Source organism: Selenobaculum gibii (assembly GCF_030273445.1).
Classification (GTDB): Bacteria; Bacillota; Negativicutes; order ICN-92133; family ICN-92133; genus Selenobaculum; species Selenobaculum gibii.
Map to the genome: position 1 here is coordinate 2,212,300 of NZ_CP120678.1, position 230,686 is coordinate 2,442,985.

The following is a 230,686-nucleotide window of genomic DNA, read 5'->3' on the forward strand; positions in this document are numbered from 1 at the left end:
CTGCTGGTCCGCGGTTTAATTTGCGTTTTTCAAAAATCAAATCTACTAGTTTATCTGAACTTTCAGGAATTAACACACTAATTACCGAGCGAATAATCATCCGCGTTGCAAAGAGCATCGTAATCAATCCAAATAAAATAACCGTTATCCCTACGATTGCCGTAACTGTATAGTAATACGTTCCAGTCATCATATAAACGGTGCGAAAAATAAACTCTTCTAGATTGCCAATGTATTTATAGTTAAAAACAATCGCAATTCCAACACTTGCAACAATCGTACCAAGTGAAAATAAGAGTAACCATCTTTTAAACTTCATTCCTGGATACAACCATTTCAATAAGTGCATTGCACTCCACCTCAATCAATTACAGCAGTTATTTGTGGGTGTTCAATCCCTTCATTTTTAAATACATCACGATGCTCAATATTTACTCTATAGCCTTTATTGCAAAGCAACGTATAGACTCTATTCGCAATAAATACTGATCGATGCATTCCACCCGTACAACCAATGGCGATAACTAGCTGGCTTTTACCTTCTTTAATATAATTTGGCACTAAAAACTCCACTAAATCATTTAGCTTTGCAACAAACTCTTTTGTTACCGGCCACTTCCAAATATACTCAGCGACCTCTGGCACAGCACCACTTTTATGACGCATAGAGTCAATATAATATGGATTCGGCAAAAACCTTACATCCAGCATTAGATCGGCATCGAGCGGCATACCATGCTTAAACCCAAACGAAACAACCGTAATATTCATAGAATTAGATTCTGAAGAATTACCAAACCAACGAATAATTTTTTCTTTCAAACTGCTTTTCTTCATATCGGAAGTATCAATAATATGTGTTGCTCTAGCTCTCACTCTCGCCAAACGTTCCCGTTCTTTTGCAATTCCTTCACTAATTCTGCTATTGGGTGCCATCGGGTGACGACGGCGTGATTCTTTGTAACGACGTATAATCGTTGCGTCAGAAGCTTCCATAAATAGCATTTCATACTTCATACCGCTTTCATCCATGCTATCTAAAATATGTATCATTTTATCGAAGAATTCACGTCCTCGCGTATCAACAACAAGCGCGACTTTATGTACGCTTCCAGAAGAATGCGTACAAAGCTCTGCAAACTTAGGAATAAACATCGGCGGTAAATTATCAACACAAAAATACCCCAAATCCTCCATATGACGGCTGACTTGTGTTTTTCCTGCACCTGACATACCAGTAATAATTACCAAACGAAAATCTTCCATACTTACCACCTCCATAATTCGCTTTTAATGAAAGCTACAACAATTATATGGCAAAAGTAAAAAAAAAGCAAAGTACAGAATTCTTCTTTCTCTACTTTGCCTAATAAATTTAATCGCCTAAAATATATTTTTCTACAGCGGTTGCAAAACCATCTGCCTCTACATCATCCGTAATCGCATCAGCAACTGCTTTTATTGATTCAAATGCATTTCCCATAGCAACGCTGAAGCCAGCATACCCAAACATTGCTAAATCATTATCGGAATCTCCAACTACCATAATTTCAGAAGGACGAATCCCATATTCTCTCGCTAAAACCTCAATGCCCTTTGCTTTATTCATCCCTATCGATACAACATCAATACAATGATCTGAAGTTATCGGTGTATCTAATCTTCCTGTAAACCTATCACGCACTTTTGGAGCGATGGATTGAATATGACCAGCTTTATCTAAAATAACCATCTGTACAATTCTTCTAGAATATTTATCCAACTGTCCTTTAGCTTCTTTTACATCAATTTTAAATACATTTTCGTACCCCGTCCACAAATCAGGTTTTATTTCATTTACATACAATTCATCATCAATATACCATTGAATATGCCAGTTATTTTCTAAACAGAATTCGATCGCTTCACGCGCAATTTTATCATCTATGTGATGTTCGAAAATCGTTTTACCATCACAAGATTTTATCACCGATCCATTACAGCTAATAATTGGTAAATCAAGATTCACTTCCTGGGCGAATCTAACTGCCGCTTTATGCATCCGCCCTGTCGCGAACGTTACCTTTACCCCTTTTTCCTGCGCTCGCTGAATCGCCAGAGCATTTCGCGATGAGATTTTCTTTTCTCCATTTAATAACGTACCATCTAAATCAGTAACAAGTAATTTTATTGCCATATAGTCACCATTTTAACCTTGCTTTTGTAATACGTATTTCCTGATTGCAACGGCTACACCACTATGATTGTTGTCTTCAGTTACAACTTTTGCTACTGCTTTTGCTTTTTGATTTGCATTTCCCATTGCAACACTTAACCCTGCCGCTTTAAGCATTGGCAAGTCGTTATTAGAATCACCTAATGCCATAACCTCTTCACGCGATAAGTTAAGCTTTTCAATCAACCGATCTACTGCCGCCGCTTTATTTACGCTCGGATGAATAATTTCAATATAGGTTGGCATAGATTTCACTGCGGTTATTCTTCCCGCAAATTGCTTTTCGAGCAAAGCAACAATTTCATCTGTCTGCACTTCATTATCGGTAATCATTAGCATTTTAGGCGGACGTTTCGCATAATCAGCCAATTTTCCCCCTACAGCATGCCCCTTTATCCCTGCTACACTTTCATAATACTTCGCTTTTTCATTATGTTCTTTAAAATACAAATTATCATCATCAATCGTTTGGATATACCAATCGTTTTCTTGGCAAAGTGTAATAATTTCTTGCGCAACCCCTGTGTCTAAACATTGTTCATATAAGATTTCACCAGAAACAGATTTAATTACTGCACCATTATACGTAATAATCGGTACATCAACACCAAGCTGTTTTGCATAGGGAAGTGCTGATGGATACATCCTACCAGTCGCAATCGTGACTGTTACCCCCGACTGTACCGCCTCAAAAATTGCCGACTTATTCGCTTCAGATATTTGATGATCACAATCTAATAAAGTTCCGTCTAAATCACTAATGACTAGTTTTATTGCCATAACTTAAACCTCCCCACTTTATTTTTATCATTTATTATTATTTCATATTTATTTTTATTACTTTTTTATTATACGGGATTTATATTATCAATACAAGAGAAATAAATGGAGACTATTTGGGAATAGCATATAAAAAAAGCGACCTTAATAGGTCGCTTTTCATTGTTAATCAATTAAAAATTATTTTAAAACATCAGCTAATGCAGCATTCATTGTACGAACAGCAGCTACACTTGCATCAAATAATTTTTGTTCTTCTTCATTTAATTTAACATCAACGATTTTTTCAATACCGTTTTTACCAAGAACAACAGGTACGCCAACACAAACGTCAGTTTCGCCGTATTCACCTTCAAGGTAAGCGCAGCAAGGAATTAATTTTTTCGCATCAGTAACGATTGCTTCAACAACAGTAGCACCAGCAGCACCAGGAGCATACCAAGCAGAAGTGCCAAGAAGACCTGTTAATGTAGCACCGCCAACCATAGTATCAGCTACTACTTTATCAATTGTTTCTTTATCTAAAAGTTGAGATACTGGAATACCTTTATATGTAGCAAAACGAGCTAAAGGAATCATAGTTTTATCGCCATGACCGCCAATTACCATACCATCAACGTCAGTAGGAGTGCATCCTAAAGCTTGGCTTAAATAGTATCTGAAACGGCTGCTATCAAGCATACCACCCATACCGATAATACGGTTTTTAGGAACGCCACTTGCTTTAAGAGCTAAGTAAGTCATTGTATCCATTGGATTGGAAATAATAACGAAGATAGCATTTGGAGAATATTGAAGAACTTGATCCACTACGCTTTTTACGATACCAGCATTTGTACCAATTAATTGTTCGCGAGTCATACCAGGTTTACGAGGAATACCTGAAGTAATAACAACCACGGAAGAATCTGCTGTTTTGCTGTAATCATTAGTGCAACCAACAATTGTAGTATCAAAATTCATCATATGAGAAGTTTGCATCATATCCATAGCTTTACCTTCAGATACACCTTCTTTGATGTCCAAAAGAACTAATTCACTAGCAAATCCTTTTAATGCAATTACGTTAGCGACTGTAGCACCAACATTACCCGCTCCAACAACTGTAACTTTCATAATAAATAAAACCCTCCTCTTATTTAGCAATGCATGTCCCTTTCCCTATAGAAAAAAACATTTTGCCTACAACAAGCCATAGAACCTATGGGATGAAGTCTCTCATTCAAGTATAGCAAATGGATTTTTAAAAATCAACAAGACAAGGTCTTTTTTCCGCTTTTTTAAGGAAAATAATATCAATAACTTTTGTGCATTTCTACGAAAAATTTGGTGATCCTATACCATAGGTACCTTGCTAAAATTTTAATAGTTTTTTGCAAAGTATCCATTTTTTCTCTTTATTATTTTAAATTTAAAGGAGGTCTATTATGTCTATCCTTGACAAAATCAACTCTGAAACTCGCATGCTTTTCAACAACTTCTTTGATAAAGAACCGTTAAATTATCTTGAAGCAGCAAGTCTATACGGAGTCGTCGCACAAGGGCGATATAATGTAGCAATGCTAGAAATTCTCTATAATCATGCCCAAGATGAAGAATTGAAAGGCTTAATTAAAGAGGCGCTTAGCACCCAAACAAAAGCACTAATTTACCAGTCAGAAGAAATGCTACAAGAAAGCGGCTCACAAATTCCGTCTCTTACTTTCCGCCGTCGCACGCTGCACAAACGGCCGCTTGCTATTGATCCTGATGCAAAATTAAGTGACGCAGAGGTAGCCATTGCAATTGGTACAATGGCAAAAGCAGCTCAAACAGCTATGTTAGCAGCATTGCATCAATCTTATCAGCTTGATATAGCAATGATGTATCGCGAACTACTTGATAAAGGATTAGATTGGGACTACAAGTTGCTTCAACTTATGTTGAAACGCGGCTGGCTTCCAAGACTTCACAAAGCTTGTCACTAATTTTGTGCAGCTTCATTCTGTACAATTTTTAATATCCATCTGCACCTTGGTCATATGTATCCAAGGAATTAGCCACTCACCTGCATCCTAGGGTATAACTTTTACTTGTAAAAATCAAAAATCTAACTGCAGATTAAGAATAAGATAAAAACAGCCTGCTGATTTTCAGCAGGCTGTTTTTATCTTATTCTTTTACTTCTTCAAATTCGTCTTTACCTACACCACAAAGAGGACAAACAAAGTCTTCCGGTAATTCTTCAAATAAAGTCCCTGGTTCAATGTTATTATCTACATCGCCTTCCGCTTCATCATAAACGTAACCACAAACTACACAAGCCCATTTTGCCATAAAAAATCCCCCTCTCCTTATTATGTATTCTAATATATAGATTATATTATTTTCAATAGAAAATCTACTGAAAATTTGGTAAAACTCAAAATAATAGAAAATTTATCTAAGAACTATCTCAATTTCATAACATTCGAATTTTACCGTTTCCACTATTATATCCTATTTTATTCTGAAATATCTTCACAATAAAAATTTTTTAAAAAATTTTTACCAATTACGGCTAGAGCCACCACCACCACTAGAGCCACCGCCATAACTTCCACCACCACCGCCGCCACCGCCACGCGACCGACTAATTAAGATGAGAAGCATCCGTGTAATTGCTCCGCCAAAAAACACCCAATCTATAATGAGTAGCAATACAAAGCCCGCGATCATAAGATAATCAACAAACCCCAAATCTTGGTTTGTTTCCAGTTGTTTTGCTTGTGCTGGCTTAGCTTTTCCGTCAAAGGTTATTCCATATTCATTTGCCGTTACCTTAAGCAGTGATGCATATCCATTTAAAACACCTGCAGAATAATTTCCTTCACGGAAATATGGTAGCATATATTTATCTTGAATTTCACCCGTTTTACCGTCTGGCAAAGCACCTTCAAGACCATAACCAACTTCAATTTTTGACTTTCTATCTTCAACAGCGACAAGCATCAAGACACCATTGTTCATCTGTTTATCACCAATTTCCCAAGTCCGAAAAAGTTGTAATGCATAATCTTCTATTGCTTCCCCATCTAAAGACTTTATCGTTACCACGACGATTTGAGCTTTCGTTTGCGCTTCTAAACTTTTCCCCCATTGATTCAGCTTCGCTTTATCCTCTGCTGTTAAAACCTGTGCATAATCTTGTACATATATATTATTCGTCGGTTTAGACGGAATATCTGCCGCAAACACGCTGATTGAAAAGCTCAAAAAAGCGAAAATCGTCATCATAAATGCCAACCATTTTTTTCGCATTTCTTTCACCTACTTAAAAAACCGCAAAGTCGCTCCGCACAAAAACCTACACCTACGTAACCCTTTGGCAAAACCGTATTCTTTGCGGCTTAATCTTCATTTTTAGAATTTCACTTGTGGTGTCTGTTTGCTTGCTTCATCCGCTTTAAAATATTCACGCTGCGAGAATCCAAGCATTCCAGCATAAATACTAGTTGGAATTGTTTTTACTTTTGTATTAAAGGATTGTACCACATCATTATAATCTTTCCGTGCAACTGCAAGACGATTTTCTGTTCCTGCCAATTCATCTTGAAGTGCTCTAAAGTTTTGATCAGCTTTTAAATTTGGATAATTTTCTACAACCATCAATAAACGACTCAGCGCGCTGCTAAGTTCATTATTTGCTTCAGATTTATTTGCAACACCTTCAGCTCCAGCTAATTTAGCTCGTGCTTCAGATACAGCTTTAATTGCTTCTTGTTCATGTGCTGCATATCCTTTTACGGTATTTACTAAATTAGGAATTAAATCAGCACGACGTTGTAATTGATTTTCAACTTGTGCCCACTTGCTATTCACATCTTCATTTTGTTGTACAAGGCCATTGTAGCCCATGATAACCACAGCTGCAATTGCGATGATAATCGCTGCAATTACACCGAAAATAGTCCACCCTTTCATATAGCACCTCCGAAATTTGCAATTCATTTTCTTTAAGATCTTTCTCATTATATCATAAGCGATTATACCGTGTAAAAATTTTCTCACATCTTAATAACGGCAAACTTCTTTAATTCTTTCAAACCATGCATATGGAATCTGCAAGGACCCATTTCCTATTCCCAATTTATAGGAAGGACGATTATCCCCATGAAAATCTGTCCCACCAGTAGGGATTAAGCCGAATTTTTCCACCCATTTTTTTGCCAAACCTTCTTCCTCTGGTGTAAAGTTTGAATACATTGCCTCTAATCCGTTAAGCCCCATATGTTTTAATTCCTTTAACCATTTCTCTTTTTCCTCAATTGACAACCCTTTTAGTCCAATACCTTTATGATAATGCGCCAATGAAGCAACCCCGCCTGCCTGGCGAATCATCACTATCGCCTCTTGGGTTGGTGTATTAATTTGTAATCCTTCTGTTGCTGGATTCAAGTATTCATCCCAAATATATTGCACATCAGCTTGTTTTTTATTTGCTGCAAAAAAACGCATAACAGCATAACGATCGAATTGATGATTCGCATAGGGTGTTATTTTTTCTCGCGATATATCTACCCCGCGTTTTTGCAAGCGTTCAAGAATGGTATCCAAGCATTCTTCCTTGGGCGCACGAATTTTTTTATATTGCTTTTTAAATTCAGAATCCTCTATATTCATACCTAAGCCTAAGATATGGAGCTTGCGCCCTTGGTAGATTGTGCTCATTTCAATTCCAGGTAAAATTTCGATGCCAACTTTATCTGCTTCTACCTTTGCTTCAGTATAACCAATCAAATTGTCATGATCTGTAACAGCGATTGCCGATAAACCAATTTCTTTGGCTTTTCGCACTAGCTCTGCTGGACTATAACTTCCATCAGTATATGTTGAATGTAAATGTAAATCTATCGTTTTCATCTTGATAACCTCTTTTCCCAGATATCTTACATGTACTTACTATTTTCATTTATCCGATGACTTACCCGCAAGGCGAGCGGCTAAGTCCTTGGATAAGGGCGATTAAGATTCAGATAAAGTAAAAATTCCATATGAATCAAGCCTACTTTACAAGATAATTATATCATCAATTCTCTAAAAGTCCTTGTTTATAGATGAAAAATATCTCCTAGTGAAATTCACTAGGAGATATTTTCTATATAAAGGAGAGAGGAGCTACATTTAATAGGTTTTCGCAATTCCTTGAAAAATATACATGACAGCTGTCGCACCCGGATCCTGCCGTCCAATTGATTTTTCACTATAATATGCTGCTCTGCCATGTACAGATTGCATTGTTTTTGTTTTTTCTACACCTTCCAGAGCCGCTTGATAAGCATCTTGATGTGCCTCAATTAAATTTTTTCCTTCGTGATTGGCAGCGGCTAAAGCCTCAACTGCTGGATGAAGTGCATCAAGCATTGTTTTATCGCCAATTTGACTTTGCCCCCTTTGCATAACGCCTTCAACCGCCGCCCGTCCCATGGCAACCAAATCTGCTAATGTCAATTCCTGTTTTCCTTTGGCTTTTGCGGATGCTTTAATAAAACAAGTAGATACTAATGTCCCCATCGTCGATGGAACTACCGAATTCACTTTCATTCCGAGCTTCATTAAAAATTTTCCTAAATCCGGTTCATCTAATCTATGCGCTTCTTCGGCAACTGCATGGAATCCGCTATACATTGTCAGTCCTAAGTCGCCATCCCCCATTGCACCATCCAGTTCAATCAAATGCTCTTTTACCTCAGCCATAGTCGCTTCAACACTATCTAAAATTCTAATCAATATTTCTTTTGTCACTGTTTCCATCTGAACACCTCCTAGCGGCTCTGTTCAAAGAATGGCGAATATGCCGGCGCATCTATCAATTCTTTTAATTCTTCATCTAGTTTCAAAAGTGTAATTGACATTCCTGCCATTTCAAGTGAAGTCGCGTATTGCCCAATATATTTACGGTGGATATTAATGCCCTGCTCCATTAATATCTGATGGGTCTTCCGATACGCTAAATACAATTCTTCTTTTGGGGTCGCACCCAATCCATTGACTAAAACCGCTACTTCATCTCCAGATTGATATGGCAAATCCTCAAGTATTTTTTTCAATATATCCTCAACTACACAATCTACCGATTGCAATTTCGTGCGGTGAATTCCTGGTTCACCATGAATCCCCATACCGATTTCCATTTCATCTTCACCGATACTAAACGTTGCTTTACCTGCTTCAGGCACAATACAAGGCGTAAGTGCAACACCCATCGTCCGCATCCGATCTACCGTTTTTTGCGCAATACGCGTAACCTCAGCTAACGAAAACATTTTTTCGGCTGCTGCACCTGCAGTTTTATAAGCAAAGAATAACCCAGCAACACCACGTCTTTTATCTGCTTTCTCCTTTGGTGCTGACGCTACATCATCCGTTACCAAAACTTCAGCAATTTCAATGTCATCCATCGCCGCCAAATCGGCTGCCATACCAAAATTCATAATATCGCCGCCATATCTTCCATATAAATGGAGTACACCTGCACCGTTATCAATCGCTTTATCCACTTCATACATAGCTTCTGCACTTGGCGATGCAAAGACATTTCCAACCGTTACCCCATCTGCTAATCCATAGCCTACATATCATAAAAACACCGGCAAATGTCCCGAACCGCCACCCGTTGCAATTGCAACTTTTCCCGGCTTCTTTGCATCAGCTCGAACTAAACAATGATAACTGTCATTGAGCATTTTTAATGATTCTGGATGCGCAAGTACAATGCCCTCCACTGTTTCACGGGCAAAATCTTCCGGTTTATTGATTAATTTTTTCAATCTCATCACCTCCAATGCATTTATTTTTTTAATAATTTTATTTCTTTTGGATACTCCCATTTTTGTAATTCCGCCAATGGAACCACTGGAGGTTCCTCTCCGCCATTGATCGTAAGCGCACGATAATACACCTCTGCAGTTTCTTCTACATAATGCGCTTTTAACAAAGCTTCTTTCAACTCTTTATCAACCGCTAATACACCATGGCTTTCCATCAATACTGCATCAGAAATTTGCAAGGGTTCAACTATACTCTGGGCAAGTTCCGGCGTACCCGGGCGGCCATAATCGGCTACTGGAATATAGCCTTTTTTACATCCTAAGCCAAGAATTTCATAAATCACTGCTGGAATTGGTTTATGCAATACGGCAAAGGCTGTAGCAAATCTAGAATGCGTATGCGCAACAGCATGGACATCACTACGACATTTATAAGCCGCTAAATGCATTAAACTTTCACTTGTTGGGCGCAATCCAGTTTCTGCTTCTATTACATTTGCTTCTAAATCAATCACACAAATATCATGATAACTTAACTCTTCACGATCAACACCTGTCGGTGTAATACATACATAACCAGTTTTTGGATCACGAACGCTAAAATTTCCCGCTCTATGTTTGCAAAGGCCAGAACGATCTGCGCTTAATGCATATTGAACAACCTGTTTTTTTAAATCTTCTAACATGATATATCTCTCCTATCTGCTCTACAAAATTTTCTATTCCCAAAACTCTTCTTATTTTTGATCTAATTGCGCATTTACTTTTTGCATATATTTGTAATACCATGCAAAGGCAACAGCAAAAATCGCTAACGCTCCAATTCCCAGCAACTCACCATTAAACGCATGCGCAATTGCCCATCTAAATTCAGGAGCTTCTAATTGAATCCAAGTAATAAATTGTCCTGCCGTAACTTGTAATGTCCCAGTTTTCGCCGCCATATCTGTAATCATTGGCGCAAAACTTGTTGCAACAGCCAAATACATCGGCGTAGCAATCGTTGAGATAATAATCATTCTAAATAAATTTCCACCTGCTACAATTAAGGCTGGAACTGCTACCACAACGTTGATAATTGACGCTAATGGAATAACATTGTTCATTCCCATTTGACTCATCACTAAAGCTAAGATAAGCTCAATCGGCACAAGAACGATTGCTGTAACCCATATTTCCGCTTGTCCTGCTAAAAATGGCCAATCAAGACCAACATAAAATTCTCTGCCTTTAAATTTACTTTTCATAAAGGAGCTCGTTGCATCAGCAATAGGTGCTAATGCTTGCATAAACAATTTTGCTACCATTGGGAAAAGCACTAAAGCTGTAGCAACTTGCATTGCAGTAGTTAGAATTCCTTTTGCATCATAACCACCCATAAAAGCAATCAAACCACCAACCAAAAAGCCCATAACGCTGTTTTCCCCAAAAATACCAAGTTTTTCTTTTAATTGCACTGCATTCATGTTTATTTTGTTAATCCCAGGAATAAAGTCTAACATTCTATTAATTAATCCTAAGAAAGCACCTTGTAGCATCATTGGATGTGTACAAGTAACACCAGGAATTTTTGTGATTCCATGCAATTGTTTTTGCATCACATCTGCATTGAGTAACTCTAAAACAATTTGTATACCTGCAGCAATGAATCCGAACATCAAGTTACCTGTTAAAGCTGCTACTACAGAAGCTGTGAAAATTTTCCCCCATACATTCCATAAATCAACATTTAGGCAGTTCGTCCATTTAAACCCTAACATGCATAGATTAATACCAATTTGTAATGGGAATAAAACTAATGCATACGGCCATGCCCAAGCAATCGCAGCCATTGGCGACCATCCAACATCAATTGCAGTCAATTGAAGTCCTGTTCTTTCTACCAAAGCAGTAGCCGCTGGGCTTATTGCTTCAAACATAAAGCCTAATACTACATTCATTCCTGTAAAAGCTACTCCTAAAGTCAAGCCTGCAATCAACGCTTTTTTCAATTTCATTCGCATTGCTAAACCGAGTAAAATCATGATGACAGGTAAAAAAATTGCTGCGCCCAACCCCAAGATATAATTTAAAATTGTATCCATCTCTCAACTCTCCTTATCATTATTAAATTTTAAATCCGAAACTATCTCACTCTATAATCATTTCTACTAATAACCACGAATACGAAATTCACGTTTACTGATACCAAAAAAGTTTGTTATAATATTTATGTGATCTCATTCTAGCTTCTCTGGCAACTCGAATTGCCGAGAAGCTTTTTTCTTTTTCAAGCTCTAATATATTCTTGTAACTTTTCAAATTCTTCTTCCATTCCTATCCCTGTCAAAAATGGAATTCCGCTAATTGTTGGTACATTCCAATTATTTGCTCCACTAGATACGATAGAAACATAAATATCACATTGATCAATAATACTTTCTAACGACTTGATATCTACAGCTTCCACCATTACTTCCAAACCATAATCTTCACACATACTGGCGATTTTCGATGCTACCGTTTGAGATGTTGCTACCCCTGATCCACATGCCACAAAAATTCTTTTCATAATAAACACTCCTCATCCTTATTTATGTTTGCTTAAATTAAGCTAAAATACGGCTTAACTTTTCGATAAATGCTTGCTTCGTCAATGAATTATATAAATCCGTTAATTTTTCACCATCAGAAAAAATCGCCATTAACTTACTCAATGTTTGTAAATGCCCCTGCGGATCAGTAACGGCTAACATAAATATCAATTTTGCTTCTACATCTTTACCGCTATTGCCCATCTCTTTAAACGTCACCGGGGATTTTAGTTTCACTGCTAAAATTGCCGCTTGATTTACGTGCTGTGGTGCTGCATGAGGGATAACAACTTTTATCCCCGGAGTATTTAAGCCAGTTGGATACTCCCGTTCGCGCGTTAAAATCGCCTCCAAATAACTTTCCTTCACATAGCCTTCTCTTTGTAAAATCCCCGCTAAATTCGTTAAAAGAGTTTCACGGTCATCTTCGCTTTCGTAATCAAGCAACACCAAATTCTCATGTAATAAAGATACATTCTCTGCCATATCTCTGCTCCTCCTTTACTTGAATTTTGTTACTCACCCTTTATATAATGCAAATGCTGTGCCAACTTAGTGCATAAAAAGGTTTAAATTTCTTAAAAATCTCTAACAACAACTAAAATCAGATAAAATATAAAAAGTTTATCGCTCTATCTATCCTTGTAAGTGAGCAAAAACTATAGCCTCCAAACTATAAAATTTTTTGATAACAGAATTTAATCATCCTATCATTATCCATATTTTTTAAACAAAAATTTTTTTGTTTAAATTTTACTTAGACACTAAATAGATAAAAAATTCAGAAATCTATATACGAAATCAAAAATTATGCACTAACATTACCACATTTTATTACTGCATAATAAAGAAAATAAAATACTACGAAAAATTCTTTACTTAGTAAAAAATCAATTATATGATTATGCTAGATATGATCATACGAGGTATTTTACAATGAAAAAAATTGATCTAATTATGCAGTGCATAGAAAATGAGCTTTGTCTCGACTCATTTCTTAAACGGATTGAGGCAAGAGAAAACCCAGGAATTACCGCTAACTTTATTCAAGACAAACTCGGTATCATTCGAAATAATGCCAGCACGTTGTTGAATCAATTATGGAAAGAGCATAAGCTAATTAAAATTAATACTCGTCCCGTTTCATTTATCCCGGTATCCCTTATTCTTAATTCAGCAGCGAACAAATCCCCAAAAGATACTTATACACTAGAAGAACTTTACCAACTAGTAAATTATGTAGAAACTAAAGAAAGTGTCGACCCTTTCGCCAAACTCCTCGGCAATAATAACAGTCTGATGAATCAAATCGGACAAGCAAAAGCTGCCATCGTTTATCCACCAAAAGGCTTGCATACATTAATTCTCGGCGAAAGCGGTGTCGGTAAAACGACTTTTGCCTGTGCAATGCATGAATACGGAATGCAAATTCGTCAAAAAACGAAAGAAGAATATCCTTTTGTTACATTTAACTGCGCTGACTACTTTAATAACCCGCAACTTCTATTATCCCAACTATTTGGTCATGCCAAAAATGCTTTTACTGGCGCTGATAAAGATAAAGTTGGTCTCGTAGAAAAAGCGAATGGGGGAATCCTATTTCTAGATGAAATCCATCGATTACCTCCCGATGGGCAAGAAATGCTCTTTTATTTAATTGATAAAGGCGAATATAATCGCCTAGGCGAAATTGGTATAAGACGCAGCAGCAATGTTTTGATTATCGCTGCGACCACAGAAGACCCGAGTGATACTTTGCTAGCAACATTCATTCGACGTATTCCAGTTAATATTACCCTTCCTTCCTTTCATGAAAAACCAATCGGCGAAAGAGTTGAAATCGTTGACCATTTCTTCTATTGTGAAGCATTAAATCTGAACCGAAAGATTATGATCGCCCCAGAAGTTCTTAAAAGTTTAGCGATTTTTGAATTTCGTATAGGCAATATCGGACAATTGCGCTCTGAAGTAAAATTGCTCTGTGCCAAAGCTTTTCTCCAACACTTACAAAACCAAAAAGAAATTATTATCGACTTTCAAATGCTCAACCGTGAAATTCGCGAAGTTTTATTTGACTATGCAAAGCTGGATAACAATATAAAAAATTATCTTAATATGTTTTCCGAAGATATCGTAATCTTTCCCGTAAAAGAGCGAGAATCGTTTACCTTTGATTTAAAAAATAATATCTATGAAGTAATTCTAAAGAAACTTGATTCACTCAAAAAACAAGGAATTGATCAAGAGCTAATTCATGCCGAGCTTAGTGATGAAGTCGAAAATCACTTCAAGCAAGTTATGGATAAATTCAACAACACCCGCACCAATATCCAGAACCTTTACAAGATTGTGCCAAAGGAGACTGTAGATACAGCAACTTTATTAATTGAACTCGCACAAGATCAACTCAAAACCAAACTAAACAATAAATTTATTTTCGGCCTTTCCTTCCACTTGCAAGCATTATTCAAACGGATTGAAGAGCAAAAAATTATTTTCAATCCGCATCTCCAAAGCATTAAAGAATCCCACCCAAAAGAATACCAAGCGGCCGAACTTCTCGTAAATCAACTTTCAACCTCGTTTGCGATGAAAATTCCTGAAGACGAAAAAGGATTTCTCACCTTATTGCTTGTCCATAACAAAGTGGAATCACCACAAGATGAAAAAATCGGACTGATTATCGTCTGTCACGGTGATAGTACTGCAAGTAGTATCGCTAATGTAGTAAACGCTCTGCTAAATACCGAATGGGTCAAAGCAATCGATATGCCATTAAGCACAACAATTTCCGAAACTTATCAAAAAGTCCGTACAGCTGCAATTGCGGTCAATCGAGGCAAAGGCGTCTTATTACTTGTAGATATGGGATCACTTTTAACCTTCGCTGAAAAACTTCGTAATGATGCCGGAATCTACAGCCGAGTAATAGATTACGTATCAACCCCACTTGCATTGGAAGCTTTACGCAATATCCTTTATAAATTAGATGATATTGACACACTTTATACAACGTTAACACAAAAAATCAATCATACCTTTGAGCCAGCCACCGATACAAAACAACCTGCAATCTTATCGGTTTGCGCTACTGGCGAAGGTTCTAGTAAAATGGCAAAATCAATCTTAGAAACACTCCTTGAGGAAAATCATCTAGCCACAATCCCTATACTTGTTACAAATACAACAGAAGTCAAAAATAAGATGCTAGAATATACAAAGGCCTACAATATTCTCGCCATCGTAGGAAATGCTAACCCGAACCTTGGCATCCCCTATTTTCCAATTCATCAATTACTAGAACCAACCTTTCAAAAGAAATTTATCCAAGTCTTATCTGGCGGAATTGAAATAGCACAAACGACATTAATTCCACCAAAATCAATTTATGACAAATCTCAAGCCCTCCTTGAACAATACGTAAAATATATTAATCCCAAATTTGCTATCAAACACATCAAAAAATTTCTTGAACAAATCAACTACACTACAAAAAACGACAATGATGCAATTGATTTTATTGTTCATATGGGATGCATGCTCGATCGCTGCCGGCACAATTACTTCGTCCAATTCGATGACCGTGACACCTTCATCAAAACACATAAAAAAGAATTCGATAAAGTTCGTTTTGCCGTTAATCTTTTGGCAAAAGAATATCAAGTAACCATTAACGATGATGAAGTTTGCTATATTTTAAAAATTCTTTGGCGCTGAAAAATAAAAAACGCGAGAACGTTTTTAACGTCTCGCGTTTTTTTATTTAATTATTATAATCCTTTTGCTGCTGCTACGATATCTTTTGCTGTTAAACCGTACTTTTCAAGCAATAATTTAGGACTGCCTGAAGCACCAAATTGATCTTTCACACCAATTCTCGCCATTTTTGTTGGACATTTTTCCGATAAAACTTCAGCAACTGCAGAACCTAATCCACCGATAATGCTGTGTTCTTCTGCTGTCACAACTTTACCAGTCGCTTTAGCAACTTTGATTACCAACTCTTCATCTAAAGGCTTAATTGTTCCGATATTAACGACTGTAGCTTCGATGCCTTCTTTTGCAAGTTCATCTGCTGCTTCTAAACATTTCGCTACCATAATACCAGTACCAATTAACGCTACATCTTTACCTTCACGTAAAATTTCGCCTTTACCAATTTCAAATTTATACCCTTCGCCATGTACATCAGGTGTTGCTGCTCTACCCAAACGAATGTATACAGGACCATAATACTCTGCCGCTGCTTTTACTGCTTGTTTAGCTTCTGCATCATCGGCTGGATTTAATACAACCATATTAGGGATGCTTCTCATTAAAGAAATATCTTCAATCGCTTGATGGCTACCACCATCTTCCCCTACAGTAATCCCCGCATGAGTAACAGCAATTTTCACATTTAATTTAGGATACGCTACAGAATTGCGAATTTGCTCAAACGCACGACCTGCCGCAAACATTGCAAATGTACTTGCAAATGGAATTTTCCCACAAGTTGCAAGACCAGCTGCTGTACAAATCATATCTTGTTCAGCAATTCCCATATCAAAAAATCTTTCCGGACAAGCTTTTTTAAAAGCACCGGATTTTGTTGCTGCCGCTAAATCAGCATCTAATACTACAATACTAGGATTATTAGAAAGCTCAACAATAGCTTCACTATAAGATTGTCTAGTTGCTACACTCATGCTTGAACACCTCTTTTTAACTCAGCGATTGCTTGTTCTTTTTGTTCTTGATTCGGCGCAGAACCATGCCAGCTCACTTGGTTTTCCATGAAAGATACGCCTTTACCTTTTACCGTTTTTGCAACGATTGCAGTTGGTTTATCTTTCAGCGTTTTTGCCATATCAACAGCTGCACTAATCTGTTTTAAATCATGTCCATCAATTTCAATTACATGCCAACCGAACGCTTTAAACTTATCTCCAATTGGATCTACACCCATAACTTCACTATTTGAACCATCAATTTGCAAACCGTTATTATCAATAAATACAGTTAAATTATCTAATTTATAATGCGAAGCACTCATTGCCGCTTCCCAAATTTGGCCTTCTTGAATTTCACCATCACCACAGATTGCATAAACACGATAATCTTTTTTGTCTAATTTTCCTGCAATTGCCATACCATTTGCTACGGATAAGCCTTGCCCAAGGGATCCTGTTGACATGTCAATCCCTGGAGTACCTTTCATATCTGGATGACCTTGTAACATTTCACCACATTTACGGAGTTTCATCAACTCTTCCTTAGGGAAAAAGCCTTTTTCCGCCAATGTACCATATAAACCAGGCGCACCATGACCTTTAGATAAAACTAAACGGTCACGATCTTCCCATTTTGGCTCAGATGGACGAACATTCATTTTATCAAAATATAATACTGTTAAAATATCAGTCATGGATAAAGAACCACCTGGATGTCCGGAACCTGCTTCCGCTAACATTTCAATAATATTAATTCTAATCTGCTTAGCCTTCTTTTCTAATTCAAGAAAATCCATATAATCACCTCATCATTATGCTATACACATATTTTACCGTTCTACCCGTCATTTCGCTTGACTCGCTTCAAAACAGTCTGTTTTTATTATACTCTTATCAGCTAAAAATTATCAAGTCAAATCAAGACAAATCTCCTATTATTTCAACAAAATCAAACAATAATAGGAGATTCATTATATTCTCAAATCATTTGTCTGCTGACGAATCTAATCAGCTAACAAAGCAAGCAGATTCACCAGCAGATAAGAGCGACTAGGATTCAGCTAGAGCAGAAACTCCATCTGAATCCTAGTCTGCTATAATATATTTATTTTAAATAACCACATTAATACTTTTAAACATACGCTCTTAATATTGACCAGTCTTATTTAAGTATTTTTCGATGCGCTTTAAGCGTTGGCTACTTTGCTTTTCATTTTGCTTCGCCACAAGGCTTACTACCACTTCAATAGATAATATTAAATTGATAAAAGAATTCGTAAAAGTAAGTGAATCAATGTTATTTGCAATTACCTTTGTTGCGCCATTTGTAATCGGCGAAGTTAACTTATCAGTAAAGACAACAATTCTTGCTCCTGCTTCTTTTGCCATTTCCAGTGCATAATATGCCCCTTTACTATACCTTGGATAACTAATGAGAATCATCACATCGCTTTCATCTATATCCATGAGTTCATCGACCATGCTACTCACACTCGTTACATGATTCACGAAAGGAAAAACAAAAGATAACATATTTGCAAAATATTCCGCCATTCCCGAACATGTGCGAAATCCAACTACATAAATTTTTTTCGCTTTTTTTAGCAGATTTGCAACTTCAATATATTTTTCTGACTGATTTGTCGTCAAGTCCTGCATGATTTTTACTTTTGCACTCTCATGAATGGCTTCAATTAATTCGAATTCTGACAACTTATCTACTTGCTTTAATTTTTTATAGGGAACATTCGTTTTCTGTAAAGTAAACGATTTTTGAGAAACTTCATTTTGCAAATCTTTTTTTAGTTCAGCAAAACTACCATACCCTAGCTTTCTCGACAAGCGAATCACTGATGAATCGCTCACATTAAGCTCCGTTGCAATATCTGTAGAAGTCAAAAAACAAGCCCGTTCTTTTTCTTTCATAATGAATTCGAAAACAAGACTTTCATTTTTCGAAAGTTTCGCTTCATAACCGCGCTCTTCTATCGTCATTTTTACACCCGTTTCTCATTTTTCTTAATTATATAAAGAAATCTTTACCTACGTCAATAATCTGCTAGCTTACAATCATCTTCCCAGCTGCTCTGATAGCACTACGCGCCAAAACTTCCGTCGGGTCAATCACATTTGCTTTTATTTGATACATTTGAAAGGCTACTGGTAATTCCGTACATCCTAAAATAAAGGTATCTACACCTTGCATTCTCATTGCAGATAACACTGCTTGAATTCCATCTAACGGATAATCTTTTCTTCCGGCTTTAACCCCATGGTAAATCAAGTCCATAATATTTTTTTCCATGTCTGTTGGTGCGTTCACAATTTCGATGTCATATTGATAAAAAAACTTTTCATATAACCCCGTTCGGTATGTGCCGCTTGTTGCAAGCAATCCAACTTTAGATAGCTTTCTGCGCTTTGCTTCTAATGCAGTTTCTTCAATCATATTAATCATATCTGCTTGAACAGCCTGCTTGATTTCATCAAAAAAATAATGTGCTGTATTACATGCCATAATAATAATATCGGCATCCAAAGATTCGAGATTATGCGCTGAACGAACCAAGGCAGGCACTGGATTTGTCCCACCTTCTAATATTGCCTTCGTTCGATCAGGAATCTCCGGATTACTGTCGACAAAAACATGAATATGTTCCTGATCAGAGCTTGCCATTGTAAGAGCTGTAATTTTTGCAAATAAATCTACTGAAGCCATTGGCCCCATTCCGCCAATAATTCCTATATTTCTCATCTCATCGCGCCCCTAAAATGAATATTATTATTTATATTATTAAAAAAGAAGAATATTATTATTCAAGTAAATAGTAGCATACTTTTAAGTATTTGTATATAAAAAATGACCATCTAAAATAGATGGTCATTTTTCAATTTATCCGATGACTAATCTTCTAATCTAACGAAATAAGCGCTTCACACAAAATCAGAGATTTTTGTCCTCTGCTTATAAGACAGTTCTATAAATGAGAGTTATACCCACAAGGACATACAAACAGATTAGCTCTTGGATAAGGGCGGCTAAGATTTAGCTGGAGTAAAAATTCCGGCTAAATCAAGTCTACTTTATTTATTTTACATTTATTCAAAATTCACACGACTAGCAAAGAAATTATATACAGCTTGTGCCGAGGTAAAATTCATGCCATCAAGCGATGCCATCTCCTCTACCGTTGCCGCTTTTATTTTTTCAATTGAACCAAAATGTGTCCATAAAACTTGTCGCCGCTTTGGGCCAATCCCAACGATATGGTCAAGAACAGATACCATATTGCGCTTACTGCGCAGCTTGCGATGATACGTAATTGCAAAACGATGTGCTTCATCACGAATTCGTTCAATTAAGTAAAGCGCTTGCGAATTTCGCGGTAAAATTACAGGCTCACTCTCCCCCTCTGTAAAAATATATTCAAATTGTTTAGCAAGTCCAACTACAGGAACTTTTGTATGACCTGCCCCGCGAATAATTTCAAGTGCGGAACTCAGTTGTCCTTTACCACCATCAATGATAATTAAATCTGGTAGCTCCTCTGGCGAAGCTTCTCCATACCGCCTACCGACAACTTCGCGCATAGATTTGAAATCATCTGGCTTTCCTTCTGCCGTCTTAATTTTATAGCGCCTGTAATCGCTTTTCTTTGGGATTCCCCCTTCAAAAACTACCATCGAAGCAACAGTTTCCGCCCCTTGAATATGAGAAATATCAAAACACTCCATACGATTTGGCGGTTTAGGTAAATACAGATATTTTCCCAACTCTTCTACTGCTCCTAATGTTTTCGCATGCTCTACCGATAATTTCATTTGCTGCTCTTTTAACACAAGTGCCGCATTGTTATTTGCCATTTGCACAACATCTTTTTTCGTGCCTCGTTTTGGTGTATCTACGGCAACCTTTGCTTGTTTGACTCCGCTGAGCCAATCTGCGACCAGCTCTTGCTCTTCGATTTCCATTGGTAATAATATTTCACGTGGAATAAACGTCACTTGATTATAATATTGTTTCAAAAATGCAGTTAGTGCAGCTTCGTCACTTTCTTCTTCTGTCCCTTTTAATAAGAAGTGATCTCTCCCTACCATCTTCCCACTGCGAATAAAAAATACCTGCATGCAAATACCGAGATCCGAACGCGCCATCCCAAGGGCATCTTGATCGCCTGAACCTGTAATTATATTTTGTTTTTCCGTAATCTTTGCAACTGATGTTAACTGATCTCTTAGTTTTGCAGCCAATTCAAATTCAAAATTTTCTGCTGCCTCTTCCATTTGTTCTTTTATGTGATCTTCCACTGCTTCGCTACGCCCCTCTAAAAACAGGCACACACTTTTTATCATCGCTTGATACTCTTCAGGACTTATTTTCCCCGCACATGGTGCTAAACAACGTTTAATATGATATTCCAAACAGGGACGAACAGCATCTAATCGCTTACAACTTCTTAGCGGAAATAGTTTTTTTAACACTTTCAAACTATCGTGCACCGCTCCTACATTCGTATAAGGTCCAAAATAGCGAGCCCCGTCTTTTTGTACACGCCGCGTAATAAACACTCTAGGATAAATTTCATTTATGGTAACTTTGATGTATGGATATGTTTTATCATCTCGCAGACTGATGTTATATTTCGGATGATGTTTCTTGATTAAGTTACATTCTAAAATCAAAGCTTCAATCTCTGAACCAGTAATAATATATTCAAAATCATCAATCTTAGCAACCATAGATTGTACTTTCGTAGAATGATTTCGACTACTCTGAAAGTACTGTCTGACACGATTTTTTAATATGACCGCTTTACCAACATAAATTATCTTAGAGTTTACATCTTTCATGAGATAGACCCCGGGTTTATCAGGTAATAATTGTAACTTTTCTTGCACCTTATTATTCATTGCTTCTCACCTTTTTTTATCGAAAATACCTTTATTTTTTAATACAAAACGCATCAAAAATATAGATAATTAATATGCATTTTGTATTCAAATATTTACTGAATTTTCATTATAATTAATCTTTGTTAATCTTTTAAAATTAACAAAAATTACGCTTGACCATAGCTAAAATAAATGATTAAATAGATATTGCGTATTGAATAAGTTATTTAAATCACATATTTATATTTCGTCCGTTAAGTGCCTATGCTAAGACTCTTCTCTTCTATAACCAGGAGTAAAGAATAGCTAAGTTTCTGGATAAATATAACCAGGATTCAGGAGGCTAAAATTCCTCTTAAATCAACTCTTGCTTTATTCTACACGCGAAATGCAACAAAATTCAAGTGCAAATGGGAGGTATATTTAGATGTTCAAACGACTCCTTATCGCAAACAGAGGCGAAATTGCGGTCAGAATTATCCGTGCCTGTCAGGAGCTGGGGATTGAAACAGTTGCTGTCTATTCAGAAGCTGATAAAAACGCTATGCATGTGCAGCTTGCCGATTTATCTTATTGTATTGGTCCAGCTGACGCAACGCAAAGCTATTTGAATATGGAAGCAATCCTTACAGCTGCTGCGGCAACAAAAGCCGAAGCAATCCATCCCGGGTATGGTTTTCTCTCTGAAAACGCTGACTTTGCTGAAAAAGTTACAGATTCAGGTTTAGTATGGGTAGGACCTTTAGCGGAAACAATCCGTCAAGTTGGTGACAAAGACGTAGCAAGAGAAGCGATGCTTGCTGCTGGTCTTCCAATGACTAAAGGGAGCAAACCATTAAAAAATAATGAAGAAGCACCAATTCTTGCAGAAGAAGTTGGTTATCCTGTAATCATTAAACCGGTTTCTGGTGGCGGCGGAAAATCCATGTTCGTCATTAACAACGAAAACGAATTACTTAATACATTACAAATTATCGACGTAACAAAAGTACCATTCTATTTTGAACATTATATTGCCCAATCTCGTCATATTGAAGTACAAATTATGGCTGATAATTATGGCAATATCATTCATTTAGGGGAACGCGAATGTTCTGTACAACGCCGCAATCAAAAAATACTTGAAGAATCACCATCTACAGCGCTTACAAAAGATATGCGTGAACGAATTGGCGCCTTAGCAATTAAAGCCGCAAAAAGCGTTCACTATACGAATGTAGGTACCGTAGAATTTTTAATGGATGTAAAAACCGGTGAGTTTTTCTTTATGGAAATTAATCCGCGCATTCAAGTTGAACACGCTATAACAGAAGCAGTCACTGGTGTAGACTTAGTTCGTCGCCAGATCAGAATTGCTGCTGGCGAACCGCTTAATAAAGATCAAAATGATATTAAAATTGTTGGTCATGCAATTGAATGTAGAATCAATGCCGAAGATCCTGATAATAACTTTATTCCATCTCCAGGCATGATTGATTTCTATCATGAGCCGGGGGGGCCACGCGTTCGCGTTGACAGTGGTGTATCTGCCGGTCTTGCCGTAGAACCTTATTATGATTCTTTAATTGCAAAAGTAGTCGTCCACGGTCGTACGCGTGGTGATGCAATAAAAATTATGCAACGTGCATTGAATGAGTTCCGTATCGATGGAGTAAAAACAACGACCGAACTTCATAAACGCATTCTTGCTGATACTTGTTTCTGCACTGGAAATATTGATACACAATTTATCAAAAAACGTCTTCCTGTGTACGAGCAAACTCCACCAAAGCCAAAACTTAAAGATACACAAAAAGAATTGGCAAATAATCTTCAAAAACTAGAACAATATTATATCTAGTGCCATAGACAGAAAAATGGAACCCAAGGGGTTCCATTTTTTTGTCTATTTTTTTGTAATCAATTCTAATTTCACAGGAATAAATGTATCTACTTGTTCTTTTGCTAAGATTTTCTTTGCGATTTCAATACTGACTTTCCCCATTTCTTTTGGTTGCTGTGCTACAGTTGCAAGCATTGATCCCGCTTGAACTGCTTTTTGTGCGTCATCTGTCGCATCAAAGCCAACAATGATAATATCTTTACGATTTGCCGCTTGAATTGCTTCCATTGCACCTAACGCCATTTCATCATTTTGAGCAAAAACAGCTTGGATATCTGGAGTTGCTTGCAGGATATTTTCCATTACCTTCATCCCTTTAGCACGGTCAAAATCTGCTGGTTGTTTTGATACTAGGGTAATTCCACTTACTGCTTTAATCGCATCATCGAAACCTTTCCCACGATCATTCGCTGCTGAAGTTCCTGGAATACCTTCAAGTTCCACAACATTGCCTTTATTACCTAATTTTTCGGCAATTAATTCTGCTGCCATTTTACCACCGGCTATGTTATCAGAAGCAATATTTGTTACAACAACACCGCCGTCAGCACCACGGTCTACTGTAATGACAGGAATATTCGCCTTATTTGCAGCCTCAATCGCTGGAACAATTGCTTTGGAATCCACTGGGTTCACGATTAAGACACTGACTTTTTGTTGAATCATATTTTCAATGTTCGACATTTGTTTTGATGCATCATTTTGTGCATCCATAATCATCAATTTTGTACCATCTTTATCAGCCGCTTCTTTTGCCCCATCTCTAACATCAACAAAGAAAGGATTATTCAGCGTCGATACGGAAAAACCGATAGTTACTTCCCCCGACGCAGCCTCTTGTTTTTTCTCGCTCTGGCTGCCGCCACATCCTGCAAAAAGAATACTGCCTGCTAATAATGCACATGTAAAAACCGCATAACTTTTCTTTTTAAAGCTTGAAAACATAAATCTTTCCTCCTTAAATCTGTTTAAAGACTCCCCTGTAGAATTCCTCTGCCCTCCTCCATCTTTATTCTCATCCAAATCCTGATCCACTTTTAACCTCATATTTTATCAGTTTTTGAATAATATCTTATCCTATGGCTAACCCGCTCTAGGGTCAGCTAGGATTCAGATGGAGTGAAAACTCCACCTAAATCAAATCTATTTTATTTTCCCTGTTTCCGATCCATTAAAACCGCAAGCAGGATAACAACACCTTTAGCAACCTGTTGATAAAAAGATGATACATTTAATAAGTTTAACCCATTATCTAAAACTCCAATGATCAATGCACCAACCAAAGTGCCAACAATTGTGCCACGACCACCTGCAAGACTTGTCCCTCCTAATACAACCGCAGCAATCGCATCCATTTCGAACGCTGCCCCTGCCGTTGGTTGCGCGGAGTTTAACCGCGATGCCAAAATAATTCCACTAAGAGCAGCCAAAAGCCCCGCTATACTATAAACACCAATCAAATTTTTCCTTGTGTTAATTCCTGAAAGTCTTGCCGCCTCTTCATTACCACCAATCGCATAAATATAGCGACCAAATTTATTCTTCTTTAAAATCAACCAAGCAAGAATAAAGATTACTATCATGATAATCACGGGAATTGGCACACTGCCAACATAACCTCCACCAAGCGAACGGAACCCTTCACTAAATCCAGTAATCGGTCGTCCATCTGTATATACAAGTGTATAGCCACGCACGATAGTCATCATGCCCATCGTGGCAATAAACGGTGGTATTTTTCCATAAGTAATGAATATCCCATTCATCATCCCAATAAATGTTCCAAGCAGTAAACCTGCCAACACAGCCATCGGAATGCTAAGTCCACCAACTAATAATCCCGCAGTTACACTACCGGCAAACGCAACGATAGAACCTACCGAAAGGTCAATCCCACCAGTTAAGATAACGAGCGTCATTCCCACTGCAATCACCGCATTAATGGATACTTGTCGAGTTACATTCAACAAATTGCTAACAGTAAGGAATTGCTCAGAAACAATAGATAGCACAATACATAAAATTATAAATCCTAATAAAGGACCTAATTTTCGCAACATATTTTTATAGCGATTTGATCCACTTGCCTTTTCTACATTTACCTGCATCATTTTTAATTCCCCCCTGCAGCATATGCCATGATTTTTTCCTGCGTAGCCTCTTCACGCGCAAGTTCAGTGGCAACACGCCCTCTACACATGACCAAAATTCGATCACTCATCCCCAATACTTCTGGCAACTCAGAAGAAATCATCAAGATTACAACACCACTCGCAGCTAGCATATTCATAATGTTGTAAATCTCTACTTTCGCGCCGATATCTACACCACGTGTTGGTTCATCCATAATTAAAACACGTGGTTTCGTCGAAAGCCATTTTGCAATAACCACTTTTTGCTGATTGCCACCAGATAAGTTTCTTACAATCTGCGCTTCACTCGGCGTCTTGATTTTTAAATCATCAATTTGCTTGTGAATTAACTCCATTCTTCGCTTGCCAGAGATAAAAGATCCCTTTGATAGTTCTCCTAAAACCGCCAAGGAAATATTATCACCGACTGACATTGGAAGTACAAGTCCTTGATGCTTGCGATCTTCTGTAATCAATCCAATCCCCGCTTGAATCGCATCTTGGCAAGAACGTATCCTTTGCTCTGCTTTATCCACTGAAATCGTTCCTTTATCCAAGGGATCAATTCCAAAAATAGCACGTGCCAATTCTGTACGTCCTGCTCCCATCAAGCCTGCTACACCTACGATTTCACCAGCTTTTACAGAAAAAGAAATATCCCTCAAAGAATCTCCCCTACATAATCCTTTTACGTTTAATACTTCATTACCAATATCCGTAATTTTGCGTGGATATCGTTCTGTCAATTCACGCCCAACCATTAACTTAATCAAGTCATCAAACTGTGTTTCTTTCGTTACAACAGTTCCTGCATACGCACCATCACGCATGACAGTGATGCGATCACTAAGCGCAAACAACTCTTCCATACGATGTGAAATGTAAATAATTCCAACCCCTGACGCAGCAAGCTGCCGAACAATCTTAAAAAGATGTTCACTTTCTCTCTCTGTTAAAGCTGCTGTTGGTTCATCCATAATTAAAATTCGAGTTTCATAAGAAAGCGCTTTTGCGATTTCGACCATTTGCTGCATTCCTATACTCAAATCACTAATGATATCATCTGGTTGAATCTCTGTGCCTAAACGTTTAAGTATTTCAAAGGATTCTTTGCGCATCTTATCCTTATCTACAAAACCAAATAATTTTTGTGGTTCTCGCCCAAGAAAGATATTTTCCATCACAGTAAGTTCAGGTACAAGATTAAGTTCCTGATGAATAATTCCTATCCCCATCTTCTGTGCTTCACGCGGGCCATGAATTTCAACAGAATTTCCATCTATGAAAATTTCGCCTGCATCTTTTTTATATACTCCACTAAGCACTTTCATCAACGTCGATTTTCCTGCGCCATTTTCGCCTAATAACGCATGGATTTCACCCCTTTTAATTGAAAAATCTACTTGGTCAAGAGCTTTTACGCCGGGAAACGATTTGCAAATTCCTGTCATCTGTAATAAACATTTACTTTGCATAATTTTATCCTCCGCAGACTAAAATACGACGCCAGACTTTAAGATGATATTTGCATATGGCGTAAATTCTCCCGTACGAATTACAGCAACTGCTTTTTGGCTCATCGCTTTTAACTCTTCATGCGATACGAGTTCAACTTCTACACCATCAAGTTCATTCAAGGTTTTCTTATATAACTCCGGGCTGACTTCTTGCATCTCACTTGCTACAACGACGCTTTGCAGTTTCAATTCACTTAATACTACACGTAAAGTTTGAATAAAACTTGGCACCCCTTGACAAAGCGCAAGATCAATTCTCCGTACCCCAGGCGGTATTGGCAGTCCTGCATCACCAAGCATCAGCATATCATAATGTCCCATTTTCGCTATGACTTCACTAATAGGGCCATTTATTACTCCAATTTTTTTCATCTTTACATCCCCTTCTTCTGCGCTGCAAATGCTTCTACTTCTTGCCGTGTAGGCAGTGAAGACTGGGCACCATGACGAGTTACTGCAATCGCTGCTGTCTGCGCCGCAAAGCGAAGTGCATCTTGCATAGATTTTCCCTCGGCTAACGCCACTGCAATGGCCGCCGTATAGGAGTCTCCAGCAGCAGTCGTATCTATCGCTTGCACTTTGTAAGCCAGAGAATCTTCTTGTCCCTCTGCATGTACCCATACAGCACCAGCTTCGCCAAGCGTAATCACCACTTCTTTTATCCCATTTTCCCGTAACTTTTGCGCTGCTATAATTGCCTCTTGCTTGGTGCCAATAGGAGTTTTTGCAAGTGCTGCTGCTTCGCTTTCATTTGGTGTTAATAAATCAATTTTTGGATAAAGGGTAGGCGAAATTTCACGCATTGGTGCCGGATTTAAAATGACCATCCAGCCTAATTCTTTGGCTTTATGAATTGCATATTCCACTGTCGCTTTCGGTATTTCATGTTGCAAAAGTAAAATTCCCGGATTAGTAAATGCGTGTAAGGAACGATCGACATCTGCCGCATCACAACAACCATTTGCCCCAGCAACCACTACAATCGTATTCGCACCAGTCTCATTTACGGTAATCAAAGCTGTTCCCGTTGCAGTATCTACAGTTCGTACAAATTTTGTAGCAATACCATTCGATTCTAGTTCAGAAATTAAGGCTTTACCAAATCCATCTTTTCCAACACAGCCCGCCATGTAAACTTCAGCACCTAATTTGCCTGCTGCTGCTGCTTGATTCGCTCCTTTTCCCCCAGGAAAAGTAGCAAAACTTTGACCAAAAACGGTTTCGCCTTCTTTCGGCAATTGCGTTGCCGTTGCAACCAAATCCATATTCAGACTTCCTATGACTAAAATTGGTTTTGCTTTCCCTCGCTCCACTCTTCTCACTCCTTACTTTTTTTCATCGTTGAATCACGAATAATCAACTGTGGTAAAAAGCGCATTTCTAAAACTTTAGGCTCAGTTTTTTCCCTAAGGTTAAGCAATAAATTTACCGCAGCCTGTCCTATTTCTGCTACTGGCTGACAAAGTGTAGTCAGTGAAGGATTATACCCTTTCGCCATCCATATATCATCAAATCCAACGACTTGTATGTCTTGTGGTGTATTCATTCCATGACTTTGCAAGCAAGCAATTGCCCCAAATGCCATAACGTCATTTCCCGCAAAGATTGCATCAAACTCAACTTTCTCTTTTAATAAAGCTTCGGTTCCTTTATAACCGCCATCAAAAGTAAATGGCTGTGACTGGATAAGCTTTCGATTTATTTCTATATTTTTATCGTTTAACGCTTCGCAATAGCCATTGAATCTTTCTTCTGCTGACGAAAGCGATCTTCTGCCAATAAACGCAATCTTTTGGCATCCACAAGCAAGTAAATATTCTACCGCCAGTCGCCCACCATGTGCATTGTCTAAAAAAACGGCAGGCAGTTTTTTCCCTTTTACTCTTCTATCCAACAGAACAATTGGCATCTGTAACGATTCTGCCAGCTCCACACTCTTATTACTTTGCTGTCCACCAATCAAAAGTATTCCATCGACACGTTTCCCATGCAAAAATCTGATATACCTCATTTCCTGCTCCACATCACCATCAGAGTTACAAAGCAAAACTGCATGATCCGATGCATGAGCAGTGTCCTCAATACTACGCACAAGTGCAGGAAAAAAAGGATTTTGAATATCTGGAATAATCAAACCGATGCTAAATGAATTCTTTCCTTTTAATGTTCGAGCAGCATCATTCGTTGAGTAGCCTAACGTTTCAATCGCCTCGCGTACTCGAGCTTCTAATGTTTCCGATACCCCTGCTGTATGATTCAAAATTCTTGATACCGTCGCGATTGATACGCCAGCAGTTTTTGCAACATCTTTAATCGTAACAAAAGTACGATTCCCCAATTTTCCTGAATTCATTACATCCCGCCTCATCAAAACCTTAATTTATATAAAATCCAAATAAATTCTTCCATATAATAACCAAATTATTACTTGAAAACGTTTACATTGCAATCATACCATATTTTATCAAGAAAAACACTGATTTTTTTAAATTTTCAAAATATTTTTTCATTTAATTAAAATAATAAAAAAGCTTCAGTAAAAGAATTCTATCTTTCACTGAAGCTTTTTGTTCTTACCTAAAGAATTTTAATAGATAACTCCTTCTTATAGAAGAGGAGAGTCTTAACGTGGGTCAGTTATCGGAAAAAGCTTTTGCTGCTTCAACCTTTTCTTCTAGCAACGGTTTTAAAAATTTTCCCGTATACGAGTTAGGTTCAGCAGCAATTTCTTCTGGTGTTCCTTTAGCGATAATTGTTCCACCTCTAAAACCGCCCTCTGGTCCTAAATCTATGACATAATCTGCTGTCTTAATCACATCGAGATTATGTTCAATGACGACGACAGTATCTCCAGATTCAAGCAATCTTTTTAATACCTCAAGCAACTTATGGATATCCGCTGTATGGAGTCCTGTTGTTGGTTCATCGAGGATATAAAGAGTTTTTCCCGTACTGCGGCGTGCAAGTTCTGTTGCCAGTTTGACGCGCTGAGCTTCTCCGCCCGAAAGAGTTGTTGCAGGTTGTCCCAATTTAATATAACCAAGCCCGACGTCCTGCAAAATTTGCAATTTACGTTCTAGTTTCGGGATGTTTCGGAAAAATTCCAGCGCTTCGTCGACTACCATATCAAGAACATCAGCAATCGTTTTCCCTTTATATCTTATTTCTAATGTTTCACGATTATAGCGCGCGCCTTTGCAGACTTCACACGGCACATAAACATCCGGCAAAAAGTGCATTTCAATTTTAATAATACCATCGCCGCGACAGGCTTCACAACGTCCGCCCTTTACATTAAAGCTAAACCGCCCCGGTTTATATCCACGCATTTTCGCTTCATTCGTCTGACTGAACACATCGCGAATCGTATCAAACAATCCAGTATACGTCGCTGGATTTGAACGCGGCGTACGACCAATCGGTGATTGGTCAATATCAATGATTTTATCAATATACTCAAAGCCACGAATCTCTTTATGCTCACCGGCTTTGCCTTTGCCTGTATACAGTTTACTTGCCAGCCCTTTATATAAAATTTCATTGACTAAAGTACTTTTACCAGATCCTGATACACCAGTAACCGCCGTAAATAATCCAAGGGGAAACTTCACCGAAATATTTTTCAAATTATTTTCTTTTGCACCAATGACTTCAAGCCATTTTCCATTTGGACTTTTGCGTTCTTTCGGTACAGGGATATACTTTTTACGGCTCAAATACTGTCCAGTAATGGAGTTCTCGTTCGCTTTAATTTCTTCAACTGTACCTTGCGCTACCACGTAGCCACCACCAGCACCGGCAACCGGGCCGATATCAATGATATGATCTGCCGCGTACATTGTATCTTCATCATGTTCAACAACAATTAACGTATTGCCAACATCACGCAGATGTTTAAGTGTTGCCAGCAAGCGATTGTTATCGCGTTGGTGGAGTCCAATACTGGGTTCATCGAGAATATAAAGCACGCCGACTAGCCCCGAGCCAATCTGCGTAGCTAAACGAATCCGCTGTGCTTCTCCCCCCGAAAGCGTACCTGCCGCGCGATCAAGCGTAAGATAATCTAGTCCAACATCCAGCAAAAAACCTAATCTGGCATTGATTTCTTTTAAAATCTGCTGGGCAATCTTCTTTTCCCGTTCCGTTAGCTCTAGCTGCGCATAAAATTCTTTACATTCAGCAATAGTAAAGCAGGTTACTTCATAAATACTTTTTCCGCCCACTTTAACTGCCAAAGTCTCAGGTTTTAATCTTGCGCCTTTACAAACTGGACACTTCTTACTGCTCATATACTTTTCATACTCTTCGCGATACGTATCAGAAGTACATTCACTATAGCGGCGATTTAGCATCGGCAGAACACCTTCAAATGGGGAATGATACTGCTTGACTTCACCATACATATTTTCATATTCATAATCAAACTTTTCTTCGCCTGACCCATACAGTAAAAGGTCCTTTAAAGAATCATTTAATTCATTCCAAGTATTCTCAATCGTATAGCCGTACTTTTTCACTACGGCATCAATTTGGCACATCGCATAGGAATTGATATTTTTCGATAATGGCGCAAATAACCCCTCTTCAATCCTAAGGTTTAAATCAGGCATAACCAAGTCCATATCAAATTCCATATTTTCGCCCAGTCCACTACAGGCTGGACAAGCACCAAATGGATTATTAAATGAAAACATCCGCGGTGCAAGTTCAGGAAGGCTGATTCCACAATCGATACAAGCGAAGTTTTCACTAAACATCAGCTCTTCACCATCAATAATCTGAATAAGTACGACACCTTCCCCAAGTTGTAAGGAAGTTTCGAGTGAATCCGCCAAACGCTGATTGATTCCTTCACGTACAACAAGACGATCAACAACCACTTCAATCGTATGTTTTTTCGTTTTCACCAACTTGATTTCTTCATTAACGTCTTGGATTTCTCCATCAATCCTCACTCGCACATAACCATCTTTGCGAATTTGCCCAAGAATTTTCTGATGTTCGCCTTTTTTTCCGCGCACCACCTGCGCCATTACCATAAACTTCGTACCTTCCGGTAATGCTAAAATCTGATCTACCATTTGCTCTACCGTTTGCTGCGCAATTGGTTTTCCACATTTTGGGCAGTGTGGTCTGCCTGCTCTGGCAAACATTAAACGCAGATAATCATAAATTTCCGTTACCGTACCAACGGTCGAACGCGGATTGCGACTCGTCGTCTTTTGGTCAATAGAAATCGCTGGCGATAATCCCTCGATATAATCTACATCAGGCTTATCCATCTGCCCTAAAAACTGACGTGCATAAGCGGATAAGGACTCTACATAACGACGTTGCCCTTCGGCATAAATCGTATCAAATGCCAAAGAAGATTTTCCTGATCCACTAAGTCCCGTTACAACAACGAGTTCATCACGCGGTATTTCTATATCAATATTTTTTAAATTATGTTCCCTTGCCCCTTTTACAACAATTTTATCTTTCACTACTTTATCCCTTTCCTCCATCTATTTCTTTTAATTTTTCTGACGCTTCTTAGCATTTGATTTCTTTGCAGGCAAACTTCCTTTTAATTCTACAATCATATCACGCAGTTTTGCTGCCCGTTCAAATTCAAGTTTTCTAGAGGCTTCGCGCATTTCATTTTCAAGAGATATCAATAATTCATTTTTTTCCTGTGACGACATCTTCATCCCTTTACTTGTTTTATACTCAGCCTTCTCTTCGGCAACTTTCGTCGTTTCAATTAAATCTTTTATCCGCTTTTTCACCGTTTGCGGCGTAATTCCATGTTCTGTATTATAAACCTCTTGTATCTGACGACGCCTTTGCGTTTCATCAATTGCACGTTTCATCGAGTCAGTTTTGCGATCCGCATACATGATTACCTTCCCACTCGCATTACGTGCTGCCCTACCAATCGTTTGAATAAGCGACGTATCAGAACGCAAAAAACCTTCCTTATCCGCATCAAGAATCGCTACTAACGATACTTCTGGCATATCAAGGCCTTCTCTTAATAAGTTAATCCCCACAAGCACATCAAAAACACCCGCACGCAAATCGCGGATAATTTCTGCCCGTTCCATTGTCACAATATCTGAATGAAGATAACGAACTTTTATCCCCATTTCTTTTAAATACTCCGTTAAATTCTCCGCCATTTTTTTCGTCAATGTAGTAACAAGTGTACGCTCTTTTAAGGCGATACGCTTTTTAATTTCTGTTAATAAATCATCCATCTGACCTTTAAGTGGACGAACTTCAATCTCTGGATCAAGAAGTCCCGTTGGACGAATAATCTGCTGTACTACCTGGTTTGCCTCTTCTAATTCAAATTTAGCCGGTGTTGCTGATACATAAACAATTTGATTAATACAATCACAAAATTCTTCAAAGCGAAACGGGCGATTATCATAAGCAGATGGCAGACGAAATCCATTTTCCACCAACGAATCTTTACGCGATCGATCGCCTGCATACATCGCACGAATCTGCGGCAAAGTAACGTGTGACTCATCAATCACAATTAGAAAATCCTCGGGGAAATAATTAACTAATGTAAATGGAGCTTCCCCCGTCTGACGTTTCGTCAAATGTTTTGAATAATTTTCAATGCCAGAGCAATATCCCATCTCTTGCATCATCTCAATATCATAGCGCGTGCGCTGTTCTAAGCGTTGTGCTTCCAGCAATTTGTTATTTGCTTTAAAGTAAGCCAACCGTTCTTCTAACTCTGCCTCAATATCTTGAATTGCACGCTGCATATTTTCTCTCGATGTAACATAGTGAGAAGCCGGATATACACTAATATGCTTGCGTTCTCCTAAAATTTCTCCCGTCAATACATCCACTTCTAAAATCCGATCAATTTCATCTCCAAACAATTCCACGCGTATCGCCCGTTCATTGTAACCAGCAGGAAAAATTTCAATAACGTCTCCACGCACACGAAATTTACCGCGAATAAAATTGATATCGTTACGTTCATATTGAATACTAACCAACTTACGCAAAATCGAATCACGGTCATACGTCTGCCCCTGGCGAAGCGATAAAACTAAATCGTGATATTCGTCCGGGGAACCTAAACCATAAATACATGACACACTAGCAACAATAATTACATCACGTCGTTCAAATAACGAACATGTCGCTGAGTGTCGTAATTTATCAATCTCATCGTTAATCGATGCATCTTTTTCGATATAAGTATCTGTATGCGCAATATACGCTTCCGGTTGGTAATAGTCATAATAACTAACAAAATACTCTACCGCATTATTCGGAAAAAATTCTTTAAACTCGCTGGCAAGCTGCGCAGCCAGCGTTTTATTATGTGCAATCACCAACGTCGGTTTTTGTACGCGTTCAATCGTTTTTGCAATCGTAAAAGTCTTTCCTGTTCCCGTTGCGCCTAATAATACCTGTGCAATTTGTCCATTTTCAATGCCCCCTACCAGCATATCAATTGCCTGCGGTTGATCTCCTGTCGGCTCAAAAGGTGCTACAACTTTAAAAGGCGTGCCGCCGTCCTGATGCACTGTATTTAAATGAGGTACTTTTGCCATGAAAACACCTACTTTGTCTATTCTAATTAATATTAATTATCCGTTATATTATAACACAAAACATATGTACGGCAAATAGAAATTACCTTATTTTCCCCAATAAAGCAGGACTTCATGCAAAAATGGTAGCTGCTTTATCGCAGCTACCATTTATTTTCCTTGCAATACTTCAATTGCTTTTTCTAACTGATTATCTTTTTCTTTATCTAATTCTATCGTTATATCCGGTTCTATACCGATTCCATCAATACAGCGATCATTTGGCGTATAATATTTGGCAATCGTAAGTTTCATTCCGTCTTTATTTGCCATTGGAATAACCGCCTGCACAGACCCTTTTCCATACGTCTTCGTACCAATTAACGTACCAACGCCAGTATCTTGAATAGCACCAGCTACAATTTCAGATGCACTTGCACTTCCTCCATTGACTAATACAACAAGCGGATATTTTGCTTCCGGCAAACTAGAACGAAAAACCTCTTGATTACCAGCACGGTCACGCGTTGAAACGATTACACCTTCCGGGACAAATTTTTCAGCAATCTTTGTACATACTGTTAAAATTCCTCCTGGATTATCACGCAAATCCAGAATAACTTTCTTCATACCTTTTTCTTCTAGTTCATGATAAATCTTATTAAATTCTGTCGCCGTATGCTCGTTAAAAGAAGCGATGCGAATATACCCAATATCTTCACGCTTCATTGAACCTGCAACAGATATTGTTTCAATATTTGAGCGAGTCAAAATATAATCAATATCTGCATTATCACGACGAATAGTCAACACAACTTGCGTTCCAATTTCACCACGAATTTTTGCGGCAACTTCTTCAAACGGTAACACTCGTGTATCTTGGCCATCAACTGAAATAATCTGATCTCCACTTTTAATTCCCGCAAGTTCACTCGGCGAGCCTTCAATCGGTGCAATTACCATAGGGATCTTATCTTCCCGCATTCCCATAACAACACCAACACCACCAAAAGATCCATCTGTATGTTCTAACAATAATTTATACATCTGTTCATCCAGGTAAACTGAATGTGGATCGTCTAGTGAATTCACCATTCCCTTAAGCGCGCCAGTAATTAACTTTTCATTATCTACTTCATTCACATATTGCGTTTGAATGAATCTGAGTGCATTCACAAATCGAAACACTTGCAAAGAATTCGTATTTCCAAGTCCCAATAAATAATAAAGCCCTGCAATCGTACTGAAGCAAGTCAGCAAAATTAATACAATTGCCCCCAAAAACAAATACCGCTTTTTCACATTTCCACCTCTATTCTCTTCAAAGAGAAAGCCACAGAGGGGTCTACCTGCTCTGTGGCTTTTTAAACTTACTTTACTTTCGCTATATTCTATGCATTCTGCTCTATATTATGCATTATAACTCCATTGTTAAAGGTTTCCCCCAGGAAAACCTACCACTCAGGGTTTCAACGAGGCGAAAGATTATACTCACCGCCTGTTATTTACAGTTATGCCTGCCACCTATAGATGTAGGGAAAATCTTGCTTAGAGTTATAGATAGCCGTATGGATCAACCGGTTCCCCATTTACACGAACTTCAAAGTGACAATGCGGGCCTGTAGAATAGCCTGTAGAACCGCAAATCGCAATTAACTGCCCTTGACTTACTTGCTGTCCTACTCCAACTACCAAGCTGTCATTATGTCCATAAAGCGTAGTAATTCCACCACCATGGTCAATAATAACCGCATTACCGTAACCGCCCATCCAATCGGCGTAAATGACTGTTCCACCATCAGCGGCCACAATCGGATCACCGTAATCAGCACCAATGTCAAGTCCACTATGATAACGTGAAGTTCCAAAGATCGGATGGGTACGCCAGCCATATTCTGAAGTAATCACACCATGCACAGGCCAGATCATCGCACCTGTCGAGCCAGTAGCGCGTCCACTTCCCATTGCCTGCGCGCGAATCATCCGTTCAATCTGTTTCGACGTTTCAATTAGTTCTTGATAAGTACGTTCTGCTTCATCGCGATCATTTACTGCACGGTCTAATACTTCTTGTTTTCTTGCCGTACGCTCTTTCACTTCTTGCCGCTTTATTTCTGCCGCTTTTTTTAATTCAACAATCGCGGCTCTATCATTTTCCAATTCAGTTTTCTTCTGCAATATCAACTCACGTTCAGCTTTTACTTTCATAATCAATTCATAATCATGCTTAATTATGCGTTTTAACAAGTCCATTCGCGTTAGTAAATCATTGAAGTCAGTTGCGCCAAACAATACATCGATATAATTAATCTGCCCATTTTGGTATATATCACGGATTCTTTTATTTAGTACTTTCATCCGTTTAGCGAGGTCTCGTTCTGTTTTTTCTAAGATTTCCGTATTTTTTTCAATTTGTTCTTCTTTTTCTTGCAATTGTGCTTGAATCGATTCATACTCATCCGTTGCAGTTTTTAATTCGCTCTGCAAAATTCTCAGCTGATTTGAAACAGTGTCAACTTCCTGCTGCGCTTGATTTCTCTTACTTTCTTGACTTGACATTCGATTTTGAACATCATTCAATTGACTGTCCAAAGATTCAGCATATACGGTTAGAGTAAACATTACTAGTAAAACGATTGCATTAAAAGCTAAGAACCATCGTCTTAAATTTTTCATGTTCAACTCCTCTTATACATTCATAAAGCGTTTTAATGAAATCGTACTACCAAGCGCTCCAATTGCTGTTCCCACGACTAAAAGCAACAATGTAATATGATTTAAAAACGGATATTCTGGAATGAGTGGCAAAAACGCTAATGTTGAATAAATTTTTGCCGTAACTGCACTATATAAATTTCTCAATAACACGGTCGCGACAATTGCACCTAAAAATCCAAGAACCATTCCCTCCATCAAGAATGGCCAGCGAATAAACCAATTCGTTGCACCTACATATTTCATAATACCTATTTCTTTACGTCGTGCAAATACTGTTAAACGAATTGTATTTGAAATAATAAACAATGTAGCCATCGCTAAAAACACGATAATAAAGAAGCCAAAAATACGAACCATTTTCGTTAGCTCAAACAGTTGCTCAACGACATCTTGTCCAAATTTAGCCGTCTCCACACCCTCAAATTCATTAATTTTATTTGCAGTTGCTTTCACTTCTTCCGGACGTTTCAGCTTTACTTCAAAAGCATTCGGTAAAGGGTTTGTATCTTCTAATGCCTCTAATAATGTTTTTTGATCACCTAGGCGTTCTTTAAAGCGATCCATTGCATCTTTTTTGTCGACAAATTTTATCTCCTCTACAACAGACATCGCTTGAATTTTCTCACCAATCTCCTTCATTTCCCGATCGGACAAATCATCATGCAAGTACACGTTAATTTGTACTTGCGACTCCAGTGCACTTGCCATATTATTTAAGTTCAAAACAATAATCAGAAACATCCCTAAAATCAATAGTGATAAAGCCACTGTACTAATAGATGCAAAAGTCATCCAATTATTTCTCTTTAGAGAAATAAAAACTTCACGAATAAAATATTCCCAAGTTCTAATCTTCATAACCGTATGCTCCCTTCACTTCATCTCGGATAATACGGCCATTTTCAATTGCAATTACACGCTTTTTCATCGTGTCTACAATCGTCTTATCATGCGTTGCCATAACAATTGTCGTCCCTGACTTATTGATTCGTTCAAAAATCCGCATGATGTCCCAGGAAGTTTCAGGATCCAAATTTCCTGTAGGTTCATCGGCAATTACAATCATCGGATTATTTACAATTGCCCTAGCTATTGCAACCCGTTGCTGCTCTCCCCCTGATAACTGACTAGGAAAGCTTTTCAATTTATCATTTAAGCCAACTAAGTCAAGTACACTATTTACTCGTTTTTGCATTTCACGACGCGGTGCCTCAATAACTTGCATAGCAAAAGCTACATTTTCATACACCGTTTTTTCTGGTAACAACCGATAATCCTGAAAGATAATCCCCAATCCGCGTCTTAAATACGGCACATCGGATGCAGACATCGCCAATGTATTGCGTCCATTGACGATTAATTCTCCTTCCGTTGGCAAAACTTCACGGAAAATCATTTTTATAAAAGTCGATTTACCAGCCCCACTTGGTCCGACGATAAAAACAAATTCACCTTTATTAATATCAATATTAATATTCGACAATGCTATAGATCCATTATCATAGCGTTTTGAAACATTCTTCATATGTATCAACTTGAACATACCCCCTCTTTCAGGTCCCAAATTACTTCATGACTTTATATCTTTAGACATTTTTATCGAAAAACCTTTTTCATTTGAAAAAATATTTTGTAAAATTTTGTACAACATTAATACAATAGATTTGCAATATATAGTGTCAAAAGAGATAGGATTCCAACTAATCCCACATACCAAATAAATACTTTAAAGCGCTCACATTTTGGGAGTGCATAATACGAATCTTTTGTATCAATTCCCGAACTACGCCATAAAAAAAATAAAGAAAAAGCTAAAATAATAAACACGATTTCGTTTTGTGAATAAAGAAATAAAGCAAATAAAATAAACGTCCCTACTGTCCATAAATGTGGAGAAATCGCCCCCATGATTTTTCCGCCATCAAAAGGTTCACAAGGAATTAAATTTAATAAATTTAAAATTGCAGCTGTATAGGATAATACCAATAAAATAATCGAATTCGTCCAAAAATACCAAATGAAACAGACAATTGCGCTAATCGTCCCTAACGCCGGGCCACCAATCGCAATATTGGCTGCCATTTTTGCATTGATTGGCAAACGATTCAGCGATACTGCCGCACCAATAAACGGAATAAAAATTGGAAGACCGGCACGAATGCCGACTACTCTGGCTGCAATTACATGTCCAAGCTCATGAATAAAGAGTAGGATTAAAAATCCAGCCCCATAAACGACACCAAAAGTTAAAGCATACGCCCATAGAGAAATAAGCATGCTGATAAACATCATCCCGATACTATTTACTTTTATTATTGCCAACATTGCAATGAATAACACCACAACCCTTTTTATAATACGTTTAGCTAAAAAAAGCATAATAAATCCTCCATCAAAAACAAAATAGCTGTTATATGCATATGCATATAACAGCTATTTTACGATTCGATAAATTTAATGCTTGTATTGGTTAAACCCTTCGCCAACAACTTCATGCGCATCACTAATAATAAAAAATGCTTTTTCATCATGGTCGTGGATAACTTCTTGAAGTCTAGTTACTTCACTCGTTTCCACAACACAAAGCAGCATTTCTCTTTCCTTACCTGTATATCCGCCACGACCCGAAAGATAAGTTACACCACGCTCTACTTCCTGAAAAATTTTTTCAGCAAGCACATCCGGACGTTCTGCCATAATCCAAAAAGCTTTGCTTGTGATTGCACCCTCTTGGACTAAATCGATAATTTGCGTAGTGACAAAAATAGAAATTGCTGCATAAAGTGCAAGCTCCGGACTTTTAAATGCAAAACCAGCAAATATAACGATACATCCATCTGCAATAAGTAAAGCCCGTCCAATACTCACCTGAAACAAATGATGGGAAATCGCTGCTACCAAAGAAGTTCCTGCCGTATTTCCTTTAAACCGAAAAATTAATCCCATTCCAATTCCTGTCAATACACCGCCATATAGAGTATTTAATAAAATATCCTCAGTTAATACTGGCGTATAAGGTGATGTCAGATCAATAAAAACCGACAACATTGTTGCACCATATAACGTTGTTAGACCATAACGTGAACCTAACAATTTAACACCAATAATAAAAATTGGGATATTAAATATTAACATTAAAACTCCAACTGGCAACCCAAATAAATAATGAAGTACTGTAGCCAAACCACTTATGCCGCCACTGGCAATCTTATGTGGAATAAAAAACATATTAAGTGCAATTGCGGTAATCAAAATCCCAAGTGTCATCCCAATGTACTGCCGCACTTTCTTCTTCACTTTATCACCTCTTGGTTTTGCCGCGTGAAATTAATTCAAGCGCTAATTCAGCATTAACGAAAGCATCTCTTCTCAGTTTAGAAATTACAGGTTCAACAGTTTTAGCAAAGGAATCTTTTTCCTGCCACTCTTGATGAATTTTCTCCATTAATTTCTCTACTGTAACATTTTGCAAATCGCTAACACTTTCATCACCCATTGATTTTAAAAATCGATCAATTTTCGGATCATAAGACATTCCAATCATCGGAATGCCCATCACACCTGCAAAAATTAAAGCATGTAAACGAATACCAATTAATAAGTCCAAATTTCCTACTAGAGACAATAGCTCACTCGTTGTATATTCTTCATCAAGTAATACGATTGATTTCGGCATATCAACAGCAATTTTTTTTGCGACCTCAACATCTTCAGGATACTGCATTGGCAAATAGACTACGCGCGCGCCAAGCTCATCAACAATCCTTGCTGTTACTGTTGAAATAATATCTTTATAATGAGACCAATCCCGCCATTCGCGGACTGAAATACCAACCAGCGGTTTAGCGCCTTCAATTCCATATCTGCGCAAAATTTTTCTGCCAATCTGCCGATCTACTGGATGAATCCCTAAGACCGGATCCGCAGTAACACGAATCGGCGTTTTTTTTACCCCTAAATTATCAAGCTCTTCAAGTGATCCTTCATCACGAACGGTGATTAAATCTATTTTATTTCCAAGCCACCTCATTGCTTTACGAGCAAAAGAGCCACAAATTGGGCCAATCCCCTGCGCATAAAGCATCGTTGGCTTTCCTAGCATTTTCGCCAAAAATAAAATGCTCATATAGTAATAAATACTTCGTACACTCGTAACATCTTGCAGTAAACTGCCACCGCCACTAATGACTAAGTCACTCTTGCGAATCACTTTCGCAATCTGCCAATAATTTAACCAATATACAGCATGCACACCATGTCTGCGTTTAGTATCTTCAGGATTTGCAGAAATAACCGTAATATTTAATTTAGGATCCAAATCTGATAGAACTTCTATCATGGCAGCTAACATGGCTTCGTCTCCAGCATTTCTGAAACCATAGTAGCCAGAAACTACAATACTACTCATCTTTCGTTGTTCCCCTTCCCACAAAGGAAGACAAATTATACAAAAGATGTGCCAGTAACATTGCAATCATGCCTACCCCTGCTCCCAAAACCAAGCCGCCTAAACCACGCATAAAGGACATAAAAACAGGCGTACGCAAATGAGCAAATGTCTCTACAAGTGAACCTTGCCCTATCGTTGCAACAATAACCAATACAAAGAATAAGAAATTTGGCCATTTCTTATACACTGCCATAACTGCTAACATAAAAGCAGGATGTCCAATAAACAATTCTTTTGAACGAGGTCTTGCATAAAATACCTGTTCAAGGAAAGCTCTTAACTTTAGTTCAATTGCCGGCACTGGAACACCCATAGTATGCCCAGAACGACCAATAAAAATTAATGCACCTACCGCTGCAACTGCAAAAAAGATTAAACTTTTTACATATACAGGGCAATCTAAAATTTTCTTCACTTGACCAAGAATATTCCCTGAATACTCTTCGCCACCAAACAAATTAAATCTACGTAAATAAGCAATGGTAACTAAAATTATCGGCAATATAAATGTCAACTTTACGCCACGGAAAATATAAATTTCTAAGAAGTATTCCACATCCCCCAAAATAGAAGCTACATACGCGCCGCCAATAAAAGAAAGGAAGCCGGTTGTAATTAAAGCAACTGCACCAGCTACCATAATTTTTGCAAGTGACGTATTCGATGAAAATTTCCCAGTACGCCAACGATCCATTTGCCAAATTACAGCGAGTGCAGGGAACAAATTCGCACTAGCTAATGCAACAGCGCTACGAACTATAGCTCCTTTGCCTAAAGCTAATGGGGTAATTAAAATTGCTGAAATTAAAATTAACAACATATACTGATAACGATTTCTCATTGGGAAAACTAAGGATAAATAAAGAACTCCCGCCGCTACTGCGCCAACCGTTAATAGAATAAAACAGATTTTTTGCGGATAATAAAGCTCATACGTACCTGCACGGCCAATAGTAAATCCTTTTTCCTCTAGACCATCTTTTACATATTTTACATATTTAAGATTTGTCTCTAAAAGAGTCATACCACTTTCTGGTTTCTCAAAAATCCGCATCAAATTAATGCGAACATTGCGTTCTTCGTCAGTTAAAATCAAGCGTTCAACAGCTTGATTGACTTTCATTTTCACTTGTTCATCTTTTGGTATTGAATATACCCGCGCAGCTTTATAATGATTCTTTTTAACAAGCTCCATTAAACCTTCTTGTTTAAAGAACTGCAATTGCTGCGGATGCTCAATCAAACCTAAAGTAAGCTCATCTGCCTGAAAAGCATTTGCTGTATCTGTAATATAGTCTGGGTGTCCCAAAACTTCATCCCCAGAAAAAATAATATCAGAAACATTAAACCCTTTTAAACGATCAAATACAGAGCCAATATCTGATTGAGTTACTGCCTGATAATTGCTTGGTCGAGCGACAATATAAAAACCAGCTTCATTCACAATTCGCATTTCTTCTGTGGATAAACCTAAATTCCACTTCAATACTTTTTCTGAATTTGCTTTTGCTGAAATTACTCTTACATTTCCAGCTTGAAGAATGCTTATTCTATCTTCACTGAGTCTTCTTTCTAAATCTTCCTTAACTTCTTTAAACGTAGTTTCATCATGACAAACAATATAGATGTTTTCTGGTACGATTAGACCCTTTTCAATAAGCTGGCACCAACTCGGCTCTGTAAGCAGGCCGCTGTAATAACTATTTAGCAGTGCACTGCCAGAAACAGTCGCTGCCTTTCCATTCTCACTTAATTTTTTTAATGTAGACTCATAAACAGCTAACGAAGATACCCCAGTATCTTTCATTTGTTCCATAACAGTTTGCATTGGAACGCCTTCAATACGAGCCAATTCAACGATATCATCGTAATCAAAAACCAGCTCTACTGTCATATTGTTTTCTTCCACAATATGACGATTCCAGCCTATATATAACGCCGCTATTAACCCTACAATAATACACCCAATCAGCCATCGATTGTATTTGAAATTCGTCACTACTTTCTCCACCTTATGACAAAAATTAAAATTCAGCTATTACTCCGTTTGATAGCTGCCAAAAACTCTTAAGGATGATTATCTGCTACAATTACAGCCCGACCTTGCTCTAATACCACAGATTTTACTTCCACATTAAACGGAAGTTGTTTCAAATCTAACAATACCAAATCAGTAAATAATTTTCCACTAAAATTTCCAATCATTCCATTATCAATATAAAATTTTTCCGTTTTAAAAACAATTTTGCCAGCTTCACTTGCAATTGTTCCTTCCAAACGAATTTCCGCATTAATTAATCCACCAATATTTAAAATGCTCGAGACTTTCACCTGTTCTGGCGTAATCTCTACTTTTGCATCTTTCGCACCTTTTACTGATTGATTAATTGCATGTGCCAATTCTGCCTGGGAAACATACGCGCGAAGGACTACATCCTCGATTGAAGCATTCCCCAGTTGATATGTTTTCATTAACTCTCCCATATCAATGCGAACATTATGTAAATTTATATCAAATTGATCAAAAATAACTTTGTCCGTTTTTGCTCTTTCCGCTTTAATTACTATATCATCAAATTGACCCGTAAGCATCAATAGCGCTGGATCCTTTTTTACCTCTACATCCACTTTCTCCGCATTTGTCAAAGTCACAATTGATTTATTAATTACATTGGAAACTGCTTTAGGTATTAAGATTTGACCGAAAATGAGGAACAAAATGATTATACCACCGATTATCCCTAACCGTCTTGCCATTTTTCCTTCCTCCTATCAAAATATCTCCAGACCGCACAAAAGGAGACGGAATAAATCCGTACCCCTTTTATGCATGATTTTCATTTGCAGCAGCGTTTAAATAAGCTTCAATAAACATATCTAACTCGCCATCCATAACCGCTTGTGTATTTCCTGTTTCCGCATTCGTACGATGATCTTTTACCATATTATACGGATGGAATACATAAGAGCGAATTTGACTACCCCATTCTATTGCTTGATATTCACCAGCAATCTCTGCCTTTGCATCTGCCTGTCTCTTTTGCTCCAATTCAAACAATTTCGCTCTTAATAATTTCATACACTGTTCACGATTCTGAATTTGCGAACGTTGATTTTGACATTGTACAACAACACCCGTTGGAATATGCGTCATGCGAACGGCCGAGTCGGTTTTATTGATATGCTGTCCACCGGCACCGCTTGCACGATATGTATCTACTCTCAAATCCGCTGGATTAATTTCAACTTCAACATTGTCATCAATTTCCGGCATAACATCACAAGCCGCAAACGACGTATGCCGCCGTGCATTAGAGTCAAACGGTGAAATTCGCACTAGCCGATGTACACCTTTTTCCGCTTTTAAATAACCATAAGCATTGTGACCTGAAATCATTAAAGTAACGCTCTTAACACCGGCTTCATCACCTGGAAGCAAATCCATTGTTTCCACTTTAAAATTCTTTCGCTCTGCGTAGCGTCCATACATTCTAAGTAGCATTTGCGTCCAATCTTGCGCTTCAGTACCACCTGCACCGGCATGAAGTGTCAAAATTGCATTATTTGCATCATATTCACCTGACAGCATCAATTCTAATTCTAAAGATTCCATGGCTAATTTGAGATTGTCTATCTCTTCAACTACTTCATCATAAACACTTTCATCACTGTCTTCCATACCCATTTGCCACAAAATATTCATATCCTCATATTTTGCTCGCATCCCTTGGTATTTAACAACACTTTCTTTCACTGCATTTAATTCTTGTGTAGTAATTTGCGCCTTTTCAGGATCGTCCCAAAAAGTAGGTTCACCCATTTTATATTCTAGCTCAGCAATCTGTTGCTCTTTGCCAGCAATGTCAAAGAGAAGTCCCCATTTCGTCAAGCTTTTTCTTTATCTCTACGATTGTTACTCGCAAGTCTTCTAAAAGCACGTTTTCATCTCCCTAAATGCATTGGCAAGAAACTTATTCCTTGCCGCAACATTTTTTGTATTTTTTCCCTGAACCGCATGGACACAAATCATTTCTTCCTGTTGTGTCATGATTTACATACGGTTTCTTCGGATCTTCTTCCACTTCATCTCCATGAACTTCTTTTGCACCTTCTAAGTGACTCTGTGGTTTTGCTTCCGTCGCGATATTTACTCTAAACATTAATTTTGCGATATCTTCTTGAATGTTCGCAATCATCCCTTGGAACATATCAAAAGCTTCTACTTTATATTCAATCAATGGATTACGTTGACCATAAGCACGCAAATTGATTCCTTCACGTAACATATCCATCTGATCCAAATGCTCCATCCATTTGCTGTCAACCACTTTAAGCATAATTACTTTTTCAAGTTCACGCATGCTGTCTTCACCAAATAACAATTCGCGTTCTGCATAAGCATCTTGTGCTGCTTTTTGTAAAGTTTCTTTAAGTTCATCACGGCTCATTGCTTCAAGCTCAGACTGCACTAACTTGCCTTCTGGCGCAAATAAAGCTTCACAAGCTTTGATTAACTTATCTACTTCCCACTCCTCTGGATAAAGCTTTTCATTTGCATAAACGTCCATTTCTTGGTCAATCAATTTATAGATCATATCCATGATATTTTGTTTTAAATTATCACCCATTAGTATTTGACGACGTTGTCCATAAATGACTTCACGTTGTTGATTCATAACATCATCATATTCTAACACGTGTTTACGAATATCAAAGTTACGCGCTTCGACTTTCTTTTGCGCTTGTTCAATTGAACGCGTAATTAATGCATGCTCGATTGGTTCATCCTCTTCCATACCAAGTTTATCCATAATGTTAGCAATATTATCAGAACCGAATAAACGCATTAATTCATCTTCTAATGATAAGTAGAACCGCGATGAGCCTGGATCACCTTGACGACCGGCACGTCCGCGAAGCTGATTGTCAATACGACGACTTTCATGGCGTTCTGTACCAATGATATGCAGTCCACCGAGTTCTTCTACACCTTCACCAAGCACAATATCCGTACCACGACCTGCCATATTTGTCGCAATCGTTACCGCGCCCAATTGTCCTGCTCCGGCGATGATCTGCGCTTCCATTTCATGATATTTCGCATTCAATACATTATGTGCTACGCCGCTCTTTTTCAACACGCGGCTAAGTTCTTCTGATTGTTCAATCGACGTTGTACCAACCAACACCGGCTGCCCTTTGCGATGCGCTTCAATAATCGCATTCACAACCGCTTTGTATTTTGCCCGTTTTGTTTTATAGATAACATCTGGGAAATCAACACGCGCAACTGGCTTATTCGTTGGAATCACAATAACAGGAAGACCATAAATTTTAATAAATTCATCTTCCTCTGTTTTTGCCGTACCTGTCATCCCACTTAATTTATCATACATTCTAAAATAGTTTTGGAATGTAATCGCTGCTAGTGTTTGACTTTCACGCTCAATTTTTACGCCTTCTTTTGCTTCAATTGCTTGATGTAAACCATCTGAATAACGGCGTCCAAACATTAATCGTCCTGTAAATTCATCGACAATAACTACTTCTCCATCACGTACTACATAATCTCGGTCACGTTTCATTAAGGCTTTGGCACGCAATGCTTGATTAAAGTGATGTGATAACGCAATATTTTCACTATCGTACATATTTTTTACTTGCAAACGTTTTTCAATTTTCGCTACACATTCCTCTGTAGGTAATACAGCTTTTGCTTTCTCATCAATTGTATAGTCCACGCCTTCTTCTAAATCATTTACCGTTTTTGCCATAACCGCATACATCTCGGTAGATTTATCCCCTGCGCCAGAAATAATAAGCGGTGTACGAGCTTCATCAACTAAAATACTATCTACTTCATCGACAATCGCATAGTTTAGTTCACGTTGCACCATTTGATCTTGATAAATCACCATATTATCACGTAAATAATCGAACCCAAACTCATTATTCGTACCATACGTAATATCCGAAGCATATGCATTCTTACGTTGATTAAAATCAAGTCCATGGGCAATTAAACCAACGCTTAATCCTAGGAAATTATATAATCTGCCCATCCATTCACTATCACGACGAGCTAAATAATCATTTACCGTAATAACATGAACACCTTTACCTGTTAATGCATTTAAATATGTAGGCAATGTACCAACTAAAGTTTTACCTTCACCAGTACGCATTTCTGCGATTTTACCTTCATGCAAACAAATTCCGCCTAATAATTGCACATCAAAATGGCGCATTCCTAATACGCGACGTGATGCTTCTCTTACAACAGCAAATGCCTCTGGAAGTAAATCATCTAGAGTTTCCCCTTTATCTAAACGAAGTTTAAAGTCTTTTGTCTTAGCCGCCAATGATGCATCGCTCAAATTTTGCAAATCTGCCTCTAAAGCATTGATTTGTTCCACTCGTTCCATCATCCGTTTTATTTCTTTTTCGTTGCCATCACCAAATATTTTTTTTATAAAACCGAACAAACTGTATCACTCCTTGAACTATGTACGCATATACTCATACACTATTAGCCTATTTTAGAATTTTATCAAACTATGATCAATAAGTCAAAACTATATAGGTAAAAAATTCAATCATTTTCCCTTTCTTATTGTATACCAAAACACAAAATTATATTTTTATTTTTTCCACATAAAAAGACCTCGCATTTGCGAGGTCTTTTCGCTTTAATTTTACTCTGGTTCAATTAAGGCATATCTGCCATCTTTACGGCGATACACAACATTGACTTCTTCACTCTTCGCATTTCTAAATACAAAGAAATCGTGATTAATTAAGTTCATTTGCATAATCGCTTCTTGAACATCCATCGGTTTTACTGGGAATTTTTTCGTCTTTGCGACTGGATATTCTTCTGATTCATCATTTTTTTCTACAACAGGAGCTGTTGCGGTTTCAAATTTAAACCCGCCTGTACGAAAACGTTTCGTTAATTTTGTTTTATGTTTATGAATTTGACGTTCTAATTTTTCAATCACAAGATCAATGGAAGTATACATATCCATTGTGGATTCTTCTCCTCGAAGCAACATACCATCTACAGGTACAGTTACCTCAACAATATGCCGTCCTTTCGTCACAGTAAGTAATGCGGTAATTGCCCCAACATCATCAAAATATTTTGTTACTTTGCCAACTTTTTTTTCTACATAATCTTTTAATGCTGGAGTGATTTCAATGTTTTTTCCTCTAATAGTGAATGTTGCCATAGCACCCATCCCCTTTCCTGTGTCCTATGCTATTATATATTCTGCATAAAGAAAAAAACCCCTTCTTTTTATAAACGAATATTCTGAAACTTTACACAAAATTTTATATTTTTCGCCAAAATAATCATTTCACTATCAAAAGTTTACATTTTTAGTGATGAAATTATGCAATTCTTTTGATTCTAGAGAAGAGTAAAATTCTATTTACTTTAAAAGAATTTAGGACAAGAAATAAATACAACATAAAGACTTCCGCATGATTAAACTACAAATTGTTTTCATAAAATATAAAACCCGGCCTACTTTCATAAGCCGGGAAAAATAATTCTATTTATTAAGCTGTTTTTGTAACGTTAGAAGCTTGTGGTCCACGTGCGCCATCAACGATTTCAAACTCAACGCCTTGACCTTCAGCTAGAGTTTTAAATCCTTCATCTTGAATAGCGGAAAAATGTACGAAAACATCGCCACCATCTTCTCTTTCAATAAATCCGTAACCTTTTTCTGCGCTAAACCATTTAACTTTACCAATCATTATGAAATTCCTCCTAGAAATAAACTGGCACATCGAACTCGATGACCACGTTATCCATTATATCCATGATGGAACTATTTGTCAACCTCAAAAACCTTGTGTTTAAAGGATTTTTGATAAAAATGTTTTTGTCCGTTCCTCTTGTGGCGATTCAAAAATCGCTTTCGGAGATCCTTCTTCAACAATTTTACCTTCATCGACAAAAAGCACCCTGTCACCAACCTCACGAGCAAATCCCATTTCGTGAGTAACTACGACCATTGTCATCCCCTCTTTTGCAAGGCTCTTCATAACATCAAGCACCTCGTTTACCATCTCTGGATCAAGCGCAGAAGTAGGTTCATCGAAAAGCATAATTTTAGGCTTCATCGCCAGTGCTCTAGCAATTGCTACACGTTGTTGCTGCCCTCCAGATAATTGAGATGGATATGCATTCGCTTTATCTTCAAGCCCGACTTTTCTAAGCAAACTCAATGCAGTTTCTTTCGCTTCCTCTTTGGAAATCATTCTTACTTTCATCGGTGCTAATGTAATATTTTCCATCACCGTCATATGTCCAAATAAATTAAAGCGTTGAAAAACCATCCCTACTTCAGTACGAACTTTATTGATATTTGATTCATTGCTCAATGGAATTCCGTCCACAATAATTTCGCCATCTGTCGGCTGCTCCAAATAATTAATGCAACGCAATAACGTACTTTTCCCGGAACCACTTGGTCCGATAATAACAACGACTTCTTTTTCTTCTATTTCTACATTAATACCTTTTAAAACTTCAATCTTACCAAAAGCTTTATGCAAATTTTTAATACTTATCATCTATTTTGTACCTCCGCTCCAAATACGCAACTAAGCGGGAAATAGTAAGTGTCATAATCAAATAAATAAAAGCTACACTAATCCAAATTTCCAACGAACCATATGTACGCGCAATAATTAGCTGCCCACGACGTGTAAGCTCTTCAAATCCGATAACTGAAACTAGTGAAGAATCTTTTAACATCGCAATAAACTCGTTACCAAGTGGTGGAATAACACGTTTAAATGCCTGCGGTACAATAATATAACGCATCGTCTGCCCCCAACTCATCCCAAGTGAACGTCCTGCCTCCATCTGACCTTTATCAATTGACTCAATCCCAGCCCGAAAAATTTCTGCAACATAGGCACCACTATTAATACTACAAGCAGTAATCGCAGCAATAAACGGATCAACCCTCATACCAGTAATTATCGGTAATGCAAAATACATAATAAAAATCTGCACTAAGAGTGGCGTTCCACGAATAAAGTCAACATAAACTGCCGCCAGCGTCCTTATCGGCCAAAACTGTGCTAATCGTGCAATTCCCGCAAATAAGCCGATAAACAAACCTAACCCAACACTAATTAGCGTGATTTTTATCGTTACTATTGCACCTTCTAATAATAATGGCATTGAATTTGCCACCAAGGAAAAATTAAAATCCATACATATCCATCCTAACAATTCATAATTACTAACCATTCTTGTATATTCATACTAATGATTATAGTAAAAAGGAGAAAACGTGTCAACGAAAAAAGTGGCTATAGATCTTTTATTCAAGGCTTAATAAAAGATTTTCTCTCTACTTTACCTTAAAACGCTCCAAAACTCTCTACGATTTACACCTATGCATAAAAACTCTCTCAAGATATGCATGCGAAAGGGGTTGCAGTACTATGCAACCCCTTTTCGTTTTATGTATTTTACTTTTGACCAAACCATTTTGATAGATTTTATCGTACTCACCATTTGCCTTTAATTCAGCTAATGCCTTGTTAACTTTTGCTACAAGCTCTGTATTGTTTTTATCAAAAGCAATTCCATAATCTTCCGAAGTCAATGCAAGTAATCTTTTTGACATAAATACACCTCCAAAGACATAATCTATAAGCTTTTGAAAGTTCATTAACAATAAAATTTATTTAATATTTAGCAGTTATTTTACTTGCTTACCGAACCATTTTTCAAAAATTTTATCGTATTCACCATTTGCCTGTAATTTTTCTAATGCTTCATCAATTTGTTTTGCAAGTTCAGGATTTTTCTTAGAAATTGCGATTCCATAATCTTCAGCTGTTAGGATTTCAGGGAAAGTTTTTGCGTCTTTAGTTCCACCTTGTGCTAGGAAATAATCATTTACAGGTCTATCATTTACAACTGCATCTACACCACCAGCTTTTAATTCTAAGAAAGTATCTGCAGAGCTGTTAAATTCTTTTACCGTAGCATCTTTAATTTCTCTTGCTTTATTTGCACCAGTCGTTCCAATTTGAACTGCAATTGTTTTTCCTTCTAAATCTTTAAAACTTTTAATTGTATCGTTGTCATTTCTAACAACAAATGTTAAACCTGATTGGTAATAAGGTTTTGAAAACGCTACTTTTTGTTTACGTTCTTCTGTAACTGTCATTCCACTAATAATCATATCAATATTACCAGCTTCAAGCGCAGGAATTAAACCATCAAAATTTACATTTTGAATATCTGCTTGATAACCCATTTCTTTTGCAATTGCTCTGGCTAGATCCATATCAAAACCAACGTATTCTTTTCCATCAACATCTTGGAATTCAAACGGAGCAAAATCTGCATTTGTCCCAATTCTTAAAACTTTTGCATCACTCTTTTTCGTATCTGATCCACAACCTGTTACTAAAGCCATAACAACAAAAACACTAAGCATCAAAAGAGATATTAACTTTCTTGACATAAAAAAACCTCCTAATAATAATATATTTGATAATAATTTCTTAAAAAACATCCAACAAACACTCAAAGCCCGGATTTTACTCCGGGCCTAAGGGACACAACATCAATATATAATTATTTATTGGCGTTGAGCGTTGAAGCAATCACGACAATAAACAGGACGATCATTGCGTGGTTGGAATGGTACTTGAGTAGTTACGCCACAGTTAGCGCAAACAACATCGTACATTTCACGTTGTGGTCTAGATTCGCCACCATCACGGTTACGTCTTCTAGAATCGCGGCAGTCGCGACAACGTACTGGTTCGTTTTCGAACCCTTTTTCTGCGTAGAATTCTTGTTCACCTGCGCTGAAAATAAAATCTTTTCCGCAGTCTTTACATTGAAGAGTTTTATCCTCGAAAGCCATTAAAAAAATCCCCTCACCTTTTGAGTTTTAAGAATATGCCTAGCCGACCTGGTTTTTGACCCCACACTCGCCTGCTGGAAAGTTCGCTACTAGAAAGTCCTTCCCTCACTACTAAATCTCTCGGGTATCACATCAATTATGTACAAATAAATCCCGGCAGGTCTTACCTCTAAGCTGCACCATGATCAGAGCCTCTTTGGACTCCTTACGTGGATCGTTTTGCCTGCAACTGGCATCGACTTCCAACCACGGACCTAAGCAAATTGTTCTTAATCATAAGTATAAATTTTTCCTACAAAAAAAGCAAGATTTTTTTCTGTATACAGCAATCTATTTGACAAAATTATCAATCACAAAGAATGTTCCTCGCGCTTTTGCACATAGGTCTCCTTTTTCACTTAGAATCTTTGCCTCAGAAACCATCGTCTTTCCTCCATTGTGTAAAACCTCAGCAACTGCAATCACATTTTCCCCAAGTTTAGCCGCCCTAATAAAGTTGATATTCAAATCCATTGTTACTACTTTTTTATTTACACTCATACACGATGCTCCCATCGCAGTATCCGCAAGTGACATTAATACCCCACCATGTGCAATTCCATGTGCATTCGTATGCTTCTCGGTAATCGGCATCCCTAGCGTCACTTGTCCATCTTCGATATTTACAAGTGACATATCAATTACATGAATAAATGGATCATTCTCATAAAACTGCTCCATTTTCTCCATAAATTCTTCCGTAAACTCCGCCAAAACAATTCCTCCAGCTATTTATAATACTTTTATTTTTTCTGTTAAAACAAAGTTAATACAAAAATAATTTTTTACAATTACCTTTAATTATTTATTACTATACACAAAATAAGTTTTATTTGCAATTTATAGATTAAAGGCAAAAAAATACCGTCTGCCAATGCAAACGGTATTTTTATTACGCAATAATATCAAAATTAGAGCCAAGATACGGCTGTGCAGCATGTTGTTCAGCCATAACACTATTCAACATATCCGCAGTGCTTTCCGCACTCCCCATCGCCATCTTTAGCACTGAAGTACCCATATCTTGCGCTACCTTTTGATTGCTCATTCCAACCGACATTGCTGCAATAGACATTGTATCCATAAAAGCACCCCATTTATTATGTAATCACTAAATACATTCTATCATAAAAGGCTATAAAGAAATATACTTTTTCTTAATTAAACCTTATAATATGACCTTCACCAAAGATATGTACCATTTTATGCTCTGTTGCTTATGAGATAAATGCCAACTTATTATTATGAATCATCTTTACTTTATTAGCAATTATAACTTTAGCTGCTCCAACAAGAATACTCCAATGTTCATATAATGATGATCCCGCTTCAATCCTAATTTACTTTTTGGATTTATCCGAAAATTTTTCATTCTACATCCTAAGCTTTCACCTATATTATTCCAATAATAAAATTCTTAATTTATATATTTTCTTACTAAATCAAACTTGCCTTTTCCTTAAAAGATTCTACTAAGTAATAATTACCTAAAATTTCTCCTACCTTAATATACCCATAATCAGTTTTAGGCACATCCATTTTTATCCCACAAATAACAAATTAAATTTATTTTGACAACTCTAGTCCAAACTTTAATGAGTTTATAAATGTATTTTCATTTTGAATTATCAAGACAAAATTTTATTACTAAAGCAGTTGCTGATGCAAGATTCTTTCTCTCAGGCTCTAAAATAATACGAATTCCCTTTGCGCCACATTCTCTAACTTCATTTTCAACATAATATAGCTACTCGATATTCATCATAATAAGAACATCTTTTCGCTGTCCCAAAATCATTTCTTCTATCATCACTTTACATAATTGCTGTAATAATGTTTTTGGGCTTCATCCTAAACTTTCCTTGCAATTAGCTAAAGACGAATCAGCTTCGACTAGTACATTTCCATTACTTTATCTATTCCTATTTCCTCGACACCTTCCTCCTGCCATTCAATTTCTACTTCAACTATTTAACCGCTACTTCAAGAAACGCGCGAACTTCGTGTAATTACAAGTATAAATTCCATAAATACTACCAATAATTCACTGTAATCCAATGCTCGTATAATTTCGCAACAGCATATGGACTGCGCAGATAAAAAGGGTTGCTTCTTTCTACGGAATTTCCTGTACTAATCCATATAATACACTCGTCGCTGCCCGATAAAATTTTGTTTTCTTCTCTAACTTCAAGAAACGACTTGTCTCTAAAAGTCTAAGCGTTCCTAAAGCATCTGCATTTTGCAGTATACTCCGTAGTTCCAAAAGATACCTGTACATGACTCTGTCCAAAATTCCATCTGGTTGAACTTCTTGTATGACACGAATCAAATTCTTACGCATAAAAATCCTCCAATAAAACACTAATCAAAAACAAGTAAACTTTACAATCTCTAAAACGATAAGATTTTACATTAGTTAATTTCCGTGCAATCAAAGTTCATTTCATTCATAAAATTTGTTGATGGATAAAGATAAAAATCTTTTCCTTCTATTAATCCCAGTTGTTTTAATTCTTCCCCCATTTCTTCATTATGAAAAGATCCAACAACTAAAACAATAAATTTATCATTAAAATTCTTTAAATATTTAGGCATTTTAACTAACTTTCCACAAAACCCTTCTTTTTGGCGTCTATGCGAATTGTCAATAAAAAAATCTATTTCAAAATTTTTTTCACTTAGAATCCTATACACCATTTCACCAAATTCACCCGCACCAAAAATAACCAATTTGCGTTTTTGGAAAATTTGTTTCATCAATATATCCCTATCACTATGTTGCAATATGTAATTGCAAATCATAGTATTTCGGTAGCGTGCATGCACATTTTTTGTCTTTTGTACAGCTTTTTTTCTGTCCTCATCACACATTTGCATTCTTTTATATGTATTTAGCCATATTTCTTCTAAGCCATCGTAATAATACATTTTATGCGGATAAGAAATAAACTCATGACATCCACTGGCTTCTCTAATGACATAAATAAATAAATACTCATCAATAAAGCCACATTTATAATTATACGCCATTGGTAAACTGACTTGTATATCTTGTATTGTGTTTTTATCATTAACATAAATCGTTTGCTCTGGAATAACTTTTTTTTAATCCTCGCCCCTAAATAAATACGGCAAAAGAAACGTACTTATTTGTCTATTAACAATCCGCCAAAACAAATTCTCTTCCTCTTTAGTTTGCATCCAATAGACATCATGTAATGTTTCTAAATCTTTCTCATCAGCTTCCCAACCTTTGCTTGTTACCATACTATATTTAAGATTATGATCAAGGAATTCAACTCTTTTTTCAATGCACTCAGGTACAAGAATATCATCTGAATCCACACTCATTACATAATCTCCAGTAAAAACCTTCAACCCTTTATTCAAAGCCTCTGCTTGTCCTGCATGTTGCTGAATAATATAAATAAATTGAAAGCCTCTCTTTTTAATTATTGGTTCATATTCATGAATTTTTTCTATAACGCCATCCGTAGATCCATCATCTATAAAAATAAGTTCAATATAAGAATATGTTTGTGCCAATATCATCTTCATATAACGATCAACAAAGGTAATGCCATTATACCATGGAGTAATAACACTTACTTTTTTCATATTGAAAACCTCTATTTCTGTAAAATAGCATAGAACTCTAGCTGACCTGGTGCAGTTTCCGATATTTCTATCAGGGATAAATGGATTAGTCCCAACTGATTTAAAATTTCAATTATATTTTTAAATGAATCTGGAGTGAAAAACCATGCATGCGCATCTATATATTGTTTATTAGAATCTTTATATTGCTTAATGATTTCTTTAACTTTTTCTATCGAAAATTTTGGCAAATCACCATGATTTCCTTTCCAATGATTCCTTGCATTATTATGAGTTCTTCTTAAATAAGACAATAATATTTTCAAACTATGTATCTTTGCTTCTTGGTAATAAGAATCTAAAATATCCTCAATTAACGTTAACTCCTGATAGTGATCATAGCAGTATCGTTTATCAGGAATAATCATGATATATCTTCCATTGCTTTGTAATATTTTTTCTACTTTTATAAGATGTTCTACAAAATTGGGTTGATGTTCTATTACATGAGAACTAAAAACGACTGGAAATGATTTGTCAACTATAGACAAATCTCCACTTTCCGAAATATAATCTATTTTTTGAGGAACTCCAAACGGATCCACATTCCATGATTGAGCTTTGCTACGCAATCCTTCTATACCTAGAACATCAAAATATTTAACATTTTTACCTATGAAATTCGGATTATTTAGTGGACCTATTTCCAGTATAGATGTATTTGTGAATTTCAACAAAAATTCCTGATATGTGTATATTTCATCGTTTCTAAATTTATCATTCAATTGCTTTCTGATTTGAGCACTATTTGAACTATTGGCGATTAAAATAACATAGTTATCTTTAGTCTCTAAAAATTCATTAGGATTTTTAACCTCAATACCTTCAAAAATCATGCCTTGTTTTTTTTCATCATTATCAAAAAAAAATTTTATCATCATATTTTCATTTTTTAATATATGACATAATGCTTTCCCATCGTAACCTGCAGAAAAAATTATAAATTCACGTTTTTTGAATTTTTCAAACGCCATTTTATCAAAATCTTCTCTTATAAGCTGATTCCAAATAAACTCTACTCTACTAATAATATTTCCGTCCATAATTCATCCCTCATATAACAATTAATAAAAATTATTTTATAATCCACGTATGCAATCTTTCTATGTACCTATCAACAATATAGTTTTCATCGAAACATCTTTTAGCATTGTCCGAATAATCTTGATAATCTTCTTTTATCTTATTTATAGCATCTTTTAATTGAAAAATATCCGATATTACAATCCCAAATTTATATTTTTCTACCAATTTACTTAAATTCATGTTCCCCATTATGATAACAGGTTTCCCCATTCTTAGAAATTCACATAACTGTCCACAAGCATTTGCCATAAAAAAGCTGTTCATATCACCACGTATCATATAAGAAATAATGCCAATATCACATTCATCTATAATTTTATATACCTCATTAGGTACAATCAAGTCTAGTGATAAAATTGGTTTTATTTCTATTTTTTTTAACAACAAACTAAAATTTTCTGATATTTTGCCATGAAACATTAAATTATACTCAAGATAATGCTTTTGATAATGTTCTGTGAAAAAATGACTATTTCTAATGAAACCAATATATCCACATTGTAGTAATAACGGTTTATCGCGTAAATTTTTTCTTTTATTATACTGTAATGGAATATCTTCAATACATACAGGCAAATAAAATATATTTATATCCTGATTTTGAATATTCACCGTGTCTTTTAATAATTGAAATCTCTCATCATCTTGAATAATGATATATTTATGTTTTTGTATAATTAGTGGGAATAATCTCAAAATTAATTTTATCCATAATTTCGAATAATAAGGTCCTTTTTTTACAATAATATCATAACTCCATAATATATATTTCGTTTTTTTGTTACACATAAACAAACTGACTAAAACATATATATAATGGTCTATAGCAATTACATAATTATAATCATTGATAATTTTTGACAATCTTTTTAAATTTCGTATAGCTTCTATAATTAATCTAATTGTAGAAGCAAAAGATTTTATATAATCTTTTATATGATAGTCTTTTTTTATCCACAAAAATCCTCTTTGCTTAAAGTTAAAATATTCAACTTTTTGCACTTGCCCAAGTTTATCTATTATCGCTTTCGTATGAGGATACATATTATTGTCATATTCCTCATAACCAATAATCAAAATCTTACTTTTTTCTTGCAAAGTAAAATACTCCTTTTCGATAACTAAGCTTACATTTACAACTCTTTTCGTACCACAAAACAACTTCCCCAGGTAGACATACTTAAAGATTTTCCCGTCATAAATTCGAAACCATCGATATAAGAAAAACCACATTCAGAGACAAATTTTTCAATTTCTTTCTTAAATAAATATCGCATTATATGTGTTTCCTGTATTTCTTTAATTACATCATCTTTCTTATTTCGTACAAAAACATCATAATGTACTTCCACTATATTATTGTTTTCTCGCATTACAGGTTCCGCAATTCTAGTTATTCTTATTTTTTCATTTTCTAATCGTTTTACCCGAATTTCTGGTTTTTCTGTTAATACGGTTGGTCCATACCAACAATCAAAAATAAAAACACCATCCTTCTTTAAGTGCTTGTGTACATTTAACAGTACATTTTTTATTGCCTCATCTGTAACTTGGTAACTCATAACATGAAATAGTGCCGTTACTATATCATATTCTTCCTTTAAATCAAATTTTTGAATATTTGACAGCGTAAACGCTAGTCTATCATTGCTTTCAGCCCTTTGCAGTGCTTTTTTTAACATTTCCCTGCTCATATCAACGCCATGTATATTATAGCCATATTGAGATAAAATCTCTGCATGCCTTCCTGTTCCACAACCTAAATCAAGGACTTTTTTCGCCTTATTGTGATACTTTGTTATTAGTGCGTCAATATACTTAACCTCTCCATCATAATCTTTATCTTTATATAACAAATCATAATATTGAGCATATTCGTTAAATAGCATTATATTTATCTCCTTCTAAAATTATATAATTTATCGATAGATATAAAGAATAAATTTTAAATAAATATTCTCATTAATTGATTTTTCATTGACTACCCGGTATATTTTGTATCTTAACCCAGAATTAATTATTGGCAATATCACTCTTTCCTTTAAGGCTTTCATATCATAGTGGCGTGCAAAAGGTATTCCAAAATATTCACTATAATACAATTGTGCACCTAAATCATGATATTGATTTTCGTATATATAGTCAGGTGAAGAATATCCACAATAATGGGTATGCATGTACAAGGGAGCTATAACGCATCTACCTTTTTTAGCTAACACTCGTGCCAACTCTTTAATTAAATTGGTATCAGAATCTCCCAAAAACATTTCATATGCACATTGTAAAGATACTGCGTCTACAGAATGATTAGTAAAGTCAGTGTTCGTAGCATCTGCAACCCTATAAATATTTGAATCAGCAAATTTAGTAGACGGATTCAGATCAATTGCCATAGAATCATAACCCTTATTATGCAATAAAAAAGCAAACGGACTATTGCATGCAGCAACATCAATATAAAAATCAGATTTTTCTAAGTGTAATATTTCGAAAGCAACAAAATGTTCTAAAATTTTTTCTTCTTTAATTGCTTTATCCCAACTATAAAAATCTTCTCCAAAATCAAATTCCTGTTTAAACTCATTATATTTTTTTAAATCAATTTGATAATCTTCTATTACTATTTCAGACAATTTCAATTGGTCATATATTTTTACTAACTCATCTTTGGATGGATTTTGATACAATTGAAAATCTTTTTGGATCTGCTTAGATTTTTCAAAAGCTTCAAACTTTCTTTTTTTATCAAATTCGTAATAAGTCTCAGGCATCCCTGCCAAAGCCATTGTATTATCCTTTTTATTACACCAATCTATAATCATCTCAAAAAATTTTGTATGAGATATATAATCTTTATTTTCAGCCAATCCATATTGAGATAATTGAACACTAATAGGATTATAAAATTTACAAGTTGCAACAACAATCATAGATTTGCTATTTTTACCCTGCAGACATTCTGGAGAGCATATTTTCTTTCCATATAAACATTTTCCTTGCTTATCTTTGTTATTATCAACTATAAAATCAATGTGTTCTTCAAATTCACCCAAATGATAAAGAGTAAATAAATAATTGATATTAGCAAGAATCCCTTCAAAATCTTCCCCTGTACCAAAAATAATAACTTTGAATTTTTTTTGAATATCCATATGTATTTTACCATGATCAATTAAGGGTTTCTGCTGAAAACTCATTTTACACATCCTTTTCACTTCATTGCATTACTCAAACATACTTTTAATTGCTCTACAACATACTTAATCTGTTCATCCGCTAAGGTAATGCCACTAGGTAAATAAAATCCTTTTCTTGCTAACCTTTCTGCAACGGGATATTTTTCACCAACAAATAAATTCATTCTTTTAAAAACTGGTTGTTCATGAATGCACCAAAAAAATCCTCTCGTACCAATCCCTTTAGCACTCAAGTTCTCCATCATGTACTTAGCATCAATATTTAATTCATCATCTAAAACAATACCATATACCCAATAAATATTATCAGCGTATTCCTTTTTAGACACAGGTAGTTGTATGCCTTGAACATCCTTTAAAAGTTCCGTATACAAATGCCCAATATGACGTTTTTTTTCTACCGTATCTTCAATACGTTCCAATTGAGCACACCCAACTGCCGCTTGTAAATTAGTCATACGGAAATTGTATCCTAGTTCTTCATGCACATATCTCTTACCCTGTTGAAAAAATAAATTTCGTATTAATTTACAACGCTCTGCTAATGCCTCATCATTAGTGACTAACATACCACCTTCACCACAAGTAATATGTTTATTCGGATAAAAGCTAAATGTGCTAATGTTACCAAAACTTCCACATGGTTTTCCATTATAAGTTTGTCCATGCATTTCAGCCGCATCTTCAATTATATGAAGATTATATTTTTTCGCTAACTCAGTTATTTTATCCATTTCAACGGGTAAACCATAAATATGAACAACCATGATAGCTTTAGTTCGCTTAGTAATTTTAGCTTCAATATCTTCGACCTTCATATTCCATGTAAATGGATCAGAATCTACTAAAATAGGCTTTGCCCCAACACGCACCACAGCTGCTGCACAAGAAATAATTGTAAATGTCGGCATAATGACTTCATCATTTGGACCTAAATCTAATGCCATTACAGAAGTATCCAATGCTACCGAACCATTAGATACTGAAATTCCATATTTTCTATTTGTTAATTGAGCCATTCCTTCCTCAAAACGCTTTACAAAAGGACCTTCAAAAGAAATCCAGCCACTATCTATACATTCATTTAAATATTTTCGTTCATTTCCATCTAATTTAGGTTCATTTACAAATACCCTCTGCATATCCATCTTCACAACCTATTCAGCTAATTTTATTTCACCAGTTTTCACTGATTCAAATCTAGTCTTATCATTTTCTCCCGCATATGGACCTTGCTTTACCTCAAACATTTCCACATCTTCTAGAACTTCAAATCCATGTCCACCAGATGCTAGTAAAATAACATCCCCAGCTTCCAAAACATGACTTTCAACATAAACTTTTTCATCTGAATAAAAATCCACACGAAGTTTTCCTTTTTTGATAAAAAGAATCTCTTTCGTATAATGAACTTCCCTTTTTACCATATTATGTACATGTGGTTCTATTAAATGTCCTTTCTTATGCTGCATATACGCAAGTTGCTGTGATAAGTCATTTGATGTAAAAAAAGAGATTCCTGGCTTTTTATATGAGTTTAGAACGATAATAGCTAATAACTCTTTTTCACAATAAACTTCTTTATGCACACTATTACCCTCACTCTTTCTTTTCTATATATCGTAGAATTAAATTTCCCTCTTCGATTAAATTTTGAATTCCATATTTATCTTCAATAAGCCTATTGCAATTTTCTGCTATAATCCTAGCAAATTCTTTATCCTTAATAAGTTTCACTATATTTTCTACAAAATCATCGGCTTCATCTGCAATAAGTATATTTTGACCAGATTCTACAGGAATTCCTTCTGCACCTAAAGTTGTAGAAACTATCGGGATTTTACATGCCGCAGCCTCTAAAATTTTAAACCGAGTTCCAGATTCAAAAAATAAAGGAACAAGAGCTACATCAGCATTTTTAAGATATGGTAAAACACTATCTACTTTCCCAACTATACTAATTGCTTCATCATTAATATCTGATAATGTATTCTTAGACCCATTCCCAATGATATAGAAACGAATATCAGGAATTATTTCTTTCAATTTATCCCAAACATTATCAAGCACCCATCTTGCCGCTTTATCCATAGGCGAATTAGGTTCAAAAGTGCCAGCTAAATAAATACAAGGATTCTGAAAATTCATTGGACGTTCACCAGCATCCTCATAGTTTCTTAAGTCAATCACATTGGAAAAAAGTTTAATTTTATTTTTATCCTCAGTTAACTCTTTGTAATACTCTGCATCAACTTTCGATACAGCCGTTGTCACATCACAAAATTCAACCCATTCTTTTTCTTCTTGTTCCTTTTTGCGTCCTTCTTTTTCTATAAGTTTTTTTTTATGTATATCCTTTTCATAAGGAATTCCTCTTAATACAAATCTAGACCATACACTATCTGTGTCACAAATCATTTTTATCTGTGGAACTTTTTTCTTTATATTTTTCATTAGTTCATAAGAAATGTTTCCGTATCCAAACCAAATAATATCTATCTTATTTTGCTTAATATAGTTAATAATAAAATCTTCATCTTTATCTAAAAACTTTTTATTAAACCCAAACTCCATATCCCTCAATACTTTATTCTCAAAAAAAAATTTTACTCTGGGAACATATATAAAATTAACACAATGCCGTTTATAAAATTTTTCTGCTTTTATACCACCTAATGAACGTCTACTAGCTCTTGATATAACATGCAATTCACAAATTTCATTTAAAGCCTTAATCGAATTTTCTATTCTTAGTTGTGGTCCTCCAGCAGCTGGATGCTCAATTATCGGTGATGTAAATAACACTTTCATAAATTTCGTCCCCTTAAAATCTCAATATCATTCATGACCATCTCTTGTATCATTTCATAAAAACTTTTTTTTGCTATCCAACCTATAGCATTTTTTATTTTTTCACAATTTCCAGCCAGCGGAATATTCTCTCCCGGCCTATAAAAATCCTCATTTATTTTTAGATAACTTTCATATTTTAATCCAACACTTGAAAAAGCTACTTCAAGAACATCTTTTACCGAGTGCAATTTTCCTGTTGCAATAATATAGTCATCAGGTTTATTGGTTTTGTTTAGCATTCGCCACATAGCTTCTACATATTCTGGGGCATATCCCCAATCACGTTGCGTATTAACATTTCCCAACTCTAAGCATTTCTCATACCCTAAATAAATCTTTGCAACAGTCGAAGTGATTTTTCTTGTAACAAAAGCATATCCTCGTCTAGGCGATTCATGATTATAAGTAATTCCTGTGCATGTATACAAATTAAATCTTTCTCTATAGTTTTTTACAACATGATAACTGGCAACTTTTGATATTCCATAAATAGAGCGTGGATTGAATTTTTCATTTTCATCTTGAGGTGAATTTAAGGCATATCCAAACATTTCACTTGACCCAGCAAAATAAACTTTGCAATCTGGAACTAATTCTTTAATGCTAGATAATAAAAAATGTGTAGAATTAAAATTTGAATTAATAATAGATGTTTCATCTTCAAATGAATAGCTAACAAAACTTGCAGCTGCCAAGTGGTAGCATTCATCTGGTTTAATTTGTGCTATTAATTTATATATTGCTAAATGATTATCAAGCTGACAAATATGTAAATGTATTTTATTCCGAATATGATTTAGATTAACCATTCTATTTACATTTTCAATAGCCGTCCTTCTAATAGTCCCATGAACTTCGTACCCTTTATTTAGCAATAGTTCTGCTAAGTAAGAACCATCTTGACCATTTATTCCTGTAATTAACGTTTTTTTTACTTTTCGCATAAAAGAATCTTCCTCGTACACGGATGTGAATCCATCACAGTTATTTTTGGAAAATATAATTTAATTTTATCTTTAAAGCATTCCAAATTATAATTATCTTCAGAATATAAATGTAAATTTGAAAAAAAATCAGGATTATCTTTTATCAAACTATCTTCTAAACTGACAAATTCAATAACTAAGGTATCAGTCACTTTCGATAATATATTTATTATATCTGAAATATTTTTCCCCTCACCTAATAACAAATGATGCAATAAACCTAAACACAAAACTAAATCCACTTTAAATCTTTCTATTGGCATTAAAAATAAAGGTCTACTTTGAACTACATTAGACAAAATATTATCGCTATTATAATCAAAACCATAAAACTCTTTAGTTAAATCATCAAATGACATTTTCAATGGAAGAATATTTAACTCATTTTCTTTCGCATATAAATACAATGCATCAATAGATGATTCGTCAATATCCAATGATACAACCTTACTTCCCATTGATTCTGCTAATAATGAAAACCAGCCTGTGTTCGAGCCAATATCCATTACCATATCATATTTATTACTCAAAAGTATTTTATATATATTTTTTTGCTTCATTAGCCAATTATCAATATTTTTTAAATTAAAATTTTCTTTTTTATCATTGTAATAAGTTAAATAGCCACTTTGGGATGGTGTTACATCCAATAATTGAATTTTTTCTATTAAATAATCATATACATCATCAATATTATTTTTCTCCATAACATTGTAAATACTATTTCTTAATTCTTTAATTTGGTAATCTATTTTCTCTATATCATCCCAATTATTAGTCAATAAATTCTTATTATTACAACACTTATCCCTTAAACACTTTCTAGCTTTATTATAATTTTTCTGATACATAATTAATAAAGGAATTAACATATATGGAATAAACATTCTTTTAATAATTATACAATTATCATTTTTATCATCAACATCTTGAAATAGCCATTCTTCATTCTTAATATCTTCATTAAAAATAAGCGATAAAAAATCGATAAAAATAGGGGTCGTATTATTAAAAAGAATATTATTAGGCAATGCATCTTTTAAACAAATACCTTTTGCGCTTAACTGCTTACAAAGATGCAAATGAAATAAAACAGCATCTTTAAACATATTTGCAGTCCATTCATACGGATACGAAATTGTATATTTATTATGTTTTAACTCATATTCTCCATCGTCACACCATGTACTTGTAGGAACTATCCCAGATTTCTTTAACACTTGTTCATATACTAACAATATTTTTTTTGTAGCCTCTATATATTCTGGATTAATCTTTCGTAATACATATTTGCCATAATCATATACAGTTCCCCGATTGTCATAACCCAATAAACATTTCTTAGACATATTACTATCACCTAATTTATTTATATTTTTCGTAATATTTTTCTTTTTCTAATTTTTTCAAGAATTCATCATCCATGATAAATTCTTCATCCGAAATAATTTTATTACACAAGAAATCAATAATTAAATCTTTTCCTGGCAATAAATTATCCAATCGATCTTCATGGATTTTCCACCAACCCGTTTTATCATCTTTTACAATAAGCAACGGTATTTGCCGCTGAATAAAATAATTATAAGCATATTTTTTTGCATATTCAATTTGTGTTTCTGACAATACCGCTATTTTATCAGTATTCATAAGTAAATTTTTATACTCATCTATAGTATTGGCATCATATGTAAACCCTTTATTTCCATAATGTGCAGTTCCCGCCAATATAACCGGCTTACCAAATAAAGATAACTCCAACCCTGCTGTACCATATACAGTTATTCCACCATCAATCATTTGATAAAAATTCAATGGATTAATTTTTTCATCTGCACCAATCAATTTTACATTATTAGGTAAATCAGTAAATTTAATTCGTATTAAATCTTCAATTCCCGAACCATTTTTATTAGACCATTTTTCAGCCGGATGTATTTTTATTATAAAATTAACATTTTTAATTTTTTTTATAATAGTTATCGTGTCAATAATCCACTCATTAAATGTTTTATATAACATCGGTGCATAATCTGTAACAGAGTCCCAATTTACATGGGTAAAAATGGCCCACGTTGGATTTATATTATCAAAACTATATTTTGCCTTTATAATAGACAATTCACTATATTTAGAAAACTTACCCATATCGAAAGATATATTGTCTAAATATCTTCTTTTTATATATTCATTAAGACGATTTCTATTTTCATCAGATAAGTTATCTTCTACAATATTACTCCAATTATCCCCATCAATATTATGCATATCAATGACATCTACATTTCTTATAACTTTAAAATAAAAATTTGATGCTAAATAGCTACTCATCCACCCAATAACAGGAATCCCTTTTTTATTAGCCATTCTAACAGCTGGACCCCAATCTACATAAATTGCATGTGACATATATAGCTTTTCAGGTTTTAAAATATCCAATGCTTTCTTACTAGCAATTGCGTTAATATAAGCACTAAATACATATTCCTGCATAACATTATCAGAACATTTTTCTAGTCTATGCCCTTGCAGATATCGATATATCGATGATTTTATATTTGTTCCTATGTTAATTCCGTGATATTCTATCGAATCAATTTCATCCCACTTTGCTTGTTGTGATAACTTTCTTGCTATATCAAATTCTTCTAAACTAATATAGTCCCCAACATATGAATATTCTATTCCTAACTTTTTAAGAACTTCTGTATTATTTTCACAACACCTTTCACATAAATCAGACCATACATTATAGGAATAGCCATTAAAAATTTCCCTCCGCACACAAGCACAGTATTTACCATCACAGATAATTGCATGAGTTTCAATTCCTCTAAAATTTAAACTTTTTGCAATAATACCCTCCACACTTAAAATTTCTTTCATCCCACCAGGTACCCAAAATAATATTTTCATCTATAATCCCCCTGTCTTAAAGAACACATATCAAATATATTAATTTTATACTTTATTTTTTTACTTTAACAACACTCGCCACATATTTTATGCATTCTATTTTTCCCACAACGAACAGCCTCTTTATATTCACTACTATTTCGTATTTTTTCGATAGAAGATTTAAAAACATTTCCTACTACTAAATCACCATATTGATCTTGACAACAAATAGTATAATTACCATTGTAGTAAATGGCATCGCAAAGATGATTACATCTAGGAATAAGTGGTTTAGTCTTCATTTCTCCACCACTACCACTATAATTAAATCTTAAAAATGGTAATACATCTTCTGAAACTACATTATTAAAATAATATTCCAATTCTTCTTTTGTACAATGTGAAGGTACTGGGCAAGTGGTTGTATATTCATCAACACAATTTGGTGTTCCGCCAAGTGATACAACAAAATCAATTAAATCTTTATTCTGATGTACATTATATTTTGTACAATTCATTTTCACATGAACCATTTTGTTTGCCTTATAAACTTTTTTTAAATTAGAAACAACTTTTTCAAAATTAGAATTAATCATAACTTTTTCATGTACTCCCTTAGTGATACCACCGATATTAACAACTATAGGAATATTTGTTTCTACTAATGCTTGTATATCAATATCCATGCTAAAATTCGAATGAACTCCTACATTATCTATTTCATTCTCCTTTAATATCTTACACATATTCCAAAAATCAGGATTTAACAATGGTTCACCCCGAAAAAATGGTGCTATAACAAAATTTTCTTTTATATAATCTTTATTAGTTTCTATTAAATTTTTAAAAGTATTTAATGACATATGATGTTTTTCAATTTTATTAAAGGTTTGCATAAAGCACCATACACACTTTACATTACACATTGATGTAACCTCAATGGTAAGCATATCCTTAGGCTTTCTTTCAAAATTATTCATACGATAACTCCTTATATTATATTCAATTTTACAACGCTTAGCAGTAGGATTTGATATGTAAACAAATAGCGATTATTTATTCTTATTAAACTTATAAATTAAACTCATCATATTTCCCCAAAAAGCCGGTGCTTTAAAATCAATTTTCATATTTTTTCTTTTTAATTGAATCGCTTTGGCAACTTCCAAAATATCACTTTCCATATTTGCGTAAGGCGTTTTTTCATAAAAATACTTTTCTCCTACTTTTAATAAACCCTTACTAGTAAAATAATTTGTAAATACATTTTCTGTATAGCCAAAAAAATCAGCACTAGTAACCGGCAAATTAAAATTTTCTTTAAATAACTTAAAACAAAATGAATCCATGTTGGGCTGTGCAGTAATAAAAATACAACCATTATTATTTAATAATGAAATCGCTTTATCTAAATAATTTATCGGTTCCGGAAAATACTGTAGCACACCTCTAAAAATAATCAAATCATATTTTTCATTAAAATTAAGTTTCGGGAATTCACCATAATAAATATCATGAGAATGTTTCGCAACCTTGGCTGCCTCTCTGCCAAATTCTACCCCAAAACATCTATATCCATGCTTCTTAAATACATCTAAAAATGAACCATTTCCACAACCAATATCTAAAACATTTCCATTCATTTTATACTGTTGAATAAACTTGAAATCTATTTGATACATTTCGTTTCTTTTCTTAACCAATTCATCATCATGTACATGGACTCGACTTAAATAATCATCCCAATATTTTTTTAATCCACTCTCATTTAATCTTTTATGAGCAAAAACAATACCACATTTTTTACATTTTACGATATCGCAATTCATTTTATCCTTATACAAAAATTCAAAATCATTATATTGTTCATCTAAATGCCACGGACAATTGTTTAACACTTCAAAATCTTCTTCTTTTAATTTATTCATTGTCGCCAACTACACTCTCGTAATTAAATTATTTTTTATCAATTTATCAACAACTGGTATTAGTTTTTTTACTGGTACCCCAATAATGTTACTTATATCAAATAAATCATTTCTCCCATCGGCATATGCAATAAAATCGGTCATAGCTTTCACTTCATTGTAACCGCCTTTTTGACTAATCGTTGGATATAACCCTCTTTTCCCAAGTTGAGGCTCACATAAACAATTAATTTTATAATTATAATTATTCTCTAACCCAATAATGCACTCTTGATAAGCTTCATATGCCCCCTGCAATCCTTCTGGTGATATCAATGTCATATCATCTTTCGATGTATGATACTCTGGATATCTACCATATTTCGAACGACAAATAGCACATACTGGCAAATCAACACCCGGAGCATTATACTGTCTTTCATCTGAGCCTCGTTGTAAAAATGTGTATGTTCTATAATCCGGATAATAGTATTTCAATATATTTTTCGCTACTTTATCCGCTAATGTATTACCATAACGAGATTCTACATAAGAAAAGGTTCTATTATCGCCTACACAAGATAAATTAAATCCTGCGATTACATTTTGTTTTAGACACTCTAAATTTCTACTCAAATAAGTAATCGAACCAATAGTTTCCGGAATAAAAATAATTCTATATGTATAGCGTCTTTTTTCTAAGTTTGCTAACCATTTTGCTAAATATATTGCTACCACCGGACCAGATAATTCATTATTCGCCATTGACGGATGGCATATATATGTAGATAAAAAAATTTCTTTCTTAGTTTCACCAGGGATAATAATTTCGCCATAGGTTAAACTGCCATTTTTTAATTCACTATCAATATATATATGATATTCATCTTCCAGCAACTCATTTTTTTGATTTTCTGACATACAAAATCCATAACGCTCTTTATAGTAAGAAGTTATATATGGAATTACCTCTGGCTGATCTGGTTGTGTATAAATTATCTCTTTTAACTCTGTCAGATTGACTTTTTTATTTATAGGTAAAGAATATCCCACTACATGAAGATTATTTTTTTGAAAATCAAGTATTTTTTCGCCATTTGAATTTTTAATATATGCATCACGTATATTCCACTCCTTAGGAACACACCAGTCAAAAACTTGCGTACCTGTTGGTACTTCATAAATTTTTATATCTGAATAAATACTTTTTAAAATTTTCAAAGTATCTCGTACACCATCACCTGTTATACTTCGGCATATTGGAAATAGTAGCTTCGCCAACTGATACATATTTTGTCCAGAAGTATTCATTTATCATCCATCTCCTTAAATTAAATCAAATGATACTGGACTACCTTTTTTAACATCACACTTCACCTTTTTCCCCAGCACAATATCATAATACTTCGGACTAAGTCCCAATCCGGGCCTGATACTTCTCATATTTTTCTCCGTGATTACCTCTCCTGCTTATATATCTTCTACAATATACAAGCTTCGCCTAAATTGTATAGACTTCTTCTCTTGTTCACTAATTCCATAGTGAATTTGACCTAGTGCCTCATATGCCCGATTTACCTCTTCAACTAACATCTTCATTTCTACTGGTTCTAATGAAAATGCAGAATCTACTCCACCATCGGCACGAGAAATTGTAAAATGTTTTTCAATTACAGTTGCCCCCAAAGCTACACTTGCAACGGCTGCTCCTATTCCTAACGTATGATTGGATAAGCCTACTTGACAATTAAATAACTCTCTCATATGTGGGATCGTCAATAAATTTGTTCCTTCGGGAGCTGACGGATAACTGCTTGTACATTTTAGTAATATTAAATCTTTGCATCCATTTTCTCTAGCTGTTCTAACTAATTCATCAAGTTCTGCAATACTCGCCATCCCGGTTGAAGCAATTATTGGTTTACCCGTTTGAGCCACTTTTTTTTATTAAAGGCAAATCTATATTTTCAAACGAGGCAATTTTATATATAGGAACATCTAAACTTTCTAAAAAATCAATCGAAGTAGCATCAAACGGCGTACTAAATCCTACGATTCCCAGCTCTTTACACCGTTTAAAAATTGGCTCATGCCATTCCCATGGAGTATATGCTTTTTTATACAAGTCATATAGTGAAGTCCTATTCCATGAATTATATTTATCTTTAATAAAAAACTCTCGTTCTGCAATATCCAAAGTCATTGTATCCGCTGTATAGGTTTGCAATTTTAATGCATCAGCACCAGCTTTAGCAGCTAACTCAACGATTTCCAAAGCTCGCTGTAGTGATTGATTATGATTTCCTGACATTTCTGCAATTATAAATGGTTTTTCTATATTTTTCTTAGTTATATTCACCTGCATTCACATCCAATTCAAAAAACCTTAATAAAAAATATTATTAAAATTCTTTGTAGATTTATTTCAATAAATTCACCATATATACTTTAATCAGGTAGTAATTTTGTGTAGATACACATATTACCTTTTAATTCTTCCTGATAATTAAGAATTTGGAAAATATGTCGAGATGCTACATTTTCTAATTTCACATAACCAACTATTTTTTTTAAATTAGCAGCATTTTTTAATAATTCCTGTTCCGCCAACTCTAATATACTCTTACCATAACCCATTTTTCTATATTTTGAATCAATACTATAATTAACCACACCTATTTTTCCTTCTATATCAATGCGAACCTGTCCTACTTCCATATCAGCACATATTAAAATATAAAATAGTCTCGCATTATTCTGTAGTGTTTTTTTCAACCAATTTAAATGTTCTTTAAAATCTATCAAATTACTATTAAAAGAGTTCTTTCGAGTCTCTTTTTCATTACGCCATATATACAATAACTTAGCATCATCCAATTTCACTGCTCTCAAATAACAATTTAATCCATTCATCATCTTTATCTCTCCTGAACCTAGTACAATTGTATTGCAAATTTTTATATTTTTTCCCTTGCAAGCTTAATATCACTTCGCAAATAACATGATTGGTTACCAAAGAGCTTTTACCTAAATACTTAATAAATCCGCTTTCATCACAATCTTCAGCAATCTTAATCTGATTTTCTGCCACAGCAATCACAATCGTTGGCAATCCTAAAAAGAATCTTTCCCACGTAGTAGTCCCAGCAGCACCAATTGCTAAGTCTGCTTCATTCATCATTTCTGCCATATTATGAATCTGGCAATAATAGTTCATCCAGTGATATCGCTGACAAAACTCTTTTACTTCCTCTTTATACTGATTGCTTCCACCCACGACAACATTTACAGTTATATCTTCTCTATTTAATGCTACTAATGCTCTTAACGTTTTCATCGTTTCATTGGTTAAGTCACTTCCACCAAAAAACATAAGAATATTTTTTATCTGCCCATCTCGTTGTCGTTGTTTTTTCTTTTCTCTATAAAATTCTTCCCTAAGTAGTGCATATGTTGGTCCCAATAGCAACTTACAGTCATCACTTACCAATCCACTATATCGGATCTTCATATCTGCATAATAATTTTGGTCAAGCAATATATCACAATCATGTTTTCTATTTGCCAAATCATCTATGACCATAATCTTTTTTGTATATGTACGAACAATTCTTTCCCAAGTTTCATCAATTGCATAACTATCTACCACTAATAAATCAATATCTAAATTTTTTAATATTTCAATTACCTCTTTTGCATCTTGTTCTTGTTGAACCGTTGCCAATTTTCATAACCCGATAATTGATTCTCACTATTTGTAGGTAAAAATTCTATATATTTAAAACCATTCTGCGGTATTAAATAATTTAAGTTACCTAAAAATAGCGCATACAATCTTGATTAAATATTTGCTGCATTTCAAATTGTTTCAATTCATCACGTGAAAATACAATGACTTTTTAGGTTGATACTTCCTAAGCAATATTTTGATAAACTTTTTGCCGAAAGATCCTGTACCTCCGGTAATTAATATTGATTTATTATTAAACATTTTTTTCTTCATATTTATCCAATCAAATGATATATTTTACAACCAACGCTATGAACATCATCCCCAACTAAATTCAATTCTTCTGCATTCGTTTGCTTTAGTACTAAATATTGAATATAGTTTTCTAATACACCATATATCAGTTCTTCTTCCTTCCATATAATATTTTTTTTATTATTTTTTATATATTCTTTATTCATAATACGACTATATAAATTAGCTTCAAAATATCTACCAATTTTATGTATCGTCTGGTAGTGAAGATTATATACATATCCTTGATTGCTCGCAAAATGGAAAAATACAATTTCTTGATTATTTCTCTTTTTTATTATTCCAATTCCTGGATAATTATCATGTAGACCATCGCAATAGATAAAATTATGATTTAAATTTAATGACTCATCAAATTTTTTTATTCTCGTTATTTCACCTGTAGTCATATCTAATTTTAAAGAATTTTTGGCAAAGGCTTTGAAAATATATAAATTATTATTAAATATATGTATCATTGAAAATTTTCTAAGTTTATTTTCTACATTGTATGAATTTTTAATATTATATCTACATAATATTAAGTTTATTTTATTCCATTTAATAATTTCAGTTTCCTTGTTATTAAGAAGCCACAAATTTTCACCATCATAATCCATATAACTATAGCTAGAACTACTATCTCCAACTTCATATATATTACTTCTACCATCAATAAAGCTAAATTCCATTATTGCATTGCATTGAGGCAACGATATCCATATACTGTCTTTTGACATACAATATACTTCATCTAATATTCCTTTATCTTTATTTATTAGATATTTTTCTATTTTGTTATACCATTCATAATGATATATACATTGATCTTTTTTCACATCATACTCTATAATGGCTTCACAACCATAAGGAAATAAAAATATTTTTTCTCTATATTCCTTTATGATTAAATATTTATATTTTTTATTATACTTATTTTTTGTGTCTTTACATATAAATCTTAAGGATATCCTTCTAAATTTATACTTAATATAATCATACTCTAGCAAATATTGATAATTTCCATTAGGCATAATGTATAATTTATTTAGGCACTTTTCTATTCTATAACTTAAATCTTCGCATGGAATCTTGACGATAGATTTAACCTCGCCGGTATTTAAATCTATTTCTACTAAGTTTCCATTTGTATAACCAACAAACCAGCCACTATCGCCAACAACCACCATATCGCGAAAATTAAAATTTCGTTTTATTATAATCTCATCAACTAAACATTCTTCTATCGGTTTTCTTATATTTACATTCTGCACCATAATCGGCTTACTAGTTACCTCATACAACCATATTACCGAACTCATATCACCATAATACGCATCTGACCAAGTTATCGCTCTGTATAAATCAGATGAATCATCATAGATACCCCAGCCAGCTTTTTTATACTCATACTCTAGTTGTTCATATTCTTTTAAAAGCTCTGGCTTCATTGATTCAAATGTAGCTTTTAATAATGGATGAGGTCGCCACCATAGAGCTACGTCTTTTCTATCTCTAAATACCGAAAATACATACCGATGTTTTTTGATAAAGCTCTCTGTATCTAAAAGCATCGTCTCAATCGTTGTCAAATAAAGTATTATTTTTTTGCCATTAATTATTTTCTCCCATTGCTTAGGTAGTGCAAAATCTTCTTTTTTACTATTACGTACTTTATCAAATTTCGGTGAGCCCAATGCTAAAATTTTATTCTTTGGTGGATTTCCCCCAGGATAATTAGCTTCATATTGCTCTTTTATCTTTTCCGATTCCACAATTACCCTATCAGCATTAACTACACCTGGAGCTTTACACTTTATCGGCCCTACTATATCGCCAGATACAAAGTATGGTACATACACAAGCATATCTGTATATTTTTTCAGCTCCTTGGAATAATAGTTGGGATGCACTGATGTTACTAGATTATAATCATCGTAGGGATTATGTATATAAATTATATCTGGTCGATGCTTAGATATATCATATTCTTGCCAATTAGTAATCGGTACATAGCTAGGTAAATCATGACCTTCATAATTCCAATTTTTAGCACTTCCATCTGGATTACGATCACAATAGGGAATCGGCACTACATAGGCATCACAATTTTCGTCCTCGTCCGCTGCTTGCCAAATACTTTCAAGTGAGTCCCACATGGATGCATTATAAGGTAAAAAGACTACTTCCTTTCTGTTGTCTAATTGCATCACAATTTCTTTAATTTTCAAAATTTGTTTTCTGCTCATAAAAGATATCATGACAAGAGGTTTATTCTTTTGTAATAATATCTGCATTTTTTTTAGATTAGTTTCTATTCCATCCATTAATGCAAGACTTTTCTTCGCCCGATCATTACCAATAATACTGTTTTTTATTGGCAAAATACATGCTTGGCAATCTTGTAATACTTGTAATTTCAATTCATTTGTAGCATTTTTTGATTGTTCAATATAGGTTATTCCCTCATTTAATGAATTCAGCAATTCAAGAATCTGATTTTTAAGCGTTTTTTTCATCATTCTGCCCTCATACAAAATATAATTTGCATTAACTATAAAAATTATCAAAAAGGACTGATATCACCAGTCCTTTTTTCATATATAATATTTATCTTGCTTACGTTTCCATACGTATCCCATAATCCTTTCATAGTCCTCAATAAAGTCTACTTCTGCCCAGAAATAATTATATACATCACGTACATATACATTCTCCGTTGCACTACATTGGTATAATATATCTTCCCACCAGTAGTTGTATTTTTCTTCCTCAATAAGCTTATTCATCATAGATTTAAATGCTGGCATAAAACTTGGTTTAACTTTACAAATACCAACATATTCATGTGTGCGCAGCTCCATAGCTAAATCTTTACCGTACTTAACTATTTTATTATCTTTGCAACCAAAGAAATAGTCACCGTCTCTTACCCTCACACTAGAGGAATCAGCCAATAATACAGCTTCTTTTTCTTCAGATAACAGGATATTCAAAATATCCTGCTCCCAAAAAACATCAGCATTCATTAATAATAGTTCTTCATCATCCTGAATAAACTCTTTGGCAAACCATAGTGAACCTAAACTATTCGTCGCGCGGAAAAATGGATTATAATAGATTTCTACCTCATGTTCTTTTAGCTCATTTTCAATTTGATTATGTAAATAGCCAACAACAACAGCAACTTTTATATTATTCGCCAATAACATTTCAACAGTCTTCCGTATAATTGATATGCCTTCTATTTCTAGCAAGCATTTAGGTTTATCAATATTGCGACTGATTCTACTGCCAACACCTGCTGCCATGATAATCGCTTTCATAACATTATACCATCCTATTTATCATCATTTAGACATTTTTTTATTTCATTCAATAGTATTGTATTATCTGCCAACGATAAATCTCCTACATGTGAAATTCGCAAACTGCGGTCTTCTAGCTCTCCACCTGTTGGATTTACAAATATTTGTTGTTTATCTTTTAACTCCTCAAATATTTTCATTGCAATATCCTGTTTAAATAAAATTGGCGTAATCGCGTTAGATAATGGATAATTTGGCAAAGTTATCGGCATATTTTTTATATTATTTCTAAAATGCTCACACCGATTTTTTACTTCTAAGAGCCTATTTTCAATTCCGATATCCGTTATGTGTTTTAACATATCCTGTAATTGCAAAAATAGTCCAACTGCCGGAGTAAATGGAGTTTGTCCACGCCTAAGATTATTCATATAATCTTTAAAATCAAAATATAAACTCCGTGGATTAATAGAATTGACTTTTTCACTTATAATCTTTTGATTTAAAACAACGATAGATATTCCCGGTGGCAAGCACAAACCTTTTTGCGAACTAATAATCGAAACATCAATTCCAAATTTATCCATATTGTATGTATCACACAAAAAAGTGCTGATTGCATCAACGATGAGATACATATTATTTCTTTTGCAAAAACTTGATAGTACCTTGATATCATATAGCTGCCCCGTTGATGTTTCATGCAAGTTGACAAGCATTGCCGTATATCCCTTCGCTTCATAAGGCTTTAGAGATTCGGACCTAAATTCTTCATCAACGCCCAATCGCAATGCATCATAAGAAATGGAATGAATTTCACAGATTTGTTCGAATCTTTTTCCAAATGAACCGCCTGAAATCACCAAAGCTTTATCAGATCTATCAAGGCAATTCATGACAGTAGCTTCCATCGCTGCTGTACCAGAGGCAGTTAAATAGATACTCTCTGATGATGTATCCGTACCAATAATATTTTTTAGCATCTCATCTATTTCTAACATAATATTAGAGAATTCGTTTGTTCTGAAGTACGGAATTAAATTAGCTCCTATATTCAGCGTATGTTGATACATTTGAACAGGTCCTATTGTAAATAACCTCATCTCATCATCTCTCTATCTAAAAAAATAAAGTTCTATCTTTCCAATATAAACAGCCATTGTTTTGTTTCTTTTTGATTTTTTATATCAGCTTTGAAAAATTCTTCTTCTACATTTAACTTAAATCCATGATCATATAAAGGTTTAAAAATTTGATTATATTCACTAATCGTGCGATAAATAGCACTATATTCCGAATCTAAATTATCTGAATAAAATTTATTTAATGTAAGCCTTTCTTCTAATGCAATCGGTTCAGAAATATAAATAATGCATGTTTCATCTAAAAACGACGTCAATTTTGCTATACAATCTTTTAAAATTTCTTCATTTATATACATAAGAACTCCACCCGAAATGATGAAACGATTAAATTTTGTATTGATTGGCAATTGAATTTCTTCATTCACTAATTGTTGCAATGAAGCATTAAGGAAATATGTCTTGCCATTCTTTTTTATATCTGCTCTTTGTTTTGCTAATTCAACAAATTCTTTTACATAGTCAATTCCAACATATGTTTCTGCTGTATCCGTCAAATATTTTGCAATACGTCCTGTTCCAAAACCCAACTCTAATACTTTAGAATTTTCATTTAATCTAAATAATGGCAATCTATTTTCAATTTCATATTTGGTCCAATATTCAATTTTCTCAGGAGCCTTATCTGCACATAACACAACTGGTGCATCTATATCAATCGCAACTTTATTAACAGCTCTTTTTGCATAAAAATCATGGATACTATCAGCGTCTATTGCTACGTTTTCATTTTTTATTCTTTTTAAATTCATGTAAGAGTCCTTCTTTCCTAAAATTGTACCATCTGAAAATTTTATATATTCTGCATCTGCATTACCACTCCTCTTCTCTATGGGTGGCAGCCCCATATATTCACCGTATTTCAGGTAGAGAATTTCATGATATCCATTTGGAATAGAAAATTTATACCCTTCAAAATTCCAATCCAGACTCTCTTTATACCATTCCCGTTTAAAGGCCCCAAAACCGACATAGTCTCGTCTAGTTTGCAGTTTTGTATTGAAAAATGCCAAAAGTTCAGTATCATAATTACTATATAGATGAATCAGCCATTCATAAAAATTTACAATCAAGCTTTTAGGTAACAAAGATAAGCATTTAAATAAGATTCTCTGTTTCTTAGATTTTGCACGCAAAGCACCTACCGATGACCATGAAAGTTTTCTGCAACATTCAGCTCCAACATCCATAAATTTTTGTATAATTGGATTACTTGAAACATTATCCATAATAAATACATCAATACAAATTCCCGTTTTCTGCTTTAAATGACTTTGCCCTACGCGTATAAACTCCGTTCCTTTACGTCGCATCTTGCCATAAACCCAATTATAATTATAATCATTCTTATAGTTTTGGAAAAAAAACTTTTCCGCATCAATTTCATCTTCACATACCTCGCAAAATCGCTCATAATCACTGCGAAACATTTCAACATCTACATCATCATCCCAAGGAATAAACCCTTGATGTCGAATCGCTCCAATTAGAGTTCCACATGATAAAAAATATCTTATATTATGTTTTCTGCAAATCCGATCAAATTCCACCAATAAATCCAGCATTTCCATTTGCAACTTTCTTAATTGTGCTGGGTTTAATTGTATCGCTGTTTGTTTCGCATCCATGCTTTTCCTCCCATATTTCATTAATAAAATATTATTCTATTTGTTTTATCGACAAATTGACAAAAAAACTTAAATATCTAGATACATTCGGGACTTTTAACCTTTATTTTTATTCTTGTATTCTATTATGTATATTGTCAATCCTCCCCTTAAATACTTTTTCACTTATTAGCCCCGTTTATCTTTTTCTAAAAAAAAAATCCAATCACCTTAAAGTATTCTCTCTATGTAAAATTCCTTACATTAGAGAATGCTCAGGCTATGGATAATGATAAACATTTATACTTTTATTGCTTTAACTAATTTCAGGAAGGTGTCTACCGTTACAATATCCACCAATATAAGATTATCAACGATACTGTTGAGTATCCATCTATATTACTTTCTTCATTTTATAAATATACAGATGACAGTTTTCTTCTTAAACTTTTTCTATCTCTACCCATTTAGCCATTTGTTAGCTAAGATTTCACTATATGCCCGCTCAATCTCTTGCATATATAATTGAGTATCCATTAATGGCGATTTTTCCATCATTGTTCTTAGATTTTTGTGCAATATATCAATTAATTCAAGGTCATTTGCAAGAGCCACTGCTTTTTCAATATATTCCTGTGTATTTTTTGCTACAAGTTCCCCCAAGCCGACATTACACAAAATGCTATAACCAAACCTCGCTCCATGTCTTTGCCCCTCCATTGTAATGACTGGCACACCCATATAGAGCGTATCACAGGTCGTCCCCCCTCCTGGATAAGGAAATGTGTCAAGAGCAATGTCAATATCACGCAGTTGTTCCATATAATCACTAGTCGCAGGACGAAGTTCGAGTTTCCGTGCTTCAATGCCGAACTCAGCAAATCTATCGAACACTTCCTTGCAAAAATTTTCATCAATATAGACTAAACTTTTTAATATTAGCTTTGAGCCTTTGACCTGTTTTAAAATTTGACTCCACACCTCAATAGCTTGATTCGTTATTTTTGCATACTTATTAAAACATCCAAACGTAACATAGCCATTTTTTATGTATGGAGATAGCCCAATTGTTGGTGCATCATCCCATGGGGTATAGCAAAATTGACAATATGGCAGCCTTAGTAGTTTTTCTGAAAATAAATTATCATATATCCCAATAGGATCAACAAAATTGTCTGTTAATATATAATCAACTGTCTTTAATCCCGTCGTATCAAAATAACCCAGTCCTGATATTTGCACTGGCGCAGGTCGATAATTTAGAATTGGCAATGCATTGTTAGCTGAATGTCCTGCCAAATCAACTAAAATATCAACTTCATCTTGAGCAATCAGGCTAGCAACACTGTAATTATCTAGCCCCTTCACATTCCGCCACTGGTTAACAAATCGTTTAAGCTGCATTGTAATCTTATCTTCTTCATTTAAGCAATAACAATACACTTCAAAGCTTTGTTTATTATAATATTGCAGGAAAACCCGATAAAAAAAGCTCATTACATGCTGACGAAAATCTGGTGAAATATAGCCAATTCTAATTTTTTTCTTCTTTCTCATATGATAAAGAGTTTCCTTTGGTACAGATGAAAGTAAGTTTTTATACTTACAATGCTCTTGAAAAAGATTTTCACTTGTCATAACATCCTCATAATGCAAACACATTAGGTAAGAGCTGTACGCTTCACATTTTTCCTTAGCAACTACATTATATTTACTTGCCGATAAATAAGCCTCGCAAGCTTTTTTTATTTCACCAACATACATATATAGCTGACCTAAAGCCAGAAAATTTCGTCCAACAAATGCACTTTCTTTTATCATACTGTCTTTCAATACTAATAAATTAGAAGTTTCTAATGCAGAGATTGCCTCCCGATACATAAATAGACCTCGTTTTGCAAATCCGATAATCATATATGCTTCAGCATCAAGACATGATTTATATTTAATTGCAAATTCAGCTTCAGCTACGGCTTCCTCATATTTTTCCAGTTGCGAAAATACATAAGCTGTAATATAAAAAAATTTTTCATCTGATCCAAAAGCAGCTCTAAGACACATCAAGTACTGTTCAGCTTGCTTAAAAAGTTTTTGTTCAATAGCCTTATTAATAGCAAGTTGTAATTCACCTAACGTCAAATGTTTTTCATCAAAATAATCTTTCAAATAAACTAATACGGGATTAATATAATCTTGACAAACAATTTGTTTATATTCCGTTTTGTGATCTAGTTGTAAATCTTGATATTTCTTTTCTAAAAAATTGCATATATTTGCAACGATTTTCTCTTTACTTGCTAATCGTTTTTTTATAGAAATTAAGACAGACAAGCTTCTATCAACAATTTCATTTGCCTCAATATCCTCCCAATTACCAGCTAAATATACTATCTCATCATGTAATAATTCAACTATCTTTCGCATACCGTCACCCTTGATTTTTTATAGATTACCTTTTATCCGTATCAAAGTTTTCATCTTTCCTTTATACAATGCTAACCATCTTGTCCTTGAAAATTATTGCATCTGTACCAAATAAAAGCTCTACCCCATAATCTGTTGCATAATCTATGTATTGTGAAGAAATATCCTCTTTATTCGTGATAAATATATCTATACTACTTAATACATCTACTGGTATTTCATCTTTTGTATTATGGCTCATAATAAGCGGAGCATTTTCGCCCGCTTGTTGTAACATCAAATGTATTTCTTGCATCTCCTTTGATTCCATATCTTTAGGTGATACTTCTAGCAACAACGTCTTTTTATCAGCTAAAGTATATTTATTTAAATACTGGCTAATAACTTTTTCCCATACTGGCTTTTTATCAGAAAAGTCTACAGCAAAACAAAATATCTCATATCCATCTTGTTTCAACCCTTGCAATTCCACTGCTGCCTCTGTTAAGATATTAACATTTGTTTTCGGGTTAAATTTCTCTACAAAAACATCGGGAGTTTTCATTTCGTCAATAGTATTCTTTATTTTATCTTCCGGCCAATTCCACCACTTTATTTTTTGTAATTTTTCTATTATATTTTCTGGAAAGCGATATTTTATAACCTTTGCTGGATTTCCTACAACAACTGCATAGGGAGGGACATTCTTTGCAATAACTGCACCAGCTCCAATGACTGCTCCATTACCGATATGGACACCTCCCATAATCGTAACATCACAGCCAATCCAAACATCATTGCCAATAACAACCTGACAACGATTAACGCTATCTGCATGATTTTGCCCATCTTTTTTTATTAAGTCAGCAAATGGATACGTTGTAACTTGATGATAATCATGATTCAGTCCTACTTCAAATATAAGTCGATGCCCAAGCGAAGAATATCGTCCAATTAGCACATGACACTCTAAAGATCCAAATTCTAAGTTTCCATTTACAAAATATGAGCCAGGGCCTAAAGTCACTGCTGTATATTCATTGTTTTTATCTAAAAATATTTTCCGCACGTTAGTATCAAAATTCGCAAAATCAACTTGAATAATCATATACTGCCCTCTTTCGCAATTGCTTTTAGCTATAATTATATATTGGGTCTATCTACAATAATTTATCTATTTTTGAAACTTGCTCATCAATGTCTATGCTTCACCTCATTGAATTTTTATTATAACGTCATTGTTCAAAGTTTTCCTCTGGAAAACCTACCACTCGACGTTTCAACGAGGCGAAAGATTATGCACACCGCCTGTTAATCACAATTATACCCCCCCTATAGAGGTGGGGGGAATCTTTTTCCGAGTTATATTTTAATTATTTTTTTAGCCTGAACATAGCAAAATTCTGACGAAAAATTATCTGCATTAACATTAATGCCCGAAGCTTTAATCATAGATATATACTCAAATATATTTGCGGCAAAAAATTCTTTTTTAATACTACATTTAGTCAAAATAAAATTATTTCTTTCCAAAAAAGATTTAATATTTTCTTCAGCAAAATAACTGTATGTATTACCCAATTCTTTGCAAGATACAAAATTAGCAACTACAGGATAATATAACATATGCTTCATCGTAAAATGAATGGTACCAGTCGACTTTAAATACGGCAATACTTTTGCTAAAAGTTGCTCAAATTGTTCCAAATTTTCAATTCCATAGTTTATTAAAATATAATCAAATTGCTCTTTTTCATAATCTAAGACCATTGTATGGATATTCCCAACAGCTATCTGTGCATATCTGCAAGCAAATCGAGCAGCCTTTTCATTTTTTTCAATTCCATAAAGCTTCGCTGACTTATTAATCTGACTAATTCTAAGAAAATCACTCCCACACCCACAACCAATATTTAAAATATTTATATCAGAAATCGAGAAATCCACTTGACTTAATATCCACGAAAAGGAAATTTTATTTTTATCATTAAATCCCCATTTTTTCGTAAATTTATCTCTGTTGACCTTTAATAATTCATAATACTGTTCTGCTTCACTTAGTATTTTTTCAAATGTCGCACTACCATAATGATGAATAAAGACATCATAACAAAGTAGTAGCTCATACCCTTCCTGAATTATTCTCAGTGAATAGTCATCATCCTCAAAATTTCCTGGCGTAAACCTTTCATCTAATATGCCTATTTTTTTTACAATATCAGATTTTATCAACATGCAAAACCCAATTAATTTTAGACGTCTTTCCCAATACATAGCATTAGAATTGTTATTTTCATTAGCAAATACCTGCATCTCTGCAATTGAATTATATGACGTAGGGATACTTTGCCTATTAGCGGCATTGTTTGTGATCGCACCTACCGCACCGACTTTACTACTACTATATAAAGCTGCTTTTAAATTATCTAACCATCTTGCTGTTACAACGACATCATTATTAAGCAACAGGATTTCACTTCCCTTCGCAACTGCAATCCCTTGATTGCAGCCCTTAGGGAAACCCAAATTTTCATCATTATAAATAACTGTTATATCACTCTGTTGTGCTAGCCATTCCTTTGTTCCATCCGTTGAAGCATTGTCAATAATGATAATTTCGTAGGCATTAGGTTCTGTGTACTGACGAATACTTTCAATACAGCCTTTCGTATAATCTAATTGATTATGAGCTAAGATAATAATACTAGTTATCCCTTTAAATACTTCCATTTCATTATTTTTAGTATCATATTTTTGACTATTTTCCCAATGATAATTTGTTCTAATATTCTTCCTGTATATCCGCTCATATTCTAGTTCAATATTTTCCATATATAATTTTCTATCCATCAGCGGTGAATTTTCTACCATTGTCCGAAGCGAATTTCTCAACTGGACTAATTTACTTTTCTCTCTTGCTAAGCTTGTTGCTTTTTCTATATATTCAGTTTTACTAAAAGCAATCCAGTCGTTTAATCCAATATTTTTCAATATGCTATACCCAAACCTGCTTCCATGTGTATCACCACATAGTGTTAAGACCGGTACTCCCATGTATAGAGCCTCACAGGTTGTCGCACCACCTGTATAAGGAAATGAATCTAAGGCTATATCTATTTCATTATATTCTTCAAGGTAATTTTCTGAAAAATCTCTTAGATCAATTCGTTTTTCTTCAATTCCAATCTTAGCAAATCGTTTATATACCGCTTTACGTACGTCAGCAAACGCAAAGCCTTTACTTTTGAGAATAATTTTACTGCGTGGTACATTCGTTAGTATATATCCCCATATGGCTATGACTTCGTCATTTACTTTAGCAAAATTATTAAAGGAGCCAAACGTTATATAACCATTTTTTACGCTTGGCAACACTTTAATGTCAGGAAATATTTGTTGAGGGAAATAGCAAAAATGACTATTTGGCAACCGAATTATTTTCTCCACAAAAAAGTTTTCTGCATTTCCGTTATCACAATATTTATCTCCAATAAAATAGTCAACTGAGTTAAGTCCGGTAGTATTAAAATATCCTAACCCACAGATTTGTACAGGGGCAGGCTTATAGGCGAGTATTGACAAACAGGAATTAGCAGTGTGCCCAGATAAATCAACGAGTATATCTATATTGTCATCAGCAATTAACTTAGCCGCAGCTTCATCGGTTGTCCCATTTATATGGATAAATTTTGTTACCATTTTTTTTATTTTTTCAGTAATATGATCTGCTCTACCCGTATAATAAGCAAATACTTCAAATTTATTATGATTAAAATCAGTAAATAAAGCCATTGAAAAATCCATCACCGGATGACAGCGAAAATCCGGGGATATATAACCTACACGAATTTTATTTTTTCTCATTGATATATGATTTAACCGTTTCACATGAGCAAAAAATTTGTTATATTGCTTGTGTAGACCAAACCTCACTTGGTTTGTTATATCATATACATAATTTGTTGCCAACAAATAGTTACTATATTCCATTAGCTGCTGCGACGGATTTCGTTCAACTTGACTTGATGACAAAAAACTTTGAATACCTTTATGAACATTCCCCAATAGAATCTGAGCCGCCCCCAACATACTCAACGCTTCACTATAAGCATTTTGATATTGTATTGTTCGCCTTTCCACTTGGATACTCTCCACTAAAGCAATCACCATGTCTAATATCTCAATTTGATTGACCACTTCACCCTTGCGTTTATAGATATGAGCCAATACCATATAGGCGCCAATATACATTTCATCAATAGCGATTATTTTAGCAACTATTTCTTGAGCTAGTGCTAACCTGTTCATATTCATGTAAGCAACTGCCTTAACATGTAAACCTTCACAATCATTCTGATTTATACTAAGTATCTTTTCTCCACACGCAAGTGCATTAAGATACTCATGATTCTTGGTAAACTCAATCGCTAAATTATTTAAGAAAACTCGGTCTACTGGTAAATTAATTAATTTATTTTCTAGCCAAATCTTCTCATATGCTATTTCTATATTCGCCAAATAAGTTTTTCCATCCATCAATGGAGATTTCTGCATAATCAAGCGTATGTTTTGATGAAGAAAATCTATTCTCTCAAAATCATTAGCTAGAGCAACAGCTTTTTCAATATATTCTTCTTTAGAAAAAGCTATACAATCGTCTAAATTTAAATTCTTTAGTAAGCTATATCCAAACCTTGAACCGTGCCGTTTGCCAGCTAAGGTAATCACAGGCACCCCCATATAAAGTGCTTCACAAGTGGTTGCTCCACCTGGATAAGGAAATGGGTCAAGGGCAATATCAACATCCTTATATTCGGTTAAATAATCTTTACTTTCTGGTCTTAACTCAACTTGATTTATTTTTATCCCTGCTAGATATATCCTTTTTATAATTTCTTTTTTTGCTTTTGCATTAGCAAAAATAGCACTTTTTAATAGCAATTTAGCATTTGAAGCTTTCGCTAATATTTTTGCCCATGTAGCTAATACCTCATCATTTACCTTTGTAAAATTATTAAATGATCCAAACGTTATATAGCCGTTTTTCGTGTATGCTGGATCACTACATTCAACCATAGTAGCTGGTGGCGTATAACAAAAATGCGTTTGTGGTAAACGTAACAGTTTTTCCGTAAACAGCTCATCATTCTGTCCAATTGGATCAACGTAAACATCAGTAATAAAATAATCAATCGCTTTTAACCCCGTCGTATTAAAATAACCAATGCCACTCATCTGTACAGGAGCTGGCTTATATGCTAGTATTGGCAAGGAATTATTTCGTGTATGTCCGGCAAAATCTATTAATATATCAATTTCGTCTTTATATATTAATTCAGCAATTTCACAGTCTTTAAGAGTAGCTACATTGACCCATTTATCAACAAAACTTTTTAGTTGTAGACTAATATTATCTTCCTGTCCCAAAGAATAACAGTATACTTCAAATAAATCATGGGTATAACGTTTCATTAGCTGATATACAAAATATACAACGACATGTTTGCGTAAATCTGGTGAAATATAGCCAATTTTTATTTTTTTATGTGATTTAAACAGCTTATGCTGATATTGTTTAATATTGAGGAACAAGTCATTATATTTAGTATGTTCATTAAATAAGACTTGATCGGAAATATTCGATAAATAATTAAGGTTAAATAGATAACTACTATAGTTTTCAGTTTTTTGCCATATATGTGGCGCATATTGGCTAGCTTTTAAATAATACCTTGCAGCTTGCTCAGGTTTACCCAAAATTTTATAAATATATCCATACAAGTTACAAATTAATGTTATCATTTCTTGCGGGATATGTCCTTCATAATCAATCTGTAGCTTATCCAATATTTCAATAGCCTCATTATATTTGCCCTCATTATTTTTTATCCGAGCTAACAAGAAATAAGCAAATATATATGACTTATCTGCTCGCATTGCCTGCCTAGCAAATGCTTCAGCTTGAGAGTAATCACCAATTTCAATATATAAACCTGCCACCATTCCAAACAATTCTGCATTGTTTGGATAATCTTTTATTGCCTTATTTAATTCTCGTTCTGCCGCAACAAAATCTTTTTGATACGCAAACTCTAAAATTCGTTGTTTTACTTGTTCAAACTTATCCATCATACCCGCCTATTCAAAATGTAAATATAGCCATAAAAATTAATTAATCATATCTATAATCATCAAATCAACTTCTTCAATTTTTTTAAAATAAGCCTTGGCCTCTTCTTCCTTTCCCATTTTCACTAAAAGAAATCCCATATTTTTAAGTGTAATATTATTGGTATTATCAATTGTCATTGCTAATTTTAAAAATTCCAAAGCATTGTTGAAATCACCATTCTTATAAAACTCAGCCGCTTTTTTATGACAAAGCGTAATCTTTTGGATTAGTGATATTGGCTCCTTCATAATTGCCAATTGAAGTTCTTCTATCTTTGCTTCATAAATATTATCTGCAATAATCATATCATCTTGTTCATCACTATAATTGATTTCTGCGCTGGTATTATTATTGATATTTTTTAATGTTTTCCATACCAAAGGATAGCGTGATTGTACATCAGATTCATCGTAATCAATCAGAACTAAGTTTAGCAATTCTTCCATGTCTTCTCTATAATGAACGATGTCGCTATTTGTTATAATAATAATTTTTTCCAACAATGCTAATGCATTTGCTAATTGATCTTTTAGCAATGCAATCTTAGATAATAATAGATATACGTCAACTTTCTGATTATCTAAATTTAGTGTGTTTTCACACCATATAGCACAATGTTCATAATCGCCTGATAAGTAATATAGTTCTGCGACTTCATAAGCAGCATCGGCTTTCACACCATATTTTTCAAATAGATCTATACAAGCTTGTAAACCATCATCATAACAACCATTATCCTTATACTCACGAATTCTTTCTAAAGCGTCTAAAAAATCTTGCGGTAGCTGTTTTTCCCTTAAATTTTGTTTATTCCCCAATTGCACTTTTCGCTTCATCTTCCTACTACATTTCCCCATTATGACTTCTCACTCCTTAATCTTTTACAAAACTTATGTTAATTTCATATCAAGCACTTTTGCTACCCGCAATACGTCAAAATAAATCTCATTTTCATGAGCAGTTAATTTCCCATTCTTATATAAAATAAATTCTAATACATTAACATATTCATCTGGTAAGACGACTTTCGTTATTTGTATACTATCATCATTTCTTAAACCAATTGTTGCTACCATCATTTCAATATATCGGTTATGTATATCTTCCAATAAGATTTTTTCTGCTATATCATATTTGTTCGTATCAATAAGTTGCTGAACTTCGTTAATTTCACAATTAATATTTTTCTTCCGTGCTATATTCATATAATATAGCTTAACCCTACCGGAATTTATTTTTTGTAAATTTTCTACAAGAAATTTAATATCATCACTACAATCAAGTTGATAAATTGTATTTAAAAACTCAATAATTGTAACCTCATCAACTTCGCGAATGGCTTCATAAAAAGTTGAAAATATTTCCTGATTATATTTATTTATTTGCAAGCCTGTGAATAGGGCATTCATTGCCTCCTCTTTATCGCCCTTTGTAAGCAAAATTTTACCTAAAGATAAATACGTCAACTCACGGTATAAAATAAACATATCCGCCGAGTAGTCTCCCAGCTTTATTTCGTCTAATTCTAAAGCTTTATGAAGACTTTGTTCTGCTTCAATAAATCTACCATTTTGAAATTGCAGATCTCCTTTTGAGTACCAAAATGTTGGTTCAATAGGGTATGTCTGTATGGCCTTTTCAATTTCCTGCATAATTTCTTCCTTAGGCTTTTTACTAAAAACTAGTCCGTCAATTAACCGCTTATGTATCTCATGATTACCACCTACTGTAATTTCACCTGATTCAAGAAATTTTCTGGCATATTCAATAGTCTTTTCAAAATCGCCCAGCCCATGATAGCAATCACATAAATATCGATATTGCGAGGGATGTTCACCATTTTTAGCGATATCTTCCTTGAGTAAGGCTAGATTTCTTTTTAATTTATCCTGAACGATATGGGTAGAATATCCAGTATGATAAATACTCAAAATTTTATCGAGCATACATAAACCTATAGACTTATGTTTATTATATAACATCTCATGAACATTTCCTTTATAGCGTAAATAAGTTGCATTACGAAAAATTCTAATATTGCCAAAAGTATTAATTATTTTCCCTTTTACATCCTCATCAATGTTAAATATTCTACATACAATCGCATCAATATATTTTAATTTATGATATTTTGCTATATGAATCGGAACTGTCTTAATACAATCATCAGTAAACCTCTCATCTGCATCAAGAAATAAAATCCAATCGCCACAAGCTTTATCAATAGCATAATTTTTGGCTTTAGAAAAATCATTTTCCCATTTGATTTCAAACACCTTTGCTCCATAAGCTTTGGCTATTGATACTGTATCATCAGTTGAACCAGTATCAACCACAATCATTTCATGAGCAATCTTTTTCATGGATGCTAACCATTTCGTAATATTTTTTGCTTCATTTTTAGTTATTACACAAGCTGATAATTTCATTTTTTCACCGCCTGATTTAACCATATCAAATAACTATTAGCAATATTATTATCAAGCCTTTGAAATATTTCACACGCTTTTTGATATTGACCTAGCTGATAATAACAAATTCCATAAGTAATAAGATATTGTTCCTCTATTTGTTCTGCTTGTTCAAAAATTACAATTGCTTCGCTATAAAACTGGTTATCACTTAAAACTTTGGCAAAATTCATGCTAGCTACTGAGCATTTCATCCTTAATTGGCGTAAAAAAACTATCAAATCTCTCCGTGGACATCGAATCACCAAATGCTTAAATACTGTTCCCAGCAATTCAAGCTTACTGTCTGGCATAACCTGCCGATTTTGATAATAAATAAAAACTTCAGCTAAATCCCTAGGCAAATTTTTTAATAATTTAACTTTACTAGTAAGGTCAGGAGTAAGTAAATAAAGAATAATTATGTCAATAAACCGTGAATGAATTTTCGATAGCATCGCCGTATGCACTTGTTGATATTGTTTCATTTGTAAATCACTATTCATGCTCATCGACAAATCCTTCATTGCAAATTCATTCCCTACATTTGTTGGTATTTCTTTTAAGTTTTGTTTTATTTTACTTTCTAATAGTTGTTTAAAGATTAGTGTATCTTCTGCTTTTTCAGCAAAAAAACTAGGCTCATTTCCTATATAAGTATTATTTAATTCTATTGCTAGCTTCAACTCCGCTAAAGCCTTAGTATATTTACCATTATTATAAAGTAAAGCCGCATATTCAGCATGAAAATCCGGTAGGTCAGGACAATTCGCTATCGCTTCTTGTAAGACTTCATAAAATTCATCTGTATTGTTTAATTTGCACTCACGTAATGTTACTAAATATACTTGATAAAAACGACTTTCATATGTCGTTTTTATTTTTGGCATACTTAGTGCTTTTCGTAAGTAGATCAACGCCTGGGAATACTCTTCGATATTTGCATAGCATTCCGCTAAATGACGATAATTTAAATAGTTCGTATTTCCCCCTACTATTTCCTGCTTTAGCATAATGATATTACGCTTACTTTTATCGATAAGTCGATGAGTAGAATAGCCTGTATGATAAATAACAGCTTTATCATCATTTAATTTAACAGCCTTTACAAATTCGCCTGATTGTCCCTGTAATTGTTCATGAATTTTACCCTGATAGTTCAGCCCACATTGATGGCGAAAAATGCGTATCGTATAAAAAAAGTCTAGCACTTTATTTTGTTTATCAACATCTATATTAATAAGTTTGGTTAAAATCGCATTATATTTCGAATCTACAAATTTTAAACAGTCACGTAACTTATCTTTTTTAGGCAAAGCAAGATATTCATCAGCATCTAAAAACACAATCCAATCGCAAGAAACTTGCTTAATAGCAAAGTTTCTTGCTTTGGAAAAATCATTTTCCCATTGATATTGCAATATTTTTGCCCCACAATTTTTAGCAATTGCTATTGTATTATCAGTTGATCCAGTATCAACTAAAATAATTTCATCGACTTGCTTTTTTAGACTGTCTATGCACTCTCTTATGTTGTCTGCTTCGTCTTTCGCAATAATGCATGCGGATATTTTCATATATAACACCTCATAATTAAACTTAAGTAAACTATATGCTTATATCCCTTACTTAAATTTAATTACAAAAAAAGAAGGATGTCGCCATCCTCCTTTTCCATGTTTAAATCTATAGATAAATATATGATCCACACCATATCATTTATACTAAGATTATAAAAAGTCTTTAAATTATTGTAATAAACTAAGTACACCTTGTGTAGATTGGTTTGCTTGAGCAAGCATAGATTGCGAAGCTTGAAGAAGAATGTTATTCTTCGTAAAGTTCGTCATTTCTTTTGCCATATCTACATCGCGGATTGTGGATTCTGCAGCTTGTACGTTTTCACTTGAAGTTGTTAAGTTGTCACTTGTATAAGATAGACGACTTTGAACAGCACCAAGTTTAGTTTGTTCGTTAAGCGCTCTTTGAATAGCATTGTCAACTACATTAATAGCCGCATTAGCACCTTTAACTGTAGTAACATCAATATTCTTAGCTGTACCAGTTAAGTCATCAGCACCTTGAAGTCCAAGAGCCATAGCTCTCATATCAGAGATACCAACATTAATGGATTGGTTGGATTTTGTACCAATTTGTAGATTTAACGAATTTTCGTTTGAATCATTTTCACCGCGAACTGATTCACTCCAGTTGTTAAGTTTGTCATTAATAGATTTACGTACGTTACCATTAACATCACTTACACTAATAGTAAAACCAGAAATACCAGCTGTTACACCAGCAGTACCTGCTACAAAACTGATAACATTCTCACCGTTTGCAGAGTATTGTTGAACACTTTGACCATTCACACCAATTTTACTATCAGCACCAACTGTAGCTGCAGTATCCATTTTTTGAAGAATAGCACCTAAGTTAGTACCCGCTGCCACTTTAATGGAAGTAGTTTCTGTTTTACCATTTTTCACCCAAGAAATATTCACTGTATCAGTTGTTTTGATATCAAGACTGTTACCATTGCGATCTGTTAACGCAGTTAAATTAGTAGTACTAGTTGTATCTGTGCTCAATGATTCATTAACATATGTAGTCTTAGTAGCATCTACTTTTTTGTTCATGGAACCATCAACAAGAAGTTTGTTATTGAATGTAACAGACGCATTATCATTGATTTGGTCAATTGCTTGATCCAATTCATTTTGAATCATTTTACGGTCAGCAGTTGTATTTGTATCATTGGCTGAATTGATAACTTTTTCTTTTAAAGTTTTCAAAATTTCAACTGTTGAACTAACTGCACCTTCAGCAACTTTCATTAATGAAGTACCATTTTGCGCATTTTGGTTAGCTTGATCTAAAGAGCGAATTTGCACACGCATTTTTTCAGATATTGCGTAACCAGCTACATCATCAGCCGCACCATTGATTTTCATACCAGATGATAATTTTTGGATGCTCTTCCCTAATGCACTATTATTTTTTGTCATTGTGTTCAGCGTGTTAATCGCTGACATATTATTTTTTACTACCATTGCCATAATAAATCTTCCTCCCTGATTTTGCATTTAATCAACAGGCTTCCATGCCTGAAATTATCTCAAAAGGTAAAAATCACTGCCGATCGCTCAGCGATTAGTACCTTTGATTTAATCTTCTTATTATTTATATCGTCATTTTTTTATTTTACTTAAGCATTTTTTTAATTTTTTTAATTTTATTTATAAAAATTTAAATTTGCTCCAAAACGATTATCACCATATCCTAATGAACTATAAGCATTAACTTTTCTTTCCTGACCCTTCGCCTGATTAAGCCAAATTTGAGCTTTATATTGAATATCTGCATTAATTATTTTTATTTTTGAGCCTAAACTCTTTCCCTCTGGACTTCGCTCAAATTCACCAATGCCCATCTCTTGCAATTGATTATGTAAAATATTTCTCTGTTCTAATAAATTCAAAAACATATCTACATCATCTTGATTTATAAACTTTTTCATTTCTCCAGTAAGTACGAGATAACGATTCCATAAAGCTTTAGCATTATTTAAATCTTTCCCCATTTACTCACCTTGCCTTTTTTGCAATTTTCATTGCCTCATGCCATGCATTTCTGATTTCAGTAATGATTTCTTTTACTTCTTCAATTTTTTCTAAATCATCATTTATATTACCCTCTACCAAACAACGTTTAGAGTAATCATATAACGCATTAAGATTTTCAGATATCTCATACTCCATTTTCAAGGTCGCTTGTAGTTCACTAAGAATATTTTGTACTCTAATAAATTTTTTATTAGATTCTTCATAGTCTTTTTCTTTCATTGCTTTTGTGCCCTCATTAATAAACTTCAAAGCACCATTATAAAGCATGAGCGTAAGTTGCTCCGGCGTTGCGGTCAAAATTTGTTGTCTACGATAATACTCTGCCGTTTGTGCCGCATTTTGCTGCATTTATATACACCCTCTCTTAACTACCAAAAGCACTCGTGAGATAACTAGCCTGCTGGTTCATTTGCGCAATCGCCGTTTCCATTGCATTAAATCTTTTATATAGTGAAGTCTGTTGTTTCTCCATACGAGCTTTTAACGTAGTCATCTGATCATTCAAACGATCAATTTTTGATCCAACATAACTTTGATCATCTACATCTGCAGTTGTTCCCGCTTGAGACTTAATTTTAGCTAATGCACTGTTCATCGTATCACTAAGTTTTTGAATAATTCCTGGTTCTCCATCAGAATCAGTTGAGTTAACAAAAATTTTATAAACAGCGTCAGGATCCTTGTCTAAAGCTTTGCGTAATTTTTCTTCGTCCAATTCAATCTTACCATGTTCTGTGTAGTCGGTCGTCGTAATACCTAATGATGCAAAAGAATTATAATCATTTCCCGTGCCCGAAATAATTGATCCTAGCGCACTTCGCATTTGATTCACTGTATCTTTCAGAATAGAATCTTTAGACAAAAGACCCGTTTTAGATTTTTCTTCCCATTTTTTTATTTGTTCATCCGTCATTTCCGACTTTTCATCATCAGTAAGTGGTAAATAAGTAGAATCATATTCAGCATAAATTTGCGTATTAAACTGATCCAGCAATGTATTGTAATCCTCAACAAATTTCTTAACATATTTCACTATTGTATCAGTATCACTATTAATAGTTACTTTCGTTGACTCAGGTTTACCTGAACTATCTGTCGAGCTTACTTTATTTAATGTATATATTACACTACCTGCAGTTATACTATTTGATTCAGAAGTATACTCTTTTCCATCAATAATCGCAATCGCTGATTTCCCAGTTTGTTCAATAGAATTATACTTGCCATCTACAGCTGTGAAGCTTTTCGCTTCACCTAATTCTTTAGTTTCTGAATTGTATTGTGCTAAGTGAAGATTATTGATAAAGTTAGCACTTTTCCCCATCGCCGTTTCGCCTACAGTATAATCTACTGTTTTTCCATCAGAAGTTGTTTGACTAAAGCTACTTTCAATATTTAACTCTATTTTATTGTTCTCTCCACCTATTTTATTATAAAGAGAAAAAGAATCATTATTATTATCATAAGAGGCCTGGACATTAGTACCTAATTTATTAATATCAGAAACAAGGTCATTTAACGTTTTGCCATCTTCAAGATCTTTATAAGTATATTTTACATACTTTTTCCCATTAATCCCATCATCAATACTAAATGCCAAAGCTATATCAGTATCTTCTGCATCACTCGGTCTTATAATTCCGGCAATATCAGATAATGTAATGCTTGTACTTTGATCATATGCCTTACCGGCATCTTCTCCTGCTTTTACAGCATCATCGTGTACATCTATTGCGATTTGGTCTAAAAAAGCCTGCTTCGCGTTATTCCCCGCAGCCTTTGCAGCATCTTCATCGTCGGGATTGGTAGAAATCGCAGCATTATAAGCTGTTTCATATGCCTGCTGAGCCTCGTCTGCTTTTCCTTCTTGCGCCTTTTTTATATAAGTATTTTGAGCATTTTCAATAGTTTTTGCTCTAGCTTCAGAATCGCCGCGAGTAATTTTCTCTTTTGATTGTAAATAAGCACTACTAGCCAACTGCTTTACAGAAACATCATGCGTCATTTGTACAGCATCTCCAAGTGCTTTTGCTGTAACTACTGATGAATCTGTACTAGACGTTGCCTTCGCGCTCATATTTGATTGTAATTTATAATCAGTTAACGTATTATATCGAAATTTATACGCAGATTTATAAATATCATTATATGCTTCTTTTTTCCATGTCTGAACAGTTTTCTGTTTGTATAATTTGTCATATTTAGCCTGTTGAGTTTTCATCATTCCTTTTACTAAATCATCAATATCCATTCCAGATCCACTTAATCCATAAATACCGCTCATAATTAATCCCTCCTATGCCTTTTTATCCAAGAAAACCCCAATCCATTCTCTTAAGTTTGTTAATGTATCTAACATTTCTTCTGGTGGCATTTGTTTTATCGTTTCTTGTGTTTTTCTATCCACGACTTTCATAACTAAACGATCTAAATCTTTATAATAGCTAAATTCAATATCATAATTCATTTTTTTCATCAAATCATTTAATGCGTCTGACATCTCATCAACATTTTCTTCAGTAAGATTTCTATCTTCGCTGTCTTTTTTCTTGTTTATATTGCTATTATTAAGATCAAATTCAGTTGCACTGTTACTCTGATTTAAATTAGTATAAGATTTTATTTCAGATATATTACCTTTTTTTATCTCTATAGAATCATTTAGCGCGACTGGCGCTATTTTTCCACCTACATCATGAATTCCAGTTACACCCTTAATCATTTCGATATCCCTCCATAGATTTTTATCAGTCCATTGCTTTCCTAGTCAAACTCCAATTTACCCTTTTGGTATATTGTTGAAATCAATATTATCCGGCACTACCCCTGCCCGTTTATTTTCCTCAACAATCGCTTTGTATAACTCACCACGATAAATCCGTATATCCTTTGGTGCATCAATAGCTATACGAACACTATCACCTTGCACATCAACAATATTGATTAAAATATTATCACCAATCATTATCTGCTGACCAGGTTTGCGTGTTAACGCTAACATCATCAATTCCCCCTTTCAGCAGATTCTTCTTGAAACAATCGATGCCTAGTCGTGTAAGTTGTTTTTTCCAAAATCAATTGTATTGCTTGCTTGGTATGATTTTGTACAATAAGAGGCGCCGCTAAATTAGCTGTCGTATTTTTAACTTTTTTATCTGGTATTGATAAAATACAATAGATGTTAAAATCTGATTGCTCTCTTATTTCTAACTCTTCTAAGAGTTCATCTGATAAAACAAATTCGTACTTTTTAAAAAATAAAAATGGATCAGTTAACAAAAATGCCAAATCTGGATCCCTCAAAGATTGCATAAATACAAAGGGTTCATTCTCCCCAAAAGGAATCATTACAAATTCTTTTTCTTCTGGGAATCCTGGAATTCCCTCAACAAATTTTATTATATCAGTTTCTCCAACTTCAATTTTCCCAAATCTAGTTGTTGTAAAACTCTTCATACAATCCCTCCTCATGCATAAATATCATATTTCCCATCTGTAACCCACATTCGAATACTTTGCTTTTGTTTTAAATAAGTTTCCGCCTGCATTGGTTGATAATCTGTTTTAACGGGCTTTAAATTTGCCTCAATTCTTGGTTTTCCATATGGAGTGTCATTCTGATACTCTCCTAAAAACACATGAAATACTGGTGGAGCAGGTTGTTTAATCACAATAGTTTTATCATCAGAAATTGTATTCGTATGCGCTAGAGATTGCCTTGATATAACCTTATGATCTCTTCCCCCAGCTTCCATCAATTCTCGTCCCTCACGTGCACGCCGTTCAGTTCCCTGAGTAGCCTTTTCACTAGCAATCGAATTTTGTTTATCTCCAAATGCTTTCCATTCCATTTTCCCGATAGAATTCCAAAAATCTGTTAAATCAAATTCTATTTTAAGTTGTGTTGTATGTATATCTAATTTATATGGATCACTATCCCCAGTGTAAACTTGAGGATATGGAGTATCAAGTTTCATTTTTCCAGGTTCAGTATGCTGGCCAATCTGTGCATATACACTGCGAATATTTAGGCATTTCATTATACCTCATTCCTTTTATAGGTAATCAGCCAATGATGGCGGTAAAATTTTGCTTCCTACAGATAGCGATAATCGATAAACAATCTCCGCCATCTGTAAATCCGTGATAACCTCATCTACTTTAGCATCACTAACTCCTGATATATCTCCTGTAATAACCGTATTATTATCTTCAAAAATAGATTTTGTCATCTCATAAGAAGATAATCTTCCGCCAATTTCAGATTCTTTATTTATAACATAATCATGTGAATTATTCGCTAATGTAATTCCGGTCTCGGATAACCAGTGCACATCTCCTGCACTTATTTTATCTCGAATCTCAAAAAGATCATTTAACAAAGATGAACCCTGTCCCCCAAAGATATCAGTACCGAATAAATCCGCCCCCGTCATATTTACACTATCTGATTCAGGTTTCGCACCGCCATTTTGAATTGGCATTGAAATTTTATTTAAATCTCCATTATATTTCACTACAGTTTTCGTGCTTGTTGAAAGAGTTAGTGTAATTCCACCTACTGTATCAGTATAAGGAATCGAAGTAGTTCCCGTCCCGACATATTGTCCATCCGTATTAATATGATCAAAAGGTCGGCCAGTACCGGTTGCATCAAATAGCCCGCCTGTTAAATTTCCAATACTTGCCTCGGCAGGCGTTTTATCTTTTGTTTGGGAAGTCACATACGATTTTTCATAAACTTCTCCATTAGATGGATTTGCATAGTATGTATTACCGTCACTACCAGTCATAACCACTAACTTTTCGGTTCCAAAGGTACGCTTTTGGTCTTCATCTAAAGAGTATAAATCAATTTTATTCTCAACTGTCGTCGTTATTGCTCCTGTACTATCAGAAGAATATGGTCTTATTTTATCTGATTGACCGGAAAATATATACCTATCTCCTAGTTGACCATTTGCCACTGAAACAATCTGATTAATAATTTCAGTCACTTCATTTGCTGTTGCTTTCATATCCGATGCAGATTGATAGCTATTTGCACTCTGACTTACTCTTTCTGTTATCGTCTTGAGCTGGTCAGCAATCTGACTCATCGCTGAATCCGTAGACTTCATCCACGAAACTGCATCATTTAAATTACTTGTAAACTGTTCATTTTGTACTAAACTGCTATTAAATAGCATTGTCCGTACACAATTTACAGGATTATCTGAAGGACGATGAATATCTGATCCATCAGTTTTTTCCATCAATTTTTGTTGTCTACCATAGGCATTATTTAATTGTCTAAGATAATTATTTGACATTTGATTACTACTTACACGCATCTATTTCTCACTACCTTCCTACAGTTCCTGTACTATTGATTAATTTATCTAACATCTCATCCATCGTAGTTAGGCATCTCGAACAAGCGGAATAACCTTTGTTAAATTTAATCATATTTGATAATTCTTCATCCCAGTTCACTCCACAAACTTGCTGACGCCAGCCTTCCACTTGTGAAACAATAGTCTCTTGATTTGTTACATTGCGTTCAGCTTCTTGCGCTTGAATCCCAAGTTGGCCAATCATACCAGTATAATATCCCGTCATACTTTTACCACCAAGGGTTGTACTCGTCGTTACTTGCAATAAATCGCCAAGTAATGAAGCATTTGCACCCGAAGCTGTATTTTCACCGTTTGCATCCGTACTTTTCGAAGCTTTTGCAGCGATTTTATCCGTACCGCCAGTTTCATCAAATTCAGCATTTACTTTTAATGAGTTTAATATATCCACCTTTGTCATGTGAGTACCGCCCACAACATTAGTAACATTGCCATCGGTATCACGCGTTACCGTGCCACCAATACTCCATTGTCCATTGAAATAAACAAGCGTAGAAAAATCAGTATCTGCACCAGCAGCGTTTGTTTTGGGATCGAAGAAATTAATACCGGTTTCATCATTTAGTCCTACACCAGCCTTATGTTGCTCATTAAAATCATTTAGCAAAAACGCTGTCATCGTTGTCATCTGATCCAAATAATTTTTCACATTATCCACAGAATCATAGATTCCTTTTACTGAGCCGTCTTTTACATCCATTGCTATTCCCGTAGATTTTTCTACCAATGTATAAATGGGAATATTATATTCTGGATCTGTATGCACCGATACATCCATTTCCAATCTACTGTTTCCGTCAACAATCGTCGTTCCCCCACATGTAATACTGTAGGAACCATTCGAAAGCTCTGTAACGTCAACTTTCATATATCCTGATAATTTATCCACTAACAAATCTCTTTGGTCGCGTAAGTCATTTGCCCAACCATTCGATCCGGCTTCTAACGTCACAATCTGTTTATTCAAACTCAATATCTGATCTAACGTTTGATTAATCATATCCTTTTGTAAAGACAATTGTGTGTTATTATCGGCAACCAAATCGTCTAGCTGCGTCTTAATATGATTCATCGAATTAACAAGTTGTTTTCCTGTATCTCGAGCAACAACACGATTACTGTATTCTCCGGCATTTGTCGATAGTGTCTGCCAGGATTTATAAAATTGGCTAATTACCGTTTGAAGGCCTGTATCTGTAGGCTCTTGAAATACACTTTCGATTTTACTTAATGTATATTGTTGTGTTGTAGACTTATTTAAGTTTGAATTTTCTTTCCAATACTGTCTGTCAGCAAATGTATCTCTTGCTCTAACTACAGAATCAACATCTACGCCAGTACCAATTTTGAAATCTCCATAGACTCCAGGCATGGTTTGCGGTTTTGTTGTTGTTAAATTAACGGTTTGTCTAGAGTAACCTGGCGTAGCAGCATTCGTAATATTATTACCAACTGTATCCAAAGAAACTTGATTTCCATATAAACCTCGTACCATTGTATTTAATCCGCCAAAGGTCGATCTCATTTATTCTTCACTCCTATTTAAATCGTTTGATCAAACATCGCTCGTTTTCTAACTGCCGTTCCCTCTTGCCCTTGTGGTGCATAGGTATCACTTGCAACCGTCTGAGCTAGTACATTAATGTTAAAATCAATAAAACTTTTCGCCTTATTCATCACTTTTCTACTACGCTCATTTCGTTGTTTTAATTTCTCTGAAAATCGAACGATAGCATTAGATAAATCTATTAGCTCTTTCATTTGCGCAGGCCTTACCAACATGATTGCTTCAACAAACGAGCACGTTTCATCCATTCCGTATCGTTTTCGTACATTCTGAATAATGGATTGATATCTATTTTCAACTGATGTTAATTTACTTAACAGTTCCTGTTCTCTCTTAAAGACCACTTCGGTTCCTGCAATATCATTCGCAATAAACAATTGATCCTTTTCATCCGATACTGCAAGCAATTCTTGAATAAGCAGAACCATCAAATTCATATCGTCTTTGATTTGTTGCCACATTGGTAATCGTCCTTTCAACTTTGCTTATGCTTCAAAATTCAACCTTTTTTTTCTGTCTACAACTTCTTTGCCACCATCTGCATAAGTAGGAGCAACACTCGCTTGCGACAAAACATTCAGTTGATAATTCACAGCTGATAATGCTTGCATCGTTAAATCCGTATTGGTTTTATTATGAGTTTGTACTTTTTCAATAATTTCTTTCAATCTCTCATGTGACTCAATTAAAGATGCCTTATTTTCATCATCACATTGTAAAATCAATGTGATGATGTCGGCATTTGCATATTGCTCGTTTATATTTTTTCTAATTTTCAACAGAATTTTTTTTCGATCTCTTTCCAAATGATTTACTACAGATAGCAATACTTGTTCCTGTTTCGTTATCCTTTCAATCTCCGAGATGTTCACACCTACTAATGCAATGCGCTTTTGTTTACTTAACCCTAGCATCTGCTGATAAACTTCCACCAGTTTCGTAAGAATCTCTCTAAGCTCTAGCCACATAAATAAACTTTTCCTTTCTCATGTTTACTACCAACGTGTATTAAGCATCTTTTCAGCTAATACTCTTGAATCAACGCTATATGTCCCTTGAGAAATTTGCATTGATAATGCATCAATTTTCTCTGAACGAATGACCGATGAAGTCTTTGCTTTTTGTAAGAATTCGTGGAAATTTTGCGCCTGTGAAGACAATACAACTTCATCTTTAGCAACGTTTTTCGTCTTGACTTCATTTCGTTGATTACTCACAGATTTCGTATCAACATACCCTTTTATCAAACTTTGAATATTATTAATCATCATTTTTCACACCCACCTCGGGATTTTCTTATTCTATATTTTTATCGAAAAAAAAACCGCAGATATTAATCCGCGATTTTAAGGCATTTTAGTTCATTTTCACCAGTATTCTCTTATTTTCTTATTTTATCTTAGAAAACCTACTCTTTCGTTTTTTCAAATTTTCTTCTGAAAAATCACCTTATCTATATCTGTCCCTTTCCCTGCTATACATACCCGCTCCTCTATTCTTATCGCTCTCTATTTGTACTTTCGCTGCACGATCAAGATTTGATTTTTTCACCTGTTCTAAGAAATCAGTATTACATTTATCGCACATTCTTCCACCAAAAATTAACGTACCACATACTTCACAAGGATAAGATATATCCGAGATCCCCATAAATCTTCCTGCTTTAATCATCCGAAAAATTGTACGTTCTTTTACTCCCGTAGCTTCATGGATTTCTTCCATAGACGCTTTATTTTTTTCTCGTAAATACTCTACTATCTTCATTTCATCTTTTTCTTCTTGTTCATAGCATGCTGGACACATAGGTATCGTACCGCTAACAAACAACTTCCCGCATTCAGGACAATTTTTCAACCCCATAACCAACAATCCTCCTCAACGACTTATCTTAAAGCTATTCAACAACCTTATCTTAAATTATCATCTAATATTCAGCATCTGTTGCCAATGCTAACCCAATTACTTTTTTCGCCCCAGCTGATTTTAAAACCTTTGCACATTCATCCATCGTAACACCAGTTGTAAAAATATCATCTACCAAAAGAATCGTACAATCTTGTATATTGTAATTTGGTCTCATAACAAATGCATTCTTAATATTTTTCTGACGCTCTTTGGAACTTAGTTCATATTGTGGGACAGTATCTTTTTTTCTCATTAATAAATTCTGCCAAAGCCAGCCTTTTTCCTTTATCCAAGGATAAAAAAATTTTTCACTTTGATTATAGCCACGGCTTTTTAGTCTTGATTCATGCAGCGGTACTGCAGAAACAATATCTATACACTTAAAACTTACCAAATCTCCTTCTCTATTTAAAAGCCAATGAATATGCGGTACATATTTTAATGCTTGATAAAACTTAATATGCTGAATAATTTTTTTCATTCCACTTCTGTACTGACATAGCACTTGACACTCGTCCAAATATTTTAAATGATGTTGTCCTACATTAATAGTACGAATAGATAAGACTTGCTCTAAACATCTCATACACCATTCGCCTTGCTGCCCAACATAACAACGACAAACCGGACATTTCGGTGGAAACAGCATATTTAAAAACGTATGATAAATTAGCTTAATCATAAAATCACCTTATCCTTGTTGTAAACGTTCAGCTAATAAAGAATATCTTTTCCGCGTTCTATCACTGCTGACTGCCGTATAAAGTGCCGCTTTCGTTCCGAGTAAAATCACTTTATTTTTCGCCCTAGTCACCGCAGTATAGAGTAAATTGCGTTGCAACATAATATGATGACCAGAAGTAAGTGGCATAACGATAACAGGATATTCACTACCTTGACTTTTATGCACACTCATTGCATAAGCAAGCTGTAGTTCAATCAGTTCATTTTTTTCGTAAACTGCTTCCGTATCTAAGTACCGAACTTTTGCTTTATCATTATGAATTTCAACGATAAACCCTATATCACCATTAAAAACATTTTTCGTATAATTGTTACGAATCTGCATAACCTTGTCACCAAGCCTAAACGTATAATTCATATTTGCAATTGTCGGTTTGTCATCCTCTTGAGGATTCATTGCATCTTGCAATAAATGATTGAGGTTTTCCGTACCACACGTCAACCGATGCATCGGTGTCAATACTTGTATATCTTTATTTGCATCAAATTTTTCTTTAGGCAATTCGCGGGTACAAATTTCAACAATTGCATTTGCAATATCACGATCATCATTAAATTCTCTAAATTGAAAATCCGTACTTGTTTTGCAATCAGGCAACGCACCCCGGTTAATTGCATGGGCATTAAGAACAATCATACTTTCGCCAGCTTGCCTAAAAACTTCTGTAAGACGCACGGTTGGAATTTTCTTTGACCGAATAACATCTTTTAAAACTGCCCCTGGGCCAACTGCTGGCAATTGGTCTACGTCCCCAACTAAAATTACCCGACTTCCTCTCGGTACGGCTTCAAGAAAATGACTCATCAAAGAAATATCCATCATCGAAACTTCATCTATAATAATCACATCTGCTTCTAACGGTTCATCCTCATCACGGGCAAAGCCCGTATCAACGCCATTTGACTCCAGCATACGATGCACCGTAATAGCTTCCTTCCCACTGGCTTCGCTAAGCCGTTTTGCCGCCCTGCCCGTTGGTGCTCCAAGTAAAATTTGCATTCCCTGATTTTCGAGCACTTCAATAATTCCCTTTACAACCGTAGTCTTTCCTGTGCCCGGTCCCCCCGTAAGCACCAATACCCCATACTCTAAGGAAGACACAACGGCTTCACGTTGTTTCGCAGCTAAAACAATCCCACTCTTCTCTTCCCATTCAGCCACTTCTTCATTCGCAGCTTCAGAAGATAAAGGCTGTGCATAATCTCTTAACTGTAATAACCGCTGAGCTACATTTTTTTCTGCATAATAAAGGTTGGGCGGATAAATCAGCATTTCATTTCCCTGCTCTTCAAAACATAGCTTTTCATCTTTTAATAACCGGGTAATTTCTCTAGCCACATCACTGCGTTCAATCACCAATAACTTTGCTGTCTGTTCTACAAGCATTGCTTCAGGTACACAACAATGTCCTAGGTTGGCAATCTGTAATAGAGCATAATGAATCCCTGCAACAATACGTGATTCATCATTTTTTTCAACACCTAATGCATTAGCAATCTGATCAGCCGTACGAAATCCAATTCCATCAACATCTCGCGCCAAGCGATAAGGATCATTTTTAACGACTTCAACAGAAAAAGAACCATATTTAGCAAAGATTTTTCCACCATAAGTTCCCGATACTCCATGTGATTCAAGAAAAATCATCACTTCGCGAAGCTCCGCCTGTTCACTATAAGCCAAGTGAATGGCTTCTGCTTTTTTCCTTCCGATTCCATCTACCTCTTGTAAACGTTTCGGCGAATATTCAATAATTTGCAGTGTTTCCGAGCCAAATTTATCAACGAGACGTTTTGCCATTGCCGCACCGACCCCTTTGATTGCTCCAGAAGCAAGAAACCGTTCAATTCCTTTGACATTTGTCGGTTCTATACGCTTTATTCCTGTGGCTTTGAATTGCTCACCAAACTTAGGATGCGATGTCCATTCGCCAATCAATTCAACTTGTTCACCAACGAGCGGAGCAGGAGCATTTGTCGTAACATTAATCAGCCCTTTATTCCCAGAGGGTTTTATTTTAAATACTGAAAATCTCCCATCATCACTTTCAAAGATAACGACTTCTACTATTCCTTCTATCATTAGGCCGTCAAAATCCACTGCTAAACTCCTCCGCACTTATGTTCTATATGTAAATATCTATTCTCGTTCATTACATAAAATCCTGTTTGAAAACAGCAAAAAGCACTATTTCAAGATGAAATAGTGCTTTTTTTGCTTGAGTCGGGCTAATAATTATTTTCGATAAGTACCTTTATCGTACTTAAACTCAAAAAACTATCCATCAACTCGTTAAAGGATTACCTCTCCATCGCAATCCTTTAACCATAGTTTCATTATACTGATCTTTTCAATAAATGTAAATATCCATCACAAGTTCTATTTTCATATTAATTGCATAGATTTACGAAGCTTTGCAATCCCACGATTACGAAGACTAAATACCGCTTGAGGCGATATATTGAGTAACTTACTCGTTTCCGTTAACCCTTTTTCGAATACTAAAGTAAGTAAAACTGCCTGCCGTTGTTTTTTCGGTAAAAATTCTATCCATCGCATCAATTCTTCCGTTAATAATTTATGCTCTATCTCTAACTCAATATCAACACCAGCTACCAACCGCTCTAATAAACTTAAATCTTCACCTTGCTGAACTTCTACACTGTATTCTTTTTCCCAACGACCTCGTTCACGTTTAAATAGATTCCACATCGCAAACTTTAATTTACTTTGTATATACCCTTCAAAGGGGTCTCCCATTGAGTCATTATAAATTTTCACCCCTTCGACGACTGTAAGAAAGCCAATCGACATAGCTTCTTCAGCAATTGGGCGTAAATGCGATTGATAGGCAAGTTTCTTTATCAGCCCAGTAAACCGTTCACAAATTTCTTGAAATGCAACTTTATCTCCTTCTTTTGCCATCTCAACTAACTTATTTAACTTCATTTTCTCACCTTAGGTGAGAAACCGGTTTCTCTTGTATTAGCGCTTAGCTATACTATATAAAACCTATCGCCATAGAACAAAAACCGACTCAGTGCAAGTCAATGCACGAGTCGGCCTTTATCTTATTCTTTGATTGCCAGTTACGATTCCTCTTCACTACACTGCGCCCAAAGATCATATTTTTCAGCAAGTTCACTTTCTACTCTTTGATATTCCTCTGCTAACTTTTTACTACTCTCAGCATCTGTATGATTTTCTGGGGTATTTAACTGAAACTCAATACCCTTTAACTCCATCTCTAACATAGCGATCTCACCTTCATATTTTTGCATGAGTTCGATACGTTTACTACCACTTAAATTACGTGGTTTGCCTTTTTTCGATTCCAGCTTCGCCGCACTAGGTTGTTTAGGTTTACGATCCTCAATTTCTCTTGCTAACTCAGCAGCTTCTTTTTGTGCTTCTAATTTTTTATCATGATAATAACTATAGTTTCCGTTGTATTCGGTTAATACGCCACCTGCTAATTCAAACGTACCATTCGTTACTTTATCCAAAAAATAGCGGTCATGGGAAACGGTAATAAACGTGCCCGGAAACGCCATTAATGCCTCTTCTACGGCTTCCTTCGCTGGAATATCTAAATGATTCGTCGGCTCGTCGAGCACGAGAAAATTAGCGCCCGTAAGCATTAATTTCAAAAATGCCAACCGTGATTTTTCACCACCACTTAAATCACCAATGATTTTATAAACATCATCTCCATGAAACAAAAATGCTCCTAAGTAATGTCTTGCTTGTTCTTCTGTTAAATCATATTCATAAATTAATTCATCTAAAAGTCTATTTTCCAGATTTAATCCTTCATGTTGTTGCGAAAAATATCCCATCTTGACACGGCTGCCCAACTTCACTTTTCCATTGATAGCTTCCATTTCACCTACAAGGATTTTGAGAAGTGTTGTTTTTCCCGCACCATTCGGACCTACCAATGCAATCCCATCACCATTTCGAATTAACATTGAAATATGCTTGAATATTTCTTGACTTCCATATGCTGCCGCAACATCTTCTAATTCCGCAACTCGCTGTGCACATTCACTTGGCGGATTAAATGCAAAATAATTAAACCCAACACTATTGGGAGGCAATACAATGCGCGCTAAACGATTCAACTGCTTTTCTCTGCCACGTGCCTGTTTTGACTTGATTCCCGCTTTGTACCTACGGATATATTCTTCTGTTTTTGTAATATACACTTGCTGCTTTTGATATGCACTCTCCAATGCAGCGCGGCGCTCTGCTTTAAGTTCAGTAAATCTACTATAATTCCCAGTATAAGCAACAACTTCTTTATTTTCTAATTCAATTATCCGATTCGCCACGCGGTCAAGGAAAAAACGGTCATGAGAAATAATCAATACTCCACCTGAGTACCCAATAAGAAAGTCCTCTAACCATTCTACCATTTCAATATCTAAATGATTTGTTGGCTCGTCCAAAAATAAAAAATCGGGACGACGAATCAAAGCTTTCGCCAAACAAATCCTCGTTTTCTGCCCACCAGAGAAATGATTTACATTCTTTTTAAAATCTTCCGCCGTAAATCCAAGCCCTGTAGCAACGCGTTTAATCATACTTTCATAATCATAGCCACTCGCCCGTTCAAATTTATCAACTACATGCGCATATTCTTTCATTAAAGATGCAAGCGCTACTTCATCTTTCTCTTTTGCAATACGTTCTTCGATCTCTTTCATCTCTTCTTGCCAAGCTAAAACATCTTCAAAGGCTTTTGATAGTTCTTCCCATAAAGTCCAGGATTCTAACTCCGCCTCTTGCTCAACATAGCCGATGGTATCCGTAGTCGCTAAAACAACTTGTCCACTATCAGCCTCCTCTAACCCCATTAAACAGCGCATCAACGTACTTTTTCCCGTACCATTTGCACCAATAAAACCAATTTTATCTCCACCGGATATTTCAAAACTTACATCATGAAAAAGCTCTTCAATGCCGAATGATTTATTTAACTGACTTACGCGTAAAATGCCCATTTATTCACCTCAAAATTATGCATCACTATTATTTATTATAGTAGAAAACGATAGATTATCCAAGTCCATGAAATATACTACCACCTTTCTTTCAATGCTTGCTATTTTGTTAAATTTTTGCTATTATTTATTTTAGATTTTAGAACGTATGTTCGAAAGGAGTTTTTCAATGAATCATATTCTGCCAACTAATAACGAGATTGCGGCCATTCTTCCGATTTATACTGCATCTGGAAATTCTACGCAGCTATTACTGACAAACGGAGAAGAAGTCTTTTCCCCCTTCAAAGCAGCAACGATTATCCGCCGGCTTGCATATAGGCAGACAATCGATTTGCTCGCTTTAAAGGCAAAAGCAACTCAAATCACTCAATCGACAATTTGGCAACCCCTAGTACTGGCCCCTGATCTGGTACTAGTTCCATTAAAAACAAGAAACCCTAAAATCAGCGGAGACGCCACTGGCGGCTATATAAATTTTCCTCATATAGTTTCAATAAAATCTATTGAAAAAAGTACACGATTACACCTCACAGGAAATCATTTTGTTACTTCACTATGGAAGCTAACTACCGTCCAAATGCATTTACGTCAGGCGCATCTCTTCTTGCTTAATGAAGCATTTACAAAAGATAGAACACAGTTGCTACAAGATAAACTGCTTCGTATGTGGCTTGAAAATCCAAGTAACAATTTCGCAGAACTCCTTCGGATTTATGCAATGAATCGTATCTAAAAATTGTATAAAGTCTCCTTTTGCAGCATTTGACATCGCCTGAAAAGAGCTATTTTGTTCATTGTATTGAATAACCATAAGTGATGCATATTCTCTCTCAAGTCGTTTTGCAATCGAAAATGTTAAATCCTGCGAATAATCATCATAAATGATGACATCGCAATTCATTTCGGCAATTTCAATTTCCAACATTAAATGACGAATCATCTCTTCGATATCTTCTTCAATATCTTTCACTAAAACGACGATGCTAAATGCATAATGCTCCTTGATCTTCAGTTCTTTGTGCCACAACCATAAATCCTTGATAAAACAATACCCTCCAAAGATAGCAAAAGATAATAACACTACACTTACGCAATAACTAAATTCCATATTTATCACCCCACTTCACAGGTGTGATAGTATATGCAACTTGCAAACATATTGATAATCAAAAGAGGATACTTAGGAAGCTATTACACTTCCAAGTATCCTCTTTAATTTTATTAACTTCCATAATCCTTACCAATAACAACCGTAGCAAAATTTTCAGTACTCTCTTCTGGATTTACTTGAATTGAATAATTGAACGGCAGCGCCGCAAATTTACCAACTACGGAGCTATCTGAAGTATTCGTAATGACAACCGTCTTCTTATATGGAGCTGTCATATTAGAAACTCCGGTAACGGTGAATCCTTGATTTCGTAATATGGAAGCTACTTCGCTTCCCGCTCCATCAATTCCACTTGCATTTACTACTTCTACATGGATAGTTGAAGAACGTGTTTTTTTCTGCTCGCTTTCTTTATTTGCTCCTGACTTTTTATCTGTATCTGCTTTTTTAGCTGTGTCAGTTGCATCTTTTTTATCCTTATTTTTATCTTTTAATTTATCGGTTTCTTTGTCTTTATCCCCAAGTGGCAATGATTTCGGCTCATCTACGATCTTCATTTCCTTAGGAATTGAAGTTTCATATTCAACCGCTTCTTGTTGCATCGCTTTTGCTACGCGGTCATCCATTTTTACATCAAGAATAGTTGCTAAAGATTGTCTCAATTTTACAACATCAGGAAGCCAGTAGCTAATATCCTCAATATAGGCAGGTTTCCCTGGCACCATATCCGCATTCAAACCTTTTTCTTTCGCTTCTTTTAAAATACCAGCCAAACTTACCATCTTGCTAATTGACATATCCGTTTCAATTGCTGCACTTACTTCCTGAATAATGCTTGGTATTTTAGGAATAATGCTTGGACTTGCAACTTTATCCATCACCGCACGCAGGAATTTTTGTTGTCTAGCAATTCGGCCAATATCGCCTTCTTCATCACGATACCTTACATACGTAATTGCAGTTTTTCCATCCATATGCTGCATTCCAGGACGTAAATCGATAACGAGTCCACCGTCATCATCCCATGGGTCCTCATAATACATGCGCTTTTCAACATCAATATCAATACCGCCAATGGCATCGATAATTCGTTCAAACGCTTTCGTATCAATTAAAACATAATAATCAATAGGAATTCCCAATAAACCTTCTACGGTATCTTTCGTTAACTTATGTCCACCATATGCATAGGCATGATTAATTTTGTCATAGCCATGCCCTGCAATTTTCACACGTGTATCACGTGGTATTGATAAGATAGCTGCTGCTTTTTTTCCTGGGTCAACCGTTGCAACAAATAAAGTGTCCGATCTGCCAACATCATCTTCGCGACGATCTACACCCATAACCATAATATTAACTTTATCTTCTGCTACCATTAGCCCTTCTTCAGCACGATTTCTATTACCAAAAAATTTAGAATCAAACCAATAATATGCGGCGCATGTAGTCGCAATAAAAATACATAAAAGAATTACTACTGTAATAATTCTTTTTCTTCTTCTACGTCTTTGCCTTATTACTCGATCTTGCAAAGTTTCACTCACAAGGACATCTCCTCCAGTCAACTCATCAATGACAAATTAACTCCTAGTTCTTTAATTTATATGACAATAAACAAAGCCCCGATATATGGGGCTTTGCTTAGTATATCAAATATTTACTTGATTCGTCAATATTTTAAAAAGTCATTATTTAGGAAAAATTTCATTGACTTTTCCCCATATATCTGGAGATTCTTGCCCAAGTCGCCAGATTGCAATTCCCGCAACATCATATTTTGCTACGATATTTAATTTAGCAGCTGTACTTCGTGCATCTTCAAACCAAACTTCATGATCATCGTACTTAAAATATGGGGCTTGATATTTCTCATCATATTTAATTTCTGCACCTTTTTGCGATGCTAATACAGTCGCATCTGGATAAGTGATTGTCTCTCCTTTATTGTTTGCATCCCAATTGTATCCATATGCACTTACGCCAATTAATACTTTATTCGGACTTCCGCATTGCTCTATTGCATATTGCACATTTTTTTCATACCAATCTATTGCCGCAATAGGACCAGGTTCAGATGTTGACCAATGATTATCATACGTCATAATTTGCAAATAGTCTGCATTTTGTGCAAGTTTTTGGTAATCATATGCACCCGATACAGACTCATGTACATCAACCTGAGGAAATACCGAAATAATCACAGTTTTGTTGATTGCTTTCATTCTTGGATACAGCTCCGTCATAAAAGAAGTTAAGTTTTCTCTTTGTTCTGGCGGTAATAATTCAAAATCAATATTAATTCCATCATACTTTTTTTCTTTCACAATTTTCACTATGTTATCCACTGATTTACTGCGAATTGTAGGATTTCCTAAAATACTTTCTGTTGCTTCACGTTTATTTGTGACTAACGGATAAATTTTCAATCCCATTTGACGCGCTGTATCAATTACGTCTTGACTTTCTTTTGAATCTACAACCCCATCGGTTCCAACTCTATACCAAAATGGCGCAATCGCAGTTAAGTTTTGCCCATTTTGTTTTAAGCTTGGGAATGATCCTGTAATTTCACTTGTTCCAGCCCAAGGATTCTCATAATATCCAAGAATAATGCGTTCTTTAGGTTTCAATTTACCTATAAACCCCTGCAACCATTCTACCGCCTGATCAGGCTCAACGCTTTGTTTTGGAATATTGCTTGTATCACAACCACTCAATGATATTAATAGCACAAAAGTCAACATTATGCTGATAATCAATGAAAGCTTTTTCTTTATCACCACAAATTCACCTCTATATTTTTATTTACATTTAGTATAGTGCTAATTATAATTTTTATACTTGCTGTTGATATTTTAAAGGGTTTTTAAATTAATGCGACGAAAGCTTCTAGAATGTAAAATTTTCAGAGATAACGTCGTTTTAAGTAACTTTTTCTTAAAATAAACATCAAAAAATTTATTATTATAAATATTTTATTATGAATCACGGATGAACCGAGGTAAGATATGCAAAAGATTTCCACCTGTAATTTGCGACCTGGGATGATAGTCGCTTTAAATATCTATAATGCGAACGGAAATAAATTATTAACTAAAGGCACCATTTTAAACAAAACCTATATCGACAGATTAAATGCATTATATATTCCTGGTATTTATGTTTCCTTAGGCAATCCAACATTAGATATTAATACACCCGAAGATATTTTAAAAGAATCTGTACGTGTTGAGGCCACTAGAACTCTTTATCGCGCCTTTCAAAAATGTCAGTTAACAGAAGATTTAGATACAAAATCTCTAACCGATACAACGAATATGATTATTGATAATTTGTTACATAATTCAAATAATATTATTCAAATGACTGAAATCCGCAAGTTTGACACTTATACTTTTTCACACTCAATTAGCGTATGTGTATTATCAACAATCATCGGAATTTTAAAGCAGTACAGTAAAAAACGTTTATACGAAATTGCTTTCGGTGCTTTACTTCACGATATAGGAAAACTTAAAATTCCTTTGGAAATTCTAAATAAAAATGGGCGCTTAACTACTGAAGAAATGAATGTAATGAAAAAGCATTCCGAGTTAGGATTTTTCTTATTAAGAAAAAATAAAAATCTTTCTGTAGTTCCCATGCACGTTGCTTTTCAACACCATGAAAAATACGATGGGTCTGGCTATCCACGTGGAGTAAAAGGTAAAGCAATTCACGAATATGCTAGGGTTGTTGCAATTGCGGATGTCTATGATGCATTGACTTCAGATCGACCTTATAAGTCGTCAGTTCCACCTTATGAAGCTTATAAGATTATGGTAAAAGAAAGTGGCAATCATTTCGATCCAGACATCCTTGAATTATTTTTTGAACACGTTGCTATCTTTCCAGTTGGAACTACAGTGAAGTTAAATGATGGCTCTTTTGGTATTGTCACAGAAATCGAAGTAAGAAAAACTTTCACACCTAAAGTAAAACTTATCGCAACAAGCAAAAAAATTGCAATTAGCGAAAATATTTCCGTTGATTTAAGCGTCGAACCAAATCTTTATATTGAAAAATCGCTAGATGAAAACGAAATTTTTGATTTAATGAAGACTACATTTAATATAAAATTTTCCGATAATTAGTATCTAAAAGCAAATTTTTATGGGAATATAAGCCTATATTTATCAATAAATATCAAATTAGTTAATATAATCAAAAATTTTGTTGATTTAATACATTAAATTCGTTAAAATAAGTATAAAGCAAAATTTATCCAGGGATTAATAACTTTAGAAGGGTTTTATCATGCAGAGAATATCTATCAAGCATCTAAAAAGTGGGATGATTGTTGCCCGCAACATTTATGACGCGGATGGTCATAAACTACTTAGCAAGGATGTAATTTTAAATGAGCAGTACATAGCACGTTTGCATAATTTAGCTATTCCTGCAGTGTATGTAAAATTCAGTAACGATGACGATATAAACTACCCAGATGATATAGTTTCTGAACAAACAAGAGTCAGAGCTATTAAAAATCTCAATATAGCCTTTCGTAAATGCCAATTGACAAACACTGTAGACTTAAAATTAATGAAAGAAATTACAAGAAACATTCTTGATGCATTGCTCGTCAATAGAACGAATATCGTCCAAATGAACGATATCCGCTGTTATGATGATTATACATTTGCCCATTCCGTAAATGTTTGCATTTTATCAACCATGTTAGCGATTAGTTGTCAATACCCAACAAAAAAATTACTAGAAATTTCTTTAGGCGCATTATTGCATGATGTTGGGAAGATAAAAATTCCACACAGAATTTTAAATAAACCAGCATCTCTTAGTGAGGAAGAATTTGCTGTAATAAAAAAACATTCGGAATATGGATTTGATATCTTGCGTCAATCTCAAGATATGTCGGTTGTTCCTATGCACGTTGCATTTCAACACCATGAAAAGTTTAATGGAACTGGTTATCCCAGAGGCTTAAAGGGTACAGCAATTCACGAATATGCGCGAATCGTTGCAATTGCTGATGTTTATGATGCAATTACTTCTGATCGGCCTTATAAAAATGCTGGTGCTCCCTATGAAGCATATAAAATTATGGTACAAAACAGTAATTTACAGTTTGACAATATATTATTAGAAAAATTTTTCTCCTATATCGCAGTTTTTCCTGTAGGATCTATTGTGCAATTAAATACCGGCGAATATGCTTTAGTAGTCGCTGTTGAACAAGGATCCACTTTTTCCCCCACAGTTAAACTATTAGCAACAGCAAATAGAGATATGCTTAAAAATAGGGTGACGCTGAATTTGAAACTTGAAAATATGCCATATATTGATCGTATGCTATGCGAAACTGAATCAATTGAATTTAATACCTTACTATATAATAAAAAGAGCGATTAACCAAATCGCTCTTTTATTATGTAAATTATTTGCATTCCAAACATATACAAATTCATCTTAATAACGAAAAAGCACTCACCAAAGTGAGTGCTAAACAAAACTGGCATCTACCTAACCTCCCAGGACGTTTCCATCCAAGTACTTTCGGCGTGTATAGGCTTAACTACTGTGTTCGGTATGGGAACAGGTGGTACCCTATAGCTATCGACACCAGATTCTTTTGAAGTGAACTTTCTTTTTAGATATGTTCCTTCAAAACTATACAGAAGAATTGAAATTAATCTTAACTACATTTTTATAAGATGTTCCTCACTTTCGCTCGGAACTAAACGTCTTACTCAAATCAGCTTTCCTTTCAGTCCGCTTCTTTGCTTCGCTTGTTTAAGTCAAGCCCTCGACCTATTAGTACCAGTCAGCTAAATACATTACTGTACTTACACATCTGGCCTATCTACCTTGTCTTCTTCAAGGGGTCTTACTAGATTACTCTATGAGAAACCTCATCTTAAGGCTGGTTTCACGCTTAGATGCTTTCAGCGTTTATCCTTTCCGAACGTAGCTACCCAACTGTACGCCTGGCGGCATAATTGGTACACCATTGGTTCGTCCACTCCGGTCCTCTCGTACTAGGAGCAGCTCCCTTCAAGTTTCTTACGCCCGCGATGGATAGGGACCGAACTGTCTCACGACGTTCTGAACCCAGCTCACGTACCACTTTAATGGGCGAACAGCCCAACCCTTGGGACCTACTTCAGCCCCAGGATGTGATGAGCCGACATCGAGGTGCCAAACCTCCCCGTCGATATGGACTCTTGGGAGAGATTAGCCTGTTATCCCCAGGGTAGCTTTTATCCGTTGAGCGATGGCCCTTCCACTCGGTACCACCGGATCACTAAGCCCTACTTTCGTACCTGCTCGACCTGTCCGTCTCGCAGTCAAGCTCCCTTCTGCCTTTACACTCTTCGCGCGATTTCTTGCCGCGCTGAGGGAACCTTTGGGCGCCTCCGTTACTCTTTCGGAGGCGACCGCCCCAGTCAAACTGCCCGCCTGACACTGTCTTGATGTTTGTTATTCATTCAGTTAGATTTTCAGTAAATAAAGGGTGGTATCCCAACATTGACTCCTATGATACTAGCGTACCATATTCTCAGTCTCCCACCTATCCTGTACATTATTTACCAAAAACCAATGTCAGGTTGCAGTAAAGCTCCATGGGGTCTTTCTGTCCAGTCGCGGGTAACCTGCATCTTCACAGGTATTTCAATTTCACCGGGTCCCTCGTTGAGACAGTGCCCAAGTCGTTACACCTTTCGTGCGGGTCGGAACTTACCCGACAAGGAATTTCGCTACCTTAGGACCGTTATAGTTACGGCCGCCGTTTACTGGGGCTTCAATTCAGATCTTCGAATTACTTCTAAACCCTCCTCTTAACCTTCCAGCACCGGGCAGGTGTCAGCACATATACTTCAGATTTCTCTTTCGCATGCACCTGTGTTTGTGGTAAACAGTCGCTTGGGCCTCTCTTCTGTCGCCTTCTTCAGCTCTGCTAGCTTGTAGCTTCACCAAAAATGGCTATCCTTTTCCCGAAGTTACGGATACATTTTGCCGAGTTCCTTAACGAGGGTTTTCCCGCGCACCTTAGGATTCTCTCCCCGCCTACCTGTGTCGGTTTGCGGTACGGGCACCTTTAATCTCACTAGAAGCTTTTCTTGGCAGCGTGGTCCAGTTAAATTCAATGTAATTGCTTACATCTTTCCGTCACTTCTCAGGTTTTTAAGATGCGGATTTGCCTACATCTCACCCTACCAGCTTAGACAGGCGTTTCCATCTGCCCGCTTAACCTTCCTTCTGCGTCACTCCATTGCTCAAACAATTATCGGTGGTACAGGAATCTTTACCTGTTGTCCATCGCCTACGCTCTTTGCCTCGGCTTAGGTCCCGACTTACCCTGAGTCGACGATCGTTGCTCAGGAAACCTTAGGCTTTCGGTGGGAAGGATTCTTACCTTCCTTTTCGCTACTCATACCGGCATTCTCACTTCTATACTCTCCAGCACTCCTTTCGGTATACCTTCGTCGTGTATAGAACGCTCCCCTACCCAACATACTTTAGTATGCTGACGCGACTTCGGTTCTGTGCTTTAGCCCCGGACATTTTCGGCGCAAAGCCTCTCGACCAGTGAGCTATTACGCACTCTTTAAATGGTGGCTGCTTCTGAGCCAACATCCTGGTTGTTTGTGAAGCTTTACATCCTTTGCCACTTAGCACACCTTAGTCGGCGTTCTGGGCTGTTTCCCTTTTGACTACGGGTCTTATCACTCGCAGTCTGACTCCCAAGTACAAGTATAGCCATTCGCAGTTTGACTGGGTTCGGTAAGCTTTACGCCCCCTAGCCCGATCAGAGCTCTACCGTCTATACTTTTTACCTTGAGGCTAGCCCTAAAGCTATTTCGGGGAGAACCAGCTATCTCCGCGTTCGATTGGCATTTCACCCCTATCCACAACTCATCCCAAAACTTTTCAACGTTCACGGGTTCGGTCCTCCACTCAATTTTACCTGAGCTTCAACCTGGTCATGGATAGATCACTGCGGTTTCGGGTCTACAATATCTAACTTTCGCCCTATTAAGACTCGCTTTCGCTTCGGCTCCGTGTTTTCCACTTAACCTCGCTAGATACTGTAACTCGCCGGTTCATTCTTCAATAGGCACGCTGTCGCACATTTATAGTGCTTCAACTGCTTGTAGACATACGGTTTCAGGTTCTTTTCACTCCCCTCCCGGGGTTCTTTTCACCTTTCCCTCACGGTACTATACGCTATCGGTCGCCAAGGAGTATTTTGCCTTGGAGGGTGGTCCCCCCTGCTTCCCACAAGGTTCCTCGTGTCTCGTGGTACTCTGGATTCTGACCCACTTATTTATCTTTCATCTACAGGAGTTTCACCTTCTACGCTTGACTTTCCCAAGTCATTCGATTAGATAAATTTCGCTTTTTGTCAGTCCTCAACCCCAGTTGACCGAAGTCAGCTGGTTTGGGCTCTTCCCTGTTCGCTCGCCGCTACTTAGGGAATCTCATTTGATTACTTTTCCTCCGGGTACTTAGATGTTTCAGTTCCCCGGGTCTACCTTCTCATGCTCTTTGGCATGGATAACAGTACATTACTACTGCTGGGTTCCCCCATTCGGACATCCATGGATCAAGACTTACTTGCAGTTCCCCATGGCTTTTCGCAGCTTATCGCGTCCTTCTTCGGCTCTTGGCGCCTAGGCATCCGCCGTATGCCCTTAGTAGCTTGACTTACGTCATTTAAGCTCTAAGTTCATCGTTTTTGATGCTTAGTTTGTTTTTTTGAATCCTAAAATGTCGTTAATTTACTCTCTCTTTTGAGAGGTTGATTAATTTCATTTGTTTCTTCTGTGTAGTTTTCAAAGAACATTTTTATGGTGGAGACGAGGAGAATCGAACTCCTGACCCCCTGCTTGCAAGGCAGGTGCTCTCCCAGCTGAGCTACGCCCCCATATTATAAGCTAAGATAAAAATGAGACAATACAAAATTGTATTCCCTCAAAACTAATCAATGTAGATGCCAAATGTGTCGACCTGGATGACAAGAATTCTGTTTCAAATTCTCATGTCTCCTTAGAAAGGAGGTGATCCAGCCGCACCTTCCGATACGGCTACCTTGTTACGACTTCACCCCAATCATCGGCCCCACCTTAGACGGCTAGCTCTCGTTAGAGTTACCCCACCGGCTTTGGGTGTGACTGACTTTCGTGGTGTGACGGGCGGTGTGTACAAGGCCCGGGAACGTATTCACCGCAGTATGCTGACCTGCGATTACTAGCGATTCCGACTTCATGTAGGCGAGTTGCAGCCTACAATCCGAACTGAGAGATTGTTTCTGGGGTTTGCTCCATCTCGCGATTTCGCTTCCCTCTGTCAATCCCATTGTAGTACGTGTGTAGCCCAGGACATAAGGGGCATGATGACTTGACGTCATCCCCGCCTTCCTCCGCGTTATCCGCGGCAGTCTCATTTGAGTTCCCACCTTTACGTGCTGGCAACAAATGATAGGGGTTGCGCTCGTTGCGGGACTTAACCCAACATCTCACGACACGAGCTGACGACAGCCATGCACCACCTGTTTTCTTGTCTTCCGAAGAAGAGGTACGTATCTCTACGTCTTTCAATCAATGTCAAGCCCTGGTAAGGTTCTTCGCGTTGCGTCGAATTAAACCACATACTCCACCGCTTGTGCGGGCCCCCGTCAATTCCTTTGAGTTTCAACCTTGCGGCCGTACTCCCCAGGCGGGGTACTTATTGCGTTAACTCCGGCACAGAAGGGGTCGATACCTCCTACACCTAGTACCCATCGTTTACGGCCAGGACTACCGGGGTATCTAATCCCGTTCGCTACCCTGGCTTTCGAGCCTCAGTGTCAGTTACAGTCCAGAAAGTCGCCTTCGCCACTGGTGTTCCTCCTAATATCTACGCATTTCACCGCTACACTAGGAATTCCACTTTCCTCTCCTGCACTCAAGAAAAACAGTTTCCATTCCATCACGGGGTTGAGCCCCGCACTTTTAAAACAGACTTATTTTCCCACCTGCGCTCCCTTTACGCCCAATAATTCCGGACAACGCTTGCCACCTACGTATTACCGCGGCTGCTGGCACGTAGTTAGCCGTGGCTTTCTCGTTTAGTACCGTCATTACCTCATACTATTCGCATAAGGCACATTCGTCCTAAACAACAGAGCTTTACGATCCTAAAACCTTCTTCACTCACGCGGCGTTGCTCCGTCAGACTTTCGTCCATTGCGGAAGATTCCCCACTGCTGCCTCCCGTAGGAGTTTGGGCCGTGTCTCAGTCCCAATGTGGCCGTTCATCCTCTCAGACCGGCTACTGATCGTTGCCTTGGTGGGCTGTTATCTCACCAACTAGCTAATCAGACGCAGACCCATCTTTTAGCGATAGCTTATATATAGAGGCCATCTTTAAATAACGAAACATGCATTTCATTATCAACATTCGGTATTAGCACCGCTTTCGCGATGTTGTCCCCATCTAAAAGGTAGGTTGTCTACGCGTTACTCACCCGTTCGCCACTAAGAATTACCGAAATAATTCTCCGTTCGACTTGCATGTGTTAAGCACGCCGCCAGCGTTCGTCCTGAGCCAGGATCAAACTCTCCAATAAATTTATTATTAGAAAGCCTAAATGGCTCAATAATTATCTTTTCTTTAAAAGAAATTGTTGTTACTTTTTTGTAACATTTGTTTTGTGTTTCGTTTAAAACGAAACCCGCACATCTGGCATAATTGAATCAAGTAATACATTACTTAATATCTACATTGTTTAGTTTTCAAGGAACACTTGGTTGCTGGCGAACCAGCTCATTTATATTAACACAATCAAGGATTGTTGTCAACATATTTTTTTGAAATTCTTTTTGATGAATTTCTTTTTAGTTAGTGCCGTAAGCGTTTCCCGCTGACGACTTTTATTATGATATCAGAAGAAATGTGCCTTGTCAACATATTTTTTAAAAATATCGACAAAGCACCATTTTTAAAAAAATAATTTAAACGCAATCAATAAGACGACTCCCGGAATTCCCAAAAAACCTGCAACTAATGCGGTAACTACATTAATCCCAATTTCAAATCCAACATAACTTCCCACAAAATTAACTATCCATAACATAATTCCGCCAATCAAGCCATTATAAATAAACTTCCAAATGAATTTTACCGGCATTACAAACACTTTGCCAACAAAATAAATCAAGCCTATTCCAATTATGTAAGCAAATAATACTCCAGGTTGAAGTGCTAAAGTCTCCATTTAAACCCCTCCTTTACCAGAGGCTGTCCATTTATTTAGATATCATTAAAATTTTCCCCCGTCCATGCATCACCTTGTAAATTTTGAAGGCGTGCATTTTTTAATAAATATCTATATCGTGCCTCATTTGCTTTTATCGAGTAAATAACATAATCCATTAAATCACAATCTGTAACTTCACTCAATAGTTTTTGTGATAATTGCCAATCTTTTTTTGCTTGTTTAATTAGATTTAAAAATTCGGTCTGTCCTTTTATTTTTATTTCATCTTCATTTGGAATATGCTTATCATACGAAAAGAACTGCATTACACCGCCTCCTAATATACTATATTTATCTGTACGAAAAATTATGATAATAATTCTATTTTTACCATAATTTCTATAGTTCATACGTAAAATAAAAAGGTATTACCTTCTGGCAATACCTTTTTATCTCTATATTTCTCGACGGTTTTCTAAAGCTTTTGATAACGTAACCTCATCCGCATATTCCAAGTCTCCACCAATTGGTAATCCATGAGCAATTCTCGTCACCTTTACTCCAATAGGTTTAAGTAGTTTTGCAATATACATCGCAGTAGCTTCACCCTCAACATTCGGATTCGTCGCCACAATAATTTCTTTTACCTCACCAGAATAAAGTCGTGCAACAAGTTCTCTAATTTTTATTTCATCAGGTCCTATCCCTTCAAGAGGAGATAAAACACCATGCAAAACATGATAAAGCCCCTTAAAATCACGCATACGTTCCATTGCCGCTACATCACGCGGTTGTTCAACCACACAAATTACAGATTTATCTCTCTGCTTAGACTCACAAACATAACACGGATCACTATCGGTCAGATTAAAACAAATGCTACAATAACTTATCTTTTCTTTTGCATCAACAATAGCTTTTGCTAAGGCTTTTGCTTTCGCATCCTCCATATCTAATATATGATAAGCTAGTCTCGATGCCGTTTTTGCACCAATTCCCGGTAAAGAACGAAAATGCTCGATCAATTTTGTCAAAGGTGCTATATACTGCATGATTAAAACATTCCTGGTGGTAACCCGCCAGTAAGTTTTCCCATTTCTTTTGCCATCATATCATCCACTTTTTTCAAAGCTTCATTTATAGCTGCTGATACCAAATCTTCAAGCATTTCTACATCTTCCGGATCAACAGCAGATGGATCAATTTTCAATGAAGAAATTTGTTTTTCTCCTGTCATTACAACTTTTACAGCTCCACCGCCAGCTGATACATCAACAGTTTTTTGTTTCAGTTCTTCTTGCATTTTAGTCATTTCAGCTTGTAATTTTTGAACTTTTTTCATCATGCCAGCCATATTGCCCATGTTACCCATGCCACCAAACATTCTATGTCCTCCTTTGAATTCGCTTTCGCTAATCTCATAGTTAAGACTACCAAAATAGTAGCCACTCGTCAAATGAAATTTATCCGTTGTCTAATAGAGCCATCCATTAAAATAAGTGATTTAGACAAAAGCAAAGATTTTGATTCTCTACTTATCATACCCCGCCTCTTCAGGGGAAAATAAAGCCACTGTAAATCTATGACTTAGGGAAGTTAAACCCCTCTCTAAATCAGCCTTCTTTATCTAATTTTCTTCTTCAAATAAGCGAATTATGATTCGCGTGGCGGTATCTTTATCGCTTCAGTATCAAAGACTTTAATCGCCGTATCTAGTACATAACGCTGTTCGGGCGTCAATGCTTCATTATTCTCCACCGCTTTTTCCACTCGACTCATTGTGTGCGGTGGTTTGTCGGGGGGGATTGAACTACTTACCAGCACCGATCGAACATTCATCACCATACCACAAACTTCACTAAAAACGTCACTTAGAATCGCTCGATAATCCTCTTTGTCCGTCCGTTCTTTAGGAAATTTAGCTTCAAAAGCAATCGTTGCCTGCCCTGAATCCAGACTTTGTAAATATCCTTGCGCTACACAGGCATGAACAGCAGCTTTTTTTCTCGACATCAATCCTTTTAAAACCTTTTCCCAAATTTCCTTATGACTTGTATTATTTAAAGGAACTGGGCTTGCTACTTGTTTTACTTGGTTTTGTATCGATTCATTTTTTACCGCTCGCACACTTTCTATTCTTTCTTCTTGTATCTTAGGAACGTGACTTTTTACCGTCTGGTCTATTTCTTGATACACTTTTCCCGAAGATAAATTTGCTGTATCATTACTTTTATTTGGCAACGTTATATTATTTTGCAATCTTTGAATGTTTTTTTCAAGTTTTTCAATCCGTTTGATTAGGTCAAGACTAGAACCTTCTAGCTTTACACCATCTGTATGGCAAATTGATAAAAATGCTGTTTCTGCTGTAATACGAGGTTGCGGAGACCATTTTATCTCATGAATAGCCGCATGTAAACACTTGATAATTTTAACGATTTCTTCATAAGAAAAAATTTTGCTATGTTCTTCTAGAATACTTTTTTCTGCAGTATACAAATTGAACCCATCTATATCTTGTACAGATTGATATAACATTACACTCCGCATATGCAAAGTAACTTCACTTAAAATCTGTGTAACTTCTTTCCCCATTGCTAACAAGTCTGCCAAAATAGTAAGAATCGTATAACCTTCCCTTTTTGCCATGGCATTGACCAGTTTAAAAATCCAATCATTGCCGACCAAACCTAGCATCCGTCTAACTTTTTTCTCGTCCACAGGCTCGTTATCTAGCGCACTACATTGATCTAAAATACTAAGCGCATCACGAAGCCCACCATCTGCATGAGTGGCAATCAATTTTAGCGCCTCATCCGTAGTTGTTATTCCCATTTGCTCAGTAACAACTTTAAGTCGCTCTACAATCTCTACGACGCTAATCCTGCGAAAATCATATCGTTGACAGCGAGAATGTATCGTCGCCGGTACTTTATGCGCTTCTGTCGTCGCCAAAATAAAAACTACATGCGCAGGAGGCTCTTCTAATGTTTTCAATAAAGCATTAAACGCTTCCGTTGTCAGCATATGCACTTCATCAATAATATACACCTTATAACGACCATCAACTGGTGTAAATTTAACAGTTTCTCTTAAATCGCGAATTTCATCAATTCCTCGGTTAGATGCTGCATCAATTTCATAGACATCCATAGAGGAGCCATTATTAATTTTTGTACAATTTGTACATGAATTGCAAGGAGATGGCGTTGGACCAGATTCACAGTTTAATGCCTTCGCCAAAATTTTCGCCGTACTCGTTTTGCCAGTACCCCTAGGGCCAGAAAATAAATAGGCATGCGCAATCTTATTTGAAAGAATGGCATTCGATAAAGTCTTACTGATATGATCTTGCCCTACTAAATTTTCAAAATCATTAGGACGCCACTTTCTATATAAAGCTATATATGACACTTCTCAGCCACCTTTCGCAAAACTTTAATATTATTATTCGATCCCGCAACTCAAATTCCCTGTAAGTTTTGTATATAACAAAAAAACAACCAGAGTCTGGTTGTTTATATTATCCATATTATGTTTTTAACGTCGGGCCACAGTTCTCAGGCACCCTTACGGCACATAAAGATTGTCACTTACCGCTGCTTCCTTCCGGACCTGACGGGATTCATGAGTCTCCATTGCGTAAGACCCAAGAACTGTAGTCCGACCTCAAAAACATAACTCCATATTGAAAATAAATGGCGGAGAGAGAGGGATTCGAACCCTCGGTACAGTTGCCCGTACACACGCTTTCCAGGCGTGCTCCTTCAACCACTCGGACATCTCTCCAATGCTTAAATCAAACTACACGATATAAAATTCCATCGCATCACTTCTCGCCTGCGACTCATATAGATTATCACGAATATAATTTATTGTCAACACTTTTTTTAATATAAAAATGATTATCTAATTCAAGAGTTAGCAGCACAAAAACCTTTTTAAAATAAAATCAAATGAGCACCGCAAACTCCTGAATACACATACTTATATAAACGATAATTTATTTTTTATTGAAACAAGTCTATTTTATAAAACAATCTATTTGTATTTTATCATATTACATCATTATATATGTAAGAAATTATTGTAAATCATCCGCTGATAAAATCAGTTGAATCCTCCCAAAATTAGTATCAATATTTACAACAGCCTGCTTAGTCCCAATCGGTACAATTCCTCTACCTGTTTTTTGAGGCTCTAAATCAACATCAATCCCACGATTAGATAAATTAACAATATATAACCCATTAGTCACGTTTAAGAATTCTGCCACACTATCAACAGCCAATTCATCAACACAGTTAATTTCTTCCCCACTATAACGACGAGCAATTTCTATTAATGTATCTTCCGATAATAAAAGCCCCGTTACAAATGCGGATTCGCCAGTCATCTGTTGAGAGATTAAATACTTGTTTTTCACATCGACTTGTTCTCCCGACAAAATCAAACTTGTTGTATTGATAAATCTCAATAAAGAACGAACAAACAAGTCTACATATTCTCCATAAATTTCACGGACTTCTTCAAGTTCAGAAAAGTCTATTTTCTTTATCTCAATTTTATCAAGCGCTTTAATTACTGCAAACGCATTATTTTTATTATACCTTTCTAAAGCAGCTTCCAATTGACTTAATGTCATAAACCCTCTATCAATAATTGCCTGTCCAAAATTTAAATTTCCGTCAGCTTGGACAGCTAACAATTCTTCCAATTGCTTTTCCGTAATAAATCCTTCTTCTATTGCAATCTCACCGAATCGTTTATCCGCCCGCACTTGCAGTTGATGAACCGTTTCTACTTGCTCAGCATTCATTACCCCTTTATTTATCGCTATAACACCGAGTTTAACTCGATGTTCTTGTTCATTCTCTAAAACTTCACGCACTTGTTGTGGACTAAGCAAACCGGTATTTAATAAGTACTGTGCTAAATATTGACTAAGCATTAGCAGACCCTCCTCTAATATCCAATAGCGCTTTTTGAATTTGTTCATCATTATATGGTTTTTGAATAAAATCTCTGGCCCCTAATTTAAGCGCTTCTACCAATTTGGATGAAGTTCCCGCTGATGATAACATAATTACATGTGCATTAGAATTAATTTCGCAAATCGCTTGAAGTGCTTCTAATCCTCCAACCTGCGGCATGACAATATCTAAAAAAACACCATCTGGCTGATGTTTCAAAAACATCATTACGGCTTCTTTACCATTTGCAGCTTCAATAACCTCACAATTTTGACTTTCAAGTTCTCTTGTTAATTTTTTACGTAAGAGCATAGAATCATCACAAATAAGTATTTTCAAATTTCTATCCAATATGGTCAGCCCCCTCAGATTCATAATATCTATTAACTATAATTACTTTTTCATTATATCATTTACTTTACTAGTAGAAAATACAAAAACAAGTATATATTGTTTATTTTTAATTTATTTTTAAAATCATTGTGTATATAAACAAAAGTGCCCATTCATCATCTGATAAATGGGCACTTTTATATTTTAAATTAGTATTTAATTTCTTTCATATCATAAATATATACTTCAGAAATTTCACGATCATATCCAGGATAGAATCCTTTCACCATTCCAAGAACGATTTGGGATCCACGGTTAAAGTGAACTAACATTTGTTTTGTTTTTGGATTTACAGTAAGGCCTTCGATTTCACCTTCAAAGATTACATCATCAAAAGTTTTTTCCATTACAACTGTTGCACGAGTATCACCAGGCTTAATGTCTACACGATATAAATGATCGGATTCTTTCATATCAGCTGTTCCATCATCAGCAGTTAAATAGTAGGAACCTTTATAGTAGAACATACCTTGTACCCATTGTGGAACCGCTTGAAGATGAACTTTACGTAAATATTCCCCAGTATCTAAGCTATATTCATATAAATATCTGCCGCTTTCTTCACCAACCCAAGAACACATCCACACCGTTCTTTCATCTGGGTTTACAGTAATACCAGAACATTCTTCTTGTCCACTAGATGGTTCGAATTTAAAAGTACGTTTTAATTTCAAAGTATTTGCATCATGTACTGCGATTTGAATATCTTTACCAACGCCATCCATGAAGTTTTCAGCACTTACATAAATTTCATTGTTAAATACATCAATATCACCGATATGATTTGCTGGAATTGCGTAGCCTTCAAATGGTTTCTCATTTTTTGTAATCAAGTTCCAATTTTTGTCGTACTTAGCTAATGTTTTACTTCCACTTACATAATAGTAGTCGCCATCAGTTGCAATACCTTGACGTCCGAACACTTCTACAGTATCTACTAACTTGTACTCGTATTTTGGTAATTGATCCTTAAAATTTGCCGCTGGTTGTGCAAAAGCCGTTGCAGACACCCCTAAGCATAATGCAAGAAGTAGAGCCTTATAACGTTTTTTCATAATTATAACCGCCTCCATAAAAATAAATGATAAGTCTAGGATTTACATTTATAAATTTTTATATGAATCCATCGCTTATATATATTCTTTATTCATTCTAAAACTCCTGCTAATTCTTTTTAAAATTTTCTGTTTATTTATATTAATTAAGCAATTCAAAAGAAAAATTATAATAAAAGCAAAACTTTTCGAGCCAAAAAGAAGTTATTCCCTTTTTTTCGACATATTTCATCCATTGATTATATTTAGGTGACCTTATGTTTTACACACTAATATTTCTTATATTTTTTTATATGAATTCTAAAATTCATTTTGAATATTCCCATAATAACTTGTAATAATAAAACAAGTATGTTATTTTAACTGTTTACATTTATGCAGGAAACATCAGGTTCTACTTAGAATATTATTTATGAATAATATTTTTGAATGGATGTGTTTTATTTTGCTTGGCAAACAGTTTAGCTATTTCGTTATTGCATTTTCCATTTATCTAATTGGAAAAGCATTTTTTTATTTTTCTGTTCAACCAATTACCATGTCACTCTTTGACGTCTTTCTGGGATTATCTTTAATATTTAGTAATCTCCCACGAGTTCTCCTCGTTTCTTCCCGACTGGCATATTATTTTACAAAATTAGATTTTATTTTTCTTACGTTAGCTATCATTATGTTTATCTTTTTATTTATTTGATGTATACAAAAGGATTTTTTTAATATCGCCTATTTTTGCTAGACAATCCTTTCCATAATAATATAAAATGATAAGATAAACTATATAAATTGTTTTACTAATTTAAATAGTCTGAATTTACGGCAAAATACTAGCCAAATTATATCTTTATAATATTAGGAGGTTTAAATGAACATTCACGAATATCAAGCGAAAGAAGTCCTCAGACAATATGGCGTTACTACCCCAAACGGCAAAGTAGCATTTTCTGTTGATGAAGCGGTAAAAGCTGCTCAAGATCTAGGCACGTCAGTATGTGTAGTTAAAGCGCAGATACACGCTGGCGGACGCGGTAAAGCCGGTGGCGTTAAAGTTGCTAAAAACCTCGATGAAGTACGCAAGTACGCCGAAGAAATTCTTGGTAAAATTTTAGTAACACATCAAACTGGACCAACTGGAAAAGAAGTAAAACGCTTATTAATTGAAGAAGGCTGCGATATTAAAAAAGAATATTATGTAGGGCTTGTTCTTGACCGAAAAACTTCCCGTGTCGTATTGATGGCATCAGAAGAAGGCGGCACAGAGATTGAAGAAGTTGCAGCAAAAACACCAGAAAAAATCTTCAAGGAAATCATTGACCCTGCAATCGGACTTACTGGTTTTCAGGCAAGACGAATCGCTTTTGCAATTAATATACCAAAAGAATTAATCAATAAAGCTGTAAAATTCATGACTGGACTTTACGAAGCTTTTATCAATAAAGATTGTTCTATTGCGGAAATCAATCCATTAGTTGTAACAGGTGATGGACAAGTTATGGCGCTAGATGCAAAAATGAATTTTGATTCCAGTGCGCTATATCGTCACGCTGATATCTTAGCTTACCGCGATTTATCCGAAGAAGATGAAAAAGAATTAGCTGCATCGAAATACGATTTAAACTACGTTACTTTAGATGGAAATATTGCTTGCATAGTAAATGGTGCCGGACTTGCAATGGCTACCATTGATATCATTAAACATTATGGCGGTGAACCTGCAAACTTCCTAGATGTAGGAGGTTCCACAAACGCTGAAAAAGTATCGGAAGCTTTCAAAATTATCCTTTCCGATCAAAAAGTACGCGGTATTTTTGTTAATATTTTTGGCGGCATTGTGCAATGCGATGCAATTGCCGAAGGTATTGTAGAAGCCGCTAAACAGGTAAAAATTACAGTTCCATTAGTCGTTCGCCTTGAAGGTACAAACGTTGTAAAAGGTAAACAAATATTAAAAGATTCAGGCATCAGCATAACTGTTGCCGACTCAATGGCCGATGGTGCAGAAAAAGTTGTTTCCTTAGTAGGATAATTGTTAGGAGGAGAATTGTGAGCGTTTTTATTAATGAAAATACAAAAGTTGTAGTGCAAGGTATTACTGGTTCAGCAGCTAAATTCCATACAAAACAAATGCTTGAGTACGGCACAAAAATCGTTGCTGGCGTTACTCCAGGCAAAGGTGGCAGTGAAGTTGAAGGCGTACCTGTTTTTAATACATTAAAAGAAGCTGTTTTGGCAACAGGTGCAAATGCCTCAGTTATTTACGTACCTGCGCCATTTGCTGCAGATGCAATCATGGAAGCAGTTGATGCTGAACTTGATTTAGTTATTTGTATCACGGAAAATATTCCAGTACTTGATATGATTAAAGTGAAGCGTTATATGGAAGGCAAAAAAACGCGCCTTATTGGTCCAAACTGTCCTGGTGTAATCAGCCCCGGAGAATCAAAAATTGGTATTATGCCTGGTTATATTCACAAAAAAGGGCATATCGGCGTAGTATCTCGTTCTGGGACACTTACTTATGAAGCTGTACATCAATTAACTACGGCTGGACTAGGTCAAACAAGTGCAGTTGGTATTGGCGGTGACCCTGTAAACGGGACAAACTTTATTGATGTCCTAGATGCATTCAATAAAGATCCAGAAACTTATGCCGTAATTATGATTGGCGAAATCGGTGGAACAGCAGAAGAAGAAGCTGCTGAATGGGTAAAAGAAAATATGACAAAACCTGTTGTAGGGTTTATCAGTGGTCGCATGGCACCTCCGGGAAAACGTATGGGACATGCAGGGGCAATTATTTCTGGTGGTAAAGGAACTGCCGATGAAAAAATCCGCGTAATGAATGCATGTGGGATTGAGGTTGCCCAAACACCTGCCGTTATGGGCGAAACTTTGATTAAAGTAATCAAAGAAAAAGGGATTTACGAAAAATGTAAAGGTTAAACTATAAAAGTATATCGTTTTTATTCTCTATAAATAAAAATAAAGCTAGCGTATGAAGCAGAGCACTTCGCTTCATACGCTAGCTATTTTTTATTACTTTCTTCATATTCTATAGACATTGAATAAAATCTATCATGGGTAGAGGTTTTGAAAAATAATTTGAGCAAATCATATAATACATATATAAAATTTAAGGTTATTTTGTCAAAAACCCAAAATAATACGGGAAATTTTTTATCAAATATAATTTCTATTAATGTCAATCTTCTTTACCACATCTAGAAAAAAGCTGTACATCCTCTATCGAAAATGCACAGCTTTTAAAATTTATTTTTTTTAATCACCCACCAGGGGGCCATGGAAGTATCTTGATGTCCTTTGCCAAACCATTGCCATAAATTTGCCACTAAAGCATTGATTCGTCCAATAAACATAAATGCAGGAATAAATAGCAAATATGGAATTCTTGCTAAATCTTCACATATCCGCTCAGACAATAACCAAACTGAAAAAATATACATACACGAGTGCATAATAAAATAAAAGAGATACATAAAGATCATTAGTGCAATTGCAAATGACCAAGGATATGCAATACAAAGCCATATGGTATAAAAAAATACAGTACAGGGAATCACCAGATTTGTGAACATTCTCACCAGCAAACCGATAAAATTCGGCCACCCAATAAATTTGGGACTTAACGTATGTTTATGCTTGGCTAAAATAAACGAGTAATCTCCATCCCAGCGAATTCTTTGTTTCAAGTAATTTTTTAAAGTGACAGGAACATCAGTAAAACACATCGCTTCTGGATCAAATACTATACGAAATTTCTTTTTCTTATTGGCAAAATAATTTTTTATTCGCATCGTCATGTCCAAATCTTCAGCTGTCCCCGCATCCCAGCCCATGACTAAATCCAACAGCTCCCGACGGAAAATACCAAACGCGCCAGATATATTATTGACCATATTAAAAGTACTCAAGGCACTCTTAGATGATTGAATGGCGATAAAATATTCAATCGCTTGAAATGATGTCCAAATGCTTTCATTTGCATTTCGTACTCTTAGACATCCACTCACGGCAACTACTTCGGAATTTTCAAAATGTCGCGTTGCCCGTTCTACCATATTATTGTCCATAGATGAATCACCATCTACCTTAATAATAATTTCACCATCAGCAAATTGAAGCCCGGCATTACTGCTCGACACAACGCCACCGCGCTGCCATTTCGGAATCACGAGGAGTTTCCGATTTAAAAATTCATTTACATAGCCACTCATCGATTGAGCCACCCGCAAAGTTTCTTGATTTGCAGCCGCCCCGTCAACCAGAACGATCAACTGAATTTTCCCTGGATATATCTGTTCCGTTAATGAGCGAATCGTCTGCTTTATCGCTGCCCCTTCACTATAACAAGTAATAATACAAGAAACAGAAGGAAAGTAATCACGTCTTACGCCTTCGTGCATTCGCTCCCATTTATAACGGACAATTCCTACGAGAATAAATAAAGTCCACGGAATCTCAAAAAATATCACCAACGGCATTAAAGTGAGAAGAATACTAGAAAATTCATGATTAGAGATAGGATGCACAAGAATTTCCGACAAAATTTCTATCACGCTATAAATCATTTGCTTTCCTACTCTCGCCTTGCAGCTTCATATTGATTAATAAATAGCATTGTAGCATTTTCCTTTCCTACATATTCTTTTGGTATCTGAACACTGTGGCACTCAATTCTAGCAATGCTCTTTTCGTCAATCATAATCAACTTTTCTAGTTCCATTAGCCTAGCTGCTAATATATCGCCACCTTGCGCTGAGGTTCTAGGAAGCAATATCCAAAAGGTATCTTCACTACTATTGGTAGTCAGATCAGTAAATCGCACCATCGACCGAATTCTCTCCGCCAGCTCTTGCACTATATTGACGAGACACTCTCTGCCAACATTTTCCTCAATCATTTTAAGCCCCTTTATATTTAAATAAATTAAAGAAAATTCTGCATCGAGATATCTTTGACGCATTTTTAAGAGCCAATCTGAAATGTGACAAAAGTACGGCATCAACATGTTCTGCTGTTCATCAAATAATTCAATTTTAAAATCAATCTGCCCCATTTTTACGGCACGCTCGCCTTTTTCACTCAAACGGTATTCGTAAATCTGACGAACAATTAGATTTTCTGGCAAACTCTTTTTTCGGCAATTTAAACATTCTGCATAAACTTCCGGTTCAATAAATCGTTCATTACAACTGTTGCACAAATAAGATTCTACGGGACGATCATAGTCTGTACCGATATGTCGTAAAATCGAATTGCATTTCGGACACGCTAAACGCATTCCCTCTTTAAACTCTTCTTGCGGCGCAATATGACTACAAGTAAAGCAATGAATCATTTTTCGTTTTTCAAAATCAATGCTTCCACATAAAGTGCACCTATCAATATAATTCAAATATCCGCTTTGACAATGAGGACAAAGGCGAATACGCTCAATTAGCTTTCCTTTCTCAATTAATCCTTGTGAAGTTAGTGAAAGCATCTTTAATAACGAACTTCCACCATTGTTTTCTTTTTCTTTGCTTTGCAACTCCCAGCTAGCGTTTGACACTAAATCTATCGTTAGATTTGATTGAAGCAATAAAGAAATTTCCGGGTATTCATAGATTGCATCTGTATGCGGAAAAAGTTTTGGTAACGCTCGATAAGATTGACCCCGTGAATAAAAAAACGTTAACAATCTCAGATCTGTTTCCTCGCAATTTTTCCCTAAATTAATCCCCTTTAAATTTGTATAAATCCGACTTCCCTTTCTTAACATTTCCTCAGCGGACATCTCTGCGCCATCAACAAATAGGTTAAGATTATTTAGTGAATCCGCAAAGAAAACAGGGGTAATATACCCGTATTTTGCTTGTCGCAACTTCTTTAGTGCCAAAAGAATTTCTTCATTTCCCTTTCTATCCGCCAAGGCTCCATCAACACAAACAATAGTAGAAAAATCCAAGTCCTCAATGAGATCTTCTACTTTCGTATAAGAAGCAAATTCAAAACCATTCAATGAATTTTTAACCGGTCCACCAAATAGTAATTGTGCAAACTTCAAAATCATTCTATTCTCCTTCTTTAAATCATTTACCAAATAACTGTTACCGGGAGTCCATCAATAAACTCATCCGAATGCAACGGTTCATTTATCTTTAGAATTACCTGTATGCCTCGCATAGAAGTTGGATACAAACTTTCTGAAATTCCTTTCGGCACAAGCTCTGCTTGGATTGGCACTTTCTCTACCACAGCTTTAACTTTGCGTTTTGAACTTAAAATTTTCACCATAATTTCATTACCATATTGCACTTTTCCAAAATCATCCGGTTCTACGTACGTTACAATCCGTACTTTCTCAGAATTTAAAACCGTTACTAACGGTTCTCCTGCGGCAAAACTCTGCCCAGTCGAAACAAGAATCTGATCTACTGTTCCGCCTTTATTCGCTTTCAATTCTAAAGAAATTTCTGCTAAATTTCTCAAAGATGCTAAACTGTTCTCCACTTGAGCAAGGCGCAATTGTCCTTGATTTTCGATTATCTGAGTGCTAGATACCTCATTCATTCCTGCCAATGCAGCCTTTATCTCCCTTACTTTCGTTTCCGCTTCATTTAGCTCAGCCTGTGTAGCAGCTCCACGCTCAAGCAATTGCGCTGTATGATCTCGCAATTGCTGGTAATAGGAGAGATTTTCTTGTAATAATTGTACATTCTCACCGCCTGCTTTTCTTCTACTGCTCCCCGATGAACTACCTGCATTCTGATTCGTTAATGTTTCCCGCTCAGCTTCTAGTAAAGCAATCTGCTTATAATTCTCCGGCAATCTTCGCTTTATTTTTATTAGGACATCCCCTGCATTTACCGCATCACCATGATTAAACTTTATCTCTTCTACAATTCCATCCTCTGGAGAATTTATTACTTGCCTATCTAAATAAATCATTCCCGGTGAAGTCGTAAAAATATTTGCCCAAAGAATTTGCCCGATTAAATATAAAAACGGTAAAAATATAAGAATCAGAATTCCCATCCATTTTATCCGCGGAAAATTTCTTTTCCCTGCACCATAAGGAACTTTTATGTGGTTTTCTAGTGTACTATCTTTTGCTTTTGTTGTAGAAAAAGAAACCTTCAACTCTATTTCACATCCTCCTTGTAATCTTCCCATGCCTGAATGAAAATTTCATCAACCGCTAACCCGTTTTCTAAGGACTGCATTGCTTGAAAAAAATCTTGCTGCGTATGATATGCATAGCTCTCCTCAGAAGAAATACTATGCTCTACACTTTGTGCCAATGCGATGTTTAAGTTTGGCTGATTTTCAATAATTTCTTTCATTCTGTTCAGCGTTTGATCCGTTTTACTAGAATATAACATAACAACAACTTTTTCTAACTCTATTTGCGGTAAACGTTCTTTTGCAATTTCGCCTAATTCTCCTTCTAAATATCTAGGATGGATAGAAATTGACAACGGCTTTTTCGTAATTTTTTTTATATCATGCAAGTTATCAATCAATTGATTAAATAAATCAATTCGATTCTCCCTAGCCTCAGAAAGTGAATCCGGCTCTATATCTAAATGAACACCTACAAAATCAAAACGTTCTAACTGCTGAATCGCATGTATCAACTCAGCTTTATTCTCATGCTTCGACCAATTGGGATCCCCCAACAATAAAGAAACCTTCAAACGGCTTTTCTTTGCTTCATCCAGCAGGCTTTCCAACTCCGCTTGACCTTTTTCTGAAACAATATAACGAATTTGTTCCCCTGTAAAAGAAAGTAAAACATCTGAAAATCCTGCATTTATTAAGTCTTGCAAAGTCTGAGCTCTCTGTTTTTCATTTAATAAAGCATCCGCATTCCATATATATACTCCCCATGGGATTTTTCTTTCCATTTGATTTATCACTATATTTTTTTTCGTTGTTTGAGGATTTTCTGTATTTTTTTCTATTGATTGAACAACATCCACTGATAACGGCATCATTTCTTTTGTATTTAAATCCTTATCCCCAAATGGAAATAAGGTCTCCGTATTCTCCCATGATTTCGAAAATAACGAATTACGCAAAAACTCATTTTCTCCAATTAAAAAAGTTCGTTCTTTTTCCTCATTGCCACTAGGATATGTATATTCCAATACATCAATTGCCGCTTCTAACAATGAAGCTTCTTCATCAATCACTTCCATCGCTAAACGATAATACTGTGATTTAGCCTGCTGCAATCTTTCAAACGTGTCTCCTGGCAAAAATTGATGTCTTAACAATCGTTCACGAATGTCTTCTGCTGCAACTAATAAATGCGCTTTTTTTGCTTCGACATTTGTTTGTAAATAGTTTACATTTTCTACGGCTTCTTCGATTTTGCCCACCAGTTTTAAATAATTCAATCTAGCTTCTTCTTTCGCTTTCTCCAATTCATAATTAGCAGCCTTCGCATCATAATTTTCCTTCGCCTTCAGCCCTTCAAGCGATCCACGCCAGGTAAGTGCCGCATACGCGCCATTTCCTGTATCACCAGGAAAATCCTTCGATGACTGAAAACCAACTGTTAAATCCACATCTTGATTATTTTCTCCACTTTTCTCTACCAACTCTTGATATTTATCAATTAACTCCTTTTGATAGCGCACCTCTGGATATTTTTGAACCTCTATCGTTGTTACATCTAAGGCTGGTAGCAAAGGTGATATTACTTTCCCTTCTACCGACCATTCCTGCCCTGTAACTAAATTTATCACTTGCAAAGCCCGTACATTCATCAGTCTTGAAAAAGCTATATCACGTCTGGCATCTGCATACACTGCTAACAATTCTAATTCATCCGCTGGCAATAATAATCCACTTTTTTGTCGGTCTTGTAAAACAGCCTGCACCGTTTTCTCTGTCGCTAAAAACTTTTCTGCCAATGCAATCTTCTCCTGCGCGGCCCATAATATAACATAGGCTTTACGCAAGTCCGTTAATTGCGATACCTTAGCATTTTCTTTTTGTAACTTTGTATCGACTAGATCTATTTCTGCTTGAATTTCACGAATTCGCTCTTTATTCTTGCTCCCTAGTAAAGGGAATACAACTCCACCATTCAAGTTCAACTTTTGATAGGTATTTTTATTCGGACTCGTTTCAAATAAAGGTTCATGATGATAGCCATAATTAGCACCTAAAAAATACTTTGTCCCATTTCTCGCCTCTTCTGCTCTCAATAAACTTTCATTTCGCAAATAATTCATTTCGGCACTTAAAACTTCTGGACTATTATTTATATATGATTCTAATTCTTCCAAATTAGGTAACGAAGCTGCTTTTACAGATATATTTAAGCTAAAAATAAACAAACTACAAAAAAAAATGAAACAACGACGTAAAGAATACACCTTCACTCCTTCAACCTCCATAATAATACAAATTCTTACTTATTGTAGCATCATCTCCTAAATAAAAACAGTTGTAATTTTTTCATTTTTTATTCTGCTAAATGCAAGAACAATATTTTATATAATGATATTAATTTGCGAATTCACATGTTAATTCTATGTACAACATAGCTTCTCTATTATTAATTACACAATAAAATTCATAAAAATAAGGAAAATATCTTTGAAGCTAAAAGAATGCAAAGATACTCTCCTTATTTTATTTATTTGTTAAGCCAAATTGATAATTCTTAGAATTCAGATTGTTGTCCTACTATACAAATCCCGCACCAACACTCATGGAAAACTATCGTTCCAACAGCCAGATACGGCTTGTCTATCAAAGGCTATTAAAAAAATCTCATCGGTCCGAGTAAAATTACATGGCAGACACCCTTTCCGCCATGTAGTAATCCCTAGGCTTATAAGGGTTTTATTGCCACTTAAAAACCGAGGAAATAAATATCACATTAACTATTGAAACTAGAGTAAAGACATTTTCGTATATTTACGAAAGTTACTATTCGTCGATTTAGCCTAAAAAAATTAACAGTAACTCTTTGAGTTCTGTCAATTTTTATTGTTATATTTCTTTTTAGATTGTATTAACTATTAAAGTTTTTATTATATGACTCTTTCATTGATTCAGCTGTAGATTCTTTCTCCCAATGCGAGACTACTACCGTAGCTGTACAATTGCCAAATATGTTACAGAACGTTCTCGCCATATCCATGATACGGTCAACACCTAAAATAATAGCAATCCCTTCTGCCGGAAGTCCAAAGGATACGGCCGTACCGGCAATAACAATGATTGAAGCCCCTGGGACACCTGCAATACCCTTTGTTGATAACATTAAAGTCAGAAGCATCAACAATTGTTGTGAAAAGCTAAAGTCTATACCATACATTTGGGCAATAAATACTACTGCCAGCGAACTATACAAAGTAGATCCATCCAAATTAAATGAATATCCTGTTGGCATAACAAAAGTAACTACATGCTTTGGTATCCCCAATTTTTCTAATCTATCCATAGCTAATGGCAACGCTGCCTCACTGCTAGCAGTAGAATAACCTAATAGCAATGGATCTTTTAACGCTTTAAGTACTTGCACAAAATTAACTCCAGTTAATATCGAAGCGCTGAGCGCCAAAATAAATACAAATAGTACAATCGCAAAATATAAAGATAGCACTAATTTAAATAATGGCACCAGCATTGCCAGTCCAAAACTGCCCACCGTATAAGCTATCATTGCGAAAATGCCCACTGGTGCAAGCATCATTACATAATGCGTCACTTTAAACATTGCCTCCGCAATACTACGGCACATATTTACGATAATCTCTGCATCTTTGCCAATATGAGCAACTCCAACACCAAAGAAACACGTAAAGAATATTAACTGTAACATGTCCCCTCTTGCACAGGCATCAATGATATTAGTAGGTATAACATTTACTAAATATTGTACCATATCAACTGAATTCTTAGCTGCAGCTGCCGCCTGTGCACCAGCATCAGCAGGCACAGGAATATCTACCCCTACGCCTGGATGAAATACATTGACCACAAATAAGCCAACAAAAAGAGCTACAGTAGTAGCTAGTTCAAACCAGATAAGTGCTTTGCCACCCAATCTGCCTAATTTCTTAAAATCCCCTGTGCCTGCGATTCCCATAACTAACGTACTAAAAATTAACGGAACCACAATCATTTTTATCATTCTAATAAATGCATCACCTAACGGTTTCAATTTGGCTCCATATTCAGGAAATATGAAGCCAAATAGAGCACCTAATACTAATCCTAAAAAAATTTGTGTTGTCAGGGTAATCTTTTTGTCTTTCCCACTCATGAAATTCTCCCCCAAATCCCCTCTTATCACTATTACTATTTTGATACATGTAGATAATTATACATGTATTTTTTAAAAAATCTATAATAAAATTTTCAATTTTATGGAGAAATGCAGATGTATTTTGTATTTTTAACGATGGCAATAAACCGCTGCAATTAAATTAATTCTAAAAAAATAAAAAAGACTTTGCGAAACAATTCTCAAAGCCTTAAAGGAGAGATTTTCATAATGCTAGAAAATTAAGCAAGTGGATTATTTTTTTTTTACCCGCTTAAATTAAAATGCCTAAGACCATAATAACTTTTATAGTCAAAACAATTTTAATCTTTATTTATTTTCTGTTATATGATACTTGTTAATCATATAGCAAACCTGTGTCATGATCGATGTACACACCCAATCAATTATTACAATATTTATTGGTTTGTCAAACCATTCATTATTAACCCATGCAATAACTTTAGGGGATACTTCATTGCCTAGTTCCTCTAGAGTTTTGGGATATCTTCCTGTAATCGCATTTTGATAAGCTATATCTTCTTTTGCGGGAAAACTAGTGTCCGGAGTTATTATTCCCTGAAGCACCGAAAATTTATTTGTATCGCTTGATATATTATTAAGCATTTTTGTTTTTAATTCGCTTACTTTACAAGTATTTGGATAAGGATTATCTAAAAATTCTGTTGCAGACCAAATGAATTTATTACTCTCAAATATATCTGAAAATGTTTTATTAAAATCCGTTCCTGACTCTGCTTTACCAGAGATATTAACAGTATGTACTTGATCGATAAAAAGAATAATTTGTTTTCCGTTAGCCAATACATCTTTTACTGTTAAATCCAAAGTTTTATTTGTTGGACGCTGTAACATCTTATCCCCCAACATGTCGTGCAATTGTTGAATGAAAATTTGGCAGTCTTCATGACTAAAATTATAAATATGCTGAATGTTTATAAAAACGATTTCTTTTGAATGTGCATCAATAAATGTTTTCACATCATTAAAAACGGTTTTCGGTTCTACACTTGCAAAAGAATGGCATAAAAAAACTTTTTTACGAACAATATTGCTTACTGGCCGAGGTGGATTCCCAATCATAGGAATCGGATCATCTGGACCTATATAAGTAAACCTTGCCCCAGTCACAGGAGCTGTAGCATAAATGCCATTAGAAAACCGCAAATCAAAATAACGTATTCCTGCATTAAGTTGATCTATAATTGAATTATTTTGTGCTTTAGCCCACCCTTGTGATGCACCGACAATACTGCCCAGAGGGATTATCCAGTTTTCATAATCAAGCGTTAAGGCTGAATAATAGTTTATATTATATGTACCAGAATCATGCGAGCCAGGAATGAACAATTCGCGTAATTTGACATTAGCTTTACTCTTTGCAATTTGCCTCATCCATTCCTTCGGATCAAAACAATAGTCATTTAAACGCGTTATATAAGTTACCTCCTGATCATGTCCTACAGGCGATCCCGGCTCTAAACAATAACTAGCAAACCAAGGTGGGTTTGAGGCTACCTCATAAGTACTGGCAGAAGCGCTAAAGGGATGATCCCAATAAAAAGTAAGCTCTACGTAAATATTTTCAGTGTATATTAGCTGATAAGTTATAGAACCTTTCGGCCCGACTTTAGCACCAGTTTTGTTGCCGACTTTAAAAGTCCCCGTTTCACACCTACTAATTTTTTTTGGTGGATTTGCATTATATTTTCCATGTTCAATTTCATTCCTAACGAAAGCTAAATCAAAACCAGTTTCATTTTGAATATGCAACGTCACATTTCGCCCCAAATTTAGCGCCCTCCCTATTTAATTGTACTGTCCACGTTATACTTTGATTATGCCCAATCGGATGTTCTGGAGATAAAACAGCGGTGACTTTGCCTATAGGAGAAGAATAGCAATGATATGAGCTTGTTGATGCACTAAATGGATGATCCCAGTCAAAAATTATATTAAATGTTTCACTATTTTGCGTTGTTTGATATGTCACCTTTCCTTTTGGACCAACTTTAGCGCCAGTATGGTTTCCCACTTCAAATGATTCCATTTTGTCTTTTGATATTTCGGTTGGCGGCTTACATCCATTTTGATACTTACCATGAATGATAGTATCACTTACAAATAAAAAGTTCCCCTGAGTTTTATTCCAAACCTGAATAGTAACGTTTCTTCCCAATATAAAGCCTCCTTGAGTTTTACTCCAAAATTCAATAATTATAAACCCGATCATACCTCCCCTAAAAGATTATATATTTAGTTTATACAATTTATTCTTGAGTAAAAAGTTCCCTGTTGGAAGGTTATATTTATATAAAATCAGCTTATGAATGCTACTGTGTTTTCACATAAAAAAGCAACGCCTATACATCGTTATAGATATGCGTTGCTTTAACTTTTATTATTCTTCGCTTCAATTGCATACTAGCGAAGGTACGGAATATCTTATTTATCTTTTAACTCTCGCAAAATATCATATAATCTTTTTATCAATAGCCATAATGAAATCAAAATAGATTCCAGCAAAAAAGAATATAAATTTATTAATAAACCCACTTATCGTTTTATATTTGTTCTTACACAGATTCGTTGTTTAAACTAAATAAAGTAAATTTATTTAATTATATAATTGTGGATATAAAATTCATATTTATTTCATTATGATTAACAAAAATTTCAAATAAATAACCAATAGAAGGAATTTGTATTATTTTATAGAATTGCTTTCTTAAATAGTGCTTTTATATGATCAAATAACATATTTTCATCTAATTTGAGAAGGGGGTTTTTATATGAATGAGGTTAAACAAAAAATAGTTATTGTTGATGATGATGATATTGCCCTAAATATTCTGAAAAACTCTTTAAGCGACTTATATGATGTTTACTCTGTTTGTGATGGCCTTAAATCAATTGAAGTATTTAAAAAAGTGATGCCTGACTTAATTCTTTTGGATATTATGATGCCTGATATTGATGGGATATCTATCTACATCGCCCAAAACCAAAATCCAATATTAGATAAAATACCCGTTATCTTTGTATCAGCAATTGATGATATTGAATATAAAGTTCAACTTTTGGAATGGGGAATTAATGATTATATTACCAAACCATATAACATTGAAGAAGTACGTGCTAGAATTAAGCGCACCTTGCATCAAGCCCAAGAAAAAAGATTATTAGAGCAAAATTTAAAAATTTTGCAAAATAAATAATGCTTTAACATTGTAAAAATCCGCCTAATTCTATCCCATGTTTTTTATCGATATGCTCCTTTTGCGCCAGCCTATTTAAACTATAAAACGGGCTGCCACAAAAGGAGCTTTTTGCGCCCAAAGAAAATATACAAGATGAAATTTCGCCCCAACAAACTATTAATGCCTGCGACTAACGCAGGCATTTTTTTAATCATCATAGTTCTGTTAATTTACATAGAGAAAACTTTTATCCCCACCTGAGAATGTTCTTCTAGCAAAGTTCCTTTGCCATAACCTCAAGTTGATCTACATTTTCCGCCTTAACCGCCGAGTTGATTCTTACGGTAGTATCAATCCATGTAATATTTTTGCTAGAAGAAAGCATGTCCTTCATAATCTTTGCTGCCAAAGGTGCCCACGAACCATTCTCAATTAAACCAATCGTACGGTTCTGATAGTTGCGCTCAGTTAAATGATCAATAAACTGCTTTACAAAAGGGAAAATTCCCGCATTATAGGTGGTCGTCGCCAAAACTAGCTTCCCATATCGAAAAGCATCGGCTACCGCTCCTGCCATATCTGCTCTTGCAAGATCACATACAACTACATTTGGGCAACCTTTTTCCTTTAGCTTTTCAGCCAAAATCTCTACAGCCTTTTTCGTATGTCCATAAATCGAAGTATAAGCAATCATAACGCCTTCCGATTCGACACGGAAGGAAGACCAAATATTATACAATGCTAGATAATGAGCTATGTTCTCTTGTAAAGCAGGGCCATGTAATGAACAGATAATATCAATGTCCATTGCTTCTATATGCTTTAACAGTGCTTGAACCTGCGTACCATACTTAGCAATAATTCCGATATAATAGCGGCGTGCCTCATACTCCCATTCTTCATCTACATCTAATGCTCCAAATTTTCCAAAGGCATCTGCCGAGAATAGCACCTTATCTTTACTATCATAACAAACCATAACCTCAGGCCAATGCACCATAGGTGCAAAAACAAAATGCAGCTCATGGCTTCCCAAGGAAAGCTTGTCATTGTTTTTCACAACCAATTTCCTATTTTCAATATCCATATCATCAAAAAAATTCTCCAACATGACAAAGGTTTTGGCATTCGCCACAATTATCGCCTTTGGATAAGCGTTTACGAAGTCATAGATACTTGCAGAATGGTCTGGCTCCATATGCTGAATGATTAAATAATCTGGCTCACGATTTTCTAATACAGCTTTCAAATTATCTAGCCATTCATTTGTAAAATGAACATCAACGGTATCTAAAACAGCGATTTTCTCGTCTAAAATGACATAAGAATTGTACGACATTCCATTTGGTACAGCATACTGTCCTTCAAACAAATCAATCTGATGATCATTTACACCAACATTAAAAATATCCTTAGTAATTTTCATTGTTATTCTGCCTCCTTAAAATTGTTTATCATCATCTATTTTATAACAAGAGTAGTTTAGTATATAAAAGCACCTCATCAAATCCAATTCAATATGTAACCTCAATTATATATAGATCGCCACAGCAAAAAGTAATAATATGTATTTTTACTTGAATTATACTAAATAGAAATTAAATCCATAATTATTGTCTCACATATCATGACACTTTTCAAACAAAATATATTTGAACTCAACAATATATTTTTTTCTTCCATACAGCAAGAAAGCTTTGCGAAAGCGCCCGCAAAGCTTATATTTTAAATAGTGAACGGATAAGTCCAACTTAGGATTACACCTAAACATACGTTGAGATTAAAAGCTCTTAAAGTTGATTTATATGTAATGCTTTTAACTCTTTAAAGCTTTCTTGCATGTACTCATACTCTTCCCATTTTATGTTTTTTAATATATTATGTCTTTCTAAAAATTGTTCTACTGGAGTTCTAATCGAAAAATACACATCAAATTTCGCTTTTGTTTTATATCTGCGTTTTGATAAATATTTTCTAGCACAATCAAGAGTATCAACAAAAGTATTACATTTCTCTACAATTATACCATCATACTTATCCTTCTTAGAGACTGCTTCTAAAAGAAAAGTTTCCAAAGCTCCCGTCGTTTCAAAAGGAATCAATAAAAATAGCATCTCAAAATGCACTACATCTTTAACGCCATTTCTAACGCTGCAGGGAATCCATTGATTCTCCAAGATTTCATTTTGCAAAGTTATCTCATATTTTCCAAAAAGATTTTTAATACCATAGATAAACTGCTCTAAGCTATCAACTTCATCTCTGTCCGTAATAACTACAATTTTATCAATCATTTCTTTTTGGGTAGCTGACCGTGTAATTAGCCTAAGAAGCTTGTTGATTTGCGGACATATGTTAGAACATCCACCCGTTTCCGCTATCAGTAAATAATCGTTATCCTGCATAAAAGCCTTGCGAGATTTTCCAATATTTATCTTGAAATCGCTGCCTTCACGATTCTCCCAGCCATTCGCTACCTCCATAAAATATTGAAGAAGTGCCAAATCCGTTCCACCTTCACACAATATTACACTCTTCATTCTATCTCAACTCCAATCCTAAATCATCTTGAGCCTCAATAGCCTCTCTTCCCTCCAAAACCCGTGCTACTGTTTCATTTTCTTTCTTATATAAAGTAATCACTCTTATCATATTTTGAAATTCCGGAACACACTTCAGCAGTTTATCAATGGCTTCCTTGCTATGCGAAGTCAGAAACAATTGAATATTAAATCTTTGGCAAGTTTTAAGAATCCACGAAAAAACTTTATTCATTTCAGAAGGATGAATTGCTGTTTCAAATTCATCCAAAAGTAAAATCCCATCTTTAGCAATAACTACAGCATTCATTAAAAATATTGCTTTTTTCATTCCGTCTCCATAGACATCAAGAGGAAGTTCTTTTTTCTGCCCTTTCACTAAAACTTTATACACTTTTCTATTTCTATATGGATGATTTATCTTCTCTGTGTTTATGCTAATAATATTTTTGTCAAATTCTTTTAGCAGAGCTAACATCTCCTGATACAACTCACCACTATCTAGCACCTTAGGTAAATACACATCCCCCGTAATATGTTCTACTGGCGAAATATATTTTACTTTTACCAAGGTCAGCTTTTTGCTATTATTTCCTCCTCTAATATTGGGGGTAGGGAAATTATACACCATCCCTTTTTTTTCACAGAGATTATTACAATAAATACGATAGGAAAATCTACACACTTCTTTATTATAGTCATTAGGAAATGAAGCAATTTCTCTCAATTCATTTTTTGATAATATTGAAACTTCCCGTACAGCTTCTAAGCGTAAACTTAAAAATTCTTTACTTATCGCTTTTTTCACACCATAAGAAAGTTCTTTTCTATCGCTATCAATATTAAATAAATTTTCCATAACATCATAAGGCAACATCTTATGATGACCGCCTCTTATATCGTCAAGCCAAGTATTAATATCATTTATATTATTTAAATTTTTAAACACCTCCATAATACTTGTTTTCCCGCAATTGTTATCACCAGTAATAATATTGATATCACTAAGATTATGCATTTCTAGATTTTTAATCCCCCGATAAGTATCAATTAACAAATCTGAAATATGAACGGCCACATTCACACCTCCTCCACTTACTAATTTAGCTTTCCAGAGAAATTATCTATGATGAAAAAACTTTCCACATTGAAATATATACAAAATGTTATGCATAGTGAACCTAGAAAGTAAATCTTGAATATAAAAAAGCTGTTTTAAAATAGAGGATAACCTCCCATTTTAAAACAGCCCTTATTACCTTTAAATTAAATTTCTACATTACATCAATATATAACTCAACACAATGTCCCGCCAACCATTCATGCACAGTTTAAATTTATCAATTTAAACTCTATGTTTTTTAATGTCAGCACTTTATCTGCAATACATCATTAAAAATTATCTTCGGCCCTTTCCTGAAATGTGCTCTATACTAAGTTTTACAACCTTAGTATTCCTGATTCCCTTTTGGATATATTCCTTTCCTTGCTCAATATAATCCGCCGAATATTTATTTATTAACTCTGCTAGATAAATATTTTTTTCATTATCAAAAATTTCCGTTGCTCTGCCAAATATAATGACACTCTCATACTTTGTACTAAATTTATCTGGTAAAACTTGTGTCTCCCCAACCACACAAAAAGAGATTTTATTATCTCTTGAAATATTATCGAATTTATGCCCATCAGCAGCACAATGAAAATATATTGCACCATTGAAAAAGACATAATTTAATGGCACTCCATAAGGATAACCATCAGCCCCTATCGTTGACATAACTCCATATGTATTGTTTTTCAAAAGGTCTTTAGCCTGATCATCACTGATTTTTCTATCTATTCTTCGCATTTCTCTAAACATCATTATCTTCCCCCTTATTCTCATCATTTAAATCCTTTTATTCTACCACAACATTTAATTTACACAACAAAAAAGGCTCTGCAAAATATTCGCAAAGCCTATAATTTCAATGGCAGAGAGGGAGGGATTCGAACCCTCGGTACCTTGCGGTACAATTGATTTCGAGTCAATCACCTTCGACCACTCGGACACCTCTCCATGTATTCAGTTAAGAACATTTAATATTATATCACAAAACCTATAAAAGTAAACATATAAAATTTGAACTATTTGCTGGAAACGAGCATTCGTCCTTAGATTACACATTGCTTTCAGCGGGAGTTAAAATGCCTACTGAAACAGCCTTATTTATGCTATAATTAAGCTCATATCAAAGGAAAGCAGGATTATCATGAGTAAATGTATTTGTTTTGATGCTTCTATCGACCAAAATTCAGAAATATTAATTCTTGGCTCAATGCCAGGGGTTTGTTCTCTTGCTCACCAACAATATTATGCTCATCCACAGAATCGCTTTTGGCGGATCATGGGGGAAATATTCAACAACGGCATTGTCCCTGAGGCTTATGAAGATAAACTTACTCTTCTCTTAGCAAATAAAATCGCATTATGGGACGTCGTATACTCCTGCAACCGTGAAGGAAGTCTCGATTCAAACATTACAAACGAAAAAGTGCATAATTTCAGTGCCTTTTTAACTCAATATCCTAAGATTCATCGCATTTGCTTTAATGGAAATAAAGCAAAAAGCTCCTACCAACGTCACATCGGAATGATATTTCCCGAACGTATCAACTATCTAGCTTTACCGTCTACCAGCCCTGCAAATGCGCGTTGGAATTTTGATGCACTATTAACTGAGTGGCGTCATGCCTTATCTTGATTGACTTGTAATTTTTTCAGCTGACGTCGTTCTTTAAAAAACTTTTTCATTAAATTACGACATTCATCTTCTAAAACGCCCGAGGTTACTTCTAAACGATGATTCAAGGCTTGATGATTCACAATATTAAAAATAGATTCTACTGCTCCAGCCTTTGCATCTGTACTACCGTAAACAACTCTGTCCACCCTGCTCATCACCAAAGCACCAGCACACATCGGACAAGGTTCAATTGTAACGTAAAGTGTAGCACCTGAAAGTCGCCACCGATTTAACTTTTCACAGGCAGCTTTTATCGCTACAACTTCTGCATGTGCTGTTGCATCATTCCAGGTTTCCCTCATATTATGTCCCACAGCAACAACTTCTCCATCCATTACAATAATCGCACCTATGGGGACCTCCCCTAACACAAAAGCTTTCTGCGCTTCGACTAATGCTAGTCTCATATACCCTTCATCATTCATCTTATTTCACATCCATTTATTGCAATAAAGTAAAACTTGATTCATATAAATAATGAATTCTTGTTTTCAAATAAAAAATAAGAATATCACTACATTTTCACATAGGATATTCTTATCTTACACTGTTTAATATTCTATTATTATTTTCAGATTTTAGCAACATCTATTCTTGTCAGCCTTTCCTTAAATCAAGATGATAAGCATCACTTTTTCTATTTTGATTATTTTCCATTTGGTTCATCTTTTTCTCTAAAATAGCCCCAAAGCTCAATTCATCTTTTCGTTTCATATTATCCCTTGACGATTGACGATTATTATTATAGTTATCAATCCTTTGAATCGGCATAATTTCCAAAATCCTTTCAATCATATAAATCACCGCCTAATATAACTTTACATCCTTGTTATATATATTATCGTAATTTTATTCCAATTACTTAAGCATTTTGGAGATAAAAATAAAACTTTTTTCCTATTGATAAGATTCGACTAAATATTTTCAATCAAACAAAAACCAGCAATTAGATTCAAGATAAGAATCCAATTGCTGGTTTTATCATTTATTATTTGATTTTTTTAAGTTAATGCACCTTATGAAGGTTGAAATGAAATAATGAAAACTCACTAAAAGTTAATCGCATAGCCATTAATAAGGCAATTGCCAACACCGAACCAATAAATAAAGCCACGCCATCCCAGCCATACGAACTTAAGAAAAATCCGCCCACTGTACCAATTACACTAGCACCAATATAATAAAACAACATATACATCGAAGATATTCTCGCTTTATCCCCTTTGGCAATTTTACCCGCCCAACTGCAAGCTGTCGAATGACTGCCAAAAAATCCAAACGTAAACAACGCTAAACCTATAATCTTTAATATTAGAGGCGATCCCATGGTAATCAACGTACCAACCAACATCATTATACATCCTAGACAAAGAATTTTTCCATTTCCATAACGATCAGATAACCCCCCCATAACGGTAGAACTCACAGCACCTAAAAGATACATCGTAAAAATCATTCCAACAACCGTTTGACTTAAATTGTACGGTGGAGCAATAAACACGTAACTAATATAGTTATATATACAAACGAAAGAGCCCATGATGATAAAAGCAATGGCATAGATAGTAACAACAGCTTTATTTCTCAATACACTTTTAAAACCTTCTAATACATTATCTCCATTCTTTTTCGCTGCTATTTTCTTCGTTGGATTCGGCAATCCAAACCAAAATGCAACTGCAATCAATAAATATAAAGCTCCAGCTGCTCCAAGTCCAATACGCCAAGAAAAGAAATCTGTCAATGTACTAATAAGTAAACGGCCAGACAATCCCCCCAATGAATTCGCACCTACATATATTCCAACAACCAGCCCAATAATTTTAGGATCAAATTCCTCATTAATATAAGCAACTGCTAACGCGGGAAAACCTGCTAACAAAATTCCTTGACATAATCTTAATCCCAAAATCAACTCAAAACTCGAACTAATTGCAATTGCAATAGCTAAAACGGCCGCAACACCTAACGCAATTGTCATCGTTTTTTTTCGTTCTAACCTTGTTGCAAAGCTCGCAATTCCAATCATTGCAAATGCCATTCCCGCTGTACCAAATGACATCGCTAAACTTGCTGTCGCTGGCATCAAATTAAATTCCTTCGCTAAAACAGGAATAATTGGTTGCAAACAATATTCAGCCCCAAAAGCGGCTACACTACCTAAAAACAACGTTACAATTGCACGCCAATATGCATTGGTATCTTTCTCTATAAAACTTCGCATTTCTGTTTCCATCAATTGAACACCCCATTAAATAATCTTCCCCTATCATAGAGCAACACTTTTAATACGTCAAATGCATAGTAATAATAACTTTTATACTTTTACTGCATCAAAAAATAAAATAACTTATCCAACTATACTAAACCTATAGGCTAAGCATATTCTTACATTAACGCTATGCATTATTTCTATTACTAAAATGCATAATTTTTCTCTAATACGCTAGTAAAATCTTAAAGATTCAGCTATGATAATCTTAATATGAAAATACGAACTTACTATTATTGATCAAAAGAAATGCTTTATCCTCTGACTCCCCCGCTCTAAATCTCCATTTTCTATAAATATAAGTTATACTCACAGGCGAGCGGCTAAGTCTCTGGATAAGTGAAACTAAAATTCAGATGGATTGAAACCTTCATCTGAATCAAGTCTTACTTGATGGAGGGTTTATTTATGGAACTAAATCAGCTTGAATATTTTAAGGCACTTGCCCATATTAATCATTTTACACAAGCTTCGCAAAATTTATCTGTTTCTCAACCAGCATTAAGCCGCTCTATTGCAAAGTTAGAATCAGAACTAGGCGTTCCCTTATTCGAAAGATCAGGCAAAACAATTAAACTTACCCAGTACGGACAAATATTTTTAGCACACATTGAGAGGGCATTACAAGAAATCAGTACCGGTAAACAAACTCTTGCTGATTTGTCCTCACCCAATAAAGGCGTTATTCATTTGTCATTCCTTCATTCTTTAGGCGGCTATATTGTCCCTGAACTTATCAGTAAATTTAACCAAATTTATCCCAATATAAAATTTCGTCTCTATCAATACAACTCTACACAATTAATTAAGCACCTTGCTGAAGGGAGCTGTGATTTGTCCCTTTGCTCATCAATTATCACTACAGGCACCATCGGTTGGATGCCACTTTGTTCCGAAGAGATTTTCCTTATCGTTCCGAATGACCACCCTTTATCCAAAAGAAAAACAATTGAGTTAAAAGAAATTGCCCAAGAATCTATTATTACTTTCAAACCAACTTATGGCTTACGCTTGTTAGTAAATCAATGTTTTGAAGCAGCCTCCATTCATCCTAATATCATGTTTGAAGGCGATGAAATTGCAACCGTAGCTGGATTAGTCGATGCCAAACTAGGCGTTTCATTAATCCCTCATATTCCCGGTCTTGAACATTTAAACATCACTTTTATCTCCATCTCTACACCGTATTGTATCCGCCCGCTCGGCATGGCATGGAATATAAATAAATACCTCTCACCCGCCGCAAAAAAATTCCAGCAATTTATCATTGATACATTTAACAAGAAAGACAATAATAAATAAACCTCCCATGTTTGGGAGGTTTTAATTTCTAATGGTGCAGTGATAAGAGTCAAACCTGTACCCAATTGACTATAAAAATTCACCTTGAAGCCATGAAACACCCATAATATCAATACTTTAAGAAAATTTTTATGGGAGTTTAATTCAATTCTATTACGACATATTTATTACTTCAATTTATAATGCATTATTTTTAATTTCACTCTTTTTATGCATAAAAATCACTAATTCCTCTGGCGATTGCACGAGCAAATTCATCTTCGTAATCAATTAATAGCTTTGCATCTTCAACATTATTGATAAATGCCATTTCCACAAGTACGGCTGGCATTGCTGTTGCTCTTAATACCGCTAATCCTCGTACATCTTTCTTGACTCCACGATCAGGAAAATTAAAATCAATCTTTTGAATTGTAGCAACCACTTGATCTTGTATGCACTCTGCCAATCTTTCCCCCTCATCACCTAAACCGCAACATAATGTTTCAACACCTCGTACATCCGAACGAGGTGCAGAATTACAATGAATACTTATAAACAAATCTGCTCCCCATGTATTTGCAGACTCAGTAACATTTATATATTGAGGACTTTCACCTGCAAGGTTATCAGATTGCACCATCTGAACCTGATATCCTACTGCTTCGAGGTATTGTTTTACACGCTTGCTAATATTCAAAGTAGTATAGCATTCTTGTAAGCCTAGTTCTTTATTTACTGCGCCTGAATCAACCCCTGGCTGATGCCCTGGATTTAAAAATATTTTCATAAGTATTTTCCCACCTTTTCCTCGGCCAATTGAGCCAATTTATTTTTAATCGTTTTTGGTACAGGTAGACCGATTCTAGAAGCATTTTCTAGAATACTTAGTCCTTCATTTGCAAAAAAGAACCATATTGTCATGCTTCTGGCAAGATCTCCTCCACCTGATATCTGATCTATTAAATGTGCTAAAGCAACTAACGATAATATAAATACTTTTTTGATGATTCCTTTTAGCCCTCGTTTACTACTTGGTTTCTTTTTGCTATCTTCATTTTCACACCAAGCAGCCATTATGCCAGTAACAAAGTCAAGAAACATCACCATAATTAATGTTTGGAACATTATATCAAATCCACCTGTTAAATATGAAAGAAATGTCCCCACGAAAGAACATACAGCTCCAACTTCCATTTCAAACCTTACTGGGATTATCTCGCGAAAAAAATTGAACATTTAATCATCCTCCTATGAAAAAGAGAGGCTGAATGCCTCTCTTAATATTAATATTTGATTTGTGCTATTAATGCAATATTGTAAGGTCTTGATTCTTTACCACCACTAGGTTGAATATCAGCATTGAAATTTACTCTTGAACCATTATTTAGGTTTAAAAATTGTACTCCACCTGTCCCATCTATTGCTGGAAGCCTTGTTGTATTTTGATCTGAGGTATAGTGAACATGTGATTTATTAGCACTTTCCTGTGTAGAACCTAAACCGCGATTTTCATCAATCCCACGTCCATCATCTAGACCGCGAATAAACATTGCCCTCACATCTGGAACTTTCAATGTATCTGCGGTTTCATCATATACATACAATCCATGCATTCCCGCTTGCCACTCTGTCGCTGATACACTTAAACCTTTTTCTACAACGAAATTTTTCAATCTCGGATAATCGCTTGCTACTAATACTGCTCCATTTGCTTTAACAAAGCCATCACACAAAGTATGACGCATGACGATATTACCTACCCTGTTTCCCTCCCTAACATCATCAACGATAAATACCACCGTGCCATCTGTAACCAAAATACCTGCTTGTGTAATATTCAAAAGCGATGGTTCTGTACCTGCCGTTGTGCCAGCTGTAATGCATTCCAATCTTACCCAGCCCGGAAGATTGGAACTATATGCTATATCTCCAATTACATAAGCCTTATTGCGTTTTAATAAATTTATTCCTGATTTTTGTGTTGCTTCTTCAATATCACCTTTTAATTCTTCAACAATTTCTTTATGCGTATGATTTTTATCAGCTTTTTCATTAAAATCAGAACTGATTTTTTGACTTGACCATGTTTTATTACTTACAACAACACTGTCGTCAATTTCACAGTAATTCAAAGCTTGCAACAACTTGTCGATTTCTTCTTTTGCATAATATTTATTAAGCACCTTAGAAATTTTGTCACTTGACCATGTTTTAGTTGTTAAAATTTCAGAATCATTAATTTGATTAAAATCTAGCTGTGCAAGCAATTTATCAATTTCTGCTTCTGTATAGTAGCGATCATCATGATCATGTTTTATATTAGCATTTGAAGCAAAAGCTAAATTTACTACACTAAGATTTGCCATAACCCCTCCATTTTCTACGCATCTAGCATAAATAAATTCATCGGGTTTTACTGTGAATTTTAATTTTTCTTTTGGCTGTAATACTACACCACTATCTTTTTGCGGATTTTCAATGCAAGTCACAAGTTCAACACTTTGGTCTTTACTTAAATTTTGCATTAGCCCTTCTGCTTCTTCAATTTTCACAAATTCATCATTTAATCTGTATAACATTTTTTATTTCTCCTCTTTTATAAATATTTTTGAAATCCGGTAATTTACAAACCTCTTAATTCAGTTTTCTTTTTCGTTTGTTTACTGTCTTTCACTTGTATACATTCTTGATTAGGTAATTTTTAAACAGGTAAATATATAAATTTTGATAAAAAAAAGAGCCTATTCAGCCCTTTCACTTTCTTGCGTCTTTTCTATTGCATCCGGCGCATGTCTTCCTATACTTATTATCTAAACCTTTGTACATATAAAAACTATATCTCTTCGATACTTCTATAATCGTCACTTCTTCCTCTCGATATATTTACCATAACTCCACAAAATCATCTTAAACCCCCGCTATCGCAAGGCTATGCAACGGCTAAATACACTCGCAAGGTAGTGACTTCTATCGGTTTTATCTAAAAAAGCTTCTATTTATTATTAAAGTTTTTATACAATAAAAAAAGAGTTCCGGTAAATTCCGAAACTCATTTATTCTAATGGTGCGATCGACAGGAGTCGAACCTGTGGCCTATTGCTTAGGAGGCAACCGCTCTATCCGTCTGAGCTACGACCGCATATTCATACATGACAGTATAACAAATATCTATTTTTTTGTCAAAAATCTCCCGAAAATACAGGATAGTAATACATGCTCCTTTACTATCCTGTATTTTTATATGTATTTATATCCCTATTTTACAAAATCGATCAACTACTACCGCCCAATTGATTTCATTCATGATTCGTTCTATATAATTTCTACGGTCTAATCCATAATCAATCATATACGCATGTTCCCAAGCATCTATCACCAATAGCGGCTGACAACCAATCAATGTGCCTGTGGCATGATCCTGTATCCATATATTCATCAAATTTCCCGTATGGTTATCGCGGCAAAGTACCGCCCATCCATTGCCACGTGTCATTGCTGTTTCAATAAAATCTTCCTGCCAATCATTAAAACTACCAAAACAATGATTCAGCCAATCTAATAATTCTCCACTCTGAATCATTGGTTCTTTTCCTAAATTGCCAAAGAAATATTCATGTAGCCTCATCCCTGAAAATTCCCAACCCAATCGCAACTTCATCGTTTGGCGACAAATTAAATCTTCATTTTTCTGCTTTAATTCATTTAATATTACATTCGTGTTTTCAACATAGCCTTTATATAATTTAATATGATTTTTCATGAGAAGATTACTTACACTTGTTATCGTCCATAGTGATGGATAGTTTTTTGCTTTGTACATTTTTTTCCTCCTTTAGAAAATTACCAATATATTCTATGCAGAGTTTTCATAAAATAGTACAAGTTTAAAAAAATAATCCGACGATTAATAAGTTTAATCATCGGATTATTTTTCCCTATAAATATTAAATTCTTATGCGATTACAACCTGAACATTTAATTTTTTCAATTGTTCTATCGTATCAACAGAAATAAATTCATCAGTAATTAAAGTATCTATTTGACGTGTTGGTGCAAAAGAGGCAGAAGACGACTTATCAAATTTACTAGAATCCATAAGTGCTACCAATTTTCTCGCAGCATTTGCCATTGCCCGTTTTAAATCAGCTTCATAAACATTAAAATCCATCAGTCCATCATCTATTGTAAAACCATTATTAGACGTAAACATAATATCAAAATTTAATTTATTCAATACGTGCGTTCCCAATGTCCCTTCAAGCGTAGTAGACCCAACGCGCAATACACCACCGACTAAAATAACAGTAATCTGTGGATTTTCGCTTAATTCCAGTGCAGTATAAATGCCGTTCGTTACAACCGTCAATCTTAGCGGCATCCTTTTTAGAATTCTTGCAAATTCCAGAATTGTCGTACTTCCATCTAAAAGTAAACATTGTCCACTTTTTACCATTTCCACCGCTTTGTGTGCAATCATAATCTTTTTATCTTTATTTTCTTCTGTTCTAGACATGAATGAAGTTTCCGGATTCTCCTGTTCAATTAAAACTGCACCACCGTGTACCCGCTTAATTAGACCTTCTCGCTCAAGCACTTTCAAGTCACTTCTTAAAGTAACCTCAGTAACTTTAAGCGTAGCTGCCAATTCTTTCACAGTAGCTTTTTGTTGTACATTTAAGAATTCAATAATCTTTTTTCTTCGCTCAATCAAAAACATAGCATTCTCCCATTATCCAAAACATTTATTTCTATAATTTGCTTATTCAATAATTATTTTTTCCCCTACCTTTAACTCCGGTAAACCTTCACCTTTTAAAATGATTTGCCCCGGTAAACAAGCTGATGCCATTTCATTAAATTTTAATCTACAATGGCCAATTTCTTTTAATCCGTTCAAAACTTCATCACCAATTGCCATTATTGTATAGTTTTTATTTTCAAATCTCACTGTATCGCCTACTTGAATATCTCCAACTTCACCTATCGTGTGCATAACTGAAACTTCACCTAGTGCCTCAATTGGGCACGTATCAAATAAAATCAAATCACCTGAGGAATCCAATAAATCTTGTACAACTTCACCAATTGCAGTAATGGTAACGTCATATTTCATTGTAAAAACACTCCTCTTTTTTTATTTTATCTACTTATATTTCCTTTTTATCCTATTATATACGCGATTTCTTTAGAAATACCTTTGAATTCATCTATATTGGTAAGTTTTTCTTGGTAAAAAAAGAGAAAAATATTGCATATATCTACAATACTTTTCTCTTCATCACCAATAAATCAACTTATATTCTTTTTTATAAAGCAATTATTTCTTTGCTTTATCTTCCATTTTTTGAATCATCTCTAAGCGTTTTGCATGATGTGCACCGATATATGCAGTATTTAACCAAATCTCAACAATCATAAGCGCAAGATTTTCGCCTAACACTCTTCCACCTAAGCAAAGAATATTAGAATCATTATGTTCACGAGTCGCTTTTGCACTAAAGCAATCACTTATTAATGCTGCTCGAATTCCAGGTACTTTGTTTGCTGCAATCGACATTCCAACACCTGTGCCACATACTAAAATACCTTTTTCAGCTTCTTTAGAAGCAACACTATTAGCAACAGCTTCCGCATATTCCGGATAATCTACGCTTTCTATAGAATTTGTTCCAAAATCCTTATAAGCAACGCCTTGTTTATCTAAGTATTTTTTTATCGCTTCTTTTAATTCATATCCACCATGGTCACAGCCTAAAGCAATCATTTTTCTACCTCCATTATATCATGACTATTTAAAGCAGAGTCAATCAAAATTTTTTAAATTCCGCCCTGCGATGCGTAAAAGTTAATGAGCCTTCATATCCATATTCTTTCGCATATTCAACTGCCTTATCAATATAACGCCCGCAGTCCTCCGGTTGATGCGCGTCAGAAGATGTAATAATCGGTAAATCGTATTCACGTGCAATTTTTAAGAAATCTGGATATGGTGAAATTTCAGCAATCGGATAGCGATAAAGTGTCCCCGTATTAATGTCGATTGCCATATTCGCTTTTTTTAAAGCTTTAGCTACTCTCACCAAAACAGAATCAACAGAAAAATCAGGTAAATTCTTAAATAAACGAATATTAAAAGGATGCCCTAATACGTCATATAAACCACTTTCGCAAAGATTTTCAATCTCCTGCGCATACCAATGATAAATATCTGCTAAGCTATGTTCCTGCCATACTTGTTTTATGTCAGAAAAATCATAACCCCAGCCCTTTAAAAAGTGTACAGAACCAATGATATAGTCAAAATCATAGTTATTAATGATCTCTTTTATCTTCGCCTGATTTTTAAAATTACAAATTTCAATCCCAGTTTTTACAGGATACCCTTTTTCTTTTAAAGAATTCATAAAACTAAAATAATCATCAAGTGAATATTTAAATTTATTTTTCTTCAACCATTTTTGTTGATATTGTCCAACGATTGAATCATCGAGAATCAATTCATCATAATATAATTCTTTAAATTCAATAAATCCATGACTATGTTCCGAGATGCCAATTTCATCTATTCCACGTGTTTTCGCACTATCAAAAAAACCCCGTACCCAGTCTAAATCATAACTTCCATACTCAAAATGCATATGATAATCAAACTTCACGTAATTCAACCCCTCACATAGCTCATTACAAATAACATAATATATATTAGGATGTTTCAACAAATAATGCAACTATTTCTCAAAACCCTTTATTATTTTAATACTTTTTCTTTAATCGTAACCAGAACACCATGCTTGTCATTACTTGGTGCAATAAATCTTGCTGCTTTTTTCACTTCATCTAAAGCATTTTCCATAGCATAGCTGTGATACGCACTGCTCATCATTTCCAAATCATTCATATAATCGCCAAAAACCATCGTTTCTTCAAAACTTATTCCAAGCGCATCTTGAATGTGCTTTACCGCAGCACCTTTCGTTGCCCCTAGATTCATCACATCAAGCCAACAATCTGCACTCACTGCAACTTGCAGCTGGCCACGAAAATGTTCAAATGAATGATATTTCTCTTCGGCACCATGGTCCAAATCATACATTGCAACTTTTAAAAACTCATCATCTACCCCTGATAAATCAAGCAAGTTATCTACCTTTTGTACTTCTTTATAGTACTTATCCAATTCTCTTAAGAAAACTTCATTTGTTGATTGATAATATGCTTTTTTCTTGCCTGATACTAAAACGTGCAAACTAGGAAATTGCTGAGCCACTTTTAAAACATCATTTAAATAATCTCGACGCAGCGTATTTGAAAAAATCTCTTCTTTTTTGTACACTACATAAGTTCCATTTTCTGCGACGAATAACATTTCATTCACATGTTTTTCAAAACTTTTAATGAGTGAATAATATTGACGTCCACTCGCCGCTCCGAAAACAACACCCCGATCGGCTAATTGGGAAATTGTCTCATCTACGCCCTCTGGCATGCGAAAATGGCGGTCAAGCAAAGTTCCATCCATATCAGTCAAAATTAATCTTACCATGATACCCTCCTTCTATTTTCACAACAATCGTTGATTTATTCTACATTCACCATAATGAATACTCCAATTTTACTATAAAACGCAATAAAATAGCAAACATTATATATTATGGCAAAAAGTGTTACAGGAATTTCTCCCGTAACACTTTTTCTCTCTAGACTAACAAAAGCTATTTTTAAACTGTGAATTTATTGACCAGCCCTTCCATGATATAAACACCATGGTTCCTCTGCCATATAATCCCCATCATTATAATATGCAGCTCTAGCGCGACAACCACCACATAATTTTTTATATTCACATTTTCCGCAGCCATCTTTATATTCTAAAGTCCGTAACTTATTTAAAACTTTATTATTTTTCCAAATCTCATCAAATGGAGTTTCGCGCACATCGCCTAATGGGATATTCAAGTAAGCACAAGGTTGTACTTGTCCACGTGGGCTGATAATACAATAAGACGTTCCTGCTAAGCAACCACGACCAAATCGCATTTTCATGCCCATTTGACGAGCAATGCGCATAAACTGTGGTGCGCAAGTTGGCTTCAATTCAATATCAACTTCTTGCTGTTTTTTCAATATGCGAGTTAATGTATCTTCATAAGCATGTGCTCTTAACGATTCCGCTTCAATAGATTTCGCCCTGCCTGTAGGAACTAAAAAAAAGAAATGATGCGCTACAGCGCCTTCTGCTACAGCAAAATCTGTAATCTGCTCAATTTCTGCTTCATTCCAATCCATAATCGTCGTATGAATTTGAAAAGGTAACCCTACGGCGCGGCAATTGCGCATACCTTGTACAGCGCCTTCCCACGCGTTAGGGAATTTTCTAAATTGATTATGTTTGTCCTTATCTAAAGAATCAAGAGAAATCCCCATTCCCATCGCACCAGCATCTTTTAATTTCTGCGCCATATCAAGGGTAATCAATGTACCGTTTGTGCCAAAAACAGGTCGAAGCCCAAGCGAAGTTGCATAAGCAACCAATTCAACAATATCTGGGCGCATTAATGGCTCTCCACCACTAAAAATCATAATTTTAAAGCCCGCTTTTGCAATTTGTTCCAAAAGCGTTTTTGCTTCTTTCGTATTTAATTCTTCTTCCGCCTTGCAACCGGCATCACGATAACAATGATCACAATACATATTACAAGCATTTGTCGTATTCCAAGAAATAATCATTTTGTTATCTCTCCTTTATTACTTAATCCCGATTTCTTCGTCTGTTAAATAACATGCCGGATCAGACTCCCAAAAGTCGCCGGTCGTCGCTTCTGCACGTGTACGGAAATTCCCATTGCAGTTATCTAAGAACTTGCACGCTCTGCAACGGCCTTTTAATAATGTTTTGCGATCTTTTAAACCTGCCATAATTGCATGAGATTCATCTTGCCAAATATCGCCGAATTTACGTTCGCGTACATTACCAAACGTATGATGTTGAGTGAATTGGTCCGGATGCACATACCCCAATGGATCAACTTCTCCGAATGCGATGCCAGAACGATTACCACCATTCATTGAAATATACCCCTTGATTTGCTCCGCTAACTTGTCATTACCCTCGGAAAGGGCTTTAAGGTACATATATACACCATCACAGTGATTATCTACAGTTAAGATTTCTTTTTTCAAGCCTCTTTCTTCAAAATCACGCGTCCGGCGAATAATAATATCCATTGCCTTACGTGATTCTTCCGGCGTTACATCTTCGTCCATCATAGCATTTCCACGCCCCGAATACACCAAGTGATAAAAGCATACGCGATCAATATTTTCTTCTTCAATAAAGTCAAAGATATTATCTAATTCTTCTAAATTATGATGATTAATCGTAAAACGCAGTCCAACGCGTTGTCCTACTGCTACACAATTTTGAATACCTTGCATCGCCGCAGCAAATGCACCGTCTTTTCCCCGGAACTTATCATTTACCTCACGTAATCCATCCAAAGAAATACCAACATAGCCAACACCGATATCCTTAATTTTTTTCGCAACTTCGCGCGTAATCAAAGTACCATTCGTTGATAAAGTAGGACGTACTCCCCTTTGAGCCGCATATGTAGCCAATTCAAAGAAATCTGGACGCAATAAAGGCTCGCCGCCAGAAAATAATAGTACAGGCACATTAAATTCAGCTAAATCATCAATAAATTTCTTTGCTTCCTCCGTCGTCATCTCATTTTCATACTTTTTCGCTTCCGAACTCATATAACAATGACGGCAAGATAAATTACAAGTACGTGTAGAATTCCATACTACTACAGGACCAGATCCTTCACGAACACCATGTTTTGCTGCTGCCGCACCTTTTGTATAACGTAGTGAATCACCAAAATAATCAGTCGAAAATAATAATTTCGTAACGCTTATCATCTTTTTTTATCACCTATAAAACTTTCTCAAATTTATTTTGTTTTCTCCATCACAAAACAGAATAACTCTCATTTCTGAATTGCATTCATCTTTTATATATTAACAATATTTTTTTTCACGGTCAATGAACTTATCCACTTATTTTAGTTCAATTCCATCTAAAATAATTTTAAGTTTATATTCGACATTTGTTAAAAAATCAAGCTCTAAGCGACTAAATGCGGCTGCTTGAAATACCGAATGAAAAATTTCCGTAATGACTTCTGCCGGAATATCTTTTCTAAATTCCCCTAAATCTTGTCCACGTCGAATAATCGCTTCAAAAATTCTTTTAAAGCCCATTTTACTTTCTGTCTCAGCAGGCTGTTCTTCTTTTATCATTGCGCTCTTTTGCGCCGCACTAACGAAAAGCGGTAATACAAAACGATTTTTATCTAAAATGCGAGCAGTGAGTAAGAAAACCTCCGATAAAAATTCAGTCGAACTCTTTTCATCCTTTGGAAACGATTCATATGCTTGATAAATTTCTGCAATCATCTCGCCAAGCAAGTTTTTTAAAATATCTTCTTTTGATTGAAAATAATTATAAAACGTCCCTATACCTAAATCTGCTTCATTCATAATATCTGCAATCGATGTATCTGAAAATCCCTGCTGTCCAAATAATTTAAGGGCAGCTTGAGTAATCACCTTTTTAGAATGCAACTTTTTTCTCTCCCGACGGTTAATCAGTTCCGCCATATACTCACCCCCAAAAATCATACTTCAATTATTATACTTGATTTTTTAGCGAATTCAAGTATGAAGTATATTCATTTTTCGCAAAAAAATATGACGACTCCAAAATGGATTCGTCATATAACACAAAAGCCCCGGATACCTCCGAGGCTTAAATTTTAAAATGGTGACCCTGGCAGGACTCGAACCTGCGACCCTTTGATTCGTAGTCAAATACTCTAATCCAACTGAGCTACAGAGTCATTGTCTATTGCTCTTGCAATCAACAGATATTATATTACCACTATGTTTTTTATTTGTCAACAATATTTTTAGTAATCTCTTTCTAGAAAATTCCCCCCACCTTTATTTCCCAATTATTCCTAATTACAACGAAAAAATATTCTTCCACAGAAATATTTCATTTTATCCACATCACTATACTATCTTATTCACACATTTATTGACAAAACCCAAACTTATCAACACTCCGAGTAATTTTGTGGATAGTTTTGTGGATAACTTTTTAAGTTTTGAGGATTTTCCTAGGGAAAAGTTTAAATATTCCTTAATTTTACATAATAAATCATGATTTTCCAAATTACATTCTATTTTATCCACATTATAAATCATATTTATTTCCCTTATTTTCTATGTATACAAAGATAATATTTTAACTTTAAACTACTTTATCCACAAGAACATGGGTTTTGTGGATAACTTTGTGGATAACTCACTTTTTATGTGAACAATTTAATTCTTCGTTTTCCTCTTCTTTTTAATCCCCTGCTGATTCACATACGAATTATTTATATAAACCAAAATTAATCAAAGATTTTTGTACATAATAACATATGACATACAAATAATAATTTCGGAGGGATTTTATTATGCTATCTAAAAAAATGTTAAATACACTGAATGAACAAATTAAGTTGGAAATGTATTCTGCTCATTTATATTTAGCAATGTCTTCGCATATTGAACATCAAGGGTTTAAAGGAATGGCTAAATGGCTACGAGTACAATATGAAGAAGAGACATTTCATTTTCTAAAGTTTTATGATTATGTAAAAAGTCGTGGTGAAAAAGTCATTTTAAAAGCTATTGATGCACCACCAAATGATTTTGGCACTCCACTTGAAACATTCAGAAAAGTTCTTGAGCATGAACAACAAATAACTGCAGACATTAACAAATTATATAAAACTGCAATAGATCAAAATGATTTCGCTTCACAAATTTTTCTACAATGGTTCATCAGCGAACAAGTAGAAGAAGAAGACAGCACCTCTGAGGTGCTAAATAAAATTCAGCTAATCGGAGACAAGCCAACAGATCTTCTTTATTTAGATAAGGAACTTGGCACACGGACATTTACTCCGCCAAGTTCTAACGAATAAAGCATTCCTCTCACTTGCTTTATTTGTCAAATAAAAATGTACCCTATAGGTAATGGTTTTTCAGCATTTATCTATAGGGTACATTTTATTTTTATACTTCTACACCAACTGGTCTGCTCCAGTCTACGTACACTTCGGTAGCGTCCCACATTCTTGTCAATGCCAATTTCAACTCTTCCAGACTATTTAATGGCTGAATCACACGCTTTTCAAAATCCATTAATGTATCTTTGGGTACATTAATTTCATGAGATGCAGTTAAATACGCTTCTACTTCCGCTTTTTTTTCTGGTGTTTTTAATACTACATTTACTGTTTTTGCTTGTATATCATATTCAATGTATCCGTTATCTTCTTCAAAATGAACCGCTACGCTATATAAATTTTCCATTTCATAAATCCTCCATAGATCAAAGTTAACTTTTCAGACATAGTAATATTATAACCTTAAAACATAAAATTGCATAGAATTATAGACAGGGATGTTTTAGTTCTATTCTATAAACAAATAAAACAAGCATATCTTATAAGTAAACCCTCTCCAAAAAGTTGCCTAATAAAACGCTAAAGTATATAATAATTTTTCAAATAGAACTATAATACAATTATAAAGGATGGCGATATCCATGAATCTAGATTACCTTCCCTTACTCATCATTCTCGCTCTCGGAGTAATTGGACATAATAATTCCGTTGCAATTGCTGCGACAGTTCTAATGCTCATTAAATTGCTTGGCTTTAACGATTGGTTCCCCATTCTCGAAAAACACGGACTAAATGTTGGTATCATCGTATTAACGATCGGTATTCTCGCACCAATTGCCTCTGGTAAAATCAATATGGGAATTATGCTGGATACATTTAAAACACCTACAGGAATCGTAGCGATAGCGATGGGCGTATTCGTTGCATGGGCAGGTGGTCTTGGTATTCCACTTTTGAAAACTTCGCCTGAAATCGTAAGCTCATTAGTCATTGGGACGATTGCCGGTGTCTTCTTTTGCAATGGGATTCCCGTTGGACCATTGATTGCGGCTGGTCTAGTATATATTGTCCTATCCGTGGGTAAATTATTTCAATAAGGAACGGAGGATATCATGTTGAATATCTATAAAAATTCTATGTATAGCGCACACATGATCAAAACTTTTATTACTGAAATCCTACCAATTGTCAATGCAGAATTAAACGTATGGAGAACTTATGCTGAAACAAAAATGCTTGGCGAATTGCAAAAACAAGCCTTAGCCAGCATAACTGATAAAAAATTTCATTGTCAAGGCGGTAGCTTTTATAGTCTATACCCAGGGGTAAATAGAGTTGAATTCGTAAAATTCGTGGTTGCACTGCAAACAATCAGCGACTATTTAGATAATTTATGTGATCGTGCAAATGTCACCGATGAAAAATCATTTGCCCAATTGCACCTTGCAATGACAGATGCTTTAAACCCCCATGCAAAATTAAAAGATTACTATGCTTTTTATCCTTTTAAAGAAGATGGCGGCTATTTAAATACCTTAGTTAAAACTTCACAGGATATTTTAGCAAAACTTCCATCTTATGATAAAGTGCAAGTACATTTGCTAGAACTCGCTTCTTTATACAGCCATCTACAGACGTATAAGCATATTGCACTTGAAGATCGCGAGCAAGCTATGCAAGCTTGGTTAAATGATGCAAATACAAATACTTGGCTGACAAATTGGGAATTTGCTGCTGCTACAGGCTCCACCTTAGGAATGTTCATGCTTACCGCCGCTGCTTATCAAGAAAACCTCAATACAGAAGAGATCACTACATTAAAAGAAGCTTATTTTCCTTGGATTAGTTGCCTACATATTCAGCTTGACTATTTCATTGACCAAGCAGAGGATCGCCAAAACAACGACTTAAACTTCATTTTTTATTATTCGAATGAACAAGAAATGCAAGAGCGTCTGCAGTTTATCTATCAGCAAGCTTTCAATCATGCAGAAAATACGCCAAATTCATATTTTGCTACAACAATCGTACGCGGGTTAGTCGCTTTGTATCTATCCGATAGCAAAATTAAAACTCCAACCGAAAAAGCAGTGCGAAAAACATTACTTAATACGGCTGGAGTTCGTGCAACTATCATTTATTATCTATGTAATTTATTACGTAACACAAAAAAAATCTAAAAATTATTGTACTGGACCTTGGGTTGTCGATACTGTTACTTGTTTAAAATAACGTCCATTAATTTCAATTACTTCGTATTCAGGATGTTTAATTAATTTAGCGCGACCAGCAGCGATAAATTCATCTACTTTTTCTGGCTTTTCGATTTCTACCCATTTAAAACTACGCTGCTCTGGCGTTCCATAGTTTTCTATAAAAATTTCATGTTTAGGATCTGGCTTTTCATCGCCTTTACATGGCAATAAATTAATTTTTAACTGCTCAATAAAGTAATTGCAAACTTCTTCTGTAATATCCATTGGCCCTTGGTCTGAATGTTCATCATCCATTGCAACGAAGATTGCATTACCAAAAATAATTTCTTCATTATCAGCGCCTGGAAAACGACGATTTGCCATCAATCCTAACGGTACAGCAAAGTCATTCACTAAAATATGCAAAGATTTATTATCGCCTAAATCGAATAAACGCGCACTTGCGAAATTTCCACCAAGAATATCACCAATTGCTTGTACCTGCTCTAACGGATTGTTTGGTAAAACACAAATCTCTGGATCTTGTCCAGGTTTAATAAGAATACAATTCATCGTAGTTTTCACTTCAGGATTTTTTTCTTCTGTTGTCATAACTAACTCCTCATCATTAAATTCCGGCAAACTCAAATAGTCTGCAAACATATCAGTTTCTATATATTCGCCAATGGAAAAGAAAAACCTTTTCCATTACAAACTTCTTGACTATTTTGCGAAAATATTCTATATTATGTAAACATAACAAAATCCCTTTTTTAACGACAAACTTTTCAGTGAAAATATTTGGAAAATCGTGATTTTCTCTATGATAAATGTTGCAACCATACTGGATTTATGATATTATAAACAACGTAGAAACAGTGCCTGAGATGCACGATACCTTCAATATGTCCAACCTACTTTTTTGAAAAGGGAATCGGATGTTTTGTAGCTGCTGGACCGTCTTGAACGGATAGCAAAACCAAAACTATGATGCCCACCTGCTGGGTTGCAGGTTTGGACATAACGAAGGGCGGCATTACGGGCAAAAGTTTAAAAAAGACTTACCTTTTGGTAAGTCTTTTTTCGTTATGTAAACTTATTTTCAATAATCAATCGCGATTTTTTAACAATTTTGCTTTCGTAATCATGTGATTTCCAAAGCGCGTTCGAATTGCATCTACAGCGTGATAAAGTTCTTTTTTCTTATTATTTTCTGCAAATAAAATAGGCTGTTCATGTATCGTAAGATTGCTGGCTGTAATCCCTAGCAATCTTATTTTTTCCGCTACTTTGCATTTTTCATATAACTCTACTGCTATCTGGTATAAATCTTCATCAAAATTCGTCGCTTCCACTAAAGTCAGGCTACGCGTAAGCGTCTGAAAAGAAGCCAAGCGAATTTTTATCGAAATTGTTCTCGCCGCAAAGCCTTCACGACGAAGCCGACTGCCTACTTTTTCTGCCAAAGCCAAAAACTTTTCTGTAATTTGCTCATGCGTAGTCAAATCATGGGCAAATGTCACCTCATTCCCTATTGATTGAGATTTTGGTGTTCCTTCAACACTTCGCTCATCGCGCCCATTCGCGAGATTCACTAATTGATACGCCAGATTACCTATATGCTTTGCTAAAAAAGCACCATCCGCCTTGGCAATCTGACCAACTTTAACAAAGCCTAAATCATATAACTGCTGTGCAGTCTTTTTCCCCACACCCCAAAGCGAAGTAATCGGTAAATCGTTCAATACACGCTCGATATCCTGTTCTTCAATTATCGTTAGTCCATCTGGTTTCTCCATATCAGATGCCAGCTTCGCTAAAAATTTATTAGGGGCTAGACCCACAGAAGCAACTAGCCCAAGCTCATCAACAATCCGCTTTTTCAATTTTTCTGCATACACACGCCAATCCTGGACTAACATTTCCATCCCACTAACATCAAGAAAAGCTTCATCTAGAGATAAAGGTTCTACAACAGGTGCAAACTCATGAAATACCTGAAATATTTCCCTTGATACGGATTCATAATATGCATGATTACATGACAAAAAGATGCCTTGTGGACAACGTCTTTTCGCCTCTGCCATTGACATCGCTGAATGCACCCCAAACTTTCTCGCCTCATATGAAGCAGTACATACAACACCACGACCGCTAAGTCCTCCAACAATCACAGGTTTTCCTCTATACTCTTCATGATCACGCTGCTCTATAGATGCATAAAAAGCATCCATATCAATATGCATAACAAGCTGTTTCATTCTTTCACTTCCAACATTCTTACACTTTTCTTTTATTGTAACATATTACACTTCACAACTTACAAAATTATTATTCAAACACCTGTTCAGCAATAAACTTTCCTTAAAATAGACCTTTTTCTAGCTTGAGCAGTAAAAATTCCTATGCTATAGTATATAATCGGCAGTATATTCAATGAATAACTGTACATAATGTTGAAAAAGGTATGAAATTATAAGCCTATATCTTAAGAATGGGACTGTCATAGAGATTTAAGCTGAAAGAATTTTTGCTTTCACTTTTTAGGCATCCTAGATATAGGGTGCCTTTTTATCAAAAAGGAGCAACCATGACGAACGAAAAGAAGTATCATCAAGTCAGAAAAGAAGCAAAAGCAACCGGCTTAGCACTTTTAGCAATTATTATTTTTTGGATTATCGCAGGTTTTGGTGCAGCTACACTCGATATAAAAATTTTTCGTCTTCCCCTTTGGGTAATTACCTCTTGTTTTGGTACCTGGTTATTTGGCGTGGCAATCGTATGCTTTTTAATCACAAAAGTGTTCAAAGATATGGATTTGGAGGATACTGAAGATGAATAATGTCTCCATCCTCATTCCAATGCTTTGTTTCTTAGCTTTTATGATGATACTTAGTATCATCATTCGCCGTCAACAAGAAAGCTCTGGACACATGAAAAATTTTGTCCAACAATATTTTATCGGGAACCGCGATCTCGGTGGCTTTGTTCTTGCAATGACCACAGTCGCAACCTATAGCTCTGTAAGTTCTTTTGTCGGTGGCCCCGGTATGGCCTGGCAAGTCGGTTTCGGCTGGATTTACATGGCGATTGTACAAATTACCGCCATCTTCCTCGTTTTAGGTGTTTTCGGCAAAAGGGTTGCATTAATTTCACGAAAAATTAATGCCGTTACGATTATTGATATCATTCGCACTCGCTATCAATCTGATTTACTTGCGAATATTTCCGCATTTATTATCGTTTTATTTTTCTGTGCAACGATGGTCGCACAATTCGTTGGCGGTGCTAAACTTTTTGAAACCGTTACTGGTTATAGCTATCTAACGGGACTTTTACTTTTTGGTCTTATCGTTATTTTTTATACTGCAATTGGCGGATTCCGCGCCGTTGCAATAACAGATGCTTGGTGCGCAATCATGATGTTGATTGGAATTGGACTTCTCCTTTATTTTGTTCTTGATGCAGGTGGTGGATATCATTCCGTAATGACCACGATCGAAACTTTGCATCCTCAAATGCTTGAACCGCTCGCTGGTGGTAATATGCCATACTCTTTATATTTTACCCAGTGGTTGCTTGTCGGAATCTTCACGATTGCATTACCTCAATCCGTAGTCCGCGGCATCAGTTACAAAGAAACAAAAGGATTGCATCAGGCAATGCTCATCGGAACGGTGATTATTGGTGCAATGACAATCGGCGTAAATCTTATCGGCGTGTTTGCACGGGGTTTTCTTATGGAAGACCTTTCTGTTTATGGCGGTGTCGATTATATTATCCCACTTGCCATCATAAAAACAATGCCACCATTCCTTGCGGGAATTGCAATCATTGGGCCAATTGCCGCAACCATTTCTACCGTATCTTCGCTACTTATCGTATCTTCTTCAGCAATGATTAAAGATATCTATATGCATCATCAAGAAAAACAAGGGCAAACTGTATCCCTAAAAAAAGTGCGACGCATCAGCACAATAACCACTGCCTCTATTGGAATTATCGTTTTTGTCATCTCACTCGTTCCACCAAGCGTTATTTGGTTAATCAATATGTTTGCTTTTGGCGGCCTTGAAACCGCATTTTTCTGGACACTTCTATTAGGACTCTTCTGGCGAAAAGCAAATAAAACGGGCGCGCTTCTCTCTATGGCAGGAGGAACAATTCTTTATTGTTTAACAATGGCATTAGACATTAAAATCATGAACCTGCATCAAATTGTTATTGGCATTACTTCCGCAGGGATTTTGTTTATTACCGGCTCATATCTTGGCAAACAAGAAGATGCAAAAATATTAAATATATTTTTCCCAAGAAAATAAAATACAAACTGAAAAATCCGTTAAGACACTGTCTTAGCGGATTTTTAATATAAGCTATCCTTTTATCCTTCTTAACAGACTCTAGCGCAAGTAAAAATTACTCTTGTAAAAGAAGTGATTTATACATTACAATAAATAGACAAGATTTTTAAGTAACAAATAAAAGCTTTGAATAATTTAATAAATTGATGATTAGATTATTCAAGCATTATCACGAAAGTATTTTCTCATTATGCCGTTGCTAAAACAATGTTAAACTATTCAAAATCAATATTAAAGGAGAAATATATTATGTTTGGTTTTAGCGTTCCTGAATTAATTTTAATTTTAATTATCGGTATTATAATTTTTGGCCCCAACAGACTTCCGGATATTGGCAGATTTCTAGGCAAAGGACTAAATGAGCTTCGCAAAGTATCAGCGGAAAAAGAGAAGTTTAAAGAGCCTTTTACAATTACGGAGAAAAAAGAGAAAGAATAAGCGGAATAAAATCCCTACGCTTTATCTATATAAATCAATGTAAAACAAGCAAATCGCCCATCGATTTGCTTGTTTTTTATATATTTTTCTCAATCGACCTAAAAATAAAATAGTTGTTTTCAACAGTACAACTTCTACCCACAACATTTTATAATTTTATCTAAAGTTACATTCCCAATTGGACGATTAAATGCTTTATTGGGCAAGCATTTCCAAATAAGCTTGCCCAATAAAGTTTTTATTAAAAGGTGCGGGCATTTTCTCACCTTTTGAAAAAATAATTCCTTTATTGAAATCCTCCTTCCCACGCATCTCTCCCTTATTTTAAAATATCTATTCCCACCAATGAGTAAATACTTGCTCATCATTTCCAATTTCCATAATTTCTCCAAGCTTTGGCGTAATTAAACGATAATTCTTTCCTTCGCTTGCCTCTACAATACGATTAAATGGTTCCTCCCACGAATGTTTACTCAATGCAAATTTTCCCGCATGCGCAGGAAGTAAAACTTTCGCCTGTATATCCTCCGCTGCTTGCGCTGTCTCTTCTGGCATCATATGAATCCTTGCCCAAGCTTTGTTATATTGACCATTTTCCATAATAGCAATATCGAAATTCCCAAATCGCTCACCGATTTCTTTAAAGTGCTTCCCATAGCCTCCATCTCCACTGTAAAATACGCGATGATTTTTGGTCGTAATGGCAAATGAAGCCCACAGCGTTTGATTGGACTTTAACAACCTTCCAGAAAAATGCTGTGCTGGCAATATGTAAACTGCAAAATTCTCTTGCAATGGTATTTCTGCAAACCAATCTTCCTCAAAAATTTGTTTTTTTTCAAATCCCCATTCCTCAAAATACGCTCCTACTCCCAGAGCACAAACAACCTGATTAATCCTTGGTTTTAAACTCATGATCGTTGAATAATCTAAATGATCCCAATGATCATGAGATATCAATAAAACATCAATATCGGGTATATCCTCAGCAGTATATGGATTCGTCCCATCAAACGCTTTATTAATAAACGAGATCGGCGATGCATACGCACTGAAAACCGGATCTATTAAAATACTCTTTCCGTCGAGTTGCATGTAATAAGAGGAATGCCCCAACCAAATGATAATATCTTCACTCTTATTAAATGCTTTCAAATCGACCTTTTCAACTGGAATTAACTTTTGCGGTATTAACTGCTCTTTTTTTCCAAAAAGAAAATCCCACAGAACAATAAAACGATTACCTTCAACAATTTGCGTCGCGGGCTCTAAATTTTTAAATTCTCCATCTATATAATGCGGTGAACCCTTTATTCTTTCAAGCCTTTCACCAGATGGCATGTTTCCAAACATCGGCTGATGGATATAAATCCCTATTCCAATGACTAAACCAACAAATAAAATCCCCAACCATAACAATATAAAATTTCCCATATTCCCTCCTTAAATTAAGCGACATATTCTTCATATGTTAAGTTTATCATTTGGAGTTAGCTCTAAGTAAATAGTTTTTTATGCAATCTTGAATATTTCAATTTATTTTTTGTGCAAATATATTGCCCGTCCTATCTTTGACCAATTAATAAAATAAATTTTTCTTGATTCGTTAAATATCATGCGGCCTGCTAATGGTAAAGCACGCGAACTACAAAATAATAAAAAATATAAAAACCCAATGAAGAACCTGAAATAAAAATAGATAGTCAAGAGTATTTTCTACAAAAATTCACTGGTGATTTATAAAAATGAAGGCTAGGAAAAGCAATGATTTTCCTAGCCTTCATTTTTTTATTTATTCCTTTATATTTTTCCTCATTGCATATGCTGCTTCAATCCAGTATTTAAGGATTGTTTTTCCGCATTATATAAAGCAAAATATTTTGGAATATCAATCTGCTTCGGACAGTCTTCTACGCAATACTGACAAGCTGTGCATGGAATCTCGATGGCTTCATTAATCACTGCAACCGCTTTTTTCTGTTCTGCCACAAAAGCAAAGCTATCAAAAAAATATATAACAAAAAGACCACCAACTTTACAGCCAGTAGTCATTCCTTCTTTAAAATGGCGGAGTGGGTGGGGTTCGAACCCACGCACGCTTGCGCGTCTAACGATTTAGCAAACCGTCCTCTTCAGCCTCTTGAGTACCACTCCAGTATTATATTTTATGGCGGAGAGGGTGGGATTCGAACCCACGGTACCTTGCGGTATCACTGGTTTTCAAGACCAGCTCCTTAAACCACTCGGACACCTCTCCGTATTAAGACATTTAGTATTATAACAATATCCATAAACTTTGTCAATCATTTTCATTAGCTAAATTTTAGGATTTTATTTTGATTTCATGGATAATATTTTATTCCTGTTTTAAAATATTAGTATGATTAAATATATTTTCGCATACAAAGAAACTCTTTCAGTTTACAATTTTATCCTTATTTTCATTCTAACTACGATTGAATAAAATTTTTCACCCCAAAGAAATTATCATCCTAAAGATTTTCAAGTGCTATAGGTTGACTAATACAAAGGTAAGGAGTAATATTTTAATGTAATAATTAATAAATGATAAGGCTGGTGAGAAAAATGGATGTAGACCACCCTAGTTCGTGGTTGTGGCTTAAAATAGAAAAAATTAAAGGGATATGTCCGTTTTTTTATCAGTCTTCTTTTATTTAATTAAAAATTCGGACATGTCCCCTTGGGAGAGGGGATCATTTTTACATGTTAAAAGTTTATAAAAGTTCGGAAAATGGTCTATTGCACGAATTAAGTATTAAAACACTAGAAAAAGGTGCATGGATCAATCTTGTAAATCCGACGCCATATGAATTGAAAGTTGTCAGCAATTTTACTGAGGTAGAGCCTGACCTTTTAAAATCCGCATTGGATGAAGAAGAACGCTCTCATACTGAATTAGAAGATAATTGTATGATGGTTGTTACTAACGTACCAATTATGCGCGGTAAGGATATCTATGATACTTTACCATTAGGTATAATTATTACAGAAGATTATACAATAACTGTATGTCTAGAAAATAATCCTGTCATTTCGGAATTTAATGAAAATACAGCTCGTTTATTCCGTACATTTAAGAAAACACGTTTTCTTTTACAAATACTCTATAAATCAGCAACAGTTTATCTAAAACATCTTCGCCAAATTAGCAAATTGTCTGAAGACATAGAAAAACAGTTACGCAAATCAATGAAGAATCAAGAGTTATTGCAACTACTTGAATTACAAAAAGGTTTAACTTACTTTAATGCTTCCATTCGTTCCAATGGAGCTGTATTGGACAAGATTCTCAGGCTTCGCTCCAGTCATAATTTACAACGTTTTTTGAAAATTTATGAAGAAGACGAAGATTTATTAGAAGACGTTATTATTGAAAATAAGCAGGCTAAAGAAATGGTGGAAATGTATAGTAAGATTTTAAGTAGAATGGCTGATACATTCGCTTCTATTATCTCTAATAACTTGAACTTAGTCATGAAATTTTTAGCCTCGATTACAATTATGCTAGCGATACCAACAGTGATTTCAAGTTTTTTTGGTATGAATGTTGATGTTCCTTTTGGCGAAGATCACGGATTCTTATATGTTTCTTTAATCGCCTTAGGTTTGACTTCATTATGTGCTTTTGTTCTATGGAGAAAAGATATGTTTTAGGAATTAGGTGAATTTATGAGTACAATGGTGACTGCTGAGTTAAAAGCAGGTATTATCTATGGTGATATGGAAAACAATGAATATGTGTATATGCCTGCTAGCGAAATAGGCGTAGAAAACCCAATTTGTGTGATTGAAACTCCCACTGATCGAAAGGATATCAGCCTAAAAGATGCAGTGAATCTCATACGTAAATTAAGTTTAAAACCAGCAAAACATCCACGACTTGGAAAGCAATCCTGTTAAGGGCATGATGTAACAAAAGGAGGAATGAAATATGTTGGCAGTAACACCCGCAATGCTATCAAAAGACTTTCAAAAATACTCCGATAAAATCCATAACGAAAAAGAACGTTTAATTCTTATGGGCAAAGAAGAAAAAAATATTGTTATGCTATCACTCGATGATTATAACGAAATGTTACGTGATTTATATGTATTGAAAAAACGTGATATAGGTAATGATTATTAAATGAGGTGTCTATGCGATTGCATAGACACCTCATTTTCATTCTACACGAATTACCTTCCCCATAGAAAATAAGTAAAGATATTTTTCGCTGACTTTTTTCTTAAAAATCTTTTCTATCGCTTTTGCATAAAGATTCAATTGAAACGCATGACGGTTTCTTATTCGCTCTTCTTCATCCGCTTTGTCGGTCTTATAATCAAGCAAAATCAATTTGTCCCCTTCATCAAAAAGCACGTCAATTACCCCTTGAACGAAAATTTTTTCATTCCCGCCTTGCATTGTATCATAAATTTCACCTGCATCAAGCATCATACTAAAGGGTAATTCACGCCGTACCTTTTGGGATTCTTTCATCCGTTTTGCTAAATCACTCTTTAAAAATGAAGTTAATCCATATAGATTAATCATTGATAATTGCTCTGGAAGAATAATTTCTTTCTCGACCATTTTTTCAAGGTTTAACCGCACAGCACTCTGGGTCGACTTAATATCCAACGGCAAATGTTGCATCACATTGTGCATCAAAGTCCCATATTCCGCACCAGTCAATTCTTTCAATTCCTGTTTAAACCGCGGTCTGGTAAAGGTTTTCATCTCCTTTGCTTCTCCCATTGGCATGTTTTGTCCAAATCCATCCTGCTCAATGTTGTCAAAGCGACGTTTCATTTCCGTTACGGAAAGTTTTGCCGGCTTATCAATCGCGTCTTGATATGGATATTGCCAGTTCAAAATTGCTTCTACTGCTTCTTTTTGAATAGAAGCAGGAAGCTCTGCTTTTTCTTTAATTTTCTGTAAAAATTCTGCATTCACTTCCGTTAAGGCGGGTTCGGAGCTAAGTAAATCTCCTGCCTGGATGATTTGAATACGCCACTCGCCCTTTGCATCCCACATCGGATTCGCTACATAGCCTTCATAACCACTATATCTTCGCAAAACTTCGCCGCTTTCATGACGAAGCAACGACGGAGCAAGCCAATCTAAGAAAGTTTTCGCAGATAAAATCGTATCTTGTGGCAGCTCCTGCGTCTTTGTTGTTATTGCCTCACACCATTTTGTCGCTTTTTTCGCCAATTCTTTGACAGCACCAACAAGAATTAACTTTTCCCGTGCCCTTGTCATTGCTACATAAAGCACGCGCAACTCTTCCGCTTTGCTCTCATTTTCCATTTCCCGGGCAATAATATTGCGCAATACCCCTGGATAACGGAGCCTTGCTAGAGCCGTATCCCCGCCGCTGGTAATTGAAATGCCTAAGCCAAGTTTTTTGTGCAAAAGCATCGTTTTATTTTTATCACGCATATTAAATTGTTTGCCAAGATCGGCAAGAAATACAACGGGGAATTCTAACCCCTTACTTTTGTGAATGCTCATAACGCGAACGACATTTTCACTCTCACTGAGTGTTCTCGCTACCGACAAATCCGTTTTTTTTGCCCGCATTTTTTCAATAAAGCGTAAAAATCGGAATAACCCGCGAAAATTTGTCGCTTCATATTCTCCTGCCCGATCATACAGCATCCGAAGGTTTGCCTGACGAAGCAAGCCTCCTTCCATACTCCCGACATAATCGTAATACCCCGTATCGTTAAACAGCTGCCAAATAAGTTCAGGCACGCTCTTATGTGCAGCTGCATTTCGCCATTTTTCTAGTCGTTCGACAAACTCCTTTAATTTATCAGCAAGCTTGTCATGATTCTTTTTACGATAGGTACACAATGCATCCCATAAATCAACATTTTCCTCAGCTAAACGAATGAAAGATAGCTCCTCGGTTGTCAGCGCAATCATTGGTGAATACAAAACGGCTGCCAACTCAATGTCTTGATGTGGATTGTCGATAATAGCGAGTAAAGCTAACATAATTTGCACTTCAATCGCCGCAAAATACCCTGCCGACAATTCTGCATAAGCAGGAATATTATGATTTCGGAGCGTCTCCAGCAAAACATCCGATTTACCTTTCACCGCTCGTAGTAAAATAACAATATCGCGAAGCATCAGCCGACGATATCCACCACTATCCTTGTCATAGACTTGATAATCTTCCTGCATTAATTGTTCAATTCGAGTGGCAATCCACTCACTTTCAAGTGCAAAGGTGCTCATATCCTCGTCTTGTGCACCCTCATTTTCTTCACCAACATCACTTTTCACGCAATCAATTAAATTGAGTTCTACAGGTTCAGCAAAACTTTTCCCCTCGCATACAGGATAGTCTGCTTGGGCAATCAATTCTGCACCCCGATAGTCAAGTTCTGTCGCTTTAAGTGTCATCACTTGCGCAAAGATAAAGTTAACCGCGTCAATAATCGCTTCTCTGCTACGATAATTATTCGATAATTTTATCAATGTATACGAATCACCACGCGTTGGATATGTTTGATATTTTTGATTAAAGAGCTCTGGTTCTGCTAGACGAAAGCGGTAAATACTCTGCTTCACATCCCCTACCATGAATAAGTTTGCTTGCCTGCCGCGCTTTATCAGCTGCAAAATTGCTTCCTGTAACCCATTGGTGTCTTGATACTCGTCAATCATCACTTCCTGATATTTCGCTTGCAAAGCGTTTGCCACAGCGGACGGAACAAGTTCGCCATCTACGGTTTCCTGTAATAAATCTAGACAGAAATGTTCTAAATCATAAAAATCAACGATACTTTTTTCTTGTTTCGCTTTTGCAAATCGTGAGCCAAATTCCTTGACTAACTCGACAATGGCTGCTGCCACCGGCTGAATCGTCAGAAATTCCTGCCGAATTGCTGCAAAATCTGCATAAAAGAATTTTTCACACAATTGTGTAATGATCCCTTTATAAGTTTCACGGTTTTTCTTTAGCGCATCCTTAACCTCTTCATCTGCATCTTTCGGTGCATTCGCCAATCTGCCAAAGGAGTTTTTCGCAATACATTCATCTATCTTTTGCCAGGAAGTTTCAAACGCTATAATAAACTCATTAATATACGCTTGATCAGCAGCTAAAGTTTTGTCATAGGCAGTAAACATTGCCTCTTCAGCGAGTCTTATGCTGGCTTCAATGAGCTCTTTACACCTTGCTAAATCAGCACTTACCTTCTCGCGTAAAGCTTGTCCCCAAGGCGATTGCCAAATCGCCGTTTCCTCGGTAAATACAAACGCGTCATTTAACTGATCAAGCCAAGCAGTTGGATTCGGATTACTACGCGAAAACTGATAAATATCCAAAAGCATTGCATAAAGTGCATCATCCTGATGCTTTTTCCCATAATGGTCAATAAATAACCGAAATACTGGTTCATTTTCTAGGTTTGCATATTTTGCTTCAAATAGGTCTTCAATCATTTCATATTGAAGCAATGTCAGCTCGGCTTCATTGGCAATGCGAAATTTCGGATCAAGATTTAAACGGTGGAAATTCTGCTTCACAATCGACTGACAAAAGGAATCAATCGTCGTAATCGATGCATTATTTAGTAACATCTGTTGCCGTTTCAAGTGATGTGACTGTGGATTTTTTGCTAGTTCTTTTTCAAGCGCCATACTGATTCTTTGCCGCATTTCTGCAGCCGCCGCTTTCGTGAAGGTTACCACGAGCACCTTATCGACTGAAAAATCCTGCGCTTCATCGAGAATCCGTTCAATAATCCGCGTAACGAGCACGGAGGTTTTCCCTGAGCCGGCGGCTGCAGCAACGAGAATATTTTTGTCATACGTATAAATTGCCGCTAATTGTTCTTTTGACCAGCCCATTTTGTTACCTCCTCATTAATCTTTTCCATAATTTCCGTATCCTCGAGTAGGTTTAACTGCTCGTATTGATAGCAGGATAAACTTTTATCGAACCGGCAAACTGCACCGTAAGGACAATACATACAACCGGTACGCTCTTTTAATTGATAAGGCTCAATGCGCACATCACCGGCTAAAATACGATTGCCAATTTGCGTAAATTTATCGCCGACAAAATCAATCAGCGTCTGAAATTCTTCACTGTCTTTTACATTTGGCTGCGTCGATTTTGTAAATTCCATATCCTTTTTTACGGCAAAGCGAATAAAACCAAACGCATCGTTAAAAGTGCTGTCAATCTGCCCTAGCATATCTGCATCTGCCAACGCCCAGCCCGGCATTTTTCCTTGCTTCGCTAAAGCTTTTTTCAATTCTACCTCATTTAGTTTTTTCGATTCCGTAATAAAAGGAATCGTCAAAAAGCAATACAGCATTGCCGCCGGCAATGCCTCGCGGGCAAAAATAGAATCAGCGTACTTTTGCACTGCCAATAGATACGTTAAGAGTTGCAATTTTAATCCATAGAAAACGTCAATAAGCGCTACATCTGCTTTCCCTGTTTTATAATCCATCACTAAATAATAAAGGTTTCCATCAACTTCTACACAATCAATGCGATCAATCTGTCCTGTCAGTGACAACCTGTAACCATCCTTCAGCAGATAAGTCAGTGGTGGTAAATCTCCATCCACTAAGCCGAAAGATTTTTCAAATGCCATCGGTTCAAATGCGCTTGCCGCATCAAATTGACTAAGGCGTGCAATCGAAAATTCTGCTGTTTTTTTCAGGCGCGCTAAAAGATGCTTATTTTGTGAGGAACTTTGCAACACCATATAATCCGGTTGTTCTTTTAGTGTATCCACAATACGACTACAGCGCAGTTGTTGTTCTTGCGGCGAAATTTCCCGCCACCGTTTTCCTTCTTTGAGTAAAGCCTCGCCATAACAACGCAAGACATCATGCAAAAACTTTCCAATATCAAAACTTTGCAATTGATATAACGTCCGTTCTTTTAACTTTAACCCATATTCCGCGAAATAACGAAATGGACAAGCAGTAAATTTTTCAAAGCGCGTAACGCTTCCACGCAGGTACTTATGTTTTGCATAGAGCTGACGGGCAACTTCTGCGGATAGTGCATCATCTGCTCTCGTATAAAAAAGGCCAGCCAAAGATGTATTTAATACCAGCTTTAATGACTCTGTATGAATTGCCCAATTATAAACATCCTGCCACACAGGATGTAAATTTCCCGTCTTTTTAAAGTTGCGCAAACTGCCGGTGAGTGCACTTACCGCTTGCCTGCCCGTGCCGATAAATGGCAAAATATCGTCTTCTTGCACAATATCGAGCGGTAACTGCATCACTTTTATTCCATCTATCCATTTACGGATACGTTCAATTAAGGTAGACGGTAATAGCCCATTCCCCTCATTGTCGGCAAGAGGGTAACTCAGCCACAACATTTCACTGGCTCTTGTCAACGCAGAATAAACGAGGAATCGTTCAGCAAAATTATCACTGCCCGTTCCTGGCGCAATGGGTAAGCCAGACTCATGTAACAATAAGCGCTCCGCATCATTTAATATTCCTTCCATCCGCCCGCGTTTTGGTAATACGCCTTCGTTAATTCCTACGATATAGATTGCTTTTGCATTTTCACTAGAATTTTGCTCAATCGTCGTAATCGTCACAAAATCAAGACTTGCTGGAATTAAGCTAAGCTCCAGCCCTTCTAAGCCATCGATTAAAAGCTCTTGATATTTCGTCAGGGATAACTTTTCTTCGCCGCACGTTTCGACCAATTGATCAAATAAATTTATGATTAAATTCCATAACTGTTCATATTCGCGCGCCTCGGCTAACTGCCCATCTGCTTGTGCCTGATCAGCTAGAGTGATTAACTGCTCTGGGATTTCCATAGATTCTAAAGTATCATATAAAGCATCTGTATATTCACTGACCGTCTGGCAGCTCTTCAACTTTTCCTGCAATGCATTGAGCGGCACAATCAGGGTTTTCCGAATCAAATTTATTTCTGCCAAAGCTTCTTCGGCAAAGTTTGCACCTTTGCCGAACTGCCATTCTTCCTGCCATTTTTCCCCTCGAACGCCATACATCAACACGTAATTTTCAACTTTGTCAATTTGGTCGCGTTTTACGGGGAAAAATCCTGTTTTTAATACACGAAATAACGGTTCATAGCGCCATCCCTGCAATGCATCTAAAATAGAACGCAGAAATTCTGCTAACGGATGATGCACAGCCTTTCTTTTACCATCACGAAAAAACGGTATCTCTAGATCAGAAAAGACATTAGCAATCAGGTCACTATAATTTTCTGTATCACGCAGCAAAACCGCCATATCACGCCAACGGTAATTTAGCTCACGACATTTTTGAATCATGTCGATTGCCATTCCTTCTACTTCTTTACGACGGTTTGCCGCTTCCACAATATTTATTTTTCCTGCACTCTTTATCTGAATTTTCTTAGCAGTGACAAGTTTTTCTTCGAGGCTTTCTAATTCTTCAGCAGCAGCAAAACGATATCGTTCACTCATTTCTCGCTCTTTTACGTGAACATCCAATTCACGCGCGATTTGCATGACGTCTTGACGAGTCTGCCATTGGCGGTGAAATAGTGCCACCTCTTGTTGATGCACTGGTGAATCAATCTCCTCTATGCAAAGCGTAATTTTCACTTCAGCTGCAGTAAGCAATAATTGCCTAAGAATCGCAAGTTCTTGCGGATTAAACCAAGTGAACCCATCAATCCAGACTTTTGCGCCACACACTAACGAAGATAGCGACAATTTTTCTGCCAACAAATTTAAGCAATCTTCCGCATCTGTATATTTTCCATCCATATAATCAGCAAAATCCGTATAAATCAGCGATAAATCCGTTAGCTTTTGCTTGAGCATCACATCATTTACCTGCTGGCTTGCCGAATAAATCGCTGCTGATTCAATTCGATAGCTCTTAAATTCTTCGATTAAATTCACAATCGTTTCCGTAAAATTTCTTTGTTTCGCCGCACGTGCAAAAGCGCTAAATTCACTTTCTCGCGCTGACAAAATCCTATGTACAAGGAGTCGCTTTCCCAAGTCGCTAATTCGAGGCTTTAACGCACCGCCTAATTCTAAAAGCACACGATGCGCAAAACGGCGAAACCCCATAACATAAGCACGAGTAAAGCCGCCCAAATCTTTTGTACTCGCCAATTCTTTTTCCAGCTTAAACGTCGCATGTTCAGGCACCAATAATAAAAGCGGTACGCCATCTGGAGAATTACGCAGTTCTCGCTGAATTTCATCTAAGCACAACTGCGATTTTCCCGTGCCGGCGCGACCATAAATCAATTCTAACTGCAACGCAATCACCTATCCTACATAAAATTTTGCACTACTGCCGTGCTTGCCGATACTTACCTGTAACCTCGCGTCGATACGCTCTTTTAATTCCGGCACGTGGGAAATAATACCAACGAGTCTGCCGCCATTTTGCAGTTCAATTAAAGTATTCAGTGCCATATCCAGTGACTCAGGATCTAGCGTACCAAAGCCTTCATCGACAAAAATCGTATCAAGACGAATCCCACCTGCATATTGTTGTACAACATCCGCAAGCCCAAGAGCCAGTGCCAGCGATGCCAAAAAGGTCTCACCACCTGACAATGTCGCTACTGACCGCGCAACCCCTGTATTATTATCAAACACTTCGAGGTCTAGCCCACTGGCTGATCCTTTTCGTGCAACATCTGTCGTACGCTGTAACAAATACCTTGATTTACTCATTGTTTTCAGCATTACATTTGCCGCTTCCGTTACCTGCTCTAATAACGAACCCAAAACAAAGCGCTGTAAATTCATCGAAAATTTGTTATCGCCCCTTGTCACTTGATATAGTTTTGCCAAGACGCCATTTTCCGTCTGCATTTTCATCAACTCTGCTTCCAGTGCATGAATCTGCTTCGCGTTTTTTCGCTGTTTTTCTAACGCTAAATTTAGTTTTGCCAAGTTGGCAATCGCTTGCGCTTGCATTTCTTGCAAAACATTATATTTGCTTTTGATTTCTTCTAAATTCGGCTGAATGAATCCTTGAATTGCACCTTTTGCTCTTACTATACGCTCTTTGCTGGCGGCAAAATTGCGATCAAACCTTAGCAATCCATCACGCAAAGCAGGGATATCCCCCAACCGGTGTCTCGTTTGTACATAAGCCGCAAACTCTGCAAACCCTTCTGCTTCCATCCGCGCATAAAACGCTGTTTTTTCCGCTTCAAATTCCGTCTGTGTTTGCTTTAAATTCATTTGTATACTTTGCAAAGTCGCAATAGCGCTTGCCGCTGCTTCTTTTGCTGCCTGTAAGCTTTGCTGGGCACGTTCAAAGTTTTCTTTGAGTGCAAGCTGTTTTGCTCTTCCTTCCCTAAGTAAAGTTTGTAATACTTCAAGCTCGCGATATTCTTCCGGTACAGACTGCTCACGTTCCTGAAATACTGCCTGCAGCGCTTGTGCTTCACCATCTGCGCGCTGAAAAGCTTCCTGCATCTCCTTTTGTCTCTTTGCCCCGCGTTCTTGTGCTTCCTTATATCTAGCAATTTTCTCTTTAAGTGGCGCTAACTTCTGCATAATCATATGCGTAGTTTCATATTGCTGTTTTGCAATATCCGCTTTGCGCCTAAGGTCCTCAAGCGAAAATGATGCGAATTCTGCCAATTCTTTTGTAAAATGCTCGCTTTGCGCAACTAACGTTTCCTTGCGAATCATTGCTTGTTGAAGATCTGCTTGCGATTTTGCTTGTTTTTCTTCTAACTGCACAAGTTTTTCCTGCAAAGCGTCTATGGTCTGCTGGGTTGGCAAATCTTCTAATAAAGCTGCAAGCTTAAGATGCTCTTTCGCTCCACAAACAGGACAAGGCTCGCCTGCTTTTAATTCTTTCGCTAATAAGCCTGCCTGCCCGATATTGAATAAATGTTGCATCTTACCAAACTCCGTTTGCATCGCCTGACGCTCTTCGATCACTTTATCTAGCGTAAGCTGCAATTGTTGAACCAAATTCTTAGCTCGGCTGATTTCTTTTTGCACTTTGCTTAATTGCTGGTGCTTATCTACCGCCTTACTTAACGCATCCACCTGCATTTTATAACTATCGACTTTAGCCGTTTCGACAAGATAGCTCTGTTCTAGTTCGAGCATTTTTTGTAAATCTGCTTCTAAATTTGCCAGCTTTTCCTCAACTGTATTTTTTTCTATAAGTGCTTTTTTCGCTACAGCTTCTTTGTCCTGCCAAGCTTTTTTCGTTTCTGTCAGTGCACTCGTCTGCTTTACATACTCTTGAAGTTTAAGTATTTGATTGTCTAACGATTGGCGCTCTGCTTCTTTTTCCCGTTCCACTTGAAATGCTGTCTGAGCATCTTTCACTTTTTGCTGCGTCATTTCCACCGCTTGTTTCTGTTTTACCTCAGCTTCTTGATACTGCTTGCTATCTTGTTGAAGTTTCCGCACGATTTTCTCTGCTTCTGCTAATTTTTCTGCCCGTTCCAGCATCGCTAGTTCACTGCGCTTTGCCTCCATCTCGCCTAAAAGTAAATTTACCTGTCCAAATGCTTCCTCTGCACTTTCGTATTCTTTAAACTTTTGCTCAACTAAATTTGCTTCGTTTAACTGCTCTTGCGCTTGTTGGTATTCAATTTGAACTGTTTGTAATTTTTTATTTGCAGTTTCTGTTTCTATTTTTAACTGTGCGATTGTTTCCTCTAAACTAGCTAAAGAATCTGTACTTGCTTCGGCAAGCAACCATTCTTTTTTCTCATATATCGCTTTTATTGCATCAGCCTTTTCTTTCGCCTTCTTCTTCAAATGCTCTTCAATTCGTTGATAAAGTTCCGTCTTAAACAGCGTTTTCATAATTTGCTGGCGTTCCTCTGATTTTGCTACCAACAATTTGCGAAATTCACCTTGTGGTAGTAGTACAACCTGACGAAATTGGCTGCATTGGAAGCCAAGTAAATCTGTAATTTTCCGCGTCACATTTTCATATTTAGCTTCAAGCAAAGTCTCTTTTTCACCATCAATTTTGTAAAGCTCTGCTTCCGGCTGTTGCTCAGTTATGCCATCGCCTTTCTTTTTCGGCCGTTCCTGCCGTGGACTGCGCCGAACTCGATAAACTTCATTGCCAATCGCAAAAGTAAAGCTAACTTCCGTCAATACCAAAGGATCGGCATGGTCGCTTCGCAGCGCCTTTGCTTCCCTTAAGTCACTCGTCGCACTCCCGTATAGTGCATAACAAATTGCGTCGAGAATCGTCGTCTTGCCAGCGCCAGTTGCCCCGTGAATTAAAAAGAACTTCCGCCCTTTTAAATCAGCAAAATCTAAGCTCTGCTCACTTGCATAAGGACCAAATGCACTCATTGCCAATTGCAAAGGCTTCATAGCTTCACCTCCCGCTCAACCAGCATGAGTTCTTCTAAATTATCAGCAAATACCTTGCTTTCTTCCTTCGTGATTGATTCACCTGTTACTTGCTCATAAAATAAAGCGAATAAATCATTTTCGCTCATTTTGCGATGGTCAATCTTTTTCTCGCTGAATGCACCATCCATCATGAGCGTTGGTCGCTCAACTTGCATCAGATTTGGATAAATCTCACTCAATTGACCAAATACATCTAAAATAGGCTCACGGTTGCTAAGCTTGACACTAATATAGTCATTACTGGAAGGATGTAGATTGCGATTCTGCAATATCGTATAAAAATCCCCCTCAATAATTTTGACATCGTGTTTCGGTGTAAGCTGAATCGTTTCCACCGAAACTTGTCCATCTTTGTCCATATCGACAATCTGAATTCCCTTTTTCTGTGTTGCTTCATCAAAAGAGTATTTTAATAATGACCCGCTATAGCGAATATTTTCTCCACCTGCCAACTGTGCATTATGTAAATGACCCAACGCAGTATAATGAAATGGCTGAAATAATCTGTTTTCAACATAAGAGCTTCCTCCAACCGATAAGGTCCGTTCCGATTCACTTACCATTCCACCGGCAATAAAGGCATGCGCAATCGCTACCTTACGACTTTGCGCCGATAAAAATCGTTGACTGCGCGCAATCAAAAATTCCATCGCTGCATTCGCATCACTTAAATTTTCTTCACCAAACACCGCTCTTACTAATGCCGGTTCGGCATAAGGAAATGGCATAAACTCAACTTCCCCATAACGATCTTCAAGACAAATCGGCAGAATTTCCTTTGTTAAATTGCCAATCACATATAACCCCTGTTTCGCTAACAATTGACTGCCAAAATTAATCCGTTCAGGACTGTCGTGATTCCCAGCAATTAAAATCACTGGAACCTTTGCTTTTAGCACCAGTTTCGCTAATGTATCATCCAAGAGTTCTACCGCATCCGTTGGCGGTACTGCTCGATCATAAATATCCCCGGCAATAACGACTGCCTGCGCTTTACTCTCTTCAACCAAGTCGCAAAATTGCGTTAAAACATAAGCTTGATCATTGGTTAAATGCTGCCCATGAAACAGCCTGCCAAGATGCCAATCCGATGTATGTATAAATCGCATGTAGCCAACCCCTTCAATATAATTTGTTTATTTTTAATCATCTCGCCCAATATAATCTTTTTTATAAATTAAAAATTGATTCAAAGAGAAGTTTATCTCCACCTGGACCCGCTGTATCCAAATTTATCCGCTCGCCTATGGTCTCTTATTGAGAGTTGGAATCTGTAAGGAACCTAACAAAATCTTTGATTTTGTATGAAGCGCTAATTCTATCAAATGATCGAAGCGGGCTTCGAATAAAATGACAAAAGAGCTTATTTATCAGTTATCATCTAATAAATAAGCTCTTTTTATTATACTACATTATTCCCTGTTATTTTCACAGAAGTTTAGAAGATATGTTTTGGCTTCTTCTCTAGATTCAAAGATGTTCCAGCATCCTGTTATATAATTAACAGCTTCATTCCACTCATATAAAGAATGCTCGTAAAGATATATTTTATTAATAATATTTTTACTTAACTTATGTTGCGCCTGCTTACGCAGATCCGATAGATAAACAGAATCCGTATATTGAGTAAATAAATCTAATAAGCTGTTTTGCAATCTAAATCCCCCATTTCATTAAATTCCAAAAAGTATACTTTTTGGAATTTGCTGAAATAAAGTGAATTTATTGTTACAATGCATCAGATATGTTAGTATAATATGTATATAAGTGACAAATCAAAAAGTATACTTTTTGAACTAATTATTGAGCACAATTTGCATATTTTTTTGCTTTACGATAAAAAGTACTACGTGACATGTCTAATAAATCAAGTGCTTCTGGAAGCGTTATCAGCGCATTTTTCCAAGATTGACAAATCGTCGGGAAATTACTTGGAATTTCTTTTTCTGGCCTGCCAAATCGAACTCCCCGCTTTTTCGCTGCTAAAATCCCTTCCGCTTGCCGCGCCCGAATCATTTCTCGCTCATTCTCAGCGACAAAGGATAGTAATTGTAAAACCAAATCCGAAATAAACGTTCCTAATAAGTCTTTTGAAATTGTCGTATCCAGCAATGGCATATCAATTACTCGTATATCCACCTTTTTATTTTTTGTAATATATCTCCATTGAATCAAAATTTCTTCATAATTTCGCCCCAGTCTATCTATACTTTTAACAATAAATAAATCTCCCTTTCGCAGTTTACGTAAAAGTCTTTTATACTGCTTTCTCTCAAAATCTTTTCCACTTTGTTTGTCAATAAAAATATTTTGTATTTCAATTCCCAAATCCAAAAAGGAAAGCATTTGTCGCTGCACATTTTGATCTCTACTTGATACTCTAATATATCCATATACCTGCTTCGTCATTTTTATCCTCCTACATCTAAACTTCATCATACAGCTCTAACTTATTGTAAATGTAAGCTCAAATGAAAAACAGTAATATAAAGGAAGGGTGTTGCAATCGCAACACCCTTTGTCTTGAGGAGACTAGTCCATAACTTCTCGTATTACATATTTTGCAGCCTGATAAGCAATAAATCCTGCTGCTGCAACCTTCATCACATCAGTCATATCGTTTGCGTGACTTAATTGGCGAAGCGTACGACGATATTTATTACCAAACATAATAACACCTCCTCGATTGATAATATAACCAATCAAGAAGAAAAAAAACGAGCTTTTATTTGGAAAATTTATGGAACATGTATTCTTGCTAATGTTCTTCCGCAAGAGCATTTCTCATGGTCTAAAGTAACTAAAACACCTGTACGATACCGAATGATTGGCATCGCTTCTGAAATAAGGGAGGTTAATACAAGTTCTCCCATTCTTCCATCTCGAATCACTTGCCCATCAGCTAAACTCACAACTTCTGGATAAAAATAATCTTCCTGAATATGATATCCCTTCTTAGCGTTACACGCACAAGCGATTCCAGGAGTAAAAAGCTCCGGTATTGAATATAAGTTAAATACTCTTCCGCCGATGCGACTGGCGATATGAGCTGCCATATTACTCTTGATCCCATTATGACTTAAAAAAATTGTTTTAACCGACATCGACTGCAAATCATAGTCAAGCGCTTGCGCAGCGACCACCAATTGTAAAATGTGTTGTGGATCACTAATTAATGTCGACACATGTAATTTATTAATAACATCCAATTGTTCTTCTAATTTTCCTGTAGGGACTGATACCACCGTTGCACCCAATACCTCAGCAGCATGCTGTAATCCTAACACATCAGCTGTTAAATGTCCGCTACAAATCTGAATTATCGAAGATATATCTACACCACCAGCAACCAATGCCCGTGTAGTCATCTCCGTGGCTCTCTCAAGATCTCCAGCAGTATATGCCCTAGCAATTGTTTTTTTACCTTCACCGATCATATGCAACCGAACAATTTCACTCATTGGCATAGCAAGCATTCCAAATGGTGCATTGGCAATTAAATCGTCCTTTGTTGTAAAGGGAAGTTTTTTTATATCATCTAAAGATTGAATATCTTCCACATTTATATTTTTCCATTGAGCACGATAGAAAGAACTTTTTTCATGTGCCCACTTCACTATCTTTTGCAATCTCTCCTTTTGCAACTGACGCATTGCAGCACGTGACATCGTTTCTATTCCTATATTGCAATACATGAATACTCCTCCATCAATGGCATAACTGAAGCTATTTCAGCAAAAACCTATTTATTACTGCAAAAAATTCTAATCCATAAGCTACCCTGGCTTTTTCCTTATCCCAATGGATAAAATAATAAGCAGTAAATAAAGTCGTAAGATAGTTAAATAAAAATTTATAAAAGTAATCTTTGCCAACCAACTATTAATTATATTTTAACACATTTTAGAACATAATAGTTGTGGAGGTGTTTATTTTGTCCGAATTTATTTGTAATCATTGCTCAAATTACATAAACACAGAAGAAAAAATTTGTCCTTATTGTCAATCAAAATTTATTTTTTCCGGGGAAAATAAAAATATAACGGACGAATTTATTCCAAATTGTTTAGTCCATCGTTATGATGGCTCTGATTTGCTCGAAAAAGGAAGAATTTTAAAAGAAGGAAAAGTAAATAATAAAATTGCCTTAAAATTAAAGGATTTCAATCACCCAATTACAGTTTCTAAACATAAAATTTATGATTTAAATCCTGAAATTCTTGCTTCTATTGAAGCACTACGTCAAGAACGTAAAGAAGTGATGGAACATTACGATTTTTTAATCGGTGAATACTGGCATCAATTAGACCCTTTTACCCATTAAAAAATCCCGTTGTTTTCACTTCTTCATGTCTGAGCAATTCATCTATGGTCACAAAGGAATATCCTTGCGCCCTTAAATCGTCAATAATTGTTCCTAACGCTTTGGGTGTTGGCAAGTTAGGCTGCCCATCATGCATCAAGACAATCCCGCCTGGTTTAACATTATCCTCCACGCGTTTAATCATTTCCGACACACTTGGCGATTGCCAGTCATGAGGATCTACCGACCAAAGAATCGTGGTATACCCATGCCGTTTTGCTTCCTCAAGGACATTATCATTGAATAATCCTCCCGGTGGTCTAAAATATCTAGGTTTTGAAGCACATTGACTAATAATAGATTCTGCTTTTGCAAGCTCATCAGCGCAATCTTTAGGGCTCATTTTAGATAAATGGCGATGCGTATAAGAATGGCTGGCAATTTCATGGCCTTCACTCGCTGCTTGTTTTACAATCTCAGGATGCTCTACTGCATTTTCACCCAAAATAAAAAACGTAGCTTTTACATTTTTTTCTTTTAAAACTTCCAAAACTTTTGGAGTTGTTTTAACATTGGGTCCATCATCAAATGTGAGTGCTACAACTTTATCATTCGTATCAATATGCCTTACAATATGTACTTCTTCTACAGCGATACTTTGCCCTATTTTCGCTCCGACCAAAATAATAAAAGCTGTTATTGAAAAAAAATACTGCCACTTTCGTTTCACACGTTCCCCCCCTAATCTATCCAGTATTTTAAATACTACGCAATAGAAATGAGAGTTATGATATTCTTTCGTATGAAATTGACTTACCATCCATATAATCTGTTGAAAAGATTTTAGAGGAGGACTACCGATTATGCACTTTTGGATAAAATTATTCTTGATCTTAACTTTATTACTTCCTATTCCAACTGAAGTAATCGCCAAGCCTGTCCAACTTGAAATTAACGCAGCCGGCGCTATATTAATTGACGCGAAAACAGGGCAGGTATTATATGAAAAAAATTCAAACAAGCAGCTTGCTCCCGCCAGCACAACAAAAATTATGACTGCTATCCTCGCAATTGAAAGCGATAGGTTAGACGAAAAAACGACAATTAGTAAAAATGCCGCATCCGTACAAGGCTCAACTATGCATTTACAAGAGGGAGAGTTAATCAGTTTGCGGGAATTAGTGACAGGTCTCATGATGCGCTCGGGGAATGATGCTGCTGTTGCCATTGCCGAATTTCTTTCCGGTTCCGTAGATAAATTCGTCGTCGAAATGAATAAAAAAGCACGGGAAATAGGTGCTATTCATACGAAATTTCAAAATCCGCATGGTCTGCCAACGAAAGATCATTACTCCACGGCCTATGATTTAGCTTGGATAGCTCGTTATGCGATGAATAACCCAACTTTTGCGGAAGTCGTAAGTACGCGCAACACAAGTATTGATTGGGAGGACAGTGCTGGTAATGAGCATGAGCAAAATCTTAAAAACACCAACAAGTTATTATGGATGCTAGATGAAGCGGATGGGGTTAAAACCGGTACAACAAATGAAGCCGGACCTTGTTTGGTTTCCAGTGCAACAAAAGACGACCAGCGATTAATTGCAGTAACATTAAATGACAAAAACCGTTGGGAAGATTCACAGGAACTTTTAAATTGGGGCTTTGAGACTTTTGATTTATATGAATATCCAATCGAAGAAGAATTATCGAATGAAATAAATCGCATAGCCGTAGAATATGGAATTGATACAACGGTAAAGTTGCAAACTAGCGAAGAACCTTTTGTCGTAATTCCTAAAGGTAAAAGTGACAACCTCATTGCAAAAACCAACGTGCCGAAAAAAATAAATGCCCCTGTTTATCAGGGACAAAAAATCGGCGAAGTACATTTTATCATGAATGATAAAACACTTCGCACGATTGATTTAGTTGCAGCCAACAACGTAGAAGAAAAAACATTGGCAAATTTTCTTCTCAATTATCTCACAACAATTTTTAAATTGTTTTCCAGTTGGGGAATCGTCTAAAAGGGTTTGCGATAGAAAAACGGTAGATAACTAACGTAACCCATATCGCGGAAATTTAGAATCGCTTCTGTACCACCAACGAATAATACGCCGCCTGGTTTAAGCGCCTCAAAGAAGCGTCGATACAATTTATCTTTTGCCTCTTCTGTAAAATAAATAACAACATTGCGACATAAAATCAAATCAAAACCTGTTTCAAATTTATCTAATAGTAAATTATGTCTTTTAAATTCAATACGCGATTTAATATCTTCTGAAACAATATATTTATCATTTTCCAGCTTAAAGTGCCCTTTTTCTCTCGACTGAGAAATATTTTTCACTTCATTTGTCGTATAAACACCTTTTTTTGCTTTTTCCAAAATTTCAATATCTAAATCAGTAGCCAAAATACGATGACGCGTATGAGGGGTTAAATCATTTAGTATCATTGCTAAAGAATAAGGTTCCGCTCCAATGGAGCACCCGGCACTCCATATGTTTAGTTTTGAGTTTTTCTTTAACAATTCCGGAATTACTTTTGCCTCTAATTCCGAGAATTTTTCCGGTGTACGGAAAAACTCGCTCACGTTAATTGTTAAGTATTCTACAAAATCACTAAATCGTTTGGAATCATTTTCAATCAGTTTAAAAAATTCCATATAAGTTTTCGCATTATTTCGTGTCATAAGATTTGTAATTCTACGCTGCATTTGATTTGCTTTATATTGGTTTAAATCTATTTGGGATTTTGCCTTGAATTTTTCTTTAAATAATTCCCAGTCTCTTTCATCAGCCATATTTTCATCTCCTATCACCTTAAAAAACTAAGATTTAATAATATATTAATTCAACATTTTCGAACAAACTCCTACTTGTTTTTATAATATACAAGATAATCTCCATTTGTACCATATTTAAATGTATCAAAACTAAAAGGGTTTAGACTTTATTGTCTAAACCCTTTTAGTTTATATTCCTATTTCTTTAATTTCGCTACTTGATCTTCTTTTTTGTTTCAAGATAATCTAAATACTGTTCCACTTCAGCAATCGTATCCGGATCCGCAGAAATAATTTTATACAAAAGCTTTTCCTTTCTATCTAAAGGATTTTTCTTATTTTTTACGCGCTCAAACTCATCGCGTCCTAGTAAATAATCTATTGTTACATTAAAAAAATCTGCTAAAGCTTTTAATGTTTGTGTATCTGGATCTCTTTTATCATTCTCATAAAAATTATATGACTGTCGGCTAATATTTAAAGCTTTTGCAATATCAGCCTGGCTCAAATTCCTCGCCTCACGTAATTCTCTTAGTCGATGCAATAAAATCACCTCTTAGTGATTAATTATAACAATTAAACCCCATGACAAGTTCTATTAGCAACTTAAAGTAGCTTATTTCCGAACAAGCTACATTTTGTTGACATAAATTCTTGAATAAGATATGATTAAACTTAATATAAGATAATGCCAGCTTATATAAACTTTATATTATAAATAATATATGAAAAAAATATAATTTTATTCTAGCCTTAGAAAGGGGAATATAATGCAAAAAGAAATTACTTTATCTTTAACAGATGAGCTTGATTTAATCACAAAATATGAAGCCGCCGATCTCGGTCTATCGCAAGATGAACTTATCGTTATTTGTATAATGCTAGGATTAAAAGAATATTTATTAACACTTTCCCCACAAAAATAATTTATGCATATACATAAAATAAGAGGTGATTACAAAATCGTAAACAATTTTGTAATCACCTCTTATTTTATTTCATCAATGACTAAGTTACTGATGAAAATCATCTTAATCAAATTTTACTTTATCGCACCAATATCCAAGCTGATATCTAGTGCTTTCACCGAATGAGTAAGCGCCCCAGAAGAGATAATATCTACTCCTGTTTTAGCTATATCAGCAATTGTAGATTCTGTAATACCGCCCGACGCTTCAACAATTGCCGCCCCATCGATTCTTTCCACAGCCTCTTTCATCTGCATTAAGCTCATATTATCCAACATAATAATATCAGCCTTTGCTTTTAATGCCGCTTCCAACTGCTGCATACTTTCAACTTCAACTTCAACTTTTACCGTATGTCCAATTTTTGCCCGCACGCGTTCAATGGCTTCTTTAATTCCGCCCGCAACTTTAATATGATTATCTTTAATCATCACCGCATCATACAACCCTAATCGATGATTTGCTCCACCACCGACGGTAACTGCATACTTTTCCAACATCCGAAGTCCTGGCGTAGTTTTGCGAGTATCAACAATTCGCGCTTTTGTACCTGCGATCAAAACAGCAAACTGCGCTGTTTTCGTTGCTACACCGCTCATACGTTGTAAAAGATTTAGCGCTAATCGTTCGCCTGTTAGAATCGCCCGCGCGTCTCCTTCAATCTCGGCAATAATTGTCCCTTTTGTTAATTTTGTTCCATCTTCAACGCAAGCATGAAAAGAAATCGAATCTGATAACGATTGAAAAACAAGTTTTGCTATATCGACTCCGGCTAAAATCCCCTCTTGCTTTGCATGAATAATTGCTTTCGTTTTTGCTCCTTTGGGTACGATATTATTGGTTGTAATATCTCCACCACCAATATCCTCTAAGAGCCACTCTTCAATTTGATGCTTTACTTGTATTTGAGAAAACTCCATCTTCTTTCCTCCTATTTGCGCTGAATAATATGCTTGCGCCATAACCCTAAACGTTCTGGATAATCACTACGATAATGTCCGCCACGACTCTCCGTACGCATATTCGCGGCAGAGCAAATCAAAGCACTCGTCATTAACATATTTAAGTATTCAATTTGCTCTATATCCGCAGTCTCACGATTAAACCAGAATTCGCGTTTTGCATTGAAGAATGCTTCCGCTTGCATTAACCCATCCTGACAGCGAATTAATCCGATGTAATTCGTCATCACTTGTTTTAACTCTTGCAGCTTCGCTTGAATATCCGTTAATTCAGCCGCTTTTCTCAGCTCATTATATTCCCACTCGCTATGCTTTATCTCAACATTTCCTTTAGCAAGTATCCGATCAATAATTCTTTTCCCATATGCCAAGCCTTCTAATAATGAATTGCTTGCCAAACGATTTGCCCCATGAAGCCCTGTACAGGAAACTTCACCAGAACAGTATAATCGCTCAATTGAACTTTCTCCCCAACGATCAACTTTCACTCCACCCATCATATAATGTGCCGCTGGAGCAACGGGTATAAAATCTTTCATAACATTTATACCATAATCAAGGCATGTTGCTGTAATCGTTGGAAAATGCCGATCAATATTTTCAATACCACTGACATCAAGGTACACGTAATCTGATTCATCTGCTTGCATCTCATTAAAAATAGCCCTTGCAACAACATCACGTGGTGCCAAATCAGCTAATTCATGATAACGTGGCATAAAGCGTTCGCCCTTCGCATTTCTAAGCACACCACCAGCACCACGTACCGCTTCGGAAATTAAAAAATTTGGTATATTCGGAGCAGCAAGTGAAGTTGGATGGAATTGAACAAATTCCATATCCATTACCTCTGCACCAGCACGATATGCTATCGCAACACCACTACCTGTCGCACCATCGGGATTCGTTGTATGGCAATACAGTTGTCCTAACCCCCCGCTCGCTAAAATCACAGAGTTTGCCCGAATAACTTCTAAATCTTTATGTTTATGTAAAATAAGTGCACCTTCGCAAATATTGTCTTCCACTAATAAATCTACAACAAAATGATGTTCCAACAATTTTATATTTGGTAGCGCTTTTACCGCTGCGAGTAATGCACGAACTACTTCAGCTCCCGTTGCATCCCCTTTGGCATGAATTACACGATTTCGACAGTGACAACCCTCACGCCCCAAACATATCCCATTTTCATCGTAGTCAAAAACGGCGCCTAAATTCATCAATTCCTTGACTTCCTTGCGTCCCTCTTTCACTACAATTTTAACTGTTTCTTCATCACACAGACCTGCACCTGCAACCAAAGTATCTGCAAGGTGTAAATCCAATGAATCATCTGCACCTAAAGCTACAGCAATCCCACCTTGCGCTTTGTTTGTATTGCTGTCAAGCAGCGTATCCTTTACAGCGATAACGACAGAAAGCCCTGCGTGAGCAGCATTCCAAGCAGCCATTAATCCAGCCACCCCGCTGCCAATTACAAGGCAATCCGTTCGCATCTGTCTAAGCTCTTTCGTATTAAAATTTAACGCATATCGACGCTCCATGACGTCACACTCCTAACGACAAACCTCTAGCATCTTAGTCAAACTTCCGACAGCTTTTTCTCTCATTTCAGCCGGAACAATTACCCGCGGCTCTAATGTTTCTAATGATTTCTTTATCTTTTCCAAACTGATTTTTTTCATATTTGGACAAACCATAGAATCACTTGCTAAGTAAAACTTCTTCTTTGGATTGTCCTTTTCTAGCTGATGAAAAACACCACATTCCGTAGCAATGATAAATTCATCATGAGCACTTGCTTTTGCATAATTGATAATTTCCGTTGTGCTTCCAATATAATCAGCTTTCGCAAGAACATCCGCAGGACATTCAGGATGGGCAAGGACTTTTGCATTTGGATGCTCCTCGCGCATATCTTCCACTTCTTCCACAAATAATCCATGGTGAACAGGACAAAAACCAGGCCAAAACTCCATTTTTCTATTTGTTTTTTCACTTACGTATGCACCAAGATTTTTATCCGGGACAAACAAAATGTCCTTATCTTTTGGAATAGAATTTACTATTTTAATTGCATTTGCTGATGTACAACAAATATCACTTAATGATTTTACTTCCGCAGTCGTATTTACATAAGCTACAACTACAGCATTCGGCATTTCAGCTTTCTTTTTCGCCAATGCAGCGCCTGAAATCATTTCTGCCATACGACAACCAGCATCTGCTGCTGGTAATAATACAATTTTATCCGGTGATAAAATATTTGCAGTCTCTGCCATGAAATGCACACCACAAAACACGATTACGTCCGCATTTGTATTTGCCGCTTTACGTGATAAATCCAAAGAGTCACCAACAAAATCAGCAATTTCTTGAATTTCTCCGGGTTGATACAAATGCGCTAAAATTACCGCATTTCGTTCTTTTTTTAACTTCATTATATCTGCAATTAAATCGCTCATGAAAATACTCTCCTACAAAAAATCTATCTAAAAACCTATGCAAAGCAGAATAAACCAAGTTTTTCTCTATGCTTTACATGTGAACATTCATGTTTGAAATTATAATACTATTTCAATCTTATCGCAAGTATGTATACATAAAACAAAAATACCGACAATTTGACAAAAATATCAAAACTATCGGTAAATGAAATCAAAAATTTATTTTATAAAGGGGAACAGGTTAACAAATTGCAAAGTTAAATCCAAATCGCTCACATTTTTTCTCATCTTCCGAATCGGGCACTTCATTAATGATAAGACCTTCTTCAAATAAATCCGCACCGAACGATATTACACGATCCTGCCAGTTCCTCATCCATTCTCCATCACCCCAGCCATAAGACCCAAATAACGCGACTTTTTTCCCCTTTAACAGTTCTTCAATACTTGTAAAAAGAGGTTCAAATTCACTTTCTTCCAAAACTTCACATCCCATAGACGGACATCCAAAAGCAAATCGATCAAAACTTTCCATATCAGCTATATTAAATTCACTGACATGAAAAAGAGTGCCAACATTGCCGCTATTTTCAACTCCTTTACTCATCGCTTTCGCCATTTTTTCTGTATTTCCAGATCCACTCCAATAAATTACTGCAACCTTTTTCATCTTATCTCTCCTATCCTACTTTTAATAAATTCAACAAACTTTCACCTTTTTGTAATCTTCTGCAAAAAATCTCACTACAGCGTGTATATTTATGAAAAATTTGTTCCGCATTATATACATTGGTATAAACTTTCCAATATCCATTCATCTTGAAATTTTTCCCATTATACTTTAAAAATCCAACAACATCATCATAAGGGAATCCTAAAAACAAACCAATTTCATGCGGAAAATCTTTTTTTATTCGCATTCTTAACTTCAAATGTTCAATTTTATCTTTTAGAGAATCTTCAATATCATAGCCTAGTCTTTGTAAGAATAATGCGATTCTATCTTCCTTCAAAGTTTTTGCTAAATCTTTTTCTTGATAAATAAATAAGAGGATATAACGCTCAGTTTCTACTAACGTCGTAATCTCTATTCCTTTGCAATTTAAACATTGATTATATTCTTCCATTAAAGATTTCCACTCAGAAAAATTCTTTTTCTGTAAAGAAATTACGGTGCCGTCTTTTATCCCTGCTAATGTCGGGGCACCATAGAATGCTAACATTTTTTCAAATTTCTCACACAAAATCATCCCTCCTTGCTTTTTTATTATAATTTATTTGATAATGATTTTCAATATCAAATAAATTATAATTTTTACATAACTGTACAATACATGAATCGAATTGCGTTCCCGAGCAGCGGATGAGCTCTTTTACCGCTTCATCGGTACGCAAAGCCGTTCGATATGCTCTAGCACTCGTCATCGCATCAAAAGCATCTGCAATTGATACAATTCTTGCACCGATTGATATTTCATTTCCCCTCAATCCATCAGGGTATCCATTCCCATCTATACGCTCATGATGATGGCGAACAATATCAATAATAGAATCTAACACACTAATTTTTCCAACAATTTCAGCACCTATACAAGTATGATTTTTCATTACCGCAAATTCTTCGCCTGTCAATTTTCCTATTTTATTTAAAATTGCATCAGGTATGCCTATCTTACCTATATCATGTAAATGAGCACCAATATGAATGCGAAGCTGTTCCTTTTTAGTAAAATTCATCTGTTTCGCTATTTTTAAAGATAACTCCGCAACTCTTTCGGAATGACCACAAGTATATGGATTCTTTGCATCTAATGCAGTTCCTAGCACTTCAACAATTTCGTGCAAAAATTCATCAAAAAATAAATGTTTCTCCATGAAAAGTTTTCTCCTAAAATACTTTTTTAGAAAATCTTATCTACGTTTATTACATTCTATATTGCTTATAATCAAAGAGCTGCCCAATATCGTTAGAATATTGAGCAGCCTTTGAATTTATATATTTGAGAGTCGATATTGATAATATAACATAAATGATATTGAATATCAATATCATTTATGTTATATTTTTTATTTTTTTAAAATTTATATTTTATTGAGGTTTTTTTTAAAGCATGATAGAATTCAAAAAGGATAACTCTTCCTTTTTTATTAATCATCTCCTATAAAATTATATTAATTTCTAAAGTAATCTGATATTTTCACGCTAAGATCTTCCACGGAGGTATATCCAATGCTCAGAAAACCAATTTTATTTTATATTATCTTTCTTTATCTATTTGCAATTTTCTTTTCATTCGGTGAAGTGTTTGCCAAAGAGAAAAAAATAATTAAAGTCGGATATACCAATTATGCAAACCTAATTGAGAAAAAGTCTGATGGCAACTTTGATGGCTATGGAGTTAACTATTTAGCTGAAATTGCTAAATATACAGGTTGGGAATACGAATTTATTAATAACACTTGGGGAAATAGCTTGGATAGCTTAAAAAAAGGTGATATTGATTTAATGTTACCTGTTAAATATACAGATGAACGTAATGAATATTTTGATTATTCAAAGTATCCCATTGGCTTTGAATCGAGCGTTATCTACACAAATCAAGCAGATGCTTATTATAACGATGCCAAGTTTCTTGAAGGGAAACGAATTGGGATAGTAAAAAAAAGTTTTGAATCTGACACGTTAACACATTATGCAAAAGAATATGATTTTAGTTATATACCTATAGAATATGAATCTACTGGACAAATGCTTACTGCTTTAGAGCAACAAAATGTAGATGCTATATTAAGCGGGAGTTTATTCCACCCAATAAATTTAAAGGTGATTGCGAAATTTTATCCAGAACCGCTTTATTTCATTACTCGAAAAGATGACATTGATGTTATGCGTTCACTTAATGATGCATTAACGCAGATTAAAACCCATTCACCTTATTTTGATACAGCCTTGTACCAAAAATACTATGGAAATAGCGATTATAGTATTCAGCCTTTTTTTACACGCGAGGAAGCTGAACTCGTTCAAAATATGCCACCCATTAAAATAGGTCTCATTTCTAATCGTCATCCCATCGCTTTCAAAGATGCTTCCACTGGCGAAATGGCTGGAATTTCTAAAGACATTTTGACCTTAGTCAGTGAAATTACTGGTCTAAAATTTGAATTTGTTCCTATTCCCTCTGGAGTAAATCCACTTTATTACCTTCAAACAAACGACATTTCTTTTGTTGTCTATCCTAGTATAGATACCCCAACTCTAATAAATAATGATTTTATCATTCCAAGTTCTCTCCTTACAACCTCTTTAATGATTGTCGGTAGATCTGGCGAAAGTTATAGTGCGTCAGATAAGCCTACAGTCGCAATTTTATCTGGTCTAGATGTCTATGATGAGATTGTAAAAAAGAACTTTCCCAATTGCAAGATAACCCATTTAGAAAGTGTTGAAGAATGTTTAAATGCCGTAAAAAATCATAAAGCCGATTTAATGATTCAAAATTCTTATGTTCTTGATTATCAGCTGCAAAACCCACAATTTGAAGACCTTGCTATTCATCCCACTGCCCTTTCCTATGAACAAATATCTATAGCATGTTTAAAAAGTATCGATCCTCGACTTATCACCCTACTAAATAAAACTATCAATTCTTTACCCAAAGCTGAAATCGACCAATGTATTATTAAAAACACCGTAGCTAAGCCATACAAATTTACAATCAAAGATTTAATTTATAAATATGAATATCCGTTAATATGTATCTCTATATTAGCATCATTTTGTATTTTTCTTATTTTATATACCTTAAAACAACGTCACCAACACATCAAAATCTTACAAGCAAAAAACAAAGAATTATCTAAAGCCATTTTACAGGTCAAAACAGTAAATGAAGCTAAAAGCCGTTTCTTATCTAACATTTCACAAGAACTAAGAGCACCGATGAACGCAATTATTGGAATAACGGAGTTGGCAAAACAAAATATAAGTAACATCCCCAAAATGAAATTTTATTTAACGAAAATATCTTTTGCTTCAAAGATACTACAGAACATTGTAAATGATGTTTTGGATATGTCAGCAATTGAAACTTCTAAATTGAAAATTTCTCATACAATTTTCGATTTAACACAAACTTTATCTACTTTAAATTCTATGTATTATGCACAATGCAAAGAAAAAAATATAGAGTTTGATTTAATCATAAGGGGTATGACGGAGGAAATCGTTCGAGGCGACCAAATGCGCTTAAATCAAATTTTATTAAACCTTCTATTTAATGCATTAAAACGCACAAAACAAAATGGTAAAATCCAGCTTATTGTTACCCAAGAAGACATTAAGGAAAATAAAGTTTATCTACAATTTACAATTTTTGATACTGGAATTGGAATTCCAAGCGAAATAAAAAAAGAAATATTCCACACCCTTGAACAAGCGTTCATTTCTGATCCTATAAAATTTAAAGGTTCAGGGCTTGAGTTATCTATTGTAAAAAACTTGGTAGATTGCATGGATGGTACCATTTCTCTTAAAAACGTTGAAAAAAAAGGAAACTTTTTACAGTAACACTTCCATTTGGTTTAGTTGAAAAAAAATCATCCAAAGTGCCACCTTTATATAAAAATATTCGCATTCTATTCATCGATGATAATGTTAACAGCGTAGAATATGCCTCATTTATTTTAAACCAAATGAATCTCACCTACGATTATGCAAAATCTGGGGAAAGTGCATTAGATTTTATTAAGGCGGAGTACTATGAACTATGCTTTATTAATTATGATTTGATTAATAAAGATCCTACACTTCTTAAGAAACTTCGCGAAACATCTCTTCAAAATATATTTATTACGATTTTTTCAGCATATTATTTACTTCATACTATTGAATCAATACAAGCCGATGGAGCAAATTTAGTTTTAACTAAACCATTTTTCAAATCTACTCTTTTTGATGCTTTTATCGCATTATCCACAGAAAATCACTTAAACGAATCTACACCCCACCATTCTTTTAACTTTTCCGGACATTGTGTATTGCTATTAGAGTCTAACGACACGAATTTAAAAATTCTTTATGAACTTTTGAACATTACAGGCATTAAAATTATTACAGCCAATAACGGGCAAAAAATTGTCGATAAATTTTTAACGGCATCCAAAAACGAATTTGATTTAATTTTTATTGATATAGATAATTTATCATTAGGCGGTTATCAGGCGATTGAGAGGATTAGAAACTGCACACATGATTGCGCAAAAACAATCCCAATTATCGCAATAAAATCAGATTTATCTATTACAGGTGAAGATTCGAGTGAAATAACCGATAGAATCATCAAACCTATTGATGCCCGTAAATTATATCCATTATTAAAAAAATATATCAAATAAACCTTTTATTCTTTTTTAAATTTCCATGTAATATATTAACTATAGGATAAAAATTTTTAATAAGCGAAAAATAACATAAGACTTGCTTCATAGGAAGTGTATCTTCTTAAAAAATCCCATAAAAAGGCAGATTATTTCTGTCTTTTTATTTTTACAATAACTTTTTTAGAATTAAAGATTGTCATCCTCTTACAAGAACGCTATGATAGAAACAAGACTTTTTCAGTGACCGACCTATTGGCGTAGCGATTCACCCATGGTCTCAACTTGGTCACCCCATTTTATATAAATCGGAGGGACTCCCTTGCAATCAATAAAAACTGAAACGTATTTAAAAATCTTTGTGCTTGCTCTGCTGATTTTTGTTATTGTTGCCATATATTTATTTAACCCTAACTTTTTCCCTTTATTATGGGCAATTACAACGAGCGGCGACATTGATAAAATCGCTGAGTATCTACGCTCTTTTGGAGTTTGGGCAATGTTGCTTAGTTTTATCATAGATGTACTAATCAACGCGCTTGGCTTTTTACCATCAATTTTTATTTCAACCGCAAACGGTGTTGTTTTTGGTATTGGCTGGGGAGTTGTCATTTCCTGGCTTGCAGAAACAGTAGGTGTTGTCATTAGTTTTATTTTGATGCGTAGTATTTTACGCTCTTCCGCGGAGCGATTAATTGCTAAGAGCAATTATCTGCAAAAAATTGATGAGTTCAGTGGTGAAAATGGCTTTAAAATGATGCTAATCGCTCGGACATTACCTTATTTTCCCTCGGGAATTATTACGGCCATCGGAGCACTCAGCCAAATCAGTCTACGAGATTACATTATTGCCAACCTAATCGGCAAATTCCCCTCAACTGCACTAGAAGTCATCATTGGGCATGATGCTGTCAACTATGACAAAAATATCGATCGATTAGCAATTATAGTAATCGTTGCCGTCCTTGTATACGGCGTTATTCTCTGGTATCAAAGAAAGTTTAAAAAATAAAGCTGCCCATAGGCAGCTTTATTTTTTTAGCAAAGCATTCTCAACCGCTTAATCGTTCGTTTAAAATCATCACGACTGAATTCAGTGCTCGGTTCATAGTTTAATATATAGTTTTCAACATCTTCACTCGAAGTAAACACTTTTGTTTTCGTCGTTTTTACAAAAACACTTGCATTAGGGTTGCTAAAAACCAAAATTCCCTCCACCCATTGACGGCGTATTCCCTGACTACGCAGATATTGTGCAATATTACGGGCATGACGTTTTGTCTGCCTGATTGGATTTTTCATTTTATTACAATAAGTTTTTCCGTGCTTACCTATTTTTTCTTGCTTCCACTCATCCTCTTCTTCTGACCCACGAATAAATCCATTGTGATTCTTTACCTCTATTGCAAAAATCCCATTTTCACCAACAACTAGAATATCTATTTCATCTGCACAATTTTTTTCATTCAATCGACAATTGGTAAAAATTCGATATTGATTTGGCAAATATTTTTTTAAATGTTTTAGTATCTGTTTTTCCCCTTTTGCACCAACACGAAATATTTTTGCCCTGCGCCAATAATAATACGCCATAAAAAAGAAAATACATGGCAAATAGTTATATATATTACCAAAACTACTCCAATCACTAAACTTAAAAAGATAGATCCAGTATGCGATTGGCAATAAAAACAAAATTATACTCCATAAAAAGTATTTACTTGCTTTTACGTTTAAACTTCTGCTTCCTTTATGCAAGATTGCCATAACAAATTACCCTTTCTTCTCTACCAACTGATTCCCATATTTGCTACGCCACCAAGAAATACTGCGAATCATTTCTACATTTTCATTGATTTTCTTCATATCTGGCTCTCCCTGTGCATTTACGTTAAAGCGATATGGCTGTGGGCCAATTTCTGTTATTCCAATATCATCTGGCGTAATCCAAAAACCATAATTTATCCCCATTACATTGCCTCTCGTCAAGCTTTCTCCCAATGCATAATATTCAAAGCCTTTTGGTGCGATTAACTCCATTAGTGTTGCCGTGATATTAATATGACTGCCTGCCGCTCTTTCTGGCAGGCTATTTTTATCAATCCCCACACCACTAACAATAAGCGGAATTGCATAACGCTCGTATCTATTTGGAGTCTTATCTATATTCAATCTGTCCGCATGATCACCAACGATGATAAAAATACTGTCCGGATAAATTTCTCGAGCCTTACTTACAAAATGGGCCAGCTGCTTATCTGCATACCAAAAATGCCCCAATTTTTTTAATAAGTCTTCATCATTTTTCATTTCTTCTGGCAAGGCATTTCGAACTAACTCTTTATCAAATCCAGCTTTCTCTAAGTCAACAGTAAACGGCGAGTGGTTGGATACATTAAGTACCAAGTTAAAGCTCATCTTATCATTCTTACTACCATCTAACACTGCGTTGTACAAATATTCATCATCACAGCCCCATACATTACCTTCTGTTTCTCCATAATCACCGCGTCCATAAAACTTATCAAATCCCTGTGCCAACGCAAAATCATGAATCCGCTCCCACGAATTTGGTCCTGCATACCAAAAACACGTCTCATAGCCAAGTTTTTTCATATTCACTGCAATTGCCGTTGGATACGCTTCACGGTACGCTTCTGGTAAATGTGTCAAATATAAATTTGCATCAGCAAAACCTGTCAAAATTCCCATGACTCCAGAAATTGTGCTCATCCCATTAGGCAACATTGATCCAAGATAATCACTATCGGAGCGATTGATTATCTCTTTGACTCCATCTGTAATATGCAAATTCTCATATTTAGAAAGTAACGGCCAGTTTGCATAACTTTCCGAAACAATAAGAAAAACATGTTGCGGCGGTTTCTCACGCAAGCCAACAGCATGATGCTTTAAATAATCATCCAAATTATTTGAATTTAGCTTTTTTCCCGACAAAGCTTCAGCGTAATGTTGAATTTGCTCTGGCTCAAACGCTAGTCCTGTAGAATTCTCTAATCGGCTATCCATTTCGTAAGAGCGATATAACGCTTGCACATCATCGAGAATTGCTTCATTGAGTAATTGATCCTTCGTTACCCCAGCATTTTCCCAATCAATATCCCCAACATAGCTCAGGCTGCCACCAAAGCGAATCCATAAAATCGCCTGATAAAGTAAACAAATAAAAACCACGCGCAAACAAATCGTATAGTTCACTTTAGACATGCGTGGCAACCGCCATACATGACCCCAATTCTGCCACCACAAGAAAATACGACAAATAAAAAATCCAGCAATTCCAACCCCCAAAAGACGAACTGGCAGTTGAAACTCTTCTATTAAAGAAATGAACAATGCATAGGTATCATCTTTAAACGTATTAAAAATCAATTGATTAAATCCTGAATGAAACTGCTCATAATATGGAATTCGCGCAAAAAATAGCAGCGTTAATAGAACTATCCATATACAGCCTGTTATCTGCAAAAATTGCGTTCCTTTGTATGGACGATATAAATATCCAATACAACCGACCAAGAAACCGATTGCTGTTAAAAGTCCCATGCTTTTCATACTAAGCCTTAATCCATAGAAAAGAGCAGTAACTATGTCCACCCCTTCTGTTGCTAAACCCAAATATGTATACATCAAACCGATGAATAAAATTCTATATCCGCAAACTAAAAACAATAAAAAAAGAAATAACTTCCCAGCCTGCCATAATAACTCATAAAAGTTATCCCAATTCAGTACTTGTCGCCAATAATTCGCCAAAATTATAGCCCCCTCTCCTAAGAAAGTAAAACACTAGACAGTTTCTACTTAATTAGACAAAATCTTTTTACCAATATAAAAACAGCCTCGCAAAAGGCTGTTTTTATGAGGTATCCCACACTATCCTTTAATTTTAGATTAGCTCTATACTATATTGTGTTACTTTATTCTTCACTACATCACTTAATCCCATATCTGTAATCATACCATCAAAATCTGTGATAGCAGCATATTTATAATTTCCATCATGGCTGAATTTATTTACTTCTGCCAATAAATAGGTCCGCCGACTTGTCTTTAATGCCGCATCTTTCGTCAAGCCGTCATCTACGCCATACGTCGTAACCTCATTATCATAGACATTAATTCCTGCTGCCCCCAAAAAAGCAATATCGAATTTAAATTGCAATAATATCTGTATCGTCATTGCGCCGAAAAAACCATCTCGCTCATCATTTAATTCGCCGCCGACAAAAATTACGCGTTGGGTCGCTTCTTTTAAAACGAGCAATACTTCAAGCATATTTGTAATAACCGTAATTTTTTTATTAGAAACTGCAATCAACTTTGCAACTTCAATATTTGTCGTAGAAAGATCGAGAAATACTACATCGCCCTCTTGTATCAGTTCTACCGCCTTACTAGCAATTATTTTTTTCCCTTCGAGATTCTGACATTTCCTTGCACTCACTTCAATCGCATGCGGATTAGAGCGAATACTAACCGCACCACCATAAGCGCGTTTTAATAAATTTCTTTTTTCTAATGATGCCAAATCTTTGCGAATACAATCTTCCGTAACATCAAAGCGTTCACTTAGTTCTTTGACCTTTACTTTTCCAAATTTACGCACCATCTCTAAAATTTGCTCTTTGCGTTCCTCAACAAACATCTTCTCACTCCAATAAAACAAGACTTAATTCAGGAAGATTTTAGCTTCGTCTGAATTTTAGTCGCAATCGAGAATATTTCCATCAAATCATACTAAACTGCCAATTTCCATCACCAGATAAATGCAATTGTTGCTTATGATATTGATGTAATGTCGAACGATGTCCAATACTTAAAATTGCAGCGTTCGGCAAATTTTCTTTTAATAATTTATACATCACAGCTTCCGTTTTTTCGTCAAGTGCTGATGTAGATTCATCTAAAAATACAATATCAGGTTTCGCTAACAAAACCCTGGCAAAAGCCACCCGCTGCTGCTCACCCAATGATAAGATTCTCGACCAATCATCCACTTCATTTACTCTATCAAAAAAATGTATAAGTTCACATTTTTCCATTACATTTTTTATTTCCTGCTGCGAAACCAAACTGTTCTCCTGTGGATACAGCAAGGCATCACGCAAACTTCCCAAAGGCAAATATGGACGCTGTGGTAAAAAGAAGCACTGATGACCATCTGGAATCTGCACCTCACCTTCTCCAAAAGGCCAAATCCCAGAAATCGCTCGTAACAATGTACTTTTTCCACATCCAGAATCTCCTGTAATTAAGATAGTTTCGCCAGGTGCAATATTAAAATTCAAATTGTTTAATAGCACACGCCCTGTTGGCAAAGTAACATCTAAAGATTTCACCTGGAAATTATTATCTTGAACAGGTTTGATTTGTGTTTCTCCTTGGATCTGTTCAACCTTTTCCATATTATTCGTAAAGTTCACTAAACGATTAACGACCGACTGCCACTGTGCAATCGTCGCATAGCTCTCAACAAAGAACGATAACGCCGTTTGTACTTTATCAAAAGCAGTCAAAGTCTGCATAATCCCGCCCCATTGGATCTGTTTGGCAAAATAAGCTGGTACAATCAAAAAGATTGGTACAATAATTGCAGTCTGCCCATAGATATTTACAAACCAGGACAATCTTTTTTGATATTTCATTAATGAAAAATAGTTTTTTACTACAGATCTAAAGCGCCCCTCAACATTTTTATTTTCCGCTTTTTCACCACCATAAAAAGCTATGCTTTCACCATTTTCACGATAGCGAATTAACCCAAAACGAAAATCCGCTTCCAAGCGCTGTTGATCAAAATTGAGTCTAACGAGCGGGTTCCCAATTTTTGTTGTTAAGTAGGTTCCACCAATTGCATAAATTAAGCATATCCATACCATATAGCCATGAATTTCAAGACTCATACTTCCAAGCGGCAAGGCAATGACACCTGACAACTGCCATAAAATAACGATAAAAGCAACTAGCGTTGTAATCTGCCGTAAAAAACCTAATAATAAAGTTAACGTTAATTCCACAAAATCGCGAATATCTTCCGTCATACGTTGATCAGGATTATCCGTTTGATTTTCAATCACCTGCATTTTATAATAATTGCGCGCCTGTGACCACTTGTCTAAATAGGACTTCGTCATCCACTTTCGCCAATTAATCTGTAACATTTGCCTTAAATAAATTGAATAAACCGATAGTGCAACATACGTAAATGCCACTACAGAAAAATATCCAATAAGCGGCAAAAAACTATCTTTATCATAATTTTGCAAAGATGTATAAAATTCGTTATACCATTGATTAAGTAAGACAAGCGCATAGACAATTGCAAAGTTCATTGCAATAACGATGCCAAAAAGCCCTCTCGCTTTCCACTTTTCTTCACTATTCCAATAACCTTTTGTTAACTTCCATACGCCTCGAAAAAAATCTCGATTCATATTTAATTTTTCCATATACTACCCCTCTACAAAACCATTTGGATGATTTTGATGCCATTTCCAAGCAGATGCAATTACTTTTTCTACATCTGTATATTCAGGCTGCCACCCTAGCTCTTTTTTAATCTTCTCAGAACTAGCAATCAATATCGCAGGATCCCCTGCTCTTCTTGGCGTTATTTCTTTTTTTATCGTTATTCCCGTGACTTTCTCAGCCGTCTCAATAATTTCTTTTACCGAAAAACCATTGCCATTACCAAGATTATATACCGCAGACTCAGCGCCTTTAAATAAGGCTTTTAATGATAAAATATGCGCCTTTGCTAAATCATTCACATGAATGTAATCGCGAATGCAAGTCCCATCTTCCGTTGGATAATCATCACCGAAAATTTTAATCGCATCCCGCTTGCCTAAACAAGTTTGCAACACCAATGGAATCAAATGACTTTCTGGAGTATGATCTTCGCCAATATCTCCATGCTCATCCGCACCGCAGGCATTAAAATAACGCAATGCAATATACTTTAATCCATAAGCCTTTGCATAATCAGCCATCGCATTTTCCATAATTAATTTTGTTCTGCCGTAAACATTCGTTGGCTCTTTGCGTGCTGATTCGTCGATTGGAATCAGTTCTGGCTCTCCATAAACAGCGGCAGTTGACGAAAAAACCAGCTTATTTATTCCACACTCTTGCATTACATTCAGTAAATTCAAAGTCCCGTTCACATTATTATGATAATATAACTGCGGATTTTCCATCGATTCGCCTACTAAACTATATGCTGCAAAATGAACAACTGCTTCTATTTTATATTGCTCCATCGTTTCTTTTAAAAGCTTTGTATCGAATAAATCACCTTCAACGAAACAACTATTTTTTACAGATTCATGATGCCCTTTTATTAAATTATCATAAACGATGACCCTATGGTCTTCTTTTTCCAGCATTCGAACAGTATGTGAACCTATATATCCAGCTCCACCCGTAACTAGTATACGCAAAACATCCGCCTCCAATTAACATATTAATCTTCAGTATAAATTGATTTTTTTTACACTGCAACTATTTTAGGAAAATAATTGTGATTCATTCCCCTTGCAGGAAATCAACGAAACATGTAGAATGAGCTTTGAATAGCTGAAAAGAATGGAGGTATTTCCATGCCCGACTTAAACCCATTTCCAATACAATTAGCTTTATTCATTTTACTTTTTGCTAGCCTTGAAATTGCATTGATTATAAAAGACAAACATAAGCTTGCTGTCATTTTAGCCTGCTCTTTTACCTTAGTCTTTCCTCTTATGTTGCCTAAACCAATCGATACTGATTCAACGGTGCGTTTAACCATCGCTGAGCAGGAAGAGCTTGTCAAGGAACATGAAATATTTTCTGAATGGTATACCGACTACAACAAAACAATAGATCGATTGGATTCACTTTGGCAAAAATATCATCGAATTACTAGACTTGTCCAAGATGATGAAATTCAAATCATTAACGCTTCTATTCGGATGGACCAAATAAATGAAGATTCCCAAGCTATAAACGAAGAAATTGAAAAATTAAAAGTTCCCGAGCAATTATCGCCAGAAATACGCATGCAAATACAACAAATCATCACAAAAACACAAGAATATTCAAAACTTCAACACTTAATTGTTGAGAAAAGTGCACATGCATTAGATAGCCAAAATAGCAAGAATAAAAACCGGGAATTAATCGTTAGAGAATTACAATCAATATTAATTCTTAACAATCAACCAAATTTAGATGTTTTGCCCCATATTGCAAACATAAAAGATTACTTTTCCTCAAAAAAAATCTAATTTATACTTTCACCAGATTCAAAAAAAGGATTGACCGCTTAACGCTGTCAATCCTTTTACGCTTCCATAACCATCGTGGTAACTGAATTTTTCATTTTCTTTGCATGGTATAACATGTGGTCCATTTCCTGTATTAAGGCGGTTGTTCTAGCAGCTTCCCCAACCTCAATTACCCCAACACTTACTGTTACATATTCACATTCTTCTGCCACGGTTTTACGAATACGCTCGGCAATCAGTTTTGCACAAGCTAAATCTGTATATGGAAAAATAATAACAAATTCATCTCCACCTATACGGACAATTGAATCTGTAGCTCTTATATTTGCCTTTAATACATCAGCAACTTTTCTTATCGCTTTATCACCAAAATCATGACCATAACAATCATTGATCTTTTTAAAGTCATCCATATCAATTAAAGCTAAACATAAATCATTTCCGTTCTTCTCTTTACCTTTTAGTTCGGCTTTAATTCGAGTCGAAAAATATTTACGGTTCCAAGTATCCGTCAAGAAATCACGATATGCCCAATGATGGAGAATACTTATAATTCTTCCGATTAACAATCCCAAGGAAGCTAATATCACAGTAAAAAACAGCCACATTGTACTCATCGTAATATCGACAGCCTCTAACTCTATAGCTAGGCTGATTCCATACATAATCAAACCCACGAAAAGGCCGCCTATCCCCAAAACATATTTAGCGTTTTGAAATAATTGATGTTTCACTTCTCTATCCCCTCGTCAAACATACTGCAAAATCCATTTTACTGAGGAACCCATATGCAAATTAATTTCCTTACAATCTCTTTGCTGAGAAAATAAGAAAAGCTATCTATCTGCGCTTATAAGAAAAATATAATAAATGAAACAGTAGTAATTATTTTGTTTATCATAGCATAACCACCATATTTTGTCTATGAAAATTCTGACATAAGGTAAACAAAAAAATTCGACTACAAAGCACTCATTCCGCCATAATTATAGGTTTTCTCGAACTAAAATATACTGGTTGAAGTCCACATTCTTTAGCAAATGAATTCGCCGTTGTAAAATAATTCCCTACTGCTTGTGGCGTATGAGCATCAGACCCAAAAGTGACAAATTCCCCACCACTCGCTTTAAATTGTTTATAAATAGGCATTAAAGCATCTATCACTTTTTTATCACCAAAACGCCTTGTATTAATCTCCATCGCTAGCCCTTTATCGGCCGCAATTTGAAGAATTAAGTCAATCTGCTCTTTAAATTCATGATAGTGAATTTCTGGATCGACATACTTCCCATAACGAGCAATATAATCTATGTGCCCTAACGAATCAATAAAATCATACATCTCCAGACATTTCAGCATAGCATTAAAGTATTCATTATAAACTTTTGCTTTTTCCCTGCCTTGATAGAAAATATCATAGTAGATATCAATATTTCCAACCATGTGGATTGAACCAATCACATAATCAAAAGGGTACTGTATAATGACTTTTTTCAATGCATCTAAGCATTCTGGGCGCATTCCTATTTCAATTCCCAACTTAACATCATTGCCACGATATTTTTTATACTTTTTAAAATACTCATCAAAATCAAAAGTAAAATCGGCTAAATCAGGATAATTATAATCCAAATGCTCCGTTGTAATGATTCCAATTTTCTGTTTGTCAGCTTCTCGTTTTGCCTCTTCAAATAACATTGTAGAATCGGCTGAAAAATCTGTATGTAAATGTGAATCAAAAATCATAAAACAAATCCTCCAAACAAAACATCATTGCGACTTACCCATGTTATCCTTTTCTAAATCTTAAGCTTTATCTAAAAAATGAAATGTTACTAGCATTCATTTTAATAACATGCCAATACTTCTAAAGTTAACTTTTGCTTAATTGCTGTTTTACCTTTTGATTATTCAAGTAATGCTTTAAATCTTCTAACGGCATTGGCTTTGCATAAAAATATCCCTGCGCCATGTCACATCCAATCCCAAGCAAAAACTCTGCTTGCTCTTTTGTTTCGACACCCTCACATACTATATTTAAATCAATATTCTTTGCCAAAACAACCACTTGTTTTATAATTTCACGCTGCTTTGCCGATACTTCGCTTGGCTTCAAAAAACCTTTATCTAATTTTAATATATTCACTGGAATTTCGTATAGTGCATTTAAAAAAGAATATCCGGCGCCAAAGTCGTCCATAGAAATATTAAACCCATATTCTCTAAATTTCGTTAAAACTTCAATTAAATATTGTGCATTATGCGTAAATGCACTTTCTGTAATTTCAAATTCAATATATTTCGGTGCAATATTATACTTTTTTGTTAATCCCATAATTTCATCATACAAATTTTTATTTTCAGCATGACATCTTGATAAGTTTATTGATACGGGTACAATATCCAGCCCCAATTCAACCCAATTACGAATTTGTTTTAGCACTTCCTCATAAACATAGAAATCAAGTTTTATGATTGCACCCGTTTGTTCAAACTGTGGAATAAAATCATTTGGTGGAATAATTTTTCCATCCTTTTTTTGCCAGCGCACGAGTGCTTCCACTCCTACTACATCTCCACTAGATAGAGTGACCTTAGGCTGATAATACACAATAAATTCCCGATTCGCTAGTGCAGAAGAAAACGACCGCATCATTTCTGCACTTTGCCAAAATCTAAGTTTCATATTTTGATTATAAATATTATGTTTTGCCCCTAGTTCATTCACATCTTTCTGCGCTAGTCTTGCATTATCAATCGCATGTAACACATTGATTGTTTTATCTTCAATAATATATACCCCGACTTTAGCGGAAATATTGCTTCCGGGATATTTTTTATTTTCGCGCTCACTAAAATAACCACTATAATAGTTAATCTTATCTTTTATCATATTTTCATCAGCCTGATAATCTGACATCTCTGAAAACAAAATAAATTTGTCAGCTGACTCTCGACAGCCACATAAAATCATTTTATTATGAAAAGTTAGATCCTTAGCAAAGTCACAAAGGACATCATCACCCGCTTCATAGCCATATTTATCATTAAAGTACTTAAAATTCACCAAATTAATGTAGATAATCAAAAATTTTTGTGTTGCATTGCTTTGCAATAAAATATCTGAAACTGTTTTTTTAAAGTAATTAAAATTCATTAGCCCAGTCAATTCATCGTAACTTATTGCAATGTCCAATAATTGCTCAATTGTAATTGTTCCTTTAGCTAATGCATCTTTTAACTTCTCTATACAAACTTGTTTCCGATGATCATGCTGCATATATCTCTTAGTTATTTCAACTATAGATTCCACTTATATAGCCCCACTTTCACAACGTACCCTTGACATCTTTTAGATATATTCTGGAGTAATTTTTCTACAACTTATCTACTTTAAACATATTGAATATCATGGAATTTTTAGTCTATTTATCATTCTTATTTATATCGCTATTTCTTACGGTATTTCCCCCTCAGCCCTTTGCACCGACCTAAAAAACCTTGCATTGCATTCATAAATGCAGCGCAAGGTTATCAATCTATGCTGCGCACTTCTTTCGGATACGAAAGCTCTTTACTTTTACTACATTTCCTGCAATTTCCGTTACATTTCAAAATTAGCAAAGCATTGCACCTCATGCATCTTAACTCATTTACATTTACATTTTCATACCCACATTGAGGACAGACGATATTAATACAATGCTTCATTTAATAATCACCTGCGCTACAATGCCACCGATGGCAAATGCAGCTACCCAGGACCCTAACCAAATTAACGCCCCTTCAAGTTTACCACGTTCCTTAAACATCACGATAACCGAGGCAATACAAGGTACAAATAAGGTAATCGTAATCAATGCAACAATCATCTGCGCCGGTTCTAACATCATATTTGCCAATCCCGCCGCACCAAAATCACGGCGAATTAGCCCCATAATAAATACATTTGCTGTCTCTTTTGGCAACTTTAATATTCCTGTGGTCAATGGTGCTAAAGCATCTTGGATTATGACTAATACATTGGTTACTTCAAGCGTTGTCACGATTGCTGCACCAAGTGCAAAAATCGGTGCAGCTTCTTTTATAAAAGCTACCGATTTCGTCATCATTTTTGTCAATACATTATCTAAGCGTGGTAACCGAATCGGCGGTAAATCAATAAGTAAATCCGTTGGCTTTCCCGGTAAAATCATATGAAGTGCTTTACCAACAATCCCTAGAGTCAATAACATCACCAATATGTAGACTACTATATATTTTGCTCCAATACCAGCCAGCAGACCTGCGATAACACCAAGCTGAGCTGAACATGGAATTGCCAAACCCAGAAGCGCTACCGCAATCGTTCGTTCGCGTTCCGATCCCATTAATCGTGTAGAGATTGTTGCCATCGTTACACAGCCAAACCCGAGGATCATCGGAATAACTGCCCGCCCATTTAACCCTACCATATTCATGATGCGGTCAATCAACGTAGCTAAACGCGGTAAATACCCTGAATCCTCCATAATGGACATAATAAAGTAAAAGCCTAAGACCAAAGGTAACAAAAGACCAAACACATACGTTACCGTCATCGTCAATATGCCAAATTCACCAATTAAATATGCACCTAGAATTGAATATTCTGGAATAAATAAACCTACAACATTTCTGACTATTGGTTCATAATAGCCCCGCATAATAAGATCTTCTGTAATATCAACGATATCTTGTGCAACAAAAACACCAATTAAGTAGTACATCAACGTAACTGCCACAGCTAAAATAATGCTACCGCTTATTGGTCTAAGCATCATTCTTCCTATTTTGGTAGAAAGCGATGATCCTTCGTGAGTTATCGAAACAATACGATCAACAATTTCATTGACCCGTTCACGACGTGCTTGATAGATTGTTTCACGGTGCTCTCGAGGCATCGTTTTATGCCTAGCCGAAACGTGAATATCGCCCTCCGCAATTAGTAAGGCATCAGCTTGACTGCAAGTATCATCAACGATACCATGGATTGCTTTTCTTACATAATTAGGTTGTTTCCCAACTTGCGCTGCATAAAGCTTTTCCTTTACCTCTTTTATCCCAACACCTTTTACCGCTACAGCTGGTATAATTGGTACACCTAGTTCACTTTCTAATTTCTTCAAATCGATACGGATTCCTTGTTTACGTACGTCATCCATCATATTTAATACAATAACCATTGGAATTCCCGTATCAATCACCTGCAACGTTAGAAACAAATCACGTTCCAAATGAACTGCATCAACAACATTAACAATAATATCTGCCGATAAAATAACATCTCTTGCTACTTTTTCTTCATCATTAAAAGAAGATATCCCATAGACACCTGGCGTATCCATCACAATATCTCCACCAAATTTCCCATGCGAAATATCTACCGTTGTCCCAGGGAAATTTGATACGTCAACATAAATCCCCGTTAATGCATTAAAAAAAACTGATTTCCCAACATTCGGATTCCCAACCAAAACAATTTTTTTCGCTCCATGGGGAATTTCTATATGAGAAAGTTCATCATGACATCCCACAAAACCACCTCAAACTTTCCTAACACCTAAATCAAGTCTTACTTTATATCAATTCCACTTGAATTCGCTTTGCCAATTGCCGTCCGATTGCAATCTCCTGTTTCGACCGCGATAGTACAATTGGGCCTGCAAAAATTTTTTCTATACAAACAACCTCAGAGCCAACGGAAATGCCAAAACGAATCGCTTGCGCACGTGCTTGTTGATCAGGAATATCCAATATTCTAATTCTAGCGCCTCGCACAACTTCATCTAAGGTCATCTTTTAGCCCCCTTATATTTAAAGATTAACATTTTATTATACAATACAGGATTCATTGTATTAATATTGATTATTAATGTCAATACTACTGTAATAAAAGTATGCACGAAAAGCACGCCTATTCTTAATCATATAAAAACTGTAAAATTCGACAAAAAATCTTTATTTTTTGCAAAACCCCATTGACTGGGTAGTTATACTACATCTATAATTAAATTAGTTATATTTACTAAAAGGACGTGAGTAAAATTAATACATCAGAATCTTATGAGGCTATCATAAAAAATAATTACAATACCTTACGATCCTCAGAAAAAAAAGTAGCAGATTATATCTTATTACATAGCAATTCTATTCATACAATGTCGCTCTCACAATTATCACTTAGCGCAGGAGTAAGCGAACCAACGGTGATGAGATTCGTAAAGAACCTCGGGTTTTCAGGCTACAGCCATTTTAAATTAAAACTGGCAAGTGATTTAGGCCGTGAAGCCGCATTAGATCACAATAATGATTTACTGATCGATCTTCACATTAGCCGCGAGGATAATACCAAAGATGTTCCCGCAAAACTTATCGCAATGACAACCAAAGCACTAGAAGATACCCTAAAACTTGTCGACATAAGAAATTATCAAAAAGCAATCGACATGGTTGTTAATGCCAGATTAATTGATGTATACGGCGTTGGAAATTCTGGCAGCATTGCAAATGACCTTACGAATAAATTTCTTCGCATTGGCTTAACCTGCCGTTCGTATACCGATAACCATTTACAACAAATTTGTGCTACACATCTAACAAGAGATGATGTTGCAATCGCCATCTCACATTCTGGTAGCACAATGGACATTGTCGATACCTTAAAACTAGCAAAACAATCTGGAGCAAAAACAATTGCAATTACCAATTTCAAAGCATCTACAATCACACAATACGCGGATTTATGTTTCTTCACCGGCGACTTAGAAACATCCTTTTATAGCGAAACGATGTGTTCGCGTATTTCCCAACTCGCCTGTGTAGATATGCTCTATATGGGGGTTCTTCTCAGCGACTATGATAAATATACACAAAGAATCAATAAAACAAACCTTGTTGTCAGTGCACGCAATTATTAAGCAAAACAGCCTTCTGATATAATTTTTCATATCAAAAGGCTGTTTTTTACTTATTTTATCCGATGATTAACCCTCTCGTCTATCGAAATAATTGATTCACACAAACTCAAAGATTTTGGTTCTCTTCTTGTAAGACTCCCGTCTTCTACAAGCGGGAGTTATACCAAGAGGGCACAGGCGAGCGGCCAAATCCCTGGATAACGATTTTTGAAATTCAGCTGGAGTGAAAACTCCAGCTGAATTAAGAACTCTGTTTATTTTTGACTTTCTTCGTAAGCCTCTTTTAACGCAATCGCCAACTGATCTGGGCAAGATGTCGAACGCGGACCACATTTTGTACCAGCAAAGCGTTCTATTACATGCTCTATCGGCATTCCTTTGACTATACTGGATATCCCAGATAAATTCCCATTACACCCACCGACAAACGAAACGTTTTTTACAATATTTCCATCAAGCTCTACAGAAATTTCTCTTGAGCAAGTCCCTTTTGTTTTATATACATATGCCATAGATTATACCTCTCTTACAAAATCTAATAGTCGAATTCCTATTACAATGAATTTCTTTCCATATTATACTTCATCCGGCCTACAATGCCAAGTCAAACCTATACTATACACGCAATACTTCATCTAATTGATTTGATGGCGCCAAGCAACTAAAATTTTTACATAGGTAAAAGGTTGCTTTTCCATTCAATAATTTATATTCCGAAGACTCTTTCTCTAGCACGATAAGATTTGTCCCTAATGGAATCCGCCCTTTTAGATACTCTTTATCCACTGAACTGCTTAGCACACATACCAGATGCGCCGGTGGATAAATATAGTTACTTAATGCAGATAAATAAAAGCTATGACTAGCCGGATAGTCTTCTGCCGCCCCAGCCATAAATTCAAGTTGGTCTTTCACTAACTTTGTCAACCTCTCATTTTCTGTCATCTGCATTAATTTTACAAGATTGTATGCCATAACAGAATTTCCACTTGGTATCGCACCGTCATACGTGTCCTTTGGCTTCATAATTAATTGTTCATTTTGTTTTCCATACAAGAAAAATCCACTGTTCTCCACATCATAAAAATCATCCACAGCCTTCTTGCAAAACTGTATAGCCCTTTTTAAATACTGCTTATCAAGTGTTGCTTCATATAACTGCATAAGCGCAAAGCCATACCAGGCATAATCATCTAGAAAGCCTTCATTTGAACGCTTGCCATTTCGATAACTAACAAAAACTTTATCTTTTTCGCAAAGGCTACGCTCTATAAATCTACACGCTTTTTCCGCAATTTCTAAATAAGTACTATCTCCAAATACCCGATACATCATTGCAAATGCAGCAATCATCATCGAATTCCATGAAGTGAGTATCTTATCATCTAAATGAAGTTTAGTTCGTGTTTGACGATATTCAAATACTTTATCGCGTTCTTTCTCATATTTTTCTTCTAACTTATCATGGTGTAATAAATTTGGGATATTGGCTCCCTCAAAATTTCCTTGTGCAGTAATCCCATAATACTCGTTAAAAGCCTCGCCTTTTTCTTTGCCAAGCAATTCAAGCAGTTCTTTATCAGAGAACACATAGTATTTTCCTTCAATTCCATCGCTATCAGCATCTTGCGCAGAATAAAAAGCTCCTGAAACATCTGTAAGTTCACGTATCACATACTGTGCAATCTGTTTTGCAACTTTTTGATAAAAGTCTCTCTTTGTTACCATAAATGCTTTCGTATAAGCCATTATTAATAGCGCATTATCATAAAGCATTTTTTCAAAATGCGGCACGAGATAATATGCATCTGTAGAGTACCGCGAAAACCCAAACCCGATATGATCGAAAATTCCGCCCTTATACATTTGCGTTAATGTCTTTTCTACCATAGATAAAGCCTGCTCATCCTTAAACCTTTCATAGTAATCAAGTAAGAACATTAAATTGTGTGGGGTCGGAAATTTGGGGGCTTTACCAAATCCGCCAAATCTCTCATCATACATTACATCAAACTGTGCAAACGCTGCGGAAAGAATAGATTCTGATAGATCCATTTTGTACTTCTGCGCCCCATCTAAATGTTTCACTACCGCTTCTGCGGATTCTATTAATTCAGCCTTATTCGTCGTCCACTTTTCAGCAATCGTCTTTAAAAGATCAATAAATCCCACTCTGCCGTACTGGGAATGTTTCGGGAAATACGTTCCCGCATAAAAAGGCTTTTGCATAGGCGTCATAAAAATGCTCGTCGGCCATCCACCACTTCCCGTAAAAGCCTGACAAACCGACATATAAATGCTGTCGATATCCGGCCGTTCCTCCTTGTCCACCTTAATCGCTACAAAATGTCTATTCAAAATCTCCGCAACTTCCTCATCCTCAAAACTCTCATGCGCCATCACATGACACCAATGACAAGTCGAATAGCCAATACTCAAAAATACTGGCTTGTCTTCCGATTTCGCTTTTGCAAACGCTTCTTCCCCCCACGGATACCAATTTACAGGATTATCCGCATGTTGCAATAAATAAGGCGACGTTTCATTTATTAATTGATTTGGCTTTTGGTTCATAAGCTCACCTCTAAAATATCATTTAGATTGTAAATATTATATTAGTCTGCACAAAAATAATAATTACACTCATGCTTAATTTAAAATGTAATCACCTTTATCCGATTTTCAACTAAAAAAATTAATTTTCCTTTATCACATAAAAACAGATAGGTTATTCTGTAATAGACTGTTATTTTGGATTTGTTAAAGGTTTCTCAGCTAATCATATTGAAGTTTAAGTATGAAACTCTCAGCTAATACTATTTATGCGATGATTAACAGAATCATTTAGGGAAATAAGAAAATTACACAACAGCAAAAATTTTGACCGTTTATTTATATACCCCCTTCTTCTAACGGAAGTAACGACATGGTAAATCCCTAAATTATTCATCTGCTTTCAATGGGGTTTGGTCCCTACTAAAACAGCTGTATTTATAATATATAACATCAAAGAAGGTAATCATAATGAACAAAAGCTGGTCAATTGGAGAAATAGCTAATCTATTCGATATATCTCCTGAAACATTGCGCTATTATGAAAGAGCAGGCATAATTTCAATCAATAAAAATAAAAAGAATGGTTATAGAAATTATTCTTACGAAGATATTGTAATACTTATGGATATATTATTTTTTCGTAAATTGGACGTTCCATTGAAGGATATCGACGAAATTATCAAAACTAAAAATTTAAAAGAAATCATAATGCTTTTAAATGCAAAACAGCGATTATTATCACGTAAAATAGACGAAATTCAACACCAACAAGAAATACTCGCCAAAGTAATAGAACAATATGAGGCTAGCGTCAATCATATTGGCCAATTCAAACTAGTTTCTACCCCAAACTTTAAATTTAAAATTATGGGGGTACATGATGATGATCTTTTTACTCTAATAAATAACTTAAAGAAAATAGATGAGCATTCTATACATACGATTGAATATTTGCTACTAATAACCGAAGAAGATCTACAACAAAATACTAATTTCAACTCAATTAAATTTGGCATATTTATTGATAATGATGATTATAGACTAGTTGATCGCTTGAAAAGTCTTGGACTTAGCAACATGGATGAAGGCGAGTATTTGTATACCATCCTAGCAACAAATTATAATGTTGATGTCAATGATACTTTGGCTGAAGCGAAAGTTTGGCTAAATAACAACCAATACCACATCGCTGGCCCGTTATATGGTCACTATATGGCAAGCTGTCATAGCGAACAGTTAGATTTTTATGAAGTATGGATAAAAGCCGAAAAAAACATTTGACCTTGTAGTTACTTCATGGTTTAAACTCTCCAATGAGGTGAGTAACATGAATACAAATGTTTTAGGTCAGGAAAAAATTTGGAAGCTTTTTATTAAATATAGCGTGCCTGCAATTATAGGTATGTTAGTTTTAGGAATGGATGCTATCATAGATGGATACTTTGTTGGTAACTATATTGGTGCAAATGGTCTAGCTAGCACAAATATTGCGATGCCCTTTAATAGTATAATACTTACTATCGGCATTATAGTTGGCATCGGAGTACAAAGTATCATTGGAAGATCACTTGGCCAACAAAATCATACAAATGCTAAAAATGCTTTTAAAACTGCTATAATTATGATTACAGCTATTTGTATTTTGACAACATTGGGTTCAATACTTTTTGCAGAACATATTGCTATGTTCTTAGGTGCAAATGCTGAAATTATTGAAGACACCGTCACTTACATTAGATATTCTAGCATATTCTTGCCATTTATCGGATTGATGTTGGTTCTCGACTATGTTTTAAAAGTTATAGGCAAACCTACTTATGCCATGGTAACGCTAGTAGTCTCAATCGTACTCAACATACTACTTAGTTATATAATGATTCTACAACTAAACATCGGTATTAAGGGAGCAGCATTAGCCTCGGGATTTGCTTATTGCTTCGCTGTTATTTTAGCTGTAATTCCATTTGCAATAACCAATAAAACAGTCTTATCAGACGGCAGTTTTGATAAAAAAATAGCGTATAATATTATTTATAATGGTTCATCCGAAGGGCTTGGAGAACTTGGAACGGCTATAACTACCTTTTTATTTAATATTACACTAATTCGTTATACAGGAGAACTAGGCGTAGCGGCATTCACGGCAATAAGTTACCTAACATTTATTGGTACTAATATCCTGCTCGGCTTATCTGATGGAATAGGTTCTATCGTTAGCTATAACTATGGTAGCGGTCAAATTAAGCGGATTAAGAAAGTATTAGGATTAACAGCAATAACTGCAACGATCATCGGTATAACGATCTTTTTTGCGATATTTAGTTTTGGAAGCAATCTAATTTATATTTTTCTTAATGTAGAAAATAGTGAAATTCTAAACTTTGCTGTAACTGGTGCTAAAATATATGCTTTTGCTTTCCTTATTAGTGGTCTTAATATTATCGCGTCAGGTTTCTTTACCGCTATCGGTAGCCCAGGAAAATCAGCCATTATTGCTTTAAATAAGGGGTTAATCTGGATATCTATTGGCATTATCATTTACCCCCAATTATTTGGTATTCAAGGTATATGGCTTGCAGTCCCGATTGCAGAACTCATAACATTGAGTCTATCAATGATACTATTTTATAATCAATTTAAAACAAATCAATTATAATAACTTTTGATATAAAAAAGCGCTGAAATAAATAGCGCACTTTATTCTAGATGACTTTCATCAAATAATCGAATAATATATTTCTATACATGCAATTTTAACATATAGCACTATGAAATAACCTTTAGGAGACTATAATAATGTATGATATAGAACAGATTGCCCTGTAGAATCCATATCAAATATATTGGGCAAAAAATGGGTTGCCATCATCCTATGGCAATTACAAGATAATAAAACGAAGTTTGGCGAATTCAAGGAGATTTTTATGGAGAATTTAAATTTAAGTATCGTCTTTTTTGAAGGATTGATTTCTTTTTTATCACCGTGTATATTACCAATCTTGCCCGTATATTTAAGTATGCTGTCAAACAGTAATCTAGATAATATTACAAGTAACGGGATTGCAAAAAATTCATTATTTAGAAATACGTTATTTTTCACCTTAGGAATTTCAACAACCTTCTTTTTATTAGGTTCGTCATTAAATGTTCTAACCTCATTTTTTAATGCAAATAAAGATATCATGATGATTATTGGTGGAATTTTTATTGTATTCATGGGATTATTCTATATGGATATTATAAAATCAAATTTTTTAAATCAAGAAAAAAGATTACAGCTAAAAGCAAAAAAGATGAATCCATTTACAGCATTTTTATTGGGATTTACCTTTAGTTTTGGCTGGACCCCATGTATAGGCCCTATACTTGCTTCAGTATTAATATTATCTTCAAGTGCGGATAGCTTAACAATATCGTATTTACTGATTGGATTATATACGCTAGGTTTTATCTTGCCCTTTCTTTTGTTTTCATTATTCTATAACAAGTTAGTTCATCGTGTGGATAAAATCAAACTTCATATGAGTAAAATAAAAAAAATTGGTGGCATAGTTCTAATGCTCTCAGGTTTAATGATTTTATTCAATGGAGTTAGTGACATGCTAGAAGTTCATAGGATGAATAACGAAATTCCAGTAGAAACCAAACAAAAGAATACAAATAAAGAACAACCCGAAAAAATAGCAGCTTTAAATTTTACTTTATATGATCAATATGGGAAAGAACATAGACTAAGCGAATATAAAGGTAAAACAGTATTTTTAAATTTTTGGGCAACGTGGTGCCCTCCATGCAGAGCAGAAATGCCCGATATAGAAGCATTATACAAAGACTATAATGAAAATAATCATGATGTAGTGATTATTGGCGTAGCCTCGCCAAATCTAGGGAGAGAAGGCGATCAAAAATATATAGAGGAATTCTTAAAAAAGGAAGGGCATACTTTCCCTGTAGTTTTTGATCATAAAGGGAGTTTAGTTTATCAGTATGGAATTAATGCATTTCCATCAACCTTTATTATTGATAAAGATGGTTATGTCGTAAAATATGTTCCAGGTGCAATGAATAAAAGCACCATGAAAACCCTAATAGAAAGTGCAAAATAAATATCATTTAGATTATAGCTACGGTATTAATATATAAAAAAGCATCAGCCTTGGCTGATGCTTTTTACACGGAGAAAAAGACTTATTCCTTATTATATTTTCTTACTTCTCTCCACGTTAATGCCCGGATCCCTTTAAATTTAATATTGCCACTCCAGCAATAATGAGTACAATTCCAATAACCGTATATAGATTTAATTGTTCTTTCCAAATCAAAACGGCTATTACAGCTGTTAATGCAGTCCCTACTCCAGACCAAATTGCATAAGCAATTCCTAACGGAATACTTGCCAACGCTTGCGATAGAGAATAGAAGGAAATTCCCATTCCAATAATAAAAATCACTGATGGCAGCATTTTAGTAAAACCTTCTGAGGCTTTCATCATAGAAGTCGAAAAAATTTCTAAAATGATTGCGATTCCCAAAAAAATATACCCATTCATGTTTTATTCCCCTTAAAAATATCATTATTCGCATCATACAAAATGCTCTCTTGCGCCTTTTCTTTTTTTGGCATAACGAATCCTTTCTTTACTAAGCTATTGTTGATTATTCTAACCATAATCCTCTATATCTTGATTCAATTCAAGAATTAAACAGACTTTTTGCATTTGCTTCCTATCGCATATATTACAATTATCTTTTATTTCCAATTGTTCTTCCCGATATCATAAATAGTATACAAAATAAAATGGGACCTATAGACAAAACACTTTTTACCTTACGACTGCTATTGTTGATCTTTCTTTAAAATCTCCTAGAGCTATAACCACCTTTTTCTCTCCCGGAGTGGTAAATGCGTAGTTTTCATACATTTGCACCCCATTTGCAGTTATATCCAGTTGATCTCCTGAATAATCCTTCACCGTCCCATCTTGAAAATAACATCTGACTGTATATTCGCAGGTATGAAAGCTCTCCCCAACTTCATAGATGCTTTGCTCAGGTCGGCTGATGAGTTCATAACGCAGAACCGATTTATTAAATGTAGGAGTAACCGTGAGTGTCTGCTCGATATCGCTGTTCCCCAATCTGATCACAAACTTTTTCTGACCAGCTTCTTTAAATCTATACCCCTTCGTTATCCTATTGCCGTTTGCAAAGAATTCTAAATCCGAACTCCTAAAGTTCCGCGAAGTCCCATCCGTAAAAACACAATGAACTACAATATCCGCAGGATTAAATTTATCTAGGTTTTGCCTGTAGGTACGATTTAAATTCCCACTGCTTACATAGCATTCCCTGATGTTGCTTTTAAAATCAGCAGGGAAAACCTGTATTTCATAGTTTGCTTGCTTGTCCTTGTATTTTACCGTGATATTCTTTTTACCCGGTTCTTTAAATCTGTAGCCATCTGAAATCGGTACACCATTTGCCCAATATCTTAATTGTTTGTGACCATAGTATTTGTAACGTCCTCTATCGCCATAGACAAATATCCCTATGTTTTCTGTCTGAAAAGCCTCACCAACTTTATAAATCCTATTAGTTGCCAACACCTCAATCGTTCCTGAGTCTGGGATCAGTGGACATTTTGCCTCTACAACGCTCGTCTGCTGAGGCATAACAACCATAATTGTCAGGGTCATTGCTAGCATAATAAATAATCTTTTCATATAATCTCCCCCCAAAATTTTGATTAGAATCTAGAACAAGTCAATAAATGTTTGAAAATAATGACTTTCCTAGAAAACATAATGAGTTCTTTTATTCCTCTATAGGCTTCTTCGGTCCTTTTAATTCTAACTGATAAAAAGCTAAATCTAGCCATTGATTAAATTTGAAACCTGCTTTTTTTATTGTACCTGAAAATTCAAAGCCGAGCTTTTTATGTAATTTTATACTACTTTCATTTGCTGCATCAATCCCAGCTACAAGTGTTGCGTATTCTCTTCCAGTCGCTATTTTTATAATTTCCTGCATCATTTGCGTTGCAATCCCTGCCCCACGATAATCTTGATGTACATATACAGAATGTTCTATGGTGTACTTATATGCTGGCCATGCTCGAAAAGGTCCAAAGGTAGCATAGGCAACAACTTTGGCATCCTTTTCAAAAACAAGTAGTGGATATCCATCCCGTTTTTTATTCTCATACCACAAAACTCTATCCTCAAGCGTATGTGCTTGATAGTCATAAACTGCCGTTGTATTTAATATCGCATCATTATAAATTTCTAATATGTCTGATAAATCATTTTTCGTTGCTTCTCGAATCATTTTTTCAATCCTTTCCCCATACATTTACACTTCTATATTTTAATCCTTATTGTTAAAGTTACAAATCTGCATAGCAACACCCTCTGGACTTCTATGAAATCCATGTTTTTTATAGAAATTTGTATTACTTTCTTCGGGAGAAAGTTCGAGATAAAGATATTCTTTATATTTTTCTTTGATTACCTCTACCATCTGCCCCGCAATGCCTTGCCCTTGATAGTCTGGATGCACCAATACGTAATGCATATAAGCCAGCATTTCACTATCATCCAGCACCCGAATCAAACCTACAAGTTTTCTACCATCCCAGGCAGTTAATACTGTGGATGAATGTAATAATGCTTTAAAAAGCCGATTCGGATATCGACCAGACTCCCAGTTCACTGACAAAAACAATCCTTCTATATCTTCCCTCGTAAACTTCTTTTCTTCTGTAAATACTACTGCCATTTGACCGTTCCTCCATTTCATAATTTAATTATATTTTCAAGTGATTAAAATACACTATATCCACAACTGTATAACCGACTTATTTATTCTGCATAATAATATCAAATAATTTTGTATGCTGATATTAAGGGAGATGGGTTACCTTTGCAAAAAAATAAAGTAACGACAGGAGATATCATTGAAATCTTAAAGAAAATGATGATAAAAGATCAAAATTCTAGCTTCATGATGCGCGCCGCCCATACGAAAAGTCTTGGACTAGTTAAAGGATACTTTACGATATGCCCTGACCTCCCTAAAAACCTACGCATAGGGTTATTCCGGGAATCCAAAAGATATCCCGCATTTATACGTTTTTCAAACTCTAACCCTAAATTCACTAGTGATAAACTAAAAGATATCCGTGGAGTTGCGATAAAGTTAATTGATGATACCCAAACAAACTTCTCTCAGGATTTTATTTTAGCAAGCTGCCCTACTCTGCCCTTTGGAACATTAAATGAATTTAATGAAGTTCTCTACTGGGGATTAAAAAACCCTTTCTACTTATTCCTCAATACGTTATTTCAAGGAAAATTAACTAAGTTCATACAAGTTTATAAAATGACGAAACATGATACAAGCCCTTTAGATATTAAATATTGGAGCATAACTCCCTATGCGTTTGGAAACTATGCAGTAAAATACCTTCTGCGCCCAACGTCTACTTATCATAGCACCCTACCCAAAGACTTAACTGACGCATACCTATCAACAAATATGCAACGTCACTTACTTACCAACGATGCAACTTTTGATTTTTGCATACAACTTCAAAAAGATAAAACAAAAATGCCAATAGATGATGTCAGCATTCAATGGAGTGAAACAGAATCTAAGCCTATCAAAATAGCTGAAATCCGCATTCTCGCTCAAAACTTTAATACGAAAGAGCGTGCCTATTTTTCTGAAATCTTAACCTACTCTCCAGCAAACAGTCTTATCGAACATAAACCTCTCGGTGCAATAAATCAAGCAAGAGTAGAAATTTATAACGAATTATCCGCATCTCGTTGCGCAAAAAATCAAATCCCCAAGCTTATTCCAACGGAAAACAATTTTACTTCTAAAAAATCCGATTCTTGCTTGTATTCCAATAAAAAAGTAAAACTCCTGCCAATGCAATGCATGAATCAGCAGGCGTTTTACTTTATTTGTACAAAAATTCATTCTAATAATTAAGCCATATGCTCAAACATTTTTCCTAATTTCTCAATTACTTCATTTCTATCTAAACTTCTATTTTTTTGCATGTTTTCTCTATTTATCTCACCAGCTAAATAACTATAGGTTTTGCCTAGCTGATCAAAGCCATCTTTAACAACATCTTCGGGGTACATAGCCGCGGCTACGGCTTTAGGGTCAGCTGGCTTATTTTTAAGCCAAGTAGGTGTAATTGTTGAGCCTGCAGTTAATAAGAGCACATCGACATTTGTATTTTTACATTCATAGGCTACACCTTCAGTAACTAACATCATGTAAGATTTTTGTGCGGCATATTCAGCACAAAATGGCAGCGAAGTCCATCCTGATAAAGAACCTATCGTAATGAATGCCCCGCGATTTCGCTCTTTAAATTTTCCAATAAAATAATGTAATAGTCTTGAAAATGTCCTTATATTTACCCTATACATTTGTTCATATGTTTCATAATTAATTTTATTGTATTCTCCCATCGCATGTAGACACGCAACATAATTCACCGCCCCCATATCTAAGTCTTTGGTTGCAGAAATTAATTTTTCCGCCGCATCATATTCGGACAAATCTTGTGGCAATACTTTTATTTCCTTCCCCGTTTCCACATGAATTTCCTTTGCCAAAGCTTCTAAAGCTTCTTTTCTTCGACCGACTAAAATGACATCCATCCCTCTTCTAGCAAACTCAAATGCAGCCGCTTTCCCAATCCCTTCAGTAGCACCTAATACAATTGCCCATTGCCCATACTTTTCGCGAAAGTCCATTTTTAGCTTCCTCCATTTATTTAACTTCAAAATTTAATTACAATAATCAAAATTAGCGTTTCTTATATCTTAAGCAAAAAATGGAGATTTATTAAAAATTCATATAAAAATACCGAAACACATGACTGTACTCTACTTTGCAGTCCACTTGTATTTCGGCATTTCTATTTATTCACTGTCTATATTTTTTATTTTCCTTCGTAAATAAGTTGAATGATTGTCATTGTCATCTGATAAGATTTTTCAAAGGATGGTACAGGTAGAAATTCAAATCGCGAATGGAAGTTATGTGCACCGGTAAAATAATTCGGCGTTAAAATCCCCTTCGTAGAAATAAATGAACCATCCGTACCGCCACGCATAGCAATGGTTTTTGGTGCAATCGCCAAATTATCCATAGCTGTATAGATATAATCAATTGCCTTTCTATTTTCCGCGGTAACTGCATCTGCAATATTGCCATATATATCTGCAATTTCACATTCAACTTTTGCTCGTGGATATAAACGACGCAATTTTTCTACATTTTCATTTATCATTTGTTTCCGCGCTTCATATTTCTCTTTAGAATGGTCACGAATATTTAGCTCCACGACTGCTGTCGATTGATTCGAAGTAACACCCTGGCACCAAATATACCCTTCTTTACCTTCGGTACATTCCGGAGTTTCTTGCCGATTAAACATATTGATAAAATCCACTGCCGCTAATGTCGGATTTACTAATACGCCCTTTGCACTCATCGGATGTGCACTAACACCATGAATGGTAACTTTTCCACATCCAGCATTAAATGTTTCATATACAACTTCGCCAAGTTCACACGAATCAATCGTATAGGCAAAATCGACAGGGAACTTACTGAAATCCATATTTTTTGAACCATATAATCCACATTCTTCATCAGGAACAAAAGCAATATAAATATCACCATGATAAATTGTTTTATCTTTAGCTAACGTTGATAACGCTGTCATTACATTTGTAATTGCGGCTTTGTTATCTGCCCCCAAAACGCTAGTACCATCAGTAACAATAATATCCTGCCCTTTATATTTTAAAATCTCCGGATGCTCGGCCGTCGTAAGTACAATGTTTTGTTCTTTATTCAAAACAATATCTTTTCCATCATAATCTTTTACTATTTGCGGATGAATTTCAGGTTTTAAACAAACATCCACTGTATCTAAATGTGCTACAAACCCAACGGAAGGAATCTTGCAGCTGCAATCTGCCGGCAAGTTGGCTGGCAAACGACCTGTCAAAATACATTTACTGCTTAACTCTAACTCTACTAAACCAAGCTCTTCGCACTCTTTATGTAAAAGTTTAGCTAAATCCCATTGTCCAGCACTACTAGGAACTTCAATTCCTCCATTTTGTATACTTTGGCTTTCTACTGCAACATAACGATAAAACCGATTTACAAGTTGTTCTTGCATTTTCATTGCCTCCCTCAAAAATTCTTTATCATATCATGTAGTGATTAGTTTTTTAAAACTAATCACTACATAGAGCAAAATATAGAATTAAAACATACTTCTTGGATAAACGTAATCAGCTTGGAAACCAAGCGGAATATTAAACCACCAGAATAAGTACAACATAATTGTTAAGCTAATTAAAAGTGCTATCGTATATGGAATCATCAAGGAACTTAATGTTCCAACCCCAGTATTTTTATAGTACTTTTGACAGTAAATAATAATTAATGGATAAAACGCAAACATCGGCGTAGACACATTCACTGCAGAATCACTGATACGGAATGCTACTTGCGTTAATTCAGGCGCAATTCCTACAGCCATCAACATTGGTACGAAAATCGGTGCTAGAATTGCCCATTTTGCCGAAGCCGAAGTGATAATAAGATTTAAAAATGCTACGAAGATGATAATTCCAAATATAGTGATTTGCGGAGGCAATGCTAAAGATTTTAAGAACTCCGCACCAGCAACGGCAATTAATGCACCAATATTGGATGCACCGAAAACATACATGAATTGCGCTGCAAAAAAATAGAATACAATCAGCTGAATCAATGTTTTTGTTATGTCTTCCATAGATTTCGTGAAATCTTGTGAACTTCTAAATTTGCCACTGCAAATCCCATAAACAATACCAGTGATAGCTGAAATCAAAAAGATTACTGCGACAATAGATTGCATAATCGGCGCTTTAAAACTAGCAATATTTCCTTGTGGGTCACGCAAAATAGAATCTGCTGGTAATAAAGCGAATACAAGACCAACTAATATTGCAATTAATACACCTGTAGCTATATAAAAAGAACGATTTTCTCTAGGTGTAATACTTGTAATATCTTCTGTAGGAATATTAATATCTTTATCTATTGGGCAAGCTTTTCTTAGCCAAGGTTCAGAAACCTTTTCCGTCACCCACCAGCAACTTACAATGACAATAAAAGTAGAAGCAAAAGAATAAAAATAGTTACATAAAACATTTACTTCATACGTTGGATCAATAATTTGTGCAGCTGTCTGCGTAAAGCCTTGAATAACTGGATCAATCGCAGATGGTGTATAGTTTGCAGCAAACGCGCCAGCTATCC

204 protein-coding genes, 7 tRNA genes, 3 rRNA genes, 1 other RNA gene and 3 pseudogenes (2 of these 218 running past the window's edge) are annotated in these 230,686 nt (G+C 35.5%); 33 read left to right on the forward strand and 185 right to left on the reverse strand.

Annotation, left to right across the window (positions count from 1 at the left end):
• From P3F81_RS10540 to mdh, 5 genes are all read right to left on the reverse strand, one after another.
• A protein-coding gene (locus tag P3F81_RS10540; RefSeq protein WP_147670108.1) for a gluconeogenesis factor YvcK family protein crosses the window boundary here: on the reverse strand, positions 1-349 show its beginning. The gene continues 1,025 nt to the left of window position 1, outside the view; the window shows 349 of its 1,374 coding nt (coding positions 1-349); its start codon is at positions 347-349; the stop codon falls past the left edge of the window.
• 11 nt (positions 350-360) lie between these two features.
• Positions 361-1,266, reverse strand: a complete 906-nt coding sequence (gene rapZ / locus P3F81_RS10545; protein WP_147670109.1) for an RNase adapter RapZ — start codon at positions 1,264-1,266, stop codon at positions 361-363.
• A gap of 109 nt (positions 1,267-1,375) precedes the next feature.
• Complete coding sequence (locus P3F81_RS10550; protein ID WP_147670110.1) at positions 1,376-2,176, reverse strand: Cof-type HAD-IIB family hydrolase; 801 nt, start codon at positions 2,174-2,176, stop codon at positions 1,376-1,378.
• Positions 2,177-2,188: 12 nt separating this feature from the next.
• Positions 2,189-2,995, reverse strand: a complete 807-nt coding sequence (locus P3F81_RS10555) for a Cof-type HAD-IIB family hydrolase (RefSeq protein ID WP_147670111.1) — start codon at positions 2,993-2,995, stop codon at positions 2,189-2,191.
• 180 nt (positions 2,996-3,175) lie between these two features.
• On the reverse strand, positions 3,176-4,111 hold the full coding sequence (mdh, locus tag P3F81_RS10560) for a malate dehydrogenase (RefSeq protein WP_147670112.1): 936 nt from the start codon (positions 4,109-4,111) through the stop codon (positions 3,176-3,178).
• A 311-nt stretch (positions 4,112-4,422) separates the two neighbouring features.
• On the opposite strand from mdh, the gene P3F81_RS10565 reads away from it, so the two are divergent.
• Complete coding sequence (locus P3F81_RS10565; protein WP_147670113.1) at positions 4,423-4,962, forward strand: DUF3231 family protein; 540 nt, start codon at positions 4,423-4,425, stop codon at positions 4,960-4,962.
• A gap of 184 nt (positions 4,963-5,146) precedes the next feature.
• Here the strand turns inward: P3F81_RS10565 and rd are convergent, their stop codons facing one another.
• From rd to P3F81_RS10615, 10 genes and pseudogenes are all read right to left on the reverse strand, one after another.
• Entirely contained in the window at positions 5,147-5,311 is a 165-nt protein-coding gene (rd, locus tag P3F81_RS10570; protein ID WP_147670114.1) for a rubredoxin, read from the reverse strand.
• A 210-nt stretch (positions 5,312-5,521) separates the two neighbouring features.
• The gene (locus P3F81_RS10575) at positions 5,522-6,274 is read right to left on the reverse strand and encodes a TPM domain-containing protein (protein ID WP_147670115.1); all 753 of its coding nucleotides are present in this window, start codon (positions 6,272-6,274) and stop codon (positions 5,522-5,524) included.
• Positions 6,275-6,376: 102 nt separating this feature from the next.
• Positions 6,377-6,937 carry a LemA family protein gene (locus P3F81_RS10580; protein WP_147670116.1) on the reverse strand — a complete coding sequence of 187 codons (561 nt, stop codon included), beginning with the start codon at positions 6,935-6,937 and terminating at the stop codon, positions 6,377-6,379.
• Between the two features lie 90 nt (positions 6,938-7,027).
• Positions 7,028-7,876, reverse strand: a complete 849-nt coding sequence (locus tag P3F81_RS10585; protein ID WP_147670117.1) for a PHP domain-containing protein — start codon at positions 7,874-7,876, stop codon at positions 7,028-7,030.
• Positions 7,877-8,137: 261 nt separating this feature from the next.
• Positions 8,138-8,767 (reverse strand): dihydroxyacetone kinase subunit DhaL, encoded by a 630-nt coding sequence (gene dhaL / locus P3F81_RS10590; RefSeq protein ID WP_147670118.1) that lies wholly within the window; start codon positions 8,765-8,767, stop codon positions 8,138-8,140.
• A gap of 11 nt (positions 8,768-8,778) precedes the next feature.
• Positions 8,779-9,783, reverse strand: a pseudogene (locus P3F81_RS10595) (dihydroxyacetone kinase subunit DhaK).
• Between the two features lie 20 nt (positions 9,784-9,803).
• A complete protein-coding gene (locus P3F81_RS10600; protein ID WP_147670119.1) occupies positions 9,804-10,469 on the reverse strand; it encodes a class II aldolase/adducin family protein in 666 nt (221 codons plus the stop codon).
• A 51-nt stretch (positions 10,470-10,520) separates the two neighbouring features.
• On the reverse strand, positions 10,521-11,867 hold the full coding sequence (locus P3F81_RS10605; protein WP_147670120.1) for a PTS galactitol transporter subunit IIC: 1,347 nt from the start codon (positions 11,865-11,867) through the stop codon (positions 10,521-10,523).
• A 185-nt stretch (positions 11,868-12,052) separates the two neighbouring features.
• The gene (locus P3F81_RS10610) at positions 12,053-12,334 is read right to left on the reverse strand and encodes a PTS sugar transporter subunit IIB (protein WP_147670121.1); all 282 of its coding nucleotides are present in this window, start codon (positions 12,332-12,334) and stop codon (positions 12,053-12,055) included.
• A gap of 37 nt (positions 12,335-12,371) precedes the next feature.
• Positions 12,372-12,842 carry a PTS sugar transporter subunit IIA gene (locus tag P3F81_RS10615; RefSeq protein WP_147670122.1) on the reverse strand — a complete coding sequence of 157 codons (471 nt, stop codon included), beginning with the start codon at positions 12,840-12,842 and terminating at the stop codon, positions 12,372-12,374.
• Positions 12,843-13,292: 450 nt separating this feature from the next.
• On the opposite strand from P3F81_RS10615, the gene P3F81_RS10620 reads away from it, so the two are divergent.
• Positions 13,293-16,073 carry a sigma-54-dependent transcriptional regulator gene (locus tag P3F81_RS10620; protein ID WP_147670123.1) on the forward strand — a complete coding sequence of 927 codons (2,781 nt, stop codon included), beginning with the start codon at positions 13,293-13,295 and terminating at the stop codon, positions 16,071-16,073.
• Positions 16,074-16,126: 53 nt separating this feature from the next.
• Here the strand turns inward: P3F81_RS10620 and P3F81_RS10625 are convergent, their stop codons facing one another.
• The 5 genes from P3F81_RS10625 to uvrC form a co-directional block, all read right to left on the reverse strand.
• Positions 16,127-17,044 (reverse strand): transketolase family protein, encoded by a 918-nt coding sequence (locus tag P3F81_RS10625; RefSeq protein WP_147670124.1) that lies wholly within the window; start codon positions 17,042-17,044, stop codon positions 16,127-16,129.
• Positions 17,041-17,865, reverse strand: a complete 825-nt coding sequence (locus P3F81_RS10630) for a transketolase (RefSeq protein ID WP_147670125.1) — start codon at positions 17,863-17,865, stop codon at positions 17,041-17,043. The genes P3F81_RS10625 and P3F81_RS10630 overlap by 4 nt, the downstream gene beginning before the upstream one ends.
• Positions 17,866-18,214: 349 nt before the next feature.
• A complete protein-coding gene (locus P3F81_RS10635; RefSeq protein WP_147670126.1) occupies positions 18,215-19,063 on the reverse strand; it encodes a MurR/RpiR family transcriptional regulator in 849 nt (282 codons plus the stop codon).
• 64 nt (positions 19,064-19,127) lie between these two features.
• Positions 19,128-19,823, reverse strand: coding sequence for a cysteate racemase (gene cuyB, locus P3F81_RS10640; protein ID WP_147670127.1), 696 nt, complete (start codon positions 19,821-19,823; stop codon positions 19,128-19,130).
• Positions 19,824-20,167: 344 nt separating this feature from the next.
• Entirely contained in the window at positions 20,168-21,979 is a 1,812-nt protein-coding gene (uvrC, locus tag P3F81_RS10645; RefSeq protein WP_147670128.1) for an excinuclease ABC subunit UvrC, read from the reverse strand.
• Between the two features lie 409 nt (positions 21,980-22,388).
• Here uvrC and P3F81_RS10650 point away from each other — a divergent pair, with 409 nt between their 5' ends.
• The gene (locus P3F81_RS10650; protein WP_147670129.1) at positions 22,389-23,801 is read left to right on the forward strand and encodes an acetyl-CoA carboxylase biotin carboxylase subunit; all 1,413 of its coding nucleotides are present in this window, start codon (positions 22,389-22,391) and stop codon (positions 23,799-23,801) included.
• A gap of 45 nt (positions 23,802-23,846) precedes the next feature.
• Here P3F81_RS10650 and rbsB read toward each other — a convergent pair whose 3' ends face one another.
• The 77 genes and pseudogenes from rbsB to P3F81_RS11035 all read right to left on the reverse strand — a co-directional run bounded on the left by rbsB (position 23,847) and on the right by P3F81_RS11035 (position 109,103).
• Positions 23,847-24,788 carry a ribose ABC transporter substrate-binding protein RbsB gene (rbsB, locus tag P3F81_RS10655; protein WP_147670130.1) on the reverse strand — a complete coding sequence of 314 codons (942 nt, stop codon included), beginning with the start codon at positions 24,786-24,788 and terminating at the stop codon, positions 23,847-23,849.
• Positions 24,789-24,991: 203 nt separating this feature from the next.
• Positions 24,992-25,954, reverse strand: a complete 963-nt coding sequence (locus tag P3F81_RS10660; protein ID WP_309320382.1) for an ABC transporter permease — start codon at positions 25,952-25,954, stop codon at positions 24,992-24,994.
• 2 nt (positions 25,955-25,956) lie between these two features.
• Positions 25,957-27,450 carry a sugar ABC transporter ATP-binding protein gene (locus P3F81_RS10665; protein ID WP_147670131.1) on the reverse strand — a complete coding sequence of 498 codons (1,494 nt, stop codon included), beginning with the start codon at positions 27,448-27,450 and terminating at the stop codon, positions 25,957-25,959.
• An 18-nt stretch (positions 27,451-27,468) separates the two neighbouring features.
• Positions 27,469-27,864 (reverse strand): D-ribose pyranase, encoded by a 396-nt coding sequence (gene rbsD, locus P3F81_RS10670; RefSeq protein ID WP_147670132.1) that lies wholly within the window; start codon positions 27,862-27,864, stop codon positions 27,469-27,471.
• A gap of 2 nt (positions 27,865-27,866) precedes the next feature.
• Positions 27,867-28,805: a ribokinase gene (rbsK, locus tag P3F81_RS10675; RefSeq protein ID WP_309320384.1), complete on the reverse strand. Its 939-nt coding sequence runs from the start codon at positions 28,803-28,805 to the stop codon at positions 27,867-27,869.
• A 5-nt stretch (positions 28,806-28,810) separates the two neighbouring features.
• Positions 28,811-29,845 (reverse strand): LacI family DNA-binding transcriptional regulator, encoded by a 1,035-nt coding sequence (locus tag P3F81_RS10680; protein WP_147670133.1) that lies wholly within the window; start codon positions 29,843-29,845, stop codon positions 28,811-28,813.
• Between the two features lie 280 nt (positions 29,846-30,125).
• Positions 30,126-32,978: an excinuclease ABC subunit UvrA gene (gene uvrA / locus P3F81_RS10685; protein ID WP_147670134.1), complete on the reverse strand. Its 2,853-nt coding sequence runs from the start codon at positions 32,976-32,978 to the stop codon at positions 30,126-30,128.
• 30 nt (positions 32,979-33,008) lie between these two features.
• Positions 33,009-35,063 carry an excinuclease ABC subunit UvrB gene (gene uvrB, locus P3F81_RS10690; protein ID WP_147670135.1) on the reverse strand — a complete coding sequence of 685 codons (2,055 nt, stop codon included), beginning with the start codon at positions 35,061-35,063 and terminating at the stop codon, positions 33,009-33,011.
• Between the two features lie 150 nt (positions 35,064-35,213).
• Positions 35,214-36,344 (reverse strand): S41 family peptidase, encoded by a 1,131-nt coding sequence (locus P3F81_RS10695; protein ID WP_147670136.1) that lies wholly within the window; start codon positions 36,342-36,344, stop codon positions 35,214-35,216.
• Between the two features lie 252 nt (positions 36,345-36,596).
• The gene (locus P3F81_RS10700; RefSeq protein ID WP_147670137.1) at positions 36,597-37,718 is read right to left on the reverse strand and encodes a murein hydrolase activator EnvC family protein; all 1,122 of its coding nucleotides are present in this window, start codon (positions 37,716-37,718) and stop codon (positions 36,597-36,599) included.
• 12 nt (positions 37,719-37,730) lie between these two features.
• Complete coding sequence (gene ftsX, locus P3F81_RS10705) at positions 37,731-38,618, reverse strand: permease-like cell division protein FtsX (RefSeq protein WP_147670138.1); 888 nt, start codon at positions 38,616-38,618, stop codon at positions 37,731-37,733.
• Positions 38,608-39,294, reverse strand: a complete 687-nt coding sequence (gene ftsE / locus P3F81_RS10710) for a cell division ATP-binding protein FtsE (RefSeq protein WP_147670210.1) — start codon at positions 39,292-39,294, stop codon at positions 38,608-38,610. The genes ftsX and ftsE overlap by 11 nt, the downstream gene beginning before the upstream one ends.
• 116 nt (positions 39,295-39,410) lie before the next feature.
• A complete protein-coding gene (locus P3F81_RS10715) occupies positions 39,411-40,139 on the reverse strand; it encodes a site-2 protease family protein (protein WP_309320385.1) in 729 nt (242 codons plus the stop codon).
• Between the two features lie 75 nt (positions 40,140-40,214).
• On the reverse strand, positions 40,215-41,057 hold the full coding sequence (locus tag P3F81_RS10720) for a YitT family protein (RefSeq protein ID WP_147670139.1): 843 nt from the start codon (positions 41,055-41,057) through the stop codon (positions 40,215-40,217).
• 4 nt (positions 41,058-41,061) lie between these two features.
• Positions 41,062-42,168 carry a polysaccharide pyruvyl transferase CsaB gene (gene csaB / locus P3F81_RS10725; protein WP_147670140.1) on the reverse strand — a complete coding sequence of 369 codons (1,107 nt, stop codon included), beginning with the start codon at positions 42,166-42,168 and terminating at the stop codon, positions 41,062-41,064.
• On the reverse strand, positions 42,161-44,209 hold the full coding sequence (locus P3F81_RS10730; RefSeq protein ID WP_147670141.1) for a DUF5693 family protein: 2,049 nt from the start codon (positions 44,207-44,209) through the stop codon (positions 42,161-42,163). Before P3F81_RS10730 ends, csaB begins: the two co-directional genes overlap by 8 nt.
• 68 nt (positions 44,210-44,277) lie before the next feature.
• Positions 44,278-44,967, reverse strand: a complete 690-nt coding sequence (locus P3F81_RS10735) for an LmeA family phospholipid-binding protein (RefSeq protein ID WP_147670142.1) — start codon at positions 44,965-44,967, stop codon at positions 44,278-44,280.
• A gap of 67 nt (positions 44,968-45,034) precedes the next feature.
• Positions 45,035-46,148 (reverse strand): peptide chain release factor 2 gene (gene prfB, locus P3F81_RS10740; RefSeq protein WP_309320386.1). Its coding sequence is split into 2 segments (ribosomal slippage): positions 45,035-46,075 and positions 46,077-46,148, totalling 1,113 coding nucleotides; the frame shifts between segments, so codons are not numbered across the junction.
• A gap of 33 nt (positions 46,149-46,181) precedes the next feature.
• Positions 46,182-48,695, reverse strand: coding sequence for a preprotein translocase subunit SecA (gene secA / locus P3F81_RS10745; RefSeq protein WP_147670144.1), 2,514 nt, complete (start codon positions 48,693-48,695; stop codon positions 46,182-46,184).
• A gap of 210 nt (positions 48,696-48,905) precedes the next feature.
• Complete coding sequence (hpf, locus tag P3F81_RS10750) at positions 48,906-49,442, reverse strand: ribosome hibernation-promoting factor, HPF/YfiA family (protein WP_147670145.1); 537 nt, start codon at positions 49,440-49,442, stop codon at positions 48,906-48,908.
• Positions 49,443-49,776: 334 nt separating this feature from the next.
• Positions 49,777-49,977 carry a cold shock domain-containing protein gene (locus P3F81_RS10755; RefSeq protein WP_147670146.1) on the reverse strand — a complete coding sequence of 67 codons (201 nt, stop codon included), beginning with the start codon at positions 49,975-49,977 and terminating at the stop codon, positions 49,777-49,779.
• Between the two features lie 102 nt (positions 49,978-50,079).
• Positions 50,080-50,799, reverse strand: coding sequence for an amino acid ABC transporter ATP-binding protein (locus P3F81_RS10760; protein ID WP_147670147.1), 720 nt, complete (start codon positions 50,797-50,799; stop codon positions 50,080-50,082).
• Entirely contained in the window at positions 50,786-51,451 is a 666-nt protein-coding gene (locus tag P3F81_RS10765; RefSeq protein WP_147670148.1) for an amino acid ABC transporter permease, read from the reverse strand. The genes P3F81_RS10760 and P3F81_RS10765 overlap by 14 nt, the downstream gene beginning before the upstream one ends.
• A 169-nt stretch (positions 51,452-51,620) precedes the next feature.
• A complete protein-coding gene (locus P3F81_RS12930; RefSeq protein WP_434064756.1) occupies positions 51,621-51,869 on the reverse strand; it encodes a transporter substrate-binding domain-containing protein in 249 nt (82 codons plus the stop codon).
• 75 nt (positions 51,870-51,944) lie between these two features.
• Positions 51,945-52,718 (reverse strand): basic amino acid ABC transporter substrate-binding protein, encoded by a 774-nt coding sequence (locus tag P3F81_RS10775; protein ID WP_147670150.1) that lies wholly within the window; start codon positions 52,716-52,718, stop codon positions 51,945-51,947.
• Positions 52,719-52,835: 117 nt separating this feature from the next.
• Positions 52,836-53,126: a zinc-ribbon domain containing protein gene (locus P3F81_RS10780; RefSeq protein WP_147670151.1), complete on the reverse strand. Its 291-nt coding sequence runs from the start codon at positions 53,124-53,126 to the stop codon at positions 52,836-52,838.
• Positions 53,127-53,456: 330 nt separating this feature from the next.
• Entirely contained in the window at positions 53,457-53,879 is a 423-nt protein-coding gene (locus tag P3F81_RS10785) for a PaaI family thioesterase (RefSeq protein ID WP_309320387.1), read from the reverse strand.
• A gap of 178 nt (positions 53,880-54,057) precedes the next feature.
• The gene (locus tag P3F81_RS10790) at positions 54,058-54,249 is read right to left on the reverse strand and encodes a YjfB family protein (protein ID WP_147670152.1); all 192 of its coding nucleotides are present in this window, start codon (positions 54,247-54,249) and stop codon (positions 54,058-54,060) included.
• A 949-nt stretch (positions 54,250-55,198) separates the two neighbouring features.
• Positions 55,199-55,336, reverse strand: coding sequence for a GDP-mannose 4,6-dehydratase (locus tag P3F81_RS10795; RefSeq protein ID WP_309320797.1), 138 nt, complete (start codon positions 55,334-55,336; stop codon positions 55,199-55,201).
• Positions 55,282-55,509: a GDP-mannose 4,6-dehydratase gene (locus P3F81_RS10800; RefSeq protein WP_309320389.1), complete on the reverse strand. Its 228-nt coding sequence runs from the start codon at positions 55,507-55,509 to the stop codon at positions 55,282-55,284. The genes P3F81_RS10795 and P3F81_RS10800 overlap by 55 nt, the downstream gene beginning before the upstream one ends.
• Positions 55,510-55,580: 71 nt before the next feature.
• Positions 55,581-56,198, reverse strand: a complete 618-nt coding sequence (locus P3F81_RS10805) for a PglD-related sugar-binding protein (protein ID WP_309320390.1) — start codon at positions 56,196-56,198, stop codon at positions 55,581-55,583.
• A gap of 75 nt (positions 56,199-56,273) precedes the next feature.
• Positions 56,274-56,786, reverse strand: coding sequence for a glycosyltransferase family A protein (locus tag P3F81_RS10810; RefSeq protein WP_309320391.1), 513 nt, complete (start codon positions 56,784-56,786; stop codon positions 56,274-56,276).
• Between the two features lie 11 nt (positions 56,787-56,797).
• Positions 56,798-57,868 (reverse strand): class I SAM-dependent methyltransferase, encoded by a 1,071-nt coding sequence (locus tag P3F81_RS10815; protein WP_147670154.1) that lies wholly within the window; start codon positions 57,866-57,868, stop codon positions 56,798-56,800.
• Between the two features lie 31 nt (positions 57,869-57,899).
• Positions 57,900-59,009: a glycosyltransferase gene (locus P3F81_RS10820; protein WP_147670155.1), complete on the reverse strand. Its 1,110-nt coding sequence runs from the start codon at positions 59,007-59,009 to the stop codon at positions 57,900-57,902.
• Between the two features lie 35 nt (positions 59,010-59,044).
• On the reverse strand, positions 59,045-59,800 hold the full coding sequence (locus tag P3F81_RS10825) for a class I SAM-dependent DNA methyltransferase (protein ID WP_309320392.1): 756 nt from the start codon (positions 59,798-59,800) through the stop codon (positions 59,045-59,047).
• 30 nt (positions 59,801-59,830) lie between these two features.
• A complete protein-coding gene (locus P3F81_RS10830; protein WP_309320393.1) occupies positions 59,831-61,108 on the reverse strand; it encodes a methyltransferase domain-containing protein in 1,278 nt (425 codons plus the stop codon).
• A gap of 14 nt (positions 61,109-61,122) precedes the next feature.
• Entirely contained in the window at positions 61,123-62,256 is a 1,134-nt protein-coding gene (locus P3F81_RS10835; protein WP_309320394.1) for a DegT/DnrJ/EryC1/StrS family aminotransferase, read from the reverse strand.
• 9 nt (positions 62,257-62,265) lie between these two features.
• Complete coding sequence (locus P3F81_RS10840; RefSeq protein ID WP_147670158.1) at positions 62,266-62,697, reverse strand: cupin domain-containing protein; 432 nt, start codon at positions 62,695-62,697, stop codon at positions 62,266-62,268.
• A 10-nt stretch (positions 62,698-62,707) separates the two neighbouring features.
• Positions 62,708-63,919 carry a glycosyltransferase family 4 protein gene (locus tag P3F81_RS10845; protein WP_147670159.1) on the reverse strand — a complete coding sequence of 404 codons (1,212 nt, stop codon included), beginning with the start codon at positions 63,917-63,919 and terminating at the stop codon, positions 62,708-62,710.
• Positions 63,916-64,905, reverse strand: a complete 990-nt coding sequence (locus P3F81_RS10850) for a GDP-mannose 4,6-dehydratase (RefSeq protein ID WP_147670160.1) — start codon at positions 64,903-64,905, stop codon at positions 63,916-63,918. Before P3F81_RS10850 ends, P3F81_RS10845 begins: the two co-directional genes overlap by 4 nt.
• A complete protein-coding gene (locus tag P3F81_RS10855) occupies positions 64,893-66,296 on the reverse strand; it encodes a class I SAM-dependent methyltransferase (RefSeq protein ID WP_147670161.1) in 1,404 nt (467 codons plus the stop codon). The genes P3F81_RS10850 and P3F81_RS10855 overlap by 13 nt, the downstream gene beginning before the upstream one ends.
• A gap of 16 nt (positions 66,297-66,312) precedes the next feature.
• Positions 66,313-67,863, reverse strand: coding sequence for a capsular polysaccharide export protein, LipB/KpsS family (locus P3F81_RS10860; RefSeq protein WP_147670162.1), 1,551 nt, complete (start codon positions 67,861-67,863; stop codon positions 66,313-66,315).
• Positions 67,864-67,928: 65 nt separating this feature from the next.
• The gene (locus P3F81_RS10865) at positions 67,929-68,825 is read right to left on the reverse strand and encodes a radical SAM protein (RefSeq protein ID WP_147670163.1); all 897 of its coding nucleotides are present in this window, start codon (positions 68,823-68,825) and stop codon (positions 67,929-67,931) included.
• Between the two features lie 72 nt (positions 68,826-68,897).
• A complete protein-coding gene (locus P3F81_RS10870; RefSeq protein ID WP_147670164.1) occupies positions 68,898-69,773 on the reverse strand; it encodes a class I SAM-dependent methyltransferase in 876 nt (291 codons plus the stop codon).
• A gap of 9 nt (positions 69,774-69,782) precedes the next feature.
• Positions 69,783-71,063: a DUF4910 domain-containing protein gene (locus P3F81_RS10875; RefSeq protein WP_147670165.1), complete on the reverse strand. Its 1,281-nt coding sequence runs from the start codon at positions 71,061-71,063 to the stop codon at positions 69,783-69,785.
• A 15-nt stretch (positions 71,064-71,078) separates the two neighbouring features.
• Positions 71,079-72,117 (reverse strand): annotated as a pseudogene (pseI, locus tag P3F81_RS10880) (pseudaminic acid synthase).
• An 83-nt stretch (positions 72,118-72,200) separates the two neighbouring features.
• On the reverse strand, positions 72,201-72,668 hold the full coding sequence (locus tag P3F81_RS10885; RefSeq protein WP_147670166.1) for a GNAT family N-acetyltransferase: 468 nt from the start codon (positions 72,666-72,668) through the stop codon (positions 72,201-72,203).
• Positions 72,622-73,476, reverse strand: coding sequence for a UDP-2,4-diacetamido-2,4,6-trideoxy-beta-L-altropyranose hydrolase (gene pseG / locus P3F81_RS10890; protein WP_309320395.1), 855 nt, complete (start codon positions 73,474-73,476; stop codon positions 72,622-72,624). Before pseG ends, P3F81_RS10885 begins: the two co-directional genes overlap by 47 nt.
• Before the next feature lie 94 nt (positions 73,477-73,570).
• Positions 73,571-73,743: pseudogene (locus P3F81_RS10895) on the reverse strand (polysaccharide biosynthesis protein); the annotation flags it as partial.
• Positions 73,744-73,757: 14 nt separating this feature from the next.
• Complete coding sequence (locus P3F81_RS10900; protein WP_147670167.1) at positions 73,758-76,295, reverse strand: CDP-glycerol glycerophosphotransferase family protein; 2,538 nt, start codon at positions 76,293-76,295, stop codon at positions 73,758-73,760.
• A gap of 78 nt (positions 76,296-76,373) precedes the next feature.
• Positions 76,374-77,102 (reverse strand): phosphocholine cytidylyltransferase family protein, encoded by a 729-nt coding sequence (locus P3F81_RS10905; protein WP_147670168.1) that lies wholly within the window; start codon positions 77,100-77,102, stop codon positions 76,374-76,376.
• A gap of 14 nt (positions 77,103-77,116) precedes the next feature.
• A complete protein-coding gene (locus tag P3F81_RS10910; RefSeq protein WP_309320396.1) occupies positions 77,117-78,187 on the reverse strand; it encodes a pyridoxal-phosphate-dependent aminotransferase family protein in 1,071 nt (356 codons plus the stop codon).
• A 32-nt stretch (positions 78,188-78,219) separates the two neighbouring features.
• Positions 78,220-79,854: a LicD family protein gene (locus P3F81_RS10915; RefSeq protein ID WP_309320397.1), complete on the reverse strand. Its 1,635-nt coding sequence runs from the start codon at positions 79,852-79,854 to the stop codon at positions 78,220-78,222.
• Positions 79,855-80,292: 438 nt separating this feature from the next.
• Complete coding sequence (locus P3F81_RS10920; protein WP_147670170.1) at positions 80,293-82,257, reverse strand: O-linked N-acetylglucosamine transferase, SPINDLY family protein; 1,965 nt, start codon at positions 82,255-82,257, stop codon at positions 80,293-80,295.
• 61 nt (positions 82,258-82,318) lie between these two features.
• Complete coding sequence (locus P3F81_RS10925) at positions 82,319-83,344, reverse strand: CatB-related O-acetyltransferase (protein WP_147670171.1); 1,026 nt, start codon at positions 83,342-83,344, stop codon at positions 82,319-82,321.
• Positions 83,345-83,598: 254 nt separating this feature from the next.
• Positions 83,599-88,365, reverse strand: a complete 4,767-nt coding sequence (locus P3F81_RS10930) for an O-linked N-acetylglucosamine transferase family protein (protein ID WP_309320398.1) — start codon at positions 88,363-88,365, stop codon at positions 83,599-83,601.
• A 39-nt stretch (positions 88,366-88,404) separates the two neighbouring features.
• Positions 88,405-89,265, reverse strand: a complete 861-nt coding sequence (locus tag P3F81_RS10935; protein ID WP_147670173.1) for a tetratricopeptide repeat protein — start codon at positions 89,263-89,265, stop codon at positions 88,405-88,407.
• Positions 89,266-89,298: 33 nt separating this feature from the next.
• On the reverse strand, positions 89,299-90,837 hold the full coding sequence (locus tag P3F81_RS10940; RefSeq protein WP_309320399.1) for a tetratricopeptide repeat-containing glycosyltransferase family 2 protein: 1,539 nt from the start codon (positions 90,835-90,837) through the stop codon (positions 89,299-89,301).
• Positions 90,834-92,435, reverse strand: coding sequence for a glycosyltransferase (locus tag P3F81_RS10945; protein WP_309320400.1), 1,602 nt, complete (start codon positions 92,433-92,435; stop codon positions 90,834-90,836). The genes P3F81_RS10940 and P3F81_RS10945 overlap by 4 nt, the downstream gene beginning before the upstream one ends.
• A 171-nt stretch (positions 92,436-92,606) precedes the next feature.
• Entirely contained in the window at positions 92,607-93,917 is a 1,311-nt protein-coding gene (locus P3F81_RS10950; RefSeq protein WP_147670177.1) for a flagellin N-terminal helical domain-containing protein, read from the reverse strand.
• Between the two features lie 176 nt (positions 93,918-94,093).
• Entirely contained in the window at positions 94,094-94,441 is a 348-nt protein-coding gene (locus tag P3F81_RS10955) for a hypothetical protein (RefSeq protein ID WP_147670178.1), read from the reverse strand.
• 4 nt (positions 94,442-94,445) lie between these two features.
• Positions 94,446-94,832, reverse strand: a complete 387-nt coding sequence (gene fliS / locus P3F81_RS10960) for a flagellar export chaperone FliS (protein ID WP_147670179.1) — start codon at positions 94,830-94,832, stop codon at positions 94,446-94,448.
• Between the two features lie 16 nt (positions 94,833-94,848).
• Positions 94,849-96,768, reverse strand: coding sequence for a flagellar filament capping protein FliD (gene fliD, locus P3F81_RS10965; protein ID WP_147670180.1), 1,920 nt, complete (start codon positions 96,766-96,768; stop codon positions 94,849-94,851).
• A 12-nt stretch (positions 96,769-96,780) separates the two neighbouring features.
• Positions 96,781-97,206, reverse strand: a complete 426-nt coding sequence (locus tag P3F81_RS10970; RefSeq protein ID WP_147670181.1) for a flagellar protein FlaG — start codon at positions 97,204-97,206, stop codon at positions 96,781-96,783.
• A 57-nt stretch (positions 97,207-97,263) separates the two neighbouring features.
• Positions 97,264-97,485 carry a carbon storage regulator CsrA gene (csrA, locus tag P3F81_RS10975; RefSeq protein WP_147670182.1) on the reverse strand — a complete coding sequence of 74 codons (222 nt, stop codon included), beginning with the start codon at positions 97,483-97,485 and terminating at the stop codon, positions 97,264-97,266.
• A 2-nt stretch (positions 97,486-97,487) separates the two neighbouring features.
• Entirely contained in the window at positions 97,488-97,940 is a 453-nt protein-coding gene (gene fliW, locus P3F81_RS10980) for a flagellar assembly protein FliW (RefSeq protein ID WP_309320401.1), read from the reverse strand.
• 11 nt (positions 97,941-97,951) lie between these two features.
• The gene (locus tag P3F81_RS10985) at positions 97,952-98,524 is read right to left on the reverse strand and encodes a DUF6470 family protein (protein WP_147670184.1); all 573 of its coding nucleotides are present in this window, start codon (positions 98,522-98,524) and stop codon (positions 97,952-97,954) included.
• Between the two features lie 15 nt (positions 98,525-98,539).
• Complete coding sequence (gene flgL / locus P3F81_RS10990) at positions 98,540-99,817, reverse strand: flagellar hook-associated protein FlgL (RefSeq protein ID WP_147670185.1); 1,278 nt, start codon at positions 99,815-99,817, stop codon at positions 98,540-98,542.
• 10 nt (positions 99,818-99,827) lie between these two features.
• Positions 99,828-101,405, reverse strand: coding sequence for a flagellar hook-associated protein FlgK (gene flgK / locus P3F81_RS10995; RefSeq protein ID WP_147670186.1), 1,578 nt, complete (start codon positions 101,403-101,405; stop codon positions 99,828-99,830).
• Between the two features lie 17 nt (positions 101,406-101,422).
• Positions 101,423-101,908, reverse strand: coding sequence for a flagellar export chaperone FlgN (gene flgN / locus P3F81_RS11000; RefSeq protein ID WP_147670187.1), 486 nt, complete (start codon positions 101,906-101,908; stop codon positions 101,423-101,425).
• A gap of 24 nt (positions 101,909-101,932) precedes the next feature.
• On the reverse strand, positions 101,933-102,415 hold the full coding sequence (locus P3F81_RS11005; RefSeq protein ID WP_147670188.1) for a flagellar protein FlgN: 483 nt from the start codon (positions 102,413-102,415) through the stop codon (positions 101,933-101,935).
• A 27-nt stretch (positions 102,416-102,442) separates the two neighbouring features.
• Positions 102,443-102,718 (reverse strand): flagellar biosynthesis anti-sigma factor FlgM, encoded by a 276-nt coding sequence (gene flgM / locus P3F81_RS11010; RefSeq protein WP_147670189.1) that lies wholly within the window; start codon positions 102,716-102,718, stop codon positions 102,443-102,445.
• Positions 102,719-102,896: 178 nt separating this feature from the next.
• Positions 102,897-103,307 carry a flagellar protein gene (locus P3F81_RS11015; RefSeq protein ID WP_147670190.1) on the reverse strand — a complete coding sequence of 137 codons (411 nt, stop codon included), beginning with the start codon at positions 103,305-103,307 and terminating at the stop codon, positions 102,897-102,899.
• 64 nt (positions 103,308-103,371) lie between these two features.
• Positions 103,372-104,034, reverse strand: coding sequence for a ComF family protein (locus P3F81_RS11020; RefSeq protein WP_147670191.1), 663 nt, complete (start codon positions 104,032-104,034; stop codon positions 103,372-103,374).
• A 9-nt stretch (positions 104,035-104,043) separates the two neighbouring features.
• Entirely contained in the window at positions 104,044-106,179 is a 2,136-nt protein-coding gene (recD2, locus tag P3F81_RS11025; RefSeq protein ID WP_147670215.1) for an SF1B family DNA helicase RecD2, read from the reverse strand.
• Between the two features lie 303 nt (positions 106,180-106,482).
• On the reverse strand, positions 106,483-107,046 hold the full coding sequence (locus P3F81_RS11030; protein WP_147670192.1) for an RNA polymerase sigma factor: 564 nt from the start codon (positions 107,044-107,046) through the stop codon (positions 106,483-106,485).
• A 140-nt stretch (positions 107,047-107,186) separates the two neighbouring features.
• Complete coding sequence (locus tag P3F81_RS11035) at positions 107,187-109,103, reverse strand: ABC-F family ATP-binding cassette domain-containing protein (RefSeq protein ID WP_147670193.1); 1,917 nt, start codon at positions 109,101-109,103, stop codon at positions 107,187-107,189.
• 169 nt (positions 109,104-109,272) lie between these two features.
• Here P3F81_RS11035 and P3F81_RS11040 point away from each other — a divergent pair, with 169 nt between their 5' ends.
• Positions 109,273-109,839: a hypothetical protein gene (locus tag P3F81_RS11040; RefSeq protein WP_147670194.1), complete on the forward strand. Its 567-nt coding sequence runs from the start codon at positions 109,273-109,275 to the stop codon at positions 109,837-109,839.
• Here the strand turns inward: P3F81_RS11040 and P3F81_RS11045 are convergent.
• The 3 genes from P3F81_RS11045 to P3F81_RS11055 form a co-directional block, all read right to left on the reverse strand.
• Positions 109,750-110,214, reverse strand: a complete 465-nt coding sequence (locus P3F81_RS11045; RefSeq protein WP_147670195.1) for a glycosyltransferase family 2 protein — start codon at positions 110,212-110,214, stop codon at positions 109,750-109,752. The two genes, P3F81_RS11040 and P3F81_RS11045, sit on opposite strands and share 90 nt — an antisense overlap.
• A gap of 113 nt (positions 110,215-110,327) precedes the next feature.
• On the reverse strand, positions 110,328-111,764 hold the full coding sequence (locus tag P3F81_RS11050) for an LCP family protein (RefSeq protein WP_147670196.1): 1,437 nt from the start codon (positions 111,762-111,764) through the stop codon (positions 110,328-110,330).
• 144 nt (positions 111,765-111,908) lie between these two features.
• Complete coding sequence (locus tag P3F81_RS11055) at positions 111,909-113,003, reverse strand: glycosyl hydrolase family 18 protein (RefSeq protein WP_309320402.1); 1,095 nt, start codon at positions 113,001-113,003, stop codon at positions 111,909-111,911.
• A 225-nt stretch (positions 113,004-113,228) separates the two neighbouring features.
• Here P3F81_RS11055 and P3F81_RS11060 point away from each other — a divergent pair, with 225 nt between their 5' ends.
• The gene (locus P3F81_RS11060; protein WP_147670197.1) at positions 113,229-114,353 is read left to right on the forward strand and encodes an HD-GYP domain-containing protein; all 1,125 of its coding nucleotides are present in this window, start codon (positions 113,229-113,231) and stop codon (positions 114,351-114,353) included.
• 163 nt (positions 114,354-114,516) lie between these two features.
• A complete protein-coding gene (locus P3F81_RS11065; RefSeq protein WP_147670198.1) occupies positions 114,517-115,632 on the forward strand; it encodes an HD-GYP domain-containing protein in 1,116 nt (371 codons plus the stop codon).
• A gap of 98 nt (positions 115,633-115,730) precedes the next feature.
• Here P3F81_RS11065 and rrf read toward each other — a convergent pair.
• The 13 genes from rrf to P3F81_RS11130 all read right to left on the reverse strand — a co-directional run bounded on the left by rrf (position 115,731) and on the right by P3F81_RS11130 (position 127,883).
• Positions 115,731-115,847 (reverse strand): 5S ribosomal RNA (rrf, locus tag P3F81_RS11070).
• Positions 115,848-116,014: 167 nt separating this feature from the next.
• Positions 116,015-118,930 (reverse strand): 23S ribosomal RNA (locus tag P3F81_RS11075).
• A gap of 143 nt (positions 118,931-119,073) precedes the next feature.
• Positions 119,074-119,149: transfer RNA gene (locus tag P3F81_RS11080), tRNA-Ala, on the reverse strand.
• 126 nt (positions 119,150-119,275) lie between these two features.
• Positions 119,276-120,832: ribosomal RNA gene (locus tag P3F81_RS11085) — 16S ribosomal RNA — on the reverse strand.
• The 16S, 23S and 5S rRNA genes sit together here with 1 tRNA gene alongside, the layout of an rRNA operon.
• Positions 120,833-121,204: 372 nt before the next feature.
• Positions 121,205-121,480, reverse strand: a complete 276-nt coding sequence (locus tag P3F81_RS11090; protein ID WP_147669703.1) for a pro-sigmaK processing inhibitor BofA family protein — start codon at positions 121,478-121,480, stop codon at positions 121,205-121,207.
• A 35-nt stretch (positions 121,481-121,515) separates the two neighbouring features.
• On the reverse strand, positions 121,516-121,788 hold the full coding sequence (locus P3F81_RS11095; protein ID WP_309320403.1) for a YaaL family protein: 273 nt from the start codon (positions 121,786-121,788) through the stop codon (positions 121,516-121,518).
• A 129-nt stretch (positions 121,789-121,917) separates the two neighbouring features.
• Entirely contained in the window at positions 121,918-122,514 is a 597-nt protein-coding gene (recR, locus tag P3F81_RS11100) for a recombination mediator RecR (RefSeq protein WP_147669701.1), read from the reverse strand.
• A gap of 2 nt (positions 122,515-122,516) precedes the next feature.
• Positions 122,517-122,846 (reverse strand): YbaB/EbfC family nucleoid-associated protein, encoded by a 330-nt coding sequence (locus tag P3F81_RS11105; RefSeq protein WP_147669700.1) that lies wholly within the window; start codon positions 122,844-122,846, stop codon positions 122,517-122,519.
• Positions 122,847-123,115: 269 nt separating this feature from the next.
• On the reverse strand, positions 123,116-124,876 hold the full coding sequence (gene dnaX / locus P3F81_RS11110; RefSeq protein WP_147669699.1) for a DNA polymerase III subunit gamma/tau: 1,761 nt from the start codon (positions 124,874-124,876) through the stop codon (positions 123,116-123,118).
• Between the two features lie 285 nt (positions 124,877-125,161).
• A tRNA-Ser gene (locus P3F81_RS11115) sits at positions 125,162-125,251 on the reverse strand.
• Positions 125,252-125,546: 295 nt separating this feature from the next.
• A complete protein-coding gene (locus P3F81_RS11120; protein WP_147669698.1) occupies positions 125,547-126,413 on the reverse strand; it encodes a cyclic di-GMP-binding domain-containing protein, MshE-related in 867 nt (288 codons plus the stop codon).
• Positions 126,406-126,786: a response regulator gene (locus P3F81_RS11125; protein WP_147669697.1), complete on the reverse strand. Its 381-nt coding sequence runs from the start codon at positions 126,784-126,786 to the stop codon at positions 126,406-126,408. Before P3F81_RS11125 ends, P3F81_RS11120 begins: the two co-directional genes overlap by 8 nt.
• A 191-nt stretch (positions 126,787-126,977) precedes the next feature.
• A complete protein-coding gene (locus tag P3F81_RS11130; protein WP_147669696.1) occupies positions 126,978-127,883 on the reverse strand; it encodes a hypothetical protein in 906 nt (301 codons plus the stop codon).
• A gap of 862 nt (positions 127,884-128,745) precedes the next feature.
• Here P3F81_RS11130 and sucC point away from each other — a divergent pair.
• Positions 128,746-129,906, forward strand: coding sequence for an ADP-forming succinate--CoA ligase subunit beta (gene sucC, locus P3F81_RS11135; protein WP_147669695.1), 1,161 nt, complete (start codon positions 128,746-128,748; stop codon positions 129,904-129,906).
• Positions 129,907-129,923: 17 nt separating this feature from the next.
• Entirely contained in the window at positions 129,924-130,823 is a 900-nt protein-coding gene (sucD, locus tag P3F81_RS11140; protein WP_147669694.1) for a succinate--CoA ligase subunit alpha, read from the forward strand.
• 320 nt (positions 130,824-131,143) lie between these two features.
• On the opposite strand, the gene P3F81_RS11145 is transcribed toward sucD, so the two are convergent.
• From P3F81_RS11145 to P3F81_RS11175, 7 genes are all read right to left on the reverse strand, one after another.
• Complete coding sequence (locus tag P3F81_RS11145; protein WP_147669693.1) at positions 131,144-132,469, reverse strand: glycosyltransferase family 2 protein; 1,326 nt, start codon at positions 132,467-132,469, stop codon at positions 131,144-131,146.
• An 8-nt stretch (positions 132,470-132,477) separates the two neighbouring features.
• Positions 132,478-133,953, reverse strand: a complete 1,476-nt coding sequence (locus P3F81_RS11150; RefSeq protein WP_147669692.1) for a TackOD1 domain-containing metal-binding protein — start codon at positions 133,951-133,953, stop codon at positions 132,478-132,480.
• 23 nt (positions 133,954-133,976) lie between these two features.
• Positions 133,977-135,023 carry an HlyD family secretion protein gene (locus P3F81_RS11155; RefSeq protein ID WP_309320404.1) on the reverse strand — a complete coding sequence of 349 codons (1,047 nt, stop codon included), beginning with the start codon at positions 135,021-135,023 and terminating at the stop codon, positions 133,977-133,979.
• 2 nt (positions 135,024-135,025) lie between these two features.
• Complete coding sequence (locus P3F81_RS11160; RefSeq protein WP_309320405.1) at positions 135,026-137,278, reverse strand: TolC family protein; 2,253 nt, start codon at positions 137,276-137,278, stop codon at positions 135,026-135,028.
• A 638-nt stretch (positions 137,279-137,916) separates the two neighbouring features.
• Entirely contained in the window at positions 137,917-139,173 is a 1,257-nt protein-coding gene (locus P3F81_RS11165; RefSeq protein WP_147669689.1) for a dicarboxylate/amino acid:cation symporter, read from the reverse strand.
• A 330-nt stretch (positions 139,174-139,503) separates the two neighbouring features.
• Complete coding sequence (locus P3F81_RS11170; protein WP_147669688.1) at positions 139,504-140,973, reverse strand: phosphatidylinositol-specific phospholipase C domain-containing protein; 1,470 nt, start codon at positions 140,971-140,973, stop codon at positions 139,504-139,506.
• The gene (locus P3F81_RS11175; protein WP_147669687.1) at positions 140,951-141,373 is read right to left on the reverse strand and encodes a hypothetical protein; all 423 of its coding nucleotides are present in this window, start codon (positions 141,371-141,373) and stop codon (positions 140,951-140,953) included. Before P3F81_RS11175 ends, P3F81_RS11170 begins: the two co-directional genes overlap by 23 nt.
• A 613-nt stretch (positions 141,374-141,986) precedes the next feature.
• Between P3F81_RS11175 and P3F81_RS11180 the strand changes: the two genes are divergently transcribed.
• A complete protein-coding gene (locus tag P3F81_RS11180; RefSeq protein ID WP_147669686.1) occupies positions 141,987-142,412 on the forward strand; it encodes a response regulator transcription factor in 426 nt (141 codons plus the stop codon).
• A gap of 253 nt (positions 142,413-142,665) precedes the next feature.
• Here P3F81_RS11180 and P3F81_RS11185 read toward each other — a convergent pair whose 3' ends face one another.
• The 5 genes from P3F81_RS11185 to P3F81_RS11205 all read right to left on the reverse strand — a co-directional run bounded on the left by P3F81_RS11185 (position 142,666) and on the right by P3F81_RS11205 (position 146,996).
• Positions 142,666-143,820 (reverse strand): FprA family A-type flavoprotein, encoded by a 1,155-nt coding sequence (locus P3F81_RS11185; RefSeq protein WP_147669685.1) that lies wholly within the window; start codon positions 143,818-143,820, stop codon positions 142,666-142,668.
• 364 nt (positions 143,821-144,184) lie between these two features.
• On the reverse strand, positions 144,185-144,934 hold the full coding sequence (locus P3F81_RS11190; protein ID WP_309320406.1) for a DUF3226 domain-containing protein: 750 nt from the start codon (positions 144,932-144,934) through the stop codon (positions 144,185-144,187).
• Between the two features lies 1 nt (position 144,935).
• A complete protein-coding gene (locus P3F81_RS11195) occupies positions 144,936-146,012 on the reverse strand; it encodes an AAA family ATPase (RefSeq protein ID WP_147669684.1) in 1,077 nt (358 codons plus the stop codon).
• A gap of 321 nt (positions 146,013-146,333) precedes the next feature.
• The gene (locus P3F81_RS11200; protein ID WP_309320407.1) at positions 146,334-146,801 is read right to left on the reverse strand and encodes a pyridoxamine 5'-phosphate oxidase family protein; all 468 of its coding nucleotides are present in this window, start codon (positions 146,799-146,801) and stop codon (positions 146,334-146,336) included.
• 107 nt (positions 146,802-146,908) lie between these two features.
• Positions 146,909-146,996, reverse strand: a tRNA-Ser gene (locus P3F81_RS11205).
• 193 nt (positions 146,997-147,189) lie between these two features.
• Between P3F81_RS11205 and P3F81_RS11210 the strand changes: the two genes are divergently transcribed.
• Positions 147,190-147,681, forward strand: coding sequence for a DNA-deoxyinosine glycosylase (locus P3F81_RS11210; RefSeq protein WP_147669683.1), 492 nt, complete (start codon positions 147,190-147,192; stop codon positions 147,679-147,681).
• Here P3F81_RS11210 and tadA read toward each other — a convergent pair.
• From tadA to P3F81_RS11225, 3 genes are all read right to left on the reverse strand, one after another.
• Complete coding sequence (gene tadA / locus P3F81_RS11215; RefSeq protein ID WP_147669682.1) at positions 147,666-148,148, reverse strand: tRNA adenosine(34) deaminase TadA; 483 nt, start codon at positions 148,146-148,148, stop codon at positions 147,666-147,668. The genes P3F81_RS11210 and tadA overlap by 16 nt on opposite strands.
• 172 nt (positions 148,149-148,320) lie before the next feature.
• The gene (locus tag P3F81_RS11220; RefSeq protein WP_147669681.1) at positions 148,321-148,518 is read right to left on the reverse strand and encodes a hypothetical protein; all 198 of its coding nucleotides are present in this window, start codon (positions 148,516-148,518) and stop codon (positions 148,321-148,323) included.
• A gap of 211 nt (positions 148,519-148,729) precedes the next feature.
• Positions 148,730-149,959, reverse strand: coding sequence for an MFS transporter (locus P3F81_RS11225; RefSeq protein WP_309320798.1), 1,230 nt, complete (start codon positions 149,957-149,959; stop codon positions 148,730-148,732).
• Between the two features lie 444 nt (positions 149,960-150,403).
• Between P3F81_RS11225 and P3F81_RS11230 the strand changes: the two genes are divergently transcribed.
• Positions 150,404-151,297: a LysR family transcriptional regulator gene (locus tag P3F81_RS11230; RefSeq protein ID WP_147669680.1), complete on the forward strand. Its 894-nt coding sequence runs from the start codon at positions 150,404-150,406 to the stop codon at positions 151,295-151,297.
• Between the two features lie 208 nt (positions 151,298-151,505).
• Here P3F81_RS11230 and P3F81_RS11235 read toward each other — a convergent pair whose 3' ends face one another.
• The 14 genes from P3F81_RS11235 to P3F81_RS11300 all read right to left on the reverse strand — a co-directional run bounded on the left by P3F81_RS11235 (position 151,506) and on the right by P3F81_RS11300 (position 162,183).
• Positions 151,506-152,066, reverse strand: coding sequence for an N-acetylmuramoyl-L-alanine amidase family protein (locus P3F81_RS11235; RefSeq protein ID WP_147669679.1), 561 nt, complete (start codon positions 152,064-152,066; stop codon positions 151,506-151,508).
• Positions 152,063-152,515, reverse strand: coding sequence for a phage holin family protein (locus tag P3F81_RS11240; RefSeq protein WP_309320408.1), 453 nt, complete (start codon positions 152,513-152,515; stop codon positions 152,063-152,065). Before P3F81_RS11240 ends, P3F81_RS11235 begins: the two co-directional genes overlap by 4 nt.
• A gap of 47 nt (positions 152,516-152,562) precedes the next feature.
• Positions 152,563-153,858, reverse strand: a complete 1,296-nt coding sequence (locus P3F81_RS11245; RefSeq protein ID WP_309320409.1) for a hypothetical protein — start codon at positions 153,856-153,858, stop codon at positions 152,563-152,565.
• Between the two features lie 483 nt (positions 153,859-154,341).
• A tRNA-Arg gene (locus P3F81_RS11250) sits at positions 154,342-154,418 on the reverse strand.
• A 108-nt stretch (positions 154,419-154,526) separates the two neighbouring features.
• Entirely contained in the window at positions 154,527-155,099 is a 573-nt protein-coding gene (locus tag P3F81_RS11255) for a superoxide dismutase (RefSeq protein WP_147669678.1), read from the reverse strand.
• A 132-nt stretch (positions 155,100-155,231) separates the two neighbouring features.
• On the reverse strand, positions 155,232-155,996 hold the full coding sequence (locus P3F81_RS11260) for a DeoR/GlpR family DNA-binding transcription regulator (protein WP_147669677.1): 765 nt from the start codon (positions 155,994-155,996) through the stop codon (positions 155,232-155,234).
• Positions 155,997-156,038: 42 nt separating this feature from the next.
• Entirely contained in the window at positions 156,039-156,392 is a 354-nt protein-coding gene (locus P3F81_RS11265) for a PTS glucitol/sorbitol transporter subunit IIA (protein WP_147669676.1), read from the reverse strand.
• Positions 156,393-156,596: 204 nt separating this feature from the next.
• A complete protein-coding gene (gene rpiB, locus P3F81_RS11270) occupies positions 156,597-157,043 on the reverse strand; it encodes a ribose 5-phosphate isomerase B (protein ID WP_147669675.1) in 447 nt (148 codons plus the stop codon).
• Positions 157,044-157,086: 43 nt separating this feature from the next.
• The gene (locus P3F81_RS11275) at positions 157,087-157,935 is read right to left on the reverse strand and encodes a histidinol-phosphatase (RefSeq protein ID WP_147669674.1); all 849 of its coding nucleotides are present in this window, start codon (positions 157,933-157,935) and stop codon (positions 157,087-157,089) included.
• A gap of 92 nt (positions 157,936-158,027) precedes the next feature.
• Positions 158,028-158,822: an HAD family hydrolase gene (locus P3F81_RS11280; protein ID WP_147669673.1), complete on the reverse strand. Its 795-nt coding sequence runs from the start codon at positions 158,820-158,822 to the stop codon at positions 158,028-158,030.
• A 188-nt stretch (positions 158,823-159,010) separates the two neighbouring features.
• Positions 159,011-160,006, reverse strand: coding sequence for a putative heme d1 biosynthesis radical SAM protein NirJ2 (nirJ2, locus tag P3F81_RS11285; RefSeq protein WP_147669672.1), 996 nt, complete (start codon positions 160,004-160,006; stop codon positions 159,011-159,013).
• 18 nt (positions 160,007-160,024) lie between these two features.
• Complete coding sequence (nirJ1, locus tag P3F81_RS11290; protein WP_147669671.1) at positions 160,025-161,203, reverse strand: putative heme d1 biosynthesis radical SAM protein NirJ1; 1,179 nt, start codon at positions 161,201-161,203, stop codon at positions 160,025-160,027.
• 138 nt (positions 161,204-161,341) lie between these two features.
• Complete coding sequence (locus tag P3F81_RS11295) at positions 161,342-161,944, reverse strand: TetR/AcrR family transcriptional regulator (RefSeq protein WP_147669670.1); 603 nt, start codon at positions 161,942-161,944, stop codon at positions 161,342-161,344.
• A 161-nt stretch (positions 161,945-162,105) separates the two neighbouring features.
• A tRNA-Arg gene (locus P3F81_RS11300) sits at positions 162,106-162,183 on the reverse strand.
• A 627-nt stretch (positions 162,184-162,810) separates the two neighbouring features.
• Here P3F81_RS11300 and P3F81_RS11305 point away from each other — a divergent pair.
• Complete coding sequence (locus P3F81_RS11305) at positions 162,811-163,323, forward strand: ferritin (protein WP_147669669.1); 513 nt, start codon at positions 162,811-162,813, stop codon at positions 163,321-163,323.
• A gap of 91 nt (positions 163,324-163,414) precedes the next feature.
• On the opposite strand, the gene P3F81_RS11310 is transcribed toward P3F81_RS11305, so the two are convergent.
• Positions 163,415-163,714 carry a hypothetical protein gene (locus P3F81_RS11310; protein ID WP_147669668.1) on the reverse strand — a complete coding sequence of 100 codons (300 nt, stop codon included), beginning with the start codon at positions 163,712-163,714 and terminating at the stop codon, positions 163,415-163,417.
• A 235-nt stretch (positions 163,715-163,949) separates the two neighbouring features.
• Here P3F81_RS11310 and P3F81_RS11315 point away from each other — a divergent pair, with 235 nt between their 5' ends.
• Together P3F81_RS11315 and P3F81_RS11320 are read left to right on the forward strand one after the other, a co-directional pair.
• The gene (locus tag P3F81_RS11315; protein WP_147669667.1) at positions 163,950-164,405 is read left to right on the forward strand and encodes a DUF441 domain-containing protein; all 456 of its coding nucleotides are present in this window, start codon (positions 163,950-163,952) and stop codon (positions 164,403-164,405) included.
• Between the two features lie 15 nt (positions 164,406-164,420).
• Complete coding sequence (locus P3F81_RS11320) at positions 164,421-165,488, forward strand: tetraprenyl-beta-curcumene synthase family protein (protein WP_309320410.1); 1,068 nt, start codon at positions 164,421-164,423, stop codon at positions 165,486-165,488.
• A 3-nt stretch (positions 165,489-165,491) separates the two neighbouring features.
• Here the strand turns inward: P3F81_RS11320 and P3F81_RS11325 are convergent, their stop codons facing one another.
• The gene (locus P3F81_RS11325) at positions 165,492-166,115 is read right to left on the reverse strand and encodes a DUF3846 domain-containing protein (protein WP_147669666.1); all 624 of its coding nucleotides are present in this window, start codon (positions 166,113-166,115) and stop codon (positions 165,492-165,494) included.
• Positions 166,116-166,379: 264 nt separating this feature from the next.
• On the opposite strand from P3F81_RS11325, the gene ssrS reads away from it, so the two are divergent.
• A non-coding RNA gene (gene ssrS, locus P3F81_RS11330) (6S RNA) lies at positions 166,380-166,552 on the forward strand.
• A 60-nt stretch (positions 166,553-166,612) separates the two neighbouring features.
• On the opposite strand, the gene P3F81_RS11335 is transcribed toward ssrS, so the two are convergent.
• Positions 166,613-167,764: a DNA polymerase IV gene (locus tag P3F81_RS11335; RefSeq protein ID WP_147669665.1), complete on the reverse strand. Its 1,152-nt coding sequence runs from the start codon at positions 167,762-167,764 to the stop codon at positions 166,613-166,615.
• A gap of 329 nt (positions 167,765-168,093) precedes the next feature.
• On the opposite strand from P3F81_RS11335, the gene P3F81_RS11340 reads away from it, so the two are divergent.
• The 3 genes from P3F81_RS11340 (at position 168,094) to P3F81_RS11350 (ending at position 170,305) form a co-directional block, all read left to right on the forward strand.
• Complete coding sequence (locus P3F81_RS11340) at positions 168,094-168,345, forward strand: YhdT family protein (protein ID WP_147669664.1); 252 nt, start codon at positions 168,094-168,096, stop codon at positions 168,343-168,345.
• A complete protein-coding gene (gene panF, locus P3F81_RS11345; protein WP_147669663.1) occupies positions 168,338-169,825 on the forward strand; it encodes a sodium/pantothenate symporter in 1,488 nt (495 codons plus the stop codon). The genes P3F81_RS11340 and panF overlap by 8 nt, the downstream gene beginning before the upstream one ends.
• Before the next feature lie 291 nt (positions 169,826-170,116).
• Positions 170,117-170,305, forward strand: a complete 189-nt coding sequence (locus P3F81_RS11350; protein WP_147669662.1) for a twin-arginine translocase TatA/TatE family subunit — start codon at positions 170,117-170,119, stop codon at positions 170,303-170,305.
• A gap of 333 nt (positions 170,306-170,638) precedes the next feature.
• Here the strand turns inward: P3F81_RS11350 and P3F81_RS11355 are convergent, their stop codons facing one another.
• The 4 genes from P3F81_RS11355 to P3F81_RS11370 all read right to left on the reverse strand — a co-directional run bounded on the left by P3F81_RS11355 (position 170,639) and on the right by P3F81_RS11370 (position 172,562).
• The gene (locus P3F81_RS11355; protein ID WP_147669661.1) at positions 170,639-171,739 is read right to left on the reverse strand and encodes an MBL fold metallo-hydrolase; all 1,101 of its coding nucleotides are present in this window, start codon (positions 171,737-171,739) and stop codon (positions 170,639-170,641) included.
• Positions 171,740-172,117: 378 nt separating this feature from the next.
• The gene (locus P3F81_RS11360; RefSeq protein WP_309320411.1) at positions 172,118-172,357 is read right to left on the reverse strand and encodes a hypothetical protein; all 240 of its coding nucleotides are present in this window, start codon (positions 172,355-172,357) and stop codon (positions 172,118-172,120) included.
• 13 nt (positions 172,358-172,370) lie between these two features.
• Positions 172,371-172,459, reverse strand: a tRNA-Ser gene (locus P3F81_RS11365).
• 14 nt (positions 172,460-172,473) lie between these two features.
• Positions 172,474-172,562 (reverse strand) — tRNA-Ser (locus tag P3F81_RS11370).
• A 467-nt stretch (positions 172,563-173,029) separates the two neighbouring features.
• Here P3F81_RS11370 and P3F81_RS11375 point away from each other — a divergent pair.
• The 3 genes from P3F81_RS11375 to P3F81_RS11385 are packed head-to-tail and all read left to right on the forward strand — an operon-like array spanning position 173,030 to position 174,452.
• Complete coding sequence (locus P3F81_RS11375; RefSeq protein WP_147669660.1) at positions 173,030-173,980, forward strand: magnesium transporter CorA family protein; 951 nt, start codon at positions 173,030-173,032, stop codon at positions 173,978-173,980.
• 15 nt (positions 173,981-173,995) lie between these two features.
• Positions 173,996-174,226, forward strand: a complete 231-nt coding sequence (locus P3F81_RS11380; RefSeq protein WP_147669659.1) for a hypothetical protein — start codon at positions 173,996-173,998, stop codon at positions 174,224-174,226.
• Between the two features lie 31 nt (positions 174,227-174,257).
• Positions 174,258-174,452: a type II toxin-antitoxin system Phd/YefM family antitoxin gene (locus P3F81_RS11385; protein WP_147669658.1), complete on the forward strand. Its 195-nt coding sequence runs from the start codon at positions 174,258-174,260 to the stop codon at positions 174,450-174,452.
• Positions 174,453-174,488: 36 nt separating this feature from the next.
• Here the strand turns inward: P3F81_RS11385 and addA are convergent, their stop codons facing one another.
• The 8 genes from addA to P3F81_RS11425 all read right to left on the reverse strand — a co-directional run bounded on the left by addA (position 174,489) and on the right by P3F81_RS11425 (position 188,391).
• Positions 174,489-178,178: a helicase-exonuclease AddAB subunit AddA gene (gene addA / locus P3F81_RS11390; protein ID WP_147669657.1), complete on the reverse strand. Its 3,690-nt coding sequence runs from the start codon at positions 178,176-178,178 to the stop codon at positions 174,489-174,491.
• The gene (addB, locus tag P3F81_RS11395) at positions 178,154-181,594 is read right to left on the reverse strand and encodes a helicase-exonuclease AddAB subunit AddB (RefSeq protein ID WP_309320412.1); all 3,441 of its coding nucleotides are present in this window, start codon (positions 181,592-181,594) and stop codon (positions 178,154-178,156) included. Before addB ends, addA begins: the two co-directional genes overlap by 25 nt.
• 9 nt (positions 181,595-181,603) lie before the next feature.
• Positions 181,604-184,654 carry an AAA family ATPase gene (locus P3F81_RS11400; protein WP_147669655.1) on the reverse strand — a complete coding sequence of 1,017 codons (3,051 nt, stop codon included), beginning with the start codon at positions 184,652-184,654 and terminating at the stop codon, positions 181,604-181,606.
• Complete coding sequence (locus P3F81_RS11405; RefSeq protein WP_147669654.1) at positions 184,651-185,805, reverse strand: exonuclease SbcCD subunit D; 1,155 nt, start codon at positions 185,803-185,805, stop codon at positions 184,651-184,653. The genes P3F81_RS11400 and P3F81_RS11405 overlap by 4 nt, the downstream gene beginning before the upstream one ends.
• Before the next feature lie 303 nt (positions 185,806-186,108).
• Complete coding sequence (locus P3F81_RS11410; RefSeq protein ID WP_147669653.1) at positions 186,109-186,351, reverse strand: hypothetical protein; 243 nt, start codon at positions 186,349-186,351, stop codon at positions 186,109-186,111.
• A 145-nt stretch (positions 186,352-186,496) separates the two neighbouring features.
• Positions 186,497-187,105, reverse strand: a complete 609-nt coding sequence (locus P3F81_RS11415; RefSeq protein ID WP_147669652.1) for a recombinase family protein — start codon at positions 187,103-187,105, stop codon at positions 186,497-186,499.
• A gap of 123 nt (positions 187,106-187,228) precedes the next feature.
• On the reverse strand, positions 187,229-187,366 hold the full coding sequence (locus P3F81_RS11420; RefSeq protein ID WP_177505525.1) for a hypothetical protein: 138 nt from the start codon (positions 187,364-187,366) through the stop codon (positions 187,229-187,231).
• Between the two features lie 68 nt (positions 187,367-187,434).
• Complete coding sequence (locus P3F81_RS11425) at positions 187,435-188,391, reverse strand: phenylacetate--CoA ligase family protein (RefSeq protein WP_147669651.1); 957 nt, start codon at positions 188,389-188,391, stop codon at positions 187,435-187,437.
• Positions 188,392-188,630: 239 nt separating this feature from the next.
• Here P3F81_RS11425 and P3F81_RS11430 point away from each other — a divergent pair, with 239 nt between their 5' ends.
• Positions 188,631-189,020 carry a hypothetical protein gene (locus tag P3F81_RS11430; RefSeq protein ID WP_147669650.1) on the forward strand — a complete coding sequence of 130 codons (390 nt, stop codon included), beginning with the start codon at positions 188,631-188,633 and terminating at the stop codon, positions 189,018-189,020.
• On the opposite strand, the gene P3F81_RS11435 is transcribed toward P3F81_RS11430, so the two are convergent.
• Complete coding sequence (locus tag P3F81_RS11435) at positions 189,010-189,729, reverse strand: polysaccharide deacetylase family protein (RefSeq protein WP_309320413.1); 720 nt, start codon at positions 189,727-189,729, stop codon at positions 189,010-189,012. The genes P3F81_RS11430 and P3F81_RS11435 overlap by 11 nt on opposite strands.
• Before the next feature lie 133 nt (positions 189,730-189,862).
• On the opposite strand from P3F81_RS11435, the gene P3F81_RS11440 reads away from it, so the two are divergent.
• Positions 189,863-191,029, forward strand: coding sequence for a D-alanyl-D-alanine carboxypeptidase family protein (locus P3F81_RS11440; protein WP_147669648.1), 1,167 nt, complete (start codon positions 189,863-189,865; stop codon positions 191,027-191,029).
• On the opposite strand, the gene P3F81_RS11445 is transcribed toward P3F81_RS11440, so the two are convergent.
• On the reverse strand, positions 191,026-191,808 hold the full coding sequence (locus P3F81_RS11445) for a CheR family methyltransferase (protein ID WP_147669647.1): 783 nt from the start codon (positions 191,806-191,808) through the stop codon (positions 191,026-191,028). The two genes, P3F81_RS11440 and P3F81_RS11445, sit on opposite strands and share 4 nt — an antisense overlap.
• Before the next feature lie 196 nt (positions 191,809-192,004).
• Entirely contained in the window at positions 192,005-192,334 is a 330-nt protein-coding gene (locus tag P3F81_RS11450; RefSeq protein ID WP_309320416.1) for a helix-turn-helix domain-containing protein, read from the reverse strand.
• A gap of 226 nt (positions 192,335-192,560) precedes the next feature.
• Here P3F81_RS11450 and P3F81_RS11455 point away from each other — a divergent pair, with 226 nt between their 5' ends.
• The gene (locus P3F81_RS11455; protein WP_309320417.1) at positions 192,561-192,716 is read left to right on the forward strand and encodes a hypothetical protein; all 156 of its coding nucleotides are present in this window, start codon (positions 192,561-192,563) and stop codon (positions 192,714-192,716) included.
• A gap of 116 nt (positions 192,717-192,832) precedes the next feature.
• Here the strand turns inward: P3F81_RS11455 and nadC are convergent, their stop codons facing one another.
• From nadC to P3F81_RS11485, 6 genes are all read right to left on the reverse strand, one after another.
• Positions 192,833-193,678, reverse strand: coding sequence for a carboxylating nicotinate-nucleotide diphosphorylase (gene nadC / locus P3F81_RS11460; protein ID WP_147669646.1), 846 nt, complete (start codon positions 193,676-193,678; stop codon positions 192,833-192,835).
• Positions 193,679-193,689: 11 nt separating this feature from the next.
• Positions 193,690-195,267, reverse strand: a complete 1,578-nt coding sequence (gene nadB, locus P3F81_RS11465; RefSeq protein WP_147669645.1) for an L-aspartate oxidase — start codon at positions 195,265-195,267, stop codon at positions 193,690-193,692.
• Positions 195,268-195,279: 12 nt separating this feature from the next.
• Positions 195,280-196,188: a quinolinate synthase NadA gene (gene nadA, locus P3F81_RS11470; protein WP_147669644.1), complete on the reverse strand. Its 909-nt coding sequence runs from the start codon at positions 196,186-196,188 to the stop codon at positions 195,280-195,282.
• Positions 196,189-196,411: 223 nt separating this feature from the next.
• Entirely contained in the window at positions 196,412-196,840 is a 429-nt protein-coding gene (locus P3F81_RS11475) for a flavodoxin (protein ID WP_147669643.1), read from the reverse strand.
• 10 nt (positions 196,841-196,850) lie between these two features.
• Positions 196,851-197,414 (reverse strand): DUF3793 family protein, encoded by a 564-nt coding sequence (locus P3F81_RS11480; protein WP_309320418.1) that lies wholly within the window; start codon positions 197,412-197,414, stop codon positions 196,851-196,853.
• Entirely contained in the window at positions 197,407-198,045 is a 639-nt protein-coding gene (locus tag P3F81_RS11485; protein WP_147669641.1) for an HD-GYP domain-containing protein, read from the reverse strand. The genes P3F81_RS11480 and P3F81_RS11485 overlap by 8 nt, the downstream gene beginning before the upstream one ends.
• 355 nt (positions 198,046-198,400) lie before the next feature.
• Here P3F81_RS11485 and P3F81_RS11490 point away from each other — a divergent pair, with 355 nt between their 5' ends.
• From P3F81_RS11490 to P3F81_RS11500, 3 genes are all read left to right on the forward strand, one after another.
• A complete protein-coding gene (locus P3F81_RS11490) occupies positions 198,401-200,740 on the forward strand; it encodes a transporter substrate-binding domain-containing protein (protein ID WP_147669640.1) in 2,340 nt (779 codons plus the stop codon).
• A gap of 38 nt (positions 200,741-200,778) precedes the next feature.
• Positions 200,779-201,567 (forward strand): response regulator, encoded by a 789-nt coding sequence (locus tag P3F81_RS11495; RefSeq protein WP_147669639.1) that lies wholly within the window; start codon positions 200,779-200,781, stop codon positions 201,565-201,567.
• Between the two features lie 304 nt (positions 201,568-201,871).
• Positions 201,872-202,561 (forward strand): TVP38/TMEM64 family protein, encoded by a 690-nt coding sequence (locus tag P3F81_RS11500; protein ID WP_147669638.1) that lies wholly within the window; start codon positions 201,872-201,874, stop codon positions 202,559-202,561.
• Positions 202,562-202,587: 26 nt separating this feature from the next.
• Here the strand turns inward: P3F81_RS11500 and P3F81_RS11505 are convergent, their stop codons facing one another.
• From P3F81_RS11505 to galE, 5 genes are all read right to left on the reverse strand, one after another.
• Positions 202,588-203,316 carry a nuclease-related domain-containing protein gene (locus P3F81_RS11505; protein ID WP_147669637.1) on the reverse strand — a complete coding sequence of 243 codons (729 nt, stop codon included), beginning with the start codon at positions 203,314-203,316 and terminating at the stop codon, positions 202,588-202,590.
• A gap of 6 nt (positions 203,317-203,322) precedes the next feature.
• A complete protein-coding gene (locus P3F81_RS11510; RefSeq protein WP_147669636.1) occupies positions 203,323-205,326 on the reverse strand; it encodes an LTA synthase family protein in 2,004 nt (667 codons plus the stop codon).
• A 133-nt stretch (positions 205,327-205,459) separates the two neighbouring features.
• Positions 205,460-206,218, reverse strand: coding sequence for a DeoR/GlpR family DNA-binding transcription regulator (locus P3F81_RS11515; RefSeq protein WP_147669635.1), 759 nt, complete (start codon positions 206,216-206,218; stop codon positions 205,460-205,462).
• 82 nt (positions 206,219-206,300) lie between these two features.
• On the reverse strand, positions 206,301-208,022 hold the full coding sequence (locus P3F81_RS11520) for an ABC transporter ATP-binding protein/permease (protein ID WP_309320419.1): 1,722 nt from the start codon (positions 208,020-208,022) through the stop codon (positions 206,301-206,303).
• A 3-nt stretch (positions 208,023-208,025) separates the two neighbouring features.
• Positions 208,026-209,015: a UDP-glucose 4-epimerase GalE gene (galE, locus tag P3F81_RS11525; protein ID WP_147669634.1), complete on the reverse strand. Its 990-nt coding sequence runs from the start codon at positions 209,013-209,015 to the stop codon at positions 208,026-208,028.
• Positions 209,016-209,174: 159 nt separating this feature from the next.
• On the opposite strand from galE, the gene P3F81_RS11530 reads away from it, so the two are divergent.
• Positions 209,175-209,840 (forward strand): hypothetical protein, encoded by a 666-nt coding sequence (locus P3F81_RS11530; protein WP_147669633.1) that lies wholly within the window; start codon positions 209,175-209,177, stop codon positions 209,838-209,840.
• Positions 209,841-209,896: 56 nt separating this feature from the next.
• Here P3F81_RS11530 and P3F81_RS11535 read toward each other — a convergent pair whose 3' ends face one another.
• The 5 genes from P3F81_RS11535 to P3F81_RS11555 form a co-directional block, all read right to left on the reverse strand.
• Complete coding sequence (locus P3F81_RS11535) at positions 209,897-210,574, reverse strand: GGDEF domain-containing protein (RefSeq protein WP_147669632.1); 678 nt, start codon at positions 210,572-210,574, stop codon at positions 209,897-209,899.
• 238 nt (positions 210,575-210,812) lie between these two features.
• Positions 210,813-211,586, reverse strand: coding sequence for a histidinol phosphate phosphatase (locus P3F81_RS11540; protein WP_147669631.1), 774 nt, complete (start codon positions 211,584-211,586; stop codon positions 210,813-210,815).
• A 127-nt stretch (positions 211,587-211,713) separates the two neighbouring features.
• Entirely contained in the window at positions 211,714-213,153 is a 1,440-nt protein-coding gene (locus tag P3F81_RS11545) for a putative bifunctional diguanylate cyclase/phosphodiesterase (RefSeq protein WP_147669630.1), read from the reverse strand.
• A 394-nt stretch (positions 213,154-213,547) separates the two neighbouring features.
• Entirely contained in the window at positions 213,548-215,395 is a 1,848-nt protein-coding gene (gene feoB, locus P3F81_RS11550; protein WP_147669629.1) for a ferrous iron transport protein B, read from the reverse strand.
• Positions 215,396-215,438: 43 nt separating this feature from the next.
• Positions 215,439-215,657, reverse strand: coding sequence for a FeoA family protein (locus tag P3F81_RS11555; RefSeq protein WP_147669628.1), 219 nt, complete (start codon positions 215,655-215,657; stop codon positions 215,439-215,441).
• A 239-nt stretch (positions 215,658-215,896) separates the two neighbouring features.
• Between P3F81_RS11555 and P3F81_RS11560 the strand changes: the two genes are divergently transcribed.
• On the forward strand, positions 215,897-216,778 hold the full coding sequence (locus P3F81_RS11560) for a MurR/RpiR family transcriptional regulator (protein WP_309320420.1): 882 nt from the start codon (positions 215,897-215,899) through the stop codon (positions 216,776-216,778).
• A gap of 254 nt (positions 216,779-217,032) precedes the next feature.
• Here P3F81_RS11560 and P3F81_RS11565 read toward each other — a convergent pair whose 3' ends face one another.
• Together P3F81_RS11565 and P3F81_RS11570 are read right to left on the reverse strand one after the other, a co-directional pair.
• Positions 217,033-217,290, reverse strand: coding sequence for a TIGR03905 family TSCPD domain-containing protein (locus P3F81_RS11565; RefSeq protein WP_147669627.1), 258 nt, complete (start codon positions 217,288-217,290; stop codon positions 217,033-217,035).
• A gap of 103 nt (positions 217,291-217,393) precedes the next feature.
• On the reverse strand, positions 217,394-219,352 hold the full coding sequence (locus tag P3F81_RS11570) for a thioredoxin domain-containing protein (protein WP_147669626.1): 1,959 nt from the start codon (positions 219,350-219,352) through the stop codon (positions 217,394-217,396).
• A gap of 450 nt (positions 219,353-219,802) precedes the next feature.
• Between P3F81_RS11570 and P3F81_RS11575 the strand changes: the two genes are divergently transcribed.
• From P3F81_RS11575 to P3F81_RS11585, 3 genes are all read left to right on the forward strand, one after another.
• Complete coding sequence (locus tag P3F81_RS11575) at positions 219,803-220,615, forward strand: MerR family transcriptional regulator (protein ID WP_147669625.1); 813 nt, start codon at positions 219,803-219,805, stop codon at positions 220,613-220,615.
• Positions 220,616-220,661: 46 nt separating this feature from the next.
• Positions 220,662-221,990 carry an MATE family efflux transporter gene (locus P3F81_RS11580; protein WP_147669624.1) on the forward strand — a complete coding sequence of 443 codons (1,329 nt, stop codon included), beginning with the start codon at positions 220,662-220,664 and terminating at the stop codon, positions 221,988-221,990.
• 268 nt (positions 221,991-222,258) lie between these two features.
• Positions 222,259-223,440: a cytochrome c biogenesis protein/redoxin gene (locus P3F81_RS11585; RefSeq protein WP_147669623.1), complete on the forward strand. Its 1,182-nt coding sequence runs from the start codon at positions 222,259-222,261 to the stop codon at positions 223,438-223,440.
• A 117-nt stretch (positions 223,441-223,557) separates the two neighbouring features.
• On the opposite strand, the gene P3F81_RS11590 is transcribed toward P3F81_RS11585, so the two are convergent.
• The 4 genes from P3F81_RS11590 to P3F81_RS11605 all read right to left on the reverse strand — a co-directional run bounded on the left by P3F81_RS11590 (position 223,558) and on the right by P3F81_RS11605 (position 226,111).
• Positions 223,558-223,884, reverse strand: a complete 327-nt coding sequence (locus tag P3F81_RS11590; RefSeq protein ID WP_147669622.1) for a DMT family transporter — start codon at positions 223,882-223,884, stop codon at positions 223,558-223,560.
• Between the two features lie 273 nt (positions 223,885-224,157).
• The gene (locus tag P3F81_RS11595) at positions 224,158-225,057 is read right to left on the reverse strand and encodes a hypothetical protein (protein WP_309320421.1); all 900 of its coding nucleotides are present in this window, start codon (positions 225,055-225,057) and stop codon (positions 224,158-224,160) included.
• 91 nt (positions 225,058-225,148) lie between these two features.
• Positions 225,149-225,661, reverse strand: coding sequence for a GNAT family N-acetyltransferase (locus P3F81_RS11600; protein ID WP_147669620.1), 513 nt, complete (start codon positions 225,659-225,661; stop codon positions 225,149-225,151).
• A gap of 39 nt (positions 225,662-225,700) precedes the next feature.
• Complete coding sequence (locus P3F81_RS11605; protein WP_147669619.1) at positions 225,701-226,111, reverse strand: GNAT family N-acetyltransferase; 411 nt, start codon at positions 226,109-226,111, stop codon at positions 225,701-225,703.
• 144 nt (positions 226,112-226,255) lie between these two features.
• Between P3F81_RS11605 and P3F81_RS11610 the strand changes: the two genes are divergently transcribed.
• Complete coding sequence (locus tag P3F81_RS11610; RefSeq protein WP_147669618.1) at positions 226,256-227,332, forward strand: catalase family protein; 1,077 nt, start codon at positions 226,256-226,258, stop codon at positions 227,330-227,332.
• Here P3F81_RS11610 and hdhB read toward each other — a convergent pair.
• The 3 genes from hdhB to P3F81_RS11625 all read right to left on the reverse strand — a co-directional run.
• Positions 227,329-228,114, reverse strand: a complete 786-nt coding sequence (gene hdhB / locus P3F81_RS11615; RefSeq protein ID WP_147669617.1) for a 7beta-hydroxysteroid dehydrogenase — start codon at positions 228,112-228,114, stop codon at positions 227,329-227,331. The genes P3F81_RS11610 and hdhB overlap by 4 nt on opposite strands.
• 188 nt (positions 228,115-228,302) lie before the next feature.
• A complete protein-coding gene (gene pepT / locus P3F81_RS11620) occupies positions 228,303-229,562 on the reverse strand; it encodes a peptidase T (protein WP_147669616.1) in 1,260 nt (419 codons plus the stop codon).
• Positions 229,563-229,643: 81 nt separating this feature from the next.
• Positions 229,644-230,686: the 3' portion of an AbgT family transporter gene (locus tag P3F81_RS11625; RefSeq protein WP_147669615.1), read on the reverse strand. It continues 535 nt past the right edge of the window; the window shows 1,043 of its 1,578 coding nt (coding positions 536-1,578); its start codon lies beyond the right edge, outside the window; its stop codon occupies positions 229,644-229,646.

What these genes read in the sequence shown, in the direction of transcription:
- P3F81_RS10920 (WP_147670170.1), bottom strand. Translation starts at nt 82,257, where the DNA reads ATGCGAAAGATAGTTGAATTATTACATGATGAGATAGTATATTTAGCT.
- P3F81_RS11440 (WP_147669648.1), top strand. Translation starts at nt 189,863, where the DNA reads ATGCACTTTTGGATAAAATTATTCTTGATCTTAACTTTATTACTTCCT.
- P3F81_RS10900 (WP_147670167.1), bottom strand. Translation starts at nt 76,295, where the DNA reads ATGAAAAAAACGCTTAAAAATCAGATTCTTGAATTGCTGAATTCATTA.
- P3F81_RS10865 (WP_147670163.1), bottom strand. Translation starts at nt 68,825, where the DNA reads ATGAATAATTTTGAAAGAAAGCCTAAGGATATGCTTACCATTGAGGTT.
- rbsB (WP_147670130.1), bottom strand. Translation starts at nt 24,788, where the DNA reads ATGTTTTCAAGCTTTAAAAAGAAAAGTTATGCGGTTTTTACATGTGCA.
- P3F81_RS11350 (WP_147669662.1), top strand. Translation starts at nt 170,117, where the DNA reads ATGTTTGGTTTTAGCGTTCCTGAATTAATTTTAATTTTAATTATCGGT.
- rapZ (WP_147670109.1), bottom strand. Translation starts at nt 1,266, where the DNA reads ATGGAAGATTTTCGTTTGGTAATTATTACTGGTATGTCAGGTGCAGGA.
- P3F81_RS11045 (WP_147670195.1), bottom strand. Translation starts at nt 110,214, where the DNA reads ATGGAATTTAGTTATTGCGTAAGTGTAGTGTTATTATCTTTTGCTATC.
- nadC (WP_147669646.1), bottom strand. Translation starts at nt 193,678, where the DNA reads ATGGAGTTTTCTCAAATACAAGTAAAGCATCAAATTGAAGAGTGGCTC.
- P3F81_RS10555 (WP_147670111.1), bottom strand. Translation starts at nt 2,995, where the DNA reads ATGGCAATAAAACTAGTCATTAGTGATTTAGACGGAACTTTATTAGAT.
- P3F81_RS11385 (WP_147669658.1), top strand. Translation starts at nt 174,258, where the DNA reads ATGTTGGCAGTAACACCCGCAATGCTATCAAAAGACTTTCAAAAATAC.
- P3F81_RS10665 (WP_147670131.1), bottom strand. Translation starts at nt 27,450, where the DNA reads ATGCAAAGTAAATGTTTATTACAGATGACAGGAATTTGCAAATCGTTT.
- cuyB (WP_147670127.1), bottom strand. Translation starts at nt 19,823, where the DNA reads ATGAGAAATATAGGAATTATTGGCGGAATGGGGCCAATGGCTTCAGTA.
- ftsX (WP_147670138.1), bottom strand. Translation starts at nt 38,618, where the DNA reads ATGAAGATTAGAACTTGGGAATATTTTATTCGTGAAGTTTTTATTTCT.
- pepT (WP_147669616.1), bottom strand. Translation starts at nt 229,562, where the DNA reads ATGAAAATGCAAGAACAACTTGTAAATCGGTTTTATCGTTATGTTGCA.
- P3F81_RS10955 (WP_147670178.1), bottom strand. Translation starts at nt 94,441, where the DNA reads ATGGGGAAAGATTTAAATAATGCTAAAGCTTTATGGAATCGTTATCTC.
- P3F81_RS11325 (WP_147669666.1), bottom strand. Translation starts at nt 166,115, where the DNA reads ATGACAACAGAAGAAAAAAATCCTGAAGTGAAAACTACGATGAATTGT.
- P3F81_RS11455 (WP_309320417.1), top strand. Translation starts at nt 192,561, where the DNA reads ATGCAAAAAGAAATTACTTTATCTTTAACAGATGAGCTTGATTTAATC.
- P3F81_RS11090 (WP_147669703.1), bottom strand. Translation starts at nt 121,480, where the DNA reads ATGGAGACTTTAGCACTTCAACCTGGAGTATTATTTGCTTACATAATT.
- P3F81_RS10790 (WP_147670152.1), bottom strand. Translation starts at nt 54,249, where the DNA reads ATGGATACAATGTCTATTGCAGCAATGTCGGTTGGAATGAGCAATCAA.
- recR (WP_147669701.1), bottom strand. Translation starts at nt 122,514, where the DNA reads ATGCAGTATATAGCACCTTTGACAAAATTGATCGAGCATTTTCGTTCT.
- P3F81_RS10660 (WP_309320382.1), bottom strand. Translation starts at nt 25,954, where the DNA reads ATGATGCAGGTAAATGTAGAAAAGGCAAGTGGATCAAATCGCTATAAA.
- P3F81_RS10850 (WP_147670160.1), bottom strand. Translation starts at nt 64,905, where the DNA reads ATGCGAAAAGTAAAAAAAACGTTAATTACAGGAATAAATGGTCAAGAT.
- P3F81_RS11375 (WP_147669660.1), top strand. Translation starts at nt 173,030, where the DNA reads ATGTTAAAAGTTTATAAAAGTTCGGAAAATGGTCTATTGCACGAATTA.
- P3F81_RS11590 (WP_147669622.1), bottom strand. Translation starts at nt 223,884, where the DNA reads ATGAATGGGTATATTTTTTTGGGAATCGCAATCATTTTAGAAATTTTT.
- P3F81_RS10855 (WP_147670161.1), bottom strand. Translation starts at nt 66,296, where the DNA reads ATGTCTAAGAAATGTTTATTGGGTTATGACAATCGGGGAACTGTATAT.
- csaB (WP_147670140.1), bottom strand. Translation starts at nt 42,168, where the DNA reads ATGAGTAGTATTGTAGTTTCTGGCTACTATGGTTTCAGAAATGCTGGA.
- P3F81_RS10870 (WP_147670164.1), bottom strand. Translation starts at nt 69,773, where the DNA reads ATGAATAAATTAAAAGAAGAAGATTTTGAAGTGTTAAACAATTGTCCG.
- csrA (WP_147670182.1), bottom strand. Translation starts at nt 97,485, where the DNA reads ATGTTAGCGTTAACACGCAAACCTGGTCAGCAGATAATGATTGGTGAT.
- P3F81_RS11515 (WP_147669635.1), bottom strand. Translation starts at nt 206,218, where the DNA reads ATGTTTGTTGAGGAACGCAAAGAGCAAATTTTAGAGATGGTGCGTAAA.
- P3F81_RS11320 (WP_309320410.1), top strand. Translation starts at nt 164,421, where the DNA reads ATGTTGAATATCTATAAAAATTCTATGTATAGCGCACACATGATCAAA.
- P3F81_RS11475 (WP_147669643.1), bottom strand. Translation starts at nt 196,840, where the DNA reads ATGAAAAAGGTTGCAGTAATTTATTGGAGTGGATCTGGAAATACAGAA.
- P3F81_RS11030 (WP_147670192.1), bottom strand. Translation starts at nt 107,046, where the DNA reads ATGAAGTTAAATAAGTTAGTTGAGATGGCAAAAGAAGGAGATAAAGTT.
- P3F81_RS11555 (WP_147669628.1), bottom strand. Translation starts at nt 215,657, where the DNA reads ATGACCTTAGATGAAGTTGTGCGAGGCGCTAGAATTAGAATATTGGAT.
- P3F81_RS11340 (WP_147669664.1), top strand. Translation starts at nt 168,094, where the DNA reads ATGACGAACGAAAAGAAGTATCATCAAGTCAGAAAAGAAGCAAAAGCA.
- P3F81_RS11065 (WP_147670198.1), top strand. Translation starts at nt 114,517, where the DNA reads ATGCAGAGAATATCTATCAAGCATCTAAAAAGTGGGATGATTGTTGCC.
- P3F81_RS11305 (WP_147669669.1), top strand. Translation starts at nt 162,811, where the DNA reads ATGCTATCTAAAAAAATGTTAAATACACTGAATGAACAAATTAAGTTG.
- P3F81_RS10735 (WP_147670142.1), bottom strand. Translation starts at nt 44,967, where the DNA reads ATGGCAAGACGGTTAGGGATAATCGGTGGTATAATCATTTTGTTCCTC.
- nirJ2 (WP_147669672.1), bottom strand. Translation starts at nt 160,006, where the DNA reads ATGATTATTTCTTGGAATACGACAAATGCTTGTAATATGTATTGTGAT.
- P3F81_RS12930 (WP_434064756.1), bottom strand. Translation starts at nt 51,869, where the DNA reads ATGTCAAAAAGATTACTTGCATTGACTTCGGAAGATTATGGAATTGCT.
- P3F81_RS10845 (WP_147670159.1), bottom strand. Translation starts at nt 63,919, where the DNA reads ATGAAAGTGTTATTTACATCACCGATAATTGAGCATCCAGCTGCTGGA.
- P3F81_RS11040 (WP_147670194.1), top strand. Translation starts at nt 109,273, where the DNA reads ATGAATCATATTCTGCCAACTAATAACGAGATTGCGGCCATTCTTCCG.
- P3F81_RS11240 (WP_309320408.1), bottom strand. Translation starts at nt 152,515, where the DNA reads ATGTTCAATTTTTTTCGCGAGATAATCCCAGTAAGGTTTGAAATGGAA.
- P3F81_RS11425 (WP_147669651.1), bottom strand. Translation starts at nt 188,391, where the DNA reads ATGTATTGCAATATAGGAATAGAAACGATGTCACGTGCTGCAATGCGT.
- P3F81_RS10600 (WP_147670119.1), bottom strand. Translation starts at nt 10,469, where the DNA reads ATGTTAGAAGATTTAAAAAAACAGGTTGTTCAATATGCATTAAGCGCA.
- P3F81_RS10700 (WP_147670137.1), bottom strand. Translation starts at nt 37,718, where the DNA reads ATGAAAAATTTAAGACGATGGTTCTTAGCTTTTAATGCAATCGTTTTA.
- P3F81_RS10815 (WP_147670154.1), bottom strand. Translation starts at nt 57,868, where the DNA reads ATGGACGGAAATATTATTAGTAGAGTAGAGTTTATTTGGAATCAGCTT.
- P3F81_RS10935 (WP_147670173.1), bottom strand. Translation starts at nt 89,265, where the DNA reads ATGGGGAAATGTAGTAGGAAGATGAAGCGAAAAGTGCAATTGGGGAAT.
- P3F81_RS10945 (WP_309320400.1), bottom strand. Translation starts at nt 92,435, where the DNA reads ATGAAAATATCCGCATGCATTATTGCGAAAGACGAAGCAGACAACATA.
- P3F81_RS11415 (WP_147669652.1), bottom strand. Translation starts at nt 187,105, where the DNA reads ATGACGAAGCAGGTATATGGATATATTAGAGTATCAAGTAGAGATCAA.
- P3F81_RS10940 (WP_309320399.1), bottom strand. Translation starts at nt 90,837, where the DNA reads ATGAAATTATCAGCTTGTGTAATAACTAAAAATGAAGCAAAAAATATT.
- P3F81_RS11540 (WP_147669631.1), bottom strand. Translation starts at nt 211,586, where the DNA reads ATGATTTTTGATTCACATTTACATACAGATTTTTCAGCCGATTCTACA.
- P3F81_RS10765 (WP_147670148.1), bottom strand. Translation starts at nt 51,451, where the DNA reads ATGGATTTTAATTTTTCCTTGGTGGCAAATTCAATGCCATTATTATTA.
- P3F81_RS10825 (WP_309320392.1), bottom strand. Translation starts at nt 59,800, where the DNA reads ATGCTATTTAACGAATATGCTCAATATTATGATTTGTTATATAAAGAT.
- P3F81_RS11315 (WP_147669667.1), top strand. Translation starts at nt 163,950, where the DNA reads ATGAATCTAGATTACCTTCCCTTACTCATCATTCTCGCTCTCGGAGTA.
- uvrB (WP_147670135.1), bottom strand. Translation starts at nt 35,063, where the DNA reads ATGGCAAAAGTACCTCATTTAAATACAGTGCATCAGGACGGCGGCACG.
- uvrC (WP_147670128.1), bottom strand. Translation starts at nt 21,979, where the DNA reads ATGAATAATAAGGTGCAAGAAAAGTTACAATTATTACCTGATAAACCC.
- P3F81_RS11600 (WP_147669620.1), bottom strand. Translation starts at nt 225,661, where the DNA reads ATGATTCGAGAAGCAACGAAAAATGATTTATCAGACATATTAGAAATT.
- P3F81_RS10565 (WP_147670113.1), top strand. Translation starts at nt 4,423, where the DNA reads ATGTCTATCCTTGACAAAATCAACTCTGAAACTCGCATGCTTTTCAAC.
- P3F81_RS11150 (WP_147669692.1), bottom strand. Translation starts at nt 133,953, where the DNA reads ATGATTTTGAAGTTTGCACAATTACTATTTGGTGGACCGGTTAAAAAT.
- P3F81_RS10630 (WP_147670125.1), bottom strand. Translation starts at nt 17,865, where the DNA reads ATGGATTTTCTTGAATTAGAAAAGAAGGCTAAGCAGATTAGAATTAAT.
- P3F81_RS11020 (WP_147670191.1), bottom strand. Translation starts at nt 104,034, where the DNA reads ATGATTAAGCTAATTTATCATACGTTTTTAAATATGCTGTTTCCACCG.
- P3F81_RS11445 (WP_147669647.1), bottom strand. Translation starts at nt 191,808, where the DNA reads ATGGCTGATGAAAGAGACTGGGAATTATTTAAAGAAAAATTCAAGGCA.
- P3F81_RS11200 (WP_309320407.1), bottom strand. Translation starts at nt 146,801, where the DNA reads ATGATGTTTAGAGAAATGCGAAGAATAGATAGAAAAATCAGTGATGAT.
- P3F81_RS11005 (WP_147670188.1), bottom strand. Translation starts at nt 102,415, where the DNA reads ATGTGGCTAGAGCTTAGAGAGATTCTTACGAAACTGGTGGAAGTTTAT.
- P3F81_RS11105 (WP_147669700.1), bottom strand. Translation starts at nt 122,846, where the DNA reads ATGTTTGGTGGCATGGGTAACATGGGCAATATGGCTGGCATGATGAAA.
- P3F81_RS11605 (WP_147669619.1), bottom strand. Translation starts at nt 226,111, where the DNA reads ATGGCAGTAGTATTTACAGAAGAAAAGAAGTTTACGAGGGAAGATATA.
- nadB (WP_147669645.1), bottom strand. Translation starts at nt 195,267, where the DNA reads ATGGAGCGTCGATATGCGTTAAATTTTAATACGAAAGAGCTTAGACAG.
- P3F81_RS11595 (WP_309320421.1), bottom strand. Translation starts at nt 225,057, where the DNA reads ATGAAAAGATTATTTATTATGCTAGCAATGACCCTGACAATTATGGTT.
- P3F81_RS10810 (WP_309320391.1), bottom strand. Translation starts at nt 56,786, where the DNA reads ATGAAAAAAGTAAGTGTTATTACTCCATGGTATAATGGCATTACCTTT.
- P3F81_RS11245 (WP_309320409.1), bottom strand. Translation starts at nt 153,858, where the DNA reads ATGTTATACAGATTAAATGATGAATTTGTGAAAATTGAAGAAGCAGAA.
- P3F81_RS11260 (WP_147669677.1), bottom strand. Translation starts at nt 155,996, where the DNA reads ATGTTTTTGATTGAGCGAAGAAAAAAGATTATTGAATTCTTAAATGTA.
- P3F81_RS10910 (WP_309320396.1), bottom strand. Translation starts at nt 78,187, where the DNA reads ATGAGGTTATTTACAATAGGACCTGTTCAAATGTATCAACATACGCTG.
- P3F81_RS10605 (WP_147670120.1), bottom strand. Translation starts at nt 11,867, where the DNA reads ATGGATACAATTTTAAATTATATCTTGGGGTTGGGCGCAGCAATTTTT.
- rbsD (WP_147670132.1), bottom strand. Translation starts at nt 27,864, where the DNA reads ATGAAAAAAATTGGAGTAATAAATGGCCCTATTAGTGAAGTCATAGCG.
- P3F81_RS11280 (WP_147669673.1), bottom strand. Translation starts at nt 158,822, where the DNA reads ATGGTAAGATTAATTTTGACTGATATGGATGGAACTTTGCTTGACCGC.
- P3F81_RS10985 (WP_147670184.1), bottom strand. Translation starts at nt 98,524, where the DNA reads ATGAAATGCCTAAATATTCGCAGTGTATATGCACAGATTGGCCAGCAT.
- P3F81_RS10625 (WP_147670124.1), bottom strand. Translation starts at nt 17,044, where the DNA reads ATGAGTGTAGCAACTAGACAATCTTATAGTGAAGCTATTGTTGAGCTT.
- P3F81_RS10905 (WP_147670168.1), bottom strand. Translation starts at nt 77,102, where the DNA reads ATGAAAGCGATTATCATGGCAGCAGGTGTTGGCAGTAGAATCAGTCGC.
- P3F81_RS11295 (WP_147669670.1), bottom strand. Translation starts at nt 161,944, where the DNA reads ATGGCGGAACTGATTAACCGTCGGGAGAGAAAAAAGTTGCATTCTAAA.
- P3F81_RS10780 (WP_147670151.1), bottom strand. Translation starts at nt 53,126, where the DNA reads ATGGCTTTCGAGGATAAAACTCTTCAATGTAAAGACTGCGGAAAAGAT.
- P3F81_RS10715 (WP_309320385.1), bottom strand. Translation starts at nt 40,139, where the DNA reads ATGCTTTTTTTAGCTAAACGTATTATAAAAAGGGTTGTGGTGTTATTC.
- P3F81_RS11165 (WP_147669689.1), bottom strand. Translation starts at nt 139,173, where the DNA reads ATGAGTGGGAAAGACAAAAAGATTACCCTGACAACACAAATTTTTTTA.
- P3F81_RS11575 (WP_147669625.1), top strand. Translation starts at nt 219,803, where the DNA reads ATGAACAAAAGCTGGTCAATTGGAGAAATAGCTAATCTATTCGATATA.
- P3F81_RS11210 (WP_147669683.1), top strand. Translation starts at nt 147,190, where the DNA reads ATGAGTAAATGTATTTGTTTTGATGCTTCTATCGACCAAAATTCAGAA.
- P3F81_RS10585 (WP_147670117.1), bottom strand. Translation starts at nt 7,876, where the DNA reads ATGAAAACGATAGATTTACATTTACATTCAACATATACTGATGGAAGT.
- P3F81_RS10550 (WP_147670110.1), bottom strand. Translation starts at nt 2,176, where the DNA reads ATGGCAATAAAATTACTTGTTACTGATTTAGATGGTACGTTATTAAAT.
- P3F81_RS11580 (WP_147669624.1), top strand. Translation starts at nt 220,662, where the DNA reads ATGAATACAAATGTTTTAGGTCAGGAAAAAATTTGGAAGCTTTTTATT.
- P3F81_RS10860 (WP_147670162.1), bottom strand. Translation starts at nt 67,863, where the DNA reads ATGAAAATATTATTTTGGGTACCTGGTGGGATGAAAGAAATTTTAAGT.
- rpiB (WP_147669675.1), bottom strand. Translation starts at nt 157,043, where the DNA reads ATGATTGCTTTAGGCTGTGACCATGGTGGATATGAATTAAAAGAAGCG.
- P3F81_RS10950 (WP_147670177.1), bottom strand. Translation starts at nt 93,917, where the DNA reads ATGGCAATGGTAGTAAAAAATAATATGTCAGCGATTAACACGCTGAAC.
- flgN (WP_147670187.1), bottom strand. Translation starts at nt 101,908, where the DNA reads ATGTGGCAACAAATCAAAGACGATATGAATTTGATGGTTCTGCTTATT.
- P3F81_RS10925 (WP_147670171.1), bottom strand. Translation starts at nt 83,344, where the DNA reads ATGATTATTCAAGTTGATTTTGCGAATTTTGATACTAACGTGCGGAAA.
- addA (WP_147669657.1), bottom strand. Translation starts at nt 178,178, where the DNA reads ATGGGCTGGTCAAAAGAACAATTAGCGGCAATTTATACGTATGACAAA.
- P3F81_RS11225 (WP_309320798.1), bottom strand. Translation starts at nt 149,959, where the DNA reads ATGGAAACAGAAATGCGAAGTTTTATAGAGAAAGATACCAATGCATAT.
- P3F81_RS10610 (WP_147670121.1), bottom strand. Translation starts at nt 12,334, where the DNA reads ATGAAAAGAATTTTTGTGGCATGTGGATCAGGGGTAGCAACATCTCAA.
- P3F81_RS10575 (WP_147670115.1), bottom strand. Translation starts at nt 6,274, where the DNA reads ATGCGAAAAAAATGGTTGGCATTTATGATGACGATTTTCGCTTTTTTG.
- P3F81_RS11230 (WP_147669680.1), top strand. Translation starts at nt 150,404, where the DNA reads ATGGAACTAAATCAGCTTGAATATTTTAAGGCACTTGCCCATATTAAT.
- P3F81_RS11360 (WP_309320411.1), bottom strand. Translation starts at nt 172,357, where the DNA reads ATGACTACTGGCTGTAAAGTTGGTGGTCTTTTTGTTATATATTTTTTT.
- flgL (WP_147670185.1), bottom strand. Translation starts at nt 99,817, where the DNA reads ATGCGTGTAAGTAGTAATCAAATGTCAAATAATTATCTTAGACAATTA.
- P3F81_RS11565 (WP_147669627.1), bottom strand. Translation starts at nt 217,290, where the DNA reads ATGGCATATGTATATAAAACAAAAGGGACTTGCTCAAGAGAAATTTCT.
- P3F81_RS10930 (WP_309320398.1), bottom strand. Translation starts at nt 88,365, where the DNA reads ATGGATAAGTTTGAACAAGTAAAACAACGAATTTTAGAGTTTGCGTAT.
- P3F81_RS10835 (WP_309320394.1), bottom strand. Translation starts at nt 62,256, where the DNA reads ATGGATATGCAGAGGGTATTTGTAAATGAACCTAAATTAGATGGAAAT.
- P3F81_RS10760 (WP_147670147.1), bottom strand. Translation starts at nt 50,799, where the DNA reads ATGATAAGTATTAAAAATTTGCATAAAGCTTTTGGTAAGATTGAAGTT.
- flgM (WP_147670189.1), bottom strand. Translation starts at nt 102,718, where the DNA reads ATGATGATTAATAATATTCAAAGTTTGATAAAAGGGTATGTTGATACG.
- P3F81_RS11265 (WP_147669676.1), bottom strand. Translation starts at nt 156,392, where the DNA reads ATGAAATATGACGTTACCATTACTGCAATTGGTGAAGTTGTACAAGAT.
- P3F81_RS11490 (WP_147669640.1), top strand. Translation starts at nt 198,401, where the DNA reads ATGCTCAGAAAACCAATTTTATTTTATATTATCTTTCTTTATCTATTT.
- P3F81_RS10915 (WP_309320397.1), bottom strand. Translation starts at nt 79,854, where the DNA reads ATGGATGCGAAACAAACAGCGATACAATTAAACCCAGCACAATTAAGA.
- P3F81_RS11145 (WP_147669693.1), bottom strand. Translation starts at nt 132,469, where the DNA reads ATGATTTATAGCGTGATAGAAATTTTGTCGGAAATTCTTGTGCATCCT.
- P3F81_RS10620 (WP_147670123.1), top strand. Translation starts at nt 13,293, where the DNA reads ATGAAAAAAATTGATCTAATTATGCAGTGCATAGAAAATGAGCTTTGT.
- fliD (WP_147670180.1), bottom strand. Translation starts at nt 96,768, where the DNA reads ATGAGCGGTATTTATGGATTAAGTGGATCTGGAATGGATATTGATGAT.
- P3F81_RS11015 (WP_147670190.1), bottom strand. Translation starts at nt 103,307, where the DNA reads ATGGGGTTGAAAAATTGTCCTGAATGCGGGAAGTTGTTTGTTAGCGGT.
- rd (WP_147670114.1), bottom strand. Translation starts at nt 5,311, where the DNA reads ATGGCAAAATGGGCTTGTGTAGTTTGTGGTTACGTTTATGATGAAGCG.
- P3F81_RS11120 (WP_147669698.1), bottom strand. Translation starts at nt 126,413, where the DNA reads ATGCTTAGTCAATATTTAGCACAGTACTTATTAAATACCGGTTTGCTT.
- P3F81_RS11405 (WP_147669654.1), bottom strand. Translation starts at nt 185,805, where the DNA reads ATGCGATTTATACATACATCGGATTGGCATCTTGGCAGGCTGTTTCAT.
- fliS (WP_147670179.1), bottom strand. Translation starts at nt 94,832, where the DNA reads ATGCAGCAAAATGCGGCACAAACGGCAGAGTATTATCGTAGACAACAA.
- P3F81_RS11190 (WP_309320406.1), bottom strand. Translation starts at nt 144,934, where the DNA reads ATGAAGAGTGTAATATTGTGTGAAGGTGGAACGGATTTGGCACTTCTT.
- P3F81_RS10580 (WP_147670116.1), bottom strand. Translation starts at nt 6,937, where the DNA reads ATGAAAGGGTGGACTATTTTCGGTGTAATTGCAGCGATTATCATCGCA.
- nadA (WP_147669644.1), bottom strand. Translation starts at nt 196,188, where the DNA reads ATGAGCGATTTAATTGCAGATATAATGAAGTTAAAAAAAGAACGAAAT.
- panF (WP_147669663.1), top strand. Translation starts at nt 168,338, where the DNA reads ATGAATAATGTCTCCATCCTCATTCCAATGCTTTGTTTCTTAGCTTTT.
- tadA (WP_147669682.1), bottom strand. Translation starts at nt 148,148, where the DNA reads ATGAATGATGAAGGGTATATGAGACTAGCATTAGTCGAAGCGCAGAAA.
- P3F81_RS11220 (WP_147669681.1), bottom strand. Translation starts at nt 148,518, where the DNA reads ATGATTGAAAGGATTTTGGAAATTATGCCGATTCAAAGGATTGATAAC.
- dhaL (WP_147670118.1), bottom strand. Translation starts at nt 8,767, where the DNA reads ATGGAAACAGTGACAAAAGAAATATTGATTAGAATTTTAGATAGTGTT.
- P3F81_RS11380 (WP_147669659.1), top strand. Translation starts at nt 173,996, where the DNA reads ATGAGTACAATGGTGACTGCTGAGTTAAAAGCAGGTATTATCTATGGT.
- P3F81_RS11355 (WP_147669661.1), bottom strand. Translation starts at nt 171,739, where the DNA reads ATGGGAAATTTTATATTGTTATGGTTGGGGATTTTATTTGTTGGTTTA.
- P3F81_RS11130 (WP_147669696.1), bottom strand. Translation starts at nt 127,883, where the DNA reads ATGAAAAAACGTTATAAGGCTCTACTTCTTGCATTATGCTTAGGGGTG.
- P3F81_RS11505 (WP_147669637.1), bottom strand. Translation starts at nt 203,316, where the DNA reads ATGGCAATCTTGCATAAAGGAAGCAGAAGTTTAAACGTAAAAGCAAGT.
- P3F81_RS10885 (WP_147670166.1), bottom strand. Translation starts at nt 72,668, where the DNA reads ATGATGAATGGATTAAATTGTTATTTGAGAGCAGTGAAATTGGATGAT.
- flgK (WP_147670186.1), bottom strand. Translation starts at nt 101,405, where the DNA reads ATGAGATCGACCTTTGGCGGATTAAATACAATGGTACGAGGTTTATAT.
- P3F81_RS11570 (WP_147669626.1), bottom strand. Translation starts at nt 219,352, where the DNA reads ATGAACCAAAAGCCAAATCAATTAATAAATGAAACGTCGCCTTATTTA.
- P3F81_RS11095 (WP_309320403.1), bottom strand. Translation starts at nt 121,788, where the DNA reads ATGCAGTTCTTTTCGTATGATAAGCATATTCCAAATGAAGATGAAATA.
- recD2 (WP_147670215.1), bottom strand. Translation starts at nt 106,179, where the DNA reads ATGATAGAAGGAATAGTAGAAGTCGTTATCTTTGAAAGTGATGATGGG.
- hdhB (WP_147669617.1), bottom strand. Translation starts at nt 228,114, where the DNA reads ATGGACTTTCGCGAAAAGTATGGGCAATGGGCAATTGTATTAGGTGCT.
- nirJ1 (WP_147669671.1), bottom strand. Translation starts at nt 161,203, where the DNA reads ATGATAAGCGTTACGAAATTATTATTTTCGACTGATTATTTTGGTGAT.
- P3F81_RS11235 (WP_147669679.1), bottom strand. Translation starts at nt 152,066, where the DNA reads ATGAAAATATTTTTAAATCCAGGGCATCAGCCAGGGGTTGATTCAGGC.
- P3F81_RS11310 (WP_147669668.1), bottom strand. Translation starts at nt 163,714, where the DNA reads ATGGAAAATTTATATAGCGTAGCGGTTCATTTTGAAGAAGATAACGGA.
- P3F81_RS11420 (WP_177505525.1), bottom strand. Translation starts at nt 187,366, where the DNA reads ATGTTTGGTAATAAATATCGTCGTACGCTTCGCCAATTAAGTCACGCA.
- P3F81_RS11400 (WP_147669655.1), bottom strand. Translation starts at nt 184,654, where the DNA reads ATGAAGCCTTTGCAATTGGCAATGAGTGCATTTGGTCCTTATGCAAGT.
- hpf (WP_147670145.1), bottom strand. Translation starts at nt 49,442, where the DNA reads ATGGCAACATTCACTATTAGAGGAAAAAACATTGAAATCACTCCAGCA.
- P3F81_RS10680 (WP_147670133.1), bottom strand. Translation starts at nt 29,845, where the DNA reads ATGAATTCAGGAAAATTGGGGAATCGTACTTTTGTTACGATTAAAGAT.
- P3F81_RS10830 (WP_309320393.1), bottom strand. Translation starts at nt 61,108, where the DNA reads ATGAGTTTTCAGCAGAAACCCTTAATTGATCATGGTAAAATACATATG.
- P3F81_RS11585 (WP_147669623.1), top strand. Translation starts at nt 222,259, where the DNA reads ATGGAGAATTTAAATTTAAGTATCGTCTTTTTTGAAGGATTGATTTCT.
- P3F81_RS11520 (WP_309320419.1), bottom strand. Translation starts at nt 208,022, where the DNA reads ATGGAAAAATTAAATATGAATCGAGATTTTTTTCGAGGCGTATGGAAG.
- P3F81_RS11060 (WP_147670197.1), top strand. Translation starts at nt 113,229, where the DNA reads ATGCAAAAGATTTCCACCTGTAATTTGCGACCTGGGATGATAGTCGCT.
- P3F81_RS11255 (WP_147669678.1), bottom strand. Translation starts at nt 155,099, where the DNA reads ATGTACAAAGCAAAAAACTATCCATCACTATGGACGATAACAAGTGTA.
- P3F81_RS11530 (WP_147669633.1), top strand. Translation starts at nt 209,175, where the DNA reads ATGCCCGACTTAAACCCATTTCCAATACAATTAGCTTTATTCATTTTA.
- P3F81_RS11185 (WP_147669685.1), bottom strand. Translation starts at nt 143,820, where the DNA reads ATGAAAATTACTAAGGATATTTTTAATGTTGGTGTAAATGATCATCAG.
- sucC (WP_147669695.1), top strand. Translation starts at nt 128,746, where the DNA reads ATGAACATTCACGAATATCAAGCGAAAGAAGTCCTCAGACAATATGGC.
- P3F81_RS10650 (WP_147670129.1), top strand. Translation starts at nt 22,389, where the DNA reads ATGTTCAAACGACTCCTTATCGCAAACAGAGGCGAAATTGCGGTCAGA.
- fliW (WP_309320401.1), bottom strand. Translation starts at nt 97,940, where the DNA reads ATGAAGAGTTTTACAACAACTAGATTTGGGAAAATTGAAGTTGGAGAA.
- P3F81_RS10800 (WP_309320389.1), bottom strand. Translation starts at nt 55,509, where the DNA reads ATGCGTAAGAATTTGATTCGTGTCATACAAGAAGTTCAACCAGATGGA.
- P3F81_RS10755 (WP_147670146.1), bottom strand. Translation starts at nt 49,977, where the DNA reads ATGATTGGTAAAGTTAAATGGTTTAGCGCAGAAAAAGGTTACGGATTT.
- P3F81_RS11180 (WP_147669686.1), top strand. Translation starts at nt 141,987, where the DNA reads ATGAATGAGGTTAAACAAAAAATAGTTATTGTTGATGATGATGATATT.
- P3F81_RS10875 (WP_147670165.1), bottom strand. Translation starts at nt 71,063, where the DNA reads ATGAATACTTCTGGACAAAATATGTATCAGTTGGCGAAGCTACTATTT.
- P3F81_RS11035 (WP_147670193.1), bottom strand. Translation starts at nt 109,103, where the DNA reads ATGGGCATTTTACGCGTAAGTCAGTTAAATAAATCATTCGGCATTGAA.
- P3F81_RS10635 (WP_147670126.1), bottom strand. Translation starts at nt 19,063, where the DNA reads ATGACGATAGAAGAGCGCGGTTATGAAGCGAAACTTTCGAAAAATGAA.
- P3F81_RS10615 (WP_147670122.1), bottom strand. Translation starts at nt 12,842, where the DNA reads ATGGCAGAGAATGTATCTTTATTACATGAGAATTTGGTGTTGCTTGAT.
- P3F81_RS11335 (WP_147669665.1), bottom strand. Translation starts at nt 167,764, where the DNA reads ATGAAACAGCTTGTTATGCATATTGATATGGATGCTTTTTATGCATCT.
- mdh (WP_147670112.1), bottom strand. Translation starts at nt 4,111, where the DNA reads ATGAAAGTTACAGTTGTTGGAGCGGGTAATGTTGGTGCTACAGTCGCT.
- P3F81_RS10805 (WP_309320390.1), bottom strand. Translation starts at nt 56,198, where the DNA reads ATGGCGTATAATTATAAATGTGGCTTTATTGATGAGTATTTATTTATT.
- P3F81_RS10970 (WP_147670181.1), bottom strand. Translation starts at nt 97,206, where the DNA reads ATGATTAAGGGTGTAACTGGAATTCATGATGTAGGTGGAAAAATAGCG.
- P3F81_RS10775 (WP_147670150.1), bottom strand. Translation starts at nt 52,718, where the DNA reads ATGTCAAGAAAGTTAATATCTCTTTTGATGCTTAGTGTTTTTGTTGTT.
- P3F81_RS11485 (WP_147669641.1), bottom strand. Translation starts at nt 198,045, where the DNA reads ATGGAGAAACATTTATTTTTTGATGAATTTTTGCACGAAATTGTTGAA.